Source organism: Roseateles asaccharophilus, from assembly GCF_031458115.1.
Classification (GTDB): domain Bacteria; phylum Pseudomonadota; class Gammaproteobacteria; order Burkholderiales; family Burkholderiaceae_C; genus Pelomonas; species Pelomonas asaccharophilus_A.
The window spans coordinates 112,229-337,681 of sequence record NZ_JAVDXV010000005.1; the positions used below are offsets into that span (position 1 = coordinate 112,229).

At 69.1% G+C, this 225,453-nt stretch carries 206 protein-coding genes, 2 tRNA genes and 1 riboswitch (2 of these 209 only partly in view); of the genes, 114 read left to right on the top strand and 94 right to left on the bottom strand.

Annotated elements, in window-relative coordinates:
• Positions 1-719, top strand: partial view of a peptide MFS transporter gene (locus tag J2X21_RS13700; protein WP_310329450.1) — the 3' portion only. It extends 574 nt beyond the left edge of the window; the window shows 719 of its 1,293 coding nt (coding positions 575-1,293); its start codon lies off the left edge, out of view; its stop codon occupies positions 717-719.
• Here J2X21_RS13700 and J2X21_RS13705 read toward each other — a convergent pair.
• Positions 706-1,422 (bottom strand): helix-turn-helix domain-containing protein, encoded by a 717-nt coding sequence (locus tag J2X21_RS13705; protein ID WP_310329453.1) that lies wholly within the window; start codon positions 1,420-1,422, stop codon positions 706-708. The two genes, J2X21_RS13700 and J2X21_RS13705, sit on opposite strands and share 14 nt — an antisense overlap.
• A 170-nt stretch (positions 1,423-1,592) precedes the next feature.
• Here J2X21_RS13705 and J2X21_RS13710 point away from each other — a divergent pair, with 170 nt between their 5' ends.
• From J2X21_RS13710 to J2X21_RS13720, 3 genes are read left to right on the top strand one after another with little or no spacing between them, the layout of a single operon-like run.
• Complete coding sequence (locus J2X21_RS13710) at positions 1,593-3,842, top strand: TonB-dependent receptor (RefSeq protein WP_310329455.1); 2,250 nt, start codon at positions 1,593-1,595, stop codon at positions 3,840-3,842.
• Positions 3,842-5,806: a serine hydrolase domain-containing protein gene (locus tag J2X21_RS13715; protein WP_310329457.1), complete on the top strand. Its 1,965-nt coding sequence runs from the start codon at positions 3,842-3,844 to the stop codon at positions 5,804-5,806. The genes J2X21_RS13710 and J2X21_RS13715 overlap by 1 nt, the downstream gene beginning before the upstream one ends.
• Before the next feature lies 1 nt (position 5,807).
• Entirely contained in the window at positions 5,808-7,289 is a 1,482-nt protein-coding gene (locus tag J2X21_RS13720; RefSeq protein ID WP_310329460.1) for a M81 family metallopeptidase, read from the top strand.
• On the opposite strand, the gene J2X21_RS13725 is transcribed toward J2X21_RS13720, so the two are convergent.
• Positions 7,286-7,894 (bottom strand): GNAT family N-acetyltransferase, encoded by a 609-nt coding sequence (locus J2X21_RS13725; RefSeq protein WP_310329463.1) that lies wholly within the window; start codon positions 7,892-7,894, stop codon positions 7,286-7,288. The genes J2X21_RS13720 and J2X21_RS13725 overlap by 4 nt on opposite strands.
• A gap of 157 nt (positions 7,895-8,051) precedes the next feature.
• Positions 8,052-9,932, bottom strand: a complete 1,881-nt coding sequence (htpG, locus tag J2X21_RS13730) for a molecular chaperone HtpG (RefSeq protein WP_310329467.1) — start codon at positions 9,930-9,932, stop codon at positions 8,052-8,054.
• 122 nt (positions 9,933-10,054) lie between these two features.
• On the opposite strand from htpG, the gene J2X21_RS13735 reads away from it, so the two are divergent.
• Positions 10,055-10,684, top strand: a complete 630-nt coding sequence (locus J2X21_RS13735) for a 2OG-Fe(II) oxygenase (RefSeq protein ID WP_310329470.1) — start codon at positions 10,055-10,057, stop codon at positions 10,682-10,684.
• On the opposite strand, the gene J2X21_RS13740 is transcribed toward J2X21_RS13735, so the two are convergent.
• Both J2X21_RS13740 and tldD read right to left on the bottom strand, forming a co-directional pair.
• Positions 10,685-11,809: a 3-deoxy-7-phosphoheptulonate synthase gene (locus J2X21_RS13740; RefSeq protein WP_310329472.1), complete on the bottom strand. Its 1,125-nt coding sequence runs from the start codon at positions 11,807-11,809 to the stop codon at positions 10,685-10,687.
• A 206-nt stretch (positions 11,810-12,015) separates the two neighbouring features.
• Positions 12,016-13,479, bottom strand: coding sequence for a metalloprotease TldD (gene tldD, locus J2X21_RS13745; protein WP_310329475.1), 1,464 nt, complete (start codon positions 13,477-13,479; stop codon positions 12,016-12,018).
• 171 nt (positions 13,480-13,650) lie between these two features.
• On the opposite strand from tldD, the gene J2X21_RS13750 reads away from it, so the two are divergent.
• Entirely contained in the window at positions 13,651-14,829 is a 1,179-nt protein-coding gene (locus tag J2X21_RS13750; RefSeq protein WP_310329479.1) for a PQQ-dependent sugar dehydrogenase, read from the top strand.
• Here J2X21_RS13750 and rsmI read toward each other — a convergent pair.
• Positions 14,807-15,727, bottom strand: coding sequence for a 16S rRNA (cytidine(1402)-2'-O)-methyltransferase (rsmI, locus tag J2X21_RS13755; protein ID WP_310329481.1), 921 nt, complete (start codon positions 15,725-15,727; stop codon positions 14,807-14,809). The genes J2X21_RS13750 and rsmI overlap by 23 nt on opposite strands.
• Here rsmI and J2X21_RS13760 point away from each other — a divergent pair.
• Genes J2X21_RS13760 through J2X21_RS13770 form a run of 3 tightly spaced genes read left to right on the top strand, consistent with a single transcriptional unit; the run spans position 15,720 to position 17,330 of the window.
• The gene (locus tag J2X21_RS13760; RefSeq protein WP_310329484.1) at positions 15,720-16,112 is read left to right on the top strand and encodes a YraN family protein; all 393 of its coding nucleotides are present in this window, start codon (positions 15,720-15,722) and stop codon (positions 16,110-16,112) included. The two genes, rsmI and J2X21_RS13760, sit on opposite strands and share 8 nt — an antisense overlap.
• Positions 16,113-16,130: 18 nt before the next feature.
• Positions 16,131-16,700, top strand: a complete 570-nt coding sequence (locus J2X21_RS13765; protein WP_310329487.1) for an SIS domain-containing protein — start codon at positions 16,131-16,133, stop codon at positions 16,698-16,700.
• An 18-nt stretch (positions 16,701-16,718) separates the two neighbouring features.
• The gene (locus J2X21_RS13770) at positions 16,719-17,330 is read left to right on the top strand and encodes a BON domain-containing protein (protein ID WP_310329489.1); all 612 of its coding nucleotides are present in this window, start codon (positions 16,719-16,721) and stop codon (positions 17,328-17,330) included.
• Positions 17,331-17,360: 30 nt separating this feature from the next.
• Here the strand turns inward: J2X21_RS13770 and J2X21_RS13775 are convergent, their stop codons facing one another.
• The 3 genes from J2X21_RS13775 to J2X21_RS13785 all read right to left on the bottom strand — a co-directional run bounded on the left by J2X21_RS13775 (position 17,361) and on the right by J2X21_RS13785 (position 20,571).
• A complete protein-coding gene (locus J2X21_RS13775) occupies positions 17,361-18,251 on the bottom strand; it encodes an NAD(P)-dependent oxidoreductase (protein ID WP_310329492.1) in 891 nt (296 codons plus the stop codon).
• A gap of 118 nt (positions 18,252-18,369) precedes the next feature.
• Entirely contained in the window at positions 18,370-19,506 is a 1,137-nt protein-coding gene (locus J2X21_RS13780; protein WP_310329495.1) for a PilT/PilU family type 4a pilus ATPase, read from the bottom strand.
• Between the two features lie 21 nt (positions 19,507-19,527).
• Positions 19,528-20,571, bottom strand: coding sequence for a type IV pilus twitching motility protein PilT (locus tag J2X21_RS13785; RefSeq protein WP_310329499.1), 1,044 nt, complete (start codon positions 20,569-20,571; stop codon positions 19,528-19,530).
• Between the two features lie 27 nt (positions 20,572-20,598).
• Here J2X21_RS13785 and J2X21_RS13790 point away from each other — a divergent pair, with 27 nt between their 5' ends.
• From J2X21_RS13790 to J2X21_RS13815, 6 genes are all read left to right on the top strand, one after another.
• Entirely contained in the window at positions 20,599-21,273 is a 675-nt protein-coding gene (locus tag J2X21_RS13790; protein ID WP_404667341.1) for a YggS family pyridoxal phosphate-dependent enzyme, read from the top strand.
• Entirely contained in the window at positions 21,270-22,679 is a 1,410-nt protein-coding gene (locus J2X21_RS13795) for an aminotransferase-like domain-containing protein (protein ID WP_310329501.1), read from the top strand. The genes J2X21_RS13790 and J2X21_RS13795 overlap by 4 nt, the downstream gene beginning before the upstream one ends.
• Positions 22,680-22,724: 45 nt before the next feature.
• Positions 22,725-23,423 carry a c-type cytochrome gene (locus J2X21_RS13800; protein ID WP_310329504.1) on the top strand — a complete coding sequence of 233 codons (699 nt, stop codon included), beginning with the start codon at positions 22,725-22,727 and terminating at the stop codon, positions 23,421-23,423.
• Positions 23,420-24,700 carry a c-type cytochrome gene (locus J2X21_RS13805; RefSeq protein WP_310329506.1) on the top strand — a complete coding sequence of 427 codons (1,281 nt, stop codon included), beginning with the start codon at positions 23,420-23,422 and terminating at the stop codon, positions 24,698-24,700. Before J2X21_RS13800 ends, J2X21_RS13805 begins: the two co-directional genes overlap by 4 nt.
• Before the next feature lie 215 nt (positions 24,701-24,915).
• Positions 24,916-26,463: a methyl-accepting chemotaxis protein gene (locus J2X21_RS13810; protein WP_310329507.1), complete on the top strand. Its 1,548-nt coding sequence runs from the start codon at positions 24,916-24,918 to the stop codon at positions 26,461-26,463.
• A gap of 35 nt (positions 26,464-26,498) precedes the next feature.
• Entirely contained in the window at positions 26,499-26,819 is a 321-nt protein-coding gene (locus J2X21_RS13815; protein ID WP_310329511.1) for an energy transducer TonB, read from the top strand.
• Between the two features lie 65 nt (positions 26,820-26,884).
• Here J2X21_RS13815 and J2X21_RS13820 read toward each other — a convergent pair whose 3' ends face one another.
• Entirely contained in the window at positions 26,885-27,283 is a 399-nt protein-coding gene (locus J2X21_RS13820) for a cold-shock protein (protein WP_310329512.1), read from the bottom strand.
• A 107-nt stretch (positions 27,284-27,390) separates the two neighbouring features.
• On the opposite strand from J2X21_RS13820, the gene ylqF reads away from it, so the two are divergent.
• Entirely contained in the window at positions 27,391-28,344 is a 954-nt protein-coding gene (ylqF, locus tag J2X21_RS13825; RefSeq protein WP_310329514.1) for a ribosome biogenesis GTPase YlqF, read from the top strand.
• On the top strand, positions 28,341-29,546 hold the full coding sequence (locus tag J2X21_RS13830) for an acetyl-CoA C-acetyltransferase (protein WP_310329515.1): 1,206 nt from the start codon (positions 28,341-28,343) through the stop codon (positions 29,544-29,546). The genes ylqF and J2X21_RS13830 overlap by 4 nt, the downstream gene beginning before the upstream one ends.
• Position 29,547: 1 nt before the next feature.
• Here the strand turns inward: J2X21_RS13830 and J2X21_RS13835 are convergent, their stop codons facing one another.
• Together J2X21_RS13835 and J2X21_RS13840 are read right to left on the bottom strand one after the other, a co-directional pair.
• A complete protein-coding gene (locus J2X21_RS13835; RefSeq protein WP_310329517.1) occupies positions 29,548-29,880 on the bottom strand; it encodes a hypothetical protein in 333 nt (110 codons plus the stop codon).
• Entirely contained in the window at positions 29,880-30,053 is a 174-nt protein-coding gene (locus J2X21_RS13840; RefSeq protein WP_310329519.1) for a hypothetical protein, read from the bottom strand. The genes J2X21_RS13835 and J2X21_RS13840 overlap by 1 nt, the downstream gene beginning before the upstream one ends.
• Positions 30,054-30,248: 195 nt before the next feature.
• Between J2X21_RS13840 and J2X21_RS13845 the strand changes: the two genes are divergently transcribed.
• The 3 genes from J2X21_RS13845 to J2X21_RS13855 all read left to right on the top strand — a co-directional run bounded on the left by J2X21_RS13845 (position 30,249) and on the right by J2X21_RS13855 (position 31,118).
• Complete coding sequence (locus J2X21_RS13845; RefSeq protein WP_310329521.1) at positions 30,249-30,497, top strand: hypothetical protein; 249 nt, start codon at positions 30,249-30,251, stop codon at positions 30,495-30,497.
• A gap of 71 nt (positions 30,498-30,568) precedes the next feature.
• Positions 30,569-30,811 (top strand): hypothetical protein, encoded by a 243-nt coding sequence (locus J2X21_RS13850; RefSeq protein WP_310329523.1) that lies wholly within the window; start codon positions 30,569-30,571, stop codon positions 30,809-30,811.
• 64 nt (positions 30,812-30,875) lie between these two features.
• Positions 30,876-31,118, top strand: coding sequence for a hypothetical protein (locus J2X21_RS13855; protein ID WP_310329525.1), 243 nt, complete (start codon positions 30,876-30,878; stop codon positions 31,116-31,118).
• Here the strand turns inward: J2X21_RS13855 and J2X21_RS13860 are convergent.
• Positions 31,115-32,266: a YbfB/YjiJ family MFS transporter gene (locus J2X21_RS13860; protein ID WP_310329527.1), complete on the bottom strand. Its 1,152-nt coding sequence runs from the start codon at positions 32,264-32,266 to the stop codon at positions 31,115-31,117. The genes J2X21_RS13855 and J2X21_RS13860 overlap by 4 nt on opposite strands.
• Positions 32,263-32,667, bottom strand: coding sequence for a YciI family protein (locus J2X21_RS13865; RefSeq protein WP_310329529.1), 405 nt, complete (start codon positions 32,665-32,667; stop codon positions 32,263-32,265). The genes J2X21_RS13860 and J2X21_RS13865 overlap by 4 nt, the downstream gene beginning before the upstream one ends.
• A gap of 81 nt (positions 32,668-32,748) precedes the next feature.
• Between J2X21_RS13865 and J2X21_RS13870 the strand changes: the two genes are divergently transcribed.
• Entirely contained in the window at positions 32,749-33,567 is an 819-nt protein-coding gene (locus tag J2X21_RS13870) for a M90 family metallopeptidase (protein ID WP_310329531.1), read from the top strand.
• A gap of 54 nt (positions 33,568-33,621) precedes the next feature.
• Here the strand turns inward: J2X21_RS13870 and J2X21_RS13875 are convergent, their stop codons facing one another.
• The 14 genes from J2X21_RS13875 to pruA form a co-directional block, all read right to left on the bottom strand.
• On the bottom strand, positions 33,622-34,176 hold the full coding sequence (locus J2X21_RS13875; protein WP_310329533.1) for a protein phosphatase CheZ: 555 nt from the start codon (positions 34,174-34,176) through the stop codon (positions 33,622-33,624).
• Between the two features lie 127 nt (positions 34,177-34,303).
• Positions 34,304-35,107 (bottom strand): DUF2520 domain-containing protein, encoded by an 804-nt coding sequence (locus J2X21_RS13880; protein ID WP_310329535.1) that lies wholly within the window; start codon positions 35,105-35,107, stop codon positions 34,304-34,306.
• A gap of 13 nt (positions 35,108-35,120) precedes the next feature.
• Complete coding sequence (locus J2X21_RS13885; RefSeq protein WP_310329538.1) at positions 35,121-35,885, bottom strand: class I SAM-dependent methyltransferase; 765 nt, start codon at positions 35,883-35,885, stop codon at positions 35,121-35,123.
• Between the two features lie 60 nt (positions 35,886-35,945).
• Positions 35,946-37,967, bottom strand: coding sequence for an alkaline phosphatase (locus J2X21_RS13890; RefSeq protein WP_310329541.1), 2,022 nt, complete (start codon positions 37,965-37,967; stop codon positions 35,946-35,948).
• Positions 37,968-37,975: 8 nt separating this feature from the next.
• Complete coding sequence (locus J2X21_RS13895; RefSeq protein WP_310329543.1) at positions 37,976-38,461, bottom strand: hypothetical protein; 486 nt, start codon at positions 38,459-38,461, stop codon at positions 37,976-37,978.
• A 63-nt stretch (positions 38,462-38,524) separates the two neighbouring features.
• Positions 38,525-39,556 (bottom strand): porin, encoded by a 1,032-nt coding sequence (locus J2X21_RS13900; protein ID WP_310329545.1) that lies wholly within the window; start codon positions 39,554-39,556, stop codon positions 38,525-38,527.
• Positions 39,557-39,623: 67 nt separating this feature from the next.
• Entirely contained in the window at positions 39,624-41,171 is a 1,548-nt protein-coding gene (locus J2X21_RS13905; protein ID WP_310329547.1) for a methyl-accepting chemotaxis protein, read from the bottom strand.
• A gap of 7 nt (positions 41,172-41,178) precedes the next feature.
• Positions 41,179-42,279: an ABC transporter substrate-binding protein gene (locus tag J2X21_RS13910; RefSeq protein WP_310329549.1), complete on the bottom strand. Its 1,101-nt coding sequence runs from the start codon at positions 42,277-42,279 to the stop codon at positions 41,179-41,181.
• Positions 42,280-42,297: 18 nt separating this feature from the next.
• On the bottom strand, positions 42,298-43,017 hold the full coding sequence (locus tag J2X21_RS13915; protein ID WP_310330058.1) for an ABC transporter ATP-binding protein: 720 nt from the start codon (positions 43,015-43,017) through the stop codon (positions 42,298-42,300).
• Positions 43,018-43,028: 11 nt separating this feature from the next.
• Positions 43,029-43,823, bottom strand: a complete 795-nt coding sequence (locus J2X21_RS13920; protein ID WP_310329551.1) for an ABC transporter ATP-binding protein — start codon at positions 43,821-43,823, stop codon at positions 43,029-43,031.
• Positions 43,820-44,707 carry a branched-chain amino acid ABC transporter permease gene (locus J2X21_RS13925; protein WP_310329555.1) on the bottom strand — a complete coding sequence of 296 codons (888 nt, stop codon included), beginning with the start codon at positions 44,705-44,707 and terminating at the stop codon, positions 43,820-43,822. The genes J2X21_RS13920 and J2X21_RS13925 overlap by 4 nt, the downstream gene beginning before the upstream one ends.
• Complete coding sequence (locus J2X21_RS13930) at positions 44,700-45,608, bottom strand: branched-chain amino acid ABC transporter permease (RefSeq protein WP_310329556.1); 909 nt, start codon at positions 45,606-45,608, stop codon at positions 44,700-44,702. The genes J2X21_RS13925 and J2X21_RS13930 overlap by 8 nt, the downstream gene beginning before the upstream one ends.
• A gap of 92 nt (positions 45,609-45,700) precedes the next feature.
• Entirely contained in the window at positions 45,701-46,801 is a 1,101-nt protein-coding gene (locus tag J2X21_RS13935; protein ID WP_310329558.1) for an ABC transporter substrate-binding protein, read from the bottom strand.
• A gap of 37 nt (positions 46,802-46,838) precedes the next feature.
• Positions 46,839-48,512, bottom strand: coding sequence for an L-glutamate gamma-semialdehyde dehydrogenase (gene pruA, locus J2X21_RS13940; RefSeq protein WP_310329561.1), 1,674 nt, complete (start codon positions 48,510-48,512; stop codon positions 46,839-46,841).
• Between the two features lie 141 nt (positions 48,513-48,653).
• Between pruA and J2X21_RS13945 the strand changes: the two genes are divergently transcribed.
• Complete coding sequence (locus J2X21_RS13945; protein WP_310329564.1) at positions 48,654-49,349, top strand: GntR family transcriptional regulator; 696 nt, start codon at positions 48,654-48,656, stop codon at positions 49,347-49,349.
• Between the two features lie 28 nt (positions 49,350-49,377).
• Here J2X21_RS13945 and ggt read toward each other — a convergent pair whose 3' ends face one another.
• Positions 49,378-51,096 (bottom strand): gamma-glutamyltransferase, encoded by a 1,719-nt coding sequence (ggt, locus tag J2X21_RS13950; protein WP_404667342.1) that lies wholly within the window; start codon positions 51,094-51,096, stop codon positions 49,378-49,380.
• 170 nt (positions 51,097-51,266) lie between these two features.
• Between ggt and J2X21_RS13955 the strand changes: the two genes are divergently transcribed.
• Positions 51,267-53,000, top strand: a complete 1,734-nt coding sequence (locus tag J2X21_RS13955) for an ABC transporter ATP-binding protein/permease (RefSeq protein ID WP_310329566.1) — start codon at positions 51,267-51,269, stop codon at positions 52,998-53,000.
• Between the two features lie 11 nt (positions 53,001-53,011).
• Positions 53,012-53,632, top strand: coding sequence for a Sua5/YciO/YrdC/YwlC family protein (locus J2X21_RS13960; RefSeq protein WP_310329568.1), 621 nt, complete (start codon positions 53,012-53,014; stop codon positions 53,630-53,632).
• A 76-nt stretch (positions 53,633-53,708) separates the two neighbouring features.
• On the opposite strand, the gene J2X21_RS13965 is transcribed toward J2X21_RS13960, so the two are convergent.
• Both J2X21_RS13965 and hrcA read right to left on the bottom strand, forming a co-directional pair.
• Positions 53,709-53,785 (bottom strand) — tRNA-Ile (locus J2X21_RS13965).
• Between the two features lie 24 nt (positions 53,786-53,809).
• Positions 53,810-54,817, bottom strand: a complete 1,008-nt coding sequence (gene hrcA, locus J2X21_RS13970) for a heat-inducible transcriptional repressor HrcA (protein WP_310329570.1) — start codon at positions 54,815-54,817, stop codon at positions 53,810-53,812.
• A 122-nt stretch (positions 54,818-54,939) separates the two neighbouring features.
• Here hrcA and J2X21_RS13975 point away from each other — a divergent pair, with 122 nt between their 5' ends.
• Genes J2X21_RS13975 through rapZ form a run of 3 tightly spaced genes read left to right on the top strand, consistent with a single transcriptional unit; the run spans position 54,940 to position 58,406 of the window.
• Positions 54,940-55,806, top strand: coding sequence for an NAD kinase (locus J2X21_RS13975; protein ID WP_310329572.1), 867 nt, complete (start codon positions 54,940-54,942; stop codon positions 55,804-55,806).
• A gap of 3 nt (positions 55,807-55,809) precedes the next feature.
• Positions 55,810-57,492, top strand: coding sequence for a DNA repair protein RecN (gene recN, locus J2X21_RS13980; protein WP_310329574.1), 1,683 nt, complete (start codon positions 55,810-55,812; stop codon positions 57,490-57,492).
• Positions 57,489-58,406, top strand: coding sequence for an RNase adapter RapZ (rapZ, locus tag J2X21_RS13985; RefSeq protein ID WP_404667343.1), 918 nt, complete (start codon positions 57,489-57,491; stop codon positions 58,404-58,406). Before recN ends, rapZ begins: the two co-directional genes overlap by 4 nt.
• A gap of 3 nt (positions 58,407-58,409) precedes the next feature.
• On the opposite strand, the gene J2X21_RS13990 is transcribed toward rapZ, so the two are convergent.
• Positions 58,410-58,973 carry a hypothetical protein gene (locus tag J2X21_RS13990; protein ID WP_310329577.1) on the bottom strand — a complete coding sequence of 188 codons (564 nt, stop codon included), beginning with the start codon at positions 58,971-58,973 and terminating at the stop codon, positions 58,410-58,412.
• A 60-nt stretch (positions 58,974-59,033) separates the two neighbouring features.
• On the opposite strand from J2X21_RS13990, the gene J2X21_RS13995 reads away from it, so the two are divergent.
• The 3 genes from J2X21_RS13995 to J2X21_RS14005 are packed head-to-tail and all read left to right on the top strand — an operon-like array spanning position 59,034 to position 62,293.
• Entirely contained in the window at positions 59,034-59,423 is a 390-nt protein-coding gene (locus tag J2X21_RS13995) for a BlaI/MecI/CopY family transcriptional regulator (RefSeq protein WP_310329578.1), read from the top strand.
• Positions 59,420-61,153 carry a M56 family metallopeptidase gene (locus J2X21_RS14000; protein WP_310329580.1) on the top strand — a complete coding sequence of 578 codons (1,734 nt, stop codon included), beginning with the start codon at positions 59,420-59,422 and terminating at the stop codon, positions 61,151-61,153. Before J2X21_RS13995 ends, J2X21_RS14000 begins: the two co-directional genes overlap by 4 nt.
• Before the next feature lie 9 nt (positions 61,154-61,162).
• On the top strand, positions 61,163-62,293 hold the full coding sequence (locus J2X21_RS14005) for an FAD-dependent oxidoreductase (RefSeq protein ID WP_310329582.1): 1,131 nt from the start codon (positions 61,163-61,165) through the stop codon (positions 62,291-62,293).
• Here the strand turns inward: J2X21_RS14005 and J2X21_RS14010 are convergent.
• The 4 genes from J2X21_RS14010 to mutM all read right to left on the bottom strand — a co-directional run bounded on the left by J2X21_RS14010 (position 62,290) and on the right by mutM (position 66,251).
• Positions 62,290-64,053, bottom strand: a complete 1,764-nt coding sequence (locus tag J2X21_RS14010; protein ID WP_310329584.1) for a methyl-accepting chemotaxis protein — start codon at positions 64,051-64,053, stop codon at positions 62,290-62,292. The two genes, J2X21_RS14005 and J2X21_RS14010, sit on opposite strands and share 4 nt — an antisense overlap.
• 75 nt (positions 64,054-64,128) lie before the next feature.
• On the bottom strand, positions 64,129-64,431 hold the full coding sequence (locus J2X21_RS14015; RefSeq protein WP_310329587.1) for a hypothetical protein: 303 nt from the start codon (positions 64,429-64,431) through the stop codon (positions 64,129-64,131).
• The gene (gene mutY / locus J2X21_RS14020) at positions 64,432-65,448 is read right to left on the bottom strand and encodes an A/G-specific adenine glycosylase (protein ID WP_310329590.1); all 1,017 of its coding nucleotides are present in this window, start codon (positions 65,446-65,448) and stop codon (positions 64,432-64,434) included. It lies immediately after the preceding gene.
• Positions 65,433-66,251: a bifunctional DNA-formamidopyrimidine glycosylase/DNA-(apurinic or apyrimidinic site) lyase gene (mutM, locus tag J2X21_RS14025; RefSeq protein WP_310329591.1), complete on the bottom strand. Its 819-nt coding sequence runs from the start codon at positions 66,249-66,251 to the stop codon at positions 65,433-65,435. The genes mutY and mutM overlap by 16 nt, the downstream gene beginning before the upstream one ends.
• 41 nt (positions 66,252-66,292) lie before the next feature.
• Here mutM and J2X21_RS14030 point away from each other — a divergent pair, with 41 nt between their 5' ends.
• From J2X21_RS14030 to J2X21_RS14145, 24 genes are all read left to right on the top strand, one after another.
• The gene (locus J2X21_RS14030) at positions 66,293-68,023 is read left to right on the top strand and encodes a tetratricopeptide repeat protein (RefSeq protein WP_310329596.1); all 1,731 of its coding nucleotides are present in this window, start codon (positions 66,293-66,295) and stop codon (positions 68,021-68,023) included.
• Positions 68,020-68,550, top strand: coding sequence for an outer membrane lipoprotein LolB (locus tag J2X21_RS14035; RefSeq protein WP_310329598.1), 531 nt, complete (start codon positions 68,020-68,022; stop codon positions 68,548-68,550). The genes J2X21_RS14030 and J2X21_RS14035 overlap by 4 nt, the downstream gene beginning before the upstream one ends.
• Positions 68,534-69,424 carry a 4-(cytidine 5'-diphospho)-2-C-methyl-D-erythritol kinase gene (locus J2X21_RS14040; RefSeq protein ID WP_310329601.1) on the top strand — a complete coding sequence of 297 codons (891 nt, stop codon included), beginning with the start codon at positions 68,534-68,536 and terminating at the stop codon, positions 69,422-69,424. The genes J2X21_RS14035 and J2X21_RS14040 overlap by 17 nt, the downstream gene beginning before the upstream one ends.
• Positions 69,425-69,463: 39 nt before the next feature.
• Positions 69,464-69,540 (top strand) — tRNA-Gln (locus J2X21_RS14045).
• A gap of 68 nt (positions 69,541-69,608) precedes the next feature.
• Positions 69,609-70,571, top strand: a complete 963-nt coding sequence (locus J2X21_RS14050) for a ribose-phosphate pyrophosphokinase (RefSeq protein ID WP_310329604.1) — start codon at positions 69,609-69,611, stop codon at positions 70,569-70,571.
• Positions 70,572-70,651: 80 nt separating this feature from the next.
• A complete protein-coding gene (locus J2X21_RS14055) occupies positions 70,652-71,275 on the top strand; it encodes a 50S ribosomal protein L25/general stress protein Ctc (protein ID WP_310329607.1) in 624 nt (207 codons plus the stop codon).
• A gap of 77 nt (positions 71,276-71,352) precedes the next feature.
• Complete coding sequence (gene pth, locus J2X21_RS14060; protein ID WP_310329610.1) at positions 71,353-71,985, top strand: aminoacyl-tRNA hydrolase; 633 nt, start codon at positions 71,353-71,355, stop codon at positions 71,983-71,985.
• Positions 71,982-72,395 (top strand): hypothetical protein, encoded by a 414-nt coding sequence (locus tag J2X21_RS14065; RefSeq protein ID WP_310329613.1) that lies wholly within the window; start codon positions 71,982-71,984, stop codon positions 72,393-72,395. The genes pth and J2X21_RS14065 overlap by 4 nt, the downstream gene beginning before the upstream one ends.
• Positions 72,391-72,624: riboswitch (cobalamin riboswitch) on the top strand. (Overlaps the previous gene by 5 nt.)
• A gap of 76 nt (positions 72,625-72,700) precedes the next feature.
• The gene (locus J2X21_RS14070) at positions 72,701-74,569 is read left to right on the top strand and encodes a TonB-dependent receptor domain-containing protein (RefSeq protein WP_310329617.1); all 1,869 of its coding nucleotides are present in this window, start codon (positions 72,701-72,703) and stop codon (positions 74,567-74,569) included.
• A gap of 13 nt (positions 74,570-74,582) precedes the next feature.
• On the top strand, positions 74,583-75,146 hold the full coding sequence (gene cobU, locus J2X21_RS14075; RefSeq protein WP_310329621.1) for a bifunctional adenosylcobinamide kinase/adenosylcobinamide-phosphate guanylyltransferase: 564 nt from the start codon (positions 74,583-74,585) through the stop codon (positions 75,144-75,146).
• Positions 75,147-75,148: 2 nt separating this feature from the next.
• Positions 75,149-76,063: an ABC transporter substrate-binding protein gene (locus J2X21_RS14080; protein WP_310329624.1), complete on the top strand. Its 915-nt coding sequence runs from the start codon at positions 75,149-75,151 to the stop codon at positions 76,061-76,063.
• Positions 76,063-77,055, top strand: a complete 993-nt coding sequence (locus tag J2X21_RS14085) for a FecCD family ABC transporter permease (RefSeq protein WP_310329626.1) — start codon at positions 76,063-76,065, stop codon at positions 77,053-77,055. Before J2X21_RS14080 ends, J2X21_RS14085 begins: the two co-directional genes overlap by 1 nt.
• Positions 77,052-77,819 (top strand): ABC transporter ATP-binding protein, encoded by a 768-nt coding sequence (locus tag J2X21_RS14090; RefSeq protein WP_310329628.1) that lies wholly within the window; start codon positions 77,052-77,054, stop codon positions 77,817-77,819. Before J2X21_RS14085 ends, J2X21_RS14090 begins: the two co-directional genes overlap by 4 nt.
• Before the next feature lie 73 nt (positions 77,820-77,892).
• Positions 77,893-79,191, top strand: coding sequence for a cobyrinic acid a,c-diamide synthase CobB (locus tag J2X21_RS14095; RefSeq protein ID WP_310329630.1), 1,299 nt, complete (start codon positions 77,893-77,895; stop codon positions 79,189-79,191).
• Complete coding sequence (locus J2X21_RS14100) at positions 79,188-79,649, top strand: MotA/TolQ/ExbB proton channel family protein (RefSeq protein WP_310329632.1); 462 nt, start codon at positions 79,188-79,190, stop codon at positions 79,647-79,649. Before J2X21_RS14095 ends, J2X21_RS14100 begins: the two co-directional genes overlap by 4 nt.
• Before the next feature lie 151 nt (positions 79,650-79,800).
• Positions 79,801-80,133: a DUF2149 domain-containing protein gene (locus tag J2X21_RS14105; protein ID WP_310329634.1), complete on the top strand. Its 333-nt coding sequence runs from the start codon at positions 79,801-79,803 to the stop codon at positions 80,131-80,133.
• Entirely contained in the window at positions 80,130-84,077 is a 3,948-nt protein-coding gene (gene cobN / locus J2X21_RS14110) for a cobaltochelatase subunit CobN (RefSeq protein WP_310329636.1), read from the top strand. The genes J2X21_RS14105 and cobN overlap by 4 nt, the downstream gene beginning before the upstream one ends.
• Before the next feature lie 10 nt (positions 84,078-84,087).
• Positions 84,088-84,759, top strand: coding sequence for a 5,6-dimethylbenzimidazole synthase (gene bluB / locus J2X21_RS14115; protein ID WP_310329639.1), 672 nt, complete (start codon positions 84,088-84,090; stop codon positions 84,757-84,759).
• A complete protein-coding gene (gene cobO, locus J2X21_RS14120) occupies positions 84,749-85,318 on the top strand; it encodes a cob(I)yrinic acid a,c-diamide adenosyltransferase (RefSeq protein ID WP_310329640.1) in 570 nt (189 codons plus the stop codon). The genes bluB and cobO overlap by 11 nt, the downstream gene beginning before the upstream one ends.
• The gene (locus tag J2X21_RS14125) at positions 85,318-85,650 is read left to right on the top strand and encodes a DUF1636 family protein (RefSeq protein ID WP_310329643.1); all 333 of its coding nucleotides are present in this window, start codon (positions 85,318-85,320) and stop codon (positions 85,648-85,650) included. Before cobO ends, J2X21_RS14125 begins: the two co-directional genes overlap by 1 nt.
• Positions 85,650-86,558 carry an adenosylcobinamide-phosphate synthase CbiB gene (cbiB, locus tag J2X21_RS14130; RefSeq protein WP_310329646.1) on the top strand — a complete coding sequence of 303 codons (909 nt, stop codon included), beginning with the start codon at positions 85,650-85,652 and terminating at the stop codon, positions 86,556-86,558. The genes J2X21_RS14125 and cbiB overlap by 1 nt, the downstream gene beginning before the upstream one ends.
• Positions 86,555-87,532 carry an aminotransferase class I/II-fold pyridoxal phosphate-dependent enzyme gene (locus J2X21_RS14135; RefSeq protein WP_310329649.1) on the top strand — a complete coding sequence of 326 codons (978 nt, stop codon included), beginning with the start codon at positions 86,555-86,557 and terminating at the stop codon, positions 87,530-87,532. Before cbiB ends, J2X21_RS14135 begins: the two co-directional genes overlap by 4 nt.
• The gene (locus tag J2X21_RS14140) at positions 87,529-88,971 is read left to right on the top strand and encodes a cobyric acid synthase (protein WP_310329650.1); all 1,443 of its coding nucleotides are present in this window, start codon (positions 87,529-87,531) and stop codon (positions 88,969-88,971) included. The genes J2X21_RS14135 and J2X21_RS14140 overlap by 4 nt, the downstream gene beginning before the upstream one ends.
• Before the next feature lie 10 nt (positions 88,972-88,981).
• The gene (locus J2X21_RS14145; protein WP_310329651.1) at positions 88,982-90,037 is read left to right on the top strand and encodes a S1/P1 nuclease; all 1,056 of its coding nucleotides are present in this window, start codon (positions 88,982-88,984) and stop codon (positions 90,035-90,037) included.
• Here the strand turns inward: J2X21_RS14145 and J2X21_RS14150 are convergent.
• From J2X21_RS14150 to hisF, 4 genes are read right to left on the bottom strand one after another with little or no spacing between them, the layout of a single operon-like run.
• Entirely contained in the window at positions 90,030-90,284 is a 255-nt protein-coding gene (locus J2X21_RS14150; protein ID WP_310329652.1) for a YfhL family 4Fe-4S dicluster ferredoxin, read from the bottom strand. The genes J2X21_RS14145 and J2X21_RS14150 overlap by 8 nt on opposite strands.
• Positions 90,285-90,286: 2 nt before the next feature.
• The gene (gene coaD, locus J2X21_RS14155; RefSeq protein ID WP_310329653.1) at positions 90,287-90,784 is read right to left on the bottom strand and encodes a pantetheine-phosphate adenylyltransferase; all 498 of its coding nucleotides are present in this window, start codon (positions 90,782-90,784) and stop codon (positions 90,287-90,289) included.
• Entirely contained in the window at positions 90,781-91,332 is a 552-nt protein-coding gene (rsmD, locus tag J2X21_RS14160; RefSeq protein WP_310329654.1) for a 16S rRNA (guanine(966)-N(2))-methyltransferase RsmD, read from the bottom strand. The genes coaD and rsmD overlap by 4 nt, the downstream gene beginning before the upstream one ends.
• Positions 91,333-91,337: 5 nt before the next feature.
• Positions 91,338-92,099 carry an imidazole glycerol phosphate synthase subunit HisF gene (hisF, locus tag J2X21_RS14165; RefSeq protein WP_310329655.1) on the bottom strand — a complete coding sequence of 254 codons (762 nt, stop codon included), beginning with the start codon at positions 92,097-92,099 and terminating at the stop codon, positions 91,338-91,340.
• A 113-nt stretch (positions 92,100-92,212) separates the two neighbouring features.
• Between hisF and J2X21_RS14170 the strand changes: the two genes are divergently transcribed.
• Positions 92,213-92,797 carry a CHRD domain-containing protein gene (locus J2X21_RS14170; protein WP_310329656.1) on the top strand — a complete coding sequence of 195 codons (585 nt, stop codon included), beginning with the start codon at positions 92,213-92,215 and terminating at the stop codon, positions 92,795-92,797.
• Between the two features lie 4 nt (positions 92,798-92,801).
• Here the strand turns inward: J2X21_RS14170 and hisA are convergent, their stop codons facing one another.
• The 16 genes from hisA to J2X21_RS14250 form a co-directional block, all read right to left on the bottom strand.
• Positions 92,802-93,551, bottom strand: a complete 750-nt coding sequence (hisA, locus tag J2X21_RS14175) for a 1-(5-phosphoribosyl)-5-[(5-phosphoribosylamino)methylideneamino]imidazole-4-carboxamide isomerase (protein ID WP_310329659.1) — start codon at positions 93,549-93,551, stop codon at positions 92,802-92,804.
• 66 nt (positions 93,552-93,617) lie between these two features.
• Positions 93,618-94,265, bottom strand: a complete 648-nt coding sequence (hisH, locus tag J2X21_RS14180) for an imidazole glycerol phosphate synthase subunit HisH (protein WP_310329660.1) — start codon at positions 94,263-94,265, stop codon at positions 93,618-93,620.
• Positions 94,262-94,864 (bottom strand): imidazoleglycerol-phosphate dehydratase HisB, encoded by a 603-nt coding sequence (gene hisB, locus J2X21_RS14185; protein ID WP_310329661.1) that lies wholly within the window; start codon positions 94,862-94,864, stop codon positions 94,262-94,264. Before hisB ends, hisH begins: the two co-directional genes overlap by 4 nt.
• Positions 94,855-95,934, bottom strand: a complete 1,080-nt coding sequence (gene hisC / locus J2X21_RS14190; protein ID WP_310329662.1) for a histidinol-phosphate transaminase — start codon at positions 95,932-95,934, stop codon at positions 94,855-94,857. Before hisC ends, hisB begins: the two co-directional genes overlap by 10 nt.
• Entirely contained in the window at positions 95,931-96,365 is a 435-nt protein-coding gene (locus J2X21_RS14195) for a PIN domain-containing protein (RefSeq protein ID WP_310329663.1), read from the bottom strand. Before J2X21_RS14195 ends, hisC begins: the two co-directional genes overlap by 4 nt.
• Before the next feature lie 133 nt (positions 96,366-96,498).
• Positions 96,499-96,711 (bottom strand): CopG family transcriptional regulator, encoded by a 213-nt coding sequence (locus J2X21_RS14200; RefSeq protein WP_310329664.1) that lies wholly within the window; start codon positions 96,709-96,711, stop codon positions 96,499-96,501.
• Positions 96,712-96,758: 47 nt separating this feature from the next.
• Positions 96,759-97,610, bottom strand: a complete 852-nt coding sequence (locus J2X21_RS14205) for a substrate-binding periplasmic protein (RefSeq protein WP_310329665.1) — start codon at positions 97,608-97,610, stop codon at positions 96,759-96,761.
• 18 nt (positions 97,611-97,628) lie between these two features.
• Positions 97,629-98,945, bottom strand: a complete 1,317-nt coding sequence (gene hisD / locus J2X21_RS14210) for a histidinol dehydrogenase (RefSeq protein WP_310329667.1) — start codon at positions 98,943-98,945, stop codon at positions 97,629-97,631.
• The gene (hisG, locus tag J2X21_RS14215) at positions 98,942-99,604 is read right to left on the bottom strand and encodes an ATP phosphoribosyltransferase (RefSeq protein WP_310329668.1); all 663 of its coding nucleotides are present in this window, start codon (positions 99,602-99,604) and stop codon (positions 98,942-98,944) included. The genes hisD and hisG overlap by 4 nt, the downstream gene beginning before the upstream one ends.
• Positions 99,601-99,840 (bottom strand): BolA family protein, encoded by a 240-nt coding sequence (locus J2X21_RS14220; RefSeq protein ID WP_310329669.1) that lies wholly within the window; start codon positions 99,838-99,840, stop codon positions 99,601-99,603. Before J2X21_RS14220 ends, hisG begins: the two co-directional genes overlap by 4 nt.
• A gap of 77 nt (positions 99,841-99,917) precedes the next feature.
• Positions 99,918-100,673 (bottom strand): ABC transporter permease, encoded by a 756-nt coding sequence (locus J2X21_RS14225; RefSeq protein ID WP_310329670.1) that lies wholly within the window; start codon positions 100,671-100,673, stop codon positions 99,918-99,920.
• The gene (locus tag J2X21_RS14230; protein WP_310329671.1) at positions 100,670-101,590 is read right to left on the bottom strand and encodes an ABC transporter ATP-binding protein; all 921 of its coding nucleotides are present in this window, start codon (positions 101,588-101,590) and stop codon (positions 100,670-100,672) included. Before J2X21_RS14230 ends, J2X21_RS14225 begins: the two co-directional genes overlap by 4 nt.
• A gap of 61 nt (positions 101,591-101,651) precedes the next feature.
• Positions 101,652-102,359 carry an ABC transporter ATP-binding protein gene (locus J2X21_RS14235; protein ID WP_310329672.1) on the bottom strand — a complete coding sequence of 236 codons (708 nt, stop codon included), beginning with the start codon at positions 102,357-102,359 and terminating at the stop codon, positions 101,652-101,654.
• Entirely contained in the window at positions 102,356-103,177 is an 822-nt protein-coding gene (locus J2X21_RS14240; RefSeq protein WP_310329673.1) for an ABC transporter permease, read from the bottom strand. The genes J2X21_RS14235 and J2X21_RS14240 overlap by 4 nt, the downstream gene beginning before the upstream one ends.
• Positions 103,177-104,151 (bottom strand): aliphatic sulfonate ABC transporter substrate-binding protein, encoded by a 975-nt coding sequence (locus J2X21_RS14245; RefSeq protein ID WP_310329674.1) that lies wholly within the window; start codon positions 104,149-104,151, stop codon positions 103,177-103,179. The genes J2X21_RS14240 and J2X21_RS14245 overlap by 1 nt, the downstream gene beginning before the upstream one ends.
• Before the next feature lie 24 nt (positions 104,152-104,175).
• Positions 104,176-105,381, bottom strand: coding sequence for an acyl-CoA dehydrogenase family protein (locus J2X21_RS14250; RefSeq protein ID WP_310329675.1), 1,206 nt, complete (start codon positions 105,379-105,381; stop codon positions 104,176-104,178).
• Positions 105,382-105,491: 110 nt separating this feature from the next.
• Between J2X21_RS14250 and J2X21_RS14255 the strand changes: the two genes are divergently transcribed.
• The 4 genes from J2X21_RS14255 (at position 105,492) to J2X21_RS14270 (ending at position 107,893) form a co-directional block, all read left to right on the top strand.
• Positions 105,492-106,151, top strand: a complete 660-nt coding sequence (locus J2X21_RS14255) for a TetR/AcrR family transcriptional regulator (protein ID WP_310329676.1) — start codon at positions 105,492-105,494, stop codon at positions 106,149-106,151.
• Between the two features lie 12 nt (positions 106,152-106,163).
• The gene (locus J2X21_RS14260) at positions 106,164-106,937 is read left to right on the top strand and encodes a tetratricopeptide repeat protein (RefSeq protein ID WP_310329677.1); all 774 of its coding nucleotides are present in this window, start codon (positions 106,164-106,166) and stop codon (positions 106,935-106,937) included.
• Positions 106,938-107,055: 118 nt separating this feature from the next.
• Entirely contained in the window at positions 107,056-107,397 is a 342-nt protein-coding gene (locus J2X21_RS14265; protein WP_310329679.1) for a hypothetical protein, read from the top strand.
• Between the two features lie 133 nt (positions 107,398-107,530).
• A complete protein-coding gene (locus J2X21_RS14270; protein ID WP_310329681.1) occupies positions 107,531-107,893 on the top strand; it encodes a hypothetical protein in 363 nt (120 codons plus the stop codon).
• Positions 107,894-108,023: 130 nt separating this feature from the next.
• Here the strand turns inward: J2X21_RS14270 and J2X21_RS14275 are convergent, their stop codons facing one another.
• The gene (locus J2X21_RS14275; protein ID WP_310329683.1) at positions 108,024-109,472 is read right to left on the bottom strand and encodes a wax ester/triacylglycerol synthase family O-acyltransferase; all 1,449 of its coding nucleotides are present in this window, start codon (positions 109,470-109,472) and stop codon (positions 108,024-108,026) included.
• A 97-nt stretch (positions 109,473-109,569) separates the two neighbouring features.
• On the opposite strand from J2X21_RS14275, the gene J2X21_RS14280 reads away from it, so the two are divergent.
• The gene (locus tag J2X21_RS14280; RefSeq protein ID WP_310329685.1) at positions 109,570-109,821 is read left to right on the top strand and encodes an acyl-CoA-binding protein; all 252 of its coding nucleotides are present in this window, start codon (positions 109,570-109,572) and stop codon (positions 109,819-109,821) included.
• Between the two features lie 55 nt (positions 109,822-109,876).
• On the opposite strand, the gene J2X21_RS14285 is transcribed toward J2X21_RS14280, so the two are convergent.
• Positions 109,877-110,200 (bottom strand): polyhydroxyalkanoic acid system family protein, encoded by a 324-nt coding sequence (locus J2X21_RS14285; RefSeq protein WP_310329687.1) that lies wholly within the window; start codon positions 110,198-110,200, stop codon positions 109,877-109,879.
• Positions 110,201-110,335: 135 nt separating this feature from the next.
• Between J2X21_RS14285 and J2X21_RS14290 the strand changes: the two genes are divergently transcribed.
• From J2X21_RS14290 to J2X21_RS14300, 3 genes are all read left to right on the top strand, one after another.
• A complete protein-coding gene (locus J2X21_RS14290) occupies positions 110,336-111,106 on the top strand; it encodes a tetratricopeptide repeat protein (RefSeq protein WP_310329689.1) in 771 nt (256 codons plus the stop codon).
• A gap of 3 nt (positions 111,107-111,109) precedes the next feature.
• A complete protein-coding gene (locus J2X21_RS14295) occupies positions 111,110-112,072 on the top strand; it encodes an aldo/keto reductase (protein WP_310329691.1) in 963 nt (320 codons plus the stop codon).
• Positions 112,073-112,356: 284 nt separating this feature from the next.
• Positions 112,357-112,710, top strand: a complete 354-nt coding sequence (locus tag J2X21_RS14300) for a hypothetical protein (RefSeq protein ID WP_310329693.1) — start codon at positions 112,357-112,359, stop codon at positions 112,708-112,710.
• Here the strand turns inward: J2X21_RS14300 and J2X21_RS14305 are convergent.
• The 5 genes from J2X21_RS14305 to J2X21_RS14325 are packed head-to-tail and all read right to left on the bottom strand — an operon-like array spanning position 112,707 to position 118,362.
• Complete coding sequence (locus tag J2X21_RS14305) at positions 112,707-113,231, bottom strand: GNAT family N-acetyltransferase (protein WP_310329696.1); 525 nt, start codon at positions 113,229-113,231, stop codon at positions 112,707-112,709. The two genes, J2X21_RS14300 and J2X21_RS14305, sit on opposite strands and share 4 nt — an antisense overlap.
• The gene (locus tag J2X21_RS14310; RefSeq protein WP_310329699.1) at positions 113,197-114,255 is read right to left on the bottom strand and encodes an aminopeptidase; all 1,059 of its coding nucleotides are present in this window, start codon (positions 114,253-114,255) and stop codon (positions 113,197-113,199) included. Before J2X21_RS14310 ends, J2X21_RS14305 begins: the two co-directional genes overlap by 35 nt.
• A complete protein-coding gene (locus tag J2X21_RS14315) occupies positions 114,252-116,261 on the bottom strand; it encodes a molybdopterin-containing oxidoreductase family protein (RefSeq protein ID WP_310329702.1) in 2,010 nt (669 codons plus the stop codon). The genes J2X21_RS14310 and J2X21_RS14315 overlap by 4 nt, the downstream gene beginning before the upstream one ends.
• A gap of 38 nt (positions 116,262-116,299) precedes the next feature.
• Positions 116,300-117,697, bottom strand: coding sequence for a sensor histidine kinase (locus J2X21_RS14320; protein ID WP_310329705.1), 1,398 nt, complete (start codon positions 117,695-117,697; stop codon positions 116,300-116,302).
• Positions 117,694-118,362 carry a response regulator transcription factor gene (locus J2X21_RS14325; protein WP_310329707.1) on the bottom strand — a complete coding sequence of 223 codons (669 nt, stop codon included), beginning with the start codon at positions 118,360-118,362 and terminating at the stop codon, positions 117,694-117,696. The genes J2X21_RS14320 and J2X21_RS14325 overlap by 4 nt, the downstream gene beginning before the upstream one ends.
• Positions 118,363-118,437: 75 nt before the next feature.
• Here J2X21_RS14325 and J2X21_RS14330 point away from each other — a divergent pair, with 75 nt between their 5' ends.
• The 4 genes from J2X21_RS14330 to J2X21_RS14345 all read left to right on the top strand — a co-directional run bounded on the left by J2X21_RS14330 (position 118,438) and on the right by J2X21_RS14345 (position 122,765).
• The gene (locus tag J2X21_RS14330; protein ID WP_310329709.1) at positions 118,438-119,685 is read left to right on the top strand and encodes an ABC transporter substrate-binding protein; all 1,248 of its coding nucleotides are present in this window, start codon (positions 118,438-118,440) and stop codon (positions 119,683-119,685) included.
• 5 nt (positions 119,686-119,690) lie between these two features.
• Entirely contained in the window at positions 119,691-120,743 is a 1,053-nt protein-coding gene (locus tag J2X21_RS14335) for an ABC transporter ATP-binding protein (protein WP_310330061.1), read from the top strand.
• A gap of 78 nt (positions 120,744-120,821) precedes the next feature.
• Positions 120,822-121,526 carry an energy transducer TonB gene (locus J2X21_RS14340; RefSeq protein WP_310329711.1) on the top strand — a complete coding sequence of 235 codons (705 nt, stop codon included), beginning with the start codon at positions 120,822-120,824 and terminating at the stop codon, positions 121,524-121,526.
• Positions 121,527-121,685: 159 nt separating this feature from the next.
• Positions 121,686-122,765, top strand: coding sequence for a porin (locus J2X21_RS14345; protein WP_310329714.1), 1,080 nt, complete (start codon positions 121,686-121,688; stop codon positions 122,763-122,765).
• A gap of 81 nt (positions 122,766-122,846) precedes the next feature.
• Here J2X21_RS14345 and J2X21_RS14350 read toward each other — a convergent pair whose 3' ends face one another.
• The 8 genes from J2X21_RS14350 to J2X21_RS14385 form a co-directional block, all read right to left on the bottom strand.
• Positions 122,847-124,334 carry a S1C family serine protease gene (locus tag J2X21_RS14350; protein ID WP_310329716.1) on the bottom strand — a complete coding sequence of 496 codons (1,488 nt, stop codon included), beginning with the start codon at positions 124,332-124,334 and terminating at the stop codon, positions 122,847-122,849.
• An 87-nt stretch (positions 124,335-124,421) separates the two neighbouring features.
• On the bottom strand, positions 124,422-125,570 hold the full coding sequence (locus tag J2X21_RS14355) for a YbdK family carboxylate-amine ligase (RefSeq protein ID WP_310329718.1): 1,149 nt from the start codon (positions 125,568-125,570) through the stop codon (positions 124,422-124,424).
• A gap of 149 nt (positions 125,571-125,719) precedes the next feature.
• Positions 125,720-126,247 carry a hypothetical protein gene (locus tag J2X21_RS14360; RefSeq protein WP_310329720.1) on the bottom strand — a complete coding sequence of 176 codons (528 nt, stop codon included), beginning with the start codon at positions 126,245-126,247 and terminating at the stop codon, positions 125,720-125,722.
• Between the two features lie 114 nt (positions 126,248-126,361).
• Positions 126,362-127,264 (bottom strand): glycoside hydrolase family 16 protein, encoded by a 903-nt coding sequence (locus J2X21_RS14365; protein WP_310329722.1) that lies wholly within the window; start codon positions 127,262-127,264, stop codon positions 126,362-126,364.
• Positions 127,265-127,292: 28 nt separating this feature from the next.
• Positions 127,293-128,621, bottom strand: coding sequence for a GH1 family beta-glucosidase (locus J2X21_RS14370; protein ID WP_310329724.1), 1,329 nt, complete (start codon positions 128,619-128,621; stop codon positions 127,293-127,295).
• Positions 128,622-128,897: 276 nt separating this feature from the next.
• Complete coding sequence (locus J2X21_RS14375) at positions 128,898-129,716, bottom strand: carbohydrate ABC transporter permease (RefSeq protein ID WP_310329726.1); 819 nt, start codon at positions 129,714-129,716, stop codon at positions 128,898-128,900.
• A complete protein-coding gene (locus tag J2X21_RS14380; protein ID WP_310329728.1) occupies positions 129,713-130,609 on the bottom strand; it encodes a carbohydrate ABC transporter permease in 897 nt (298 codons plus the stop codon). The genes J2X21_RS14375 and J2X21_RS14380 overlap by 4 nt, the downstream gene beginning before the upstream one ends.
• Before the next feature lie 2 nt (positions 130,610-130,611).
• Positions 130,612-131,901, bottom strand: a complete 1,290-nt coding sequence (locus tag J2X21_RS14385) for an ABC transporter substrate-binding protein (RefSeq protein ID WP_310329729.1) — start codon at positions 131,899-131,901, stop codon at positions 130,612-130,614.
• Between the two features lie 328 nt (positions 131,902-132,229).
• On the opposite strand from J2X21_RS14385, the gene J2X21_RS14390 reads away from it, so the two are divergent.
• The 9 genes from J2X21_RS14390 to J2X21_RS14430 all read left to right on the top strand — a co-directional run bounded on the left by J2X21_RS14390 (position 132,230) and on the right by J2X21_RS14430 (position 146,798).
• Positions 132,230-133,960 carry a glycosyl hydrolase family 18 protein gene (locus J2X21_RS14390; protein ID WP_310329731.1) on the top strand — a complete coding sequence of 577 codons (1,731 nt, stop codon included), beginning with the start codon at positions 132,230-132,232 and terminating at the stop codon, positions 133,958-133,960.
• Positions 133,961-134,040: 80 nt separating this feature from the next.
• Positions 134,041-135,603, top strand: coding sequence for a chitinase (locus tag J2X21_RS14395; protein WP_310329734.1), 1,563 nt, complete (start codon positions 134,041-134,043; stop codon positions 135,601-135,603).
• 202 nt (positions 135,604-135,805) lie between these two features.
• Positions 135,806-137,227 carry a carbohydrate-binding protein gene (locus J2X21_RS14400; RefSeq protein ID WP_310329736.1) on the top strand — a complete coding sequence of 474 codons (1,422 nt, stop codon included), beginning with the start codon at positions 135,806-135,808 and terminating at the stop codon, positions 137,225-137,227.
• A 193-nt stretch (positions 137,228-137,420) separates the two neighbouring features.
• On the top strand, positions 137,421-138,470 hold the full coding sequence (locus tag J2X21_RS14405) for a LacI family DNA-binding transcriptional regulator (RefSeq protein ID WP_310329738.1): 1,050 nt from the start codon (positions 137,421-137,423) through the stop codon (positions 138,468-138,470).
• Positions 138,471-138,860: 390 nt separating this feature from the next.
• Positions 138,861-141,815 (top strand): TonB-dependent receptor, encoded by a 2,955-nt coding sequence (locus J2X21_RS14410; RefSeq protein WP_310329740.1) that lies wholly within the window; start codon positions 138,861-138,863, stop codon positions 141,813-141,815.
• Between the two features lie 187 nt (positions 141,816-142,002).
• Complete coding sequence (locus tag J2X21_RS14415; RefSeq protein ID WP_310329742.1) at positions 142,003-143,532, top strand: tryptophan halogenase family protein; 1,530 nt, start codon at positions 142,003-142,005, stop codon at positions 143,530-143,532.
• Positions 143,529-144,248: a SapC family protein gene (locus tag J2X21_RS14420; protein ID WP_310329744.1), complete on the top strand. Its 720-nt coding sequence runs from the start codon at positions 143,529-143,531 to the stop codon at positions 144,246-144,248. Before J2X21_RS14415 ends, J2X21_RS14420 begins: the two co-directional genes overlap by 4 nt.
• 1 nt (position 144,249) lies before the next feature.
• The gene (locus J2X21_RS14425; protein WP_310329745.1) at positions 144,250-145,257 is read left to right on the top strand and encodes a cupin-like domain-containing protein; all 1,008 of its coding nucleotides are present in this window, start codon (positions 144,250-144,252) and stop codon (positions 145,255-145,257) included.
• The gene (locus J2X21_RS14430) at positions 145,254-146,798 is read left to right on the top strand and encodes a tryptophan halogenase family protein (RefSeq protein WP_310329748.1); all 1,545 of its coding nucleotides are present in this window, start codon (positions 145,254-145,256) and stop codon (positions 146,796-146,798) included. Before J2X21_RS14425 ends, J2X21_RS14430 begins: the two co-directional genes overlap by 4 nt.
• Here the strand turns inward: J2X21_RS14430 and J2X21_RS14435 are convergent.
• Entirely contained in the window at positions 146,795-147,187 is a 393-nt protein-coding gene (locus J2X21_RS14435; protein WP_310329751.1) for a GFA family protein, read from the bottom strand. The two genes, J2X21_RS14430 and J2X21_RS14435, sit on opposite strands and share 4 nt — an antisense overlap.
• 399 nt (positions 147,188-147,586) lie before the next feature.
• Here J2X21_RS14435 and fusA point away from each other — a divergent pair, with 399 nt between their 5' ends.
• The 3 genes from fusA to J2X21_RS14450 all read left to right on the top strand — a co-directional run bounded on the left by fusA (position 147,587) and on the right by J2X21_RS14450 (position 151,634).
• Positions 147,587-149,602: an elongation factor G gene (gene fusA, locus J2X21_RS14440; RefSeq protein WP_310329753.1), complete on the top strand. Its 2,016-nt coding sequence runs from the start codon at positions 147,587-147,589 to the stop codon at positions 149,600-149,602.
• 193 nt (positions 149,603-149,795) lie between these two features.
• Positions 149,796-150,797, top strand: a complete 1,002-nt coding sequence (locus tag J2X21_RS14445; RefSeq protein ID WP_310329755.1) for a hypothetical protein — start codon at positions 149,796-149,798, stop codon at positions 150,795-150,797.
• A gap of 264 nt (positions 150,798-151,061) precedes the next feature.
• The gene (locus J2X21_RS14450; RefSeq protein ID WP_310329757.1) at positions 151,062-151,634 is read left to right on the top strand and encodes a hypothetical protein; all 573 of its coding nucleotides are present in this window, start codon (positions 151,062-151,064) and stop codon (positions 151,632-151,634) included.
• Positions 151,635-151,690: 56 nt separating this feature from the next.
• Here J2X21_RS14450 and J2X21_RS14455 read toward each other — a convergent pair whose 3' ends face one another.
• The gene (locus J2X21_RS14455) at positions 151,691-153,295 is read right to left on the bottom strand and encodes a rhamnogalacturonan lyase B N-terminal domain-containing protein (RefSeq protein WP_310329759.1); all 1,605 of its coding nucleotides are present in this window, start codon (positions 153,293-153,295) and stop codon (positions 151,691-151,693) included.
• A 125-nt stretch (positions 153,296-153,420) separates the two neighbouring features.
• Complete coding sequence (locus tag J2X21_RS14460; RefSeq protein ID WP_310329761.1) at positions 153,421-154,341, bottom strand: hypothetical protein; 921 nt, start codon at positions 154,339-154,341, stop codon at positions 153,421-153,423.
• A gap of 311 nt (positions 154,342-154,652) precedes the next feature.
• Here J2X21_RS14460 and J2X21_RS14465 point away from each other — a divergent pair, with 311 nt between their 5' ends.
• Entirely contained in the window at positions 154,653-155,222 is a 570-nt protein-coding gene (locus J2X21_RS14465; protein WP_310329763.1) for a DUF2878 domain-containing protein, read from the top strand.
• Here the strand turns inward: J2X21_RS14465 and J2X21_RS14470 are convergent.
• From J2X21_RS14470 to J2X21_RS14500, 7 genes are all read right to left on the bottom strand, one after another.
• Complete coding sequence (locus J2X21_RS14470) at positions 155,214-156,080, bottom strand: spherulation-specific family 4 protein (protein WP_310329765.1); 867 nt, start codon at positions 156,078-156,080, stop codon at positions 155,214-155,216. The genes J2X21_RS14465 and J2X21_RS14470 overlap by 9 nt on opposite strands.
• Positions 156,081-156,090: 10 nt before the next feature.
• Positions 156,091-156,963: a spherulation-specific family 4 protein gene (locus J2X21_RS14475; protein WP_310329768.1), complete on the bottom strand. Its 873-nt coding sequence runs from the start codon at positions 156,961-156,963 to the stop codon at positions 156,091-156,093.
• A gap of 22 nt (positions 156,964-156,985) precedes the next feature.
• Positions 156,986-158,851 (bottom strand): DUF4832 domain-containing protein, encoded by a 1,866-nt coding sequence (locus J2X21_RS14480; protein WP_310329770.1) that lies wholly within the window; start codon positions 158,849-158,851, stop codon positions 156,986-156,988.
• A gap of 193 nt (positions 158,852-159,044) precedes the next feature.
• Entirely contained in the window at positions 159,045-160,934 is a 1,890-nt protein-coding gene (locus J2X21_RS14485; RefSeq protein ID WP_310329772.1) for an NPCBM/NEW2 domain-containing protein, read from the bottom strand.
• The gene (locus J2X21_RS14490) at positions 160,931-163,618 is read right to left on the bottom strand and encodes an alpha-galactosidase (RefSeq protein ID WP_310329774.1); all 2,688 of its coding nucleotides are present in this window, start codon (positions 163,616-163,618) and stop codon (positions 160,931-160,933) included. The genes J2X21_RS14485 and J2X21_RS14490 overlap by 4 nt, the downstream gene beginning before the upstream one ends.
• Positions 163,615-164,709: an amidohydrolase family protein gene (locus J2X21_RS14495; RefSeq protein ID WP_310329776.1), complete on the bottom strand. Its 1,095-nt coding sequence runs from the start codon at positions 164,707-164,709 to the stop codon at positions 163,615-163,617. The genes J2X21_RS14490 and J2X21_RS14495 overlap by 4 nt, the downstream gene beginning before the upstream one ends.
• Positions 164,709-167,555 (bottom strand): TonB-dependent receptor, encoded by a 2,847-nt coding sequence (locus J2X21_RS14500; RefSeq protein WP_310329778.1) that lies wholly within the window; start codon positions 167,553-167,555, stop codon positions 164,709-164,711. The genes J2X21_RS14495 and J2X21_RS14500 overlap by 1 nt, the downstream gene beginning before the upstream one ends.
• A gap of 383 nt (positions 167,556-167,938) precedes the next feature.
• Here J2X21_RS14500 and J2X21_RS14505 point away from each other — a divergent pair, with 383 nt between their 5' ends.
• Genes J2X21_RS14505 through J2X21_RS14525 form a run of 5 tightly spaced genes read left to right on the top strand, consistent with a single transcriptional unit; the run spans position 167,939 to position 173,103 of the window.
• Positions 167,939-168,850 (top strand): EamA family transporter, encoded by a 912-nt coding sequence (locus J2X21_RS14505; protein WP_310329779.1) that lies wholly within the window; start codon positions 167,939-167,941, stop codon positions 168,848-168,850.
• Positions 168,847-170,127 (top strand): D-tagatose-bisphosphate aldolase, class II, non-catalytic subunit, encoded by a 1,281-nt coding sequence (locus tag J2X21_RS14510; RefSeq protein WP_310329781.1) that lies wholly within the window; start codon positions 168,847-168,849, stop codon positions 170,125-170,127. The genes J2X21_RS14505 and J2X21_RS14510 overlap by 4 nt, the downstream gene beginning before the upstream one ends.
• A gap of 11 nt (positions 170,128-170,138) precedes the next feature.
• Positions 170,139-171,299, top strand: a complete 1,161-nt coding sequence (locus J2X21_RS14515; RefSeq protein WP_310329783.1) for an SIS domain-containing protein — start codon at positions 170,139-170,141, stop codon at positions 171,297-171,299.
• A gap of 5 nt (positions 171,300-171,304) precedes the next feature.
• Entirely contained in the window at positions 171,305-172,249 is a 945-nt protein-coding gene (locus tag J2X21_RS14520) for an N-acetylglucosamine kinase (protein WP_310329786.1), read from the top strand.
• Between the two features lie 47 nt (positions 172,250-172,296).
• The gene (locus tag J2X21_RS14525; RefSeq protein ID WP_310329788.1) at positions 172,297-173,103 is read left to right on the top strand and encodes a DeoR/GlpR family DNA-binding transcription regulator; all 807 of its coding nucleotides are present in this window, start codon (positions 172,297-172,299) and stop codon (positions 173,101-173,103) included.
• Positions 173,104-173,113: 10 nt separating this feature from the next.
• On the opposite strand, the gene J2X21_RS14530 is transcribed toward J2X21_RS14525, so the two are convergent.
• The 6 genes from J2X21_RS14530 to yicI form a co-directional block, all read right to left on the bottom strand.
• Positions 173,114-173,482, bottom strand: a complete 369-nt coding sequence (locus J2X21_RS14530; protein WP_310329791.1) for a carboxymuconolactone decarboxylase family protein — start codon at positions 173,480-173,482, stop codon at positions 173,114-173,116.
• Positions 173,483-173,878: 396 nt separating this feature from the next.
• Positions 173,879-174,598, bottom strand: coding sequence for a polysaccharide deacetylase family protein (locus tag J2X21_RS14535; RefSeq protein ID WP_310329793.1), 720 nt, complete (start codon positions 174,596-174,598; stop codon positions 173,879-173,881).
• Positions 174,595-175,815 carry a glycoside hydrolase family 27 protein gene (locus J2X21_RS14540; RefSeq protein ID WP_310329795.1) on the bottom strand — a complete coding sequence of 407 codons (1,221 nt, stop codon included), beginning with the start codon at positions 175,813-175,815 and terminating at the stop codon, positions 174,595-174,597. Before J2X21_RS14540 ends, J2X21_RS14535 begins: the two co-directional genes overlap by 4 nt.
• 31 nt (positions 175,816-175,846) lie before the next feature.
• Positions 175,847-177,148 (bottom strand): MFS transporter, encoded by a 1,302-nt coding sequence (locus tag J2X21_RS14545; protein WP_310329798.1) that lies wholly within the window; start codon positions 177,146-177,148, stop codon positions 175,847-175,849.
• A gap of 29 nt (positions 177,149-177,177) precedes the next feature.
• Positions 177,178-178,911 (bottom strand): glycoside hydrolase family 9 protein, encoded by a 1,734-nt coding sequence (locus J2X21_RS14550; protein ID WP_310329801.1) that lies wholly within the window; start codon positions 178,909-178,911, stop codon positions 177,178-177,180.
• 97 nt (positions 178,912-179,008) lie between these two features.
• Positions 179,009-181,279 carry an alpha-xylosidase gene (gene yicI / locus J2X21_RS14555; protein WP_310329803.1) on the bottom strand — a complete coding sequence of 757 codons (2,271 nt, stop codon included), beginning with the start codon at positions 181,277-181,279 and terminating at the stop codon, positions 179,009-179,011.
• A gap of 267 nt (positions 181,280-181,546) precedes the next feature.
• Between yicI and J2X21_RS14560 the strand changes: the two genes are divergently transcribed.
• From J2X21_RS14560 to J2X21_RS14625, 14 genes are all read left to right on the top strand, one after another.
• Positions 181,547-182,791 (top strand): ROK family transcriptional regulator, encoded by a 1,245-nt coding sequence (locus J2X21_RS14560; protein ID WP_310329804.1) that lies wholly within the window; start codon positions 181,547-181,549, stop codon positions 182,789-182,791.
• Positions 182,791-184,251 (top strand): xylulokinase, encoded by a 1,461-nt coding sequence (xylB, locus tag J2X21_RS14565; protein WP_310329807.1) that lies wholly within the window; start codon positions 182,791-182,793, stop codon positions 184,249-184,251. The genes J2X21_RS14560 and xylB overlap by 1 nt, the downstream gene beginning before the upstream one ends.
• Before the next feature lie 8 nt (positions 184,252-184,259).
• Positions 184,260-185,573 carry a xylose isomerase gene (xylA, locus tag J2X21_RS14570; RefSeq protein ID WP_310329809.1) on the top strand — a complete coding sequence of 438 codons (1,314 nt, stop codon included), beginning with the start codon at positions 184,260-184,262 and terminating at the stop codon, positions 185,571-185,573.
• A 183-nt stretch (positions 185,574-185,756) separates the two neighbouring features.
• Entirely contained in the window at positions 185,757-188,759 is a 3,003-nt protein-coding gene (locus J2X21_RS14575) for a TonB-dependent receptor (protein WP_310329812.1), read from the top strand.
• A gap of 67 nt (positions 188,760-188,826) precedes the next feature.
• Positions 188,827-190,455, top strand: coding sequence for a DUF5597 domain-containing protein (locus tag J2X21_RS14580; protein WP_310329815.1), 1,629 nt, complete (start codon positions 188,827-188,829; stop codon positions 190,453-190,455).
• A gap of 5 nt (positions 190,456-190,460) precedes the next feature.
• Positions 190,461-192,743 carry a glycoside hydrolase family 95 protein gene (locus J2X21_RS14585; RefSeq protein ID WP_310329819.1) on the top strand — a complete coding sequence of 761 codons (2,283 nt, stop codon included), beginning with the start codon at positions 190,461-190,463 and terminating at the stop codon, positions 192,741-192,743.
• Between the two features lie 82 nt (positions 192,744-192,825).
• The gene (locus J2X21_RS14590) at positions 192,826-194,076 is read left to right on the top strand and encodes a GDSL-type esterase/lipase family protein (RefSeq protein WP_310329822.1); all 1,251 of its coding nucleotides are present in this window, start codon (positions 192,826-192,828) and stop codon (positions 194,074-194,076) included.
• 21 nt (positions 194,077-194,097) lie between these two features.
• Positions 194,098-195,453: a GH1 family beta-glucosidase gene (locus J2X21_RS14595; RefSeq protein ID WP_310329825.1), complete on the top strand. Its 1,356-nt coding sequence runs from the start codon at positions 194,098-194,100 to the stop codon at positions 195,451-195,453.
• 92 nt (positions 195,454-195,545) lie between these two features.
• Positions 195,546-196,994 (top strand): GH1 family beta-glucosidase, encoded by a 1,449-nt coding sequence (locus J2X21_RS14600; RefSeq protein ID WP_310329828.1) that lies wholly within the window; start codon positions 195,546-195,548, stop codon positions 196,992-196,994.
• Positions 196,991-198,436: an MFS transporter gene (locus J2X21_RS14605; RefSeq protein ID WP_310329831.1), complete on the top strand. Its 1,446-nt coding sequence runs from the start codon at positions 196,991-196,993 to the stop codon at positions 198,434-198,436. Before J2X21_RS14600 ends, J2X21_RS14605 begins: the two co-directional genes overlap by 4 nt.
• Before the next feature lie 2 nt (positions 198,437-198,438).
• Positions 198,439-200,007 carry a family 43 glycosylhydrolase gene (locus J2X21_RS14610; protein ID WP_310329834.1) on the top strand — a complete coding sequence of 523 codons (1,569 nt, stop codon included), beginning with the start codon at positions 198,439-198,441 and terminating at the stop codon, positions 200,005-200,007.
• 106 nt (positions 200,008-200,113) lie between these two features.
• Entirely contained in the window at positions 200,114-201,682 is a 1,569-nt protein-coding gene (locus tag J2X21_RS14615) for a GH39 family glycosyl hydrolase (protein WP_310329837.1), read from the top strand.
• Positions 201,679-202,146, top strand: coding sequence for a cellulase family glycosylhydrolase (locus J2X21_RS14620; protein WP_310329839.1), 468 nt, complete (start codon positions 201,679-201,681; stop codon positions 202,144-202,146). The genes J2X21_RS14615 and J2X21_RS14620 overlap by 4 nt, the downstream gene beginning before the upstream one ends.
• 14 nt (positions 202,147-202,160) lie before the next feature.
• Positions 202,161-203,264: a glycoside hydrolase family 5 protein gene (locus J2X21_RS14625; RefSeq protein WP_310329841.1), complete on the top strand. Its 1,104-nt coding sequence runs from the start codon at positions 202,161-202,163 to the stop codon at positions 203,262-203,264.
• A gap of 3 nt (positions 203,265-203,267) precedes the next feature.
• Here the strand turns inward: J2X21_RS14625 and J2X21_RS14630 are convergent, their stop codons facing one another.
• The 3 genes from J2X21_RS14630 to J2X21_RS14640 all read right to left on the bottom strand — a co-directional run bounded on the left by J2X21_RS14630 (position 203,268) and on the right by J2X21_RS14640 (position 205,011).
• A complete protein-coding gene (locus tag J2X21_RS14630) occupies positions 203,268-203,747 on the bottom strand; it encodes a DUF1579 domain-containing protein (protein WP_310329843.1) in 480 nt (159 codons plus the stop codon).
• Positions 203,748-203,753: 6 nt separating this feature from the next.
• Entirely contained in the window at positions 203,754-204,449 is a 696-nt protein-coding gene (locus J2X21_RS14635; protein ID WP_310329845.1) for an NIPSNAP family protein, read from the bottom strand.
• Positions 204,450-204,534: 85 nt separating this feature from the next.
• Positions 204,535-205,011 (bottom strand): Lrp/AsnC family transcriptional regulator, encoded by a 477-nt coding sequence (locus J2X21_RS14640; RefSeq protein ID WP_310329847.1) that lies wholly within the window; start codon positions 205,009-205,011, stop codon positions 204,535-204,537.
• Positions 205,012-205,108: 97 nt separating this feature from the next.
• Here J2X21_RS14640 and J2X21_RS14645 point away from each other — a divergent pair, with 97 nt between their 5' ends.
• From J2X21_RS14645 to J2X21_RS14675, 7 genes are all read left to right on the top strand, one after another.
• Positions 205,109-205,483: a VOC family protein gene (locus J2X21_RS14645; RefSeq protein ID WP_310329849.1), complete on the top strand. Its 375-nt coding sequence runs from the start codon at positions 205,109-205,111 to the stop codon at positions 205,481-205,483.
• 53 nt (positions 205,484-205,536) lie between these two features.
• Positions 205,537-205,989 carry an Rrf2 family transcriptional regulator gene (locus J2X21_RS14650; RefSeq protein WP_310329851.1) on the top strand — a complete coding sequence of 151 codons (453 nt, stop codon included), beginning with the start codon at positions 205,537-205,539 and terminating at the stop codon, positions 205,987-205,989.
• On the top strand, positions 205,979-206,914 hold the full coding sequence (locus J2X21_RS14655) for an NAD(P)/FAD-dependent oxidoreductase (protein WP_310329854.1): 936 nt from the start codon (positions 205,979-205,981) through the stop codon (positions 206,912-206,914). Before J2X21_RS14650 ends, J2X21_RS14655 begins: the two co-directional genes overlap by 11 nt.
• A gap of 145 nt (positions 206,915-207,059) precedes the next feature.
• Complete coding sequence (locus tag J2X21_RS14660) at positions 207,060-207,401, top strand: PRC-barrel domain-containing protein (RefSeq protein WP_310329857.1); 342 nt, start codon at positions 207,060-207,062, stop codon at positions 207,399-207,401.
• A 169-nt stretch (positions 207,402-207,570) separates the two neighbouring features.
• Entirely contained in the window at positions 207,571-208,506 is a 936-nt protein-coding gene (gene ku, locus J2X21_RS14665) for a non-homologous end joining protein Ku (protein ID WP_310329860.1), read from the top strand.
• 32 nt (positions 208,507-208,538) lie between these two features.
• Complete coding sequence (ligD, locus tag J2X21_RS14670; protein WP_310329863.1) at positions 208,539-211,043, top strand: DNA ligase D; 2,505 nt, start codon at positions 208,539-208,541, stop codon at positions 211,041-211,043.
• A gap of 127 nt (positions 211,044-211,170) precedes the next feature.
• The gene (locus tag J2X21_RS14675; protein WP_310329865.1) at positions 211,171-211,719 is read left to right on the top strand and encodes a hypothetical protein; all 549 of its coding nucleotides are present in this window, start codon (positions 211,171-211,173) and stop codon (positions 211,717-211,719) included.
• A gap of 85 nt (positions 211,720-211,804) precedes the next feature.
• On the opposite strand, the gene J2X21_RS14680 is transcribed toward J2X21_RS14675, so the two are convergent.
• Positions 211,805-212,050, bottom strand: a complete 246-nt coding sequence (locus tag J2X21_RS14680) for a hypothetical protein (protein ID WP_310329867.1) — start codon at positions 212,048-212,050, stop codon at positions 211,805-211,807.
• A 207-nt stretch (positions 212,051-212,257) separates the two neighbouring features.
• On the opposite strand from J2X21_RS14680, the gene J2X21_RS14685 reads away from it, so the two are divergent.
• The 5 genes from J2X21_RS14685 (at position 212,258) to J2X21_RS14705 (ending at position 218,991) form a co-directional block, all read left to right on the top strand.
• Positions 212,258-212,629 (top strand): response regulator, encoded by a 372-nt coding sequence (locus J2X21_RS14685; protein ID WP_310329869.1) that lies wholly within the window; start codon positions 212,258-212,260, stop codon positions 212,627-212,629.
• A gap of 99 nt (positions 212,630-212,728) precedes the next feature.
• Positions 212,729-216,187, top strand: coding sequence for a response regulator (locus J2X21_RS14690; protein WP_310329871.1), 3,459 nt, complete (start codon positions 212,729-212,731; stop codon positions 216,185-216,187).
• 220 nt (positions 216,188-216,407) lie between these two features.
• The gene (locus J2X21_RS14695) at positions 216,408-217,226 is read left to right on the top strand and encodes a CheR family methyltransferase (protein WP_310329873.1); all 819 of its coding nucleotides are present in this window, start codon (positions 216,408-216,410) and stop codon (positions 217,224-217,226) included.
• Positions 217,223-217,801, top strand: coding sequence for a chemotaxis protein CheB (locus J2X21_RS14700; RefSeq protein ID WP_310329876.1), 579 nt, complete (start codon positions 217,223-217,225; stop codon positions 217,799-217,801). Before J2X21_RS14695 ends, J2X21_RS14700 begins: the two co-directional genes overlap by 4 nt.
• Positions 217,798-218,991 (top strand): hybrid sensor histidine kinase/response regulator, encoded by a 1,194-nt coding sequence (locus J2X21_RS14705; protein WP_310329878.1) that lies wholly within the window; start codon positions 217,798-217,800, stop codon positions 218,989-218,991. Before J2X21_RS14700 ends, J2X21_RS14705 begins: the two co-directional genes overlap by 4 nt.
• Here the strand turns inward: J2X21_RS14705 and J2X21_RS14710 are convergent.
• Together J2X21_RS14710 and J2X21_RS14715 are read right to left on the bottom strand one after the other, a co-directional pair.
• Positions 218,980-221,124 carry a hybrid sensor histidine kinase/response regulator gene (locus tag J2X21_RS14710; RefSeq protein ID WP_310329881.1) on the bottom strand — a complete coding sequence of 715 codons (2,145 nt, stop codon included), beginning with the start codon at positions 221,122-221,124 and terminating at the stop codon, positions 218,980-218,982. The two genes, J2X21_RS14705 and J2X21_RS14710, sit on opposite strands and share 12 nt — an antisense overlap.
• Positions 221,125-221,189: 65 nt before the next feature.
• On the bottom strand, positions 221,190-221,897 hold the full coding sequence (locus tag J2X21_RS14715; protein WP_404667347.1) for a methyl-accepting chemotaxis protein: 708 nt from the start codon (positions 221,895-221,897) through the stop codon (positions 221,190-221,192).
• On the opposite strand from J2X21_RS14715, the gene J2X21_RS27160 reads away from it, so the two are divergent.
• Complete coding sequence (locus J2X21_RS27160; RefSeq protein ID WP_404667348.1) at positions 221,812-222,636, top strand: response regulator; 825 nt, start codon at positions 221,812-221,814, stop codon at positions 222,634-222,636. The two genes, J2X21_RS14715 and J2X21_RS27160, sit on opposite strands and share 86 nt — an antisense overlap.
• A 49-nt stretch (positions 222,637-222,685) precedes the next feature.
• On the opposite strand, the gene J2X21_RS14725 is transcribed toward J2X21_RS27160, so the two are convergent.
• The gene (locus tag J2X21_RS14725; RefSeq protein ID WP_310329885.1) at positions 222,686-222,931 is read right to left on the bottom strand and encodes a hypothetical protein; all 246 of its coding nucleotides are present in this window, start codon (positions 222,929-222,931) and stop codon (positions 222,686-222,688) included.
• A 228-nt stretch (positions 222,932-223,159) separates the two neighbouring features.
• Between J2X21_RS14725 and J2X21_RS14730 the strand changes: the two genes are divergently transcribed.
• The gene (locus J2X21_RS14730) at positions 223,160-225,121 is read left to right on the top strand and encodes a rhamnogalacturonan lyase (protein ID WP_310329888.1); all 1,962 of its coding nucleotides are present in this window, start codon (positions 223,160-223,162) and stop codon (positions 225,119-225,121) included.
• A gap of 62 nt (positions 225,122-225,183) precedes the next feature.
• A protein-coding gene (locus J2X21_RS14735) for a ParB N-terminal domain-containing protein (RefSeq protein WP_310329891.1) crosses the window boundary here: on the top strand, positions 225,184-225,453 show its 5' end (the start). Its footprint extends 531 nt past the window's final position; the window shows 270 of its 801 coding nt (coding positions 1-270); the start codon lies at positions 225,184-225,186; the stop codon falls past the right edge of the window.

The following is a 225,453-nucleotide window of genomic DNA, read 5'->3' on the forward strand; positions in this document are numbered from 1 at the left end:
TCTATGTGCTGGGCGGGCGACACCTGCCGCCGGACCGGCCGCGCTCGCAGGCCGCTGCTGCCGACGCACCGGCCGCGACCGGCGCCGGCCGCTTCGTGCCGCTGCTGCTGGTGGGGCTGGCCGTCGTCGTGTTCCGCAGCGGCTACGAACAGAGCGGCAACACGCTGGCGGTCTGGGCCGAGACCGGTGTCGACCGCGCGCTGTGGGGCATGACGGTGCCGGTCACGTGGATGCAGTCGCTGAATCCGCTGCTGGTGTTCCTGTTCACGCCCTTCGTCGTGGCCGGCTGGCGTCGCGCGGCGGAGCGTGGTCGCGAACCATCGTCGCTGGCCAAGATGGCATGGGGCGCGGCCGGCGTCGCGCTGTCCTACCTGATGCTGGCGCTGTTGGCTGCCACGCATGGAGGCACGCCGGTGAGCATGCTGTGGGTGGGCGCCTTCTTCATCGTCTACACGCTGGCGGAGCTGTACATCCTGCCCGTCGGGCTGGGCCTGTTCGCGCGGCTGGCTCCGCGCGGCATGGGCGCCACCATCATCGCGGCGTGGTTCCTCGCGTCGTTCGGCGGCAACCTGCTGTCCGGCGTCGTGGGCCGCTACATGGAGCCGCTGGGCACGACGGGCTTCTTCGTGCTGCTGGGTGCGATCACCGGCGCCGCCGCGTTGGCGCTGTATGCGCTGCGGCCGCTGCTGCGGCGCGTGGAAGCCACTAGCGCCGCGTAGCTTTGGGCTTTGGCCTGGCGGCAGCCCGTGCCGCCTTGGGCGACGCCGACGCCGGCGGCGCGGCCAGGCGCTGCGACGCCTCGAGAAAGTGCTGGGCCATCTCATCCTGGCCGTTGCGCGGCGCACAGGTGGCGACCAGCCGGCAGGTCTCGTCCGACGCCCTCAGGTAGGCATGCCCCATCTCGCTGTCGAAGAAGATGGAATCGCCCGGCTTCAGCGTTACCGGGGCGTACAGCTCGGAATGGAAGACCACCTCGCCCTCGATGACGAAGGCGAACTCCTCGCCGGGATGGCGGATCAGGTCTCCGAACTCGGCCTTGAACTCCTCGAGCGTGCGCGCGCGAACCTCGGCGATCAGCGGCGTGAAACGCTTGTTCAGCAGTTCGGACGCGAGGTAGGTCTGCTTGTAGCTCTGCGTGTCGACGACCTGGCCGTCACCCGCGCGGTGCACCACGCGCCGGCCGCCACCGCTGGGCGCGGAGCGGGCGCCTTGGGCATCGTGCAGCAGCTCGGCCATGTCCACGCCCAGGCCGCGGCTGAGCAGCATCAGCTTGTCGTAGGACAGCGAGACGTTGCCTTTCTCCAGCTTGGACAACGTGGACACCGCCAGGCCCGTGCGCTCGCCGACCTGACTCAAGGTCAGGCCGAGCCGCTTGCGCACGCTGCGGATGTGTTCGCCGGGAGTGGGGGTGGAGTTGGCCATTTCTCTGGAGGAAATCCGATTCCATCTTAGGTGACGCCCCAGGGCGGGGCGCCTCCCCAGTTGCCCTTAGGAAGATTCTGCGCTTCATCTAAGGTTTCCACCGATAGGAAAGAATTTTCCAAATTGGAAACTTCATGGATCAAACAACCATTCCTGATCCAGGAGATGCCATGAGCCGGTCCATCCGCTTCGCTCGTTTCGGCACGCCGCCAGCACACCTCCGGCGCCACAAGCGCCACAAGCTTGCGGCCCTGCTGGTGCCGGGCCTTGCCGCACTTTGCTCGGGGCCGCTGTGGGCCCAGGCCGCTGTCGCCACAGCGCCGGAAGCCTCCGGCGACGTCGTCGAGAAGCTCGACATCGTGACCGTCACGGCCACGCGCCGCCGTGAGCCGGTGCGCGATGTGCCGCTGCGCGTGGAAACGCTGGGCACCGAGGCCATGGAGCGCGCTGGCGCCACGTCGTTGAGCGACTACGTGGGCGGCCTGCCGGGCGTGGACGTGAAGACCTCCGGCGGCCCGGGCCGCGGCGCCGTCACGATGCGCGGCGTCAGCGTCGGCGAGCAGCAGATCGCCACGGTGGGCATGTACATCGACGACGTGGCCTTCGGTTCCAGCAGCGCCTTCGTGGGCGGCGCCAACACCGCGCTGGACCTGTCGCTGCTGGACCTGCGCCACATCGAGGTGCTGCGCGGCCCGCAAGGCACGCTGTACGGTGCCGGCGCCATGGGCGGCCTGCTCAAGTACGTGACGAACGAGCCCGACAGCTCGCAGTTCTCGGGCAAGCTGGGCCTGGGCGTGCGCCAGGCCCGCAATGGCGGGCTGGGCCACACCGAGCACGCGGTGCTGAACGTGCCGCTGAGCCAGGATGTGGCGGCGCTGCGCGTGTCGGCCTTCAACGATCACGAGGGCGGCTACATCAACGCGGTGGGCAAGGCCGCGGGCGATCACGTGAACGACGGCAACACGCGCGGCGCGCGCGTGTCGGTGCTCATCGAACCCGTCGCCAAGATGAAGCTGCGCCTGGCCCACACGCAGCAAAAGATCCAGCGCAACGGTCTGAATGTCGTCGAGTACGACGCCGCGAAGGGGCTGCCGGTCTACGGTGACCTGACGCGCCACCTGGACACCGGCGAGGCCTACCAGCTCAAGACACGGCTCAGCTCGGCCGACTTCGAGTACGACTTCGGCTTGGCACGCTTCAATGCCATCGCATCGGCGCAGCGCCAGGACGGCGCCACCGGCCAGGACGCTACCGCGCTGCTAGGCAACAACCCGGCATTCGACTTCGTGTCGCTCAACAACGCCTATGGACTGCGCAAGCAGACACAGGAGCTGCGGCTGACCTCGCAGCGCGGCACCGTCGAATGGCTGCTGGGCTACTACCGCACCAAGGAGACCGGCCACGTGGGCCAGCGCCTGTGGGCGCAGGTCGCGGGTGGGGGCGGCGACATGACGCTGACCACGACCGGCCAACCGTCCGAGTACCGCGAGAGCGCGTTCTACGGCGACGTGACGTGGAACCTGAATCCCACGTGGTCGCTGACGCTGGGCACGCGCGTCGCCAGGAACGATCAGGTCTACACGGTCTACGTGAACGAGCAGCTGAACTCGTCGGCTCCCAGCGAGGACACGGCCAAGACCTACCTCGCCACGCTGCGCTACGCGATCGACAAGCAGAGCAATGTCTACTTCCGCGCCGCCAGCGGCTACCGGCCGGGCGGCCCCAACTCGCCGGCCATCGACGCCAACGGCCAGGTCATCCCTGGCACACCCACCACTTTCGGCCACGACACGCTGTGGAGCTACGAGCTGGGCTACAAGGCCGACCTGCTGGACAAGCGCCTGAACCTCGAGGCGGCGCTGTTCAACATCGACTGGAAGGACTTGCAGCAGCCCAAGGCCGTGGGTGCCAGCACCATCGTCGTCAACGCCGGCAAGGCGCGCGTGCGCGGCCTGGAGCTGGCGGCCCGGTACAAGGTTGATGCGCACTGGAACCTGGAAGGCAGCCTGGCCTGGACCGACCCCAAGCTGACCGAGGACGCACCCGCCCTGGGCCCCGCCGGCTCGCGCATGCCCAACACGGCCAGGCTGGCCTTCACGCTGGGCGCGCGCTATGCCTTCGATCTGGCAGGCCACCCGTCCTATGCGGGGCTGAATCTGCGCCGCGTGGGCCAGCGCAACGCTGGCTTCGATTCGGCCGGCAGCTCGGTGCCCAACTTCAGCCAGCCGGGCTACACGCTGGTGGACGCGCAATGGGGATGGGAGATCGGCCGCTGGCAGCTGGCCACCTTCGTGCGCAACCTGACCGACAAGCGCGCCATCCTCGGCGCCGACACCGCACTCACCGCCTTCGGCCTGCCACTCAATGTCACGACGGTCGCCCCGCGCACGCTGGGCGCCAACCTGACCCTGAACTTCTGATGACCACGGGATCCCGCATGAAGAAGATGCTCATCGGCCTGCAGGCGCTGGCGCTGTGCGCCGCCGCGCTGGCCCAGACCGGCCCCGCGCCGACCGTCACACCGCCCGCCGCCGTCACGGCGCCGGAAACGCCTGCCCCTGCGCCCACGTCGGGCACGGCGCTCACGGCCGTCGATGCCGAGGCCTTCATCGACGGCCTGATGCCCAGCGCGCTGCGTGCCGCGCGCGTGCCGGGCGCCGTGGTGGTGGTGGTCAAGGACGGCCAGCCGCTGCTGCAAAAGGGCTACGGCCACGCCGACAGGGACAAGCGCCTGCCCGTCGACCCGCACAAGACCTTGTTCCGCCCCGGCTCGGTGTCCAAGCTGTTCACCTGGGTGGCGGTCATGCAGTTGGTCGAGCAGGGCAAGCTTGAGCTTGATGTCGACCTCAACAAGTACCTGGACTTCGCGATCCCCGGCCGCAACGGCAAGGCGTTGACGCTGCGCCACGTGATGACGCACACGACCGGCTTCGAGGAGACCGCGCGCGACCTGCTGACCTACACACCCGCCACGCCCGACCTTGGCAAGGTGCTGAAGGGCTACATCCCGCCCTATGTCTACGACCCCGGCACGACGCCTGGCTACTCCAACTACGCGACGGCGCTGGCCGGCTACATCGTGCAGCGTGTCAGCGGCAAGCCTTTCGACGACTACATGGAGCAACAGGTGTTCGCCCCGCTGGGCATGCAGCAGTCCACCTTCCGCCAGCCGCTGCCCAAGGCGCTGGAAGCCCAGATGTCGCAGGGCTACATGACCTGGGACGACAAGCCCAAGGGCTTCGAAATCATCAGCATGCCGCCCGCCGGCAGCATGTCGGCGCCTGGCGCGGACATGGGCCGCTTCATGAGCGCCATGCTGCAGCAGGGTCGGCTGGGTGATGCGCAGATCCTGAAGCCCGAGACGGTCAAGCAGATGTTCGGCCAGCTCACCCAACCGCTGCCGGACCTGATGGGCATAGGCCTGGGCTTCTACGAGCAGAACATCAATGGCCACCGCGTGCTGGCGCACGGCGGCGATACCGTGCTGTTCCACAGCGACCTGCTGCTGTTCGTCGACAAGGGCATCGGCCTGTATGTATCGGTCAACGCCGCCGGCCATGAACGCCAGGGCGCCTGGCTTCGCGACAAGCTGTTCGAAGCCTTCGCCGACCGCTACCTGCCCGACCAGCGCCCGGCCACGAAGCCGGCCGTGGACGAGGCCACCGCCAAGCTGCACGCGCAGCAGATGGCCGGTGCCTACCGCAACACGCGCCGCGAAGACTCGACGTGGCTGTCCGTGCTGCAGCTGCTGAGCCCGCTGAAGGTCCAGGCGCTGGAGGATGGACGCCTGTCCATCGACCTGGCCGGTGCCCGCAGCACCTACCGAGAGGTGAAGCCCTATTTCTGGGAGGAGGAACACGGCAAGCGCCGGCTGCAGGCCATCGTCGAGAACGGCAAGGTCAAGCACTGGGGGCTGGAGCCCTTCGTGTTCGCCTTCATCTTCGAGCCCGTGCCCTTCATGGCCAGCCCCGTGGTGCTGGTGATGGCTGGGCTGGCCATCGTCGCGTTGCTGCTGACGGTGCTGCTGTGGCCCGTGGCCGCCGTGCTGCGCCGCCGCCACCACGTGGCCGTGCCGCCGACCAAGCAGGTCACGTGGGTGCGCGGCGCCAGCGTGCTGGCGATCGTGGCGCTGGGGCTGTGGGGTTGGGTCGTGGCACTGCTGGAAAGCCTGGGCGACGCGAGCCTCGTGCTGCCATTGGCACAACTGGCGCTGGCGGTGTCCGTCATCGGCGGGCTGGTCGTGGCCGGTCTGCATGCGCGCAGCGCACTGAAGGTCGGCGACCGCTGGACCAAGGCGCTGGCCATCGTGTGGGTGCTGGCCTTCGCGGTGTTGCTGATCGTGGCCACATATCACCACCTGATCGGCTTCAACCAGAACTATTGACATGAAGCTCTTCCTGGCCGGGCTGGTGCACGAAACCAGCAGCTTCTCGCCACTGCCCACCAGTGTGCAGTCGTTCCGCGATGGCGTGCTGATCCACCGCGGCGATGCCAAGGCGCTGCAGCAGATCGCAGCGCAGCCCAATCTGGTGGGCGTCATCGCCGCCGCAGCGCGGCAGGGCGACACGCTGTTGCCGGGCCTGTATGCGCAGGCGCAGCCGGCCGGCCCGCTGTCCCGTGTCGACTACGAGAAGCTGCGCGACGAATTGCTAGACGACCTGCGCGCGTCGCTGAGCCTGGGCGCCGTCGACGCGGTGCTGCTGGAACTGCACGGTGCCATGCTGGCCGACGGTTACCCCGACTGCGAAGGCGACCTGCTGACGCGCGTGCGCGCACTCATCGGCCCGCGCGTGCCGCTGGGCGCGCTGCTGGACCTGCACTGCAACCTGAGCCCGGCCATGGTCGAGTCGGGTGCCGTGCTGGTCGCCTGCAAGGAGTACCCGCACATCGACTACGCGGCCCGCGGCGAGGAGTTGCACGCGATGCTGAGCGCGATGGCGCGCGGCGAACTGGCGATACGCACGCAATGGCGGCGCGTGCCGCTGCTGGGCATCTTCGGCACGACGCAGCCGCCCATGCGCGACTTTGTCCGGCAACTGCAGACCAGCGAGGAGGCGGTGCCGGGCATCGTGTCGGTGTCGGCACTGCACGGCTTTCCGTGGTCCGACACGCCCCACACCAGCGCCGCCGTGCTGGTGCTCGCACAGGACACACCCGCCGCCGGCAAGGCGGCCACGCAACTGCTGGGCGAACTGGCCGAGACGTTCTACGGCCTGCGCGAGCGCGCGGCCGCCAACCGGCTGCCGCTGAACGCGGCGCTGGATGAAGCCGAAGCCGCGATGCAGCGGGCTGGCGGCCGTCCCGTCGTGCTGGCCGATACCGCCGACAACCCTGGCGGCGGTGCGGCAGGCGACAGCACCTTCGTGCTGCGTGAGCTGCTCAATCGCGGCATCCGGGATGTGGCACTGGGCATGATCTGGGATCCACAGGCCGTGGCGATCGCCATGTCGGCGGGCGTCGGCGCGCGGCTGCCGCTACGCATCGGCGGCAAGGTGGGGCCGATGTCCGGCGACCCGGTCGACCTGGACGTCGAGGTGCTGGCCTGCCGCGCCGATGCACACCAGCGCAGCCTGACGCCAGGCGGCAAGGATGCGCTGGGCGCTGCGGTGGCCGTACGTGCGCAGGGCGTAGACATCGTGCTCAACAGCACTCGCCAGCAGGTGTTCTCGCCCGATTGCTTCAAGGAGCTGGGCGTCGAACCCACCGCCAAACGACTGGTCGTCGTGAAGTCGACGCAGCACTTCCGCTCCGGTTTCGATGCGATGGCAGCCTCGGTCGTGTATGCCGATACACCCGGCAGCCTGGCATCGGACCTCGGCCGGCTGCCCTACAAGCACCTGCCCCGGCCCGTGTGGCCGCTGGACTAAGCGGCGAAGGCAACGGCCTCGGGTTCGCCGTGCGGCAAGCTGGCCCAGCGGTCGGCATTCAGCTCATACAGCAGCGCCGCAGCGCTGCCGGGGCCGTCGGCCAGCGTGCCCTTGAGGCGCAGGCCCAGGCCTTCCAGCGTCTTGCGCGTCGGCGCATTGCTGGGCAGCACCGCCGCCACGACGGACGACTCGCGGCGCTGCTCGAAGGCCTGCGTCATCGCGTGCAGCGCCATCTCGGACGCCAGCGCGCGGCCCCACGCCTGCGGCGTGATGCGGTAGTACAGGAACAGGCCCGCATGGCCGGCCACGCTGCGATGCATCAGGCCGCCAAAGCCGATGAGCTGGTCGGGCTTCTCGCGCTCGGCAATGGCCCAGTGGCCGAAGCCATAGGTCTGCCAGTGCGCCAGCCAGGCCTGCAGTTGCGCCCGTGTCGCGTCCAGGCCCTGGGGCGTGGCGGCCGCACAGAAACGGCTGACCGCCGGATCGGCGTACAAGGCCATCAGGATGTCCAGATCGCTGTCCTTGGGAGGACGCAGCACCAGGCGGCGGGTGACCATCGCTGCCGGAACGGCGGCGACGGCCTCGCGGGGCTCAAACTGGACCATCTAGTCAGAATTAGGTGAAAACCCCAGCAGGGTAGCCACTCATCGCCCCGACCGGAAGCCCCGGCTGACGGGATCTGTCGCATCGCTGTCACAAATCCCGGCAATAGCGCACAACTGCCGCCTCCCGGCGCGTTGTGCACCATTCTGGACAGCGATTTCAGCCCAGCAGCAGCGCGTTGACACGCTTCACATAGGCCGCCGGGTCCTCCAGGTGACCGCCTTCGGCCAGCACGGCCTGGTCGAACAGCACTTGCGCCAGGTCGTCGAACTGGGCGCTGCCATCGAGCTTCTTCACCAGTGCATGCTCGGCGTTGATCTCCAGCGTGGGCAGCGACACCGGCGCCTGCTGGCCGGCCTGCTTCAGCAGGCGCGCCAGATGGCCCGAGACATCCCCCTCTTCCACGACGATGCAGGCGGGTGAGTCGACCAAGCGGGTTGTCACGCGCACGTCCTTGGCGCGATCCTTCAGCGCGTCCTTCAGCTTGTCCAGCAGCGGCTTGAAGGCTTCGGCCGTTTCCTCGGCCTTCTTCTTCTCGTCCTCGTCCTGCAGCTTGCCCAGGTCCACGGCACCCTTGGCGACCGACTGCAGCTGCTTGCCGTCGAACTCGTACAGGTGGCTCAACATCCACTCGTCGACGCGGTCGGTCAGCAGCAGCACCTCGATGCCCTTCTTGCGGAAGATCTCCAGCTGCGGGCTGTGCTTGGCGGCGGCCAGGCTGTCGGCGGTGATGTAGTAGATGACGTCCTGGCCGTCCTTCATGCGGCTCACGTAGTCCGCCAGGCTGACGTTCGCGTCGGCCTGCGTGGACGCGAAGCGGAACAGCTTGGCCAGGCGCTCCTGGTTGGCGTGGTCCTCGCCAATGCCTTCCTTCAGCACCTGACCGAAGTCGGTCCAGAACGCAGCGTACTTGTCCTTGTCGGCCTGGTCTTCGCTGTTGGCCAGGCTCTCCAGCATGCCCAGCACGCGCTTGGTCGAGCCCTCGCGGATCGCCTTCACGTCGCGGCTTTCCTGGAGCAGTTCGCGGCTGACGTTCAGCGGCAGGTCGGCCGAGTCGATGACGCCCTTGACGAAGCGCAGGTAGACCGGCATCAGCGCCTCGGCGTCGTCCATGATGAAGACGCGCTTCACGTACAGCTTCACGCCGCCGCGCTTGTCGCGGTTCCACAGGTCGAACGGCGCCTTGGCCGGGATGTAGAGCAGCTGTGTGTACTCGCTGCGGCCTTCCACGCGGTTGTGCGTGTAGGCCAGCGGCGCCTCGCTGTCGTGGCTGATCTGCTTGTAGAACTCTTCGTACTGTTCCTGAGTGACGTCGCTCTTGGAACGCGACCATAGCGCCGAGGCCTTGTTGACGGGCTCCCACTCATCCGTGACGACCTGCTTGGCGTTCTCCGCGTCCCAGGTCTCCTTCTTCATCAGGATGGGCAGCGAGATGTGGTCGCTGTACTTGGCAATGGTGGACTTGACGCGCCAGGTCTTCAGGAACTCCTCTTCGCCGTCGCGCAGGTGCAGGATGACATCGGTGCCGCGACCGGCCTTGGTGATGGTCTCCAGCTCGTACTCGCCGGTCCCCTCGCTGCTCCAGCGCACGGCCTGATCGGCCGGCAGACCGGCGCGGCGCGTCTCGACGGTGATGCGGTCGGCGACGATGAAGCCGCTGTAGAAGCCCACGCCGAACTGGCCGATCAACTGGGCGTCCTTCTTCTGGTCGCCTTCCAGCTTGGCCATGAACTCGCGCGTACCGCTCTTGGCGATGGTGCCCAGGTGCGCGGCGGCCTCGTCGGCGCTCATGCCGATGCCGTTGTCGCTGATGGTCAGTGTCTTGGCCTCCTCGTCGAAGCTGACACGCACTTCCAGGTTGGGCGTGTCCTCGAACAGCGCCGCGTTGTCCAGCGCCTCGAAGCGCAGCTTGTCGCAGGCGTCGCTGGCGTTGCTGACCAACTCGCGCAGGAAGATCTCCTTGTTGGAGTAAAGGCTGTGCGTGACGAGGTGCAGAATCTGTTTGACTTCAGCTTGGAAGGCGTGGGTTTGCTTGGTCATGGCAATGAGAAAACTTTAGGGAACGCTGGGCATCGCCGCCCTGAGGGCGGCCACCTGAGGCCGGCCGCGCCGATTTCAAGGCCGGGCCAGCGCCAAACCCGTCAGCGTAAACCCATCTCGTCATGACCGCTCCCATCAGCCTCGGACACGGCATTAATCGCCTGCCCCAAGTCTTCTCAGCCGCCGACTGCGCGCGCTTCATCCAGCAGGCCGAAGGTTTCGGCTTCGAGCCCGCCACCATCAATACCGAAACCGGTGCGCGCTTCGAAAGCGAAGTGCGCAACAACGACCGCGTCATCTTCGACAGCCACGAACTGGCTCTGGAGGTATGGCGACGCGTCGCATTGGATTTGCCGCCCGTCTGGACGGCACGAGGCCTCGCGGGCCTCAACGAGCGCTTCCGCTTCTACCGCTACACGGCGACGCAGAAGTTCGACTGGCATGTCGACGGGCCGTTCGAGCGCAGCAACGGCGAACGCAGCCAGCTGACGCTGCTGATTTATCTCAGCGACGACTACGAGCGCGGTAAGACCACCTTCGATGTCGAAGGCACGCTCAAGGAAGTTCGCGGTGCACAGGGCGACGTCGTCGTCTTCCCGCACCGCCTGCGCCATCGCGGCTCTGTCGTCACCGCGGGCACAAAGTACATGCTGCGCACCGACGTCATGTACTACCCATTGGTAGGCGCGGGGCAGTCCACCTTCCCGAACCTGGATGCGGTCCGCGCGATGGCGGACGGCACCCAGCCCTGATCAGCGTCGGGCCTTCACCGCTTCCGACAGCACATCCAGCACCGCCAGCGACTCATCCCAACCCAGGCAGGCATCGGTGATGCTCTTGCCGTACTGCAGCGCCGCCGGGTCGTCCTTGCCCGGCGTGAACTTCTGGGCGCCGTCGTTCAGGTGGCTTTCCACCATGACGCCGAAGATGGCGTTGCTGCCTTCGCGCAGCTGGCCGGCGATGTCGCGCGCCACGTCCAGCTGGCGTTGGTGCTGCTTGCTGGAGTTGGCGTGCGAGCAGTCCACCATCAGGCGCTGCGGCAGCTTGCTCTTGTCCAGGTCGGCGCAGGCCTCGGCAACGCTGGTGGCGTCGTAGTTGGGCGCCTTGCCGCCACGCAGGATGACGTGGCAGTCGGCGTTGCCGCGAGTCTCGACGATGGCTACCTGGCCGTTCTTGTGCACCGACAGGAAATGGTGGCCGCGAGCCGCGGCCTGGATGGCGTCGGTCGCGATCTTGATGTTGCCGTCGGTGCCGTTCTTAAAGCCGATGGGCGCGGACAGGCCCGACGCCAGTTCGCGGTGCACCTGGCTCTCGGTCGTGCGCGCGCCGATGGCGCCCCAGGAGATCAGGTCGCCGATGTACTGCGGCGAGATCACGTCCAGGAACTCGCTGCCGGCCGGCATGCCCAGGCGGTTGATCTCCAGCAGCAGCTGGCGGGCGATGCGCAGACCCTCGTCGATGCGGTAGCTCTCGTCCAGGTAGGGGTCGTTGATGAGGCCCTTCCAGCCGACGGTGGTGCGCGGCTTCTCGAAGTAGACGCGCATGACGATCTCCAGCGTGCCGGCGTACTTCTCACGCTCGACCTTCAGGCGGCGCGCGTACTCGATGGCCGCGTTGGGGTCGTGGATGGAGCAGGGGCCGATGATGACCAGCAGCCGATCGTCCTTGCCGCCCATGATGTTGCGGATGCGCTGGCGGGTCTGGCCGATCAACGTCTCGACGGGTGTGCCGCTGATGGGGAAGAAGCGGATCAGGTGCTCCGGCGGCGGCAGCGGTGTCACGTCGACGATGCGCTCGTCGTCAGTGGCACTGGTCTTGTCGTCCTGGGAGTACCAGCGCTGGGCTTCGGGTTGGACGGAGGAGACTTTGGCGTTCATCGGGGGCACCTCTGAAATGAAAAAACCGCCGGGCTTGGCGGCCTCGGCGGTTTTTGGGGAGTTCTGTTGTGTTCAGCGCGCGCGCTCAGGACTCTCCACCGCCGGGGCGGGGAAAAAACCAAAAGCCAAAATAAGCTGCGCGGAACATGGGAACGGAATCTAGCACGCTGGTAGGTTCAGGCGTTCGCGAGATGCCAAGGCTGGCTTCAAGCCGTGCCGCCCACCGTGAGCCCGTCAATTCGCAGCGTCGGCTGCCCCACGCCCACCGGCACGCTCTGGCCTTCCTTGCCGCAGACGCCCACACCGGTGTCCAGCGCCATGTCGTTGCCGATCATGCTGACTCGGGTCAGCGCGTCCGGGCCGTTGCCGATGATGGTGGCGCCCTTGACCGGGTACTGGATCTTGCCGTTCTCCACCCAGTAGGCCTCGCTGGCCGAGAACACGAACTTGCCGCTGGTGATGTCGACCTGGCCGCCGCCGAAGTTGGTCGCGTACAAGCCCTTCTTGATGGACGCGACGATCTCCTTGGGGTCGTCCTTGCCACCCAGCATGTAGGTGTTGGTCATGCGGGGCATGGGCACGTGGGCGTAGCTCTCGCGGCGGCCGTTGCCGGTGGGCTTGACCTTCATGAGCCGCGCATTCATCGCGTCCTGGATGTAGCCCTTCAGGATGCCGTCCTCGATCAGCACATTGCGCTGGCTCGCGCAGCCCTCGTCGTCGACGTTCAGCGAGCCGCGGCGGTCGGGGATGGTGCCGTCGTCCAGCACCGTCACGCCCTTGGACGCCACGCGCTGGCCGATGCGGCCGGAGAACGCGCTGGAGCCCTTGCGATTGAAGTCGCCTTCCAGCCCGTGGCCGACGGCCTCGTGCAGCAGCACGCCGGGCCAGCCCGGGCCGACGACGACGGTCATCTCGCCGGCCGGTGCGGGGCGGCTCTCCAGGTTGGTCAGCGCCGCGTGCACGGCCTGCTCGACATAGCTGGCGATCATCTCGTCGGTGAAATAGGCCAGGCCGAAACGGCCGCCGCCGCCGCCCGAGCCCACCTCGCGGCGGCCGTTGCTTTCGGCGATGACGGTGATGGACAGCCGCACCAGCGGGCGCACGTCGGCCGCGATCGTGCCGTCGGCACGCGCGATCAGCACGACCTCGTGCTCGGCGGCCAGGCCAGCCATCACCTGAACGATGCGCGGGTCCTTGGCGCGGGCCATCTTCTCGGCGCGCTCCAGCAGCGCGACCTTGGCGGCGCTGTCCAGGCTGGCGATGGGGTCGGCCACGCCGTACAGCTCGCGACTGCCGGCGACGCGACCTTGCGACGGCACCTTCACCTTCTTGCTCTGGCCCGCGGCGGCAATGGTGCGCACGGTGCGGGCCGCGTCCAGCAGCGAGTCCAGCGAGATGTCGTCCGAGTAGGCGAACGCGGTCTTCTCGCCGGCCACCGCGCGCACGCCCACGCCCTGGTCGATGCTGAAGGAGCCGCTCTTGACGATGCCTTCCTCCAGGCTCCAGCCCTCGGCGCGCGTGGTCTGGAAGTACAGGTCGGCGTCGTCGACCCGGTGCTCGGTGATGAGGCGAAGCGCTTGGCTCAGCGACGCTTCGGTCAGGCCGAAGGGCTCCAGCAGTTGCGAGCGGGCGGTGGCCAGGCGGGCCAGGGTGGGTTCGACGGCGATCATGGCTTGATTCTAGGAAGCCCTTGAAGCTGTGGTCGCTGTCCCGGCTTTTCAGGCGCGGGTCATCTGAAACGGCCGCTAACAAAACAGTTCGCGGCCGGGCGCTGCTAGGGATGTCGGGCGCTCATGCGCAGGCACAGCATCCAGCGCTCCTGCACCAACCCGGAGCGCTGCATGAATAAGTCTCTGCTTGCCACCGCGGGCCTTGTCCTGGCCACCGTCCCGGCCTTCGCCGCCACGCTGGTCAGCTCCGGCTACACGGACCCGCTGTTCCTCGCATCGGCAGCGGGCGACTCGCGCCTGTTCGTCGTCGAGAAGGCCGGTGTCATCAAGGTCGTGGGGCAGGCCGATCCCTGGCTGGACATCAGCGGCAAGGTCGACACCGGCGGCGAGCGTGGCCTGCTGGGGCTGGCGTTCGATCCCAACTTCAGCGCCAACGGCCGCTTCTACGTCAACTACATCGACAAGACGACGCTGAGCACCGTCGTCGCGAGCTACACGCTAGGCGCCGATGGCAAAGGCGATGTGAACAGCGAGCGCACCATCCTGACCGTCGCGCAGCCGGCCGGCCGCAACAACCACAAGGCCGGCTGGATAGGCTTCAGCGCGGCCGACCCGGGCAACCTCTACATCGCGACCGGCGATGGCGGCAGCGGCAACGATCCCGACAACAACGCCCAGAACCTGAACAGCAACCTCGGCAAGCTGCTGCGCGTCACGCCCGGCAGCGCGGCCACCGGCGGCTACACGGTGCCCGCAGACAACCCCTTCGTCGGCACGGCGGGCAATGACGAGATCTGGGCCTACGGCCTGAGAAACCCCTTCCGCAACAGCTTCGATCGCACAACCGGCGACCTGTGGCTCGCGGACGTGGGCCAGGGTGCGCGCGAAGAGGTGAACTTTGCATCCGCCGCGGCCGGCCTGGGGCGCGGCGCCAACTATGGCTGGCGCGTGCGCGAAGGCAGCATCGCCACGCCCGGCGTGGGCGGCCCGGCGACACCCGGCATGACGGACCCGCTGTTCGACTACGGCCGCGACGTGGGCGGCACGGTCATCGGCGGCTATGTGTACCGCGGCGGCGCCGACGCCAGCCTGGAAGGCAAGTACGTCTTCGGCGACTTCGTCAGCGGCGGCATCTGGAGCTACAGCGGCGGCACCATGACGGCCCTGGACTCGCCGTTCGCGGGCTTCCAGCTGACCAGCTTCGGCGAAGGCAGCGACGGCGCGCTCTACGCCGTCGGCAACGGCAGCGTCTACCTGCTGGCTGCCGCCGTGCCGGAGCCCACGTCCGCGCTGCTGATGGCGCTGGGCCTGGCCGCCGGCTGCCTGCTCACTCGTCGCCGCCGCGCTTGAGCTTGAGCCCCGCGTCGTAAAGCCGGTTGCGCGGTGCGCCGGTGACCTGCGCGGCCAGCGCCACGGCCTGCTTCAGCGGCAGTTCCGCCGCCAGCAGGGCAAGCACGCGCAGCGCCTCGGCCGGCAGGTCATCGTCCGCCGCCGCCTGCGGTGCCCGGGCATGTAGCACCAGCACAAACTCGCCGCGCTGGCGCTGCGCGTCGGCTGCCAGCCACGCCGGCAGCGTGCCGGCCTCGGCCGTGTGGATGGACTCGAACTGCTTGGTCAGCTCGCGCCCCACCGTCACGCGGCGCTCGGGCGCCAGTTCGGCCAGCAGCGCGATCAATTCGATGATGCGGTGCGGTGCCTCGAACACCACCTGGCTCTGGCCTTCGACGGCCAGCAGCGCCTGCAGCGCCGTGCGGCGCTCGCCGGCCTTGGTGGGCAGAAAGCCGCTGAACGCAAAACTCGTGGCCGCCACGTCGCCTGCCACGCTGAGCACCGTTGCCGCGGCGCTGGGGCCCGGCAGCGGCAGCACGCGGTAGCCGGCGGCCACGACCTGCTGCACCAGCACCGCGCCGGGGTCTGAGATCGCCGGCGTGCCGGCGTCCGACGCGTAGGCCACGCGCTCGCCCGCCGCCAGCCGTGCAATGACGGCCGCGCTGCCCTCGCGCTCGTTGTGCTGGTGCACGGCGATCAGCGGCTTGTGCAGGCCCAGGTGGCGCAGCAGGCCGCCGCCCTGGCGCGTGTCCTCGCAGGCCAGCGCGTCGACCAGCCCCAGCAGATGGATGGCGCGCAGCGACAGGTCGGCCAGATTGCCGATGGGCGTGGCGACCAGGTAGAGCGTGGCGGCCGGATACTGCTGGCCGCCGGCCGCCGCCTGTGCGGCCTGTCTGAGCAGGGAAGCGTCAATGTTCAACTGGGGCTCTCGATCAAAACCGGCGACCAAGACGCGCGGCGACGCGGCGGAGGACGCCGCGCTGGCGCATCTGCAGCGCGCAGGCCTGCGCCTGCTGGAGCGGAATTATCGAGTCGCCGCCGGCCCCAGCCGGCATGCCGGCGAGGTGGACCTCATCATGAGCGATCGCGACGGCACGCTGGTGTTCGTCGAGGTGCGGGCCCGCATCGACATGTCCCACGGCGGCGCGGCGGCCAGCGTCACGGCCCGCAAGCAGCAGCGACTCATCTATGCCGCGCAGCACTACCTGCTGCGCCATGCCACCCCGCCGCCCTGCCGTTTCGACGTGGTGGCCATCGACGGCAACGAGCTGAACTGGCTGCAATCCGCCTTCGATGCGGGTTGACCCTATCATTCGCGCCGCATGATTGAGCAACGCATACAGCAGCAGTTCTTCGAGAGCGCCGACCTGCTCTACCAAACGGCCGAACAACTGGCCCGCCCGCTGGCAATGGCCGCGCAGATGGTGGTGGACGCCATCACCGGCGGCAACCGCATCCTGTGCGCCGCGCAGGGCCTGGCGGCGCTGGACGCCGACTACCTGGCCGCCCGCCTGGCCGGCCGCTTCGAGCAGGAGCGCCCCGGCCTCGCCGCCTGGAGCCTGTCCGCCCAGGCGCGCGACGCCGCCGGACTGGACCTGGCGCGGCTGCTGCAGGCCCACGGCCACCCGGGCGACGTGCTGGTCATGCTGGAGCCGCTGCGCGAGCAGCGCGACGCCTGGTCCGCCGCGCTGGCCGTGGCGCACTCGCAGGAGATGAGCGTCATCGCGCTGACCGGCGGCACCACCGACGAATGGCGCGGCTTGCTGCAAGACACCGACATCCAGATCCGCGTCAGCCACGCCCGCGAGCCGCGCGTTATCGAAGCCCAACGCGTGCTGCTGCATGCGCTGGCCGACGCCGTCGACGTTCAACTGCTCGGCAGCGACGAATAACCCGATTGGAACCCCCAAATGAAGAAGCTTTCCCTGACCCTGACCGCCGCCGTCCTCGCCAGCACACTGGCCACCGGCTGCGCGCCGCTGCTGATCGGCGGCGCGATGGTGGGCGGCGTCAATGTCGCCACTGACCGCCGCACCTCGGGCACCCAGCTCGAAGACGAGAGCATCGAGATCAAGGCCGGCGCGCGCCTGCGCGAGCAGATCGGCGACAAGGCCCACATCAACGTCAACAGCTACAACCGCGTCGCGCTGATCACCGGCGAGGCCAACTCGGAAGACACGCGCGCCCGCATTGAGACGCTGGTGGGCGGCGTCGAGAACGTGCAGAAGGTGATGAATGAGGTCGCGGTGGGGCCCAACAGCTCGCTGAGCGGCCGCTCCAACGACGTGGTCATCCAGGGCAAGATCAAGGCCAAGCTGATCGACGCGAAGGACCTGATCAGCAACGCCTTCTACGTGGTGGTCGAGCGCGGCAATGTCTACCTGCTGGGCCGCGTGACCGAGCGCGAGGCCAACCGCGCCACCGAGATCGCGCGCCAGATCAGCGGCGTGCGCAAGGTGATCCGCGCGTTCGAGATCATCAGCGAGGAAGAGCTCGCTCGCTACACGCCGAAGGCACAGTAAACCAGGAGGGCGCGGCAGCGCCCCATCAAGTCAAAGACGCTTGATCAGGCTGGACGTGTCCCAGCGATTGCCGCCCTGCGCCTGCACGTCGGCATAGAACTGGTCCACCAGCGCCGTGACCGGCAGGCGCGCGCCGTTGCGGCGCGCCTCGTCCAGCACCAGGCCCAGGTCCTTGCGCATCCAGTCGACGGCGAAGCCGAAGTCGAACTTGTCCTCGATCATGGTCTTGCCGCGGTTGTCCATCTGCCAGCTCTGCGCCGCGCCCTTGCCGATGACATCCAGCACCTGGACCATGTCCAGGCCCGACTTCTGGCCGAAGCGCACGGCCTCGGCCAGACCTTGCACAAGGCCGGCGATGCAGATCTGGTTGACCATCTTGGCCAGTTGGCCCGAACCCGGGCCGCCCAGCAGCGTCACGGCCTTGGCGAAGTTCAGCGCGACCGGCTTCATCGCGTCGAAGGCTGCGGCGTCGCCACCGCACATGACCGTCAGCGCGCCGTTGACCGCACCGGCCTGGCCGCCTGACACCGGCGCATCGACGAAGGCGATGTCGCGCGTTGCGGCCTCGGCATGCAGTTCGCGTGCGACCTCGGCCGACGCCGTCGTGTGGTCCACGAACACCGCGCCCGCCGTCATGCCGGCCAGCGCGCCGCTGTCGCCCAGCACGACCGAGCGCAGGTCGTCGTCATTGCCCACGCAGCAGAACACGAACTCCGCGCCCTTGACCGCTTGGACCGGCGTGGCCGCGGACGTGCCGCCGTATTCCTTCACCCAGGCCTCGGCCTTGGCCATGGTGCGGTTGTAGACCGTGACCTGATGGCCGGCGCGCGCCAGGTGCCCGGCCATGGGATGCCCCATGACGCCCAGGCCCAGGAAGGCAACGCGGCGGGAAGGAACCGAGTCGTAAGTGCGTGCGCTCATGTGCGGATGCGTCCTGAATCTCGTGGCTGCGAATGACCCAGCAGCCGCCGCGGAACCGGCTTTGCCGGGCCGCCAGCGGCGCCCCCTTGAGGGGGCCGGCGAAGCCGGTACGGGGTGGTCAAAGTATCGTCAGGTGTTCGGTGCCGCTGGACAGGTCGCCGCTGCGCGCGCGCTCGCTGTTCAGCTTGATCTGCAGGCGCAGGTCGTTGACGGAGTCGGCGTTGCGCAGCGCGTCTTCGTACGTCACCTTGCCGGCCTCGTAGAGGTCGAACAGCGCCTGGTCGAAGGTCTGCATGCCTTGCTCGCGCGAGCGCTTCATCAGCTCCTTGATCTCGCTGATCTCGCCCTTGAAGATCAGGTCGGAGATGAGCGGCGAGTTCAGCAGGATCTCGACCGCGGCGACCCGGCCCTTGCCCTCGCGGCGCGGCAGCAGGCGTTGGCTCACGAGCGCGCGCAGGTTCAGCGAGATGTCCATCAGCAGCTGCTGGCGGCGGTCTTCGGGGAAGAAGTTGATGATGCGGTCCAGCGCCTGGTTGGCGCTGTTGGCGTGCAGCGTGGCCATGCACAGGTGGCCGGTCTCGGCAAAGGCGATGGCGTGGTCCATGGTCTCGCGGTCACGCAGCTCGCCCATCAGGATGACGTCGGGGGCCTGGCGCAGCGAGTTCTTCAGCGCGGCCTCCCAGCTGTCGGTGTCCAGGCCCAGCTCGCGCTGCGTGACGATGCAGTTCTTGTGCGGGTGCACGAACTCGATCGGATCCTCGATGGTCACGATGTGGCCATAGGTCGTCTCGTTGCGCTCGTCGATCATCGCGGCAAGCGACGTGCTCTTGCCCGAGCCGGTGGCGCCCACCACGATGACCAGGCCGCGCTTGGCCTGCACCACCTCGCGCAGCACCACGGGCAGGTCCAGCGATTCGATGGTGGGCAGCGTGGACGGGATGGTCCGCAGCACCAGGCCCACCTGGCCCTGCTGGATGAAAGCGTTGACGCGGAAACGCCCGATGCCGTGCGGCGAGATCGCGAAGTTGCACTCCTTGGTGCGCTCGAACTCGGCCGCCTGCTTGTCGTTCATGATGGCCCGCGCCAGCTGCAGCGTGTGCTGGCCCGACAGCGGCTGCGGCGACACCTTGGTCATCTTGCCGTCCACCTTGATGGCGGGCGGGAACTCGGCGGTCAGGAACAGGTCGGAGCCCTTGCGCGACAGCATCAGCCGCAGCAGGTCGTTGATGAATTTCGAGGCCTGATCGCGTTCCATGATGGTTTTCCTTTGCGCCGATCAGCCTGGGAAGTTTTCCGGGAACTTGGCCTTGGCGCGCGCCTCGGCCGGCGAAATGATGTTGCGGCGGACCAGATCGGTCAGATTCTGGTCCAGCGTCTGCATGCCTTGCGAGTTGCCGGTCTGGATGGACGAGTACATCTGCGCCACCTTGTTTTCGCGGATCAGGTTGCGGATGGCCGACGTGCCCAGCATGATCTCGTGCGCCGCGACGCGGCCGGTGCCGTCCTTCAGCTTGCACAGGCTCTGCGAGATGACCGCCACCAGCGACTCCGACACCATCGCCCGCACCATTTCCTTTTCGGCGGCTGGGAACACGTCCACGATACGGTCGACAGTCTTGGCGGCCGACGAGGTGTGCAGCGTGCCGAACACCAGGTGACCCGTTTCCGCGGCCGTCAGCGCCAGGCGGATGGTCTCCAGGTCGCGCATTTCACCCACCAGCACGCAGTCCGGGTCTTCACGCAGTGCCGAGCGCAGCGCGTTGCTGAAGCTGTGCGTGTGCGGGCCGACCTCGCGCTGGTTGATCAGGCTCTTCTTGGACTCGTGCACGAACTCGATCGGGTCCTCGATGGTCAGGATGTGGCCGTACTCGTTCTCGTTGAGGTGGTTGATCATGGCAGCGAGCGTGGTGCTCTTGCCGGAGCCGGTCGGGCCGGTCACCAGCACCATGCCGCGCGGCTTCAGCGCCAGGTCGGCAAACACCTTGGGCGCCGCCAGCTGCTCCAGGCTGAGGATCTTGCTGGGAATGGTCCGGAACACGGCGCCCGCGCCGCGGTTCTGGTTGAAGGCATTGACGCGAAAGCGCGCCAGGCCCTGGATCTCGAACGAGAAGTCGACCTCCAGCGTCTCCTCGTACACCTTGCGCTGGGAGTCGTTCATGATGTCGTAGACCATGTCGTGCACCGCACGGTGGTCCAGGGCCTCGACATTGATGCGGCGCACGTCGCCATGCACGCGGATCATCGGCGGCAGGCCGGCGGAGAGGTGCAGGTCGGAGGCCTTGTTCTTGACCGAAAATGCCAGCAGCTGAGTGATGTCCATGATGTTCCGTGGAGTGCTCGTTTCATTATGGCCATCTCGGATTCCCTCCAAGCCGTCAAAACCCGCATTGCTGAGGCATGTGTCGCAGCCGGCCGTCCACCCGACGCGGTACAGCTGCTGGTCGTCAGCAAAACCTTCCCGGGCTCCGCCGTGCGCGAAGCCTTCGCCGCTGGCGCCCGCGCCTTCGGCGAGAACTATGTGCAGGAGGGGCTGGCCAAGGTCGCCGAGCTGAGCGACCTGCGCGCCGAGCTGGAATGGCATCTGATCGGTCCGCTGCAGTCCAACAAGACCAAGCCGGTGGCGGAAACCTTCGACTGGGTGCACAGCGTGGACCGGCTGAAGATCGCCGAGCGTCTGTCCGACCAGCGCCCGCCGGGGCTGCCCCCGCTGAACATCTGCCTGCAGGTCAACATCAGCGCCGAGGCCAGCAAGAGCGGCCTGCTGCCCGACGAAGTGAGCGCATTGGCCCGCCAGGTCGCGGCGCTGCCGCGGTTGAAGCTGCGCGGCTTGATGGCCATTCCCGAACCCGGCCCCGGCGCGCTGGCCCAGCACCAGGCCATGGCGGCGCTGTTCGCCGTACTGAAGGCCGACGGCCTGGCGCTGGACACGCTGTCGCTGGGCATGAGCGCCGACCTCGAAGACGCGATCGCCGCCGGCTCCACGATGGTGCGTGTGGGCACCGCCGTGTTCGGCGCGCGGTGAGCGCCGAGCCGCCGCGCTACCGCCGGCTGGCCGACGAACTGGCCCAGCTGATCCACGGCGGCACGCTGCGCCCCGGCGATCGACTGCCCTCGGTGCGCCAGACCCAGGCCAGCCGCGGCTGCAGCGCCGCCACGGTGTTCCAGGCCTACCACCTGCTCGAAGCGCGCGGCCTGATCCGCGCCGCCGAGCGCTCCGGCTATTTCGTCGCGCCCCCGGCCGCCCCGGTGACGCTGCCCGCACGCGACCCACAGCCCGTGGCCGTCAGCGAGCTGGTGTTCCAACTGCTGGGCACGGGCGGACACGAGGTGCACGCGCCGCTGGGGTCGGCTTTTCCCAGCCCCGAGCTGTTTCCATTTGACAAGCTGCGCAGCGCGCTGGCGGCCGGCAGCCGCCGGCTGGTGCCCGCCGAGCTGACGCAGCAACTGCCCGGCGGCCACGAAGGCCTGCGGCGCCAGATCGCGCTGCGCTACCTGCGGCTGGGCATGAGCATCACGCCCGACGAGATCGTGCTGACCGATGGCGCGCTGGAGGGGCTCAACCTGTCGCTGCAGCTGCTGACGCGGCCGGGCGACGCGGTGCTGATCGAGTCGCCCGGCTTCTACGCGGCGCTGCAGGCGCTGGAACGCCTGGGCCTGCGCGCCGTGGAAGTGCCCACCGACCCGGCCACCGGCGCCGACCTGGACGCGATGGCCGCACTGATAGCACGCCATGCGCCCACCGCCTGCTGGCTGATGACCAGTTTCCAGAACCCGCTGGGCGGCCTGATGCCCGCCGACAAGAAGTGCGCGCTTGTCGAACTGCTGGAGCGGCACGCCATCCCGCTCATCGAAGACGATGTCTATGCCGAACTGCAGCACGACGGCCCACCGCCGCTGCCGGCCAAGGCCTATTCGACGCAGGGCGGCGTGCTGCATGCCGGCTCGTTCGCCAAGACGCTGGCGCCGGGCTGGCGCGTGGGCTGGGTGGCGGCCGGCCGCTTCGCGCCGGCGCTGCGGCGCGCCAAGCTCAGCCAGAGCCTGTCGGGCTCCTGGCCCGCGCAGGCGGCCATTGCCCACTATTTAGAGGGTGGAGATCACGAGCGCCACCTGCGCAGCCTACGGCGCGCTCTGGCGGCGCAGCAGCGCGCGCTGCGGGCTGCGGTGCTGCAGCACTTCCCTGCCGGCACGCGCGTGACGCAGCCTCAGGGTGGCTACTTCCTGTGGGTGGAACTTCCTGCGGGCCACGACAGCCTCGTGCTGCATCACGCCGCGCTGAAGGAGGGCATCAGCCTCGCGCCCGGGCCGCTGTTCTCGGCCGAAGGCGGCTTCAGGCACTGCCTGCGCCTGAACAGCGGCCAGCCCTGGACACCCGCGCTCGCCGCCGCCGTCGAGCGGCTGGGCGAGCTGATACGGTTGCAGGCGGGCTGATCTGCTCCTTATCCAACCCGCCCGGCGCAGGCAAGATGACGGGCCATGTCCTCCGTGATCCGTTCGCTTGCCGCCACGCTGTGCCTGCTGGCCGCCTCCGCCCAGGCCCAGCCCCAGGCCATCCCCGACACGCTCGCCCAGCGGGCCTTGGCATGCACCGGCTGCCACGGCAAGGAGGGCCGCGCCGCGCCCGATGGCTACTACCCCCGGCTGGCCGGCAAGCCCGCCGGCTATCTCTACAACCAGCTGCTGAACTTCCGTGACGGCCGGCGCGACTATGGGCTGATGAGCGAGCTGGTGGCGCCGCTGTCCGATGCCTATCTGAAGGAGCTGGCCGGCCATTTCGCGTCGCTGGACCTGCCCTACCCGCCGCTGCAGAAGCCCACGCTGCCCGCGGCCGAACTGGCCCGCGCCGAACAACTGATCAGAAAAGGCGACGCCGCGCGCCGGCTGCCAGCCTGCACCGCCTGCCATGGCGAGCGGTTGACCGGCACGCAGCCCGCCCTGCCCGGGCTGCTGGGCTTGTCGCGTGATTACCTGAACGGCCAGCTGGGCGCGTGGCGCAGCGGCCAGCGCCGCGCCCAGGCGCCCGACTGCATGGCCGACATCGCCAAGGCGCTGACACCGGCCGAGATCAACGCGATCACGCAGTTCCTGGCCGGGCAACCCATGCCGACTGACCCGCACCCCGCCGCCGCGCTGGCGGCCCCGGCGCCGGTGCGCTGCGGTGGAGTCGCCCCATGAAGCGGCTGCTGACTATCCTGGTGCTCCTCGTCGTCGCGTCGGTGGCGGCGGCCGGCCTGCTGCTGGCGTGGCAGCGCAACCTGCCCGCAGGCGCTTCGTCAGCGGGTGCGCCTGCGGAGCCGGTGCGCGGCGCCTATCTCGCCGCGGTGGGCAACTGCATGGGCTGCCACACGGCGCGCGGCGGCGAGCGCCTGGCCGGCGGCCGCGCCATCCCGACGCCGTTCGGCACCGTGTTCTCGTCCAACCTGACGCCCCATGCCAGCGGCCTGGGCGGCTGGAGCGCCGACGACTTCTGGCGCGCGCTGCACCTGGGCCAGAGCCGCGACGGCCGGCTGCTGGTGCCGGCCCACCCGGTCACGAACACGAGCAAGGTCACCCGCGAGGACGCCGACGCGCTGCACGCCTGGCTGATGGCGCAGCCCGCGGTCGATGCGCCGCGCCGCGCCCACGAACTGCGCTGGCCCTATGGCACGCAGCTGGCGCTGGCCGCCTGGCGGGCGCTCTATTTCAGCCCCGCCGTCTACCAGCCCGACACGAGCCGCGACGCCGCGTGGAACCGCGGCGCCTATCTGAGCCAGGGGCTGGCCCACTGCAGCGCCTGCCACGCCGGCCGCGATGTGCTGGGCGGCGACCGCGGCGCGGCCGATTTCCGCGGCGGCTTCCTGGCCGGCATCGGCTGGCAGGCGCCGTCGCTGCTGGACCCCGCCGAGGCCGGCGTGCAGCGCTGGCCGGACGCCACGCTGCGCCGCTGGCTGCGCGACGGCCATGCCGACGGCCACAGCGCGCAAGGCCCCATGGCCGAGGTCATCCTGGGCAGCACGGCGGCGCTGGACGATGCCGACCTCGCCGCCATGAGCAGCTACCTGCGCAGCCTGCCCGAGCAGGCCGTCACCCGCCCGGAACCCGCGCAGCCGGACCCGCGCCGTCGCCTGCGGGGCGCGGCGCTGTACCGCGAGCATTGCGCCACTTGCCACGGCGAGCAGGGCGAGGGCCGGCGGGATGCCTCCGGCGCCCTGGCCTACCCGGCGCTGGCCGGTAGCCGCCTCGTCACCCAGGCCAGCGCCGCCAACCTGATCCGCGTCATCGAGCGCGGCGGCTTCGCGCCGGCCACGCCGGGCCACCCGCAGCCCTACGGCATGCCGCCGTTCGCCGGCACGCTGGGCCCCGACGACCTGGCGGCGCTTGCCAGCCACCTGCGCCAGGCCTTCGGCAACGCGGCCGGCGAGGTGGATGGGGTGGAAGTGCTGCGCCTGCGGGCCGCCGCGACGGCCCGCTGAAACCCGAAAGTCGCTGCACCGCCACGAGCCGTCGTGAACGACTTCACGAGGTCAGCTCACGGTCAGGATTCAAATCGTCACAGGTCGCGACACACTGCGCGCCAGCCCCAAGGGAGGGGCGAAAAAAACGAGCCGCCCGCTCTAAAGTGATCGTTGGAAACAGGCTGAGCAACGCCCCTACCCCCCGCAGCCTGACGCAAGAGGACCTGAATCGCATGAACTTCCTGACGCAACTGCGTATTGGCCAACGCTTGGCCGCGAGCTTCGGCCTGCTGATCCTGCTGCTGGTGGGCATTGGCATCTACGGCGCCAACAACGCCAGCGGGCTGGCCAAGGACCTGGATCGCACCGCGAATTCCAGCCTGGTCAAGATCGGCGCCGCCAACGCGCTGGAGAACCAGGTCAACATCATCTCGCGCGCCGTGCGCGACCTGCTGCTGCTGGACACCGCCGGCGCCATCAAGAAGCAGAAGAAGGCCATTGCTGATGCGCTGACCGAGAGCGACACGCAGCTCAAGGCGCTGGAAGGCGGCGCAGCCGAAGGTGACGAGAAGAACGTCGTCGCCGAGGTGAAGGCGCACAAGGCCAAGTTCCTGGCCGCGCTGGAGAAATTCCAGAAGATCCAGACCGACGGCAGCCCGGACGAGGCCCGCGAGAGCCTGATCACCGACCTGCGCCCGGCGCAGCAATCGCTGCAGGACGGCATCAAGAAGCTGGTCGACATGCAGTTCGAGAGCGGCAAGCAACTGGCCACGGACGGCGTCAACCTGGCCAAGTCGTCGGTCATCATCACCGGCGTGCTGGTCGTCATTGCCGTCGTCGTCGGCGTCGGTGGCGGCCTGGTCATCGCCCGCTCCATCGTGGGCCCGGCCCGCAAGGCCCAGCAGGCGGCCGAGGCCATCGCTTCCGGCGACCTGACGCAGGACATCCGCGTCGAAGGCCGCGACGAACTGAGCCAGATGCTGCAGGCCATGAAGGACATGCAGCACGCGCTGTCCGGCGTGCTGCGCGACGTGTCCACTGCCGCGAGCGAAGTCGCCTCCAACTCGGGCTCCATTGCCGACAGCAACTCCAACCTGGCCGAGCGCACCACGCGTTCCGCCGCCAGCCTGCAGAACACCGCCGCGTCTGTGGAAGAGATCGCCTCGACGCTGAAGGGCGCCAGCGACCTGACCCGCCGCGCCGCCGGCATCGCCGTGACGGCCCGCCAGGCCGCCAGCAACGGTGGCTCGGTGGTTTCCAAGGTCGTCGAGACCATGGAAGAGATCAGCGCCAGCTCCAAGAAGATCGGCGACATCATCGGCGTCATCGACGGCATCGCCTTCCAGACCAACATCCTGGCGCTGAACGCCGCCGTCGAAGCCGCCCGCGCCGGCGAGCATGGCCGCGGCTTCGCCGTGGTGGCCGCCGAAGTGCGCGCGCTGGCTCAGCGCTCCGCCGGTGCCGCCAAGGAAATCAAGGTGCTGATCCAGGAATCTACCGTCAAGGTCGAGAACGGCACGACGCTGGTCAACAACGCCGGCGTCACCATCCGCAGCGTCGTGGACGAGGTCAACAACATGGGCCAGCTGATCGAGGAGATCTCGCACTCGGCCCAGGAGCAGGCCACCGGCGTGGGCGTCGTCAACGGCGCGATGAACGAGCTGGACAAGGCCACGCAGCAGAACACCAGCTTGGTGGGAGAACTGAGCCGCTCGGCCGACGCGCTGCGCGACAGCTCCACCCGCCTCATCGAAGCCGTCGGCTTCTTCCGCGCGGCCTGACCGCCACCAGCCACCCATTCTTCGAGAGGTCTGCCATGTCGTCATTCCTGCGTTCCGCCACCGTCCTCGCCGCCAGCCTGATGCTGGCTCTGGCGGCCCAAGCCGCCCCCAAGGTCGTCAAGAAGGTGCCGCCGGAGTTCCCGGCCGAGGCCGCCAAGAAGGGGATTTCCACCGGCTCGGTGAAGGCCAAGCTCATCATCGAAGCCGACGGCAAGGTCAGCGACGTCGAGATCGTCGAGGCCGAGCCCAAGCGCGTGTTTGATCGCGCCGTGAAGGCCGCGCTGATGGAGTGGAAGTTCGAACCCGGTGAGAAGGCCTCCCACGAGGTCAAGCTGGTCTTCAAGAACGAAGACTGAGCGCACGCTCCCGCAAAACAAGAACGCCGCTCACGCGGCGTTTTTCATTTCAGCGCTTCAACACCTCAGCGCCGCATGCCCACGCGCACCTCGCCGGATGCCTCGGGCTGCCACAGCTGTGCGCCGCCGACGACCAGCACCAACGCAACGATCGCACCGGCCGCCAGGCCCATGCGCCGGCGCTTCTGCGACTGGCGCAAGCGCAGCCGGCCCACGCCCGCGGCTTCGCGCAACGCCGCTGAACTGACCTGCGGGGCCAGCACGCGCATCAGGCCGGCAGCCTGCTTGCGTCCGTCACGCCCCGTCACAATTTCGAAGCTCAGTGGCTCGTCCAGGCGCGGTCCCTCGCCATCGGTAGGGAAGGCGGCCAGCGACACGAAGACCTCCTCACCACCGCCCGACGGTCGGATGCGGCCAATACCGGCATCCGGGTTCCACGCACTCAATGTTCCTTGGAATCTCATGTTCACCCCACAACGACATGACAATGCTGAGCCCATACGCACAAACCCGGGCAACTGGATGTAAGGCCTGAAAATCCGCGCCCTGCAATCCCCAGAACCCTTGCCGCATGCCTATCCATTGGTTTCCCGGCCACATGAACTCCACCCGCCAGGCGATCAAGGATCGCGTGAAGGCGGGCTTGGACGTCGTCATCGAACTGCTTGACGCCCGCCTGCCGGGCTCCAGCGGCAACCCCTTGCTGGCCGCGCTGACGACCGGCCGGCCGGCGCTGAAGATCCTGAACAAGCAGGACCTGGCCGACCCGTCCCAGACCGCCGCCTGGCTGGCGCATTACAACGCCCAGCCGCACACCCGCGCCATCCCCTTGGATGCAGGCGACAAGGCGCCGGCGCGCGCGCTGATCAAGGCCTGCCGCGAACTGGCGCCCAACCGCGGCGACCTCGCCAAGCCGCTGCGCGTGCTGATCTGCGGCATTCCCAACGTCGGCAAGTCAACGTTGATCAACACGCTGGTCGGCAAGCGGGCCGCCAAGACCGGCGACGAGCCCGGCATCACGAAGATCGAGCAGAAGATCGTGCTCGAGAACGGCTTCTACCTGTTCGACACGCCCGGCATGCTGTGGCCGCGCATCGCCATCGAGCAGAGCGGCTACCACCTGGCCGCCAGCGGCGCGATAGGCCGCAACGCCTTCGACGAGGCGGAAGTGGCGCTGGAGCTGATCCACGTGCTGAAGCGCCGCTACCCCGACGCGCTGCAGCAGCGCTACGGGCTGGCCGAGCTGGGCGACGAAGAGACCGTGCTGGAGGCCATAGGCCTGAAGCGCGGCGCCAAGGTGCGCGGCGGCGGCGTGCAGATGCACAAGGCCGCCGAGGCGCTGCTGATCGACTACCGGCAAGGCCTGCTGGGCCGCATCACGCTGGAGACGCCAGACGAGATGACGGCCTGGCGCCAAGCCGCCGCCGACGAAGAGGCGCGCAAGGACGCCCAGCGTGAGGCCGAGAAGGCCGCCGACAAGGAGCGCCGCAGCGGCCGGCGCCAGGCGTCCAGCGGCGACGCATGAGCTTCGACGCGTACCTCTACGGCCACTGCCGCACGCCGCGCGGCAAGGGCAAGCCCGAGGGCTCGCTGCACGCAGCCACGCCGATCTGGCTGGTGCGCACGCTGCTGCAAGCATTGCAAGCGCGGCTGCAGCTGGACACGGCGCTGGTCGACGACGTCGTGCTGGGCTGCGTGACGCCCATAGCCGAGCAAGGCGGCGACATCGCGCGCATCGCCGTGCTCGATGCGGGCTGGGCGCAGTCGGTGGCCGGCGTCACGCAGTCGCGCTTTTGCGCGTCTGGGCTGGAGAGCGTCAACCTCGCGGCCGCCAAGGTGGCCAGCGGCTTCGAGCAGCTGGTCGTCGCCGGTGGCGTGGAGAGCATGAGCCGCGTGCCCATGGGCAGCGACGGCGGCGCCTGGCTGCTGGACCCGCGCGTCATCGAAGCCATAGGCCTGGTGCCGCAAGGCATCAGCGCCGACCTCATCGCGACGCTGGAAGGCTTCACGCGCGAGCAGCTGGATGCCTATGCCGCCCGCTCCCACCAGCGCGCCGCGGCGGCCCGCGCCGAGGGACGTTTCGCCCCCGCCGTCGTGGCCGTGCATGACGCGGCCGGCACGCTGCTGCTGGCCGAGGACGAGACCATCCGCCCGCAGACGACCGCCGACACGCTGGCCGCGCTGAACCCGTCCTTCATCAAGCTGGGCGCCAAGTTCGATGCGCTGGCGCTGCGCAAGTACCCCCGGGCCGCGGCCATTGAGCACCGCCACCATGCGGGCAACTCATCGGGCATCGTCGACGGCGCGGCGCTGGCGCTGGTGGGCTCGCGCGCCGGCGGCGCAGCGGCCGGGCTGAGACCACGCGCGCGCATCCGCGCGGCGGCCGTGACCGGCAGCGAACCCACCCTCATGCTGACCGGCACCACGCCGGCCTGCCAGAAGGCGCTGCGCCAGGCCGGCATCGCAGCCGCCGACGTGGACCTGTGGGAGATCAACGAGGCTTTCGCGGCCGTGCCGCTGAAGACCATGCGCGACCTGGGGCTGGACCCCGAGCGCGTCAACGTCAACGGCGGCGCCATTGCGCTGGGTCATCCGCTGGGCGCCACCGGCGCCATGCTGCTGGGCACGCTGCTGGATGAACTGGAGCGGCGCGACCTGCAGACCGGCTGCGTGACGCTGTGCGTGGGTGGCGGCATGGGCATCGCCACCGTCATCGAGCGGGTGTGAACTACAGCCTGATCCAGCCGCCCATGCGCAGATGCCAGCGACCGCCCCGGCTCTCCCAGCGATTGGGCTCGTAGCGATAGCCCGAACGCGGGCGCTCGTAATAGCCCGGCACCCAGTGGTGGCGGCCGCCACGCCAGCCCCAGTAGCCATTGATCCAGACCGCGCCGGGATAGGGCATGGCCGGCATCACCTCGACCTGCTGAGGTGGCGGTGGCGCATCGACGACGACCACCGGCGCCGCACCGTAGTAGCCGGCGCGATGCGCCGGTACCACCACGCAGCCCGACAGCAGCGCTGCGGTCAGCAGCGCCGGTGCGAAACCGGTGCCGCGCATCAGCGCCGCCCCGGCTGCCCGTAGCCGGGCCCGTAGACCTGGCCGTGATGGTGGCCGCCGCTGCTGTAGCCGCGATGGTGGTGGTGGCCGCCATGACGGTGCGGCACGATGATGCAGCCCGACAACAGGGCCACGGAAGAGATCACGGCGATGGCCGCAGCCAGACGATTCATGAGGCGACTCCCGGCCGCAAAGACGCGACCGCCCGCCTCTAACCGGCCGGTGGCCGCGTCGGATGACGTCCGTTCACACAGCGTTACTTGGTTGCTGCTTTGTGCGGCGCCGTCCCACCGATTGATGATGCGGCGCTCCTGTCGGCTTCCGACCGGGCGTCCAATCACGCGGCACCACGGCTTTCCCTAGTCGCCATGAAACGCCTCGCCATTCCTCTCCTCGTGCCGCTTGCCATGCTGGTCGGCTGCGCAGGCACGCCCGGCCCACAGGTCGCCAAGCTCGACGCCGGCATGCAATGCGAGCGCGAGCAGCCCACCGGCAGCAAGTTGCTCATGATGCGCTGCCGCACGCTGGCCGAGCGGCAGTTGGACCAACGCGACGTCGACGCGCTGACCGAAGCCACCCGCCGCCAACGCGTCGACAAGCGGTTGCAGGGCAGCTGATCTGCTCGATACCGCCGTTAGTTGGAAGCGGTCCGCGCTATCCTGCGCGATCCTCATCGACCGCATTCCCCATGAAATGCCTCGCCGCCCTGCTGTTTCTGCCCGCCACTCTCATCGGCTGCGCCGGCACGCCCGATCCCCAGCTCGCCGCGCTCGACAACGGCGCTCAGTGCGAGCGCGAGCAGCCCACCGGCAGCAAGCTGCACATGGTGCGCTGCCGCACGGCGGCCGACCGCCAGATGGACCAGCGTGACGTGGATGCCATGGTCGAGGCCACGCGCCGCACGCGCGACGGCAAGAAGCCCGGCGTCTGATCCATTCAGCGCCGCCACCCGCTCAGCCACGCTATCCTGCGCCCCTGCTCACAAGGCATCCACCATGACACGACTGCTGATCCTGCTGCCCGCCCTCGCCCTGGCTGCCTGTGCCTCGGCGCCACCAGCCACCGACACGAAGGTGGCGGCCGACAGCGTCAGCTGCGAGCGCGAGACCCGCGTGGGCAGCAGCCTGCCGACCACGCGCTGCCGCACCGCGGCCCAGCGCGAAGCCGAACGTGCCGCCGCGCAGCGCGTGGGCGACAACCTCAGGCCTGGCGCTGCCACGCGCGACGCCGGGTCCTAAGCGCGAGACTCCCGCAGCACGCCCACCAGCGCGGCCATGCCCGCTGCCATCACGGCGGCCGTCAGCCATAGCGCGGCATCGAAGCTGCCGCTGGCCTCCACCATGTGCCCGGTCAGCGCGGGCGCGCTGATCTGCGCGACGCCATAGCCCAGCGTCAGGCGCGCCATCGCCTTTCCCGGATTGGCCGGCGAGCGCCGCCCGACCAGCGCCAGCGTCAGGCTGACGATGCCGATGAACGTGGCGCCGTACAGCAGCGCGCCCAGCAGCGCCGCCACCAGCCCGCCGGCCAGCGCCGGCAGCAGCACGCCCACGATCTGCAGGCCGAAGGCCATCAGCAGCGCGCCCACGTCGCCCAGCCGGCGTGCCACGCGGTCCCACAGGAACACGGCCGGCGTGGCCGCCAGGCCCACCAGCAGCCAGGCCCAGGGCCCCTGCCCTGCCAACACTGGCTGCTTCTCGACGATGGCCACCGTGAAGGTCGCGTTGATGACGAAGCCCCAGCCGGCGCAGAAGTAGGCCAACACCATCAGCACCATCCAGCGCCGACTGGGCGCCGTGCCCGCCACGGCCTTCTGCGCCGGCGGCGGCACCGGCGGCCGCCAAGCCCAGGCGGGCAACAGAAAGACCAGGCCCAGCAGCGCGAAGCCCTGCCACTGCGCGGCCCAGTCCAGGCCGCCCTGCGTCATGCCCATCGCGCCCAGCGCCGACACGACGATGCCCAGCCCCAGGCCGATGAAATAGATGCCCAGCTCCGGCCGACGCCCGGAGCGGATCAACCAGCCCTGCACCAGCCCCGAGCCCAGCAGCATGCCGGCCGCGCCGCACAGCCCGCCCAGGTAGCGCGACACGGCCCACAGGCCGAACGACGTGCTCCAGCCCATCAGCGCCGTGACCCCCAGCGCCAGCGGCAGGCCCCAGCTGTACAGGCGCTGGCGCCAGACCGGGCTCTCTATCCACGCAGCGAGCAGCGCGCCGCTCATGTAGCCGGCGTAGTTGATGGCCGCCAGCAGCCCGCCGTCGGCCACACCCAGGCCCGCCTGGGCCTGCATCAAGGGCAGCAGCGGCGTGTACGCGAAGCGCGCCAGACCTATGGTCAGCACCAGCGCGCAGATGCCGCCCAGCAGGATCTGCCAGGGCCGCAGCGTCACGTGCGCCGCGGCCGCTGCAGCAGCGTGCCGCCGTAGAACACGTTGAACGGATGAACGTCGAAGCGCAAGGTCTCGGCCTTCATCGACGGATCCTCGTCCATCAGCGCGCGCACGGTGGCCTCTTCGGCCGCGGCGACCACCAGCAAGCCCACGTCCGCGTAACGCGCACCGACGACGATGTGACCCGCGTCGCGCAGCTTCTTCAAGTGGGCGCTGTGCTCGCGGAAGAAGGCCTGCTCCGTGGGCGGCTTGGCCGCGTCCCAGCGCGGGCCCGTGCGGACCTGCACGGCGAACAGTGGCAGCGGGGCGGGCTCTGCGGCGGGCGGCGTCTGCGCCCGGGCGGACAGGCCCAGGCCGGCGGCCAGCAGTGCCCAGGCGCGGCGGGACAAGGCAGGCAGCATGCGGACTCCCAGTGTTGTGGCCGGTCGATGTTATGCGGCCACGCCCCTTGCAAACGACCACAGCGCACCCAGTTGCCGCCCATGCCGTTGCTGACCGCCTTCCTGATCGCGCTGCTGGCCGCCGCCGCCATCGGCCTGTGGCCGCTGTGGGTGCGCCGCCGTCGCGAACGCATCGCGAGCCAGCCCTTCCCGCCCGCGTGGCGCCGGCTGCTGCGCCGCCATGTGCCGCTGGTGGCCCGCCTGCCGGCGCGCCAGCAGCTGCGGCTCAAGGGCTTGATGCAGGTCTTCCTCGCCGAGAAACCCATCCTCGGCTGCCGCGGCCTCAAGGTCACCGACGAGATGCGCGTGACCATCGCCGCGCTGGCCTGTCTGCCGCTGCTGGGCGCGGCGCGCGGCCTCTACCCGGAGCTGCGCCAGGTGCTGCTGTACCCGACGGCCTTCGTCGTGGACCGGCCCGTCAACGAGGGCGGCGTGCTGTCCGACCACCGCCGCGTGCTGGCCGGCGAGAGCTGGAGCCAGGGCCAGGTGCTGCTGGCCTGGGACGAGGTCAGGCGCGGCGCGTCAACGCCGGGCGACGGCCACAATGTGGTCATCCATGAGTTCGCGCACCAACTGGACCAGGCCGGCGGCCCGGCCAACGGTGCGCCCGCGCTGCCCACCGCCGAGGCCTACCGGCGCTGGTCCACGGTGATGCAGAACGAGTTCGATGCGTTGCGCTGGCGGCTGGCGCGCGGCGAACCGGGGCTGATCGACGCCTATGGCGCGACCGATCCGGCGGAGTTCTTCGCCGTCGTCAGCGAGCTGTTCTTCGAGCGGCCGGTGGAACTGGCCGCGGGGCATCCGGCGCTGTACGCGGAGCTGCGCGGCTACTACCGGCTGGACCCGGCTGGCTGGATCTGATGACCTTGCGGGACAGACCGCTCGAGCGCAGCGAGCAGCTCTGTCCCCAACTGATCAGAAGCCCAGGGATGCCAGCAGGTCGTCCACGTCGTCCTGCTTGAGCGCCTTGTCGGGCGTCTGCACGCCGGTCAGGTCCTGCGATTCCACGCTGACCGTGGTGGCGGGCATGGAGGCGATCAAGTCGTTGAGCGGCGGCTCGGCACGCTCCAGCATCTTGGTGACCTTGTTGATGACCTGGCCCGAGAGATCCTGGAAGTCCTGCGACATCATGATCTCGGTGTGCAGCGACTTCTCGCGCGCCGCGAAGCTGGCGGCGTCGGAGGCATAGGCGGCGCACAGCTTCATCAGCGCGCGGGCACGGTCCTGGCTGATGTTGCTGGACAGCGCCAGGCGGTTCAGCGCATCGGACAGCTCGCGGCCCTTCTTGCGCACGGCCTCGGCGTCTTCCTGCGCGGCTTCCACCAGGTTCAGCACCTTGGTGGCTGCCTGCTCGGTCATGCTGCGCACATAGGCCAGGCGCTCGCGCGCATCAGGCAGTTCGGCGACGACGCCCTTCAAAACCTGGGCCGCATCGGCCTTGATCTGGGTCTGGATGGACGCGTCGGACATGTGGAACTCCCTGAGGTGCGCCCGGCAACTACGACGGGCTGCGAAGCAGTTTAGGACGCCACTCCGCCGCCATCCACACCTGACCGCGAGTCGAACGCGGCCTTTTTCACGGGCCCTGCAAACGGTTTCATCGCGCCGCCAGCAGCGCTTTCAAGGCCGAGACCTTTGCCACATCCAACCGCCCCGCGGCCTCCGCCAGCGCCAATTGGCGGCGGCCCAACGCCAGCAGCAGGTCAGCGTCAAGGCCGGCGCCAACCAGCGCGTCCAGGTGCCGGGCCAGCACGCCGGCGTCGCCGCGGGCGATGGGGCCGGACACGGCGCCCGCCAAGCCCCGGGCCTCGGCCGTGGCCAGCGCACCGCGGGTCAGCGGCAGCAGCGCCGGCAACGCATTGCCGGCCAGCCCGGCCTCGGTCCACAGCGACTGCGCCTCGGCCAGCACCGCCAGCACACCGCTGGCGGCAAGGTTGGCCGCCGCGTGATACGCCGCGCGGGCCGGCGGCGACATGGGCGACGGCAGCAGCAGCGGCTGCAGGTCCAGCGCCATGGCGAGCGCCTGCAGCGCCGGCGCATGGGCGGCATCGGCCTCGATGCCCACGTGCGCCCCGGCCAGCCCCGCGTCGCCGGCCAGCAGCTTCAGCGGATGAAAACCCGCCGCGGCCGGCGCGGGTGCCAGCGCGGCCAGTGGCGTCGCGCCGCTGCAGTGCAGTGCCAGCTGGCCCGGCCGCCACGGCAACGCAGCAGCGGTGGCTGCGATGTGGTCGTCGGGCACGGTCAGCCAGACCCAGTCGGCCTGGCGTGCCGCGTCGGCCGACGAGAACTCGCCGTCACCCGGCTCGCGCCGGCCGACGACGACCGCCTCGCCGGCCTCACGCAGCGCCGGCACCAGCGCCCGCGCGAGGCGCCCAAAACCGACGACCGCGTGGACGCTCATGCCGCCGCCTCCATCAGGGCTTCACGAACTTCAGCGTCATGCGGTCGCTTTCGCCGATGGCCTGGTACTTGGCGCGGTCCTTGTCCTTCAGCGCGTAGGTGGGCGGGAGCGTCCACACGCCATCCGGATGGTCGGCCGTGTCCTTGGGGTTGGCATTGACCTCGCTCTTGGCGGCCAGCTTGAAGCCGGCGGTCTCGGCGAACTTGATGACCACGGCCTCATGCACATAGCCGCTCTTGGCCTTGGGGTCTTGCGCACGCGCGGCCGGCAGGCGGTGTTCCTCGATGCCCAGCACGCCGCCCGGCTTCAACGCCTTGAAGGCGGCGTCGAACACGGCCTGCGCAGTACCGTTGTCCATCCAGTTGTGCACATTGCGGAAGGTCAGCACGGCATCGGCCGTACCGGCCGGTGCGATCTCGACCTGGCCCTTGGCGGCGTCGAAGGTCGTGATCTTGACCTTGCCATAGACCGGCAGCGCATCCATCTTGGCCTTGAAGCGCGTGCTGGCGCCGGCCACGGCATAGAGCTGGCCCTGCTCGCGCAGATAGGGCGCCAGGATCTCGGTGTACCAGCCACCGCCCGGCGCCAGCTCCACCACCGTGTCGGTGGGCTTGATGCCGAAGAAGCTCAGCGTCTCGTAGGGGTGACGAGCCGCGTCGCGGGCCACGTTGCCGACGGTGCGGTGGTCGGCCGCCACGGCGGCCTTCAGCGGGTCGGCCGTCTGGGCCTGAGCCGCGGCGGCGGCGAGAGCAAACGAAGCGATGAGCCAGGTCTTCATGGGCAGGGGTCTCCTTGTGGGGCGGCCAGTATCGTGCCGCCTGCAAACCCCTGACAAAGGTCAGCGCTTGGGCTTGGATGGCTTCCTCGCGCCCGAACTTTCGGCCGGTGCCACGACGCCCCTCACCGCCGCCTGCGCGAGCTTGAAAAACACGTCGGTGTTGTCGATGACGCCCGTGAAGGCCAGCGCGCCGGGGCCGTAGGCGGACAGCGGGATGTCGGTCGCCGTGTGCACGGCCGAGTCGCCCGGCACCTGGCCGGTGACGAGGTACTCGCCCACGGCGTCGTCGCGCTCCATCGCGTTGGCGGGGTACCAGCGCAGCGGCGCCTCGGTGCCGAACGGCTGCTGGCTGTCGCGCTGCGGCGTTTTCTTCGTGCGCCAGTCCTCGTAGCGATCGGCGTTCGCGCCGTAACCCACCAGCATGCGGTAGTCGATGTCCGTGGTCTCGGGATAGCCGTCCGCGGCGATCTTGTAGCGTGGGAAGCCGGCCTTCTCATACGGGCCCACCACGGCATTGCGCAGGTTGGCCACCCCCTTCTTGCCGGCCAGTTCCTGCAGCGCCTTGTCGGTGACCAGCGCGCCACCGATCAGCGCGGCGCCCGAGCATTCGTGGTCGGCCGTCACGATGACCAGCGTGTCGCCCCGCTCGGCGGCGAAGTCCTGCGCGACGCGCACGGCGCGGTCCAGTTCCAGCGTGTCCAGCATCCAGCGCTCGGTGTCCATCGCATGCGCCTGCTTGTCGATGGACGCGCCCTCGATCATCAGCACAAAGCCCTGGGGCGCCTTCTTCAGCACGTCCAGCGCCTTGGCGGCCATCTCGTCAAGCATGGGCTGGTCGGGCAGGCCGTAATCGGCGACGACGCTGCCGCCGCCCAGGCCGTTCTTGTCGCTGCCGCGGCGGCCGTTGATCTTGTCCAGCGCGACATTCATGTTGGAGAACGCGAACAGACCCAGCAGCGGCCTGGCCGCGTCGGTCTTGTCGAGATCAGCCTTGGTCGCGGCGTACTGGAAGCCGGCGCGCTGGAAGTCGGCGATCAGGTCGCGGCCCTTGTCCATCGCGCCTGGCGCCGCGCCCCAGCGTTTGACGATGTCGGCCGTGTGCGCGTCGCTGGCCGAGAACGCGTAGTCGTTGCTGTCGCTGCGCGCGGAGCCCGGCGTGCCGGCGGGCAGGAACCATTTGCGGCCGCCGCCCATCAGCACCGTCAGGCCGGTGCGAGCTCGGTCGTCGAAGAACTGGTCCACGATGCCGGTGCCCGCGCTGCGGTTGCTGGTGTGCACGGCGTTGCCGGCCGGCGTCGCGTCGAACACATCGGCCGTCGTCACGATGCCCAGCTGCTTGCCCTGCGTGCGGTGCAGGTACTCCGACAGGTACTCGACGCGCGGGTTGTCGAAGGCGTCCACGGTGTCGTCGGGGAACACGCCTTCTTCATTGTTGTTGTTCTTGTTGCCGCTGACATAGGCCGTCATGCCGGGCGACGAGTCGGTGACGATGCTGTTCAGCGACGCGGTCTTGACCATGGCGGTCGCGCTGAAACCGTCCATCGCCAGCGGCTGCCTGGCCTTGCCCTGCGCGTAGCCGTGCACGATGCGCGCGGCGGTGCGCTGCGAGGCGCCCATGCCGTCGCCCACGACGATGATGAGGTTTCTGACCTTGGGCCCCATCGCGGTGGTGAACGGCACGATGTCGAAGTTGCCTTTCGCGACGACCTTCTGGCCGTCGGTCTGCGTGGCCTCGACGCTGAACTCATGCCGGCCGGGAGCCGCCATGGACACGGCGCGCACGCTGGCCACCGCCGACTCGGCCGTCAGGCCCTTCACGCAGCCGCTGGCGCAGTCGCGCAGCGCCGTGTTTTCCGCCACCGGCTTGCCGGCGATGAGGAAGCGCACGGCCATGATCTTCTGGCCGGCGTCGGCCTTCACGGTGGCCTGCAGGTCGAAGCGCTGGCCGGGCAGGAAGCGCGCGATGACCGGCTCGGGCAGGCCGCTGGCGAACAGCTCACTGGGCGGCGTCAGCCGGGTCACGGTAGGGGCGGCGATGGCGGAGCCGGCGGCGAGCGCGGCGAACAGCAGCAATGACTTCATGAGGCGGCTCAATGCGAGTGGGCGGGTTGGGCGGCGGACGGCAGTTCGGCCAGCGCGGCAGGCGCGAGCTGCAGGCGCAGCCAGGAAATGCGGCCGGTCGCGTCCTCGGCGGGGCCGAATTCGAGGCGGCCGGTCAGCGTCAGCGGGCCGGGCTGGTAGGCGACGAGCCGGTCGCCATGCGCGGCGTCCAGCTGCACGGTGACGGTGGACGGCGGCAGGTCATCGGCCTCGCCGTCGGCATGCTCGGCCATGGTCACGGGCCGCGGCGTCAGCAGGAACTGCCCGGCCTGCGGCCTCTCGCGCCGCACCATGAAGCCGGTGATGCGCACCTCGCGCCCGGCGGCTGCCTTCAGCGCGGCACTGGGCTGCAGCCCGCGCGGACCTATGGGCTGGGCGAAGAAGTCGGAGAAGGCCAGCGCGAGCGGCTGCGCGCTGGCCGGCATCGCCAGCCCGCACAGCACGGCCCACGCCGGCAGCAGGGAGCGCAGTCGCATGCAGGATCCTTGGTGAAACCCGGCATGCTCGTGCTCCCGCGTGTCAATTCAATGACGAACCACTCAGAAGCTGTGGCGAACACCGAAGGTCAGCGCCGTGGCGTCCACGCCGGCCGTCACGGCCGGGCCGGCGCCGGTGGCGCCACCGGTCGTGTAGTTGGTGGCAGTGCCGTTGTCGACCTGGGTGTAGATCGCGTACAGATTGGTACGCTTGGACAGCGCATGCGAGTAGCCGGCCGTCCACTGCTTGGCGTCCTTGCCCGTGGCGCCGCTCGCCTTGGCCTGGGCCGCGCCCAGCTGCACGGTGCCCGAGGCGCTGACGGGGATGGCCGCCTGCAGCCAGACCTCACGGCGGTCGTCGGCGGCGCCCAGCGCGCCGGTGAGGTTCTTCACGTCCTGCCAACCCGCCACCAGCTTGACGACCTTGAAGTCGTAGCTGCCGGCCAGCGACAGCAGCTTCTGCTTCTCGACCGTGTTGCGTTGCAGATAGGCCAGGCTGAGGCCGGCAGGACCGCTGGCGTAGCGCAGATGGGCGCTGGTGGCCTTGGTGCCGGCAGCGCCGCCCTCGCCGGCCGACTGCATGACGGAGCCGCCCAGCACGCCGGCGATCTTCGGCAGTTCATAGGTCACGGAGTTGTCGACGCGGAACACCGTCGTCGTCACGAAGCTGGCGAAGCCGCCGCCCACGCCGGTGCCGAAGATGTCGTTGGCGACGCTGGCGAAGAAGTGCGGCGAATACTGGCGGCCGGCCGTCAGCGCGCCCCACTCCTTGCTGGACAGGCCGAGGAAGGCCTGGCGGCCCCAGAACACGCCGCCCTGCGTGACGGTGCCGGTGTCGGCCGCGATGCCGTTCTCCAGCGTGAACACGGCCGACAGGCCGCCGCCGAGGTCTTCGCTGCCGCGCACGCCCAGGCGCGATCCGCTCTGGCCGCCGGACTGCAGCGCCCAGCCGGTCGCGGTGCCCTTGCCATGCTGCACGTAGACGTCCAGCAGGCCGTACAGCGTGACGTTGGTGGTGGCGGTCTGCGCGACGGCGGGCACTGCGGCGGCGAACAGCGCAGCGGTCAGCGCGAGGGTTTTCAGACGGTTCTTCATCTTTGAGTCCTGGTTGTTGAAGGAAACGCGGGGAGAAAGCAGGCGCCGCACGGGCCGCCCGCGGAAATCAGTCGAGGCGGAAGCGCTGCACCAGCCGCGCGAGCGCCTGGGCCTGCTGCTGCAAGGCCTCGGTGGCCGCGCTGGATTGCTCCACCAGCGCGGCGTTCTGCTGCAGGCCCTGGTCCATCACCTGGATGGCGGCGCCGGTGGCGGCGATGTCCTGCTGCTGGCGCTGGCTGGCCGATGCGATGGCCTCCACGCGGGCGCTGACCTCGCCGACCTGCCCCACGACGCGGCCCATGGTCTGGCCGGCCTCGCCGGCCAGCGCGGCACCGGCGCGTATGGGATCGGCGGTGGCGTCGATCAGCTGGCGGATCTGCTTTGCCGCGCCGGACGAACGCTGCGCCAGCTCGCGCACCTCGCTCGCGACAACCGCGAAGCCGCGGCCCTGCTCGCCCGCGCGCGCGGCCTCGACGGCGGCGTTCAGCGCCAGGATGTTGGTCTGGAACGCGATGCTGTCGATCAACGCGACGATGTCGGCGATGCGGCCCGCTGCCTGCTCGATGGCGGCCATCTGAGTGACGACGCGGCCCACGGTGTCGCCGCAGGCACGCGTCACATCGGCCGCCCCCCGGGCCAGCGCGTCGGCCTCAGCGGCATGGCGAGCGTTGCCCTCCACGGCTTCGGTCAGCGCCGCCATCGTCGCGGCGGTCTGCTGGATGGCGGCGGCCTGCTGCTCGGTGCGGCCCGACAGGTCCGCATGGCCCACGGCCATCTGGCCCGACGCGCTGACGATCTGCTCGGTGCCAGCGCGCACCTCGCGCACGATGAGCTGCAGGCCCTGGTTCATGTCGGCCAGCATCGCCAGCAGGCGCGCGGTCTCCTGGCGGCCGCCGGCGGCAATGTGCTGGCTGAGATCACCCGCGGCGACGCGCTGCGCGATGCCGACGGCCTGGTCCAGCGGGGCCGAGATGGCCTGCACCAGCCGCCAACCGGCAACGCCGCACAGCAGCAGCCCGGCCGCGACGGCGGCCAGCGACACGACCAGCACGACGCGGTGATGCGCCTGCGAAGCCTCATAGTCCTCGGCCGCCAGGCGCTGCTGCAGGCTGACCAGCTCGTCCAGCGTGGCACGCGCGGGACCGAAGCGCGGCAGCAGGTTCTGCCCGTACAGCTCGGTCGCGCCCGGCACGTTGAACGCGCGCAGCGCCTCCATCGCCGGCGCCACGCCCTGCTTCAGCAACTCGTCGCGCTGCGCCTCGAAGCGCCGGGCCGGTTCGTCGAAGCGCGCGTCCTGCGGGCTGGCGCGCAAGGCCAGCCAGTCGGCGTCGCCACGCTGCAGCACGAGATCCAACGCCTGCATGTCGCGCTCCAGCTCCAGCGGGCTGACGATGGCCGACACGACGCCCGCGCGACTCTGGTCCAGCGCGGCGCTGACGCGCGACAACTGCTCCATCGGCCGCAGCCGTGCTTGCACCATGTTGCGCAGGTCCTCGTTGGCGCCGTGCAGGCTGTGCAGGCCCAGACCGCCCAGCGCAGCCAGCAGCAGCGCGAGCGCCGCCATCGTCGAGATCAGCAGGGCCCGCAGGGACAGCGTGGAGGCGAAGAGCTTCATTCGGACGTCATTCAGAAATTCGGCCGCTGGCGCGGTAGATGCCCAGCGACGTGTAGCGGGACGCGCTGCGGCTGCCGGGGTTGAGGCGCAACTGGAAGTCGCCCAGGTCCAGGTGGATGCCGCGCTCTGCGGCCTGGCGCAGCGCGGCGCCGTTGGCGTCGGGGCTGGCCAGCTTCAGCGCCTCGACGGCGAAGCGCAGGTTCAGGCAACCCTCCAGGCCCAGCAGCGACAGCGGCTGGCCGGTGGGCTGCATGGCGGTCTGGTACTCGCGGCTCGCACGGCGACCGGGGCTCCAGGGGTTGGGATAGACCAGCGAGGTCATGATGCCGGCGACCTGCTCACCCAGCTTGTCGGTCAGCAGCCGCCCGCCGACGACACTGAGCACCGCCACGCGCGCGCTCGTGCCTGCCGACGCGCGGTAGGCCTGGATGAACTCGGGCGCCTGCGCGCCGGCCGCGATCAGCAGCACCGCGTGCGGCTCGGCGGCCCGGGCCTGCTGCACGGCGCGGGCCAGCGCGTCGGTGCCTTGACCCAGCACGATGGGCTCGGGCTGCGACGGCATGGCGGCCATGGCGCTGGCGAGCCCGGCACGGCCGAAGGCGTTGTCCTGGTAGACCAGCGCCAGGCGTGTCATGCCTATGGTGGGCAGCAGCCGCGCGAAGCCCTGGAACTCGTCGGCATAGCTGGCCTTGGTGTGGAAGATCCAGCGCTGGCCGGGCTTGTCCTCGCGCAGCTGCGCTGCGCCGCTGGACACGCCGAACACGGGCGTCTTCAGCTCGTCCAGCACGGGAGCCAGCGCCAGCAGGCTGCCGGTGCCGACGAGGTTGACGAAGGCCACGGCGCCACGCCTGTGCAGTTCGCGGGCATTGGCCTGCGTGCGGGTAGGGTCGTAGGCATCGTCCAGGTAATCGATGCGGACGGGCCGGCCGCGCACGCCGCCCGCCGCGTTGATCCGCGCCAGGCAGGCATCCGCGCCCTTGCGGTACTCCTGGCCGTACTCGGCGAACGCGCCGCTGAACGGCGCACTGGTGCCCAGCAGGATGGGCGCCTGTGCCCGCGCCAGCAAGGTGGCGAACAGCAGCAGCAATGCGAGGGCGATGCGTGGCATGGCTGCTGCTGCGATGGCTCAGGCGGCGCGGCCGCCGAGATAGAGCTCGCGCACCTGCGGGTCGTCCATCAAGTCAGCGGCCGCGCCGGTCAGCGCGACGCGACCCATGGACAGCACATAGGCGCGGTCGGAGATGCGCAGCGCCTCCATCGCGTTCTGCTCCACCATCAGGATGCAGACGCCCTCCTTGTCGCGGATCTTCACGATGGCTTCGAACACCTCGCCCAGCATCTTGGGCGACAGGCCGGCGGACGGCTCGTCCAGCAGCAGCATGCGCGGGCGCGGCATCAGCGCACGGGCCAGCGCCAGGATCTGGCGTTCGCCGCCGGACATGGACGCGGCGGGGTCGTTGAACTTGCGCTTGAGCACCGGGTAGTGCGCGCACAGCTCGTCCATGCGCTCGCGCACCTGCCTGTCGGCGAGGTGGTGGCCGCCGACCTGCAGGTTCTCGCGGATGGTCAGCGACGTGAAGACGTTCTCCGTCTGCGGCACGAAGCCCAGCCCCGTGCGCTGGATCTTGCGGTGCACCGGCATGACCGATACGTCCTGGCCTTCCAGCAGCACGCGGCCACTGCGCGGCGTGAGGAAGCCGGCGATGGTCTTCAGCAACGTGCTCTTGCCGCAGCCGTTGGGGCCCAGAAGCGTGACGATCTCGGCGTGGCCGGCGCGCACGCTCATGCCGCGCAGGATGTCGACCTCCGGCGTGTAGCCGGCGATGGCGTCTTCAACGACGATCATGTCCCGGGCGCTCATGCCGCCTCCTTGTGCTTGTTGCCACCGCCCAGATAGGCCTGCAGCACGCGTTCGTTCTGCGCCAGCTCGGCCGGTGCGCAGCTGGCCACGATGTGGCCGCGATCCAGCACCACGCAGCGGGTGCACAACTCGCGAATGAAATGCATGTCGTGCTCGACGACCACCAGCGTCATGCCCTGTTCGTTCAGCCGCTTCAGCGCGCTGACGATGTCGTTGCGCAGGTTGGGATGCACGCCGGCCGTGGGCTCGTCCAGCATCAGCAGGCGTGGCTCGCCCATCAGCGCGCAGACGATGCCCAGCAGCTTCTTCTGGCCGCCGGACAGCGCCGACGCGGGCAGGTCGCGCACCTTGGTCAGCAGCAGTTCGTCCAGAAGCGCGGTGGCCTTGGCGCGCGCGGCGGCCTCGGCGTCGCGCGCGGCGCGGCTGTTCAGCAGCGTGCCCCAGAAGCCGTGCTGCTTCGTGGCGGCCGCCATCGCCACCTCGATGACGGACATCTTGGTGGGCATGGACGGCAGCTGGAACGTGCGGCCGACGCCCTCGTCGGACACGATGCGGTGGGCCGGCAGCGCGCCAATGGACTTGCCCTGCAGCAAGACCTGGCCCGCATCGATGGCCTCGAAGCCGGTGATGGTGTTGAGCAGCGTGCTCTTGCCCGAGCCGTTAGGCCCCAGCAGGCCGACGATCTCGCCAGGCTGCACGTCGAAGCTGACGTCCTGCAGCACTTTGTTGCCGCCGAAGGCCTTGGCCAGCGAGCGCACCTGGAGAATGGGTTGGTGTGTGCTCGTCGTCATGGGATCTTGCGCAGTTGTTCTTTGACCAGGCCCTCGCTGCGCCACATCAGGCAGGCGAGCAGGATCAGGCCGATCAGCCCCAGGCGCAGCGCGCCGGAGACGTCGGAGTCGAGGTGGAACGCGTCCTTCGCGAACGGCACCGCCGCGTAAGCCGCCTGCACGAGACCCACGCCCACCAGCACGCCCGAGGCGTTGCCGATGCCACCGATCATCAGCATGGTCCACAGCACGAAGGTCTCGGACGCGAGCAGGTAGTCGGGGCCGACGAAGCTCATGTAGTGCGCATACAGCGAGCCGGCGATGGCCGTCAGCGCCGCGCCGGCCAGGATGGCGCGCGTCTTCAGCGACTTCAGGTCGTAGCCCATGCAGCGGGCCAGCGCTGGCTCCTCGCGCATCAGGCGCAGCGCGCGGCCGAAGCGGCCATCGGCGATGCGCGTGCAGGCCCACGCGGCCAGCGCCAGCAGCGCGAGCACGACGAGCAGGAAACCGATGGCATCCCACGGCCGCGGCCAGTGCTCGAACAGCGACGGGATGGCGCTGATGCCCTGCGCGCCGTTGGTCAGCCAGCCCTCGTTGGTGGCGACGGTGCGCAGGATCTCGGCGATGGCCAGCGTGGCGATGCCCCAGTAGTCGGACGCCAACTGGCGGCCCAGCCGTGCGATGCACCAGCCGAGGCCGCAGGCCAGCGTGATACCCAGCGCCGCACCCGCGGCGGGCGGGTAGCCCGCCTGGATGGCGATGCCGGTGGCATAGGCGCCCAGGCCCGCGAACGCGATGTGGCCGAAGTTCAGCAACCCGGCGCAACCGGCCTGCAGGTTCAGGCCCAACGCCATCAGGCCGTAGATGCCGGCGATGGTGAAGGAGGAGACGAGGAAATCAAACACGGCGCACCTCCCGGTCAAACAAGCCGTAGGGCTTGAAGAGGAGTGCCAGCAGCAGCATCAGGAAGGACGCGGCACCGATGTACGACACCGGCATGAAGACCATCGCGTTCTGGCCGCCCAGCAGCTGCAGCAGCGGGCCGAAGTTGATGTTGGTGACGGCCGTCTCGGTCAGCGCGATCAGCACCGCGCCGGCCACCGCGCCCATCGGGTTGCCCAGCCCGCCCAGGATGGCGGCGGCGAACACCGGCAGCAGCATGTCGTGGCCCAGGTTGATGTGGGCGCCGCTGGACAGCGCCAGCATGGAGCCGCCCAGCGCCGCCAGCGCGCCGCTGGCGAAGTTGACGCCACGCGTCAGGCCCTCGGCATTCAGCCCCGAGGCCGCGGCCAGCGGCGCGTTGCTCGACAGCGCCCGCAGCGCGCGGCCCATGCGCGTGTAGAACAGCAGGCCGCAAAAGGCCGCCAGCACGGCGAGGCTGACGCCCAGCGTCGTCGCCTGCAGCGGCGTCAGCATCGCGCCGCCGAACTGCCAGGGTGCGCTAACCGGCAGGTTGAACATGCGCGGGAACGAGCCGGCGAAGCCCTGCATGACGGCCACGACCAGCATGGACACGGCCAGCGAACCGATCATCGTGATGGCGGGACCCGACTTGAGTAGGCGGCGGAAGACGAGCAGGTGCAGGAGCAGCGTCAGCGCGCCTGTCAGCACGCAGGCCACGGCGATGGCGGCCACCAGCGGCAGACCGGCGGCGCGCAGCGCGAAGCTAAGGTAGGCGCCGAGCATCGCGTACTGGACGTGCGCGATGTTCGGAAACTTGACGAGGCCGTAGACCATGCTCAGCCCCAGCGCGACGAGCGCCAGGTCCGAAGCACGCAACAGCGTGTCGATGAGAAATTGAAGCATTGGGGAACTGCAGGGGCGGCCTGACCCAGCCCGCACGGCCAAGACCGTGCGGGTGGGGGGCTCTAGGAGTAATCAGTGCGGGAGCGAGGAGATCAGCGGGGGACGACCTTGCCGTCGTACTTCAGCTTGGCGTACGGCGGGTCGATACGCTGGCGGTCGGCGTCGAACGCGATGGGGCCGGTGACGCCCACGTAGCCGCCCTTGCCCAGTTCCTTCAGCGCGGCCTGGATGGCGGCCGGCTCGGTGGACTTGGCCTTGTTGATGGCCGCGGCGGTCAGCATGACGGCGTCGTACGCATAGCCCGTGTACGAGGTCTTGGTGCCTTCCTTGTACTTGGCGTTGAACGCGGCCTGGTAGGCCTTGCCGGCGTCGCCGTAGACGTTGCCGACCTCCATACCCAGTTGGCCCTTGGCGATGTCTGCCGGCGTGTCGGACAGGCTCATGCTCAGCAGGATCGCGTACCAGGGCCTGGCGCGCAGTCCCAGCTCCATGGCCTCGCGGTTCAGCACCGCGGACTCCTGGCCGTAGGCCGTGTAGATGTAGGCATCGGGCTCGGCGCGCGACATCTGCTGCAGCTCGCGGCGGTAGGTGCTCTGGCCCTGCGTGTAGAGCAGTTCGCTGACGATCTGGCCGCCCAGCTTGGTGAACTCCTCGCGGAAGCCGTGGGCCACGCCCTGGCCGTAGGCGTTGTTGGGCGCCATCATGGCCACCTTGCGGTAGCCCAGCGCCCACGCATCGGCGGCCGAGAACTTGTTGCCCAGGTTCTCCAGGCCGATGAGGTTGAACGAGGTGGCGCCCAGATCGCGGATCTTGATGCTGGTGCTGGCGATGTTGATGTGGGTCACACCTTCCTTCACCAGGTACTGGGCCGTCGGCAGCGTGATGCCGGAGCTGTACTCGCCGATGACCACCGGCACCTTGTCGACGCTGACGAGCTTGCGCGCGGCGTTCAGCGCCGTCGTCGCGTTGCCGCCCGAGTCTTCGATGATGACGTTGAACTTCTTGCCCAGCACGCCGCCGGACGCGTTGACCTTCTCGGCCGCCAGCACGACGGCGCGCCGCACGTCTTCACCGACGGTGGCGTTGGAGCCGGTGAGCGACAGCACGGCGCCCATGTTGATGGTGTCCTGCGCGTGAGCAGGCAGGACGGCGGCCAACAACAGGCCGGAAGCGAACAGGCGTCGAGAGGTCATAGCGAATCTCCAGGTTGGGGTGGGAAGCGGATCGGGTTCAGGCCGAAGCCATGTGCGGATAGCGGTGGTCGGTGGGCGGCACCAGCGTTTCCTTGACGGTGCGCGGCGACACCCAGCGCAGCAGGTTCAGCGCGGAGCCGGCCTTGTCGTTGGTACCGCTGCGGCGTGCGCCGCCGAAGGGCTGCTGGCCGACGACGGCGCCGGTGGGCTTGTCGTTCACGTAGAAGTTGCCGGCCGCGTTGCGCAACCCGGCATCGGCCTCGGCCAGCGCCGCGCGGTCCTGCGCGAAGACGGCGCCGGTCAGCGCGTAGGCCGTGCTGGTGTCCACGGTCTTCAGCAGCTCGGGCCACGTCGCGTCGGCGTACACATGCACGGCCAGCACGGGGCCGAACAGCTCGTCGGTCATCAGCGCATGCGTGGGGTCCGCCACCTCGACCAGCGTCGGCGGCACGAAGTAGCCCACGCGGTCGTCGGGGTTGGCGGCGGTCAGCACCTGCGCGCCGCTGTCGTCGCGCGCGGCGGCGATGGCACGCGACAGGCGCGTGAACGCGCGGCGGTCGATGACGGCGCCCATGAAGTTGCCGAAGTCGGTCACATCACCCATGCGCAGCGTGGCGATCAGGTCCAGCAGCTGCGCCTTCACGAGCGGCCACAGCGACGCCGGGATGTAGGCGCGCGACGCGGCACTGCACTTCTGGCCCTGGTACTCGTAGGCGCCGCGCAGCAGCGCGACGCACAGCGCATCGACGTCAGCCGACGCATGTGCGACGACAAAGTCCTTGCCGCCGGTCTCGCCCACCAGGCGCGGGTAGGCGCGGTAGGTCGGCAGGTTCTGCGCCGTCTGCAGCCACAGCTGGTCGAACACGGCCGTGGAGCCGGTGAAGTGGATGCCCGCCAGGTGCGGGCAGGCCAGCAGCTCGGCGCTGATGGCCTGCGCGTCGCCGGGCAGGAAGTTGATGACGCCCGGCGGCAGGCCGGCCTCGTGCAGCAACTCCATGAACAGGTAGTTGGATAGTGACGCCGTGGCCGACGGCTTCCAGATCACCGTGTTGCCCATCAGCGCCGGTGCGATGGCCAGGTTGCCGCCGATGGCCGTGAAGTTGAACGGCGTGACGGCGTAGACAAAGCCTTCCAGCGGCCGGTGGTCGGTGCTGTTGCGCACGCCCACCGACGACAGCGGCTGCTGCGCGGCGATCTCCTGCGCGAACTGCACGTTGAAGCGCAGGAAGTCGATCAGCTCGCAGGCCGAGTCGATCTCGGCCTGCACGGCCGTCTTGCTCTGGCCCAGCATGGTCGCGGCGTTCAGCCGCTGGCGCCACGGGCCGGCCAGCAGTTCGGCGGCCTTCAGGAAGATGCGGCTGCGCGCTTCCAGCGGCCAGCTGGCCCAGTCGGCCGCGGCGGCCTGCGATGCGGCAATGGCCGCCTGCGCCTCGGCTTGGCCGGCCTGCGCCGTGCGCGCCAGCACGTACGCATGGTCGTGCGGGCAGACCACGTCGGCCTGGGTGGAGGTCATCACCGCACGGCCGGCGATGACCAGCGGCACGTCCACCGTGCGCTCGCCCTGCGTGCGCAGTTCGGTAGCCAGCGCGGCGCGCTCGGCGCTGCCAGGGGCATAGCCCAGCACCGGTTCGTTGTGCGCGGCATAGCGGGGCTGCCCCCATTGGGTGCGAGCGGGTGTGGCGGATGCGCCGGCTTCTTGAATCCTGTTCATCACCTTATGAATACATTCAAATACTGATTGGATCCAATCTTATACATGGAGGATCCTGTTGGACAATGGGCTTTACCCGCAGGCAGCCTTCGTGGCGATGCGGTGGCGCCACACAGAACAAATCGCCCGACGAGACAAGACATGCCCGCCATGAAGGAAGCCAAGGCCCTGCACCAGGACATCCGCGATCAGCTGCGGGAGGACATCCTGAGCGGCGCGCTGCCTGCCGGCACGCCGCTGCGCCAGGACGCGCTGGCCGAGCGCTTCAACGCCAGCCGCATTCCCGTGCGCGAGGCGCTGCGCCAGCTGGAAGCCGAGGGCCTGATCGCGCACCAGCTCAACCGCGGCGCCGTCGTGGCTGGCATGAGCGTGGAAGACATCTGCGAGCTGCTGGACATCCGCGTCGCGCTGGAATGCCATGCCGCGAGGCTGGCCGTGCCCAACATGGTGGAGCGCGATTTCCAGGCGATGGAGGCCATCCTGGCCGCCTATTCAGAAGCGCAGACCATCCCGGAATGGGCCGAGCACAACCGGCGCTTCCACCTGGCGCTGTCGGCGCCGGCGAACAACAAGCGGCTGGTGCGGCTGATCGAGGAGTTCTGCCTGAACACCGACCGCTACACGCACGCCGCCATGTCTCGCGCCACCGGCAAGGACAAGCCGCAGGAAGACCACTTCCGCATCGTCGAGGCCGCCCGTGCACGCGATGCCGATCAGGTTGCCGCGCTATTGGAAGTGCACATCCTCGACACCAAGAAGGAACTGATGGCCAGCGCACGCAGCGGCGCCATCGGCGGCCTGGTGCGCAACAGCGGCTTCATGCAGGCGACGTTCTAAGGCAGGCCGCTCGCGGCGGCCTGTTCGATCAGTAGCCCGCCGCCAGCCCCGAGTTGCGCCGCGGATCGTTGGCACCGTAATAGCGGTTCTTGCCCACCGGCTTGCCACCCAGCTTCGGTGCACCGACAAGGATGGTCGCGAGGTGGTTGGCCGGCTGCGGTTCGGCGAACTTGTGGCCCCAGCCTTCCAGGATCTTGCGCGTGTCGGGCGACAGCGCGAAGTCCTCGACGTTGGTGGCCTCCGGCAGCCACTGCTGGTGGAAGCGCGGTGCGTCGGTCGCCTCCTGCACATCCATGCCGTAGTCGATGACGTTGATCATCGTGTGCAGCACGGCGGTGATGATGCGGCTGCCACCCGGCGTGCCCACCACCATCACCGGCTTGCCGTCCTTGCTGATGATGGTGGGGCTCATGGACGACAGCGGCCGCTTGCCCGGCTCGATCTTGTTGGCCTCACCCTGCACCAGGCCGTACAGATTGGGCACGCCCACCTTGGCGGTGAAGTCGTCCATCTCGTCGTTCAGCAGCACGCCGGTCTTGGCGGCGGTCAGCCGCGCACCGAACCAGTCGTTCAGCGTGTAGGTCACCGACACCGCGTTGCCCCACTTGTCGACGATGGAGTAGTGCGTCGTGTTGCTGCCCTCGTGCGGCGCCACGCCGGGCTTGATGTCCTTGGACACACCGGCCTTGTCCGGCTGGATGACCGCGCGGATCTGGGCCGCATATTCCTTGCTCAGCAAACGCTCCAGCGGGTTCTTCACGAAGTCGGGGTCGCCGAGATAGCTGTTGCGGTCCACATAGGCGTGGCGCATGGCCTCGATTTGGTAGTGCACGGCCTGCGCGGAGCGAAAGCCCAGTTCCTTCAACGGGTAGCCCTCCAGCACGTTCAGGATCTCGCAGATGATGACGCCGCCCGAGCTGGGCGGCGGCGCCGACACGACGCGGTAGCCGCGGTAGTCGCACTCCACCGGCTTCAGCTCGCGCGTGGCGTACTGGTCGAAGTCGGCCTGCTGCAGGATGCCCTTGCCGGCCTGGCTGCTGGCGACGATGGCGGCGGCCACCGGCCCCTTGTAAAAGCCCGCCTCGCCCTTGTCGCGGATGGCCTTCAGCGTGTTGGCGAGGTCTTTCTGCACCAGCTTCTGGCCCACCTGGAACGGCTCGCCCTTGTTCAGGAAGATGACGGCGGTGGCCGGGTCCTTGCGGAAATCGTCGGTCGCGCTGTGCAGCATGTCGATGTCGCCCTGGTCCAGCACGAAGCCCTTCTCCGCATGGTGGATGGCCGGCGCGATGACGGTGGCGCGCTTCATCGTGCCGTAGCGCTTCAGCGCGTACTCCAGGCCCGACACGCTGCCCGGCACGCCCACCGCGAGGTGGCTGCGCGTGCTCAGGCCCTTGATGACGTTGCCGTCCTTGTCGAGGTACATGTTGGCCGTGGCGGCCAGCGGTGCCTTCTCGCGGAAGTCGAGGAAGGTCTTGCGGCCATCGGCCAGCTGGATGGTCATGAAGCCGCCGCCGCCCAGGTTGCCGGCCGCCGGGTAGACCACGGCCAGCGCGTAGCCCACCGCCACGGCCGCATCCACCGCGTTGCCGCCGTCCTTCAGCACGTCCACGCCCACGCGCGTGGCCAGGTGCTGGGCGGTCACCACCATGCCGTTCTCGGCGGCCACGGGCGCCACCGACGCGGCCTGCACGGTCACGCCAACCCACAAGGTCGCCACCACCACGGCCAGATTCTTCATCGCTCTCATCGCGCGGACTCCATCTCGTTGACAACGCGGCCGACCTTACTGCTACCGCCCTCGCCCACCCATCCCGTCAATCGAGTTGGCGGGTGACGCGGGCACAGCGCGCCGTCCGACACGCCCGGTGACATCTCAGGCCTAGCCTTGGCAACGTCGAGACCTCTGCAACCTGCTCCATGACCACCGCTACCGTCGCCGCCGATGCGCCCTCCGCCTGGGGGCGTTTCCTCGTGGTTGCCAAGCCCTACTGGATGGGCGACCGCAAGCGCGTGGCATGGGCGGTACTGGTGGGCTTGATCGCGCTGATGCTGCTGGACACGCAGCTGGCGGTGCTCATCAATGACAAGACCGGCGAGTTGACCTCGGCGCTCGCAGCGCGCGACGAAGAGCGCTTCTGGGAAGCCGTGCGCGGCATGCTGTGGGTGGTGGGCATCGCGGTGCCGGTCTATGCGTTCTATTACGCGTCGCGCGACGCGTACGCCAACGACTGGCGCCGCTGGCTGACGCGCCGCTACCTGGACGCCTATCTCGGCGACCGCGCCTACTTCCGGCTGGCCGGCGTCGACAACCCCGACCAGCGCATCGCCGACGACATCAACACCTTCACCGGCCGCTCGCTGAACTTCATGCTGATTCTGCTCGGCTCGGCCATGCAGCTGGTCGCGTTCAGCACGGTGCTGTGGGGGCTGTCGAAGATGCTGGTGGGCTTCCTGATCGCGTATGCGCTGATCGGCACGGTGCTGTCCATCGGCCTGTTCGGCCGGCCGCTGATCCGGCTGAATTTCTGGCAGCTCAAGCGCGAGGCGGACTTCCGCTTCCGGCTGATGCGGCTGCGCGAGAACGCCGAGTCCATCGCCTTCTACCGCGGCGAAGAGCAGGAGCGCCACCAACTGGACCAGCGCCTGCGCGCCGCGCTGCTGAACACGAAGAAGATGATTCGCGCCCAGTTCCTGCTGAACCTGTTCCAGCGCTCGTTCAGCCAGCTGAGCCTGCTGGTGCCCTTCGTCGTGCTGGCGGGCCAGGTGCTGTCTGGCGCGCTGGAGGTGGGCCAAGCCGTCAAGGCCGCGGGCGCGTTCGCGGCGGTGCTGAGCGCGGTGTCGCTGATCGTCGAGAACTTCGAGAGCCTGTCGCGCTTCGTCGCCGGCATCGACCGCCTGCACGTGATGGCCGAGAAGCTGCAGCAGGAGCCGCCGGCCGCCGGCATCGACCTGCAGCCGGCGCAGGACCTGAAGCTGTCCAACGTCACCGTGAAGGCGCCCGACAGCGACCGCGTGCTGGTGAAGGATCTGTCGCTGACCGTGCCCGCCGGCGAATCGCTGCTGATCACCGGCGCCAGTGGCTGCGGCAAGAGCTCGCTGCTGCGGGCCATCGCGGGCCTGTGGACGCAAGGGGGCGGACGCATCGACCAGCCGCCGCAGGAGGACGTGTTCTTCCTGCCGCAGCGCCCCTACCTGCAGACCGGCTCGCTGCGCAGCCAGCTCATCTACCCCAGCACGCACACCGAGCTGGACGACGACGCGCTGCTGAAGGTGCTGGACGAGGTGCAGCTGCGCCACCTGGCCGAGAGCGAGAGTGGCCTGGACCGCAAGGAGGACTGGGAGAAGGTGCTCAGCGGCGGCGAGCAGCAGCGCCTGGCCTTTGCGCGGCTGCTGGTCCATGCGCCGCGTGTGGCCATCCTGGACGAAGCCACCAGCGCGCTGGACGACGCCAACCAGAAGCGCCTGTACGAACGATTGCGCGAGCGCGGCACGACGCTGATCAGCATCGCCCACCGTGCCGCCGTCGCCAGCTTCCACCGCCGCGTGCTGCAACTGACCGGCGGCGGGCGCTGGAAGTTGTTCAAGACCCCGGACGCGACGTTGCAGGCCGACGAAGCCTCGGCGACGCCGGGCAGCAAGACCAAGCCCTGAAGGAGCCCGCCATGCCGCGCTTTCAGCATCTCGTCGTCCACCCAGGCAACCCGCAGCCCCGGTTGCTACAGCAAGCGGCGGAGCGACTGCGCGATGGCGACATCGCGCTGCTGCCTACCGTGGCGGGCTACCTGCTCGGCTGCCGCCTCGAAGACAAGGCCGCGAGCCAGCGGCTGACCCGCCTGGCCGCACTGGATGACCGCGACCCACCGGTGCTTCTGTGCCGCGACCTCGCACAGGCCGCAGCTTGGCTGCACATCGACGACCAGGCCTACCGCGCCATCCGCCAGCGGGCGCCGGGCACCGCCAGCTTCACGCTGCCTTGCACGCGCCGCGTGCCGCGCCGGCTGGCGTCGGGTGCCAAGGGCGTTGCACTGCTGTACTTCGCAGGGCACGCCGCCAGCCAGGAGTTGCTGCAGTTGCTGGATGAGCCGCTGCTGCTGGCCTTGCCGCCAAGCGGCGCCGGTGCGGGCTGCGTCGAGCAGGCACCCGCGACCTGGCACCACGGCATGGATCTCGCGATCAACGCGGGCTTGCTCCCCGCACTTGCCGTGTTCCCGCCGCGGCGCGGCCGCGAGCCGTCAGCGCACAACGACCGTCTGGTAGCGGAAGTTGTCCCACTCGCGTGCTGAAGTCTCGCCTGCCCTGGGTTCCTGCTGGAAGTCCGAAGAAAAAAGCACTTGCCGCAACGCGCCAAGTGCTTGATTCTGGTAGGCCGTATTGGACTTGAACCAATGACCAAAGGATTATGAGTCCTCTGCTCTGACCAACTGAGCTAACGGCCCCCGGTTGGAAGGGGCGCATTCTAGTCAGCGCTGAGACAACGCCTGCCCCACCATCCTCGACGTGATGTCGACGATCTGGATCATGCGGTCGTAGGCCATGCGCGTGGGGCCGATGACGCCCAGCGTGCCGACCACCTGGCCGTCGACCTCGTAGGGCGCGCTGACGATGGACAGCTCCTCGTACGGCACGACCTGGCTTTCGCCGCCGATGTAGATGCGCACGCCCTCGGCGCGGCTGGACGTGTCCAGCAGGCGCATCAGCTGGGTCTTCTGCTCGAACAGGTCGAACAGCCGGCGCAGTGACCCCATGTCGTGGCTGAAGTCCTGCACGGTCAGCAGGTTGCGCTCGCCGGAGACGACGACCTGCTCGTCCTGCTGGGCCATGGCCTCGGTGCCTGCCTGCACGGCCGCGCTCATCAGCTGGCCGATCTCGCCGCGCAGCGCGTCGACCTCGTGGCGCAGCCGCTCGCGCACGGCCTCCAACGTCAGGCCCGCGTAGCCGGCGTTGAGTCGGTTGCTGGCCTCGGCCAGTTCGCTCTGGCTGAGGTCCTGGGTGGTGAAGATGACGCGGTTCTGCACGTCGCCGTCGGGCGACACCAGGATGACCAGCACGCGCCGCTCGCCCAGGCGCAGGAACTCGATGTGGTGGAAGACGCTGGGCTTCTTGGGTGCGGTGACGACGCCCACGAAGTTGGACAGGCTGGACAGCAGCTGCGCCGCGCTGGCGATGACGCGCTGCGGCTGGTCGGGTTGCAGCGGCACCGCGTCCACGCCCACCAGGCTGGGCTGGGCCGTCAGCATGGTGTCGACGAACAAGCGGTAGCCGCGCGGCGTCGGGATGCGGCCGGCGCTGGTGTGCGGGCTGGCGATCAGGCCCAGTTCCTCCAGGTCGGCCATCACGTTGCGGATGGTCGCGGGGCTGAGCTCCAGCCCGGAAGCCTTGGATAGCGTGCGCGAGCCGACAGGCTGGCCGTCGGCGATATACCGTTCGACCAGGGTTTTCAGCAGGGATTTGGAGCGCTCGTCGAGCATGAAGCAATCTTATGTCTTGCGTGCCAGACCGCCCGAGCGCAGCGAGTAGCTCTGGCACCCACTGACTGAAATCTGCCCGTTTCCTCCCATGACGGGCGAAACCCCGTGGTGTAATTTGCCGCATGGCCGAGCGCTTCAGACATGTCGCCATCGTGGGCAAGCATCAGGCGCCGGGCATCAGGCCGGTGCTGGAGGAGATTGCCGAGTTTTTGTGCAGTCACGGCCTGGATGTCTCGCTGGAAGCGGACACGGCCCAGGCCACCGGCATGACCGACTACGACGCGCTGTCCAACGACGAACTGGGCCGCCGTTGCGACCTGGCCGTCGTCGTGGGCGGCGACGGCACGATGCTGGGCTTCGCGCGCGACATGGCGCGCCACGGCATCCCGCTGCTGGGCATCAACCAGGGGCGGCTGGGATTCATCACCGACATCCCCATCGAACGCTGGCGCGAGGCGCTCGCGCCGGTGCTGGCGGGCGACCACGAGGTGGAGTCGCGCGCGATGCTCGAAGGCGCGGTACTGCGCGACGGCGAGTCCATCTTCTCGGGCCTGGCGCTGAACGACGTGGTCGTCAGCCGCGGCGGCACGGCGGGCATGGTGGAGCTGAAGGTGTCGGTGGGTGAGCAGTTCGTCGCCAACATGCGCGCCGACGGTCTCATCGTCGCGTCGCCCACCGGCTCCACGGCCTATGCGCTGTCGGCCGGTGGCCCCATCATGCATCCCAGCATCGCCGGCTGGCTGCTGGCGCCCATCGCGCCGCACACGCTGTCCAACCGCCCCATCGTGCTGCCCGACAGCGGCGAGGTGCGGCTGGAGATCGTCGCCGGACGCGACGCGTCGGTGAACTTCGACATGCAGAGCCTGACCAGCCTGCTGCACGGCGACACCATCACCGTGCGGCGCAGCCAGCATCAGGTCCGTTTCCTGCACCCCAAGGGCTGGAGCTATTACGCGACGCTGCGTCGCAAACTCCGTTGGTACCTCTGAATCATGTTGCGGCACCTCAGTCTCAAGGACTTCGTCATCGTCCCCGCGCTCGAACTGGATTTCGAGCCCGGCTTCGCCGTGCTGACCGGCGAGACCGGCGCGGGCAAGTCCATCCTCATTGACGCGCTGCAGCTGGCGCTGGGTGGCCGCGGCGACGCGGGCGTCGTGCGCGAAGGCGCGGCCAAGGCCGAGATCTGCGCAGAGTTCGACACGCCGCAGCAATTGCGTGGATGGCTGGACGAGGCCGGCTTCGACAGCGATGACACGCTGCTGCTGCGCCGCGTCATCGATGCCGCCGGCAAGAGCCGCGCGTGGATCAACGGCGGCGCGGCCACCGTCACGCAGCTGCGCGAGCTGGCCGACCATCTGCTGGACATCCACGGCCAGCATGCCTGGCAAGGCCTGACCCGCCCGGCCGCCGTGCGTGAGCTGCTGGATGGCTTCGCCGGCCTGGACGCCGCGCCGCTGGCGCGTGCGCACGCCGCCTGGAAACAGGCCGCCGAAGCGCTGGAAAAGGCCCGCGGCCAACAGGCCGATGCGCTGCGCGAACGCGAGCGCCTCGCCTGGCAGATCGGCGAGCTGGATGGCCTGGCGCCGCTGGAGGGCGAGTGGGACGAGCTGAATGCCGAGCACGAGCGCCTGTCCCACGGCCAGTCGCTGCTGGACGCCGCCAAGTCGGCGCTGGACGGGCTGGACGAGGCCGAGCCCAGCGCGCAATCGCTGACGGCGCAGGCGCTGGACCAGCTGGAGCGCGTGCTGGACTTTGATGCCCGCCTGCTGCCCGCCGTGCAGGCCCTGCGCGACGTGCAGGCGCAGTTGCAGGATGCCAGCCATACGCTGGCCGCCTATCTGCACAAGACCGACCTGGACCCAACCCGCCTGGCCGAACTGGACGAGCGCGTGTCGGCATGGATGACGCTGTCGCGCCGCTACCGTCGCCAGCCGCAGGATCTGCCGGCGCTGCTGGCGCAGTGGCGTGCCGAGCTGGCCGCGCTGGATGCCGCCAGCGACCCCGCCCTGCTTGAAGCCGCGCTGACCGCCGCACGCGAAGCCTTCGACAAACAGGCCGCCACCGCCACCAAGCTGCGCAAGAAAGCCGCGCCCGAGCTGGCAGCGGCCGTCACCGCCGCGATGCAGCAACTGGGCATGGCCGGCGGCCAGTTCGACATCGCGCTGCTGCCCACCGACGGCCCGCAGAGCTGGGGTGCCGAGTCCGCCGAGTTCCTCGTCGCGGGCCACGCCGGCAGCACGCCGCGGCCGCTGGCCAAGGTGGCGTCAGGCGGCGAGCTGTCGCGCATCTCGCTGGCCATTGCCGTGACGGCCAGCCAGGCCGCGACGGACAACGCCCCCGGCACGCTGATCTTTGACGAGATCGACGTGGGCATTGGCGGCGCCGTGGCAGAGACCGTGGGCCGGCTGATGAAGCAGCTGGGACGCGAGCGGCAGGTCATGGCCGTCACCCACCTGCCGCAGGTGGCCGCCTGCGCGGACCGTCATCTGGTGGTCGCCAAGGCGCTGCAAGGTGGCAGCACGGTCAGCTCCGTCAGCCCCGTGGCCGGCGAGGCCCGCGTGGCGGAGATCGCACGCATGCTGGGCGGCGAGCGCCTGTCGTCCACCAGCCTGGCGCATGCCGAGGAGATGCTGGCCGCGTCGACCGCCAGTACCAGGAGGAAGGCCAAGTCATGAGCAGCGACACGGATCTGCACGGCGATGTTCTGCTGCTGACCGGCATGTCCGGCGGCGGCAAGTCAGTTGCGATGCATGCGCTGGAGGATGCGGGCTACTTCTGCGTCGACAACCTGCCGGCCGAGCTGCTGCTGGACTTCCTGAAGCTGGAACAGCAGCGTGGCGAACGCCGCGTGGCCATTGCCGTGGACGTGCGCTCGGCCAGTTCGCTGCCGCTGCTGCTGCCGTTGCTGAAGGAGCTGCGCGCGCGCGGCGTGGCGGTGCGCTCGGTGTTCCTGGACGCAAACAATGACGCGCTGATGCGGCGCTTCTCCGAGACGCGCCGACCTCACCCGCTGCGCCAGCAGGGCCGCGACACCGGCTTTGGCGCGCTGGACGGCGTCGAGGAAGACAAGCACCGCCTGCTGCTGGACGCGATCAAGCTGGAGCGCGAACTGCTGGGCGGGTTGAAGGCCGAGTCCACCGTCATCGACACCAGCCAGCTGCGGCCGGCGCAGTTGCGCGCTTGGCTGGGCGACCTCGTCGGCCCCAACGCGTCCAGCCAGTTGACGCTGGTGTTCGAGAGCTTTGCGTTCAAGCACGGCGTGCCCAGCGACGCGGACTTCGTGTTCGACGTGCGCGTGCTGCCCAACCCCTACTACGACCGCGAACTGCGCCCGCTGACCGGCCGTGACGCGCCGGTGGCGGCCTACCTTGCGGCCCAGCCCGAGGTGGGTTTGATGATGGGCCAGATCGCCGGCTTCCTGTCGCGCTGGCTGCCCAACTTCGCCGCCGACCAGCGCAGCTACCTGACCGTGGCCATCGGCTGCACGGGCGGCCAGCACCGCTCGGTGTATCTGGTGGAGATGCTGGCGCGCCAGTTCAGCCATCACGGCCATGTGCTGAAGCGCCACCGCGAGCTGGACGCCCGCTGAGGCTCAGCGCCTGACCGGCGGCGGCTTCAGCCAGTAGGCCAGCGCTGCATCAAGCACCCGCTCGCCTTCTGGCCCCATGTTCGGGTTGGACGACTTCAGCACGCGGCGCTTGCTCAAGCGCGCCCGCGCGACCGAAGGGCCGTGGTGCCGCGACGGATGCGCATCGAAGCTACGATCTGCCTGCATCGCCAGCAAGCCCTTCTCGACCCGCGCCGCCAGCGCTGACTGGCTGGGGGCGACGTAGTACTGATACGGGTAGGGGTAGGCCAGCAGCAGGCTGGGGTCGATGGCCAGGCGCGGCATGCCCCTGCGCCGCGCGTCGAACTCGTCGAACACCTCGCCCACGCCGCGCGGAAACAGATCGAAGCGGCCGGCCAGCAGCATGCGGAACAGGTTCTCGTAGCCGGCCACCGTCGACACCTGCAGGCCGCTGGCCTTGTAGACCTCCACAACGGGCCAGGCCACGCCCTGGCCGACACTGAAGCGCCGCAGCCCGGCCAGGTCGTGCACCTTGGCCAGCTCCGGCAGCAGGCGCTGCTCAACCAGCGACACGCGCAGGCCCAGCACTCAGCCAATGCAGAACACAAGTTCTAGACACCAAGTTCTAGAACATCTATGCTGCGCAGCATGAACACCGCTCCCACCGCCGCGCGCCCCACCGCCGCCGAGCTGGACCTGCTGCAGGTGCTGTGGCGCCTGGGCCCGGCCGACGCCAAGGCCGTGCACGAGGCCCTGCTGCCCGACCGCCCCGACGCCACCTATGCCACCGTGCTGCGCCAGCTGCAGGTCATGCACGGCAAGGGCCTGCTGAGCCGCGATGAAAGCCAGCGGCCGCAGCTCTACGCGCCGGTGCACGCGCAGGACAAGCTGCAGCAGTCCCTCGTCAAGGACTTCATCGCCAAGGCCTTCGCCGGCTCCGGCAAGGCGCTGGTGCTCGCGGCGCTGAAGAACCACGTCAGCGCGAAGGAACGCGCCGAGATCCGCCAGCTGCTGACGAAGAACGGAGAGCAGGGATGAACCTGGACATCGCGATGAATGCCTGGGGTCTGGCCCTCGTGAACTTCGTCTGGCAAGGCGCGGTGGTGGGCGCGGTCGCGGCGTTGCTGCTGGCCGTGCTGCGCGGCGCTTCGGCGCGCTGGCGCTACGCGGTGTGTGCGATCAGCCTGCTGGCCTGCCTGGGCCTGCCGCTTGCGCAATGCCTGGACCTGTCGCCCGCCGACGCCGAGTTCGCCGGCGAGCTGCCGCCGCTGTTGGAGCAGATGCCGGCCCTCGTCAGCGCGTGGGCGCTGGGCACGGCGCTGATGCTGGCGCGGCTGGCGCTGGGCCTCGCCTGGGTGGGCCGCACGCGGCGCCGCTCGACGCCGGCGCCGGCCGAATGGCAGGCGCGGCTGGACGCCCTCGCCCGCCGGCTGGGCCTGCGCCGCCCCGTCAGCCTGCGCCTGCTGCCCGAACTGGACGGCCCCATCGCACTGGGCACGCTGAAGCCCTGCGTGCTGCTGCCCGCCGCGCTGTTGACCCGCCTGCCCGTCGACCTCGTTGAAGCGCTGCTGGCCCATGAGCTGGCCCATGTGCGCCGCTGGGACTACGCGGCCAACCTGCTGCAAAGCGCCGTCGAGGCCTTGCTGTTCTTCCACCCGGTCGTCTGGTGGCTGTCGGCCCGCATGCGCGCCGAGCGCGAACTGGTGGCCGACGAGATCTCGGCCGAGCTGCCGGGCAACGCGCGCCGCCTCGCGCGGGCGCTGCACGAACTGGCGGAGCTGGACGCGCCCCGCAGCGCGCCCACCATCGCGCTGGCCGCCCGCGGCGGCAACCTGCTGGGCCGCATCGAGCGCCTGCTGGCGCCCCGCCCGCAGGCCACCGGCTGGAAGCTGGCGCTGCCGGCGCTGCTGATCGCGGCGACCAGCTTCGTCGTGCAGGCCAAGAGCCCCGCGCCACCGGCCGATGCACCGGCGCCGGCCGCTCAAGCCGTGGCGCCGCAGGCCAAGACGCCGCCGGCCCAGCAGCTGAAGCTGCCCGTCAATGCCAAGCATGTGGCCGTCATCGACGACGCGACCGGCGAGGTGCTGATGGCGCGCGACGCCGACGCCGTCGTGCCCATCGCATCGCTGACCAAGCTGCTGACCGCGATGGTCGTGCTGGACGCCAAGCTGGACCCCGACGAGAAGCTGCGCATCACCGGCGACGACGTCGACACGTTGAAGCACAGCCGTTCGCGCGTGCGGGTCGGCACGCAGATGACGCGCCAGACGGCGCTGGAGATGGCGCTATTGGTGTCCGAGAACCGCGCCGCCTCGGCACTGGCCCGCAGCTTCCCCGGCGGCGAGGCGGGCTTCGTGAAGGCCGTCAACGCCAAGGTGCGCTCGCTGGGCCTGACGCAGACGCGCATCGCCGAGGCCACCGGGCTGTCGCCGGACAACACCTCCACGGCCAAGGAGATGGCCGTCATCACGGCGGCCGCGGCGCGCTATCGCGAGATCGAGCGCATCACCAGCGTGAAGAAGGCCAAGGCCACGGTCGACGGCCGTCCGCGCGAGCTGCGCAACACCAACCGGCTGGTGGGCAGCAAGGGCTGGAACATCCGCGTCTCCAAGACCGGCTACACCGAGGAAGCCGGCCGCTGTCTGGCCATGCGCATCCTGAACGGCAAGCGGCCCATCACCGTCGTGCTGCTGGATGCCGATGGCTCCGCCAACCGGCTGCGCGATGCGGCCTTGATCCGCAAGTCGCTGGCGCGCCAGCGGGACTGAGGCAAACCCATGCAAAGACGCCATCTGCTCGCGGCCAGCGCCGCGGGCTTTGCCCTGCCCGCTTGGTCGCTGGACTTCGCGCCACCACGCGCACCCGCCGCGATGCGGCTGGACGTGGACCGCATCATCGACATCACGGTGGGCATTCGCCCGTTCCGCGCCCGCGGGCCGCGCCTGGAGACGCAGCGGCTGCACGGCAAGACCGTGGTCCATCACTACGGCCACGGCGGCAGCGGCTGGTCGCTGTCCTGGGGCTCGGCGCAGCGCGCGCTGGAACAGGTGCGCGCCACCGGACTGCGGCCGGGGCAACGCCTGGCCGTCGTCGGCGCCGGCGCCATCGGCCTGACGACCGCGCGCTGCGCGCAGCAGGCGGGCTACCGCGTCACCGTCTACGCCAAGGACAGGCCGCCCCGCGTGCACTCGTCGGCCGCCACGGGGCTGTGGACGCCCGAGTCGCGCGTCGTCACGAGCGAGTTCGCCACCGACGCATGGACCGCCGACTGGGAAGCCATGGCGCGCGACTCGTTCAAGGTGCACCAGAGCTATCTGGGCCTGCCGTCCGGCCCGGTGGAATGGCATGACGGCTATGTCGTCGGCGACGACGGATTCGACCGCCCCGTACCCAGCCCCTACGACGGCGAGCCCGACTATCCCGACATCGCACCGCGCGTGGCCGACCTGCGGCCGCGGGGCCTGGCGCTGGCCGGCGGCGACCATCCTTTCCGCGCGCCCCACGCACGCCGCTTCACGCAGCTGGTGTTCAACATCCCGGCCTACCAGCGCCTGCTGCTGGACGACTTCGCGCGCGACGGCGGCCGGCTGGTGCAGCGCGAGCTGCGTTCGGCGCGCGACTTCGCGCGGCTGCCCGAGGCCGTGGTCGTCAACTGCACGGGCGACGGTGCCCGCACGCTGCTGGGCGATGACAGCCTGACGCCCGTGCGCGGCCAGACGGCCCGGCTGATCCCACAGCCCGAGGTGGACTACGCACTGATCTACCGCGGCCACAGCATCGTCGCGCTGCCGCGGCGCGACGGCCTGCTGATCGCGACGCAGAGCCGACAGGACTTCGGCAGCGCCGACCTGCGGCCCGATCGCGCGCAGGCCGAGGACGCGGTGCGGCGCCTGGCCGGCTTGTTCTAGAACGTCTCCCAGTCGCCTTCGGCGCTGCTCGGCGCAGGCGCTGCGGGCTTGGGCGCCACGACGGGCGGCGCGACCGGCGCGGGCGGCATCACTGCTTTGGCGGCGGGCTTTGGGGCCGGCCTGGCGAAGGGCTTGGCAGGCGCCGCCTTGGCCGCGGCAGGCGGCTTCGTGGGCGCGCTGCGCACCGACGGTGCGCCGGCATCCACGCGGAAGGCCGCCACCGCCTCGTTCAGCTTGGTGCTCTGCATGCGCATGCTCTCGGCCGCCGCGGCGGTCTGCTCGACAAGCGCGGCGTTCTGCTGCGTGGCCTGGTCCAGCTGGCTGACGGCCGCGTTGATCTGGCCCACGCCCTCGCTCTGCTCGCGGCTGGACACCGTGATCTCGCCGACGAGGTCGGTCACCTTGCGCACCTCGTTGACCATCTGCACGATGGTGTCGCGCGCGGCCAGCACCTGGGCGCTGCCGCTCTCGACCTTGGTGACGCTGTCGCCGATCAGGCTCTTGATCTCCTTGGCCGCCTCGGCGCTGCGCTGCGCCAGCAGCCGCACCTCGCCGGCCACGACCGCGAAGCCCCGGCCCTGCTCGCCGGCCCGCGCGGCCTCCACGGCCGCGTTCAGCGCCAGGATGTTGGTCTGGAACGCGATGCCATCGATGGTGCCGATGATGTCGTTGATCTTGCGGCTGGACTGCGAGATCGCGTCCATCGTGGACACCACCTCGCCCACCGCCTCGCCGCCGGCCTTGGCCGTCTCCGACGCATGGTTGGCCAGTTGGTCGGCCTGACGCGCGTTGTCGGCGTTGGCCTTGATCTGCGCGGCCATCTGCTCGACGGACGCGGCCGTTTCTTCGAGACTGGACGCCTGGCTCTCGGTACGCGCCGACAGGTCGGCATTGCCCTGCGCAATCTCGGCCGACGCGACGTTGATCTGCTCGCAGCCCTGGCGCACGCCGGACACCATGCGCGCGAGGTTCTGCGTCATCTCGTCCAGGCTGCTCAGCAGCTGGCCCAGCTCGTCGCGCGAGCTGCTTTGCAGCCTCAAGGTGAGGTCGCCGCCGGCCACCGCCTTGACCGCTTCCGACGCGCGCTGCAGCGGCGTGGTGATGGAGCGTGTGATGGTCAGCGCCGCGAAGACGCCCAGGACCAGCGCGACGACGGACGCGATGCCAAAGATCACCAGCACGCGCTGGTAGGCCGCCTCCGCCGAGCTGGTGGCCTGCGCGGCCAGCTTCTCGTTGTACGCCCACCAGTTGGAGACTGCATCCCGCAACGGTAAGAAGACAGTGCGCACAGCCCCCAGCGACATCTCCCGGGCCGCCGTCGCCTGCGTGGGGTCGGCACCGCTCTCGTCAGAAGCCTTCAGCACCTTGTCCTGATGAGCCAGGTAGACGGCCAGCCCTTCGCTGACCTTCTTCAGCAGCGCACGGTCTTCGGCGTCGGCAATCAGCGCCTCGTAGTCCTTGAGCCCCTTGCTCAGCTCCGCGCGCGCCTGGGCGATGCGGGCCGACGACGTCTTCTTCTCCTTGTCGTCATCGGCCATGATGTGCTGCAGCTCCAGCCGCCGCGCATCGCCGATGGCGCCGTCGATCTGATGGATCAGCCGCAGCGACGGCAGCACGTTCTCGGGATAGAACTCCGCATAGCGGTTGATGGACTTCGTCAGCAGCGCTCCCATGCCCGCCATCGCGAGCATCAGCGCCAGCAGGACGACGAATGCCAGGCCGAGTCGCGCACCCACGCGCAGGTTCTTGATGAAATCCACGCCGGTCTCCTGAGTTGTTCGGGAGACTTTGCCCCTTTCGGCGGGGTCAGGCAATGCGGCATTGATGCAACTTTGTCAGCTTTCAGAAGCCTCTGACTCGCCCAGCAGCGTGGCCAGCAGCACCGCCGTGCCCAGCGGCATCAGCAGCACGATGCCCAGAAACCAGGGCAGGAAGGGCCTGCCGGTGCGACGCACCAGCTGCATCATGAACACGCAATGCATGGCTCCGGCAATCAGCACGCCCAGCCCGGACAGCACCATCACGGCGGGCGCGGGATCCTCTTCCTGGGCGCCGCTGATCAGCGACCACAGGCACAGGCCGGCAATCAGCAGCGTGATGATCGCGTACTCGATGCCACCTTTCAGTTCGGCCCTCATTCAACTCTCCTCGATCAACTTCTTCAACGGCGCCGGCAGCGCGTAGTCCGCGAGTTTCTCGCGCGCCACCCAGGTGCCGCCAGGGGTCAAGCCCTCAGAACCATCGCCGCGCAAGGTGTGCAGCACCCAGTCGAAGTGCGTCAACGCGTGCTCGATGCGCGGCAGCGGCTCCAGCCGCGCATCCGGCAGCGCCGCGTGCGCGCTGGCCTCGTCGTCGAACATCGGCAAGGTCCACAGCCCGGCCCAGACGCCCGTGTGCGGTCGCTGTTGCAGCAAGACCTGACCCTGGCGCTCCACCCACAGCCACCAGTTCTCGCGCCGGCCCCGCTTGAGTTTCCTGGTCTTGACGGGGTAGCGTGTCGGGTCGCCCTGGGCCTGGCCGCGGCACAGCGGCTGCACCGGGCAGATCAGGCAGTCGGGCGAGCGCGCCGTGCAGACGGTCGCGCCCAGGTCCATCAGCCCCTGCGTGTAACGGTCCACGCCCTCCTCGGGCAGCAGCTCGGTGGCATGGTTCCACAGCCGCTTCTCGACCGCGCTGCTGGCCAGATCGCCGTCAAAGGCCAGCACGCGCGACAGCACGCGCTTCACGTTGCCGTCCAGGATGGCCACGCGCTCGCCGAAGCAGAAGGCCGCGATGGCCGCAGCGGTGGACCGGCCTATGCCAGGCAACGTCTGCAGCTGTGCCGCGCTGCCCGGGAACTCGCCGCCATGCAGCTCGGCCACAGCCTTGGCGCAGGCGTACAGATTGCGCGCGCGGCTGTAGTAGCCAAGGCCTGCCCATTGCGCCAGCACCTCGTCCAGCGTCGCCGCGGCCAGGTCGGTCACGCGCGGCCAGCGCCCCAGGAAGCGCTCGTAGTAACCCAGCACGGTCGTGACCTGGGTCTGCTGCAGCATGATCTCGGACAGCCACACGCGGTAGGGGTCGCGCGTGTTCTGCCACGGCAGGCTGTTGCGGCCGTGGCGGCGCTGCCAGGCGACGACGGTCTTGCCGAAGTCTTCCATCAGCGTTTCTGGCATGACGGGCAGAAGAAGGTTGAGCGCTGACCCTGCACGATGCGCTTGATGGCCGTGCCGCAGCGCCGGCAGGCCTCGCCTTCGCGGCCATAGACCTGCGCCTGCATCTGGAAGCTGCCAGCCACGCCATGCGCATCGCGGAAATCGCGCAGCGTCGTACCACCTGCCTCCAGCGCCTGGCCCAGCACGGTGCGCACGGCGGCGGCCAGCCTGTCAGCGCGCGGCCGGCTCAGTTTGCCCGCCGGCAGGCGCGGGTCTATGCCGGCCATGAACAGCGACTCGCAGGCGTAGATGTTGCCGGCGCCCACGACGATGTCGCCCGCCAGCAATGCCTGCTTGATGGGCACACGCCGGCCGCTCAAAGCGGCATGCAGATGCAGTCCGTCGAAACGCGCGTCAAAGGGCTCCAGGCCCAGCCCTGCCAGCAGCGTGGCCACCGGGTCGGCATCCAGCGCCGCGCCCCAGACCACGGCGCCGAAGCGCCGCGGATCGGTCAGCCGCAGCAGGCCGCGGTCGGTGTGCAGGTCGAAATGGTCGTGCGGCCCGGCCGCCGGCGTCGCGTCAAGAAAGGCCAGTGAACCCGACATGCCCAGGTGCATCAGCAGTCCACCGCGCTCCTGAAGCGGAAGCCACAAATATTTACCGCGTCTTTGCACGTCGCCGACGCGGCTGTCCAGCAGCGTTTCGGGGTCCACGCCCAGAGGCCAGCGCAGCGGTTTTCCCAGGCGCAGGCCCGTGACGCGAGCCCCCTGGATGGCCGCCGCGAAACTGCGGCGCGTGACTTCGACTTCGGGCAACTCGGGCATGGGACGGAAATCATAATCAGCGCCTGATCCTTGGAGTACGAATGCCTCTCCCCGTCCGCCGCGCCGTCTGCGCCGCCGCCCTGCTTGCGTTGGGCCTGCATGCCCAGGCCCAGGAGGCGCCCGCCGCGCCCGTCAACAACTCGGCGATGGACGCGCCGCTGTTCTATCAACTGCTGATCGGCGAACTGGAGCTGAGCGGCGGCCAGGCCGGCGTGGCCTTCCAGGTGCTGCTGGACGCCGCCCGCCGCACCGGCGACGAGGAATTGTTCAAGCGCGTCGTGCAGATCGCGTTGAAAGAGCGCGCCGGTGACCAGGCCTTGATGGCCGCACGCGCCTGGGCCGACACGGTGCCGGACTCAGTCGACGGCCATCAGACCGTGGTGCAGCTGCTGGCGCTGCTGAACAAGCCCGCCGAGGTGCCCATGCCACTGGCCACCCTGCTGCGCGTGGCACCCACCGTGCAGCGCCCCGGCCTCATCGTGTCGCTGCCTCGCCTGTTCCAGCGCGCGCCCGACCCCAAGGCCGTGCTGGCCGCGCTGGGTCCGGTGCTGCAGGCGCAGACCGGCGCGCTCAAGCCCGCCGCGCTGTTCACCGAGGCGCGACTGGCCATCAACGCCGGCGACAACGCCCGCGCGCTGGTGCTGACCCGTGAACTGAGCCAGGCACTGCCCGACGGCGACGACGCGATGCAGCTGGCCGTGGAACTGCTGCCGGCCGAACCCAGGGTCGAGGAGCTGATCGCCGAGCGGCTGCGCCGCAAGCCCGACCAGCATGCGCTGCGCCAGGCCTATGCGCGTGCACTGGTCAAGGCGCAGCGGCCGGCCGAGGCGGCGCGCGAATTCCGTGTGCTGACCGAACAGACGCCCGACAACGGCGCCGTCTGGCTGGCACTGGGCGCCATCGAGCTCGAACTCAAGCACGCGGCCGCGGCCGAAGTGGCGCTACGCGAAGGCCTGAAGCTGCTGGACACCCCGGCCGCCGGCACCGACGCCGAGGTCCGCGCGCGCGCCGAAGGCCGCCAGGGCGCCTGGCTGATGCTGTCGCAAGCGGCCGAGCAGCGCGGCGACCTGAAGGCCGCCGAGGCCGCACTGCAAAAGGTGGACGGCGACAGCATGGGCGTGAAGTACCGCCGCGCCAGCCTGCTGGCCCGCCAGGGCAAGCTGGCCGAGGGCCGCAAGCTGCTGAAGCCCGCCGCCGACGCCAGCGACGACGACGTGCGTGGCGCGCTGCTGGTCGAGGCCCAGTTGCAGCGCGAGCACAACGACACGGCCGGCGCGTTCGCGACTCTGAAGGCCGCCACCGAGCGCTTCAAGGATGACACCGACCTCATCTACGAGCAGGCCATGATGAGCGAGAAGCTGGGCCGCTTCGCCGAGATGGAGGCACTGCTACGCCGGGTCATCCAGATCAAGCCCGACCACCATCACGCGTACAACGCGCTGGGCTACTCGTTTGCCGATCGCAATGTGCGCCTGCCCGAGGCCAAGCAGCTGATCGAGCAGGCGCTGAAACTGGCGCCCGGCGAAGCCTTCATCGTCGACAGCCTGGGCTGGGTCGAATTCCGGCTGGGCAATCTGCCCGAGGCCACCCGGCTGCTGCGCCAGGCTTACGCCGGCCGGCCCGACGCGGAGATCTCCGCCCACCTGGGCGAGGTGCTGTGGGTCAGCGGCGCGCAGGACGAGGCTCGCCGTGTGTTCGCCGAGGCGAAGCAGCGCGAGCCCGACAACGAGGCGCTGCGCGAGACCATGCAACGTCTGAAGGTCCAGCCTTGAGGGCCGCCGTTTTCGCAGCGGCACTCGCGCTGGCGGGTTGTGCACAGCTGCCGCGCGAGGCAGCGCCAACGCCCACCGGCGAGGCACGGCTGGGCGGCCGCATCAGCGTGACCGTGGCGGGCGACGCGCACAAGCGCGGCACCGGCGGCGCAGCCAGCTTCGAGCTGTTTGGCGGCCCGCATGCCGGCCGGCTGGAGCTGACGTCGCCGCTGGGTTCGCTGGTCGCGCGTGCGAGCTGGAAGCCGGGCCTGGTCACGCTGAAGACCCCGGACGATGAACGCCGCTTCGACGACCTCGACGCATTGACCCGCGAGCTGCTGGGCGAGGCCGTGCCCGTCGCCGCGCTGTTCGACTGGCTGCAGGCCAGGCCCTGGCCCGCGGCGCCGCACCAGAAGACGGCCACCGGCTTCGAGCAGCTGGGCTGGCGCATCGAGCCCAAGCTGCCGGCGCTGGTCGCCACGCGCCTGGCCGATCCGGTCGTCACGCTGCGCGCCAAACTGGATGGGGGCGATGAAAGCACTCCATGACCTGGCCGCACCGGCCAAGCTGAACCTGTTCCTGCACGTGGTCGGCAAGCGCGCCGACGGCTATCACCTGCTGCAGTCAGTCTTCGTGCTGATCGACTGGGCCGACACGCTGCACATGGAACTGCGCGCCGACGGCCAGTTGAAGCGCCACGACGTGCTGGGTGGAGACCTGCCGGCCGACGACCTGTGCCTGCGCGCCGCGCGGCTGCTGCAGGCGGAGACCGGCTGCACGCTGGGCGCAGACATCCATCTGGAGAAACGCCTGCCCGCCGGCGCGGGCATGGGCGGAGGCTCGTCGGACGCCGCCACCACGCTGCTCGCGCTGAACCGGCTTTGGGACTTGAACCTGCCGTTGCAACGCCTGCTGACGCTGGGGCTGAAACTGGGCGCCGACGTGCCCTTCTTCCTCGGCGGCGGTCCGGCCTTCGTCGAAGGCATAGGCGAAATCCTGCACCCGATCCAGCTGCCTGAGCAACGTTTCGCCGTCCTCAAGGGACCGGCCGGACTGTCGACGCCCGCAATTTTTTCAAGCCCCTTGTTGGCAAGGTCCGAAAACTTGGCTATAGTCGCGGGCTTTCCTGCCTCGGACGGGGCTGCAGAACAAATCACCCAAGGCTTTGGTCGCAACGACCTCCAGCCTGCGGCAGAAGCGATCAGCAGTGACGTACGAGAAGCGCTGGATCTGATGTCGAAGCAATTCGGCAATGCCCGGATGACGGGCTCGGGTGCAGCGGTGTTCTCGGTGCTCGGGGAAGGAGAAACAGGCAAGGACGACCAGTCCCTGGCGACATTGCTGCAGGCTAGGCCTGCAGGGTGGACCGGTCGAATCTGCCGCAGTCTGGCTCAGCATCCGCTTGGCGGTTGGGCCGACTGAGAAGGTTTACGGGTTCGGCCGCCAGGCCGGGTCCTGTGTAGGGGAGTCGCCAAGTTGGTCAAGGCATCGGATTTTGATTCCGACATGCGAGGGTTCGAGTCCTTCCTCCCCTGCCAAATTCTTCTGATACTTCGCTGAACCGGCTCTGCTTCAGCGGGCCACTGACTGACACCAGAGGCTCCCAGTGCTGCTCAATACGGTTCTCTTCACCGGCAACGCGAACCCGGTTCTCTCCCAAGAAATCGCAACCCATCTCGGTCTCGAGCTGGGCAAGGCCGTTGTGGGCCGCTTCTCCGATGGCGAAGTCGCCGTCGAGATCCAGCAGAACGTCCGCGCCCGCGACGTATTCGTCGTCCAGCCCACCTGCGCGCCGACGAACGAGAACCTGATGGAACTGCTGATCATGGCCGACGCGCTGAAGCGCTCGAGCGCCCGCCGCGTGACCGCCGTGATCCCCTACTTCGGCTACGCCCGCCAGGACCGCCGCCCGCGCTCCACGCGCGTGCCCATCTCGGCCAAGGTTGTCGCCAACCTGCTGGAAACCGTGGGCGTCGAGCGCGTGCTGACGATGGACCTGCACGCCGACCAGATCCAGGGCTTCTTCGACATCCCGGTCGACAACATCTACGCGTCGCCGGTGCTGCTGTCGGATCTGAAGAGCCGCAACTACAGCAACCTCGTGGTCGTTTCGCCCGACGTGGGCGGCGTGGTGCGCGCCCGCGCGCTGGCCAAGCAGCTGGGCTGCGACCTGGCCATCATCGACAAGCGCCGCCCGGCCGCCAACGTGTCCGAAGTGATGCACGTCATCGGCGACATCGACGGCCGCAACTGCGTGATCATGGACGACATGATCGACACCGCCGGCACGCTGGTGAAGGCGGCCGAGGTGCTGAAGGCGCGCGGCGCCAAGAGCGTCTACGCCTACTGCACCCACCCGATCCTGTCGGGCCCGGCCATCGAGCGCATTGCCGGCTCGCAGTTGGACGAGGTCGTCATCACCAACACCATTCCGCTGACCGACGCGGCCAAGGCGTGCAAGAACATCCGCCAGCTGTCGGTGGCTTTCCTGTTTGCCGAGACCATCCGCCGCATCTCTGACGGCGAGTCGGTCACCTCCCTCTTCTCCGAGCAGAACAACAACTTCTGATCGGAATTCGTCGCCGTCGCAAGACGGCTTTTTCAACGGCGCCTGGTCGCGGGTGCCGTTTCTCTTTTTGGAGATAAACCATGAAGTTCGTCGCTTTTGAGCGCAAGCTGCAGGGGACCGGAGCGAGCCGCCGCCTGCGAGTGGCCGGCAAGGTGCCGGGTATTGTTTATGGCGCCGGTGAGCCCGCTCTGATCGAAATCGATCACAACGCGCTGTACCACGCCCTCAAGAAGGAAGCCTTCCACAGCTCCCTGCTGGACATGGAGCTGAACGGCTCGGTCACGCAAGTCCTGCTGCGCGACTTCCAGATGCACCCCTACAAGCCGCAAGTCCAGCACATCGACTTCCAGCGCGTGGACGGCACGACCAAGATCACGAAGAAGGTGCCTCTGCACTTCATCGGTGAAGAGAACTCCGTGGCCGTGAAGACCGACAAGTGCACGGTCAACCACGTCGTCACCGAGCTGGAAATCACCTGCCTGGCGCAGCAGCTGCCCGAGTTCATCGAGATCGACCTTTCCGGTCTGACCAAGGGTCACTCGCTGCACGTCAACGACATCAAGATCCCCGCGGGCATCAGGGTCGTCACGCACGGCAAGCCCAACCCCGTCATCGCGACGCCGGTTGAGCCCAAGGTCGAAGAGATCGTTGTCGCCGCCGCTCCGGCCGCCGACGACAAGAAGGGCAAGAAGGGCAAGAAGTAATTCCTGCCTGGCATCTGCCTACCGAAAGGGCCCTCCGGGGCCCTTTTGCTTTTTGCGGCCCTCGATAATCGCGCCCCATGATTCGCTTGCTTGTCGGCCTGGGCAACCCGGGCGCCGAATACGAAGACACCCGCCACAACGCCGGCTTCTGGTGGATTGATGGCCTGGCCCGCGGGCTCAAGGTGAGCCTGTCGCCCGACAAGGCCTATCACGGCCTCGTCGCGCGCGTGAACAACGCCCCTGGCGCCAGCGGCCCGATCTGGCTGCTGGAGCCCATGACTTACATGAACGTCTCCGGCAAGTCCGTCGCGGCGCTGGCGCGCTTCTTCAAGATCGCGCCGGAAGAGATCCTGGCCATCCACGACGAATTGGACCTGCCGCCCGGCGAGATGAAGTTCAAGAAGGGCGGCGGCGATGGCGGCCACAACGGCCTGCGCGACATGCGCGCCCAGCTCGGCAGCGGCGACTTCTGGCGGCTGCGGCTGGGCATAGGCCATCCGGGCCACAAGGCTGAGGTCGCCAACTACGTGCTGCGCAAGCCACCGCTGGCCGAGCGCCAAGCGGTGGAAGACTGCATCGAGAAGAGCTATGCCGCCGTCGAGCTGATGCTGCGCGGCGAGATGGACAAGGCGTTGGCCAAGATTCACGCCAAGCCGCCACGGCCCAAGCCCCCCAAACCGGCGCCGCCGGTGGACACTCCGCAGCCATGAAGCTGTTACCGCTGCTCCTGGCCCTGTGCGTCGCGCTGCCCGCCGACGCCCAGACCCAGCAGCGGCGTGCCCAGGTCTATCGCTGCGGCCCCGAGGGCCGCGACCTGCGCGACTCGCCCTGCCCCACCGGCAGCGGCGCCAACACGCCCGTCGACTATGACGAACCCAGCGCCGCCGACGGCAAGGCCGCGCGCGAGCGCCACCTGTCCGACGTGAAGCGGGCCGCGGCCTTGGCCTCCGCGCGACGCGCGAGCGAAGCCGAGGCGCGCCGCATGCGCAGCCAGCATGTGGGGCTGCAGACGCTGCCGCCACCGCCACCGCCCGCCAGCAGCCCGCAAGTCGTGGTGCTGAAGCCACCGCAGACCGCCAAGCCCCGCAAGCCACCGCCGGTCGCCAACGCCGGCCGATAGAATGCGCGCCGTTGGTGCTCGCGCCCGGTTCCAAGCCGGGTGCAGTTCAACGGGAATCAGGAGGACGAGCAGTTTCACTGCAGATCTAACCTGAGCTGTCCCCGCAACGGTAAGTGGACGAGGCCCCTGCGCCTCACTGTTCGACCGAGAAGCCACTGGTGCCCAGCACCGGGAAGGCGTCGAACGGATGTCCATCAGCCCGGATACCGGCCAACGAGGGGGCCTGCCGCGCCATCAGCGGCAAGCCGTTTTTCAGCCTTGCTGCGGGGGTCAGCGCGGCTGGTTGTTCGTTTGCGTTCCTCTTCATGTCCCAAGCTCTCATCGCGGCCCGTCGGCCGCTGCTCGCACTGTCGGCATTCGCGCTGGCAGCGTCCACCCACGCGCAGACCAACAAGCTCGACACGGTCGTCACTACCGCCACGCGCACGCCGCAGAAGCTGTCCGACGTGCTGGCCGACATGACCGTCCTCACGCGTGACGACATCGAGCGTCAGGCCTTCGGCTCGCTGGCCGATCTGCTGCGCCGCCAGGTGGGCTTCGAGATGATCCGCAACGGCGGTGCGGGCGCCAACACCAGCATGTTCGTGCGCGGCGCCGACACCCGCCACACCGCCGTGCTGATCGACGGCGTGCGCATCGACTCGCAGGCCAGCAGCGGCGCGTCGTGGAACGCGATCCCGCTGGCCCAGGTGGAACGCGTCGAGATCGTGCGCGGCCCGGCCAGCGCGCTGTACGGCTCCGACGCCATCGGCGGCGTCGTTCAGATCTTCACCCGCAAGGGCGACGGCAAACCGGTGGTCGACTTGGGACTGGGTATCGGCAACCGCGGCCTGGCCAAGGTGGACGCCAGCGTCAGCGGCCGCACCGGCATCGTGGACTACTCGCTGGCCGCAGCCGGCGAAAGCAGCAACGGCTTCAATGCCCGCCCCACGCCCGCCACCGCCACCTTCACGCCCGACGACGACGGCTACCAGAGCCGCAACGCCAGCCTGCGCCTGGGCCTGCAGCTGGCTGCCGAGCACCGCGTGGAGCTGAGCGCGCTGAGCAGCCACGTCAACTCCGAGTACGACTCGACCGCCACCGCCCGCACCGACGACCGCACCCTCTCCGACACCCGCGCCACCCGCGTCGCGTGGGCCGCGCAATGGACTCCTGCGCTGCGCAGCGAGCTGAGCGTGGGCGAGTCCAGCGAGCGCTACGAGACCCAGCCCAGCCCCTACGTCACCAAGACGCGCGTGCGCACCTACGCCTTCAACAGCAGCTGGAACCTGGGCGCTGTTGGCACGCTGCAAGGCGTGCTGGAGCGCCGCGAGGACCAGCTCGACAACACCGGCCTCATCGCCGCCACGCGCCCCGGCCATGGCGAGCGCCACCAGGACGCCATCGGCGCCGGCTGGACCTGGGCCAGCGGCCCGCTGTCGCTGCAGCTCAATGCCCGCCGCGACCGCGACAGCGAGTTCGGCGGCGTCAGCACCGGCGCGGTGGCCGGTGGCTACCGCCTGGGCGCGGCGTGGCGCGTGCAGGCGTCGGTGGGCACGTCCTTCCGCGCGCCGTCGCTGTACCAGCGCTTCTCCGACAGCGGCAAGGCCAGCCTGCGCCCCGAGAAGGGCCGCAACGCCGAGCTGGGCCTGCACTACGCCGCGGGCCGCGACGAGTTCAGCGTCACGGCCTACCGCAACCAGGTGCGCGACCTCATCATCTACAGCGTGCCTGGCGCCTGCCCCAGCCCTTATGGCTGCTACGACAACGTCAGCGAGGGCCTGCTGCAAGGGCTGAGCCTGCGCGGCGGCACCGTGCTGGGCCCGGTGCGGCTGTCCGGCACGCTGGACCTGCAGGCGCCCAAGGACGTGGACGAAGCCTCGGCCCACTACGGCAAGCTGCTGGCGCGCCGCGCCAAGACGCACGGCACGCTGCGCGCCGAAACCGACGTCGGCGCCTGGACGCTGGGCGGCCAGGTGCTGGCGAGCAGCAAGCGCACCGACAACCTGAACACCGGCTTCAAGCTGGGCGGCTACACGCTGTTGGATCTGGACGCGCAAGTCGCGATGTCGCGCCGGCTGAGCCTCCAGTTCAAGGTGGAGAACGTGTTCGACCACGCCTACGAAACCGCCCGCAGCTACGCGGCCTCGCCGCGCCAGGTCTTTGTGGGTCTGCGCTTCACGCCGCAGCTGTAAGGACGACCGCGCCATGGCCAGCCACCACCTCATCGTCGGCGGCCAGCGCAGCGGCAAGTCGCGCCAGGCCGAGCGTCTGGCGCAGACCTGGCTGCGCGCCGACGCCACGCACGGCGTCACCGTGGTCGCCACGGCGCTGGCGTTTGATACGGAGATGCAGGCCCGCATCGCCCAGCACCGCGCCGACCGGCCGGCGGGCTTTGCCACCGTCGAGGCGCCACTGGCGCTGACGGCGGCACTGCGTGATGCGGCGGCCCCCGGCCGGCTGCTGCTGGTGGACTGCCTGACGTTGTGGCTGACCAACTGGCTGATGCCCATGGACGGCCAACCCGACCTGGCCGGCTGGCAGGCCGAGCGCCAGGCGCTGCTGGACGCGCTGCCCGCGCTGCAGTCGCCCGTGCTGTTCGTGTCCAACGAGGTGGGCTGGGGCGTCACCCCCATGTCGCGCGAGGCGCGCTTCTATGTGGACGAGCTGGGCCGGCTCAACCAGGCCGTGGCCAGCCGCTGCAGCAAGCTGACGCTGATGGTGGCCGGCCAGGCCTGGACCCGAGCGGTGGAAAAGGAAGACAAAGAATGACGATGCGATTGATTCTTGCGACCACCCTGCTCGCGCTGACGGGCCTGACCTCGGCCGCGCCCGTCACGGTCCAGGACGACCGCGGCGCGACCGTCACGCTGCCCGGCGTGCCCAAGCGCATCGTCAGCCTGCTGCCCTCGCTGACCGAGACCGTCTGCGAGCTGGGCGACTGCGCCAAGCTCGTCGGCGTGGACCGTTTCTCCAACTTCCCGGCCAGCGCTGCCGCGCTGCCCAAGCTGGGCGGGCTGGACGACACCAGCATCGAGGCGCTGGTCGCGCTGAAGCCCGACGTCGTGCTGCTGGGCGTGTCGGCCCGCGTCATCGACCGGCTGGAGGCGCTGGGCCTCAAGGTCGTCGCGCTGGAGCCCCGGAGCATGGGCGACGTGCAGCGCGTGCTGGGCAAGGTAGCCCAGGTGCTGGGCAAGCCCGACGACGCGCGGCGCATCTGGAATCGCATCGACGGCGCCATCTCCTTTCACGCGCAGCAGCTGCCGCCGGCGGCACGCGCGCTGCGCGTCTACTACGAGGTCGACGCCGCGCCCTACGCGGCCGGCCGCGCCAGCTTCATCGGCGAGATCCTGGAGCGCCTGGGCGCGAAGAACATCGTGCCGGCCGAGCTGGGGCCCTTCCCCAAGCTGAACCCCGAGTTCGTCGTGCGCGCCGACCCGCAGCTCATCATGGTGGGCCAGCGCAGCGCGTCGGGTCTGCCGCAGCGCCCCGGCTGGGGCGGCATACGCGCCGTGAAGCAACAGAAGATCTGCGTTTGGGTGCCCAACGAATCCGACGTGCTGGTGCGCCCCGGCCCGCGCATGGGCGAGGCCGCCGCGCTGATGGCGCGCTGCCTGCGGCAAGCGGCTGCGGGCCCGGTGCCGCTGCCGACGACGCCGTTCAACGCGCCGCCCGGCGGCATGCGCTGATGACCGCTCGCCACCGACTCTGGCTGGTCGCGCTGCTGCTGGGCAGCGCCGCGCTGCTGGCACTGGGGCTGGCCATAGGCAGCACGGGCTGGAGCCCCTGGCTGAACGCCGACCCGACGATGTCCATGATCCTGTGGGACATCCGCGCGCCGCGCTCGCTGGGCGCGTGGACGGCCGGCGCGCTGCTGGCGCTGGCCGGTGCCGTGGCGCAAGGCCTGTTCCGCAACCCGCTGGCCGACCCCTATCTGCTGGGCTGCTCGGCCGGCGCGTCGCTGGGCGTGGCGATGCTGCTGTTCGCGATGGGCCTGTCGCCCGCCGCCACGGCGCTGGCGCTGCGCGTGGGCATGACCGGCGCGGCCTTTGTCGGCGCGGTGGGCGCCGTGCTGCTGACGCTGGTACTGGCGCGCGGCGTGGAGCAGACGCTGCGGCTGCTGCTGGCCGGCGTCGTCGTCGGCGTGGTGCTGGGCTCGGGCTCGGCACTGCTGACGCTGATGAACCCCGACATCATGCGGGCCATGCAGGCCTTCATGCTGGGCAGCACCGGCTATGTGGGCTGGAGCGCCGTGCAGATCATGGCCGCCGCGCTGCTGCTGTGCATGCTGGTGGCCCTGGGCTGCAGCCGCACGCTGGATGCTTTGAGCCTGGGCGAAGCCACCGCGCGCTCGCTGGGCGTTCGCTTGCCGCTGGTGCGGCTGCTGCTGATCGCCGTGCTGGCGCTGGCCACGGGTGCGGCCGTCGCGCAATGCGGGCTGGTGGCCTTCGTGGGCCTGGTCGCGCCACACCTGGTGCGCAGCTGCGGTGCCATCACGCACCGCACGCTGCTGCTGCTCAGCCCGCTGGCCGGCGGCATGCTGCTGCTGGCGGCCGACATCGGCGCGCGCTGGGTCATTGCGCCGCAGGAGCTGCCGGTCGGCATCATCACGGCGCTGCTGGGCGGCAGCTATCTGCTCTACCTGATGCACCGGCGCAATGTGCGCGGAGGCGTGCGATGAGCGCCGCACCGCTGCTGACGCTGGATCTGCGCGAGCTGCGCCTGGGCGGCACGCCTATCCTGCATGCGCTGCAGATCGCGCCGCCGCTGCGCGCATGGACGGCCGTCGTCGGCCCCAACGGCGCCGGCAAGTCCACGCTGCTGCGCGCGCTGGCCGGCCTGCTGCCCTTCGACGGCACGCTGCAGCTGCAAGGCCGCGCGTGGGACCAATGGCCCGCCCGCGAACGCGCCCGCCAGCTCGCGTGGCTGGGCCAGAACGAGACCAGCGCCGACGAACTGGCCGCGCTGGACGTCGCCATGCTGGGCCGCCTGCCGCACCAGGCCTGGCTGGCCCCGGCCAGCGCCGCGGACCACGCCGCCGTGGAGCGCGCGATGCGCCAGACGCAGAGCTGGGACTGGCGCGCACGGCCGCTGGCGCAGCTGTCGGGCGGCGAGCGCCAGCGCGTGCTGCTGGCGCGCGCGCTGGCCGTCGAGTCGCCGCTGCTGCTGATGGACGAACCGCTGGCCCACCTGGACCCGCCGCACCAGAGCGACTGGGTACACATCGTGCGCCAGCGCGTCGCCGACGGCTGCACCGTCGTGTCGGTGCTGCACGAGCTGAACATCGCGCTGCAGGCCGACCGTGTCGTCGTCATGGACGCCGGCCGCATCGTCCACCAGGGCGCGCCGCACGACACCGCCACGCACACGGCGCTGCAGCAGGTGTTCCAGCAGCGGCTGTCCATCTTCCAGATCGGCGACCGCTGGGTCGCGTTGAACGCATGAACGCCGCGCCGGACCGCTCCAAGCAAGTTCGCTTCCGCCCGGCGGGACAGGCCGCAGGCCGAAGGGTGCCCCAATGACCTCCTGCCCCGCCCTCTTCATCAGCGCGCCGTCGTCCGGTTCGGGCAAGACCAGCGTGACCGCCGCCATCGCGCGCTCGCATGCGCGCCGCGGCAAGCACGTGCGCGTGTTCAAGACCGGGCCCGACTTCCTGGACCCCGGCATACTCGAACGCGCCAGCGGCCGCCCCGCCTATCAGCTGGACCTGTTCATGGGAGGCTTTGCGCATTGCCAGCAGCTGCTGGCCGAGGCCGCGCGTGAGGCCGACCTCATCCTCGTCGAAGGCGTCATGGGGCTGTTCGACGGCAACCCCAGCAGCGCCGACCTGGCGGCCACGTTCGGCCTGCCGGTGGTCTGCGTCATCGATGCATCGTCCATGGCGCAGACCTTCGCCGCACTGGCCACGGGCCTGCAGCGCTTCCGCGCCGACGTTCATCACGCCGGTGTCATTGCCAACCGCGTCGGCAGCCCGGGGCACGGCCGCATGCTGCTGGAAGGCCTGCCGGCCGACCTGCCGCTGATCGCCGCGCTGCCGCGCCAGCCTCAGCTGAGCCTGCCGGAGCGCCACCTGGGGCTGGTGCAGGCGCTGGAGCAGCCGGAGCTGGACGCGCAGCTGGACGCCTGGGCCGACGCCTGGGAGGCCGCGCTGCGGCCGGGCCTGGCCTTCTGCCCGGTGGAGTTCCACGCCGAGCTCGAGCCGCCGCTGCCGCCGCTGCTGCAGGGCCGGCGCATCGCCATCGCGCGCGACGCGGCCTTCGGCTTCATCTACCCGGCGAACCTGGACCTGTTGCGCGAGCTTGGCGCTGAGCTGCGCTTCTTCTCGCCGCTGCGCCATGAGCCACTGCCCGATTGCGACGCTGCCTGGCTGCCCGGCGGCTACCCCGAGCTGCATGCCGAGACGCTGCGCAGCCACCCGACGCTGGCCGCCGCGCTGGCGGCACAAGTGGCTGCGGCCAAGCCCTTGCTGGCCGAATGCGGCGGCATGCTGGCGCTGCTGGACGAGCTGACCGACGCCGCCGGCAAGGCCCATCGCATGGCCGGCCTGATGCCGGGCCGAGCGCACGTGCAGCCGCGCCTCGCGGCGCTGGGCCTGCAAAGCATCGACTGGCCCGAAGGTCCGCTGCGCGGCCACACCTTCCATTACTCGACGCTGGACACGCCGCTGCAGCCGCTGGCGCGCGCCACCAACCCCAACGGTGGCAAGGCCGCCGAGGCGCTGTACCAGCAGGGCTCGCTGCGCGCGAGCTACCTGCATCACTACTTCCCGTCCAACCCGCAGGCCGTCGCGGCCTTCTTCCTGAACGCCCCCGCATGATGCTCGAACAAGGTTTCGCCCACATCGCCCAGGCCCTGCTGTGGCCCGTGCTCATCCTCGTGACCTGCAGCTTCGTCTACTCGCTGTGGGTGGCGGGCGCCACGCTGATGGAGGCCTTGCAGCGCCGCAAGCCCGGTTACCGCGCGCTGGCTGGGCATCAGGACAAGGCGGACGAGGAGATCGAGCTGCATGTGCTGCACCAATTGGAGCCGCTGCGGCTGCTGGGCCGCGTGAGCCCGCTGCTGGGCCTGATCGCGACGATGGTGCCACTGGGCCCCGCACTGCAGAGCGTGGCCGCCGGCCAAGGCCAGCAGGCGCTGGCAGTGTTCAGCAGCGCGTTCGCCGGCGTCGTGCTGGCGCTGGCCGCCGCGGCCATCGGGTTGGTCGCGTACTCCTTCAAGCGCCGCTGGCTGATGGCCGAGCTGGTGAGCATCCGCGCCACGCGAGGCGCCGTATGAGTGAGCCCCTCGTCCAAGGCGTACCTTGGCCGGTCCCCCGAGGGGACGGCGATGCGTGCCGGATCGACCGGCACGCACATCGCCAGACGGGCCGGCTTGGGAGCGGCCCGGCGCTCGGCCCGAACAACCCGCCTCGCCTGGGAGCGCGCGCATGAAACACCTGTCCATCCTCAACGAGGAAGACGACGACCCCATGCTGTCGGCCGTCAACCTGGTGGACGTGTTCCTCGTGCTGGTCGTCGCGCTACTGACGGCCGTGGCCTTGCAGCAGCAGGCCACGGCGGACGAGAACGTCACCATCATCAAGCGCCCCGGCGAGCCCGACATGGAGATCGTCGTGCGCGAGAAGGGCCAGGAGGTCCGCTACAAGGGCAACGGCGGCAGCAGCGAAGGCCAGGGCGTGCGCGCCGGCGTGGCCTACAAGCTGAAGGACGGCAACATCATCTACGTGCCGGAAGAGAACGCCGGCACCGCCAAGCCTTGAGGCGCTTCCTTCTTGGCGCAGCCCTCGCGCTGGCGGCGATGACCGCGCACGCCGCCCAACTGCTGTGGATCACGCTGGACGTGACGCCGCAGACCCGCCATGCGCTGATCGAGCGTGAGGCGGCCGCCGCGGGCATCACCGTGAAGTCGCTGGACTACCCGCTGCGCACCACGTCGCTGGACGATGCTCAGACCCGCGAGCTGCAGCAGGCGCTGAAGGCCGCACAGACCGTCTGGATCGACGCGCCGCATGCCAGCGTCGAAGCCAAGCTGCAAAGCCTGGTCGGCGACGCCGTCACGCGCGCCGGCAAGCCCGCCACCTGGGTGACGGCCGGCGAACCCGCGGCTGGCAACCGCAGCCTGCGCGCCTATCTGCAGGCGGGTGGTGTGGCCAACACGCGCGCCGCGTTTGCGCTGCTGACGGGCACCGCGCCCGACAGCCTGCCCGCACCGGCGCTGCTGCCGCAGCGCGGCCTCTACCACCCCGACCTGCCCGGCCCACAGCATCTCGTCGCCAACGCAAAAGACCTGGCACGCCTTGCCGGCAACCGCCCGGCCGTCGCGCTGCCGCTGCACCGCTACCACTTCGTGCAGGGCGCCACCGGCTGGTTGGACGACTGGCTGCGACGCTTCGAAGCGCAAGGCCTGTTCGCCTATGCCGTGTTCAGTTCCCACCTGGCCGGCGAGTCGCTCGCGCCGCTGATGGAGCTGCCCGGCGGCAAGCCCTTCGCCAGCATCATCGTCAACCACGCGCTGCTGCCGCAGGCCGGCGCGCTGCAGCCGCTGTTCGAGCGCTGGGGCGTGCCCGTGCTGCAGACGCTGCCCTACCGCGCCGGCCCCGCCGCCGGCTGGGAAGCGAGCGACACGGGGTTGGGCATGAGCGACCTGCCCTTCTACTTTGCCCAGCCCGAAGGCGCCGGCGCCATCGACCCGTTGCTGGTCGTGGCCCACGGCGAGCGCGGCCGCGAACCGCGGCTGATCGCCCGCCAGGCGGATGCGGTCATCGGCAAAGCGAAGCACCTGATCGCACTGCAGAACAAGCCAGTGGCCGACAAGCAGCTGGTGGCCTTTGTCTACAACTACCCGCCCGGTGGTGACCATTTCGGCGCCAGCTTCCTGAACGTGCCGCGCAGCCTGGAGACCGTGTCGCAAGGCCTGCTGCGCACCGGCTACCGCGTGCAGCCTTTGGCTGAAGAGCAGTGGATCAGCCAGCTGAAGCCGCTGATCGCCGCCTACTACCCCAGCGCCGACCTGCGCGCACTGCTCGCCGCCGATCAAGCCGCTGCGCTGCCGGTGGCCGACTACGAAGCCTGGTTCGCCACGCTGCCCGCAGCGCTGCGCCAGCGCATCCAGGCCCAGTGGGGCGCGCCGGCCAGCAGCCGCTACGTCATCGAGCACCAGGGCCGCAAGGTCTTCGTCATTCCGCGGTTGCAGCGCGGGAACTTGAGCGTGCTGCCGCAGCCGCCGCGCGAGGAGACGCTCAAGCGCGGGCAAGACCCGTTCATGCACAAGAGCAAGACGCCGTTGTCGCACCACTACCTGGCCACCTACCTGTGGGCACGCCGGCAGGCCGATGCGCTGATCCACTTCGGCACGCACGGCACGCAGGAATGGGCGCCCGGCAAGCTGCGTGCGCTGGACGTGATGGACGAGGCGCTATTGCCGCTGGGCGACGTGCCGGTCATCTACCCCTACATCGTCGACAACCTCGGCGAAGGCCTGACCGCCAAGCGCCGCGGTCGCGCCGTGATGGTGAGTCACCGCACACCCAGCTTCGCACCGGCCGGCTTCAACGCGCGCATGGCCCACATGCACGAGCTGATGCACGAATGGGAGACCGTGGACGCCGGCCCCACGCGCCAGGCGCTGGAGCGGCAGATGGTGGCGCAGTTCGTCGAGCACCAGCTGCACCGCGACCTGGGCTGGACGGCCGAGCAGATCGCGGCGGACTTCACCGGTTTCCTGGAGTTGTTGCACCCCTGGCTGGACCGCCTGGCGCAAAGCTCGCAGCCGCAGGGCCTGTCCGTGTTCGGACAGGTGCCCGCCGTGGCCGCGCGCCGCACCACCATCCTGCAGATGCTGCGCCAGCCACTGATCGACGCGCTGGGGGAGGACATCGACGAGGCCTTTCTGATCGACCACACACGCGTGGCCACGTCGCGCCCTGGGCGCTGGCTGGAGGTCGCGCTGAAGGACGCGCAGGCGGCCAGCGTTCTCGACCTGAGGCCGCCGGAACCCGACGGCTACGTGCCCAACCGCGCCGCCCGCAAGCCCATCGACACCCCCGCGCTGCTGAAGCTCGCCGAGCGCGCGCAAGAACTGAAACGGCGCCTCGCCACCGAAGGCGAGCTGCCCGGCCTGCTGGCCGCGCTGGACGGCCGCTTCCTGACCGCGGCCTATGGCGGCGACCCGCTGCGCAACCCCGACAGCCTGCCCACCGGCCGCAACCTTGCCGGCCTGGACCCCAACCGCCTGCCGACCAAACAAGCCTACGAAGTCGCCAAGACGCTGTTCGAGGTCTGGTATGCCGAGCAGGCGGCCCAAGGACAGGCACCGACCCGGCTGGCATTGAGCCTGTGGGCCGGCGAGACGCTGCGCCACCAGGGGCTGATGGAGGCACAGGCGCTGGTGGCGCTGGGCGTGGCGCCTGTCTGGGACGACAGCGGCCGGCCCACCGGCGTGAAGGTCTTGCCCGCAACCGGATTGAAGGACGGCCGCCCGCGCGTGGATGTGCTGCTCAGCATCACCGGCTCCTACCGCGACCAGTTCCCCGCGCTGATGAACCTGCTGGACCAGGCCGTCGCGGCCGTGTCCAAGGCGGAGCCCGAAGGCGGCATCGCGCGCCACAGTGCCGCCGTGGCCACCGAGCTGCGCCGCAAGGGCCTGCCCACCGCCGAGGCGCAGGCGCTGGGCCGCGCGCGGGTGTTCGGCAATGCGACGGGCGACTACGGCACCGGCATCGCCGAGGCCGCGCAGGCCGACGGCCTGAAGGCCGGCGACGCGCGGCTGGGCCAGTTGTTCCTGCAGCGCATGAGCCAGCCCTATGTCAACGGCGAGCCGCTGAAGCTGTCCCGCCCCGCCGCGGCCGCGCAGGCACTGGGCGAGCACCTCAAGCGCAGCGACGCGGCGCTGATGTCGCGCAGCTCGCACCTGTATTCCATGCTCAGCTCGGACGACCCCTTCCAGTACCTGGGCGGCCTGTCCGCCGCGGCACGCGCAGCCGGCCGCAAGCAGGGCCTGACGCTGCACGTCAGCCAGCTGCAGGACGCCAGCGAAACCCACACCGAGAGCGCCACGCGCGGCATCGCGATGGAGATGCAATCGCGCTATCTGCACCCTGGCTGGCTGAAGGCCCAGCAGGCCGAGGGCTGGGCCGGCACGCTGCAGGTGCTGAAGGCCGTGCAGTACACCTTCGGCTGGCAGGCCATCGCACCCGAGACGGTGCGACCCGACCACTGGCAAAGCCTGTTCGACAACCTCGTGCGCGACAAGCAGAACCTCGGCCTGCCGCAATGGCTGACGCAGAACAAGCAGGCCTACGCGCAAGCGCTGGAACGCATGATCCAGGCCCAGCGCCTGGGCTACTGGAAGCCCGACGCCGCCACGCGCGAGCAGCTGGCCTCCACCTACCGCACGCTGACGCGCGACGCGCCGCTGCACCAGGAGCTGTCCGGCGTGCGCCAGTGGGCGGCCGAGCAGACGCTGGCGCCGGTGCGCGAGATCATGCCGCCCGCGCCGCAGGCCGCCGCACCGGCACCGGCCGAGCCACCGCCCCCACCACGCGGCCTGCTGCTGGAACGCCAGCCGCAGCAAGCCACCCCTGCCGCGCCGCTGGCCGACCGCCTCTCGCAAGCCCTTGCCTGGGTCGCGATGGCGCTGCTGATGAGCCTGGGGGCGGCCTGGCAGCACCACCGCCGTCGCCCCGACCGGGTCACCACTGCATGACAAACCGACGATGAGCAGCGAAGCCCAGTACGCCTTCGACGCCACCGAGCGCGACGCGGTCTACCGCGCCATCGCGCTGCGCCGTGACACGCGCCATTTCAAGCCGGGCCACACGGTGCCCGACGCGCAGCTGCAGCGGCTGCTGAGGGCGTTGCACCAGGGGCCATCGGTCGGCCTGATGCAGCCCTGGCGCGTCATCCGCATCGCCGACGCCGCACGGCGCGAGCGCATCGCCGCGCTGGTGGAAGCCGAGCGCCAGGCCACCGCCGTCGCGCTGGGCGAGCGCGGCGCCGAGTTCCTGCGCCTGAAGGTGGAAGGCCTGCGCGACTGCGCCGAGCTGCTGGCGCTGGTGCTGCCGCCGGACGACGGCACCGTGTTCGGCCGGCGCACGCTGCCACGCGAAATGGCGTTATGTTCCGCCGGCTGCGCGGTGCAGAACCTGTGGCTGGCGGCACGTGCCGAGAATCTGGGCCTGGGCTGGGTGTCGATGATCGAGCCCGCGCCGCTGGCCGAGCTGCTGCGCCTGCCCACGGGCGCGCAGCCGCTGGGCCTGCTGTGCCTGGGGCCGGTGGAGCGCTTCTACGAGGCGCCCATGCTGGAGCAACAGGGCTGGCGCCAGGGCCGGCTGTTGAGCGAGATGGTGATGCAGGACTTCTGGAGTGAGAACCGAGATGGAGATTGAAAAGCCCCCCGTCGACCGCGAGCGCGTCATCCCCACCGGCCAGCGGCGCGGCCTGGTGCTGGTGCACACCGGCAACGGCAAGGGCAAGAGCACCGCGGCCTTCGGCCTGGCGTTGCGCGCCCACGGCCGCGGCAAGCCGGTGCTGATCTATCAATTCATGAAGGTGCCCAGCGCCCGCTTCGGCGAGCACCGCGTGTTCGAGCAGCTGGGCGTGCCCATCATCGGCCTGGGCGACGGCTTCTCGTGGAAGAGCAAGGACCTGGATCACAGCGCCGAGCTGGCGCGCGAAGGCTGGGCGCGCGCCGAGGCCACCATACGCAGCGGCGACCACTTCCTCGTCGTGCTGGACGAGATCATGTATCCGCTGCGCTATGGCTGGCTGGCGCTGGAGCAGGTGCTGACCTGCCTGCGCGAGCGCCCCTCGCATGTGCACGTGGTGTTGACGGGCCGCGGTGCGCCGGCCGAGCTGATTGAACTCGCGGACACGGTGACCGAGATGACGCTGGTCAAGCACCACTACAAGGCCGGCGTGCCGGCGCAGCGCGGCATTGAAGACTGATGAGCGTGTTGACGGTTTGCACGACGTGCAACGACGGCCAGGGCCAGCGGCTGCTGGAGGCCGTCGAGAACGAGGCGCTGGCGCGGGACCTGCCGCTGGCCATTCGCGGCCAGGCCTGTCTTGCGGCCTGCAAGCAGAGCTGCACGGCGGCGCTGCAAGGCGCGGGCAAGCACAGCTATCTGTTCGGGCAGCTGGCGCCGGATGAGGTCAGCGTCAACGCGCTGCTGGACGTCGCCACGCAGCACGCCGAACCCGGCGACGGCCTGCTGGCCTGGAGCCGCCGCCCCGCCTGTCTGAAGACCGGGTTGCTGGCGCGGCTGCCTCCCTTGTGATGAGCCTGCTGCTGCCCCTGGCCCTGCTCGTGGCCCTGCTGGTGGACCGTCTCCGCGAGCCGCCCAGCTGGATGCATCCTGTCGTCGGCATGGGGCGCTATCTGGGCTGGTTCAAGCTGACCCGGCTGCCCGCGCCGCTGGCCTTTGTGGCCGGTGCGCTGGCCTGGCTGCTGGGGGCTGCGCTCGTCGCCTTCATCGCGCTGTGGCTGGAGGGCCAGGTGTTGCTGCGGCTTGAGCCCTGGCTGTCGCCCTGGCGGCTGGCCGCCGCGGCCGTGCTGATCGGCTTGCTGCTGAAGCCGCTGCTGGCCTGGAGCATGCTGGCCGACGAGGCGATGGCCGTGGAGACGGCGCTGCGCGAGTCGCTGGACGCCGGGCGGGCGCGGCTGTCCCGCCTCGTCAGCCGCGACACGTCCCAGCTGAGCGCCACCGAAGTGCGCGAGGCCGCCATCGAGACGCTGGCCGAGAACCTGAACGACTCGGTCATCGCACCGCTGTTCTGGTTCGCCATCGCGGGCCTGCCCGGCGCGGCCATCTACCGCTTCGCGAACACGGCCGACGCGATGTGGGGCTACCGCGACGAGCGCGAATGGAGCGGCAAATGGGCCGCGCGCGCGGACGATGCGCTGTCATGGATCCCCGCGCGGCTGACGGCGCTGCTGATCACCTGGCCCACGCTGCGGCTGTGGCACGAAGCCCGCCGCACGCCGTCGCCCAACAGCGGCTGGCCGATGGCGGCGATGGCGCTGCGGCTGGGTCTGCGGCTGGGCAAGCCGGGCGTCTATGTGCTGCACGCCGACGGCCGGCAGCCCTCGCCCGACGACCTGCACGCCGCACGCGCCGTGGCGCGGCATGCTGTCGTCGCCGGTGGCGCGCTGCTGGCGCTGCTGGCCTACATGCTGAGGACATGACCCACACCCCCTTGCTGCCCGAACACGGCGGCCCCGACGACGGGCCGGCCGCGGCCTTCGACTTCTCCACCAACGCCAGCCCACTGGGCCCGCCGCCCGCACTGCTGGCCGCCGTGCTGCGCGCCGACCGCCACGCCTACCCCGACCCCAGCTACCGCGCGCTGCGCCGGCGGCTCGGTGACGCGGAGCTGGTGCTGCCGACCGCCGGCGGCGCCGAGGGCATACGCCGGCTGACGCTGGCCGCCCTGCTCGCCGGCCGCCGCGAGGTGTGGGTGCCGCAGCCCGGCTTTGGCGACTACGCGCTCGCCGCCCAGGCCCTGGGCCTGGCCGTGAAGCCCTATGCCCGGCCCGCCGACATCCGCCCCACGGCGCCCGCCGTCGTCTGGATCTGCGAGCCCTGCAACCCCACCGGCGACAGCATCGCGGCCTGGCCGGCACTGGACGCGCTGGTCATCGTCGACCGTGCCTACGAGCCGCTGCGCCTGGAGGGCGCGGCCCCCGCAATGCCACCCGGCGCCTGGCAGCTCATCTGCCCCAACAAGGCGCTGGGCCTGACCGGCATACGCGCGGGTTACGCCATCGCGTCGGCGGCCGATGATGTCTGGGCGCAGGCGCTGTCGCTGGCGCCCAGCTGGGTGCTCTCCAGCGAGGGCGTCGCGATGCTGACGCACTGGCTGGATGACGAAACGCAGGCCTGGCTGGCCGATGCCCGCGCGACGCTGCGCGGCTGGACCGCCGCGCAACGCGCGATGCTGGCGGACCTGGACTGGCACCAAGAGGCCAGCCATACCAACTTCTGGCTGGCCCGCCCCCCACGGCCCGACTACGCGCTGCGGCTGCGCGAGCGCGGCATCCGCGTGCGGGATGCAGGCTCGTTCGGGCTGGAAGGCTGGGTGCGCGTGTCGGCCCAGCCGCCCACCGCGCAGCAGGCCTTGCAGCAGGCGCTGCTTGAAATCGAGGGAGAAGATTCATGAGCCGAGGAAAAGCGGTCATGGTGCTGGGTACCACCAGCGGCGCCGGCAAGAGCTGGCTGGCCACCGCGCTGTGCCGCTGGTATGCGCGGCAGGGCCTGAAGGTCGCGCCGTTCAAGGCGCAGAACATGAGCAACAACGCGCGGGTCGTGCCGGGCCTGAACGGGCTGATGGGCGAGATCGGCAGCGCGCAGTACTTCCAGGCGCTGGCCGCGCGCCGCGTGCCCGAGGTGCGCATGAACCCCGTGCTGCTCAAGCCCGAGGCCGACACGCGCAGCCAGGTCGTCGTGCTGGGCCAGGTGGACGAGGAGCTGTCACGGCTGCCGTGGCGCGAGCGCAGCGCGCTGCTGAAGCCGCGCGCCCGCGCGGCGCTGCATGAGCTGCTGCGCGAGAACGACGTGGTGGTCATCGAGGGCGCGGGCTCGCCGGCCGAGATCAACCTGTCGCCCACCGACTACGTGAACCTGGGCACCGCGCGCGACGCCAACGCGGCCTGCCTGCTGGTCACGGACATCGACCGCGGCGGTGCCTTCGCCCACCTGTACGGCACGCACCAGCTGATGCCGGAGGACGTGCGCGCGCAGGTCAAGGGCTTTGTGCTGAACCGCTTCCGCGGCGACGCCGGCCTGCTGGCGCCCGGCCCCGAGCAGCTGCAGCGCCTGACCGGCGTGCCCACCATCGCGACGCTGCCGATGTGGCGTGGCCACGGCCTGCCCGAGGAGGACGGCGTGTTTGACGACGCCAGCACCGGCGAAGGCCTGCGCATTGCCGTCATCGCCTACCCGCGCATCTCCAACCTCGACGAGTTCCAGCCGCTGCGCCAGCTGCCCGGCGTGCGCCTGTCGTGGGCGCGCGAGCCGCGCGACCTGCAAGGCGCGGACTGGATCATCCTGCCCGGCTCGAAGGCCACCACGGCCGACCTGGCCTGGCTGCGCGCGCAGAAGCTGGACCTCGCCATCAACGCCCACCGCGGCCGCGTGCTGGGCATCTGCGGCGGCCTGCAGATGCTGGGCGAGGCGCTGATCGACACGCACGGCGTGGACGGCAATGCACCGGGCCTGGGCCTGCTGCCGCTGGTGACGGCCTTCGAGCCCGAGAAGCTGCTGCAGAACACAGCGCTGCGCTTCGACGCGACGGACGGACCCTGGGCCGCGCTGGCCGGCGTGCAGGCCGGGGGCTACGAGATCCGCCACGGCCGCACGCAGCCGCACGCGGGCCTGCCGCCGCCGCAGGTCGCGCTGCGCAATGCGGCGGGCGACGCGATCGGCTGGCAGGCGGGCCGCGTGCTGGGCGTCTATGCGCACGGCCTGTTCGAGCAGCCGGCCGTGCTGCAGGCGCTGTTCGGCCAGACTGGCCGGCCGCTGGACTCGGTGTTCGACGGCCTGGCCGACTTCATCGACCTGCATTTCCAGGCGGGCAGGATCGCGGGCCTGATCGACTGAGAATGGCGGCATGCGCCGCCTGCTCGCCCTCGCCTTCACCGCCTTCCCCCTGCTGGCCCACGCCTGGGGGCCCGATGGCCACCAGACCGTTGCCACCATCGCCGCCGGACTGCTGAAGGGAACGGCCGCCGAGGCCCGCGTGCAGGCGCTGCTGGGCGACATGACGCTGCAGCAGGCGTCCATCTGGGCCGACTGCGTGAAGGGCATCTCGCCCAGCCAGGACTACACCTACCCCTCGCCCGGCAAATACCCCGAGTGCGCGCCGCTGGAGACGCCCGCGCGCATCGCCGAGATGGCCGACTACGTGCGCCGCAACGACCGGCAATGCCACGTCGGGCTGGACGAGGACAGCTGCCACCGCCAGACGCACTACGCCGACATCGCGCTGCAACGCAGCCGCTACGTGCAAGGCTTTGTCGGCACGCGCGCGGACGACGTGGTGGGCGCGCTGCGACAGGCCATCCTGGTGCTGCAAGGCCAGCCGACGTCCGGCCCGCCCAACTTCAGAAGCCCGCGCGAGGCGCTGATCGTGCTGACCCACCTGGTCGGCGACCTGCACCAGCCGCTGCATGTGGGCTCGGTCTACCTCGACGAGTTGGGCCGGCGCGTGGACCCCGACAAGACCGGCTTCCAGCGCGACACCTTCACCGTGGGCGGCAACAGCCTGTGGCTGATCGCCGCCAAGCCGCCCGCGCCGGCCCGGCCGCCATCGGGCGCCGCGCCGGTCACGGCCGGGTTCGGGCCGGTCAGGATGCACACCGTCTGGGACGGCGTGCCCGCCAGGTTCAAGCCCGCCCGCGTGGACGCTGCCTGGCTGGCCGAGGCGCGCAAGATCCACCCCAACACGGGCGAACCGACCGACTGGCCGGCTCGCTGGGCCACGCAGTCACTGGAACAGGCGCGCCTGGCCTTCGACGGCCTGAAGTTCTCGGCCCGCCAGGGCGACCACTGGAACGTCCACCTGCCCGGCGGCTACGGCGCCCGGGCTGATGCGATCAAGCGGCAACAGCTGACCATCGCGGGCGCGCGGCTGGCGCAGGTGCTGAAGGCGGTGCTGGCTAACTAGCCGCAGCGGTCAGGCGCTGGTACTTCTGCATCAGCGTCTCACGCGTCTCGACATGCGCCGGGTTGACCGGAATGCAGGCCACCGGGCACAGCATCACGCACTGCGGCTCGTCGAAGTGGCCCACGCACTCGGTGCACTTGTCGGGCGCGATCTTGTAGAACTCCTCGCCCATCGAGATCGCGTTGTTCGGGCAGGCGGGTTCGCAGACGTCGCAGTTGATGCATTCGTCGGTGATCATCAACGCCATGATCAGTTCCCCTTGAACTTCTCGTTCAAGCGCGCCAACACGCCGGGCGGCACGAACTCGGCCACCTCGCCGCCCAGCGTCGCGATCTCGCGCACGAAGGTGCTGGACGTGTACTGGTGCTTCTCGCCGGGCGTCAGGAAGATGGTCTCGACCTCGGGCATGAGCTTGCGGTTCATGCCGGCCATCTGGAACTCGTATTCGAAGTCGCCGCCGGTGCGCAGGCCGCGAACGACGACGCGGCCGCTGTGCGTGCGCACGAAATCGCGCAGCAGGCCGTCGAAGGCGAACACCTCCACATTGCCCAGCGACGCCGCGACTTCCTGCGCCATGGCCAGGCGCTCGTCCAGCGTGAACATGGTCTTCTTGTGGTGGCCAACGGCCACCGCCAGCACGAGGCGCTCGAACATGCCGGCGGCGCGGCGCATCAGGTCCTCGTGCCCCAGCGTGATGGGGTCGAAGGTGCCGGGGTAGATCGCGGTGATCTGCGTGCGGGAGGTCATAGGGCTGGATTGTCCTCTGCGCGCAAAAGCCGGTAGTGCACGGCCCCGGCCCGCCCTTCGCGCCACGCGGTGAATCCGGCAGGCGCGGCGATCTCGTGCGGCGATTCGACGTAGATCAGGCCGCCCTCGGCCAGCAGTGGCTGCGCCGCGGCCAGGGCCTGGTCGAACAGGTCGGCGGCGAACGGCGGGTCCAGAAGGATGAGATCGAAGCTGCCGCGTGGCGCGGCGCGCATCCAGGGCAGCGCATCGGCCGCGTGGACCTTCATCGTCGTGGCCTTCAGCCGCTGCACGCTGGCGCGCAGGCCGGCGGCCAGCTTCACATCACGCTCCACCAGCACGACCTCGGCAGCATCCCGCGACGCCGCCTCGAAACCTAAAGCGCCGCTGCCGGCAAAGGCATCCAGCACGCGCCAGCCGGTCAGCGTCTGGCCGAGCCAGTTGAACAGCGTCTCGCGGATGCGGTCGGACGTGGGGCGCAGGCCGGGGGCGTCAGGCACGGGCAGCTTGGAGCGCTTCCACTGGCCGCCGATGATGCGGATTTCACCCACGGCGATTACTGGCGGACAGGGATTCCACGCGCCGCCATCAGCGCCTTCGCCTCGCCCACGGTGTGCTGGCCGAAGTGGAAGATGCTGGCGGCCAGCACCGCGTCGGCGCCGCCCTTCGTGATGCCGTCGGCCAAGTCGTCCAGCGAGCCCACGCCGCCCGAGGCGATGACGGGGACCGGCACGGCCTCGGACACGGCGCGGGTCAGTTCGAGATCGAAGCCGCTCTTGGTGCCGTCGCGGTCCATGCTGGTCAGCAGGATCTCGCCGGCGCCGTACGCGGCCATCTTCTTCGCCCATTCGACGGCATCCAGGCCCACGTTCTTGCGGCCACCGTGCGTGTAGACATCCCAGCCGCTGCCATCGGCGCGGCGCTTGGCGTCGATGGCCACGACGATGCACTGCGCGCCGTACTTGTCGCTGGCGGCCCGGATCAGTTCGGGGTCGGCCACGGCTGCGGAGTTGAAGCTGACCTTGTCGGCACCGGCGTTCAACAGCCGCCGCACATCGGCCACGGCGCGCACGCCGCCGCCCACCGTCAGCGGGATGAAGACCTGGGAAGCCACCGCTTCGATGATGTGCAGGATCAGGTCGCGGCCGTCGCTGGTGGCGGTGATGTCCAGGAAGGTCAGTTCATCCGCGCCCTGCTCGTTGTAGCGCGCGGCGATGTCCACCGGGTCGCCCGCGTCGCGCAGGCCCACGAAATTGACGCCCTTGACCACGCGGCCGGCGGTGACGTCGAGGCAGGGAATGATGCGTTTGGCGAGCATGGCAGCTGAAACAGGGGACGAGCCTGGATTATTCCTTCGATGGTTAGGGGGTTCTCAGCGCTGGGGGTGCGGCGCCCAATCGCAGGTTCACAACCCACACCACGGAGACGACGATGAGACTTGCTTCCTCGACCCTGCTCTCGGCCACGCTCCTGCTCGCATCGGCGACAGCGTCGGCACACACGACCTACTTCGCCGGCAGCTTCAGTGCGGAAGCGCTGGGCGCGACCGGATCGGGTACGTTGGCGCTGGAGTACGACAGCGATGGCCACACGTTGCTGATCCAGGCAACCTGGGCGGGGCTGTCGGGGTTGACGACCAACGCCCATATCCATTGCTGTACCGCTGCGCCCAACACCGGCACGGCGGGTGTCGCCCTGGCTGACGGCGGCACCATGCTGCCGGGATTTCCGTTGGGCGGCTCGGCCGGCTCCTACAGCCGCATCATTGACCTGACCGACCCCACGCAATACGGCAATACCTTCCGAACCGCCAGCGGCGGCACCGCGGCGGCAGCGGAAGCCCGGCTCATCAGCAACCTCGCATCCGGCCAGGCCTACTTCAACATCCACACCAACACGTTCCCCGGCGGCGAGATCCGCGCGTTCGTGACCGCGGTGCCCGAGCCCGAAACCTACGCGCTGATGCTGGCAGGCCTGGGCGTGCTCGCTCTCGCGAAGCGCCGCCGCCCGAGCTGAAGCTTCAGTCAGCCGCCGCCATCAGTTCATCGGCGCGCACCTGGGCGGCTGCGAAGTCCAGCGCGCCGGTGTAGATGGAGCGGCCGCAGATGACGCCTTCGACGCCTTCGCCGAACACCGCGCACAGGCGCTCGATGTCGGCGATGTCGGACAGGCCACCCGACGCGATGACGGGGATGGTCAGCGCCTGGGCCAGCTTGACGGTGGCCTCGATGTTGATGCCCGTCAGCATGCCGTCGCGGCCGATGTCGGTGTAGATGATGCCTTCGACGCCGTAGTCCTGGAACTTCTGGCCCATATCGATGACTTCATGGCCGGTCAGCTTGCTCCAGCCGTCGGTCGCGACCTTGCCGTCCTTCGCGTCCAGGCCCACGATGATGTGGCCGCCGAAGGCGCTGCAGGCGTCTTTCAGGAAGCCGGGGTTCTTCACCGCGGCCGTGCCGATGATGACGTAGCTGAGGCCATCGTCCAGGTAGCGCTCGATGGTGTCGAGGTCGCGGATGCCGCCGCCCAGCTGGATGGGGATCTCGTCGCCCACCTCCTTGATGATGGCCTTGATGGCCGGCTCGTTGACGGGCTTGCCCGCAAACGCGCCGTTCAGGTCCACCAGGTGCAGACGCCGCGCGCCGGCATCCACCCAGCGGCGGGCCATCGCGGCGGGGTCTTCGCCGAAGGTGGTGGAGTCGTTCATGTCGCCTTGCTTGAGGCGGACGCAGCGACCGTCTTTCAGGTCGATGGCAGGGATCAGCAGCATGGCCGAGGGCTGAGGGGCTGAGAGAAGAGGAAGGGGAGCGAGAACGTGCAGACCGGCTGGCGCCGGTCAGGGGTTCCAGTGAAGGAAGTTGCGATAGAGCGCAAGGCCCAGCGCGGCACTTTTCTCGGGGTGGAATTGGGTGGCAAAAATGTTATCCCGCGCCACGGCACAGGTAAAGCGAAGGCCATAGTCGGTCTCGCCGGCGCTGTGTTCTGGCAACGCGGTCGTCGCGTAGAAGCTGTGCACGAAGTAGAACCAGCTCTCGTCGGGAATGCCATCCCACACCGAATGGGCCCGCGGCTGGTGCACACGGTTCCAGCCCATCTGCGGCACCTTGAAGCGGCTGCCGTCGTCCTGCAGCCGGCCGTCCAGCCGGAAGCGTTGCACGCGGCCGGGGATCAGCCCCAGGCCCGGCGTGTCCTGCTCCTCGCTGTGGTCCAGCAGCATCTGCATGCCGACGCACACGCCCAGCAGCGGCTTGCTCGCGGCGGCTTCCAGCACGGCTTCCTTGGCGCCAGACGCGGCGAGCTCGGCCATGCAGTCGCGCATGGCGCCCTGGCCCGGCAGCACGACGCGCTCGGCGGCACGGATCACGTCGGGGTCGCAGGTGATGGCGACGTCAAAACCCTGCCCTTCCGCGGCATGGATGACGGCCTGCGACACGGAGCGCAGGTTGCCCATGCCGTAGTCGACGACAGCGACGGTTCTTGTCACAGCGAGCCCTTGGTCGACGGGATCACGCCCGCCGAGCGCGGGTCCGGCGTGGTGGCCATGCGCAGCGCGCGCCCGAAGGCCTTGAACATGGTCTCGGCCTGGTGATGGGCGTTGTGGCCCTTCAGGTTGTCGATGTGCACGGTGGCCAGCGCCAGGTTGGCGAAGCCCTGGAAGAACTCGAAGGTCAGCTGCGTATCAAACGCGCCGATGCTGCCGGCCGTGAACTTGCAGTCCATGTGCAGGCCCGGGCGGCCGGACAGGTCGATGACGACGCGCGACAGCGCCTCGTCCAGCGGCACATAGCTGTGGCCGTAGCGCGTCAGGCCGGCCTTGTCGCCCACGGCCTTCGCGATGGCCATGCCCAGTGTGATGCCCACGTCTTCCACCGTGTGGTGGCCGTCGATGTGCAGGTCGCCTTCGCAGTGGATGTCCAGATCCATCAGGCCGTGGCGGGCGATCTGGTCCAGCATGTGATCGAAGAAGCCGATGCCGGTGTGCAGCTTGGACTGGCCCGTGCCGTCCAGGTTGACGCGCACGGTGATGCGCGTCTCGCGGGTGTTGCGTGTGACTTCGGCGGTGCGGGGGGCGTTCATAGACATTCGGGCAGTTCGGCCAGCAGGCGGGAGTTCTCGTCCGGTGTGCCGATGGTGATGCGCAGGCAGTTGGCGAGCAAGGGGTGGGCGGCGGAAACGTTCTTGATCAGCACGCCCCGGGCCTTCAGCGCAGCGAAGGTGGCGGCTGCGTCGTTGACTCTGGCCAAAATCATATTGCCCTGGCTGGGCCAGGGGGCGATGCCGGGCAGCGCCTGCAAGGCAGCGAACAGGCGCTCGCGCTCGGCGCGCAGTGTGGCGGCCTGGGCGGCGTAGACGTCGGCGTGGGCCAGCGCGAACAACGCGGCCTCGGCGTTCAACACGCTGATGTTGAACGGCGGACGCAGCTTCTCGATCTGGTCGACCAGCGTCTTCACGCCCAGCAGGTAGCCGATGCGCACGCCGGCCAAGCCGAACTTGCTCATCGTTCGCATGACCAGCACGTGCGGGTGGCGGGCCATCAGCGCCAGGCTGTCGCTGGCCGCGAACGGCTGGTAGGCCTCGTCCATGACCACCAGGCCCGGCGCGGCAGCGACGATGCGCTCGATGGCGCCCGCATCCCACAGGTTGCCGGTGGGGTTGTTGGGGTAGGACAGGTAGACCAGCGCCGGCTGGTGCTGCTCGATGGCGGCCAGCATGGCGGCTTCGTCCAGCTCGAAGTCGCTTGCGCGCAGCGGCACGCCGACGAAGTTCAGCCGCTGGTGCTGGGCGCACATCTCGTAGATGACGAAGCTGGGCAGCGGCGACACGATGGCCGCACCCGACTGGGCCACGGCCAGCGTCAGCAGGCTGATCAGCTCGTCGGAGCCGTTGCCCAGCGTGATGCCCACGTCCGACGGCACGCCCGCATGCTTGCGCAGCGCGGCGGCCAGCTCGGCGGTGCGCTCGGCCGGGTAGCGGTTGATGGCCACGGCGCCGAGCCGCTCGCCCAGTTCGCGCTGCAGCTCGGGCGGCAGGCGGAATGGGTTCTCCATGATGTCCAGCTTCACGACACCGGCGCTGGGCTGGACCGCGTAGGCATGGGCCGCGCGCACGTCGGGGCGGATGCGGTCCAGGGCTTGCTGCAGGCGGTCAGTCATGGTGTGGCGACGAGAGGGTTGAGAACTTGCACGCTGTCGTACTGCGCGTCGTGCGGCAGCGCGAGGCTGAGCAGCCGGGTGCAACCCTGAGCCTTGGCGCTGGCAACGACCAGCGCGTCGGCGAATGGCAGGCCGAAGCGGCTTTCCAGCGACCAGGCGGATTCGACGGTGGCTTGGTCGGCCGACCAGGGTTGCCAGTGCTGGTAGCGGCGCACCTCGGCGCGCACGTCGCCCTGCGGCATGGGGGGCGTCACGCGCTGCGTGGCCAGCAGGTAGAAGTCGTTCAGCACCTGCACGGAGACGCGCCCCTTGCGCGTGGCCCACAGCTCGCGCAGCCAGGCCAGCACCTGCTCGCGCTCGGCCGGGCGGGCGCCGTCCTCGCTGAACAGCAGCACGGAGGTGTCGACGAAGACGGGATCTTTGAAATTCATGTCAATGCGTTCACGGGCCGAGCGCCGGGCCGCTCCCAAGCCGGCCCGTCATGGCGATGTGCGTGCGGCTCGACGCCGCATGCATCGCCGTCCCCTCGGGGGACGGGCCGACGTACTCGTTGGACGAGGGGCTTCATGTCCGGCCCGGATAGGGCTGGCCGTCGGATGACCAAGAACGCTCGCGGTGCAGCCAGTCCTGCAGCGCGCGCTCGTAGGCATCGTCGTGCTGCATCTTTTCGGCCAGCAGCTCACCGAGCAGCCGCGACACGCTGGTGTTGCGCCGCGCCGCCTCCAGCCGGGCCCATTCGGCTACGGCGTCATCCATGGACACGGTAACGTTCTTCATGGCCCGAAGCGTACACGAAGTTCGTGTTCCACGAACTTCGTGTCTCGTTAAGGCCGATGCCAGAGCTCGGATTTGTTCAACGGCGTCTGCGGTGGCAGCAGCGGGTTGCGCAGCTCGATGACGCGGCGTGTCGCCAGCTTGGCGCGCGCCAGATCCTGTCCGTGGTGGGTCTCGAACAGTCGGTCGAAGGCGCCATTGGCGCGCAGGCGGGTCAGGCCGAGTTCGATTGCGGCGGCCAGTTCGTTTTCCTCGGGCGCAACGAAGTAGTAGATCGCCGCCGGGTAATGCAGACAGATGTCGGGCACCACGGTCAGGCCCTGGCCATAGCGTTCCACCTCCCACCAGATCTCCTCGACCGAACGCGGGAAGGCGTCCGCGCGGCCCAGGCGCACCTGCTTGAACATCGCGTCGTAGCTGGGCGAAATGACCACGTTCATGCCGTTGGCCTGCAGGATGCTGGTGTCGGGCCATTCCAGGCCTTGCACCATGGAGAACTGCCGAAGTTCGCCGGGCGAGCGCACCTCGCGCATGCGCGCAGCCACGTCCGTGGTGGCCAACAGCAACCGCCAGCCGAACAAGCCCTTGAAGATGGGCACGCGGACGGGCCACGCCTGGCGCTCGCGCTCGACCGAGGTCATGGTCCACACCACGTCCAGCCGGCGCTTGCGGCCCAGCTCCTGCAAGGCCCGGTTCTGCGGGATCAGCTCGGTCGTAGGCTCCAGCTGCACCGGCATGCCGGCGGCGGCCAGTGCCTGCTCCAGCAACTGCGCGGGATAGCTGCGCTCCAGCTCGGCCCGGGCCGACACATGCGGGATGCGCAGGGGGCGCGGCGCGGCGACGGCGGGCGTGAACACCACCGCAGCCGAAGTCAGGAGAAGGTCACGGCGTTGCAAGGACATCGCCGCAGCCTAGTCGATTCAGGCCTGGGACTTCAATCGGAGTTCTGCCGCACGCGCGTGGGCCTGCAGGCCTTCGCCGTGAGCCAGTTCGCTGGCAATGCGACCCAGGCTTTGCGCGCCGGCCTCGCTGACCTCGATGAGGCTGGTGCGCTTCTGGAAGTCGTAGACCCCCAGCGGCGACGAGAAGCGCGCGGTGCTGGCCGTCGGCAGCACGTGGTTGGGGCCGGCGCAGTAGTCGCCGAGGCTCTCGCTGGTATAGGCGCCCAGGAAGATCGCGCCGGCATGGCGCAGCAGCGGCTCCCAGCGCGCCGGTTCGGCGGCGCTGATTTCCAGGTGCTCGGGCGCGATGCTATTGCTGATCTCGCAGGCTTCTTCCATGGAGCGCGTGTGGATCAGCGCACCGCGGCCCTGCAGGGACGCACGGATGACGGCCTCGCGAGGCAGCGTCGTCAGCAAGCGCTCCATGCTGGTGCGTACGGCGTCCAGGAAGGCAGCGTCGGGGCTCAGCAGGATGCTCTGCGCCAGCTCGTCGTGCTCGGCTTGGCTGAACAGGTCCATCGCCACCCAGTCCGGCGGCGTCGTGCCATCGGCGATGACCAGGATCTCGCTGGGGCCGGCAATCATGTCGATGCCGACCTGGCCGAACACGTGCTTCTTGGCCGAGGCCACATAGGCGTTGCCCGGGCCGGTGATCTTGTCGACGCGCGGGATGGTCGAGGTGCCGTAGGCCAGCGCCGCGACGGCCTGGGCGCCGCCTATCGTGAACACGCGGTGCACGCCGGCCACGGCGGCAGCGGCCAGCACCAGCGGGTTGCGCACGCCGTCCGGCGTGGGCACGACCATGATGATTTCCTGCACGCCGGCCACATGGGCGGGAATCGCGTTCATCAGCACGCTGCTCGGGTAGGCCGCCTTGCCACCGGGCACGTACAGGCCCACGCGGTCCAGCGGCGTGACCTTCTGGCCCAGCAGATTGCCGTCTTCGTCGCGATAGCTCCAGCTGCGGCCGCTCGCTTCGAGTTGGCGCTCGTGATACGCACGGACGCGCCTGGCGGCCGCCTGCAACGCGTCGCGTTGGGCGGGCGTGATGGAGGCCAGCGCGGCCTGCAGTTCGGCCTGGACTATCTCCAGCGCAGCGACGCTGTCGGCGCCCAGGCGGTCGAAGCGGTGGGTGTACTCCAGCACGGCGGCATCGCCGCGGGCCTGCACGTCGGCCAGGATCTCGGCCACACGGCCCTCGATGGCCGCATCGGTCTCCGCAGACCAATGGCGCAGGCGCTCGAACTGGGCGGTGAAGTCGGCGTCGGCGGTCGAGAGTTGGCGGATGAGCGTCATGCGATGGCGGAGGCGAAAGCGTCGATCAGCGGGCGCAGCAGGTCGCGCTTCAGCTTGAGGGCGGCCTGGTTGACGACCAGGCGAGACGAGATGTCCATGATCTGCTCCACCTCCACCAGCTTGTTGGCGCGCAGCGTGCCGCCGGTGGAGACCAGGTCCACGATGGCGTCGGCCAGGCCGGTCAGCGGTGCCAGCTCCATGGAGCCGTAGAGCTTGATCAGGTCCACATGCACGCCCTTGTCGGCGAAATGCTGGCGGGCGATCTCGGTGTATTTGGTGGCGACGCGGATGCGCGAGCCCTGCTTCACGGCCGCCGCGTAGTCGAAGTCGGCGCGCGTGGCCACGCTCATGCGGCAGCGGGCGATCTTCAGGTCCAGCGGCTGGTACAGGCCGTGGGAGCCTCCTTCAGCCAGCGCCTGTTCGTGCAGCACGTCGCGGCCGGCTACGCCCAGGTCGGCGCCGCCGTACTGAACATAGGTGGGCACGTCGCTGGCGCGCACCAGCACCACCTGCACGCCGTCGCGGTTGGTGGGCAGGATGAGCTTGCGCGAGGTCTCGGGGTCCTCCAGCACCTCGATGCCGGCAGCGCGCAGCAGCGGCAGCGTCTCTTCGAAGATGCGGCCCTTGGACAGCGCGAGGGTCAGGCCCGCGGCGCTCATTGCTGCCACTCCTCGGGCGTCAGCGTCTTCATGGACAGCGCGTGGATCTCCTCGCGCATGCGGTCACCCAGCGCCGCATAGACGCGCTGGTGGCGCTTGATGCGGGTCAGGCCCGAGAACTCGCTAGAGACGATGGTGGCGAAGAAATGGCGGCCGTCGCCCTCGACTTCCAGATGCGCGCAGGGCAGGCCTGCGGCAATGAAATCGCGCACTTGTTGCGGGGTGGGGTCGGCCATCACGGGGTCCTTGGGGGAAACCCCGGATTTTAGGGAGGGTTCGCGCGGCCCCCTTCGGACCTGCGCAAACGACCCTTTTAAGACCGGATCTTGTAACCGCGCTTCAGCAGCGACAGAGCCACCCCGGCAGTCACCACGAAAGCACCCGCCACGATGGCCAGGCTGATCCACGGCGACACATCGCTGACGCCGAAGAAGCCGCGCCGGAAGCCGTCGATCATGTAGAAGAACGGGTTCAGGTGGCTGACGCCCTGCCAGAAGCTGGGCAGCGAGTGCACCGAATAGAACACGCCGGACAGGAAGGTCATCGGCATGATGATGAAGTTCTGGAAGGCGGCCATCTGGTCGAACTTCTCGGCCCACAGCCCGGCGATCAGGCCCAGGGCGCCCATCAGGCCCGCGCCCAGCACCGTGAAGGCCAGCACCCACAGGACGTTGTGCAGCCCCGGCGGCGCGAACCAGGCCGTCACCGCCAGCACGCCGCTCCCTACCGCCAGGCCGCGCACGACGGCCGCGCCGACGTAGGCGGCAAACCAGGCCAGCGGCGACAACGGCGTCAGCAGCAGGAACACGAGGTTGCCGGTGATCTTGCTCTGGATGAGGCTGGACGAGCTGTTCTCGAACGCGTTCTGCAGCACGCTCATCATGACCAAGCCGGGAATCAGGAACTGCGTGTAGCCCACCGAGTCGTAGACCTTCACATGATCTTCCAGCGTGTGCCCGAACACGAGCAGATACATCAGCGCCGTCAGCACCGGCGCGCCGACCGTCTGGGCGCCGACCTTCCAGAAGCGCAGCACTTCCTTGTAGAACAAAGTCCCGGCGCCGTTCATGCGTGCGCTCCTTGCATGATTTCGAGAAACACGTCTTCGAGGTCGGCGCGGCCGATCTCCAGGTCCTCAATCGCCACGCCCGCAGCGCGCAGCGCGGCCAGCGTGCTCTCCACCTCGGCGGCATCGTGGGCCGTCACCTGCACGATGCGCCCAGTCACCCGGGCCCGTGCCGCGATGTCCGGCGGCAACGCCGCGTCGGTCTTGAAGCGCAGCATCGTCGAGTGCGTGCCGGCCAGCAGCTGCGACGTGCGGTCCAGCGCGACGATGCGACCCTGCTTCAGCATCGCGATGCGCTGGCACAGCGCCTCGGCTTCCTCCAGGTAGTGCGTGGTCAGCAGCACCGTGTGGCCCTCCTTGTTCAGGCGGGCGATGAACTGCCACAGCGTCTGGCGCAGCTCCACGTCCACGCCGGCGGTGGGCTCATCCAGCACGATGACCGGCGGCCGGTGCACCAGCGCCTGCGCCACCAGCACGCGGCGCTTCATGCCGCCGGACAGCTGGCGCATGTTGGCGTGCGCCTTGTCGGCCAGGCCCAGGTTGGCCAGCAGCTCGTCGATCCAGGCGTCGTTGTTCTTCACGCCGAAGTAGCCGCTCTGGATGCGCAGCGTCTCGCGCACGCTGAAGAAGGGGTCGAACACCAACTCCTGCGGCACCACGCCCAGCGCCTTGCGGGCGGCGGCGTAGTCGTCCACGACGTCGTGACCCATCACGCGCACTCGGCCCTCGCTGGCGCGGGCCAGGCCGGCCAGCACGCTGATCAGCGTGGTCTTGCCGGCGCCGTTGGGGCCCAGCAGGCCGAAGAACTCGCCGGGCTGGATGTCGAACGTGACCCCGTCCAGCGCCTTCAGCTGCCCTCCCCGGTAGGTTTTCTTCACGTTCTCGAACGAGATGGCGGGCGGCGCGGTCGGATTCGGCATGGCGCGGGATTCTAGGGAGGCGCCACATTGCCCCCTTCGCTGCAGCCGCCTGGCGTTTCGACTACAGCGCGTGCGCCTCGTGCAGCGCGTCCAGCACGCGGCCACGCGCCGTGGCCAGCGCCGCGTCGCTCCGGGCGCGGGGGCGCGGCAGGTCCACGGCGATGTCGTCCACGACTCCGCGCGCCTCGCTGCCCAGCACCACGACCCGGTCGCCCAGCAGCACGGCCTCGTCCAAGTCGTGCGTGACCAGCAGCAGCGTCACCCCGTGGCGGCGAGCCAGCTCGGCCAGCAGGTCCTGCAGCTTCATGCGCGTGAAGGCATCGACGGCGGAGAACGGCTCGTCCAGCAGCAGCAGGCGCGGCTGGGTGAACAGCGCGCGGGCGATGGCCACGCGCTGCGCCTGGCCGCCCGAGAGCTGCTTGGGCAACGCCCGCTCATGGCCGGACAGGCCCACCTCGGCCAGCAGCGCCAGTGCGCGCTCGTCGGCCGGCGGCGCCCCGGCGGCAAAGGCGACGTTCTGCGCCACCGTCAACCACGGGAACAGCCGCGGTTCCTGGAACACGACGCCCGCGCCCGCGGTCAGCGTCACGCGGCCCGTGAAGTCGTCGTCCAGCCCCGCCGCGATGCGCAGCAGCGTGCTCTTGCCGCAGCCGCTGGCACCCACCAGGCTGACGACCTCGCCCGCCGCCAGCCGCAGCCGCACGTCGGACAGCACCAGCCGCTGGCCGAAGCGCTTGGCCTGCACATGCAAGTCCAGAACGGCGGTCATCGAGAGGCACCCACGCTGTCACGCCAGGCCAGCGCGCGCCGCTCCCAGCGGCGCATCAGGCCGTCGCTGAGCTTGCCCAAGGCAGCCAGCAACAGGATGGCCGCGAACACGAGGTCGGCGCGGCCCATCTCGCGGCCATCGGTCAGCAGATAGCCCAGGCCCCGCGTCGCCGCGATCAGCTCGGCCGCGACCATGAACATCCACGCCAGGCTCAGACCGTTGCGCAGCCCCGTCAGCACGGCCGGCGCCGCCGCCGGCAGCAGCACGCGACGCGCGAGCGCGACACGCGACAAGCCATACAGCCGCGCCAGCTCGACGAGCTTGCGGTCCACGTCGCGGATGCCGGCCACCGCGCCCATGTAGACCGGGAAGAACGCGCCGATGGCGATCAACACCAGCTTGGGCGCCTCGTCTATGCCCAGCCACAGCAGCAGCAGCGGCACCCAGGCCAGCGACGGGATGGCCCGCAGCGCCTGGAACAACGGGTCCAGCAGCGCCTCGGCCAGCTGCGACAGCCCCACCAGCGCGCCCACCACCAGCGCCAGCGACGCGCCGGCCACGAAGCCCAAGGCCACGCGCCCGCTGCTGGCGCCCACATGGCCCGCCACGTCTGCCGCACCCAGCCCGAGCAAGGCGCTCAGTACCTCGGTGGGCGCGGGCAGCAGCCGCCCCTCGACCAGACCGCTGCGCACCGCAAGCTCCACGCCGCCCAGCAACAGCAGCGGCACCACCAGGCCCAGCGCGCGCCGCGGCCAGCGCAGCGCCGCCGGCGCGCCTGCGGTGCGCGGCAATGGCAGCCGGTCGGCGGCGGTGTTCATCAGGCCTTCACCAGCCCGGCCGCGAAGCGCGTGTCCACCAGCGACGCGATGACCGCGCGCAGGTCGGAGCCCGGCTTCACCAGCGCCTCGTCCAGCAGGATGGGCGCCGCCGCCTGCAGCGCCTGCACATGCTGCTGCGACGGCAGCGGCTGTGTCAGGTCGGTACGCAGCTTCAGCTGCAGCAGTGCCACCTGCAGGTCCACCTTGGCCTCGTCGGCCAGGATGCGCGCGGCCTCGGTGGTGTTGGCTTGTATCCACAGCCGCGCACGCTCGTAGTGGGCGATGACGCGCTTCACGTCCTCCGGGTAGCGCTTCAGAAAGTCCTCGCGCACGTTCAGGAAGCCGTAGGTGTTGAACGCCACGTTGCGGTACAGCAGCCGTGCGCCGGTGTTCAGCTCGCTGGCGGCCATCAGCGGGTCCAGGCCCGCCCAGGCGTCCACGCGGCCCTGCTCCAGCGCCACGCGGCCATCGGCATGCTGCAGGCTCACGTGCTCGATGTCGCTGCGCTTCAGGCCCACGGTGTGCAGCGCGCGCAGCAGGAACAGGTAGGGATCGGTGCCCTTGGTCGCGGCGATCTTCTTGCCGCGCAGGTCGGCCAGCGTCTTGATGGGCGAGTCCTTGGGCACGACCAGTGCCGTCCACTCCGGCCGCGAGAAGATGTAGGGCGCGCGGATGGGGTTGCCATTGGTCTTGGCCAGCAGCGCGGCCAGGCCGGCACTGGAGCCGATGTCCAGGCTGTTGGCGTTCAGGTACTCCAGCGCACGGTTGCTGCCGGCGCTGAACACCCACTTCACCGCGGTGCCGCGCTGCTTGGAGTCCTCGTCCAGCCAACCGGAGCGCTTCAGCACCAGGCTGGCCGGTGAGTAGGTCGCGTAGTCCAGGCGCAGTTCGCGCAGCGGCTCGCCGGCGGCGCGCACGAGCGCCGGTGCGGCGAGGCCGCCGGCGGCCAGTTGGAGGAGGTGGCGTCTTTGCATGGGCTCGTTCTTCTTTGAGTGAGATCAGGAGTACGGCGTCGGCTCGGGCCAGGCGCCGGTCAGCGCATGCCGGCCCAGGTCGCGCAGCTTGTAGTCGACGGGGTCGTGCAGCGTGTGCACGCGGGCGTTGCGCCAGAAGCGGTCCAGCCCATAGCGGCCCGACGTGGCGCGCGCGCCGGTCAGCTCGAACAGCTGCTGGCTGACCGACAGCGCCGCGCGGTGCGCCAGCACCTTGGCTTCGGCGACCGCAATGGCCACGGCGCCGCGCTCATCGGCAGTCAAGGCGTCGCCGCGGCCCAGCGCCTGCTGCAGCGATTGCGCCGCCGCATCGGCCAACAGTTCGGCGGGACGCACCTGCAGCCACAGCTCGCCCCAGCGGTGCTGCACAAAGGGGTCGTCCACCGCAGCGGCGACGCCGGACTGGAACCACGGCCGCGACTCGTCGCGCGTGAAGCGCAGCCCCGCCTGCAGCGCGCCCTGCGCGATGCCCACATACAAATGCACGAGGATGAGCTGTGCGATCTGCTGGCGCAGCGTCGTGCGCGGCGTGGGCACGCTGCCGGGCGGTTGCAGCACGTCGGCCCGCGGCAGCGCGACGGCGTCGAACGACACGGTGCCGCTGTCGGTCTGCTTCTGGCCGAAGGCATCCCAGTCGGCGCGCACGGAGATGCCTGGCGCATCGGCCGGCCGCACGCCGATCAGCGCGGCCTGCATGCCCTCGTGCCAGGCGGAGAACGTCAGCATGTCGGCGCCGACGGAGCCCGATGCGAAGCTCTTGGCGCCGTCCAGCCGCCAGCCTTGGTCCGTATCGACGGCCAGCAGCCGGCGGTCCAGCGGGTTCAGCGCATTGCCCCAGAACCAGCGCCGCCGAATGGTCTCGCCCAGCAGGCGCCGCTGTTGCTCGGCGGTGCCGTACAGCTGCACGCTGGCCAGTTGCAGGTGATGGAAGCCGAACAGATGGGCCAGCGCGCTGTCGGCCTCGGCCAGCCGGCGCAGCACGCGGTAGAACGTGGGCCAGGACGCCCCCAGGCCGCCGAGCTCCTGCGGCACGGTCAGCGCCAGCAGGCCGCTGTCCCGGATGAGTTCACGCTCGCGCGCCGCATGGCCGCCGGCCTGGTCGCGCGCGACGGCCGTCTCGGCCAGCTGGCGGGCCACCGGCTCGGCCAGCGCCAGCGCGTCGGCCGTCGACAGCGGCGCCGGGTTGGTGGGGAAGTGAAGGACGGAACTCATGGCGCGTCGTTGTGAAGACCGTCAGGCTAGGGCCCCATGCACCGGCGGCGAACGAAGGAAATCGCGCTTGCTTATGCCCCGCAGCGTTCGCTGCCAGAATCCCCAGGCCCATGCCCGCTCCCAAGAAACCCCGCCGCACCGCTGAACGCATCCTGGAGGTCACGCTGGACCTCTTCAACGCGTTTGGCGAGCCCAATGTGTCGACCACGCTGATCTCGGCCGAACTGAAGATCAGCCCGGGCAACCTGTACTACCACTACCCGGCCAAGGACGAGTTGGTCAACGCGCTGTTCGGCCGCTACGAGGCCGAGCTGAACCAGCTGCTGGCCGCAGCCGACAACGTGCGCAACGTGGAGGACGCCTGGCTGTTCTTCCACATGCTGTACGAGTTGATCTGGAAGCACCGCTTCCTGTACCGCGATCTCAACGATCTGCTGTTCAAGAACCGCAAGCTGGAGACGCACTTCCAGGCGCTGCTGGCCGCCAAGGAGCAGGCCATGCGCCACGTGCTGTCGGGCCTGCACCTGGGTGGCGCGCTGAAGATGGACTTGCGCGAGGCGGCGCCCACCGCAAACGCGATGGTGGTGGTGGTCAGCTACTGGCTGAGCTACGAGTACGTGCGCGACCCGCGCCACGCGCTGGAGCCCGAGCGCGCCGGCGCCGCGTTGATGCGCGGAGCCTTCCACGCGCTGAGCCTGCTGCTACCCTACCTCGAGCCCGCATCCAAGGATCACCTCTTCAAGCTCGCGGGCAACTACCAACAATCCTGAAGGAGACAAGCGATGGCCAAGTGGACCGCCTTCCCGCACGACAACAGCGCGTTCGTGTACACCCCGGCCACGCTGAAGAAGCACTGGGCCCGGCTGCACGCGGGCGATGCCGAGCCCTTCCCCAAGGACGCCGACGTGCAGCAGGCCTGGATCCACTTCCACGCCGGCGACTTCAAGGCCGCCTATGACGCCGGCCTGGCCGCCGGCGGCGCGGGTCTCACCGTCGCCAACAAGGCGCAAGGCATCTACGCCAACTACCTCGAGAAGAAGGAAGCGGTGAAGCTGGAGATGTTCCTGGAGATCGCCGAGCGCGCCGAAGCCCAGCAGGAAGAAGACCCCAAGAACGCCAACGCCTGGTACTGGCAGGCCTACGCACTGGGCCGTTATGGCCAGGGCATCAGCGTCGCCAAGGCGCTGGCGCAAGGCCTGGGCACCAAGGTCAAGACGGCGCTGGAAACCACCATCAAGCTGGCGCCCAAGCATGCCGACGCGCACATCGCGCTGGGCGCCTTCCATGCCGAGGTCATCGACAAGGTCGGCAAGCTGCTCGGCAAGACGCAGGGCGCCGACACCGCCACGGGGCTGAAGATGTTCGAGCAGGCCATCAAGCTCAACCCGACCAGCGCGATCGCGATGATCGAGCGCGCCAACGGTCTGGTCATGCTGGAAGGCGACAAGCGCATGGACGTGGCCGAACAGCTCTACACCGACGCGGCCGCCTGCGAGGCGATGGACGCAATGGAGCTGCTGGACATCGAACTGGCCAAGGCTGAACTGGAAGATTGAACCGTGACGGAGTTCACGCTTCCCCTACCCCCGCCTGCGGGATGCACCCCCGGTGCATTGCGGGCGGTGGCGGCGTAAGCTTCGCTCCGCACTCCAATCACTTTCGCGAGACAGCCTCATGAAGTTCCTGATCCCCGCCCTGGCCGCCGTCACCGCCTTCGCTGCCCAAGCCGGCAACAAGGCCACGCCCGAGCAGGCCGAACTGCGCGCCGAGTGCGCCAAGAGCTACAGCGACACCAGCAGCATCGCGACGCCGGTGGCCGCCAATGAATACCAGTTCGTCTACGCCAACGGCAAGTACAAGGGCGAAGCCAAGCCGGGCAAGCTGCTGGCCTGCACCGAGCACCAGTACGCCGCCTACCTGGACAACAAGGCTGACCCCGCCAAGGTGATGGCCGCCTACCCGACCGCCGCCGGCCGCCCGACCACGAAGAAGAAGGTCGAGCCCTTCCGCCTCTGATCGGTCCTGCGGTCTAAAAAAGGGCGCCCCAGCGGGCGCCTTTTTTCATGGCCGACGATGTGCATTCAGGCACGTGCAATTGCGGTTCGACAGGCGTAATCTTCCGTTACCCCTGAAACGCGGAGGTCTTGCCATGAGACACCTCGCAATTGCTTTCACGGCCCTGGTCAGCTCGCTGGCCGCCCACGCTGCCGAAACACCGGCCACCCTGGCCCAGGCTGTTTTGCGCGACGGCTGCGCACAGAGCTATGCCAGCTACCTGTACTACAACCCGACCGGCAGCCCGGCGCCGGCGTTCAGTGGCGAGCGCTACAAAGGCGACAACCGCTACTACAACGACGCCAAGCCCTGCGACGACGCGCAGTACGCCGCCTACCTGGACAAGGCCGACCCGGCCACGGTGATGGCAGCCTACCCGACCGCCGCCGGCCTCGCCAAGGTCAAGAAGGCGCCGGCCACCAAGCCGACGCCGGTGACCGCGGTCAAGCCCAAGTGAATCCGCACACCGCGACTCGCGGCTGAGCCTTTCGGGCCGAGCGCCGGGCCGCCCCAAGCCGGCCCGTCTGGCGATGTGCGAGCGGGGCACACCCCGCGAGCATCGCCGCCCCCTGGGCGGGGGGCTCCGTTCAAGCGTCGCGGGCCCAAGGCATCATCAACGCCAGCATCAGCAGCTTCTCGAATTCCGGCGCGAAGTTCTCGATGATGGCCTCGGGGTCGGGGCACAGCCCCGCGTCGGTGATGAGGCCGAACTGCACCCGGCCTGCATAGGTCAGGATGCTCACGCCCATGCCGATGTCGCCCGACTGCGGCACCCAGAACATCACCTTTTCCACCGTCGAGCCGCAGAACTTCAGCGCCTCGGCGGGGCCGGGCACATTCGTCATCACGGCCGTGGCCTTCTTCGCGAAGAGGTTCAGCATCGCGTGCTGCACCGGCTTGATCAGCAGGCCGGCCACCGACAGCAGGCCGAAGGCCATCACCGGCTGGAAGCTGCCCTTCAGCTCGCTCATGCGGGCGCGCACCGCGAACAGCCGCTCCACCGGGTTGGCGATGCCAATGGGCAGCACCAGCGGCACCAGGCCGAAGCGGTTGCCCAGTTGCCAGGCCTGCTCCAGCGGCCGCAGGTTGACCGGCACCATCGCGCGGATCTCCTTGCCCGCCGGGTCCTCGCCCTTGTCGGCCAGGTACTTGCCGATCGCGCCGGCCGCGCAGGCCAGCAGCACATCGTTGATGGACGCGCCCAGCGCCTTGCCGACGGCCTTCACATCGTCCAGCGACAGGCTGTCATCCCAGGCCACCGTCTTGCGCGTGCCGGGCTTGCCCTTCAGCCGGGTCGCCGAGTCGTCCGGCATCAGCGCGAAGGCCGCCACGTCGGACACCGCCTGATAGCCCATGCGGGCCATCTCCAGCGAGGAATCCACCGGCGTGTTGCCGCTCATCATCACGTCCACGCCCTTGGACACGCCCTTGCCCGCCAGGCCTATGGCCTTCACGGTCATGTTGCTCATCGGACGCAGAAAGGCGTCTAGCAGCCAGTCCGCCTCGTGCGGCTCTTCGGCCTGGCGGCGCGCACCCGAACTTGAACGTTGAGGCGGCGCCTTGCCGCCATCGGTGATGGACAGCATGACCGCGATCAACGCGATGCCGTCGGCAATGCAGTGGTGGATGCGGCAGATCAGCGCACTGGTGCCGTCGCCCATGTCCTCGATGAGCTGCATCTGCCACAGCGGCCGCTCGGGATCCAGCGGCTGGCTGCACAGCTCGGCCACGCGCTCGCGCAGCACCTCGTCACGCGACTGGCCCCGTAGCGGCAGCGGCAATTCGCCCACGACGTGGTTGGCGATGTCGAAGTCCTGGTCCAGCACCCACTGCGCGCCGACCAGTGCATCCTCGACGACCCGCTGCCGGAAGCGCGGGTACTGCAACAGCCGCTCGGCGACGCGCTCGCGCAGCGCGCCCAGCGTGATGCCGGGACGTATGGACCAGACCCCGACGATCATCATCAGGTTGGCCTCGGTATCCATGCGCAGCCAGGCGGTATCCACCTTGGACATGCGTTCGCTGGTCTGGCCCATGCGTCTCCTCGGAAGTCGTTTTGCTCGGGCCTAAACTCGGCGGCCCGTTGTTCGATTGTGACCAACTCGAACCCCTCGAATCAGCCTGGAGAACCCCGTGAGCCTGAAAGACCAATTCGAAGCCGCCGTCGCCGATTCGAAGAACCTGCCCGAGCGGCCGGACAACATGACGCTGCTGAAGATCTACGCCCTCTACAAGCAGGGCAGCACGGGCGACGTGCAGGACAAGCGCCCCGGTTTCACCGACATGGTGGGCCGCGCCAAGTGGGACGCCTGGAACGAACTGAAGGGCACGTCGCAGGACGACGCGATGCAGCAGTACGTCGACCTGATCGAAGGCTTGAAGTAACCCACCCCCTACCGGCTTCGCCGGTCCACTCAAGGGGGCGCCGCCGGGTAAGACGCTAATCCGGCTTCTTCTTGGGAGCCGGTTTTTTCTTGGCCGCCAGCAGCGCGTCCAGCTCCTTCTGGATCTCGCTCTCGATGGTGGTCTTGAACGCGCCGAGCAAGAAGCCCAGCTGTGCCACCAGCTCGAAGCTGCTGGCCGACACGGTCAGCTCACCCTTCACACCGGAGCGCGTGAACTCGACGGTGTCCTCGTCGTCGCCCTCGTGCACCGTGCATTCCATGTCGAACTTCTCTTCGACCTTCTCGGCCCATTTCCAGGCCAGCTCGCGGGCCTTCTTGAGGCCCAAGTCATGGTCGCGGTGAATGCGGATCTCGGCCACGGCGGCTCTCCTTGGTGTCGTGCGCCGCACTCTACGCGAGAAGGCGCAGCACCACGCTGACCCGGCGATTGCACGCATACTCTGGCGCCGCAAGAGCCGGCAGCCAAGCTGGCCGGCGACGTCCAGGGAGGATTCATGCGACCCGTCGACCCCGACCCGTATGCCACGGCCCCGCTCCGCACGGGGCTGGAGCACCTGCATGCGGCCGAGCCCGACCATGAGCAGGCGGTGTACTGGTTCCGTGTCGCGGCCGACGCCGGCAATGCGGAGGCGCTGGCGCTGCTGGGTTGGTGCCAACTCGAAGGCCTGGGCTTGCCGCGCGACCCCGAGCAGGCACGCATCCGGCTGGAGCACGCGTCGGCCGCCGGCAGCGTGACCGCCAAGTTCCACCTGGGCCGCGCACTCGTGGCCGGCTGGGGCGGCGCCGCCGATGCCCCGCGCGGCGTGGTGCTGTACATCACCGCGGCGTCGCAAGGCCATGCCGACGCCACCTTCAACCTCGCCGCCTGCCTGGACGCCGGCTGGGGCTGCCAACCCGACCGCCTCGCCGCCAAGGCCTTGTTCCTGCGCGCGCGGGCGATGGGCAGCCCGCTGCGGGCGCCGGGGCTGCGCATTCGCCAGCGCGAGCTGGATGCCGTGCGCGACCTCGCGCGCCGCTTCGAGGTCGGCAGCGAGATAGGCCACCTCGTCGAGGAACGCCAGCACGAGATCGCGTTGATGCAGGAACTGGTGCACCACCCCAGCCGCCGCAAGAGGCGCCTCAGCGCCGGCCAGAAGCAGGCGCTGGCGCGCCTGGCCGGCGTCGCCGTCGTCATCGGCGGCGTGGCGGGCGCCGTGGCCGGGTTGTTCGGGTGGCGCGGCAGGCGGGCGGTGTCGCATGATGCCGGCCCCACATCGATTGCCTGAGCCATGCCCTTCCCGCTGCCGCTGCAAACCCATCTCCGCGACGTCACGCCGCTGGTCTACGGCTGCATGGCCCTGGGCGGCGACTGGAACGGCGGCCCCGTCACCGAGGCCGACATCGCCCACGCCCACGCAGCCGTCGAGGCCGCGCTGGACATCGGCATCACGCTGTTCGACCACGCCGACATCTACCGCCGCGGCAAGGCCGAGACCGTGTTCGGCGAACTGCTCAAGCGCGACGCAACCCTGCGCGCGCGGATACGGCTGCAGAGCAAATGCGGCATTCGCTTCGCGGATGACACCCACGTGGGCCGCTTCGATTTCAGCGCCGCGCACATCGAGGCCAGCGTGGACGGCATCCTGCAGCGGCTGGGCGTGGAGCATCTGGACATCCTGCTGCTGCACCGCCCCGATGCGCTGATGGAGCCCGCCGAAGTGGCGCGCGCCTTCAGCCGACTCAAGGCGGCCGGCAAGGTGGGTCATCTGGGTGTGTCCAATATGCATGCCGGCCAGATGCGCTGGCTGCAGATGGCGCTGAGCGAGCCGCTGGTGGCCAACCAGCTGGAGATGAGCCTGGCCAAGCTGGACTTCGTCGATGCCGGCACCACCTTCAACGACCCGCAGGCGAACGCCAGGCCCGGCTGCATGGCCTGGGCCGGCACGCTGGAGTATGCGCAGCAACACGGCGTGCAGTTGCAGGCCTGGGGGTCGCTGGCGCAGGGACGGTTCAACGATGCGTCGGGCTCAGCGGCGGCCAAGGTCGTGCACGAGATTGCCGAGACACACCGCACGACGGCCAACGCCGTGCTGCTGGCGTGGCTGCTGCGACATCCGGCGGGGATTCAGCCGGTCATTGGCAGCGGCAATGCGGAGCGCATCCGGGCCTGCGGTGATGCGGTGAAGATCCAGCTGAGCCGGGACGAGTGGTACCGGCTGTATGTGACGGCGCGGGGGCAGGCGTTGCCGTGAATCGCCATACAGACAACGGCAAGTTCCTTGCCTGCTTTGCTGGCGAGGTTTGGGTGAGATGCATCCGATGCCATTTCCCCGGTTTGGTCGGCGCTGACCTTGAAGGCAGGCGCTGGCACGCGAGCTTCGAATGCGAAGAGTGCAATCTCTCGCTTGACTCGTCACGTGGCGATTGGGTTGGTCCAGTCGTTCATACCGGCAGGCGCCCTTGCGGTCACTGCGGGCACCAGTGGCTACAGCCGCGCATCAAGCAGACCGATTGGCCTCGTGAAGTAATCTCGTCCATGGAAGTCGACTGTGAGGCATGCAATCGCAAATCAGTCGTGGCGCTGAATGCCCATGTGCTTCTGGAGGGCACCGACTGCCTTGACCCTCACTTCGGCATGCCGCTTTGCCTCGTGGATACAGGCCGTCACGGTGCCGTGTGGGCATACAACGCGGCACACCTTCAAGTGATGAAGGCGCATGTTGATGCAACGCTGCGGGAGCGCGGTCTCAACGCCGGCAATGCGTCACTGCTCTCCCGCCTTCCTGGCTGGATGAAAGAAGCCAAGAATCGCGACGCGGTTTCTAGACGGCTGCGCAAGCTTGAACGCCAACTCGACGGGCTCGTTCGCAGCGCCGCGAGGTTAGTCTAGGTTCGCACCATCGGCTGCTTCGGATGCAGCCGCCCCATTGCCAACGCATCCACATAGACGCCGTCGCGCAGCGCATAGGCCCGCAGCCGGCCCTCGTGCTCGAAGCCATGCCGCTCGTACAGCCGGATCGCGCCCGCGTTGTCGTGATAGACGGTCAACTCGATGCGCAGCACCTGGGCCCAGTTGTCGGCGTAGTCCAGCAGCGCCGTCATCAGCGCATCGCCCACGCCCTGGCCGCGCGCGGACTTCAGCACCGAGATGCCCAGCATCATCGAGTGGCGGCGGCGCACCTGCGTGCCCGCCGGGTGAATGCCTGCGCTGCCGATGATCTGGCCGTCCCGCTCGGCGAGCAGCAGCATTTCCGCCGAGCCGGCCACGGGCGGCGCGCTCAGGCGTTGCTGCCAGACCTCCTCGTGGGCATAGGGCAGTTGCAGCAGGCCGGGAAAGATGTCCGGATCGGCCAGTTGCTGGGCCATCGCCGCAGCATCACTGGGTCGGGCGCGGCGCAGGATCAGTGTCATGGATGCCTCCCTCAAGGCCCCGCAATGTAGCCCGGCGCCGCTCGCGCGGCTCGGCCGCCAGCCGCTCCACCGCCGCGTGAAACTTCACCCAGTCGCGGGCCTCGCGCTCGTACAGCCGCTCGAAGGCCGGCACCAGGTCGTGGTACGCCGACAGGATGGCGTAGTTCGCGTTGTTGGCGCGCTGGAACCAGGCCTCGTAGCCCGGCGCCTCCTTGGCTGCGCGCTCGCGCAGTTCGGCCATCACGGCGGCCTTGGCGGCGGCTCTGGATGCGGCCGGACCTGAATAGATGGCCTGCAGCCGCTCGCGGCCTTCGCGGGCCAGCTTCAGGAAGGCGGCGCGGCGCTCGCGGCCGGCCTCGAAGGCTGCCAGCGCCTGCGGCTTGTCCGCCAGCCATTGGCGTGCGCCGATCAGCTCGACGGCCGTCGCATAGGCCTCGTTGAAGCCGGTGTCGTCGCTGACGTAGACGCGCTGGTGCGACAACTCGTGGAAGATCATCGCGGCCAGTTCGCCCTCGGCATAGCGGATGAAGGTATTCAGCAGCGGGTCGCCGCCGAGCATGCGGCTCCAGCCCAACGTGGAGTAGGCGGGAATGGCCTGCACCTGCACCTCCCAGCCCTCGGCCTTCAGCGCATCGGCCTGCTTGCGGGCTTCGTCCAGGTCGAACCAGCCCTGGTAGCCGGCGCAGCCCATGATGGGGTAGCACCAGGTCTTCAGCGTGAAGCCGAACTCCGGTGCGGCGATGACGTTCCACACCACCGCCGCGCGCTTCAGGTCTGCATAGCGGCGGTAGCTGTTGTTCTCGGGCAGGGCCAGCTTCGTGCTGGCGAAGTCGCGCATCTGCTGCGACAGCCGCAGGCGCGCGGCCAGGTCGGCGGGCGTGGCGGGGTCGGCCAGCCAGTCGTCCACCGGCTTGGCGGCGCGCACGACGCCCAGGTGGCCGCCGGCGGCCTGGCTCCAGTGGCCCACGGCGCTGCAGCCGGCCAGAGCCAGCAGTGACGCCAGCAGCAGCAGGCGCTGGGTCAAGCCGCTTCCACCTCAACGAGGCAGTCGTAGAAGGCCGGCGCGTTGCCCAGGTCGGTCAGGTGCTGGTGCGTGACCTCGTTGACGTTGGTGCCGTCCAAGCCCAGCTTGCGCCACCACACGCCCAGTCCGTTGACGACGCCGGGCCGGGCGCGCTTGCTGACCCTCAGCGTGGCGACATAGCGGCCGCGGTCGTTGAAGGCCGCCACGCGGGCGCCATCGGCGAGCTGGCGCGCGGCAGCGTCATCGGCATGCATCTCGATGATGGGCTCGCTCTCGATGTCGCGCAGGCTCTTCACGTTGACGAAGCTGCTGTTCAGGAAGTTGCGCGCCGGCGGCGAGATCATCGCCAGCGGGTAGCGCGTGGCCAGCTCGGGCGTGGTCAGCGCACTCTCGTAGTTGGGCACGTAGTCGGCGCCGGCCGCCTGCGCGCGCCCATTGGGTGTGCGGAAGCCGCCTTCAGCGAACGGCGCCTCGGCGATGGGCAGCGGCTGCCAGCCCTGCTCGCGCAGCAGGGCCATGTCGATGTTGGAGGTGAAGGCCTGGGCGGCCAGGTCGTCGTCGCTGTCCGAGAAGCAGGGGTCGATCAGCCCCATCGCGGCCGCCAGCTCGCGGAAGATCTGCGTGTTGGTCTTGGCCTCGCCCAGCGGCGCGACGGCCGGCTGGTTCATCAGCACGTCGGTGTGGCCGTAGCTGGTGTGCACGTCCAGATGCTCCAGCTGCGTCGTCGCCGGTAGCACATAGTCGGCCAGGTCGGCCGTGTCCGTCATGAAGTGCTCCAGCACGACCGTGAACAGGTCCTCGCGCTGGAAGCCGGCCACGACCTTGGGCGACTCGGGCGCCACCGCCACCGGGTTGCTGTTGTAGACCACGAGCGCCTGGATGGGCGGATCGGCCTGCAGCAGCGCGTCGCCGATGGTGCTCATGTTGACCATGCGCGGCGTGCGGCCGGCCAGCAGGTCGGGGCGTTCCAGGTTCGGGTTCTTGTAGGGCGCGTTCCAGCCCGAGGCCGACAGCAGCATGCCGCCGCTCTCATGCCGCCACGCACCGGTCAGGCAGGGCAGCAGCGCGATCAGGCGCACCGCATTGCCGCCGCCGCGCACGCGCTGCATGCCGTAGTTCAGGCGGATGGCGGCGGGTGCCTCCATCACGTCCCGGTCGCCGTAGTCGCGCGCCAGGCCGCGCACTTCGTCGGCGGTGATGCCGCAGACCTCGGCCACGCGCTCCGGCGGCCAGGCCAGCGCCTTGGCGCGCAGTTCGTCCCAGCCGTCGACATAGTTGGCGATGTAGTCCTGGTTCAGCCAGCCGTTCTGGATCAGCTCATGCATCAGGCCCAGCGCCAGCGCGCCGTCGGTGCCGGGCAGCACGGCGATGTGCTGGTGGCATTTGTCCGCGGTCTCGGTCTTGCGCGGGTCGATGCAGATGAGCTTGGCGCCCTCGCGCTTGGCCTGATTGGCATAGGTCCAGAAATGCAGGTTGGACGTGATGCTGTTGCTGCCCCAGATGATGATGAGCTTGGCACCCGCGAAATGGCGCGTGTGCATGCCCAGCTTGTGGCCATAGGTGGCGGCCAGGCCCGCGCCGCCGGCGGATGCGCAGATGGTGCGGTCCAGCCTTGCGGCACCGAGGGCATTCCACAGCCGACCGGCCATCGCCTCGCCCTGGATCAGGCCCATGGTGCCGGCGTAGCTGTAGGGCTGGATGCACTGAGGGTCTGCAATCGCCTTCAGCCGCGCCGCGATGTCGGCGATGGCTTCGGCCCAGCTCACCTGCACGAACTGCGGCGCCTCGGTCTTCTTGCTGATGCGCTTGAGCGGGTGCAGCAGGCGCTCGGCGTGATACGTGCGCTCGGGATAGCGCGAGACCTTGGTGCACAGCGCGCCATGGGTGTTGGGATGCTCGGCGCGGCCTTGCACCTTGATGACGCGTTCGTTCTCGACGGTAACCTGCAGCGCGCAGGTGTCGGGGCAGTCGTGGGGGCAGGCGCCGTGTACGGTGCGGGTGGTCATGGCTGTTGCTTTGTGGGCAGAGCCTCGATTGTCGCCAGTCAGGGCGGACTGGGCCGGTACAGGGGCAAGGTCAATCGAGCGATACAACCTCGCGGCGCCGCAGGCAACAGTTGCGCACTGCCGCCATGCTGCTCCGCGATCTCGCGGACGATGGCCAGGCCCAGGCCGCAGCCCTCGCCATGCGCGGCGCCGCGCACGAAGCGCTCGAAGGCGCGCTCGCGCAGGGACGGATCCAGGCCGGGGCCGTTGTCCTCCACGTCCAGCCACAGGTCGTCGCCCACGCGGCGCAGCCGCACGGTGATCGCGGCACCTGAGCCGGCATAGCGAACCGCGTTGTCGATGAGGTTGACCAGTGCCTCGCGCAGCAGCAGTTCCACGCCCTGCACCTGCAAGCCCTCGTCGGGCAGCTCCACACCCAGATCGCAGCCGGCGGCCAGCGCACGCGGCACCTGCTCGGCCGCCACGTCCCGCACCAGCCGCACGCAGTCCACCGGCGCCCAGCCCTGTGCCGCCACCGCCTCGGGCTCGGCGCGCGCCAGCACCAGCAGCTGTGACACCAGCCGCGCGCCGCGAACGGCACTCTCGTGCACACGCTCCAGCCGCTGCCGCAGCGCCGGATCGGTCGCTTCCTGCAACGCCAGCTCGGTCTGGCTCTTCAGCCCCGCCAGCGGTGTGCGCAGCTGGTGGGCCGCGTCGCTGATGAAGCGGCGCTGCGCCTGCAGGTTCTGCTGCACTTGGTCCAGCAGTTCGTTGACGGCGCCGGCAAGCGCGCCGACTTCGGGCGGCGCGGCGCGCAGCTGCACCGGGTCCAGCGCGTCGGCGCGTCGGCCCTGCATCTGCGCCTGCAGCTCGGCCAGCGGCCGCAGGCCGCGGCGTATGCCGGCCCACACGCCCACGCTCATCAGCGCGATCAGCAGCGACAGCGGCAGCGCCGTATCCAGCAACATGCGCCGCGCCAGCAGCTCGCGCGGCGCGCTGGAGCGGGCGATCTGCACGCGCAGCGTCGCCTCCGCGGCGCCGGCGGCGGCCAGGTGCAGGTCCAGCGACACGACGCGCATGGGTTCCGGCACGGTGGCATCGAAGTACAGCGGCTGCCCCAGCGGCGCACTGTGGGGCGGCGCGGGCATGCGCGCATCGCCCAGCAGCAGCTGGCCCGGCGGCGAGCTGACCATGTACATGACGCGGTCCTCAGGGTCGGCGGCCAGGATGTCCTGCGCGGAGGGCGGCAGGTCCACGAACAGGCCGCTGGCCGTGGGCCGGATCTGGCGCGCAAGCGCACGGGCGGCCTGCAGCAGCGACGCGTCGGTCAGCTCATCGGCGTGGCGCGTGGCCAGCCGGTAGGCGCCGAAGGCGGCCACGACCCATAGCACGATCTGCGGCAGCAGCAGCCACAGCAGCAGTTGCCGGTGCAGCGAACGACCGGCGATCCGCTTCAAGATGACGCGGCTTCGAGCAGATAGCCCAGCCCGCGCACGGTGCGCACGGCCAAGCCCGAGCCTTCGAGCTTCTTGCGCAGGCGGTGGATGTAGACCTCGATGGAGCCGCCGCTGGCCTCGTCGCCATCGCCGCTCCAGGCCTGCACGATTTGCGCCTTGGTGACGACGCGGTCGCGCTCCGCCACCAGCAGCTCCAGCAGCGCCCACTCGCGCGGGCTCAGCTCCAGCGCCTGGCCCGCCACGCTGGCGCGGCGCGCGGCGCGGTCCAGCGTCAGCTGGCGCAGCTGCTGCGTCTGCGTGGCCGGCCGGCTGCGGCGCAGCAGCGCCTGCAGCCGCGCCTCCAGCTCGGGGAAGTCGAAGGGCTTGGTCAGGTAGTCGTCGGCGCCGGCCTGCAGCCCGGCCACGCGGTGCTCCAGCGCGTCCAGCGCGGTCAGCACCAGGATGGGCAGCGTGCGGCCGGCGTCGCGCACACGCTTCAGCACGGTGAGGCCGTCCACCAGCGGCAGGCCCAGGTCCAGCACGGCGATGTCGAAGTCCTGCTTCTTCAGCAGGTATTCGGCCACGGCACCGTTCTCGGCCCACTCGACCTTGAACGCGGCGTTCAACAACTGCTGCTGCAGCGCGTCGGCCAGCACGGGGTCGTCTTCGGCAAGCAGCAGGTTCATGGCGCGACTGTAGCGGCGGCCGCGCTCATGGTTAATACGATATTAAGACTATTAATAATCAGTAATGATGCCGGCATGCTCTCTCCGCGCATGCTGGCCCCTGCCCTGCTGTTCGCTGCGTGCGCCGCTGTGGCCGCGCCAGCGGCGGACGTGGTGCATTGGTGGACCTCGCCCGGCGAGACCGCCGCCAAGCATGCGCTGGCCGATGCCTACCGCGCCGCCGGCGGCCAGTGGCGCGACCTGGCCGTGACGGCGTCCGAGCAGGCGCGCGCCGCGGTGCTGCAGCGCGTGGCGGCGGGCAACCCGCCGCTGGCGGCGCAGTTCAACCCGTCGCGCAGCTTCCAGCGCCTGGCGCGCGAGGGCCGGCTCACCGCGATGGACGACGTGGCGCGCGATGGCCGCTGGGCCCAGGTGCTGCCCGCCGTGCTGCTGGATGCGGTGCGCATCGACGGCCACATCTACGCGGTGCCCATCAGCATCCACATGCCGGCCTGGTTGTGGAGTTCCAAGGCCGCGCTGGCCAAGGCCGGCGTGAAGCAGGAGCCGCGCAGCATGGACGAGTTGTTCGCCGCGCTGGACAAGCTGCAGGCCGCCGGCCTGATCCCGCTGGCCCATGGCGGCCAGCCCTGGCAGGACCGCGCGCTGTTCGTCGCGATGCTGGCCAACCAGGGTGGCCGTGAGCTGTACCTGGCCGTGCTGCGCGACCGCGACCCCGCCGCGCTGCAGGGCGACGCGCTGCGCGACGTGCTGGTGAGCTACAAGAAGCTGCGCCGCTATGTCGACAAGGCCTCGCCCGGCCGCAGCTGGGCCGACACGACCGCGCTGGTCGCCAGCGGCCGCGCGGGCCTGGCCTTCATGGGCGACTGGGCCAAGGCCGAGTTCCTGCAGGCGGGCCTGCAGCCGGGGCGCGACTTCGGCTGCACGCCGGGCCTGTCGCCGCGCGCGCCCTACATCGTCGATGGCGACGTGCTGGTGTTCCCCAAGGACCGTGATGGCTCCGCCCGCACCGCGCAACAGCTGCTGGCCCGCGTGGCCACCGCACCGGCCACGCAACTGGCCTTCAACGCGCGCAAGGGTTCGGTGCCCGTGCGCACCGATCTGGACACCCGCACGCTGGACGCCTGCGCGCAGATCGGCGCGACCGCGCTGCGCGACGCCGGCCGGCTGGTGCCCAATGCCGAATCGCTGCTGACGCCCGAACAGCTGACGGCGCTCGAACGTGCCGTCAGCGATTTCTGGAACCGCGACATTCCCGCACAGACGGCGCAGCAGACGCTCGCCGGCATCTTGACGCTCAATACCGACAACAGGAGACAACCTTGACCCGCGTGCACATCCAGGACCTCGACATCCGCTTCGGCAACCACGAGGTCATCAAGGGGCTGGACCTCGACGTCAACAGCGGCGAGTTCCTCGTGCTGCTGGGCCCGTCGGGCTGCGGCAAGTCCACGCTGCTGCACACCATCGCCGGGCTGAACCCGGTCAGCGGCGGCAGCATCCACATCGGCGACAAGGACGCCACACACGCCGAGCCCAGCCAGCGCGGCGTGGGCATGGTGTTCCAGAGCTATGCGCTGTACCCGACGATGACGGTGAAGGAGAACCTGGCCTTCCCGCTGAAGATGGCCAAGACGCCCAAGGCCGAGCTGGAGAAGCGCGTGGCCGCGGCGGCCGACATGCTGCAGCTGGGCCCGCTGCTGGACCGCCGGCCCGGCCAGCTGTCCGGCGGCCAGCGCCAGCGCGTGGCCATCGGCCGCGCCGTCGTGCGTGAGGCCAAGGTGCTGCTGCTGGACGAGCCGCTGTCCAACCTCGACGCCAAGCTGCGCACCGACCTGCGCCGTGAGCTGAAGCTGCTGCACAGCCGCCTGGGCAACACGATGATCTACGTGACGCACGACCAGGTCGAAGCAATGACGCTGGCCACCCGCATCGTCGTCATGCACCAGGGCGTCATCCAGCAGATCGGCACGCCGGCTGAGGTCTACGACAAGCCGAAGAACCTGCTGGTGGCGGGCTTCGTGGGCTCGCCGGCCATCAACCGCATCGAGGGCCAGGTGGGCGAAGGCGGCCGCTTCGTGTCGCCCGCGCTGACGCTGCCGCTGCCGGCTGCGCTGGCGTCGCGCCCGCAGGGCGAGGTGCTGACGCTGGCCGTGCGGCCGGAGAACGTGCAACTGGGCGCGGGCCGGCCCTTCACCGCCGAGATCCAGCTCGTCGAGCCGCTGGGCAACCAGCATGTCGTCTGGATGCGCAGCGCCGGCACCACCGTGTCGGCCGTGCTGCCGGGCCAGCCCGAGGTGGCGGACGGCGCCCAGGTCAGCTTTGGTTTCGATGCGACGAAGACGCTGTGGTTCGACGCCGCGGGAGACCGCCTGGAGGTCTGAAGGGGCGGGGCCGGCACGGCAATTGCGAGACTGTCATGAAAAGCTGCTGCAATCGCCGGCCCCTGCCGAACCCCAACCATGCCCTCACGCTCCAGACTGCTGACCACCCTGTCGCTGGCCCTGCCCTTGCTGGCCACGGCGCAGATCAGTCCCGCCGCGCTCACGGCGGCGGAGGAACGCGCACAGCGAGAAGCGGAGCGGGTGTTCAGCGTCATCAAGTTCCACACCATCCGCAGCAAGCCGGCGGCGGACGCGGGCGCCAGCAAACCGCGCGCACCCGCCAAACCTGCGGCGCGCACTGACCGGCCCGCCCAGGCCACGCCCGCACCGGCCATCGCCGCAACGCAGCCAACCGAGCCCGTCACGCCCAGCCCGGCACTCGCGGAGACCGTCGCCCCGAAGCAGGAGGCCACGGAGCCCGCACCCGGCACCTGGCAGGCACCACCCGCCGCCACGCTGCCGCGCGAAGAACCCGTCAGCACTCCGCCCGCTGTGCCGGCTGAACCGGACGACGACGACCCCGACGAGGCACCGCTGCGCATGCAGCATTTCGTGGCGCCCGTGCTGACGCCCGACGTCCAGGCCACGCTGGGCGCCGGTTCGCGCAATGTGCGCGTGCGCCTCACCGTGCAGCCCGACGGCAGGGTGAGCCAGGCCGAAGCCGCACCGGGCGTGCCGCGCCGCCTGGCAAGACCTGCCACCGAAGCCATCCTGCAATGGCAGTTCGCGCCGCTGCCGCAGGCGCGAACGGCGGACGTGGACATCGCGTTCCGACGCGACTGAGCCGCGCGAACGTTAACGCGGTGCCAGCGCGCCATTGAAGACGAATCCGGAACAGTCCGTTCCGGCGTCGCGGTCTTTTGATCTCCGGTCCATCCCCGATGTGCCGGCCTGTGAGCGGTCACCCACCGGTGACCCGACAGTTGATCGAAAGACCTGACCATGAAGACCAAGATCCTTGCCCTGTCCGCGCTGGCCCTGGCTGCCAGCTCCGCCGCCTTCGCCCAGTCCAGCGGCCCTCAGGTGACGCTGTACGGCATCCTCGACGCCAACGTGCAGGTGCTGGACGGCGCGGCGCGCCAGACGCGCGTGCAATCCGGCGGCCTGTCCGGCTCGCGTTTCGGCGTGCGCGGCAATGAAGACCTCGGCGGCGGCCTGCGCGCCTTCTTCACACTGGAGTCCGGCATCAATGTCGATGACGGCACGTATGGCCAGAACGCGTTCTGGGGCCGCCAGGCCTTCGTCGGCCTGGGCACGCCCTGGGGCAAGGTCTCGCTGGGCCGGCAATACGGCAGCATCTACACGCTGACCAACGAGTTCAGCCAGTTCTCCAACGTCGGCACCGGCGCCAGCACGGCCGTCATCGGCGGCTTCGGCGGCTATGAGCCGGTGCGCGGCGGCAACGTCTCCGCCGCTGCGAACGGCGGCCCGGCGCGCGTCAACAACTCGGTGAAGCTGGAAAGCGTCAACTACGGCGGCTTCAGCGCCGGTGCGCTGTGGGGCATGGGCGAGGTCGCCGGCGGCACGACCGACAACCGCGTCGCCGACATCTACGGCCGGTACACGGGCCACGGCGTGGACGCGATGGTCTCGCTGGTGGACGACAAGGCCGACGCGCTGGGCCAGAACCTGCGCACCGTGTCCGCGGCGGCAGCCTACGACTGGAACAGCTTCCGCTTCAATGGTGGTGTCATGCAGGTCGACGACCGCAGCGCGGCCGACCGCGACGGCCAGGGCTACTGGCTGGGCGCCAGCTACCGGCTGGGCCAGCACCTGTTCAAGGGCCAGTACGTCGAAAGCAAGAACGACGGCGCGCTGGCGGACGGCAAGACCCAGGCCTTCGGCGTGGGCTACCAGTACGACCTGTCCAAGCGCACGGCGCTGTACAGCTCGGTCACGCGTTTCAAGAACGACGGCGTGGGCTATGTGAGCCGCGCGGCGGGTGCCATCCCGGCGGGCCTGACCACGGTGAACGACCGCAACCTGACGGAAGTCGTGGCCGGCATCCGCCATAGCTTCTGAGCACCGGGACTCCCAGGACGCGGATCCTCCCGCCGCGTCCCTTGGCCCACCCGGACAGGGTGGGCCTTTTTTGCTTGGCGCTCAGCGACCCCAGACCTTCAGCAGCTCGGGAGAGCCCTGAGCACGGATGCCGTTGTCCTCCAGGATGGCCTGCGTGGCCTCAGCCACCTCGGCGCGTGTGAGCACCAGCGTGTCCGGCCCTTCGCCGGCGAAGCCGAACACGACGAACTCGCCTTTCGCGTCGCGCAGCAGCTCGACGAGATGCACCAGGTTCTTGACCGGCGTGTCGTTCACCTTCTCCACCACGCGCAGCATGGGGTTGGTGTAGCCGCGCGAAATCTTGTGGGACATCAGCGGCGAGCTGACGAACACCAATTGATGACCGGGGAACGCCGGGCGTTCGTTCAGCTTCGTCACCAGCGGGTTGCCGGCGCGGGCCGCACCCAGGGCACCTGCGCCAAGGCCGCTGATCTGCTCCACCGTGGGCGTGGAGAACACCAGCGGGCCGTAGATGAAGTAGGGCGGAAACTCGCCCTTCAGCGAGATCGGCACCAGCAGGTTGGGCTCGTTGCGCACCGGCACCTGCAGCGTCACGCTCTGGCCGCCGCGCAGCACGCGCATGGGCACCGTGCCGTTCTTGGCCAGCTTCTGCAGCAGATAGGGCGCGCGTACGCGCAGCTGCTCGCCGATGCGCACCATGCCTTCGTCATCCACCGGCACGTCGCCGACATGGGTCAGCACGTCCCATGGCTTGAACGGGTTGCCGGGTTCGGGCAGCGGGTCGCTGACCAGCACGCCGGTCTGGCCCTTGGGCACCTTTGCGAAGGCCCGCAGCGCCGGGTTCTGCAGCGGCTGCATGCTCTGGAACAGCGCCGGCTTGCCGTCGTAGCGGCCGTCGGCGATGTCGGCCAGGAACAGCTCGACCTCTTCGTTGGGGATGATGTAGCCGATGTTGTCGCCGGAGCCCAGGCGCGCGAAGGTCAGGCCGATCATCTCCTCGCCCGCCAGCGCCGGCCCGCCGCTGTTGCCGGGGTTGACGGCCGCGTCGATCTGGATGCGCAGGCCCGCCACCGCCGCGTTGTAGCCGGTGAACTCGATGCGCGACACGATGCCCTTGGTGATGGACAGGCCAGAGCCGCCCGTGGGATAGCCGTAGGCCATCACGGCGTCCTTGACCGCGGGCAGGTGCGAGGCCCGCTTCAGCGGCGGGCGGCTGTCGAAGAAGGACTCGTCCTCCAGCTTCAGCACGGCCAGGTCCATGCCCGGCGCGATGAACTCGACGCGCGCGCCTATCTTCTCGCTGGACTGGTTGCCCTGGATCTGCACCTGGCTGGCATACAGCACCACGTGCGCGTTGGTCAGGATGCGCCGGCCCTCGATGACGACGCCGCTGCCGGTGGATTCGCGCGGCGCGCTCTTGCTCCAGGGGCGCACGAGATCAGGCAGGCGCGATGTGGTGAAGATCTTCACGACGGAGTTTTCGACGCTGGCGGGCACGTCGGCGGCATGGGCGGCTGCGGCAGCGCACAAAGCGATGCCGGCGAGAAAGGCGTGACGGATCAGTGACATGAACGAAGGCGGCGCCAGGGCCGGGTTTGGACTGCGCAGAGTATGGGGCCGGCTGCACGGCATGGCCGCGCCCCGACCGGTGGCCATCTACCCGCGCAACTGCTTGCACACAGCCGCGGAGTACGCGGCCAGAGTCTCGGTGTCGGGTGCGCCGCCGCTGGGCAGCTCGCCGCTGGGCGACAGGCCGATCCACAGCGCGCGCATGCGGGCATGGTCTTCCTCGCCGGCCAGGCCGTCGGCCAGCGCCTGCAGCGCGGCCTGGTCAGTGGGGGTGGGCCGCTCGGCGGCGATGCGCGCGCACAGGTCCAGCGCCCAGTCGCGCCCCGTCACCCAGTCGGCGCGTACGGGGTCGAACAGGCGCGCCTGCAGGCCGTCGCGGCAGGCCAGAAAGCGGCTGACCTTGCCTTCGGTCACGTGCCGGCGCGGCTGCGGCAGTTTCAGCGTGCCCGCGAGCGCCAGTGCGGCGATGGCGCGCGTGAACGCGGCGAGGTTGACGGCCTTGTCCACGCTGAGAGGTGTGTCGAACACGCGCACTTCCACCGTGCCGAACTCGGGCTTGGGCCGCACGTCCCAGTAGATGTCCTTCAGCGTCTCGGCGATGCCGGTGGCGCACAGCTCGTGCACCAGCGACTCGAAGTGCGCCCAGTCGAACAGGTGCGGCATGGGGCCGCCATGCGGGTAGACCAGCGGCTCCAGCGGCCGGCAGGCGGCGAAGCCCGAGTCGCCGTGCTGCAGGAAGGGCGACGCCGCGGCCATCGCGATGAACAACGGCGTGTGTGCCTGCAGCACATTGGCCACGCGCAGCGCGGTTTCGCCGTCGGGCATGCCCACATGGACATGCATGCCGTAGGTGGAGAAGCGCTTGGGCAGAAAGCCGAAGCGCCGGTCCAACACGTGGGCGCGGTCCGTGGCGGTCAGGATGCGCTCGTTCCAGAACTGCGCCACGTGCGTGCCGCCACCGCGCACGGCCAGTCCCTCGGCCGAAGCAACGTCCTGCAGTTGCCCGACCAGAGCGTGCATCTCGGTGCGCAGCGCCTGAGCATCGTGCTGCACCGACGAATTCATCTCGATGGTGGAGCGCGTCGCCTCCAGCGCGTAATGCCGGCCCTGCGGCGTCTCTTGCAACTGCTGGCACAACCTCGGCGCAGACGCCGACAGCTGGCCGGTCGAAGGGTCGACGATCTGGAGTTCCAGCTCCAGGCCGAGGGACAGGGCTTCTGACGGGGCGAACTGCATGTTGAGCTTCGGGAGAGAACAGTGGGCAAGCATAGGCCGAATGTCCACATGCACCCGGCTGCGGCCACCGGCAAACTGCATGCCCGCCAGAACGTCCTCTTCCTATCCGTCGGTGCCGGCGAGCGCCGCGACGCGCCGGAAGCCGGCCGCTACTGCGCGGCCGGCGCCTGCCACACAAAGCCTTCGACCGATTTGGCGAAGGCGTCGGTCAGCTCCTTGTAGGGGCTGCCCGGCGGCCCCTTCAGCAGCACGACGAGGCGGTGGCCGTCCTTGACGGCCACATAGCTGATGGCGCGCTGCCCGTTGGGCAGCTTGCCCTCGTAGCGGCCGCCTTCCACGCCGCCCACCAGCGCGGGCTTGGCGGCATCCCGGGTCAGGCTCTTGTCGAACGGATTGCCGATCTTGACCGCGCCGTCCAGCGGGTCATAGGGCTTGGCCGGATCGGGCTCGGCGTAGTTCCACACGAGGATGAAGATGGCCTTCGGGTCGTCGGTGCGCGACAGCACGGCCATGCCCGCCGGGTTGCCGGCCTTGTCGGGCTTCTCCTCGCGGTTCAGCAGCGCCACGCCGTCGGGCGTGACGAGGTGGCCGAAGGGGAGTTTCACTTCGACGGCAAACGCGGCCGCTGCGCTGAGCAGTCCGGCGATCAAGGTCAGGGTGCGAAGCAGACGTTGCATGGAGCGGCAGCAGTGCGGGCAGCGTGAAGGTGCCGGCAACGCCGGCGCCCGCAATGGCCCGGCACACCGGCGGTTGATGCAGGGCCCGCCGGCTTCACCAGGCGGGCCGCGCGATCAGTTTTCCTTGTAGATGCGCACCCAGTCGACCAGCATCTTGGACGACGCCGGCGTCGTGGTATCCGGCGCGCCGGGCCAGTCGCCGCCGATGGCCAGGTTCAGGATGACGAAGAAGGGCTTCTCGAACACCCACTTGCCGCCGGCCGGCAGCAGGGCCGGCGTCAGGCGGTGGAACTCCTTGCCATCGACGTACCAAATGATCTCGTTGGGCCGCTTGATGATGGTGTAGGTGTGGAAGTCGTTCACCACCGGCGCGCCGAGGTCGATGGGCTTGCCTATGCCCTGCGCACCGGAGTAGCCGGGGCCGTGCAGCGTGCCGTACGTGGAGTTGGGCGTCTGCGGCACGAACTCCATGATGTCGATCTCGCCCGAGGCCGGCCACGGGTTGGTGGCGATGTCGGTGCCCAGCGTCCAGAACGCGGGCCAGACGCCCTTGCCGGTGGGCAGCTTCATGCGCGCCTCGACCTTGCCGTAGGTGAAGCTGACCTTGTTGTTGCTGTGGATGCGCGCCGACGTGTACTCGCAGGGCTTGCCGTGCCAGCAGGGGCCAGGGTTGGTGGCCTTCTCGGCGGTGATGACCAGCATGCCGTTGCCGTCGGTCTGCGCGTTGCGCGCATTCGACGTGTAGTACTGGTGCTCGCGGTTGCCCCAGCCGTTGTTCTCGGCGTTGCCCAGGTCGTAGTTCCAGTGCGCGGCCTTCGGCACGGTGCCGGCGGCGTCGTTGAACTCGTCGCTCCAGGTCAGCGTCCAGGTGCTGGGCGCGGGGGCCGGTGCTGCGGGTGCGGGGGCTGGCGTCGGCGCCGCGACGGCCGTGCCGCCGCCGCCACAGGCGGTCAGCGCGGCGGCGATGACGGGCAGCAGGCCGCGCCAGGGGGCGGGCGCGCGGGTGATCTCTTGCATCGTTGTCTCCGGTTGTCGTTGTCGGTGTTCAGCCACGCCAGTCGCGCAGGAACTGGCGGTACCAGTCGGCACTCGCCTTGGGCGTGCGGGCCAGCGTGTCGTAGTCCACGTGCACGATGCCGAAGCGCTTCAGGTAGCCGCTGGCCCATTCGAAGTTGTCCATCAGGCTCCAGACCATGTAGCCGGCCATGGGCACGCCCTGCTGCATCGCGCTGGCAACGGCGGCAATGTGGGTGCGCAGGTAGTCGATGCGGTCGTCGTCCTGCACACCGCCGGCCTGGATCTGGTTGTCCGGGAAGGCGCCGCCGTTCTCGGTGATGTAGACCGGCGCCAAGTTGGCGTAGTCATTCTTCAGGCCCACCAGCAGGTCGGTCAGGCCTTGCGGGTAGATCTCCCAGTCCATGTCGGACACCGGCAGGCCACGCGCCTTGGCGTTCCAGGCCTCGCCGCTGGCGGACATGACGGCGCGGGTGTAGTAGTTGACGCCCAGGTAGTCCATGGGCTGGGCAATGACTTCCATGTCGCCGGCTTGCACGACAGGCGCATCGGCGCCCAGGTCGGCCAGCGCGTCTTCGGGATAGCTGCCCTTGAACAGCGGGTCGGTGTACCAGCGGCGGCCATGCGCGTCGGCCAGCCGGGCGGCGGCGATGTCGGCGGGCATGGCGGTGGCGGGCACCCAGGAGCTGAGGTTGAGCACGATGCCCAGTTGGCTCTTGGCGCCGTCGGCCCGCAGCGCCTGCATGGCCAGGCCGTGGCTGAGCAACAAGTGGTGCGACACCTGCGTGGCGATCTTGCGGTCCTTGATGCCGGGGGCAAAGATGCCCTGCTCGTTGCCCAGCGTCGCGACGACCCAGGGCTCGTTGTGCGTGGTCAGGCCGGCGATGCGATCGCCGAGGCGGGCCTGCACGTGGCGGGCGTAGTCGACGAAGCGGTGCACGGTGTCGCGGTCGTTCCAGCCGCCGCGGTCCTGCAGGCCTTGCGGCAGGTCCCAGTGGTTCAGCGTGGCCCAGGCCTGGATGCCGCGGCGTTTCAGGCCATCCACCAGGCGCTCGTAGAAGTCCAGGCCCTTGGGGTTGAACTCGCCGTAGCCGTTGGCCTGCACACGCGGCCAGGCGATGGAGAAGCGGTAGGCGTTGACGCCCAGCGACGCGATCAGGTCGAGGTCTTCATCCAGCCGGTGGAAGTGGTCGCAGGCGACATGGCCGTTGCTGGCGTCGGCGATGGCGCCGGGCTGCTTGCAGAAACGGTCCCAGATGGATTCGCCCTTGCCGTCCTCGAAGGCCGCACCCTCGATCTGGAAGCTGCTGGTGGCGACGCCCCAGACGAAATCGGGCGGAAATTGACGGTGCAATGACATGGAGCGGGTGGGGTCTACGAACACTACGAGGATCGGTGCGAGAGGGTCTGCGCAGGCGCAGGGCTAGGCGTGCGACGCAGCCTGGGCTCATGCCCAGGCAAGGCGCACAACAACGCCATGCGCCTGCACAGACCCTCTCCCGAAGGGTTGTCACTCAAAAGCCCGCGCGCGGCGTTGCGAAGCCTCGCTGGGGATGACCCCAGCTTCGACTCCGCGCCTTGCTCGCGGGCTTTTGAGTGGCAACGCATCCGATCCTCGTAGCGTTCGTAGACCCCCTTATTTGACGGCGCCCGCGGTGAGGCCCGCGATCAGTTGGCGCGACGAGATGACGAAGAGGACGATGAGTGGCAGCGTCGCGATGGCCGACCCGGCCATCAGCGCGCCCCACTCCGTGGACGTGGTGCTGAACAGGCTGCGCAGCGCCAGCGGCAGGGTGTAGTTCTCGGCCGTGCGCATGACGATCAGCGGATTCATGAAGTTGTTCCATGAACTGATGAAGGTGATCAGCCCCAGCGTGCCGAGCGCCGGCTTCATCAGCGGCAGGGCGATGCGCCAGTAGATGCCCAGCTCGCTGGCGCCGTCGATGCGCGCGGCGTTCAGCAGCTCCTTGGGCACCGTGGACGCCGCGAACTGGCGCATCAGGAAGATGCCGAACGCGCTGGCGGCGCCGGGCAGGTACAGCGCGCGGTGCGTGTCTATCCAGCCCAGCGCGTCCATGACCATGAAGCTGGGGATCATGTTCATGAAGGCCGGCACCATCATGGTCCCCATGACCAGTGCGAACAGCGCCTTCTTGAAGCGGAACTCCAGCAGCGCGAATGCGTAGCCGGCCATGGAGCAGAACAGCAGCGTCAGCGCGGTGGACATCAGGCCCACGTACAGGCTCCAGCCGACGTTCTTCCAGAACGGCAGCCGCGTCGTCAGCACGGCGATGTTGTTCAGCAGCTCGGTGCTGAAGAACAGCGGCGGCGGCACGTTGAAGATGTCGGTGCGCGACTGCGTCGCGAACACGAACATGAAGTAGAACGGCGCCAGCATGATGAGCGCGCCGATGCCCACGATGGCGTAGGCCAGCAGCTTGGAGGTCTTGTTCATGCCGCGCCTCGCCGGTCTGCAAACGCCTTGTTCGTGAGCCAGGTCAGCCCCGCGATGACGCCGAACATGATCCAGGCCAGCGCGCTGGCGCCACCGAAGTCGCTGAAGTCGAAGGCCAGGCGGTAGAGGTACATGCCCACGGTCATCGCGGCCTGGTCGGAGCCGCCCTTGCCGTTGGTCAGGATGAAGGGTTCCTCGAACAGCTGCAGCCCGCCGATGATGGACAGCGTGACGCCGAACAGGATCATGGGCTTGATGCTGGGCAGCGTGATGCGCCAGAACTGCTGCCAGGCGTTGGCGCCGTCCAGCGTCGCGGCCTGGTAGAGGTCCTTGGGGATGGTCTGCAGCGCGGCCAGATAGAGCACGAGGTTGAAGCCCACGTAGCGCCAGAACACCACCATCGCCACGGCCGGCTTGATCGCATCGGGCGAGCGCATCCAGTTGATGTTCTCGGTGCCGAACAGCGCGTGCAGCGCTTGGTTGACAAGGCCGTAGTCGGTGGAGAACAGCGAGCCGAACAGCATCGCGATGGCCACCGTCGACGTGATGTAGGGCAGGAAGTAGGCGCCCGAGAACAGTCCGCGCCAGCGGCCGAAGGCCTGGTGCAGGAACACCGCCAGCGGCAGCGCGACGAGATGCTGCGGCACGCCCGACACGATGGCCAGCCACAGCGTGTTGTAGAGCGACTTCCAGAACCAGCCGTCGGTCAGCGCGAAGACGAAGTTGTCCAGGCCCACGAACTTCATGGACTCGATGCCGCTGGTGGGCTCCCACGACTGGAACGCCAGCCAGGCCGAGAACAGCAGCGGGAACAGCCCGAACACCGTGAACAGGATCAGGAAGGGGCTGACCAGCAGATAGGGCGCCCAGCGGGCGGGGATGCGGAATCTCATGGTCAGCGGTTGGCCCTGTGCAGCAGCAGCGCCTGCGCATCTTCCAGCGCCTTGGGGATGGGCTTGCCGTACTCGAGCACGTTGTCCAGTTCGGCGTTGATGACCTCGTCGGCGAACTTGTGCTGCTTGTGCATCTTGACGACGGGGATGCGCTGCGCGGCGTCGCGCCACAGCTGGCGTGCCTTCTGGCCACCGAGGAAGGGCAGCGGCTGGTCGAAGAAGTCGCCCTGCTGCGCGGCCAGCAGCGCGGGGAAGGCGTCCTGCGAGCGGAAGGCGTCCAGCTGGCGTTGGCGGTCCAGCGTCAGCTCCTGCACCAGCTGCCAGGCGAGCTGCTTGCGCTCCGGCGCGGAGCGGCGCGGGATCGCGTAATAGGTGCCGCCATAGGAGCAGTAGGTGTTCTCGGGCAGCTGCGCCACGCGCCATTTGCCCGCCGTGTTGGGCGCCACCCAGTTGGCCATCTGGCCGGCCATCCAGCCGCCCGACATCTCGGTGGCCAGGCGCCCGCGCTTGAGCATCTCGGCCCAGTCGTTCATCCAGACTTCGACCCGCGCATCCAGGCCCAGCTGGCGCACCTTCTTGGCCAGCTCGAACGCCCGCACGAAGCGCGGCGACGTGATCTGCGGGCGCTGCTGGTTGTCGAAGAACTGGCCCTCGCCGGCCGGCGTACCGCCGCGCACGATGATGTCCTTCAGCAGCCGCACGTCGCCGATCAGGTAGGCGCCGGTCTTGGCCTTGAGCTGCTTGCCGGCTTCCACATAGCCGTCCCACGAGCCGGTCAGGTCGGCCTCCTTGAGCCCGGCCTGCGCCAGCAGGTCCACGCGGTAGAACAGCGAGCCGGGGCCGATGTCGCTGGGCATGGCCACGATGGCGCCCTGGCGGTTGCGGGCCGTCTCGATCGCGAACGGCGTGAACTGGTCCCTGAAGCGCTCGGCGCCGAAGGCAGGGGCGGACAAATCCTCCAGGCCCGAACCCAGCGAGAAGCGGCCCAGGTAGCTGGTCTCCAGCGCGATGACGTCGGGCAGGTGGCCGGACGTGGACAGCGCCGTCGTCATCGCCGTGTGGTGGTCGTCGTACTGGCGGCTGATGACGTGCGTGCGCACGCCGGGGTGGGTGCGACCCCAGTCCTTCAGCAAGTCCTTGGCGATGACATCCACCAGCGGAAAGGCCGCGACGGTCAGGGGCTGCCGGTCGGTGGCGGCCAGGGCCGGCCCCGCCCCCAGCCAGGGGGCCGACGCGCCGCCCAGTGCGGCGGCCAGCAGGTGCCGGCGGGAGAGATCGTGGGTAGAAGACATGGTTTGAAAGCGCTTTCAAGATTGTGCGCTGTGCCGGTGCACAGCCCCAAGCCGCACAAACCCTAGGACAACCCGAGACGAAGGCTGAGCCAGGCGCCGGCACCGGCAACGTTTTGTCACATGAACCCTGGGTTTTCCCCGGTGACTGCGGCGCCGCTGGTTTGCAAAGTGGTATTCAAGAGGTGGCAGATGTCGAGAACTGGATGCATACCAGTTGAAGCCAGCTCAAAGAGCCCGCACGGAGAGGCGGGCCAGCCGCAGAGAGGTTGCGCTGGTCGCAACCCCTTCCAACCACCACGAGCTTTCGCAAAAGACAGGACGTTTCCCCATGAAGCAGCCCTACTTCGGCATCCCCGCGCATCAGCTGCGCCGCCTCGCCGTCATCACCGCCGCCGCCTTTGCTGTCGGCGCGGCGGCCGCCCAGAGCTACCCGGCCTGGGCCCCCGACACCTACTACACGGCCGGTACCGTCGTGACCTACCAGGGTCGCCTCTACCGCGCCACCGTCAACCAGACCGACTACGCCTCCACCGGCTGGAACCCGACCAACGCATCGCTGTGGACCGACATCGGCCCGGCCTCCGGCCCCGCACCGTCGCCGGCCCCCACACCCGCGCCGACACCCGCTCCCACCCCTGCGCCCACGCCGGCACCGACACCTGCTCCGGCCCCCAGCGGCAGCTGCGCGCCCGCCTGGGTTGCCGCCACCGCCTACAGCGGCGGCGCCATCGCCTCCAAGGGCACGACCAACTACAAGGCCAACTGGTGGACGCAGGGCAATGACCCCGCCACCAACAGCGGCCCCACCGGCAGCGGCCAGCCCTGGACCTCGCAGGGCGCCTGCACCACCGGCCCGGCGCCTTCGCCCAGCCCGTCGCCCTCACCCTCGCCGTCTCCGAGCCCCAGCCCGTCGCCCAGCCCGGCTCCCTCGCCGTCGCCGGACCTGACCGACCCGGCCGCCAAGTCCGCCACGCAGACCTCGCGCGCCTACACGGTCTACTACCCGAGCTGGAGCGACAACTGGTTTGATGCCAGTGGCAAGACCATGAACCAGGTCTTCCAGGCCAGCAACTTCGCGCGCATCCCGGCCAACTACACGCATGTGGTGGCGGCGTTCGCGCAGCCCAACTTCACGTGGGGCGGCATGGCGGCCAACAACTGGTCGGGCACCGGCATCAACTTCAACGGGCGACCTTCGGACATCAAGGCCGCCATCGACGTGCTGCACGCCCGCAACATCAAGGTCATCCTGGCCGTGGGCGGCGCCACCTACAACAGCTGGGGCACGCTGTCGGCCGAAGGCCACGCGGGCAGCGGCCCGACGATCACGGCGCTGGCCAACATCATGAAGGACGTGGGCTTTGACGGCCTGGACGTGGACTACGAGATCGAAGGCCTGGATGGCTATGCCGGCGCCGTGAAGGCGATGCGCAAGGCCGTGGACCTGGCCGGCGGCGGCCGCATCCTCAGCGTGGCCGGCTGGTCCACCGGCGCGGACTGCACCGGCGCGACGGCCAACGACCCGCAGTGCGCGGGCGTGGGCGTCAGCTACTGGGGCGGCAAGGCCGGTCTGGAGCGCCAGCTCGTCAACGCCTACCCGGCGCTGAAGACCGCGTTCAACCTCGTCAACATCATGAGCTACGACGCGCGCTACGAGAACTACGACGGCGTGACCGCATGGAAGCAGTACCGCCAGCTGTTCCCCAGCAGCACCATCGTGTCCATTGGCTTCGAGACCGCGCCCGAGGGCTGGGCCGGCGGCCAGCTGGTGGTGAACAACGCCGATGCGCAATGCACCGGCTCGGTCATCCTGAAGAACAGCTACGGCACCACCATCAACCAGCCGTACTCGGTGGAGCGCTACCTGAACGCCGTCGTCACCAGCACCCTCGCCAACAAGAACCCGCGCGATGGCGCGATGCTGTGGCAGGCGCTGAAGACCGCCAACGGCGCCTGCGGCAGCGCCACCGTGGGCTCGCCCGGCACCATCGGCAAGAAGGTGTCCGGCGTGCTGCAGCTGGTGGACGACCCGGCGCTGCAGAACGCACCCTGGAAGTAAGCCGTTATCTCGCCTGAGCTGATCGCCGCCGCGCCGACCCTTCGGCCGGCGGCTTTTTTCCATCGTCGATTGGAGACCCCATGATTTCCTGCCCTCCGCTGCCGCGCGGCGCCAAGTCCCTGCTGCTGGCCGGCGCGCTGACACTGGCCACCGCCGCCTTCGCCCAGAGCTACCCCGCCTGGGCCCCCGACACCTACTACACGGCCGGCACCGTCGTGACCTACCAGGGGCGCCTGTACCGCGCCAACGTCAACCAGACCGACTATGCGTCCACCGGCTGGAACCCGACCAACGCGTCGCTGTGGACCGACATCGGCCCGGCCTCCGGCACGCCGTCGCCTTCCCCCGCGCCGACACCGGCTCCGGCGCCTGCACCCACGCCGGCACCGACGCCCGCCCCGGCCCCCAGCGGCAGCTGCGCGCCCGCCTGGGTCGCTGCCACCGCCTACAGCGGCGGCGCCATCGCCTCCAAGGGCACCACCAACTACAAGGCCAACTGGTGGACGCAGGGCAACGACCCCGCCACCAACAGCGGCCCCACCGGCAGCGGCCAGCCCTGGACCTCGCAGGGCGCCTGCACCACGGGCGGGCCGGCACCTTCGCCGTCTCCCAGCCCGAGCCCGAGCCCTTCTCCCAGCCCTTCTCCCAGCCCGTCCCCGAGTCCCGCGCCGTCGCCGTCTCCCAACGGCAAGCACCAGTTGGTCGGCTACTGGCACAACTTCACCAACCCGTCCGGTCCGACCTTCCCGATCGCCGACGTGCCCAATGCCTACGACGTCATCGTCGTGGCGTTCGCCGATGACGGCGGCAACGGCAGCATCACTTTCAACCTGGATCCGGGTTCCGGCGGCGAAGCCAAGTTCATCGCCGACATCGCGGCCGCGCGCGCCAAGGGCAAGAAGGTGGTGCTGTCCTTCGGCGGCCAGAACGGCACGGTCACGCTGAACAACGCGACCAACGTGGCCAACTTCGTCAACACGGTCGAGGCCATCATCCGCAAGTACGGCTTCGACGGCATCGACATCGACCTGGAGAGCGGCGCCGGCGTGACGGCTGGTGCGCCGGTCATCAACAACCTCATCACTGCCGTGAAGCAGCTGAAGGCGCGCATCGGGTCCAGCTTCTACCTGTCGATGGCGCCGGAGCATCCGTATGTGCAGGGCGGCTACGCGGCCTACAGCGGCATCTGGGGTGCCTACCTGCCGCTGATCGACGGGCTGCGCAACGAGCTGAACCTGCTGCACGTGCAGTACTACAACAACGGTGCGCTCTACACGCCGTACGCGACGCAAGGTCTGGCCGAGGGCAGCGTGGACATGCTGGTGGCCGCCAGCAAGATGCTGATCGAAGGCTTCACGACCAACAACGGCACCGGCACCTACAGCTTCCAGGGCCTGCGTCCGGACCAAGTGTCGCTGGGCATCCCGTCCGGCCCGTCGTCGGCCAACTCGGGCCAGGCCAGCGTCGCGACCATCACCGCGGCACTGAACTGCCTGACCAAGCTGACGCAATGCGGCGCGATCAAGCCTGCCGTGGCCTACCCGACGTTCAGCGGCGTGATGACCTGGTCCATCAACTGGGACAAGAAGGATGGGCAGTCGTTCTCGACCGGCGTGCGCAACGCGCTGAACGCGCTGCCCTGACCTGCTGGGCCCGGCGCCCGCAGCCATGCGCTGCGGGCGCCTTTTTGCATCGCCACCGGAGGCGCACCTCCGGGTCCGCCCGTCCCTGAGTTCCGGCACACGCACCCTGTTGCCATCCTGGCCTCAGTCCGCGCAACATTGAAAGCGCTTTCAAGTCGCCGATACAGGCGGCGGGCACCACAACCTGTTGGAGACATCCCCCATGACATTGCTGAGATCCCTCATCCGCCCCGTCCTGGCCGGCCTGCTGACCGCCGCCGCCGGACTCGCCCATGCCCAGTGGCAACTCGTCTGGAGCGACGAGTTCAACGGCAGCATCGGCCCCGACTGGGTCTTCGAGACCGGCACCGGCGCCAATGGCTGGGGCAACAACGAGCTGCAGTACTACCGCCGCGAGAACGCGACGATCGTGAACAACGCGCTGGTCATCACGGCCAAGCGCGAGAACTTCGGCGGCATGGCCTACACATCGGCCCGCATGAAGACGCAGGGCATCAAGACCTTCAAGTACGGCCGCATCGAGGCGCGCATGAAGCTGCCCTCCTTCCTCGGCGCCTGGCCGGCGTTCTGGATGCTGGGCGCCAACCTGCCGCAGGTCGGCTGGCCGGCCTCCGGCGAGATCGACGTGATGGAGAAGATCAACGACGAGCAGAAGGTCTACGGCACCATCCACTGGCAGGACCACAACAACCAGTACGCCCAGTACAGCGGCAACGTAGCGACCAGCGTGACCGACTGGCATGTCTACGCGGTGGAATGGGATGCGAGCGCCATCCGCTGGTACGTGGACGGCGTGAAGTACCACGAGGCCAGCATCGCCAACGGCGTCAACGGCACCAGCGAGTTCCACAACGACTTCTTCCTGCTGCTGAACTTCGCCATCGGCGGCAACTGGCCGGGCTTCAACGTCAACACGGCGGCGCTGCCGGCCCAGATGCATGTGGACTATGTGCGCGTGTACGCGCCGGCCACGAGCGGTGTCGCCACGGTCTACCAGCACTGCAACTACACCGGCTACGCGGCCGCGCTGTCCGAAGGCAGCTACACGCGCGCCCAGCTGCAGGCCCGCGGCATCAGCGACAACGATCTGTCGTCTCTGCGTGTGAACGCCGGCTGGCAGGTGCAGCTGTTCGACGGCGACAACTTCAGCGGCGCCAGCGTGACCCGTACCGGTGACAGCGGCTGCCTGGTGGACCAGGCCTTCAACGACCGCGCCACGTCCATCGTCGTCTCTCGCGTCGGTACCGGCTGGACGCGCCAGGTCGAGGCCGAAGCCTTCAACGCCCAGGCCGGCGTGCAGACCGAGGCCTGCACCGAGGGCGGCCAGAACGTCGGCTGGATAGAGACCAACGACTGGATGGCCTACAACGGCATCTCGTTCCCGACCAGCGGCGCCTACCGCGTCGAGTACCGTGTGGCCAGCCCGAACGGCGGCACGCTGTCGCTGGACCTGAACGCCGGCAGTGTGCCGCTGGGCCAGGTGGGCGTGCCCAACACCGGCGGCTGGCAGAACTGGCAGACCGTGTCTCACACGGTGAACATCAATGCCGGCACCTACAACGTCGGCGTGTTCGCGGCGCAGGGCGGGTGGAACATCAACTGGATCCGTTTCACCAAGCTGTGAGGACCCCTCGCCCGGTCTGGCGACGCTGAACGCGGGCCAGCCCAGCCGGTCCCCCGAGGGGACGGCGATGCTCGCGGCATTGAGCCGCGAGCACATCGCCCGCAGGCCGGCTTGGGAGCGGCCCGGCGCTCGGCTTGCGCAAAAACCATCAATCCGCAGCCCGCCTACACTCGGCCACCTGCCCGGACCCCCGATGAAAGACAAGACGCCCCCCGCCAAGAAAGCGCAGTCAAGCCGCCCCGACGGCGTCGTCACGCTCGAACAGGTGGCCGAACTGGCCGGCGTGTCGCCCAGCACGGTATCGCGCATCCTGAACGGCACCGCCGCGGTCAGCGAGGCCAAGAAGGAGGCCGTGGAGGCCGCCATCCGCGAGCTGGGCTTCAGGCCCAACCCGGTGGCCCGTGGCCTGGCCGGCGGCAAGACCATGTCCATCGGCGTGGTCACGCAGATCATTTCAAGCCCGTTCTATGGCGAAGCGCTGCTGGGCATCGAGCGCGAGCTGGAGCGCGCCGGCTACGTGCCGCTGTTCGTGTCCGGCAACTGGCATGAGGACGACGAGCGCAAGGCCATCGAGGCGCTGCTGTCACGCCGGGTCGACGGCATCATCGTGCTGGCCGGCCGGCTGCCCAACGAGCAGCTGGTGAGCTTGGCCGGCGGCCTGCCCACCGTGGTCGTGGGGCGCCAGGTGCAGGGGCCGCGCATCTACAGCTTCAGCTTCGACAACCGCCTGGGCGCGCGGCTCGCGACGCAGCACCTGATCGATCAAGGCCACCGCCGCATCGCCTTCATTGCCGGCGACCTGATGCACGACGACGCCGTCGAGCGCCAGGACGGCTATCTGGCCGCCATGGCCGCGGCCGGCCTGCCCGTGGAGCCCGACCTGGTCGTGCAGAGCGACTTCACGGCCGCCGGCGGCATGCTCGCCGTCAGCCGGCTGCTGGAGCGCGACGTGTCCTTCACGGCGCTGTTCGTGTCCAACGACGAAATGGCCATGGGTGCCTGCCTGGGCCTGCACCGCCGCAACCTGCGCGTGCCGGACGACGTCTCCATGGTGGGCTTTGACGATGTCGTCATGGCCCGCTACACGATGCCGCCGCTGACCACCGTGCGCCAGTCGGTCTACGAGATCGGCACCGAAGCCGCCGCCGCCATGCTGGCCATGCTGCGCGGCGAGCAGCCCAAAGCGCAGCCGCCCGGGCCCGAGCTGATCGTGCGCGAGAGTACGCGCCGCCTGCTGCGCTGACTCCCCTCGCCCGCGCGCGCCGCGGGTGCCACCCTCTGTTGTACGGCTGGGGTAAACCATGTGGCCGCTGCACCGGATAGTCTTCATCATTCAATGAAAGCGCTTTCAGAAGGCGCGTTTTCAGCGTGCCTGCGTCAGGGGCGGACTGCTGCCTGACCGAAACGGAGTTTCGATCCCACCGGGACGAAACCGCCGTTCCGGCAGGCCGCAGCGACTGCGATACCCACGGTCCCAACTGTTGCCTACAAGCTGCGGACCAAGGGTGTTGCCTAGTTTGAAAGCGCTGCCAATCAAGTATTGTTGAAAGCGCTTTCAGTCCTTTCGGGGACGTCACGACAAGATCACAACTCAGGAGACAAGTGAATGAGACACCCTCGTCCCGCCCTTCGCATGACCCGTCTGGCTGCTGCCAGCGGTCTGCTGTTCGTGGGCGCCGCGGCCCAGGCACAGAACGCACCCACCGTCGGCACGGTCGCGCCCCAGGCGATGGCCAGCACCACGCAGCTGGAGACCGTCGTCGTGACGGGCATCCGCCGCTCGCTGGAGTCCTCGGTCAACCTGAAGCGCCAGGCCTCGGGTCTGGTCGACGGCATCGTGGCCGAAGACATCGGCAAGTTCCCCGACACCAACCTCGCTGAATCGCTGAGCCGCATTTCCGGCGTGTCCATCGACCGCAACAACGGCGAAGGCACGCGCGTCACCGTGCGCGGCATGGGCCCCGACTTCAACCTGGTGCTGCTGAACGGCCGCCAGATGCCCGGCGCCAGCATTGATAGCAGTGCACCGGCCTCGCGCTCGTTCGACTTCTCCAACCTCGCGTCCGACGGCGTCGCCGCGCTGGAGGTCTACAAGACCAGCCGCGCCGCCAGCCCCACGGGCGGCATGGGCGCCACCATCAACGTGCGCACGCCGCGTCCGTTCGATACCAAGGAAACCATCGCCCAGGTCGGCGTGAAGTTCGTCAACGACGAATCCGCCAGTCGCTCGCCCGGTGAGCAGAAGGGCAAGAGCGTCACGCCCGAACTGAACGGCATCTACAGCACGCAGACCGCCGACGGCATGTTCGGCATCGCGCTGATCGGCACCTACCAGGAGCGCGACTCCGGCTACAACCAGGCCACCGTGCCCAACGGCTGGAAGAGCTGGGTGGGCAACGAAGGCGGCTGGGGCGCCCTGCCCGCCGGACCGTCGACCACCATAAAGAATCGTCCGGGCCCGACGGATCTCTACAGCGTTCCGCAGAACATCAACTACGCCTTCGTCGGCATCCACCGCGAGCGCCTGAACGGCCAGCTGGTGCTGCAGGCCCGCCCGGTGAAGGACGTGACCGCGACGCTGGACTTCGTCATGTCGGAGCAGAAGTTCACGCAGCGCCGCAACGACATCTCGGCCTGGTTCAACTATGGCGGCCAGTTCGGTGAGTTCAGCCAAGGTTCGCCGTCGTCGCCGCTGATCTATGGCGAAGGCTTCAACGGTGCTGACCTGGCGATGGGCACCTCGCGCATCAACACGAAGAACAAGAACCGCTCCGTCGGCCTGAACCTGAAGTGGAAGGCCACCGACGCGCTGAGCTTCGACTTCGACGCCCACCGCTCCACCGCCACGTCCGGCGCCGCCGACGACCTGGGCACCGCTGTGACGATGGGCACCGCCGCCTTTGTGCGTGGCAACACCTTCGTCGACTTCAGCAACAAGTTCCCGGTGATGAACATCGCCGGCACCGGCACGCTGAGCCCGGCCAGCATGGAGCTGCAGGGCACGGTGTTCGGCAACAGCTACCACCGCAACCAGGTCAGCCAGGTGCAGGCCCGCGGCAACTGGAAGATCAACGCCGACAGCAGCCTGGACTTTGGCCTGACGCTGACCGAGGTCGACAACCGCTCGGCCTTCTCCAATGTGCAGCGCGACACCTGGGGCGCCAACATCGCCGGCGGTCCGGCCGCGATGCCGGACAACATCTTCAAGCTGGACTCCATCAGCAAGTACTTCGAGCGCATTCCGGGCTCGGGTGACTCGCGGATGTTCAACCAGATGTTCAACTTCAACTTCGAGGACCTGCGCGCAGCAGCCATCAAGCAGTTGGGCTCCGACGCGCTGCTGAAGGCCTCGTGGGACTTCGTTGACGACTTCCGGACAAAGGAAACGTCGGAAGCCCTGTTCGGCCAATACAACCTGGCCTGGGACTGGGGTGTTCCTATGGACGCGGCTGTCGGCGTCCGCTACGAGCGCACCAAGGTCCATTCGCCGTCCACCGAGAAAATCCCCGTGGCTGCTGCAGCCTGGGTCGCCGACAACGAAGTTCCCATCAGCTTCTCGGGCTCTCGTTCCGCGTCCAAGGACGGCAAGTACGACTATGTGCTGCCCTCCATCGACCTCAGCGCAGACCTGACGAACGACACCAAGCTGCGCTTCAGCTACGGCCACTCCATCGGTCGTCCGGGCTGGAACGCCATCCAGGGCGGTCAGCGCATCAACCAGTTGGCCCGCGTGGATGGCGGCGAGGCCTCCGTTGGCAACCCCAACCTGCGGCCGCTGCACTCGCGCAACCTCGACTTCTCCGCGGAGCACTATTACGCCAAGAGCAGCTATGTCGCCGCGAGCTACTTCCGCAAGAGTCTGAAGGACTACAACGAAGGCATCAACGAGAGCGTCTCGCTGTTCGACGTGCGCACCCCCATTGGCGGCGCTCTGTACAACGAAGCAAACACGGCCGGCAACTGCGCGGGCAACACGAACTGCATCCGCACGTGGATCTTCGCCAACCGCGCGACTGCTCCCGGCGTTGCCGCACGCCCCGATCTGGGTCCGGCCATTGGCACGATCACCGCCCAGCCCACTGACCCGCTGCTGATGTTCAAGCGAGCCAACTTCGTCAACAACACCCGCCGCTCCACCATCAACGGCATCGAGCTGAACGCGCAACACACGTTCAGCAACGGCTTCGGCGTGTCGGCCAACTTCACGAAGGTTCGTTCCGACCTGGACTACGACCTCGCCAAGAAGGGCAGCCAGACCGACGTGCTGGTGGGCATGGGCGACTCGGGCAACCTGGTCGGCTTCTACGAGAACGAGACCTTCAGCGTCCGCGCGGCCTACAACTGGCGTGGCAAGTTCCTCGTCGCCAACTACGGTGGCGCGGAAGGTGCGCAGCCGCTGTATGTCGAGCCCTACGGCCAGTGGGACGTGAGCGCAGGCTACAACTTCAACAAGCACCTGCGCTTCCAGATCGAAGCCATCAACCTGACGGACGAGTACACCCGCACCCATCTGCGGACCGAGCATCAACTGGGTGGCGTCACCCAGCTGGGCCGCCGCATCATGGTCGGCGCGCGCTACAAGTTCTGAGCCTGAGAGCCCGGGCCGGACGGCGTCCGGCCCGCCCCTCCTTCGGGGGCAAGGAAAGTCAGGATCACACCCGGCTTCCTTGTGGTGCACAGTCTGGTTCGGCGGCGCTTGCGCTCTGGGGTGCCGCTCTTGTTCGCCGTTTGGCGAGGCCGCGCGAGCGGCTTTTTTTGTTTCTGGATGACCTGCCGTGAGCGACCCAATTCATGACGTGCTCGTACTGGGCGGCGGTTCTGCCGGCTGGCTGGTCGCGGCGCTGCTGGCCGCCGAGCATCCCGAACTGCGCGTCACGCTGATCGAATCCAGCGAGGTGCCCATCATCGGCGTCGGCGAAGGCACCTGGCCGTCCATGCGCGACACGCTGCGCCGCATCGGCCTGTCAGAGACCGATTTCGTGCGCCGCTGTCAGGTCTCGTTCAAGCAGGGCTCGCGCTTCGACGGCTGGGCGACCGGCACGGCCGGCGAGCACTACTACCACCCCTTCATGCTGCCGGTGGGCCATGGCGACGTGGACGCCGTGCCGGCCTGGCTGGCCGCCGAGCCTGCCACGGCCTTTGCCAATGCCGTCAGCCCGTCGCCGCAGCTGTGCGACAGCGGCCGCGCGCCCAAGCAGGCGCAGACCCCCGAATTCGGCGCCGTCGCCAACTACGCCTATCACTTCGATGCCGGCCTGTTCGGCCAGGCGCTGCGCGAGCACGCGGTCAGCCAGCTGAACGTGCGCCACGTCGTCGATCACGTCGATGCCGTGCTGACCAAGGACGATGGAGACATCGCCGCGCTGCAGACCCGCGCCCACGGCGCCCTCGCGGCCGACCTCTTCATCGACTGCTCGGGCCTCGCCGCGCGCCTCATCGGCCAGCACTTCGGCGTGCCGCTGAAGAGCGAGCGCGACGTGCTGTTCAACGACGCCGCCCTCGCGCTGCAAGTGCCCTACGCCACGCCCGACGCGCCGCTGGCCTCGGTCACCATCGCCACCGCCTGGAGCAAGGGCTGGATCTGGGACATCGGCCTGCCGTCGCGCCGTGGCGTCGGTGCCGTCTACTCGCGGGCCCATGCCAGCGACGATGAGGCGCACGCCGCGCTGCAGGCCTATCTGGACCGTAGCGGCGCTCCGCCTGAGCGCGGCACGCCGCGGCCCATCCGTTTCGACCCTGGTTACCGCGAGCGCTTCTGGGTGCGCAACTGCGTGGCCATCGGCCTGTCCAGCGGCTTCATCGAACCGCTGGAAGCCTCCGCGCTGGCGCTGGTGGAACTGTCGGCCCAGCGCCTGTGCGACGAACTGCCCATGAGCCGCGCCGGCATGGACGCCGTCGCGCGCCGCTTCAACGACGACTTTGCCTACCGCTGGTCGCGCGTCATCGACTTCCTGAAGCTGCACTACGCGCTCAGCCAACGCGACGACAGCGATTACTGGCGCGCCCACCGCGACCCGGCCACCTGGCCCGAGCGGCTGCGCGAACTGCTGCCGCTTTGGCGGCTGCGCCCGCCGGCCCGACACGACTTCGGCCGCATCGACGAGGTCTTCCCTGCGGCCAGCTACCAGTACATCCTCTACGGCATGGGTTTTCGCCCTGACAGCCCCATCGCCTCTGCCGCCAAACTGCAGGCGGGCCGCGCCTGTTTCGACGAGGCGGCCCGCCAGGTGCGCCGCCTCGTGCCGGCGCTGCCCAGCCACCGCGCCCTCATCCAACACATCCTTCAGCACGGCCTGCCGTCATGACCCGTCCCGCTGCCCTCAACAACGTCGCCCACCGCCACCTGCGCGTGCGCACCGAACGCTCCGCCGCCCTGGGCGACGCGCGCCGGTCCGTGCTGGCCCTGCCCGCCGAATTCCGCCAGCTGCAGGCCCATTTCCCCATCGTCTTCCAGCATGTCGATGGCGAAGCTGGCTTCCAGCCCATCGTGCTGATGGGCCTGGAAGAAGGCCAGAACCTCTACCTGACCGAGCAGGGCTGGGATGCGCCCGTGGTGCCCATGGCGCTGCAACGCGACCCCTTCATGATCGGCCGCAGCGGCGACGACCTGCAGCTGCACATCGACCTGGACAGCCCACGCCTCGTGGCCGAAGGCGACGCCGAATCCGGCACCGCCATCTTCATGCCGCACGGCGGCCACAGCGACTACCTGGACCACGTCGTCGACCTGCTGGAGCACCTGCATGCCCAGGCCCAGCACCTGCCGGCGTTCATCGCGGCGCTGACCCGCCACCAGCTGCTCGAGCCCTTCGCGCTGGACATAGCGCTGCCCGATGGCGAGCAAGGCCGTATCTCGGGCCTGTACACCATCCACGAAGAGCGCCTGGCCGCGCTGCCCGGCGACGCGCTGGAGGCGCTGCAGCGCGAAGGCCATCTGCTGCCCATCTACATGCAGCTGGCGTCGCTGATGCAGCTGCAAGGCCTGCTGGAGCGGCATACCCGCGCCGTCGCACGGGGCTGACATGCGTGACATCCCGGTCTGGACCGGCGCGTTCGACCCCGATGCGCTGCCCGCCGAACTGCTGACCGGCGACGCGCCCTTCGTCGTGCGCGGCGGCTTCGCGCACTGGCCCGTGGTGCAGGCCGCACGCCAGTCCGACGAGGCACTGGCCCGCTACCTGATGGGCTTCTACCGCGGCATGGGCATAGGCCTGTTCCAGATTCCACCCGAGGCCGGCGGCCGCGCGTTCTACGCCGACGAGACGCTCTGCAGCTTCAACTTCACGCGCCACCACGCGACGCTGGACCAGGTGCTGACCGGTCTGCTGGGCCTGGCCCATGCGCCCGTGGCGCCCGCGCTGTACGTGGGCTCCACGACAGTGGACGCCGTGCTGCCCGGCTTCCTGGACGTCAACCGCCTGGGCCTGGGCGGGCGCGACGCGCTGGTCAGCCTGTGGCTGGGCAACCGCAGTCGTGTGGCGGCCCACTACGACCTGCCGGACAACCTGGCCGTCGTGGCCGCCGGGCGGCGCCGTTTCACGCTGTTCCCGCCTGAGCAGATCCACAACCTCTACATGGGCCCGCTGGACCCCACGCCGGCCGGCCAGCCCATCAGCCTCGTCGACTTCACGGCGCCCGACTTCGAGCGCTTCCCGCGCTTCCGCCGCGCGCTGGACGCCGGCCTCGTCGCCGAGCTGGAGCCGGGCGACGCCGTCTTCATCCCCAGCATGTGGCTCCACCACATCGAGGGCCTGTCGCCGCTCAACCTGCTCATCAACGCCTGGTGGCGCCAGACGCCCGAGTACATGGACTCGCCCGTCAGCGCGTTGCACCTGGCGCTGATGACGATCAAGGACCTGCCGGAGAAGGAGCGCCGCATCTGGCAGCACCATTTCCAGCACTTCGTCTTCGGCGCCGACGCCACCACCTGGGAACACATTCCGCCGAGCGCGCAGGGCCTGCTGGGCCCTGTGGGCGAACTAACGATGCGCAAGTCGCGCGCCCACCTGCTGACGCAACTGAAACGATGAACACCTCCTCCACTCCCATCCGCCGCGTCGTCATCGCCGGCGGCGGCACCGCCGGCTGGATGATGGCCGCGCTGATGAGCAAGCTGATGGGAAAACAGCTGGACATCAAGCTCGTCGAGTCCGAGGAGATCGGCACCGTGGGCGTCGGCGAGGCCACGATCCCCGCGCTGCACACCTATCACAACCTGCTGGGCATCAACGAAGCCGAGTTCATGGCCGCGACCAACGCGACCTTCAAGCTGGGCATCGCCTTCGAGGGCTGGAAGGACATCGGCCAGGACTACTTCCACTCCTTCGGCACCACCGGCACCGACCACTGGAGCGCCGGCTTCCAGCACTTCTGGCTGAAGGGCCACGCCGAAGGCCTCGCCAAGACCTACACCGACTACAACACCGAGACGGTGGCTGCCTATGCCAACCGCTTCGCCCACCTGCCGCGCAACGGCCTGAACTACGCCTACCACCTGGACGCAGGCCGCTACGCCCGCTTCCTGCGCGCGATGAGCGAGCAGCACGGCGTGCAGCGCATCGAGGGCAAGATCGCCGCTGTGCTGATGGACGGCCCGCAAGGCCGCGACGGCGACATCACCGCACTGCAGATGCAGGACGGCTCGCGCATCGATGGCGACCTGTTCATCGACTGCACGGGCTTCCGCTCGCTGCTGATGGGCGAGGCACTGGGCGTGGGCTACGAGGACTGGTCGCATTGGCTGCCCTGCGACCGCGCGGTCGCCGTGCAGACGGCATCGGTGCGCGAGGCCTGGCCCTACACGCGCTCCATTTGCCACCCCTTCGGCTGGCAATGGCGCATCCCGCTGCAGCACCGCGTGGGCAATGGCCTGGTCTACAGCAGCAAGGAGCTCGCCGACGCCGACGCGCCCGACGTGCTGAAGAAGAACGTCGAAGGCCAGTTGCTGATCCAGCCCCGTGTCATCAAGTTCACGCCGGGCCAGCGCCACAAGGTCTGGCACCGCAACTGCATCGCCGTGGGCCTGGCCAGCGGCTTCATCGAGCCGCTGGAGTCCACCAGCATCCACCTGATCCAGCGCTCGGCCATCCGGTTGATGCAGCTGTTCCCCACCCGCGGCATCAACCCGGCCGACGTGGCCGAGTTCAACCAGCAGTGCGAGCGCGAGCTGGCTCACATCCGCGACTTCGTCATCCTGCATTACCACGTGACCGAGCGGCGCGACTCCGCGTTGTGGAACCACGTGCGCACGATGGAAGTGCCTGCCTCGCTGAAGCACCGCATCGAGCTGTTCCGCGAGAGTGGGCGCGTCTTCCACCAGAGCGACGAGCTGTTCGCGCTGAACTCGTGGATCCAGGTCATGATGGGCCAGGGCCTGACCCCGCAGAGCTACCACCCGGTGGCCGACCTGATGGGCAAGGCCGAGCTGGGCAACTTCCTGGGCGACATCCACCTCAAGGTCGCGCGCACCGTGGCCGCACTGCCCTCGCACCAGGCCTATGTCGAGCAGCTGTGCGCGCCGTACCGCCAGGCCAGCACCGAACAGCTCGCGGCGACGCCGCTGAAGATCTAGGGCTCCGACCGGCCGTCGCCCTCGCGGTCGCGCTCGTAGTGCCGCGCCAGCGGGAGGGGCGGCAGCCACGCCTCGCGGCGCACGGTCCACAGCTCGTAGGTGGGCGTCAGCTGGTCCGGCGCGTCCAGCGCGCCGAGGTTCACCTCCACCTCGTCGCCGCTGCGACCGAACACCGGTGAGCCGCAGCGCGGACAGAAATGCCGGCCGCGGTAGTCGTGCGTGTCGCCGGTGACCGTCACCGCCTCCGCGCGAAAGATCGCCGACGCATGGAACAGCGCGCCGTGGTGCTTGCGGCAGTCCATGCAATGGCACAGCCCCACGCGCCAGGGGCGGCCTGTCGCCGCGATGCGGACGGCGCCGCACAGGCAGCCGCCGGTAAATCGGTCCATGGGCGTCTCCTTCTGATTCCCTAGCCTAGCCTTGAAAGCCCCACGACCAGCCCCAGATTTCAGGTCGGCTCACAATCACGCCCATCATGAAGCTCAACCACACGATCCAAGCCCGCCTCAACACCTGAGCGCCCTTCGACCGTGTTCGGAAGGCGCAAAGCCTTCCGGTTCCGCCCAAACAGCAACCCCGGCAGGCTCGCACCTCCCGGGGTTTTGTTTTTCCTGACCTGAGTTCCACATGCATACCCGCACCTTCGACAAGCTGATCGCCACGATTCCCGAGCGCCGGAGCGCGGCTCGGCCTTACCTGTCGCGTGCGCGCTTCGGCGTCCTGTCCTCGCGCTGATCCCGTGGTTCCTTGACCCGGGGTTGGCAACACACCCCGAATCAGGAACCACCATGAACTCGAAATCGAACTTCCGCAACCTGCGCAACATCGGCGTCATCGCGCACGTCGACGCGGGCAAGACCACCACCACCGAACGCATCCTGTTCTACACGGGCGAGAACCACCGCATCGGCGAAGTCCACGACGGCGCCACGACGATGGACTTCGACCCGCAGGAACGCGCCCGCGGCATCACCATCCACAGCGCTGCGACCACCGTGCACTGGCACGGCACGCAGATCAACCTGATCGACACGCCCGGACACATCGACTTCAACCTCGAGGTGCGCCGCTCGCTACGCGTGCTGGACGCTGCCGTCGTCGTGTTCGACGGCGTGGCCGGCGTGGAACCGCAGACGGAAACCAACTGGCGCCTCGCGGACGAGTACCGCGTGCCCCGCCTGGCCTTCGTCAACAAGCTGGACCGCATCGGTGCGGACTTCGGCCGCGTCGTCGCTTCCCTCGAAGAGCGCCTGGGCGTGCGCGCGCTGCCGCTGCAGCTACCCATCGGCGCGGAAGGCGATTTCCGCGGCGTGGTGGACCTGCTCGCCATGCAGGCGCTGGTCTGGGACCGCGACGACGCCAAGACGCCGCCGCGCATGGACGCCATTCCCCCTGAGCTGCTGCCCGCCGCCCAGGCCGCCCGCGCGCGCCTGCTCGAAGCAGCCGCCGAACAGGACGATGCACTGCTGGACGGCTGGCTGCGCGGTGCCGAACCGAGCCAGGACGAACTGCGCACGGCGCTGCGCCGCGGCACCATCGCGGGCGCCTTCGTACCCGTGCTGGCCGGCTCTGCCTTCCGCAACCGCGGCGTGGAGCCGCTGCTGGATGCGGTGGTGGCCTATCTGCCCGCGCCCGGTGAAGCACACGGCGCCGTCGCGACGGACGGCCCGCTGTCTGCCCTCGCGTTCAAGCTGACCGCCGACGACCACGGCGCGATGGCGTTCGTGCGCGTCTACAGCGGCGCGCTGAAGCGCGGCGACACGGTCTTCAACGCCAGCACCGGCAAGGCCGAGCGCGTGTCGCGGCTGTACGAGATCCATGCCGACCAGCGTGTCGAGCGCGACGCCCTCGTCGCGGGCGACATCGCGGGCATCGTCGGGCTCAAGGACGTGCTGACCGGTCACACGCTGGCCGACCGAAGGGACGCGACCGTGCTGGAAAGCATCGCCGTGCCCGAGGCCGTCATCGACGTCGCCATCGAAGCCCGCCAGCACGCCGACACCGCGGCCCTCGCGAAGGGCCTGGGCGTGCTCGTCCGTGAAGACCCGTCGCTGCGGCTTAGACAGGACGCCGACTCGGGCCAGACGCTGTTGTCCGGCATGGGCGAGCTGCAGTTGGAGGTGGCCGTGGAGAAGCTGCGCTCGCGCTTCGGCGTGGACGTGGCCGTGGGCCGCCCGCAGGTGGCCTACCGCGAGACCATCACGGCCGCGGCCGAAGTGCGCCATGTGCACAAGAAGCAGAGCGGCGGCCCCGGCCAGTTCGCCGAGCTGACGCTGCGCATCGCGCCGCTGCCGCGCGGTGAGGGCTTCCGCTTCCAGAACGGCGTGGTGGGCGGCGCGATCCCGCGCGAGTTCATCCCGGCGGTGGAGGCCGGCATCCGCAAGGCGTCCCAGGCCGGCCCGTTCGCGGGTTACCCGCTGGTGGACTTCGAGGCCACGCTGGTGGACGGCAGCGCCCACGTGCGCGACTCGTCCGCGCTGGCCTTCGAGCTGGCCGCCGCAACCGCGCTGCGCGAGGCCGTGCTGAAGGCGGCGCCGGTGGCGCTGGAGCCGGTGATGGCCGTCGAGGTCATCACGCCGGCCGACCATGTGGGCGACGTCATCGGCGACCTGCTGCGCCGCCGCGGCCATGTGCAAGGCCAGGACAGCCGCGGCAACGCGGTGGTCGTGACGGCGCACGTGCCGCTGGAGCGCATGTTTGGCTACATCGGCCAGCTGCGCGCCCTCAGCTCCGGCCGGGCGCAGTTCACGATGCAGCTGGACCACTACGCGGCGGTTCCCGCACGTGCGGCGCTGGCCGCGTAAGCCGGATGCGCCCGATGCGGCCCCAGGCCCGGCGATCTCCCAGGTCGCCGGGCCTTTTCTCCGCCTTCAAGCGCGCGAGCACATCACGTCGCAACGTGGCATCGTTCACTCGAAGCGGGGAAACCGGGACGGTTCCACCGGGGCAGCCCCGAGAATCGACCGGTGAGAACCCCGACCCCCTCCTGGAAGGCGAATGTTTGAGATCGTCATCTACGCGGCCTTGCTGGTGCTGTGCTGTGTGCTGGCCCTGCTGCTGATCCTGCAACGCCAATCCAAGGCCAACGCCAGCGCGCAGGCCTGGCGACTGGGGCACGAGCAGGGCCACGCCCAGGCCAAGGCCCAGTACGCCCAACAGGTCGCACGCATGACCGCCTACGAGCAATTGCTACGCGGGCAGACCGGCGGCGTGGGCAAGCACCTGGCGGACACGCGCGAGGTTGCCGAACTGATCCACCGCCAGGCGCCCGCGCTGCTGCGCGAGTCCAACGGACTGGCCCAGCTGCTGCACGGCAACGACGAATTCCTCAACCAGCTGCTCGACGCCTATGTGGCGGCAGACCAGGACGGCGGTGGCGCCCAGTCGCGGGCCGCCGCGCGCCTGCCGGCCGGCATCTATGCCGATGTCTTCGAGGCCGCCGGCCTGCCGGCGCCGGGGGCCGTGGTCGGCAAGTACTTCGTGCTGGCGCTGGAGGCCGGCATCCTCGTCATCCGCACCACCGGCAAGCAGGGCTGCTTCGGCCGGCTGCGCCTGGCGCGGCGCGACCTGGAGCGCTTCTTCAACGACCTGACCACCAAGCCCCGAAGCCTGGCCGACGAGCGCGACGCTGAGCTGACCTGCCGCGGCCTCTACCGCGTGGACGTCAACGACGACACGCGCTATGGCCAGCTGGTGATCGAGGTCGCCTCGCCGTCCAGCGGGCATCTGTACTTCGGCAATCCCGAGCTGGAACAGGAGCCGCTGCGCGAGCTGAAGTCTCTCAAGCGTGCGGCCCAGAAGCTGCTGGAAGACGAAGCCAAGTCGCCGACCCGCAAGAGCGCGGCGCAGCGGGCGCGCATCCTGCGGCGCGACGCGCTGCTGGGCCATGTGCCGGACAGTGGCCTGTGCGCCGCGTGCGAAGGCGACGTGACGATGCGGCTGCGCCTGGGCGACAAGCCGATGGGCTGTCCGCTGTGCGGCACGGCCTGGTCTGAGTGAAATCTCGGGCCACGAAACGGTTGCTCCGAGTCCACGCCAGGCTGGGTTAGGTCCTGGCGCCCCTGCCACTGACAGCAGTTCTACGGTTGCGTCAGGCCAGCGGCATGTCCCGTCACAACGGTGGATGCAGGCCGGCCGGCGCTGCAACAGACTTTCCGCGAGTCAAACCCGCCCCCTTTGATTCAGGCACCGGATGGCCGTCGCAGGAAGATCCTCAGCTTGCCTCCGTTTGGGCGACCCACCACCGATTCGAGGAACGTCAACATGAAGCAAGTAGAACGAGATGTCACGGCCAGGCATGTCCAAGCCCTTCCCCACCGCCGCTTCCATCGCTATCCCGTTCTTCCGCCGGGCGTTGACTCGGGGCCGCTGCAGCACCTGCCGGGCAAGTGGGTCAGCGGCGACACGGGCTGGAACATGATCGCGCTGCCGTTCCCCAACCCCGCCGGCCCGCCGTTCCGTCTGCTGCTCAACCAGTACAAGGAAACGCTGCGGTTCTCGTTCATCGACGAGAAGGTGCCCAACCGGGGCGTCACCGAGACGCGACCCCGGGGCGAGAAGGATCAGCTCGTCGTCACGCTGGTCTATGAGCTGAGCATCGAGCAGGTCGCTGTCCAGATGGCGTCGACGTTCTGGATCCACGAACTCGCCGAACCCGATCCGCTGGACGGTGCGCTGTTCGTGCTGCAGTACCTGCAGGACGTCAGTCTGGACTTCTTCCCGCGCCTGGACATGCCACCCGGGCTGATCCGCTGGCCCCACATCAGCATCAACACGCTGCGCAAGGTCCCCGAGGAAGAATGGAAGTGCCCGGAGCCCTGGGCGATGAAGCCGTAGCGCCCGCCTGCGGGTAGTCCGGCGGGCACGCGTCGGACCGCCCGCCTTTTGCGTCGTCAGTACATGTCCACCGCATCCACCGCAAATCCCGCGCTGAGGTAGGCGGTGCTGCCGCTGCCCGATGCGGCGTTGATGGTCACGGTGTTCGTGCCCGCCACGAACGCGCTGGCCGGCACCGCGAAGGTGAAGGTCGTGTTGTTGCCGCGGTAGGTGCCTATGGTCAGCGAGCGCGAGTCGGGCTGGGTGGACGGGCTGGGCACGGCCGAGGTCCAGCTGTTGACGCTGATCTGCGGGCGCGCATTCGCGTAGGCGGCGGTGATGCCGATGCGGATGGTGCGGGCCGCCAGCTGCGCGCTGGTCAGGTTGAACGTGATCTGGGTGCCGCTGTTGACGCTCTTCCAGATCGCGCCGGGGAACTTGTTCGTGGCGCTGCCCACCGCATAGGTGACCGGGCCCCAGGACGGGTTGCGGCTGTCCGACGGATGGCGGATGTTCAGCGTCTGGCCGTTGAGGAACTCCAGCGGCGTGCCGTCCCACTGGCCCACGCGCCACAGCACGCTTTGCGCGGACGGGTCGGCCGTGATGGCGCGGGTGTTCAGCGTCGTCGTGCCGCCGCTGCTGACGGACACCTGCTCGGTGTAGACACCCAGCTCGCCCTTGTACACAGTCATCGTGTACGTGCCGGGCTTCATGTTGGCCACCGTCACCGAGCCGCTGCCGGACGTGGTGCCCCAGTACTGCGCCGTGCTGTTCGCGAAGCCCACGGTGTACGCATAGGCCGTGTCCATGCCCGACAGCCCGTTCAGCACCACCTTGCCGCGGCCGCTGACCCAGCCCTGCAGGCCCAGGCCCGACATCCAGCTCATGTCCGGCGCGGCGGGCGTGCTGCCCGTCGTGAACACCAGTGCGTAGGGGCCGTGCAGGCCCATGCGGAAGGCCTCGGTCTGGTTGTGGCCCGAGTTCATGTAGTTGTAGACCTCGGTGTCGCCGCCGCTCTGGTTCTGGATGTCGCGGAAGAACGGGCCGCCCGACGCGCTCTCACGGTTGCCGTAGACCATGAACACGCCCACGCCGCTGCCGGTCACGCCGCGCACCGTCATGTCCTTGGCGCGCTGGTTGCCGTAGTACTTGGAGCGCGAGCTGCCGTCGCTCATGCCGAACACGTCGCTGCTCTCGATGGCGCCGGTGTTGCTGCGCAGGTTGGACTCGGTCGGCACGCCCGTGAACACGCTGCCATTGAGCCGCGTGATCCAGCGCAGCTCGCCCACCGCCGGCTCGGCCGTGATGTGCGTGGCCATGTAGATGGAGTTCTCGTTGCGGCGCACGACGAGGTAGTGCTTCAGCGTGGAGGCCGTGATCGTGATGACGGCCGTGGTGCCCGACGGCGAGAACGCGTAGGTGGCCGGCGCGCCCAAGCCCGAGCTGATGTGGGAGAACTTGGTCTGACCCTGCAGTTCGCTGCCGCCGTTGAGCTTGATGGACGTGATGTCGCCGCTGCTCTTGTTGACCTTGAACACCAGGCCGGCGCCGGTGTCCACGGTGAGCACGCCGCTGGCGTCGGTGATGCCCCAGGCGGCCCAGGCCGAGGAGCTGAGTGACAGCCAGGCGGCCGCGGCCAGTCGGAGCGCGCCACGGCGCCCGCTCGAGGAAGAAGTGAACATTGAGCTTGTCTCCAGTCGTTGGAATGCGCGGCCCCCACGGGTTGCCGCGCTGCCGCGCCTGTGCTGCTCGGTGCGGTCGAGGCCAGTCTAGGAAGCGTGTTCGCGCCCGTGCTCAGGCGCGCTACCTAGGCGGCGCAATCTCTCAGCGGCTTGATTGCAGGCGACACCACGGCGGGGGGCGGCGGCACCTCCTGGCCCGTCAGCTGCGCGAGGGATTCGCCCTGCTGGCGCGCACGTGGCGAGTCGGATTTCGTCAGCATCAACGTGGTCGCGTGGCGGCATGCGGCGCCAAGCGCATGACCTGGCCCCCAGTGGCCGCAGACCTGGCCAAGATCAGCTGGCGGTGGTGGCGCCCAGTCGGCCTCGCGTGCGGCGAGGCTGTTGAGCAAGCCCTGGCGGTGCGGCGCGGGCAAGTTCGGCGGCAACGCACGGTCCAGCCGCTCAAGCCAGGCTCCGGGCCGCTCCAGCCAGCGGCGCGAAGCGGCCAGGCCGGTCCAGGCCTCGTCGGCAGAGGCCGGGTCTTCATGCAGCCATTCCAGCCAGTGCAGGCCGTTGTCGGGCTCCAGCCGCAGCCGCTGCTGCAGCAACTCACGCCGGCAGACGGTGGCCTGCGGCAGCTGGATGCAGGCGCCCGCGGCCCAGCGCAGCGCGGCAACATCGCCCGAGCGCAGCGCGGCGTCGCGCACCTGCTGCGCCCACGGAAGCTGCGCGGCCCGGTCCTCCGCGGCGGGCTTCTGCAGCAGCAGCGCCAGCACGGCGTCGCCGCCCGACGCGCTGGTGAGCGCGGCAATCGCGCGCTGTGTCGCGAGCGCTGCCTCATGCGGAGGGAGCGGCGCGATGGGCGTGCAGCCAGAGGCTTGACGATGTGCCGGAGCGCTCGCGACGGTCTCGGTGGCTGCGCCCCCCAGCGCCAGCAGCGTCGGTGCCCGCAGCTTCGTCGGCGCCTCGACCGCAGCGGGCGTTGGCGCGGCACCAGGCCACCAGGCCCAGGCCAGCACGCCAAGCCCGAAGGCCAGCAGCAGCACGAGCAGCAAACGGTTCTTCATGAGCGAGCCATTGTGCGCAAGCGTTGGGTCTTCGGGCCGAGCGCCGGGCCGCCCCAAGCCGGACCGCCTGGCGATGTGCTTGCGGCTCAACGCCGCAAGCATCGCCGTCTCCTCGGGGGCTGTTGTCTTATCGAGATTTCATATGGGTTACATCGGAGCAACGAGGCATCAGGAAACGCGATAGATCGCGCGCTGAATTTCATAGCCAGGCGTGCCTGAGGCGAGGGTTTGCAGGGGGCTCGACGCGGCTGCGGTGGTCCAAGCCGGCGCGTGCTGCGTAAGTGCAGGCATCGACACCACTGCGCCCCGCCATGCCCGTGCTCTCCTCGTCGCCCAAGGCCCGCCTGCTGCTGCAAGGCCTCGCCTGGTTCACGCTGTTCCAGGCCGCGTGGTTTGCCTGCGTGCTGGGCGCGCCGCGCGGGCATGCCCCACTGGGCATGCTGGCCGTCGCGGCCGTCGTTGCGCTGACCTGGGCCACCAGCAACGCGCGCGGCGACGAGCTGCGGCTGACCGCGCTGGCGCTGCTGATCGGCCTTTGCTGGGACACCGCGATGCTGCAGATCGGCCTGCTGGTCTATGCATCGCCAGGCCCGCTGCCGGCGCTGGCGCCGCCATGGATCCTGGCGCTGTGGGCCTTGTTCGCAACGCTGCTGCGCGGGCCGCTGGCGTGGCTGCACGGCCGGCCGCTGCTGGCCGCGGCGCTGGGCGCGGCGGGCGGGCCGCTGTCCTACCTCGCGGCGGTGCGGCTGGGCGCCGGCAGCTTCCCCGATGAGACGAGCGCGCTGCTGGTGCTGGCGCTCGGCTGGGCGGCCATGACGCCCGCGCTGACCGAGGCGGCGCGTCATCTTGAGCGGCGCCGCCGCGCTGATCGTCTAGGCTGAACGTCGACGCCGCAGCAAGGCCAACAAGCCCAGCCCAACGCCCAGCATGGCGACCTGGCTGGCCTCCGGCACCGGCGCCGTGGCGGCCAGCACCTCCGCCTGCCAGTAGCTGGGCAGGTGCAGATAGGGGTTGCCGCTGGCCATGGTGCCGTCGGTGATATAGATCGCCCCCAGCCCGTGCTGCTTCGCGAGGCCCATCACCTCATGCATCTGCGCCTCGGTCATCACGGTGTGCACGATGGCGCCGGTGCCGGCGGCGTTGGTCAGGCCGGCGAGGAAGGGGCCGTTGACGAAGTCGGTGTACGAGCCCTCGAAGCTCATCAGCGTGTCCGCCAGCGCGTTGTAGCCCGCCGTGGGCGTGACGCCCGGGTTGCCGACGATCTCCCAGCCCGGATGCGCGGCCTTCAGCGCGTTGCTGACCGTCTGATAGAACGGCAGCGCGCCGGGCTGCGTGGCCATCTCGTCGAGGAAGACGCCGTCCACGCCGTACCAGTCGGCGTACTTCTGCGCATCGGCCACCACCTCGGAGGTGGAGCGCGTGGGCGGCACCTCGGGCGTGCACAGGTTGATGCCGTAGCAGGTGTAGACGTAGCCGATGACCTTGCCGCCGGCCGCGCGCAGGTCGTTGATGGACGCCGCGTAGTCGCTGTTGAACGACGTGCCCGGCCCGTTCCACGGGTTCATGATGGCCGTGACCTGCGCGCCCTGCTGGGCGGCCCAGCTGAGCTGGTGCCACTCGTTCAGCGACGGCATCCACGACGGGTAGAAATAGGCCGGCACGATGAGCTCGATGGCCGATGCGAAGGGCGACGCGGCGGCAAGGGCCAGCGTCGCGATGAGGGTCTTCAAACGCTTCATGTCGCCTCCTTCAGCAGCTGCCGCCGGTCTTCAGGCTGTTCAGGCACCAGCGCTCCGAACCCGACAGGCCGTTGTTGCCCCAGTAGGTGGGCGTGTAGTTCCAGATCGGGCCGCCCCAGGGCAGGCTGGGGTTGTAGGTCATGCTGGTCACGTAGACGTAGTTGGCCGCCGTGCCCTGCAGCGTCGCGCGCATCTCGGCCTGCGTGGCGGAGTGCAGCAGCAGCCAGGTCTTCACGCCCAGCGACGTGGCGAGGTTCTGCACGCCGCCGTTGAGCCAGCTGGCCGCCGCCACGTAGTCGCTGTAGCGGGCCTCGTACATGACGATGTGCTCGCCATAGCTGGCCGCGCTGACGAAGCAGCTGCTGGCACCCGGCCAGCCGGTGTTCCAAACCACGGTGCCGCTGGTGCCCGTGGCGGCCATCTTGGCGCGCACGGCGCTGAACTTCGGCGCGGTGCCATTGCACTTCTGCGTGTCGCTCAACGCAGCGTCGTCGAACGCGGCCTCGTCGAAGAAGAAGCCGTCCACGCCGCCCAGCGCGGTCTTGTAGGCGCTCAGGTTGGCGTTGATCGCGTTGTAGCGGCCCAGCTCGTCGGCGGTGTTGTAGTCGTAGCCGGTGGCCACATAGCCCAGCACCTTGCCGCCTTGTGCGCGGATGTTGGCGATGACGGCCTTCCAGTTCGTCACCTGGCTGGCGTTCAGGCCGGTGGCGCCGCTGTTGGGGTTGATGACGACGTAGGCGCCGCTGGGAATCTGGCCGCCATAGGTGCTGGCGGTCTCGCCCCAGTAGGCCACCATGCCGAAGCCGGTGGGGGCCGCGGCGGTCAGCGTGGCGCCCAGGCCCAGCAGGCTTGCGGCGGCGAGCTTCAGTCGAACGTTGGACATGTGTTTCTCCTGGATGGGTTCTTCAACGGACGGTGAGCGTGGTGCCCGCGCGGAAGGCGCCCAGCGTGGCGTCCCAGGCCTGGGCCTTGGCGCTGTTGTCGGCGTTGGCGGGGCGCACGCTGTAGCGCACGTCACCGGCCAGCGAGGCGGCACCGTCGGGCAGCGCGAGCAACACGTCGTAGGCGCCCGTGGGCGTGCCCGACGGCACGGTGAAGCCGGCCGACACGGTGGTGGTCGTGTTGGGCAGCCAGGTGCGCGGGTCCGCTGTCGGCAGCGCGAGGCGCACGACGGCGCCGCTGGTCTTGTGCTTGAGCAGCAGCTGCACCGCGCGCGGGTTGAAGGCGCGCGCCCAGCCGCGGTTGTGCACCGTCAGCAGCAGCGTGCCCGACTGTCCCGCCGTCACCGCGTCGCTGTGGCGCAGCGTCGTGTACTCGAAGCGGTAGCCCATGCTGCGCTTGACCTCGGCCATGCAGCCCTGCTGCTCCCAGCGCACATGGAAGATGTCGCGGTAGTAGCTGTCGTTCAGGTAGGTCAGGTTGAACTGCCGGCCCTCGTTCAGGATGTCGGTGCAGCTGGTGCGCGGCGTGGGGTTCTCCTCGTCGGCCGGGTTGCAGGTCTCGCCGCCGAAAGGCGCCACGCGCGACAGCGACGCGATGTAGTTGCGCTCGTTGGTGCGCTCGCTGGCGTTCTCGCTGTAGGTGCCCACATCGGTGGCCGAAGCCAGGAAGCAGTCGTTGTGCGCGCCAATGCGCGACGCGGCGGAGCCATCGCGCCAGCCGGGCACGCTGGGCGCCCAGGCCATCAGATAGGCCGGGTAGCGCAGCTGCAGGAAGCGGTCGGCCGGCAGCGCGGCCAGCAGCGCGTCGCGGATCTGCGTGCGTGGGCCTGTGTCGGTCAGGTTGTTGGACGAGGTGTGCCACTCGCCCCAGGCGCCGATGAAGCCGGCCTGCAGGAAGGCGATGACGTCGGTATTGGCCGTCAGCACCGGCTTGAGCTGGTCGATGTGGCCCAGCACGCGCGCCAGCGGCGCGTCCTTCACGTTCTGGTATTCGGTCTCGTTCTCGGGGTAGTTGTAGAGGAAACGCGGCACCAGCTTCAGGCCGGCGCGGCGCGCGATCGTGAAGCTGTTGGTCAGCTGGGTCAGCACGCTGGCCGGCAGCGTCGTGTTGGCATAGGCATCCAGCCGCACGGGGGCGTACACCACGCGGTAGCCCTGCTGGAACTGCGAGTCGGCGTTGGCCTGCGTCCATTGCAGCAGGTTGTCGGCGGCCCAGACGTACATGCCGCGCTCAGGGTTGGCGATCTCGGCGGTGCTGGCGGTGAAGCTGGTCTCCACCGGCGCGGGGCCTGGCGCCGGGCCGGGCGTGGGCGCCGGCGCAGTGGTCGTGAATCGCCAGGCCTGGCTGGTGCTGCTGGTGCTGCAGGTCGTCACCGAGAAGCCCACCTGCCCCACCTGGGCCGGCGCGGTCAGGCACAGGTTGTGGGCGGCTAGCTTGAGTTGCGACGTCGTGCCGCCGGCCAGCGCGACCGTCTGGAAGCGCTGGCGCGCCTGCGTGGGCTGGCAGGTGCCCAGTTCGACGAACGCGCCGTTGCTGGTGCCTGTGGCGGCCACGCACAGGTTGGCCTGCGCATTGCGGATGGTGACGATGCTGCTGCCGCTGCTGACGGGTGTCAGCACGAAGTCCTGCAGCGCGCCGGCATTGCAGGCGGCCAGGCGGATGTCCCAGGTGTCGACCTTGGCCTCCAGGCAGGCGTTCAGCGAGTTGGACACCACCGGCACGGCGGTTGCGGTGGCAGGCAAGGCGGCCAGCAGCACCGCGCCGAGCGGGGCCGAGAGCTTCACCACGCTGCGGGTGCGCGGCAGGGGGCAGGGACGCATGGAGTGCATCAGGTTCTCCTCAAGAAGATCGGGCGTCAGGCCCGAAGTTGTAGACACGCAGTGCGCTGGACTGGGTGATTCAGGCCGCGTCAGCGCGAGCGCGGCCTGGGCACCGGCGCGACCGGTGCCATGGAGAGCGGGAGAGGAAGGCGCGTGGAGAGGCGAGGGCCTGCTCACGCCACGGGAATCGGTGCGAGAGGGTCTACTCGATGCGAGCCTCGCCCCAGGTCACGACGACGGGGCCTGCGGTGTCGGCCCCATGCTGGCGCGCGATCAGCTCGATCAGCTTCACGCCGCGCAGGTCGGCGCTGAGTTCGCGCGCCGCTTGGTTGAACTTGAGAGGCGCGGTGTTGGCGAGCTTGCGGCCGTCGCCCCAGACCTCGAAGCTGACGCCGGCGGTCTTGCCGCGCGTCGAGTCGTCCACGCCGACCTTGGCCGTGAAACGCTGCGAACCGGGCGTCACCTGCACCTGCAGGCGCGAGTCGGCCAGCACACCGATGCCGTGGCGGAAGGCCTGGCGCTGCACGCTCAAGGCCTGGTCATACGGCGTCGAGTCGGCGCGCGGGCCGCCCCAGCCGGCATAGGCCGGGCGGGTGCCGCCGTTGTCGGTGGTGGACCACGACGCCAGCGCGCGGTAGACGACGGGGTCCTGCTCCAGCGCGCGGATGCCGTCTCGGGCAACGTAGACGCTGCCGGGCCGCTCGGACACGAAGTAGCCCTTGGGCAGCACATGCTTGCCGGTGGCGGTGAACAACAGCGCCTCGCGGGCTTGAAGCTCAAACTCGCGCTTGCCCGTGAAGCTGCCCGCATCGGCACGCGCCCACGCATCGCGCAGCGCGATGGGCGTCGTGGCATCCATCTTCAGATGCTCGGCCGTCAGCGTGAACTTCGCCGGTGCGCCGGTGCGGTTGAACAGCAGCACCGCCTTGCGACCGTCGGCCAAGGTCTTCACGACGATCTGGCGGTCACTGTCTGCGTAGGCCAGCACACCTTGATGGCCGGCCGGGTCCTGGTTGATGGCCACGACCTCGGGCGCCTTCAGGATGTCGATGACGGCGGGCGAAGCCTTGGACAGGTCGGTGCCTATCATCAGCGGCGCGGCCATGATGGCCCACAGGCCCATGTGCGTGCGCGCCTCCAGCAGGTGGCTGTCGCCAAAGTCGCCGTTGCCGATCTCCAGCATGTCGGGGTCGTTCCAGCGGCCGGGGCCGGCGTAGAACTCGCGTGTGGCGACGGTGTCGAAGTTGTGCACCATCTGGGCGAAGCCCTTCCAAATGTCGCGGCTGGTGCGCCACATGGAACCGTAGTCCTGGCCCCAGGAGCGCACGTTGACGGTGCCCCACAGGCAGACCGACAACGTGTAGTCGCCGCGCGGGCGCACCTCGTGCAGCGCCTGCTTCAAGCCGGCATAGAGCTTCTTCGTGCCCTCGATGTCGGACTGGTTGATGCTGCCTTCGACGATGGTCGGCTTGTATTCGCGGTACTGGCCCGAGGCCACGTGCGGGCGGTCGCGGCCGTAAGACGACAGGCCGCAGCCGTCCACCTTCAGGTAGTCGAAGTTCCACTCGCCGAAGAACAGCGCGACGTCCTGCTTCATGAAGCCCATCAGCCCCACCTCGCGCTCGGCATGCGTGCCCTCGGGCAGGTTGGGGCTGTCGGCGTCATAGGCCTGGGAGCAGGCGTTGCGGCCGATGTCGGTGTAGATCCCGGCCTTCAGCCCCATCGCGTGGATGCGGTCGGTGAAGGGCCGCAGCGACGAGTCCTTGCCGGCGCCTACATGGGCACTGGGAAACAGCCCCGTGCGCACCAGCAGCCGGCCGTCGGACGTGCGGCGCTTCAGCCACCAGCCGTCGTCGATGTTGATGCTGCGGTAGCCCGCGGCGGCCAGGCCGGAGTCGACGATGACCTGGGCCGAGTCCATCACCTTCTTCTCGGTGATATCGACGCGGAACGCGTTCCAGCTCGACCAGCCCATGGGCGGTGTCATCGCATGGCCCACCGGCTGGTGCTGCCAGCGGCCGGTGGCTTCCAGCGTCTGCTGGGCTTGCGCCGAGAACGCGGCGAGCAGGGAGGCAAGGGCGAGCAGCTTCATGCGGAGGTCAGCAGGCGGCCGAAGGCGGCGGGGACGTGGAAGTCGGGCGTGGCGGTGTTGGTCGGGCTCCATGCGGAGTACACACGACCCGCGCCCTGCCCTTCACGACCTTCCACTCGGAACAGGTTCAGGCGCCAGCCGTCCTCCAGGCCGCGCATGGGCACGGCCAGCTCGGCCGTCCAGACCTTGCCCTTGGCATCGATGTGCGCCTTCGCGCGGCTCTCGCCGGCGACGCGCTTCTTGCCCGAGGCCTCGACGGCGATCTCCAGCAGCAGCCCGTTGGGCGACACCTCCACCTCGCGGTAGCTCTTCAGCCCGGCGCGCTCCGGCGCCTGCAGGAACACCTCGACGACGTCGCGCTCCCACAGCGGCCAGATGTCGGTGGCCGAGCCGGCGCGCTCAAACGTGCTCAGCGCCTCGTACTTGCAGATGAAGCGCAGGTAGAGCTGGTCGGCACCGCGCAGCAGCTGCACGCGGGTGGACTGCGGGCCGGTGAGCGCCCTGCCTCGCCAGTCGTGACGGAAGAAAGTGGCTGGCGCATCGGCCCATTGCGAGGCCAGCGGGAAGCCGTCGGCTCCGACCTGCTTCACGGGTCCGGCGAAGGCGACGGGCAGCGTGTCGGGTGCGTCAGGCTGCGCCTCGATCAGCAGGCTGTGCGTGAAGCGCACGGGCAGCGTGGGCTTGTCTGCCGTCACCTTGCCGAGTTCCTTGCCGCTCAGCGAGTCACGCACCGTCCAGCGGCCAGCGTTCAGGCCCCGCAGCGTGACCGGGCCGTCCCAGCGCTCCGCATAGAACGCGTAGTGCAGCGCACCGCCGCGCTCGACGACGTGCGTCTCGGGTTTGTCGAAACCCAGGTCGTACAGCTCGCCGCGGTAGCGGCCTTCGGCCAGGCGCTGCTTGTTGTACAGGTCCACCCAGGTCTTCCAGTGCGCCTCGCGTTCGGGCGTCAGCAGGAACGAGTCCTTGGGCTTGGGGTCCACCGGCCAGGTGAACTTGGTGGCCACGACGGCGCCGATGCCGACGCTGGACGCGAAGTCCTGCCCGCCGGTGCTCAGCTCCACGTGGTCGCCCGCGTAGGCGGACCACGGACCCATCAGCGCCTTCAGCGTCTTGCCCTTGTGGCGCACCTGCCAGCTGGACAGCGGGTCGGACGACGGCGCCTGGTCCATGAACGGCATGTTGTGGAAGGCGTAGCTGGTGCCGCAGGGGCAGACCTCCAGGACGGCTTCCGGATTGGCCGCATGCGCCACGTCATGCATGACCTTGTAGAAGGTAGCGACCGCCTCGACCGACTCCTCCGGCCGCGCATGCTTGTGCTTGGGGTTGTAGCAGGGCGCCACGCCGTTCAGGTGCTGTCCATCGACCTTGAGGCCGTCAAAGCCCCAGTCGCCGATGATCATCTTGATCGTCGCAGCCAGGCGCGCCTGCGTCTTCTCGTAGGCCGGGCACAGGTAGAAGCTGTTCCACCAGGTCACGTCCTGCACCGCGCCGTCCTTGTCCAGCAGCAGCAGGTCGGTGTGCTTGTGCAGCTCGTCGCTGCCGGGCGCGACGGCCAGCGGCGCGATCCACAACCGGGCCTTCATGCCGCGGGCATGGATGTCGGCCACCAGCGCCTTCATGTCGGCCTCGCCCTTGGGGAACTTGGCGAGGTCGGGCGTCCAGTCGCCGGTCTTGACCTGCCAGCCGTCGTCCAGCACGGCCCACTTGAAGCCCAGTTCCTGCACCTTGGGCAGCGTGGCGCGCACGTAGTCGAGCGAGAAGTCGCGCTCGTAGCCCCAGGCGCACCACTGCGGCTCGTAGGCGCTCTGCGGCGGCTCGGGCGCGGCCAGGCCCTGCGCGGCCATCAGGCGGCGGTAGCGGTCCAGCGGCACATAGAAGTCGCCACGGTGCACGGCGATGAAGCTGGGCGGCGTCGTCAGCGTGGCACCGGGCGCCAGCGTCTGCGGCGTGTCGCCGCGCAGAGAAATGTCGACCTGGTCGCCGCTGGCCTTCACGGGCAGCGCGACGAGCTGCGGTTGAAGGGCCAGATGGCCGACGGCCAGGCCGACATCCCGGCGCCAGACATCCACGACGGGCGTGCCGCCGCCGTAGTCCGACGCATTCATCCCCATGAAGTTGCGCTGATCGAAGCCGCGCTTGACCGGCTGCACCCAGTCGCGGCGGTCGGCGTGGCTGGCACCTGAGTAGGTCCACCAGCCGCCCGCGTGGCGCGGCGCGGCGGCCAGGCGGTGGGCCGCGTTGACCCAGGCCTCCACGGCCAGCGGCTTGCTGCCGGTGTTCGTGTAGCTGACGTCCAGCAGCGCGACACCGGGATGCTCATCCAGCAGCGTCACGGTGACGCGTTTCTCGACGCCGTCCGTCGAACGGCCCACGAGGCGCAAGACCTGGCCCGCGCCAAACGGCGTGGCCGCCTTGCCCGGCTCGGCCTGCTGCAGCGTGAAGCGCGCCAGCGGCTTGCCGTTGACGACCAGGTGTTCGCTCGCATCGAAGCCCGTCAGCGCGACGGGTTGCTTTGGCGCAAGGCTGACGATGCGGCTGCGCATCTGCTCGTCGAACTGCAGCGACACCAGAGCGTCCTGCAGGCGCACATGGCCCATGCCTTCGGCCGCATGCGCGGCCAGCGGCAGTTGCGTGGCCAGCGGTGCGGCGCCCAGCCACTGCAGGAATGCACGGCGAGCCGTCATCGCTTCGCTCCCCAGGCGCCAGGGAAGGCGCGTTCGGCGTTGGTGCGGTAGAGCTTGTCCACCACGGCGCGCGGCAGCGCCAGGCCCTTCACGGGCTTGTCCAGATCGCTCACCTTGAAGGACTCCGCGGTGTTGAAGTAGCGCCAGTGCATGCGCCACACACCTTCGGCCTCGCGGCCCAGCGCGGCGCCGTCCTGGTCGGGGGCTTGTGCCATGTCGCTGCCGTACAGGATGCGGTCCTGGTATTTGATGAAGAAGCGGCGCACGCGCTCGCGGTCCTTCTGGCTTTGGTGTTGCAACTGACCGATGCGCGCGGCGACATCGACAACGGCGTGAGGGAACTTGTCGAGGAAGGCGGCCAGTTCGCCCACATCGCGCTCCAGCGACGCGAGGTGAACGCCGATGAAGCGCAGCTTGGGGTGGGCAGCCACCATGCGATCGCGCGCGGCCATCTGCGCTTCCCAGCTGGGCATCTCGGGGTGCAGGTGCATGTGGTACTGCGGGTGGGCCTTGAAGTACTCGCGGTCATTGTTGACCGTCATCTTCTCCAGCGGCAGCCAGCAGTTATGCGGCTCGCCCTGGTGGCCCAGCAGCGGGATGCCCTGGTTCGCGAAGTCGTCGAACAGCGGCGCGAAGCGGGCGTCGTCAATCATGACCAGCTTCTTGTCACTACCTCGCAGGCTCATGCCGATGTTCTTCCACACCTTCACGCCCACGGCGCCGGCTTTCATGGCGGCATCGATGCGCTGGCGTGTGGCGGGCAGCCAGGCGGGCTGGTCGTAACCGTCCACCGAGAAGCTGGCCGCCCAGGCCACGTCCTTGGGGAACTGCTTCTGCAACTCGATCGCGACGCGCTGCTGGTCGGCCAGCGGCGGGAAGTCGGGGTAGTCGACGTTGATCGTCAACACCTTGAAGTTCTGGCGCTTCGCGGCTTCCATGAAGGCCGGCGCTGCGTTGTGCAGGTGCAGGTGCACGTCGACCTTGGCCACGCGGGCGTAGTCGGCCATCGTGTAGCTGGGCTCGGCCGCCTGCGCGGTGAAAAAAGCCGCCCCGGCAAGCAGGGCGGCAACGGAGGAGACAAGAGGTTTCATCAGAACTTGATGCTGGCGCCCAGCGTGAAGGCGCGGCCGTAGCGGTAGTAGCCGTTGGGCAGGCTGACATTGCCGTTGCCCAGCTTGGGCGCCTGCACCGCATCGGTCAGGTTGTTGCCTTCGAGGCTGATGCGCAGCCACTGGTTCACTTCATAGGCCACCTGCGCGGTGACCCAGGTCACGGCGTTGGCGGTCTCGTTGAAGTTCGCGCCAATGACGTTGGTGGCGGTGACGAAGCCGTCGGTGCGGTCGGCCGTGGCGCTCATGCTCCACGGGCCGCGCTCGTACAGCACGCCCAGCGATGCGGTCGCCGGTGCGATGCCTTCCAGCGGCCGCTCCACATCGGCCACCCAGGCGCGCGACTTGTTGCGGGTGTACTGGGCGCGCACGCCGAAGCCGTTGTCGAACAGGTGCTGGAAGCCGACCTCAAAGCCGCGCGCGGTGGCCTTGTCGCCGTTGACGGGCCGCTGCACATTGAACAGCCGGCCGCCCGGCGCACCGATGTCCTGGCCCGACAGCCAGAGGTTGGTGATCTGGTTCTTGATGTTCTTCTGGTAGACGGCGAAGGTCAGCGCAGAGTCCTTCGAGTAGTACCACTCCAGAGACGCGTCGACCTGGCGGGCGCTGTAGGGCTTCAGCTCGGCGTTTCCACCGTAGACCTGGGTGAAGTCGCCCCAGGAGATGCCCTCGGTCGTGTTCGTCGGCGCGAGCTTGTCCACCGCGGGGCGCGCCATGGTCTTGGCGGCGCCCAGGCGCAGTTGCAGGTCGTTGGTCAGCAGGTAGGTGAAGTTGAAGGCCGGCAGCGCGAAGTTGTAGGTGGACTCCTGCTGCACCGTGGACGGCGGCGCATAGACGGCCTGGTAGTTCCACGGGCCGTTCGTGATGATGTCGAGGATCTTCGCGTCCCAGGCCTGGGCCGTGGTCTTGGTGCGCACGAAGCGCACGCCGACGTCCGCATTCCAACTCTCGCCCGACAGGTCAGCCTGCACGAATGCGGTCGTCGTCTTCTCGGTCACGCGGTAGCTTTGCAGCGGGTTCCACTGCGGCGCCGAAATGGTGGAGCTGTAGACGCCACCGCCCGGACGGGGCTTGCCGTCCCAGGCCTTCAGCGCCTCGGCGTAGTTGGCGACATCGAAGCCAAGGAAGCTGCGCGGGAAGTTGCCGCCGACGTCGTCCAGGAAGCCCTTGGGGCTGAACGACTGGTTGATGACGTTGCCGCCCAGTGCGCCGACGTTGATCGCGTTCTGGCCCGAGTAGTGGTCGGCACCGGAGTTCAGCGCGTTGTTGATCAGGTCGCGCGACTTCTTGCGGTTGGTCTGGTTCAGCCCGAACTTCAGCTTGTCGATGTAGAAGCGGTCCAGCGACCATTCGGCATCGACCTTGGCACCGTTGATCTTGTCGTCGATGTTGTCGCCGGCGCGGCTGTAGTAGTGGGTGTTGAAGTCGCTGGCCTTGAACAGGCCTTGCGCCAGGCCGGTCTGCAGGTCGCGGCCGTCGGCGAACGTGGTCTTCACGTCGGGCACGGCGCCGCCGTTGAGCTGGATGCGCGTGACGTTGGGCTGGTTCATGCGCAGCACGACGTAGCTGTCGTTGCCGCCGGAATGACGCTTGGAGGTGGACTCGTAGAGGTCGCCTTTCACTTTGAGCGACGGCGACAGCTTCCACTCCGCGTTGACGCCGTACAAGGCGGTGTCGACGACGCGGTACTCGGTCTTGTTCAACAGCTCGGGGTTGAGCCGCATCTCGGGGTCGGTGCTGGCCAGCGTCAGGTCGGTCACCACGCCGTTGGTGATCTTCATGTTGGACCAGCGGCCCGGCGCATACAGCGGGTAGAAGGACAGCTGGTAGCCGACCTGCGGTGAATCGAGACGCGTCTTGAATCCGTCCACGACGACCTTCAGGTCGCTGCTGGGCCGCCATTCCACCTTGCCCGACACGGCCAGGCGCTTCTTGTTCTCCATGATGGAGCCGAAGCGGAACTGACCCGGACCGATCAAGCCCTCTTCATTCAGGTCGAGCTGGCCGTTGCCGTTGGGGTCGATGGCGCCACCCCAGGTGTTGCCCCACTGCCAGAACTGGCTGGGGTCGCTGGGGATGGGATTGCGGCTCCAGCCGCCGTCGTTGCCGGCCGTATCGGTGCGCACATCGCGCTTGGCGTACACCAGGCCCAGCAGCACGCCGAACTGGTCGCCGAAGGTGTTGCTGTAGGTGGCCGAGAGCTTCTGGCCATTCAGTTCGCTCATCTGGTTGCGGTCGGCCTCCAGGCGCAGCAGGCCGCGCTGGCCCTTCTGGTCGAAGGGACTGGCGGAGCGCAGGTTCACCAGGCCGCCGATGGCGCCTTCCATGATCGAGGCCTGCGTGGACTTGATGACGTCGGCGCCACTGATGACGTCGGCGGGCAGCACGTCGTAGGCGAAGTAGCGGCCGGCGCTGTCGGTGCCCAGCAGCCGGTCGTTGAAGGTCGTGATCGTGTACTCGGGCCCCAAGCCGCGGATGCTGACCTTCTGGCCTTCGCCGCCGGCCGTGCGGGAGATGGACACGCCGGTGATGTGGCTCAGCGAGTCGGCCACGTTGTTGTCGGGGAAGCGGCCCAGCTCGGTCGCGCTGATGCTGTCCTGCACGCCGGCGGCATTGCGCTTCAGCGTCAGGGACTTCTGCAGGCTGGCGCGGGTGCCGGTCACTTCCACGCGGTCCAGCGTCTCGGCTTCGGGCTTGGTGGCGGCGTCCTGGGCGAACGCGGGGGCGGCAAACGCGGCCAGGGCCAGCAGGCCGGCAACGGTCAGCGGGTGCAAGGCAAAGCGGGCAGCGGCCTGGTCTTGCGGGCGGGGTTGCAGTCGAGGACTCATCAAACGGTTCCTTTTTTCTGTCGTGGCTGCCGTCAGGGCAGCGCGAGGCAATCTGCTTGTAGATGCCGGGGCAGCTCTCCCCCGGTGCGGTTTGCCAGCCCCGGAAAGTGCCCCGAGCCGGCTTGCCGCAAGTCTACGAATTCTTTCGTTTGATTTCGTATATGGTTTTCACGTATACCGAATGCTTTCGATGAATCATGCCACGAAAGGCTTCCGTGGGGCTGACATAGAGAGAACTCGCTGAGCTATACAGGGATTGATCCCTCAAGCGCGGGATTTGGCATACGAAAGCACTTTCGCCGTTGTGTTTTCGTTTTTGTTCGTTTATGCTTTCGCTCGAAAGTTGTCGACAACGACCACCGACTGACGAAAAGACCTCGCCCATGCAAAGCAACTGGCTCACTTATGCACTGATCTCGACCCTGCTGTGGGGCGTGTGGGGCGCCTTCACCGGCCTGCCCTCGCAGCACGGCTTCCCGGACACGCTGATCTACGTCGTGTGGGCGCTGACGATGATCCCACCCGCCCTCATCGTGCTGGCCCGCGTCGGCTGGCGCGTCCAGCGCGATCGCCGTTCCATCGTGCTGGGCCTGGCGGTGGGCCTGCTGGGCGCCGGTGGCCAGATGCTGCTGTTCCGTGCGGTGCAACTGGGCCCGGCCTATCTGATCTTCCCCATCGTGTCGCTGTCGCCGGCGATCACCATCGCGCTGTCCTTCGGCCTGCTGGGCGAACGCACCGGCAAGCTGGGCGTCGCGGGCATAGCTCTCGCGCTGTGCTCGCTGCCGCTGTTCGACCTGCAGCTGGGCCAGGCCGGCGAAGGCCTGGGCCTGTGGTTCGTGCTGGCTCTCATCGTGATGGCGGCCTGGGGCCTGCAGGCCTACTTCATCAAGCTGGCCAATGTGGGCACCAGCGCCGAGAGCATCTTCTTCTACATGACCGTGGGCGGCCTGGCCTGCGTGCCGGCCGCGCTGTGGCTGACCGACTTCTCGCAGCCCATCCACTGGGGCTGGAGCGGCCCGGGCCTCGCGGCCGCCACCCAGGTGCTGAACGCCGTGGGCGCGCTGATGCTGGTCTACGCCTTCCGCTACGGCAAGGCGCTGGTCGTGTCGCCGCTGGTCAATGCCGGCGCGCCGCTGCTGACGGCCGTGCTGTCCATGGCCCTCAGCGGCGCCATGCCCGCGGGCACCAAGTTGCTGGGCGTGGCGCTGGCGCTGCTGGCCGCGCTGCTGCTGGCCTTGCAGCCCGAAACACCCTCTTCTTCCTCTTCCCAACCCGTTCAAGGAGACGCCGCATGAAGCTCATGCTCGACCTCGTGCGCCGCCACAAGCTCGCCGCCCATGGCAAGGCCATCGGCATCCCGTCCGTCTGTTCCGCCCACCCCGTCGTCATCGCCGCCACGCTGCGCGAGTGCGCCGCCCAGGGCCGCCCGGCGCTCATCGAGGCCACGTCCAACCAGGTGAACCAGGACGGCGGGTACACCGGCATGACGCCGCTGGACTTCCGTCGCTACGTGCAGCAGATGGCAGCCAACGAAGGCCTGCCCCCCGAGCTGCTGCTGCTGGGCGGCGACCACCTGGGCCCCAACGCCTGGCGCAAGCTGCCCGCCGAAACCGCGATGGCCAAGGCCGAGATCATGGTGGCGCAGTACGTGGCCGCGGGCTTCCGCAAGATCCACCTCGACTGCTCCATGAGCTGCGCCGACGACCCCGTGCCGCTGCCCGAGCCCGAGATCGCCGCGCGCGCCGTGCGTCTGTGCCTGGCCGCTGAACAAGCATGGCGCGACGCGCCCGACCGCGGCGAGCCGCCCGTCTACGTCATCGGCACCGAAGTGCCCGTGCCCGGTGGCGCGCACGAAGACCTGGGCGAACTGGCCGTCACGTCGCCCGGGGCCGCGTCGTCCACGCTGGAACTGCACCGGCACGCCTTCGCCCGTGCGGGGCTGGACCTGGCCTGGGAGCGCGTCGTCGCGATGGTCGTGCAACCCGGCGTGGAGTTCGACCACCACAAGGTCATCGACTACCGCCCCGAGAAGACCCGCGCGTTGAGCGCCTTCATCGAGAGCCAGCCCGGCCTCGTCTTCGAGGCGCACTCGACGGACTACCAGACCCCCGAGCGCCTGGCCCAACTGGCGCGCGACCACTTCGCCATCCTGAAGGTGGGCCCCGGCGTGACCTTCGCGCTGCGCGAGACGCTGTGGGCGCTGGCCGCCGTGGAGCGCGAATGGGTGGGCGAGGGCGAAGGCCTGGTCGACACCGTGCTGGGCGTCATGCGCGGCGAGCCCGAGCATTGGCGCGGCTACTACCAGGACCCGGCGCGGCTGGACGTGGACCTCGCCTACTCTTTGAGCGACCGCATCCGCTACTACTGGGCCCACCCCGCCGTGCGCCAGGCCTGCAACACCATGCTGGCCCGGCTGGACGCGTCGCCGCCGCCGCTGACGCTGTTGAGCCAGTACCTGCCCCGCCAGTACGAGGCCGTGCGCGACGGCCGCATCACCACGCACACCGACGCGCTGCTGCGCGACGGCACTGTCCAGGCCCTGCGCCCCTACCTGCATGCCTGCGCTGCTTGATTGATTCCGACATGACCCTGCTTCACCTCGCTCCCACTGACCTCGCGCAACGCGGCGGCACGCACACCGCCCGCGAGATCGCCCACCAGCCCGACGTCTGGCAAGCCATCCATCAACAGGTGCAGGCCGAGCGGCCCGCGCTGGACGCCTTCCTGAACCCGCTGCTGGCCCTGCCCGACCTGCGCATCGTGCTGACCGGTGCCGGCAGCTCCGCCTTCATCGGCCAGACGCTGGCGCCCGCGCTGCTGAAGCTGCTGGGCCAGCGCCCCGGCATCCGTGTCGAGGCCGTGGCCACGACCGACATCGTCTCCAGCCCCGAGCAATGCCTGCAGCCCGAAGTACCCACGCTGCTGGTGTCGTTCGCGCGCTCGGGCAACAGCCCCGAGAGCCTGGCCGCCGTGGAACTGGCGGACCGCATCGTCAAGCGCAGCCACCACCTCGTCGTGACCTGCGCCGCCGAGGGCACGCTGAACCAGCGCCTGGCCGGCCAGGCACACGCCCATGTGCTGCTGCTGCCCGACGAGACGCACGACCGCGCGTTCGCGATGACCTCCAGCTTCACCGGCATGCTGCTGGCCGCCGTCTGGGCCTTCGGTCTGCCGCTGCAACCCGTGACAGCGCTGGCTCAGGCCGCCACCGCCTTGATGGGCGCCGAGGCCGACCGCCTGCACACGCTGACCGATGGCCAGCCCTTCGAGCGCGTCGTCTACCTCGGCAGCAACACGCTGCAAGGCCTGGCCCGCGAGGCCGCGCTGAAGCTGCTGGAGTTGACCGACGGAAAGCTCGTCGCGCTGGCCGATTCGCCACTGGGCTTCCGCCACGGACCCAAGACCATCCTGAACGACAAGACGCTGGTGGTCATCTTCCTGTCCAACGACCCCTACACCCGCCAGTACGACCTGGACCTGCTCAACGAGCTGCGCCGCGAAGGCCGCGCTCGCGTGCTCGCCCTGGGCGCCGCCGGCGCGGCCACGCATGCAGACGACGTGGCGCTCGCGCTGCCCGCCGGCGCGCCCGACCTCGCGCTGGCGCCGATCGCCCTCGTGTTCGCACAATGCCTGGCGCTGCTCGCCTCGCTGCAGCTGGGCATCACGCCCGACACGCCCAGCGCCTCGGGCACCGTGAACCGAGTCGTCCAAGGTGTCACCATCCATCCTCTGATCCAAGGATGAGTCCCATGTTTCTCGGCATCGACGGCGGCGGCACCAAGACCGCCTTCGTCCTGATTGACGGCAGTGGCCGGCTGCTGGCGCGCCACGAGGCCACGACCAGCTACTACCTGGAGATCGGCTTCGACGCGCTGCGCGCGCTGCTGCGCGACGGCGTGCAGGCGGCGCTGTCGCAGGCCGGCCTGCGCGCTGCTGACCTGGCCCACACCTTCGCCGGCCTGCCCGCGCATGGCGAGGACAGCGAGCTGCTGGCCTCGTTCGACACGCTGCTCGCCGGCGTCGTGCCCCGCAGCACCATCGGCAACGACATGGTCTGCAGCTGGGCCGGCTCGCTCGCCGGGGCCGACGGCATCAGCCTCGTCGCTGGCACGGGCTCCATCGCCTACGGTGAATGGCAAGGACGCAGCGCGCGCTGCGGCGGGTGGGGCGAGGTCTTCGGCGACGAAGGCTCCGCCCACTGGCTGGCCCGCGAGGTGCTGGCGCTGTTCTCGCGCATGGTGGACGGCCGCGCCGAGCCCGGCCCGCTGGTGGACCTGGTGCGCGAGCACTTCGATCTCAAGGTCGACCTGGACCTGTGCGGCGAGATCAACGGCAGCGCCGCCCGCAGCGAACTGGCCCAGCTCGCCCGACTGGCCACAGCCGCCGCCAATGCGGGCGACGCGCAGGCCCGCCAACTGCTGGTGCGCGCCGGCGACGAACTCGCGCTGCTGGCCGCCGGCACCGCGCGCAACCTCGGCCTGCCGGCGGGCACGGCGGTGGATGTGTCCTACTCCGGCGGCGTCTTTGCGTCGGGTGAACTGGTGCTGGGCCCGCTGCAAGCCGCACTGGCCCGTCGCCTGCCCGGCGCCGTGCTGAAGCGCCCGCGTTTTGGGCCTGAGGTGGGTGCCGCGCTGTATGCCGCTCGGCTGGCCGGCCAGCCCTTGTCGGCTGAAGCCCTAGGCAAGCTCGCGTAGACCCGTCGATATCATTCGAAAGTCGGCCCACCGCCTTTCGATCCTGCATGCCTGCCTCAGCCCCCACCCTCGCGAAAACCGAAAGCCCGCTGCTCATCGACGAGCGGCGCCGGCTGATCCGCGAGCTGGTGCAGAACCAGGGCCGCGTGACGGTGGACGAGCTGGCCGACCGCTTCGGCACCTCCGTCGTCACGATACGCAGCGACCTCAACGCACTGGCCTCCACCGGTGCCGTGCTGCGCACGCACGGCGGCGCGCTGGCCCAGCGCGACACCGAGGAAGTGCCCATCGGCGTCAAGCAGAAGCTGCGCCACGAGCAGAAGGCCCGCATCGCCGCCGAGGCCGCGAAGCTGATCCGCGACGGCGAGACCATCCTGCTGGACTCCGGCTCCACGACGGAGGAGATCGCCAAGCAGATCCGCGGCCTGCGCCTGACGTCGCTGAACGTCATCACCAACGCGCTGAACATCGCCGCGCTGCTGGCGACCGTGCCGCACATCAACCTCATCATGCCGGGCGGCCAGCTGCGGCCCAACTCGTATTCGCTGTCGGGCCCGCAAGCCGTGGCCGCGCTACAAGGCCTGTATGCCGACCGCCTGTTCCTCGGCGTCGACAGCCTGGACCCGGACATCGGCCTGATGACGCCGCACCTGCTGGAAGCGCAGCTGAACGCGCAGATGATGAAGATCAGCCGCCAGGTCGTCGCCGTGGCGGACGCGTCCAAGCTGATGAAGCGCAACCTGTCCGTCATCGCGCCGGTGGAGCAGCTGGATGTGCTGATCACCGACAGCGGCGCGGATCAGGGCATCGTGGACCAGTTGCGCGGGCGAGGCATCGAGGTCGTGCTGGCCTGAGCGGCGTTTATCAAGCCACCCCGTCCACCACCTCGGCCGCTGCGCGGAAGGCATCCACCGCCGCCGGGAAACCGCAGTAGACGCTGGCGTGCAGGAAGATCTCCTGCAGTTCCTGCACCGTCACGCCGTTGTTCAGCGCGCCGCGCACATGCGTCTTCAGCTCATGCGTGCGCCCCAGCGCCACCAGCATGGATACCGTGACGATGCTGCGCGTGCGCAGATCCAGCCCCGGCCGCTGCCAGGTGTTGCCCCAGGCGTGGCGCGTGACCAGTTCCTGCAGCGGCTCCGTGAACGGCGTGACCTTGGCCAGCGCCGCGTCGACATACGCATCGCCCAGCACGGCGCGGCGGGTGGAAAGGCCTTCGGGGTCGAGATCCATGGCGGCTCCTTCGTGGTGCGCTGCAGCATAGCGAAACGCCGTGTTCGTCCTGCAGAACCATCCACGCCGCTCGGGCGGCGCTGCATTGGGTTTTCTGGCGAGCACGGCGTGCAGCCGCGCGTCGGACGGGCAGGTGGTGCGACGAGGCCTGCTCGTCACAAGTCAGGCGCGAGAGCGCAGCGGCTCGCATCTGTGCGCAACGCAGTCGGTCGTTTTCGCGCGCCGCTGAAGGCGGCGTCGCGCTGGTGTGCGGTTCAGCGCCTCTTCTTTGGTGACTTTCTTCTGGCGCCGCAGAAGAAAGTTACCCCGCCGCCGGGCGGGACTCCCGGCAATGCAACGAGCAGACGCCAGCTTTCAGAGACAGCAGACAACATCCACCCAGCTGACGCTGCGCGCTCACTCCCAGCGCAGGTGCACCACCCGATACCCCTTGGCCTTCAGCGTCTGCAACAGAAACGGCATTGCCCTCGCCGTCTGGTCCTGCGCGTCATGCAGCAACACGATGCCGCCGCCGCTCCTGGTCAACTGGCCCAGCAGCTTGTCCGCCAGCATCTGCGGCGTCTGGTCTGGCAGCCAGTCCTCGGCGCCGGCGTCTATGGACATGACCGTCACGCCACGCTCGCGCAGCGCGGCGCGCATCGCGGGCGTTTCCTCCAGGAAGGGGAAGCGCCAGGACGCAGGCTCGGCGCCCAGCACCTCGCGGTAGGCGGCGGTCATCGCGTCCAGGTCGGCGATCTGGGAGACGGACCACAGCTGCGAGAAGTGGTCGTGCCTGAAGCCGTGCATGCCCAGCGTGTGGCCGGCATCGCGCATCTGGCGCGCCAGCGCCGGATGGAGGCGCAGCGGCTCGCCGTTGACGAAGAACGTGGCCAGCACGCAGTGGTCGGCCAGCGCCTTCAGCACCGCCGGCGTGGACTCGGGCCGCGGGCCGTCGTCGAAGGTCAGCACGATCTCGCCCGGCTGCAGCGTGGGCAACGCGGCATGCTGGGCCTTGCCCCAGGCGGCGCCCTCTCGCTTGAGCGTCAGCGAGCGGGACGTGCCCAGCGCGTCGGGGCCGCAGGCGGCCTGCGCCAGGCCGGCGCTCAGCAATGCCGCCATCGCCAGCCAGCGCTTCAACGCGCCAGCTCCGGCGTGATGCGCCACATCAGCACGCCGTGCGACGCGACACTGCCGCCCACGCGGGCCGTGACGCCTTTCTTCACCTCGCCGCTCCACAGGTTGCGCGTCTGAGCGCGCGAACCGGCGGGCAGGTTCAGCAACGCCCAGTCGGCCGACATCTCGGTGGCCTTGGCGCCGCGGTTGAACAGCACGACGGCAATGTCGCCGCCCTGCAGCGGGCGCGTCCAGACCTCCAGGTCGCCGTCCTTGCGCACACGGCGCGCGGGCTGGGCCAGCGGGTCCTGGTCCACCGCGATGATGTCCTTGTTGGTCAGGATGCGGCGCGTGTCGGCGCTCATGTTGGCCATGTCGTTGCCGGCCATCAGCGGCGCGGCCAGCATGGCCCACAGCGAGAAGTGGCTCTCGTACTCGGTGACGGTCATGCCGCCGTTGCCCACCTCCAGCATGTCGGGGTCGGGCCAGCGGTCGGGGCCGGCGTGGCGCCAGCTGTCGACGTTGCGGTCCAGGATGTCGACCATGCCGATGGACCAGTCCTTCTTGCCCTGCCAGGCATCGAAGATGTCGCCGGTGGTGCGCCACAGATGGCCCACATTGGGCGCCCAGCGTTCGGGGTTGTGCGTGCCCCATTCGCAGATGGACAGCACGATGTCGCGGCCCGATTCACGCAGCGCCTTGGCCATGATGGTGTAGGCGGCCTCGGCATTGCGCGGGCCGGTGAAGCACCAGTCGTACTTCAGGTAGTCAACGCCCCACTTGGCGTACTGGCGCGCATCCTGGAACTCGTGGCCGGCGCTGCCGGGGCGGCCGCCGCAGGTCAGCGCGCCGGCGTCAGAGTAGATGCCGAACTTCAGGCCCTTGCTGTGCACATAGTCGGCCAGCGCCTTGATGCCGCTGGGGAAGCGCTCGGGGTCGGCCTGGATGTTGCCGTCGGCGTCACGGCTCTTCTGCCAGCAGTCGTCGATGACGATGTATTTGTAGCCGGCGTCGCGCAGGCCGTTGGACACCATCGCGTCGGCCTGTTCGCGGATCAGCTTCTCGCTGACGTCGCACTTGAACTTGTTCCACGAGTTCCAGCCCATGGGCGGCGTGGGCAGCAGCTTGGGCTTGGGGGCATCCAGCTTCAGCGACTCGTGCTGCTCGGCGGCCTGCGCGGGCAGCGCGGCCAGCAGGGGCATCAACATCAGCGCGCCCAGGCGCCACATCGTGGTCTTCATGTTCGGTTGTCTCCGGTGGTCTGTGTCTTGTTCAATGGCCGTGGGCGGCCTCGGTGGGCTCGTCGTGGCCGTTATGTGGGAAGGGAGCCAGCCAGGCCAGGATGACCGGCGGAATGGAGAACACCAGCACCCAGCCGAAGAAGCTGACGTAGTTGTGCTGCACGTGGTTCCACATCAGGCCGCTGACGCTGCCGGTGCCCCATTTGGTCAGCGCCATGACGCCGGTGGCCATCGCGTAGTGCGCCATGCGGAAGGGGCCGGGCGCGACCTGCTGCATCATGTAAAGCATGTGGCCCACCGAGCCCATGCCGAAGCCGAACTTCTCGATGGAGACGATGACGGCGATGGTCAGCGTGTCCGTCGGCAGGGTCTGCGCCAGGTAGAAGTAGGTCAGGTGCGGGACGTTGAGCACCAGGGCCAGGATGAAGAAGCTGTGCGGCAGCGTGCGCCGGGCGACGAGAAAGCCGCCGAGGAAGGCGCCCGCGATGAAGGTCAGCGTGCCGACCGTGCCGTTGATGTGGCCCAGCGTCTCGTTGTCCAGCGCCAGGCCGCCGGCGGCGCGCGCATCCAGCAGGAACAGCGGGCCGAACTTCTCGATGAAGCCTTCGCCGAAGCGGTAGAAGAAGATGACGGCCAGCATCACCCAGATCTGCGGCTTCTGGAAGAAGGCGACCCAGATCGTCACGTTGGCCTTGAGGGCACCCACGACGCCTTCGCCATGTTTGGTCGGCGGCGAGCCCGGCGGCAGCACGCGCACATGCCACAAGCCGAAGGCGGCCATCGCCGCCGCGGCGATCAAAACGACGACGGTCCAGCACTGCACCCAGTTCATGCCCATGTGCTTGTGCAGATAGCCCGTGAGCGACACGAACAGGCCCGACGCGACGACCGCGCCCATGTTCCAGCACATGCCTTGCAGGCCGGCGTAGCGGGCCTGGTCCTTCTTGGAGGCGGTGGTCATGAACACGCCGTCGGCGCAGGTGTCCTGCGTGGCGGAGGCGAAACCGACGATCCAGAAGAAGGCCAGCGACAGCTTGAAGAAGTCGGCCAGCGGCAGCACCAACGCGATGAGGCCCAGCGCGGCCGCCATCGTGAACTCCATGCTGATGACCCAGAAGCGCTTGCTGCGGTAGGCCTCCAGCAGCGGCGCCCACAGCGGCTTCAGCACCCAGGGCAGGTAGAGCTGCGAGGTGTAGAGGGCGATGTCCTCGTTGGACACGCCGAGGTTTTTGTAGATGATGGCCGCGACGACGCCCACCATCACATTGGGCAAGCCCATCGCGAGGTAGAGCGACGGCACCCAGGTGAGGAGGTGGCGGTGGGGCGTGGTCATGGCTGTGTCGGTGGTTCTGCTGCCAACCCTCAACGGGGTTTGGGCGTGAGCGCTTGAAGGGCCGCCGACACGTACACCAGCGGCGCGTTCCAGTTGATGGCGACCTCGTTGCTGGCGTAGCTGCAGTAGTGGTCGATGTAGGCCAGCGCCGGCAGCGCCGATGGGTAGGTGGGGCAGTTCTTCTGGTCCTGGCGGCCGGGGTTGGGGCCGCCGGCGAGGAAGCCGGGCACGGGCGCCGCCACGCCGTCGGCCTCTGACGGCCGGTGATGCGGGTGCAGCGGCGGCTTACTGCCGAAGCCGGTCACATAGCTCTGGCCCAACGGGTTGCGGCCCAGCACATAGTCCAGCACCGATTGCGCGGCATCCAGCTGGGCGCGCTCGTTGCTGAGGCGATAGGCCTGGATCAACATCAGCGCCTGGTTCAGCGCATGGGCGTTGCTGCCCCAGACGTAGTCGGTCGCGCTTTCCATCGTCAGCCGGTAGGCCGAGGCCTGCCAGCTCGCGGCGAGTTCGTCACCGAAGGACCGCACGCGCTTCGCCACCAGTTCCGCATCGGCCTTGCCGAGCTGTGCACGGTTCTGCGCCAGGCTGGTCCACGCCAGGCCCATCACATCGCCCCAGCCGGGGATGCGCACGGGCAGCGTCTCCAGCTTCAAGGCCTCGCGGTAGGAGGCGTCCCCGGTGGTCAGGTACAGCTCCGCGGCGGCCCAGGCAAACTCGTCGTCGAGCTTGGCGTCGCCGTACTCGCCGGTGCGCACATCGGGCGGGTTCTTGTACGGCAGGTTGGGGTTGGCCCGCGCCCAGCCCCATGCCGCGATCGCCGCCTGGCGCATGCGCGCCGACAGGCCCGGCCGCTGCGCCTCGAAGGGCTTGAACACGCGGCTGGCATGCGCCATCACGGCGGCAAAGTCCAGCGTGGCGGCCGTGCCCTTGGCCACGACGTAGCGGTCGCCGCGCGCCTCGTGCGGCATGACCGTGCCATCGAAGCTCTTGTTGGTGAGCTTGTGATAGACGCCGCCGTCGGCGGGATCCTGCATGGCCAGCATCCATTCGAGGTTCCACAGAACCTCGTCCAGCACGTCGGGCAGGTCCTTGTCGTTCTCGGCGCTCTCGGGGATGTTGAGGTTCTGCGCCTTGAACAGCGCCGGAAACTGCTCGTACGCAGCCAGCAGTGTGTAGACAGTGATGCCGGAATTGACGATGTACTTGTTGTAGTCGCCGGCGTCGTACCAGCCTTTGGGTGCGGAGATGCGGCTGCCTTCGGGGCGCTTGTCACTGGCGGCGGACGCGTGGATGAGCACATCGGTGTCGGCATGGCCTGCAGCACGGGCCCAGGGGCCGGCGTGGCGGACGTCCAGCGCAACGCCCGCGCGATTGAAGTAGAAGGCCTTCAGGCTGGCGGCGGTGAGTGCCGCATAGGCGTCACCAGCCACGCGGACGCGCGCGGCTGGCAGGCCGTCAACGCGCAGTTCGTAGTCGCCGGCTTGGGCCAACGCCGAGAAGTCGGCCAGGCGCACGTCGGCGCCCGCGGGCGCCCAAGTGCGTGCCGGGCCCAGCGCGCCGCGCAACACGACTGTGTCGCTGCCCGCGCGCACCACGCGGAACTCGCCCGACGCAGCGGCCGGCAGGACCGCCCACTTGGCGGCACCCGGCAGGTAGCCGACTTGGTTGGTGGCGGCGGACTGCGCCTGCACGGCTGCAGGCAGCACGGCCAGCGCCAGCAGTGAGGAAGCGAGGCGCAGCAAAAGGGAGGCAGATTTCATGGCGGCGGATTCTGACAACGTTGTCTGACGGCGAACATCGGGTCGTCGCCCGGTGAATCGAAGCCGGCCCGCAGCGCGCGCGGGCCGGTCACGGGGCTCAGGCACCCCAGCGAAGCTCCAGGCCTTCGGCCAGCACGGGGCTGCGACGGCCATCCGCTTCCACGCACCAGTCACGCAACGCGCCTTCGGCGATGCGCACGACGTAGCTGCCGCCCTCGCGCTTCACCGTGCCACGCGCCGCGTAGCCGCCGGCCGGCGCCGCGACCTCGAAGTCCGCGCTCGCCCCGTCGGCCAGTTCGAACACGCGCAGCACCGTGCCGCGGGCGTAGTCGTAGTCCGGCTTCTCGGTCTCCGGACCCCAGGCGATGACGCTTCCCGGCGCCGCGTACAGCGGCATGGACAGGAAGTCATGCCGCTCGCGATGCCAGCACCCGCCCTGCTTCTTCTCACCGTTCAGCAGGTGGGTCCACGTGCCTTCCGGAAGATAGAAGTCGACCTCGCCGTCCTCGGTGAACACCGGCGCCACCAGCAGCGCGCTGCCCAGCTGGTACTGCCGGTCCAGCGGCGCGCAGGCCGGATCGTGCGGATGCTCCATCAGCATGGAACGCATCATCGGCACGCCGGTCTCGGTCGCCTCTACGGCCTTCGCGTAGAGGTAAGGCATGAGCTGGTGCTTGAGCCGCGTGAACATGCGCAGCACGTCGCAGCTCTCTTCGTCCACGAGCCATGGCACTCGGTAGCTGCTGCTGCCGTGCAGGCGGCTGTGCGAGGACATCAGGCCGAACTGGATCCAGCGCTTGTAGACGGCGGGCGGCGGGTTGCCCTCGAAGCCGCCGATGTCATGGCTCCAGAACGCGAAGCCGCAGGTGGTCAGCGACAGGCCGCCGCGCAGGCTTTCGGCCATGGACTCGAACGTGGACCAGCAGTCACCGCCCCAGTGCACCGGGAAGCGCTGGCCCGACGCATAGGTCGAGCGCGCGAAGACGACCGCATCCTTGCCCTGCACTTCTTCCAGCAGCTCGAACACCGCCTGGTTGTATTGCAGCGCGTAGAGGTTGTGCATCTCGACCGGATCGGAGCCGTCGAAGTAGCAGACGCCCTCGCTGGGGATGCGCTCGCCGAAGTCGGTCTTGAAGCAGTCAGCCCCACCAGCCAGCAGGCGGCGCAGATGGCCCTGGTACCAGGCCTTGGCGGCCGGGTTCGTGAAGTCCACGATGGCCATGCCGGGCTGCCACAGGTCGGTCTGGAACGTGAGCCCGTTCGTGCGCTTGATGAAGTAGCCGTGCTTCACGCCTTCCGCGAACAGCGGCGACTTCTGCGCCACGTAGGGGTTGATCCACAAGCTGATCTTCAGGCCCTTGGCATGCAGGCGCTTGAGCATCGCCTCGGGCTCGGGGAAGCCGCGGCGGTCCCACTCGAAGTCGCACCACTGGAACTCGCGCATCCAGAAGCAGTCGAAGTGGAAGACCGACAGCGGCAGCTCGCGCCGCGCCATCTCGTCGATGAAATGCGTGGCCGTCGCCTCGTCGTACTGCGTCGTGAACGAGGTCGTCATCCACAGGCCGAAGCTCCAGGCCGGCGGCAGCGGCGCGCGACCTGTCAACGCTGTCAGGCGGCGCGCAACGTCCTTGGGCGTGGGACCGGCAATGACGCAGTAGTCCAGGCTTTCGCCCTCGCGGCTGAACTGCACGCGCGCCACCTTCTCCGAGCCGACCTCAAAGGACACCGGGCCCGCCTCATTGACCAGCACGCCATAGCCGCGGCTGCTCAGGTAGAAGGGCACGTTCTTGTAGGCCTGTTCGCAGGCCGTGCCGCCGTCCTTGTTGGTGTTCTCGACGATCTGGCCGTTCTTGACCCACGGCGTGAAGCGCTCGCCCAGGCCGTAGATGTTCTCGCCCACGGCCAGCGTCAGCTGCTCGTGCACATGGTTGCCCTTGGCGCCCCAGTGGATGTAGCCCAGGCTGCGCCAGTCGCTCTTGGTCAGCACGCGGCCGCCCTCGCGGAAGACGAGATTCCAGCCCTCGCCCTTCTTCAGCTCGACGGAGATCGCGCCGGAGGTCAGCGTCGCATGCGTGTCGGTCTCGGCCGTCCGCACGGCGGGGTGGTCGGCGCCCGGCATGGGCACGTGCAGCCGCGGCGGCTGTGACGCGGTGTAGTGCTCCACGCTGACGCGGACGACGCCGCTGCTGGGCGACGTCAGTGTCACGGTCAGCGTGGGGCCTTGCAGCGTGTCGCCGCGGTGCTTGATGGGCCGGGTCGTGGCGAGCACGACCAGCCGGTCTGCGTGGACTTCAACCGCATAGGCCTCGGCCGCGTAATGCGCGGCGACGCCCGGCTGAAGCATCCACTGTCCGTCAGTGAACTTCATCGAGTGGCTTCCTTTGTCTCCGATAGGCCGGCGGCGACGCCGGCCACTGTCAGTCTTTTGTTCGCAGCCATCCCGACGGGGCCGGGCCGGGAGGCTGACAAGGCATTCGCGCATACGCCGGCCTGACCACGTCAAGGGCAGCGAGCGGCGCGATCTTCGTTGCGCGGACACCAAACGCGCTAGGGGCTTTTACCCAATTTACTTCGTGCGACGGCCGAACTAATATGCTCAAAAGCCTGCCCTGACAGGCCCTACTAGGAGACAAGCTTGCAGGCCGAAGCCGCCGGCAGCCAACAGCTGCTCAAGGTCATCAATCGCATGGCGCTGGTGAGGCACCTCTGTGCCAACCCGGGGCTGTCGCGTGCCGACCTGGCCGGCGCCGTTGGCCTGACCAAATCCACCGTGAGCCTGCTGGTGCGCGAACTGGTCGCCGAGGGTTGGCTGGTCGAGCGTGAGGTCGTCGCCACCGGCGACCTGGGCCGCCGCCCCACCCCGCTGTTCATCGACCCCGGCCGCCTGCTGCTGCTGGGCGCCGAGGTGGGCATCGAGTCCGTGCGCGTCGTCGCCACCTCGCTGACCGGCGAGGTCAAGGCCTGCACCGTTGCCAACTTCGGCGCCAGCCGCAGCGCCAAGGCCTGCATCACCAGCCTGGCCACGGCGCTGCTGAAGCTGCGCAAGCAGCTGGACCCGGGCCAGCAGGTGCTGGGCATCGGCGTGGGCCTGCCAGGTGGTGTCAACGAGGCGCGCGGCGTGCTGCACTTCGCACCCAACCTGGGCTGGCGCGACGTGGCCTTCGGCGAGTTGCTGGGCGAGAAGCTGCAGGACAGCACGCTGGCCGGCGCGCCGCTTTTCATCCAGAACGAAGCCGACGTGGCCGCATTGGGCGAGCTGGAGTTCAACCCCACGCCCGCGGCCGATCCGCTGCTGTACGTGTCCATCAACCAGGGCCTGGGCGCCGGCGTCATCGTCGGCGACCGGCTGCTGACAGGCAGCCGCGGTTTTGCCGGCGAGGTAGGCCACATGGTGTTGCAGCTGGGTGGCCCGCGCTGCTCCTGCGGTCGCCGCGGCTGCGCCGAAGCGCTGATCGCTACGCGCGCGATGCTGGGCCAGAAGGACGATGAGGGCGAGGACCCGACCGCGCTGCGCTCGCTGGCCGAGGTGCGCGCTCATCTGGTGGACGAAGACCCGCTGACGCTGAAGGCCGTCAACTCCGCAGGCCGCTACCTGGGCGTGCTGCTGCAGAACCTGGCCACGGCCTACGACCCCGCCGGCATCGTGCTGGGCGGTTCGGTCGTCGAGCTGGGCGAACCCTTCCTGAAGCCCGCGCTGGACACGCTGCTGGACTACGCCGCCGCGGCCAACCTGCCGCCGCCGGCCGTGCGCGTCTCTCGCTTCGGCGCCAACGCCGTGGCCATTGGCGCGGCTGCGCTGGCCCGCTACCGACTCACCCGCCCCGCGCTGCCGCTGGCAGACACGGGCGTCGCGATGAGCGAAACCGAAGAGGCCGCATGATGTTCCTCGGCATTGATCTCGGCACCTCGGAAGTCAAGCTGCTGCTGCTCGACGACACGCGCCGCATCGTCGGTACCGCCGGCAGCGCGCTGACGCTGCAAAGCCCGCAGCCGCTGTGGTCCGAGCAAGACCCCATGGCCTGGTGGCAGGCCACCGAGGCTGCCGTCGCCCAGCTGCGCACCGCGCATCCAGCGGCGTTCGCTGCCGTGCGCGGCATCGGCCTGTCGGGCCAGATGCATGGCGCCGTGCTGCTCGATGACAGCGATGCCATCCTGCGCCCGGCCATCCTGTGGAACGACGGCCGCAGCCATGCCGAGTGCGCCGAGCTGACCACTGGCGCGCCGCGGCTGCTGGACATCGCCGGCAACCTGGCCATGCCCGGTTTCACCGCGCCCAAGCTGTTGTGGGTGCGCAAGCACGAGCCCGACATCTTCAAGCGCATCGCCAGCGTGCTGCTGCCCAAGGACTGGCTGCGCCTGCAGCTGACCGGCGCCAAGGTGTCCGACCCGTCCGATGCCGCCGGCACGCTGTGGCTGGACGTCGCCCGCCGCGACTGGTCCGACGAACTGCTGGCCGCCACCGGCCTGAGCCGCGCGCAGATGCCGCGCGTCGTGGAGAGCAACGAGATCAGCGGCCTGCTGAAGCCCGAACTGGCCGCTGCCTGGGGCCTGTGCCCCGAGGTCGTCGTGGCCGGCGGGGCCGGCGACAACGCGGCCAGCGCCATCGGCATCGGTGCGACGCAGCCGGGTGACGGCTTCATCTCGCTGGGCACCTCGGGCGTGCTGTTCGTCGTCAACGACCGCTACAGGCCTAACCCCGCATCTGCAGTCCACGCCTTCTGCCATGCGCTGCCGCAGCGCTGGCACCAGATGAGCGTGATGCTGTCCGCCGCCAGTTGCCTGCGCTGGTTCTGCACGCTCGTGGGCAGCGATGAGGCCGCACTGCTGGACGAGCTTTCTTCGACGTCCGATGACAACGCAGTCATCGAGCGAGCACCGCTCTTCCTGCCCTACCTGGCCGGCGAGCGCACGCCGCACAACGACCCGTTCGCACCCGGCGTGTTCCACGGCCTGAAGACGGCCACGACGCGTGCCGACTGCACCTACGCCGTGCTCGAAGGCGTGGCCTTCGGCCTGGCCGACGGCCTGGATGCGCTGCGCGCGGCGGGCACCGAGGTGTGCACGCTGTCGCTGGTGGGCGGCGGCGCGCGCAGCGCGTACTGGGCGCAGTTGATCGCCGATTCGCTGCATGTCGAGATCGTCGTGCACAGCGGCAGCGAGGCCGGCGGCGCCCTGGGCGCAGCCCGCCTGGGCTGGCTGGCCGCGGACGGCGATGTCGACCGCGTCTGCACCCGTCCACCCGTCGCGGCCCGCCATGCCGCCAACCCCGAACGTCATGCGCGCCTGGCTCCCCGCCTGGCGCGTTTCCGTGATCTCTACCAGCGCCTGCGCGGCGCCTGACATTTCCCATGAGCTACTTCGAATACATCCAGCCCATCCGCTTTGAAGGCGCCGACAGCCAGAATGAGCTGGCCTTCAAGCACTACGACAAGGACCGCATCGTGCTGGGCAAGCGCATGGAGGACCACCTGCGCTTCGCGGCCTGCTACTGGCACAACTTCGTCTGGACCGGCCTGGACCCGTTCGGCGGCGCCACGTTCGAGCGCCCCTGGTTCCAGGGCGGCTCGCCGATGGAGCTCGCCAAGCTGAAGGCCGACGCCGCCTTCGAGTTCTTCAGCAAGCTGGGTATCCCGTACTACTGCTTCCATGACCGCGACGTGGCCCCGGAAGGCACCACGCCGCGCGAAAGCCAGGACAACTTCAAGCGCATCGTCGACGTGCTCGGCGAGAAGCAGCAAGCCACGGGCCTCAAGCTGCTGTGGGGCACGGCCAACCTGTTCAGCCACCGTCGCTTCATGTCAGGCGCGGCCAGCAACCCCGACCCGGAGATCTTCAAGATGGCCGCGCTGCAGGTGCGCGACGCGCTGGACGCGACGCTCAAGCTGGGCGGCGAGAACTATGTGTTGTGGGGTGGCCGCGAAGGCTACGAGTCGCTGCTGAACACGCGCCTGGGCCAGGAGCTGGACCAGCTGGGCCGCTTCCTGACGATGGTGGTGGACTACAAGCACAAGATCGGCTTCCAGGGCGCCATCCTCATCGAGCCCAAGCCGCGCGAGCCGTCCAAGCACCAGTACGACTTCGACACCGCCACCGTCTACGGCTTCCTGAAGCGCTACGGCCTGGAGAACGAGGTCAAGGTCAACATCGAGGCCAACCACGCGACGCTGTCGGGCCACAGCTTCGAGCACGAGATCGCGACGGCCGGGGCCCTGGGCATCCTGGGCAGCCTGGACATGAACCGCGGCGACCCGCAACTGGGCTGGGACACCGACCAGTTCCCCAACAACGTGCCGGAGACGGCAATCGCGCTGTACGAGGTGCTCAAGGCCGGCGGTCTGGGCTCGGGCGGCCTGAACTTCGATGCCAAGGTGCGCCGCCAGTCCATCGATGCGGCCGACCTGTTCCACGGCCACATCGGCGGCATGGACGTCTGCGCCCAGGCGCTGCTGGTGGCCGAAAAGATGATCGTCGACGGCCGCCTCAAGCAGGCGCAGGACGCGCGCTACGCCGGCTGGGACACGCCGGCCGGCCAGGACATCCTGAACGGCAAGCGCTCGCTGGCCGAGCTGGCCGACGAGGTGCTCGCGAAGAACGTCGACATCGCCCCCGTCTCCGGCCGCCAGGAGGTGCTGGAGAACCTCGTCAACCGCTTCTGCGCCTGACCTGCCTCGCGCGCGACGCCCTGACCACGAGCCCACCGTCGACGCTGACATGACGTCCCCTAGAGCCGCAGCCAGCGCCAGCCGCCGCGCGCGATGTTGATCCCGCTTCCATTCCCGCCGAACCCGTAGCAATACCCGGCAGACCAGCCCCCGTGCCAACGAGCACATCGAGAGGAGACAAAAGTGAACCAGCACCAGAGAACCGCCATTTCCCTTGCCGCCGCCCAGGCCGCCCTGCTCTGCAGTGGCCTGGCGATGGCGCAGACCCCGGCCGCGCCGGCAACTGCAGCTTCCGCGCCCGTGCAGAAGGTCGAGACGGTGGTCGTCAGCGGCCGCCGCGCGGCGCTGGAATCGGCGCAAAAGATCAAGCAGAACGCCGACGAGATCGTCGACTCCATCGTCGCCGACGACATCGGCAAGCTGCCGGACCAGTCCGTCACCGAAGTGCTGCAGCGCGTCGTCGGCGTGACCATCGACCGCACCATGGCCAAGAACGACCCCGAGCACTACTCGGTGGAAGGCTCCAGCGTCAACATCCGCGGCCTGTCGTACGTGCGCTCCGAGGTGAACGGCCGCGACACCTTCTCCGCCAACGGCGGCCGTGCGCTGAACTTCGAGGACGTGCCGCCGGAACTGCTGGCCGCCGTGGACGTGTTCAAGAACCCGTCGGCCTCGCAGATTGAAGGCTCCATCGGCGGCCTGGTGAACCTGCGCACCGCCATGCCCTTCGACAACCCCGGCTTCAAGGGCCACGTCACGGCCGTGGGCAAGTACAACGAGCTGCAGGGCAAGTTCAGCCCCGCGGCCTCCGGCCTGCTGTCCAACCGCTGGAATACCGAGCTGGGCGACGTCGGCATGCTGCTGAGCCTGGCTCACAGCAAGAGCTCCACCCGCACCGACCTGTGGCAGGTAGAGCCCTACTACAAGGTGGACGGCACGCACTGGGTGCCGAAGGGGGCGCAGTGGCGCGACTCCAACTTCGAGCGCAACCGCAACGGCCTGTACGGCGCACTTCAGTGGAAGAAGGACAACCTCAGCAGCTCGTTGACCTACTTCCAGTCCAAGTACCGCATGCAGTGGGATGAGAACGCGCTGTTCGCGCAGACCAATCCCTGGAACCTCGTCATCAGCAGCGATGCGAAGTACAACAGCAACAACGTTTTCGTCAGCGGCACGCTGACCGCGCCAGCCGACGGCGGCGTCAACTTCGGCGCTGACACGCGCTACATGAAGCGCAACTCCAAGACCAAAGACCTGGGTTGGAACCTCGCCTGGAAGGCCAGCGACCGCTGGAGCTTCAGTACAGACTTGCAACTGGTGAAGTCCGACACCAACGCTTTCGACTCCACCGTCGCCACCGGCCTGCTGATGCCCAAGGAGACGCTGGACCTGAACGGCTCCACGCCGCGCGTGGTGTTCGACGCCAGCGACCTGGCCTCGCTGCAGAACAAGGGCAACTACTACTGGGCGTTCACGATGGAACACCTGGACCGCAGCAAGGCCGAGCAGAAGGCCTGGCGCGCGGACGGCAAGTTCAACTTCGACCACGCCGTGCTGCAGGACCTGAGCTTCGGCGTGCGCCTGACCGACCGCGATGCGAAGACCACCAAGACGGTGCCGGACTACAACTGGTCCGCCATCACGCAGACCTGGCAGCGCGGCTGGGACATCAGCGACGTGGCCTACCTCAGCGACCCGCGCTTCAACGCCCCGACCCGGCTGCACACGTTCAACAACTTCTTCGGCGGCCAGAGCGTGCCGGCCGTCTACGTGCCCGACGTGTCGCTGGCCAAGGACTACCCGAACGGCTACGCCACGGTGCACAGGTACCACGACATCCGCTGCCAGGAGCTCAAGGGCGCCAACGGCGACTGCCCGGCATGGTCGCCGGCCAGCTTCGGCACCAACCCGGCGGGCGACAACGAGCAGCACGAGCGCACGCAGGCCGCCTACGCCCAGCTGCGCTTCGACTTCACCGATTCCGGCGCGCCCATCGACGGCAACGTCGGACTGCGCGCCGTGCGCACGGAGATGAAGGCTGCCGGCTACACGGTGTTCACGTACAACCCCGGCATCCCGGCCGGCGCACCCGTGAGCGGCGTGCCCGTGCCCGTCATCCCCAGCTTTGCTGCGCCGATGGCCGCCGAGCAGACCTACACCAACTTCCTGCCCAGCCTGAACCTGCGCTTCAAGGCCAGCGACAAGCTGCAGTTCCGCGCCGCCGTCGCCAAGGGTGTGTCCCGCCCCGACTTCGCGGACATGCAGGCCTACACGTCGATGGAGCTGACGACGACCAAGCGCACCGTGCCCAGCACGACGCCGGGCGTGCCTGACTCCGTCATCGTCGACGCCGTCAACCTCAGTGGCACGGCCAACGGCAACCCGCTGCTGAAGCCGGTCAAGTCCACGCAGTTCGACCTGACGGCCGAGTGGTACTTCGCCCGCAACGGCTCACTGACGCTGGCGCTGTTCAACAAGCAGCTGGACGACATCATCGTGAAGCAGTCGGCCACGACCGTGCTGCGCGATGCCGCAGGCAACCCGCTGAACTTTACCGTCACGTCGCCGGTCAACGGCGCAAAGGGCCACGCCCGCGGCTTCGAGATCGCCTTCCAGCGCTACCTGGACATGCTGCCGGGCTGGATGTCGGGCTTCGGCGTGCAGGCCAACTACACCTACGTCGACAGCAAGACCAGGCCCTACAACCCCGTCACGACGCCGTTCTGCGCCGGCACCAGCACCAATGCCGACAACCTGAACCTGAACATCAACGGCTGTGACACCGACGGGCGCACGTTCGGCAACCTGCCGCTGACCAACCTGTCCAGGAACGCCTACAACCTGGCGCTGCTGTACGACTACGGCCCGTTCTCGGCGCGCGTGGCCTACAGCTGGCGTTCCAAGTACCTGCAGGGCGTCAACGTCAACGGCACCCGGGGCGGTGACGGCCGCCTGGCCGACGGCACCAGCGTCGCCTTCGCGCTGCCGACCTGGAGCGACGACTACGGCCAGGTCGACGCCGGCGTCAACTACCGCATCACCGACAAGTTCAGCGTCAGCCTGGAAGCGCAGAACCTGAACAACGCGCTGGCCCGCCAGTTGATGCAGCAGAACATCGGCCTGATGACCCGCGCCGTCAACTACACCGGTCGCCGCTACTCGGTGCAGGCCAGCTACTCGTTCTAATCTCCGGCGATTCCGGCGGTCTCCCCATCGGGAGGCCGCCGGCCCCTCGTTGCAACCCCGCAATACGATGAAGAAGCTCATTCTCGCGGCGGCCCTGGCCTGTCTGCTCAACACCGCCGGCGCTGCCGAACTGCCGCGCCTGGTTTCCAAGGACGGCCGCCACGCGCTGCTGGTGGACGGCAAGCCCTTCCTCATCCTCGGCGCGCAGGCGCACAACTCCAGCAACTATCCGCTCGCGCTCAAGGGCGTCTGGGATGCCGCCAACGACCTGCAGGCCAACACGGTGCTGATGCCGGTGGCCTGGGAGCAGGTCGAGCCCGTCGAGGGCAAGTTCGACTTCAACTTCGTCGACACGCTGGTCAAGGAGGCTCGCCAGCAGAAGAAGAAGCTGGTGATCCTGTGGTTCGCAACCTGGAAGAACACCAGCGCACAGTACACCCCCGAGTGGGTCAAGCTGAACCCGAAGCGGTTCCTGCCCAACCTCGACCAGGACGGCAAGCCGAACTACAGCCTCAGCCCCTTCGGCGCCGAGACCCTGAAGGCGGACAAGCGCGCCTTCGTCGCGCTGATGAGTCACATCCGGAAGATCGACTCGACCGAGCGCACCGTGGTGATGGTGCAGGTGCAGAACGAGGTCGGCACCTACGGCCTGGTGCGCGACTTCGGCAAGGACGCGCAGGCTGCCTTCGAGCAGCCCGTGCCCGCCGCCGTGCTGGCGCGTCAGAAGCCCAAGGCCGCCGCATCCGGCAACTGGCGCCAGGTCTATGGCGACTACGCCGACGAATACTTCCACGCCTGGGCCGTGGCCCGCTACATCGGTGAGATCGCCGCCGCCGGCCGCGCGGTGTACGACCTGCCGATGTACGTCAACAACGCGCTGCGCGACCCGCTGGAGCAACCGCCCAAGCCCTGGAACAAGAACTTCGCCAGCGGTGGGCCGACCTGGGACGTCATCGACATCTACAAGGCCGCCGCACCGGCCATCGACATCGTCGGCCCCGACATCTACCGGCCCGAGTCCGATCAGGTCAACGCCAACCTCAAGCTCTTCCAGCGCCCCGACAACGCGCTGTGGGTGCCCGAGTTCGGCACGAAGCCAGCCTATGCGCGCTTCATCTACGCCATGCTGGGTCGCGGCGCCATCGGCATCTCGCCGTTCGGCACCGACTACTTCAACTACAGCAACCACCCGCTCGGCACGCTGGCCACGGACCGCAAGCTCGTCGAGCCCTTCGAGCGCGTCTACCGCATGTTCGCGCCCATCCAGCGGCAGTGGGCGCAGTGGTCCTTCGAGGGCAAGGTGCAGGGCACCGGCGAGGGCGACGACCGCAAGCCACAGCAACTCGACTTCCCCGGCTGGACGGCCAAGCTGACCTACCGCCTCGGCCGTTTCGGCGAATCCAGTTGGGGCGGCGAGTTCGCCAAGCCGGCCGCCGGCACCGAGGAGCCCGATGGCGGCGCCGCCATCGCCCAGATCGGCGCCGACGAGTTCCTCATCATTGGCCAGCGCGTGCGCGTCCGCATGGAGCCGGGCGAAGGCACCAGCGGCATGATGCTGCGCGCCGAGCAGGGCCGCTTCGACGCCCAGGGCCGCTGGATCATGGAGCGCGTGTGGAACGGCGACCAGGTCGACTACGGCCTGAACCTGCCGGCTGAACCGGTGATGCTGAAGGTCAAGATGGGGCGCGCGCGCTGATGCTCATGCTGCGCCGCCTGCTGCTGTCGCTGACGCTGTGCCTCGCGCTGCCCTTGCAGGCGCGCGAGCTGGTGCTGCACTACGCCCAGCCCGCGCCCGACACGCCCCAGGGCTGGGAGCAGCAGGCGCTGCCCATCGGCAACGGCCGCCTGGGGGCGATGCTGTTCGGCCAGGTCGAACGCGACCGGCTGCAGTTCAACGACATCACGCTGTGGACCGGCGACGCGAAGACCATGGGCGCCTACCAGCCCTTCGGCGATGTCGTGCTGGAGCTGGACGGCGCGGTCGGCCCGGCCAGCCGCTACCGCCGCGAGCTGGACATCGCGCGCGCCGTGAACCGCCTGAGCTACACGCAGGCCGGCGTGCGCTTCACGCGCGAGGCCATCGCCAGCCACCCGGCGCAAGTCATTGCATGGCGGCTGACGGCCGACCGCTCCGGCGCCTACGGCGGCCGCATCTCGCTGACCGACCGCCACGGCGCGGCCCTGAGCGCCGCCCACCAGACGCTGACCGCCGTCGGCGCGCTGCCCAACGGCCTGGCCTACGCCAGCCAGCTGCGCGTGCTGAACGAAGGCGGCACGGTCGCCATCGACGGCAACACGCTGACCTTCCGCGGCGTCAGCGCACTGACGCTCATCCTCGGCGCGGGCACCAGCTTTGCCGACGGCAAGCCGCCGCTGCCGCGCGTACAGGCCCAAGTCGCCGCCGCGCCCGCCTGGCCGCGGCTGAAGGCGGCCCACGAGCGCGACGTGCGCGCGCTGCTGGGCCGCGTGCAGCTGGACCTCGGCGCCAGCCCGGCCGAGCGCCGCGCGCTGACCACCGACGCGCGGCTGGCCGCCTACACCCAGAACGGCAACGACCCCGAACTGGAGGCGCTGTACTTCCAGTTCGGCCGCTACCTGCTGGTCAGCAGCTCGCGCGATTCGCTGCCCGCCAACCTGCAAGGCCTGTGGAACGACCACCTGCAGCCGCCGTGGAACAGCGACTACCACTCCAACATCAACCTGCAGATGAACTACTGGCCGGCCGAGCCGACCAACCTGGCCGAGTCTGCAAGGCCCTTCCACCGCTTCGTGCAACGCCTTGTGCCCGAATGGCGCAAGGCCGTGTCCGAGCGCGCTGCGCTCGCGCTGCAGGATGCATCGACGTTGCCGCCGGAGATTCCGCCCTGGGACAACTCCGTGCAGCCGCCGCAGGAGACCATGCTGCGCGCCGACGGCAAGCCCACGCGCGGCTGGACGCTTCGCACCGAGACCAATCCCTTCGGCCACCAGGGCTACCTCTGGAACATGACCGGCAACGCCTGGTATGCGCGCCACTTCTGGGAGCACTACGCATTCACGCAGGACAAGGCCTTCCTGCGCGACGTCGCCTGGCCGCTGCTGAAGGAGGTGGGCGAGTTCTGGGAAGACCGGCTCAAGGCCTTGCCCGACGGCCGGCTCGTTGCGCCCAACGGCTGGTCGCCCGAGCACGGCCCCATCCAGGACGGCGTGGCCTACGACCAGCAGATCCTGTGGGACCACTTCGACAACATGGCGCAGGCCGCGGCGGTGCTGGGCGACAAGGCGGCGCAGGCGCATGCCGCATCCCTGCGCGACCGCCTCGCCGGCCCGCGCATCGGCAGCTGGGGCCAGCTGCTGGAATGGCTGGAAGAGCTGAAGGACCCGGTGCTGGACACGCCCAAGGACACGCACCGCCATGTGTCCCACCTCTACGCGCTGTTCCCCGGCCGGCAGATCTCGCCCGCGCGCACGCCCGAACTGGCCGCGGCCGCGCGCAAGACGCTGCTGGCGCGCGGGGACGTCAGCACCGGCTGGTCCATGGCCTGGAAGATTGCGTTCTGGGCGCGGCTGCAGGACGGCGATCACGCGCACCAGCTGCTGCGCGGCCTGCTGGCCCGGCCCGGCGCGCGCAAGGCCCGCGAGGGCGCCGAGGTGCACCAGGGCGGCACCTATCCCAACCTGCTGGACACGCATCCGCCGTTCCAGATCGACGGCAATTTCGGCGCCACGGCGGCGATGGCCGAGATGCTGCTGCAGTCGCACGACGACACCCTCACGTTGCTGCCGGCGCTGCCCGCGGCGTGGCGCGACGGTTCGGTCAAGGGCTTGCGCGCACGCGGCGGCTTCGAGGTCGACATCGCGTGGGCAGGCGGCAAGCCGACGCGGGCCACGGTGCGCTCCGCCGCGGGCGCCGGCGGGGGGCGCGTTCGCGTGGGCAAGCGTGTCATCGAACTGCAGCTCAAGCCCGGCCAGGCGCGCACGCTGACCGCCAAGGATCTGCGCTGACATGAAGCAACTCAAAGACAACCACAGAGACACAGAGACACAGAGCGCTTGGTGGTCTCTCTGTGCCTCTGCGTCTCTGTGGTTGCATTTCTCGGCCCTTGCCGCGTCCGCACCGACAACGCAGTCAGTCCCACTGGACAAAGGCTGGCAGATCGCCATCACCGACTTCGAAGGCGAGGCCCGGCTGACGGGCGACAACGTCACCGTACCCAAGCCCGCCAACCCGCGCGTGCCCAACAGCCGCGTCGCGGCCAAACGCGGTGACGACGGCTCGGTCACGCTGCAGTTCAGCAACACCTGGATCGCGCAGGCGCGCTGGCAAGGCGGCAAGCCGCTGGACCTGCGTGGCCACCTGCCACGGGGCACGGTCGAGTTCGACCTCGACGTGATCGACCTGGCCAAGGGCGGCATGAAGTTCAAGCTGGGCTGCGGCAAGGACTGCGAGCGCAAGATCCCCTTCCTGTTCGCAGGCCGCGAGCTGATCGGCAAGGGCCCGCAGCACATGAGCTTCGCGCTGACCTGCTTCTGGCGTGAGGGCGACGACTTCAGCAAGGTGGACGTGCCGTTCACGCTGGAAGGCACGGGCAGCGGCGAGATCAAGATCGCCAAGCTGCGCATCCACAAGACGGGCAAGGCGACCAGCGCCTGCCCCGACTACCGCACGCAGTCCGTCACGCCCGAGCGGCTGCAGGAATCCTGGGCCGTCGACTGGTGGCTGCCGCGCCACGAGGCCAAGCTCGCCGAGATCAAGGCGCACCGCGACGCAGGCCGGCGCGTGGACCTCGTCTTCCTCGGCGACTCCATCACGCAGGGCTGGGAGAACGAAGGCAAGGCGGCCTGGGCCAGCCACTTCGCCAGGCACAACGCCGTCGCGCTGGGATTTGGCGGCGACCGCACCGAGAACCTGCTGTGGCGGCTGCAGCATGGCGAGCTGGATGGCATGGCGCCGAAGGCCATCGTCGTCATGATCGGCACCAACAACACCGGCGAGCGGCTGGAAGACCCGGCGCTGACCGTTGCCGGCATCAAGAAGAACCTCGACGAGATCCGCCAGCGCCAACCGCAGGCCACCGTGCTGCTGCTGGCGCTGTTCCCGCGCGGCGAGAAGCCCGACGACCTGCTGCGCCGCCACAACGCCAGGATCAACGCGCTGCTGCCGGCACTGGCCGACGGCAAGCACATCGTCTTCCTCGACATCGGCCCACGACTCACGAACCCCGACGGCACGCTGTCCAAGGACATCCTGCCGGACTTCCTGCATCTCAGTCCGCAGGGCTACGACATCTGGGCCCGCAGCCTGGACGTCCCTCTCACCTCCCTCATGACGCCCTGACGGCGCCACGACCCTGACCCCATGACCGCACTGACCTACTCCAGCCCCTTCCCCGACGACTTCCTGTTCGGCGTTGCCGCCGCCTCCGCGCAGATCGAGGGCGCCGCCTTCGTCGACGGCAAGGGCGAATCCATCTGGGACCGCTTCTCCCGCACGCCCGGCAAGGTGCACGACGGCGACACGCTCGACATCGCCTGCGACCACTACAACCGCTTCGACGAAGACTTCGCGCTGATGGCCTCGCTGGGCTACAAGCACTACCGCCTGTCCATCGCCTGGCCGCGCATCTACCCCAACGGCGATGGCGAGCTGAACCAGGCGGGCCTGGACTTCTATCACCGCCTCTTCGCCAGCATGAAGAAGCACGGCATCGAACCGTGGGTGACGATGTTCCACTGGGACCTGCCACAGAGCCTGGAAGACCGCGGCGGCTGGACCTCGCGCGTGACGGTGGACGCGTTCGCGCGCTACGCCGACACCATCGTCAAGGCCTTTGCCGGCGAGGTGAAGCACTGGATCACGATGAACGAGATCCGCTGCTTCACGCTGCTGGCCTACGGCTACGGCACCAAGGCGCCGGGCCGCAAGGAGAGCCACAAGGTCGTCAACCAGACCTTCCACCACGCGCTGCTGTGCCACGGCCATGGCGTGCGCGCGGTGCGCGAGTTCGGCGGCGCGGGCGCCGTGGTGGGCCTGACGGACAACCTGGACGTGTGCATCCCCGTCACCGAGACGCCCGAAGACATCGCCGCCGCCAAGGCCTGGTTCCTGGAGAAGAACGCCCATGTGCTGGGCGCCATGCACGCCGGCCGGTACCCGGCGGACTACCTGGCCCGCGTCGGCGCCGATGCGCCCGAGGTGCAGCCCGGCGACTTCGACCTCATCAGCCTGCCGACCGACCACCTCGGCCTGAACATCTACACCGGTACCTACGTGCGTGCCGGCAAGGCCGGTGAGTGGGAGCCCGTGGCCCTGCCCGCCAATTACCCCAAGGCCGACAGCCCCTGGCTGCACATCGCGCCGCAATGCATCTACTGGGCCACGCGCTTCGCGGCCGAGTGCTACGGCCACACCGCCCTCTACATCACCGAGAACGGCTGCGGCTACAACGACGAGCCCGTGGTGAACGGCGAGGTGCTGGACCTGCATCGCCGCGACTTCCTGCGCAACCACCTGCGCGAAGCCCACCGGGCCATCAGCGACGGCGTGCCGCTGAAGGGCTATTTCCTGTGGAGCTTCATCGACAACTACGAGTGGGAAGACGGCTACCAGCGCCGCTTCGGCATCGTGCATTGCGACTACGAGACGCTGGCGCGCACGCCCAAGCTGTCGGCGCGCTATTACGCGCAGGTCATCAAGACCCGCAGGATCCTGTGACCTGACGTGAAACCGCACGGAACCAAGCCGCCTATATTCCTCGCGCCGCCACGGGCCTGTCGCCCGCCTGCGGCTTAACGAGGACCACGCCCATGACTTCGCCCCGCTCTGCCCGTCGCCGTCAATTGCTTGCTTCGGCCGCATTGACAACGCTGACACCCGCCACCCTTGCCGCGCCCGCCGCGCGCAAGATCGCGCTGGGTTACGACAGCCCCTTCCCGGCCGACTTCGTGTTCGGCGTCGCAGCGGCGTCGGCGCAGATCGAAGGTGCGGCCTTCAAGGACGGCAAGGGCGAGTCCGTCTGGGACCGCTTCGCGCGCATCCCCGGCAAGGTCCACAACGGCGACACGCCCGACGTGGCCTGCGATCACTACCACCGCTTCGACGAGGACTTCGCGCTGATGGCGTCCCTCGGCATGAAGACCTACCGCCTTTCCATCGCCTGGCCGCGCATCTATCCCAAGGGCGACGGCGAGCTGAACCAGGCGGGGCTGGACTTCTATCACCGGCTGTTCGCCAGCATGAAGAAGCACGGCATCACGCCGTGGGTCACGCTGTTCCATTGGGATCTGCCACAGGCGCTGGAAGACCGCGGCGGCTGGACCTCGCGCGTCACGGTGGACGCCTTCGCGCAGTACGCCGACACCGTGGTGAAGGCCTTCGCCAAGGATGTGAAGCACTGGATCACGCTGAACGAGATCCTCTGCTTCACGCTGCTGGGCTATGGCACCGGCAGCAAGGCACCGGGCCGCAAGGAAAGCAACAAGGTCGTCAACCAGACCTACCACCATGCGCTGCTGTGCCACGGGCATGGTGTGAGGGCCGTGCGCAAGCATGGCGGCAAGGGCGCGCAGGTGGGCCTGACCGACAACTGCAGCGTGGCCGTGCCGGTGACGGAAAAGCCGGCCGACATCGCCGCCGCCAAGGCCTGGTTCATCGACCGCAACGCGCAGATCCTCGGCGCCATCCACGCCGGCAGGTACACCGACAACTTCCTGAAGCGCGTGGGCGCCGATGCGCCCGACGTGCAGCCCGGCGACTTCGACCTCATCAGCCTGCCCACCGACTTCCTCGGCCTGAACATCTACAGCGCCACCTATGTGCGTGCCGGCAAGGCCGGCCCCGAAGCGCTGCCCACGCCGGTGAACTACCCGCGCGCCGACAGCACCTGGCTGCGCCTGACGCCGCAATGCCTGTACTGGGGCACGCGGCTGAGCCACGAGGCCTACGGCCACCAGGCCATCTACATCACCGAGAACGGCTGCGGCTACGACACCGAACCCGTCGTGAACGGCGAGGTGTTCGACCTGCATCGCCGGGACTACGTGCGCAGCCACCTGCGCGAGGTGCACCGCGCCATCTCCGACGGCGTGCCGCTGAAGGGCTACTTCCTGTGGTCCTTCATCGACAACTACGAATGGGAAGACGGCTACCAGCGCCGCTTCGGCATCGTGCACTGCGACTTCGCCACGCAGACACGCACGCCCAAGCTGTCCGCCCGCTACTACTCCGACATCATCAAAGAGCGACGAATCCTGTGAACGCCAGCACCCTCCACATGGCACAGGTCGTGCCTTCCACGACCGACCGCCTGCCGCTCAAGCAGAAGATCGGCTTCGGCCTCGGTTCCATCCTGGACATGTGGGGGCACTGGCTCTACGCCTCGCTGGCCTTCCACGTCTTCAACATCTTCCTCGGCGTGGCGCCGGGGCTGATCTCCACGGTGCAGGCGATCAAGATCGTCATCGACGCCGGCTCCGACGCCCTCTTCGGCTGGCTCTCCGACAACACGCGCACGCGCTACGGGCGGCGGCGCCCCTTCATCCTCGTGGGCGGTGTGCTGGCCGGCATCGGCCTGCCGCTGATGTTCGCCGTCGGCAAGGGCTGGACCGACATGCAGTACTTCTGGTTCATGTTGGTCAGCATGATCATCTACGTGCCGGTGATGAGCTGCTTCAACATGCCCTGGGTGTCCCTGGGCGCGGAGATGACGCCGGACTACCACGAGCGCACCACCGTCATGGCGATCCGCAACGCCATCCAGAAGGGCCCGGAGCTGGCGATGTTCTTCGCCGCGCAGTTCACGACGCTGGCCATCTTCAACGACCCGCTCACCGGCAAACCCGACATCCTGCGCGGTGCGCAGACCTACTGCGCCATCCTTGGCGCCGTCATGGTGGCGGTCTCCATCGCCATCTTCCTGCTGACGCGCGAGCGCTACTACGAAAAGCTGGTGTCGCACTCGCAGACCCACATCCCGCTGACCGACACGCTGTGGCGCACGCTGCGCTGCAAGCCCTTCCGCGCGGTAATGATGATGTCGCTGGCCTACAGCATCGGCACGGCCATGGTGGGCGCGCTGGGCTACTACGCCACCGTCTACTACGTCTGCAAGGGCGACGTGAAGCTGGCCACGCAATGGAACACCGCGATGGGCCTGGCCGGCATGGGCTTCGGCTTTGCGGGCATTCCCTTCTTCACGTGGATCTCGCGGCGCTGGGGCAAGCGCACCGGCCTGGCGGTCGTGCTGACGCTGGCCATCTGCGCCTTCATCGGCGACTGGTGGCTGTACGACCCCGAGCGCCCCTACCTGCAGCTGTTCGCCTGCGGCTTCGTCGCCTTCACCGGCTCGGGCTTCTGGACGCTGTACGCCGCCACCATCGGCGACATCGCCGATTACGACGAAGCCGAGACCGGCCAGCGCCGCGAGGGCTCGTTCTCGGCCTGCCAGTCTTGGATCTCCAAGGTTGGCATTGCGGTCGGCGTCTTCGCTTCGGGCTGGATCCTGCAGTTCACCGGCTTCGATGCCGCCAAGGAAGGCGCGCAGACACCCGAGGCCATCTTCTGGATCCGCATCCTGCTGTCGGGCATTCCGGTCATCGGCCTGGTGCTGGCGCTGATCGCCATCCTGCGCTTCCCGCTGACGGAGTCGCGCATGCTGGAGATCCGTGGCCAACTGGAAGCCAAGCGGGGCACGGTATGACGATGTCGCGCCGCCACGCGCTTCAACTGGCGCTGGCCGGCGCCAGCGTCCCAGCCGCCGCCGCGGTGCCCAAGCCCGGCGTCGGCATCGAAGGCCAGCGCAAGGCCGACCGCGGCGATGGGACCTACATCAATCCCATCGTCGCCGGCGACCACGCCGACCCCACCATCCTGAAGGATGGGGCCGACTACTACATGACCTTCTCGTCCTTCCAGTCCTACCCGGGCGCCGTCACCTGGCACTCGCAGGACCTTGTGAACTGGACGCCCATCACCGCCGCGCTGCACCAGCCCATAGGCACCGTCTGGGCCATGGACCTGATCAAGCACCAGGGCAGCTTCTACCTCTACATCCCGGTGCTGCAGGACAACGGCACGGGCACTTACGTCATCCATGCCGACAACATTCGCGGCCCCTGGAGCGCGCCCATCGACCTGAAGCTGCCCGGCTGCATCGATCCCGGCCACGTGGTGGGCGAGGACGGCAAGCGCTACCTCTTCGTCAACGGCGGCCGCCGCGTGCGGCTGACCGACGACGGCCTGGCCACCGACGGACCGCTGGAAGACAAGGCCTGGAAGCCCTGGCAATACCCCAAGGAATGGGTCGTCGAGATGTTCGCGCCCGAGGGGCCGAAGCTGTTCAAGCGCGGCGAGTGGTTCTATCTGATCAGCGCCGTCGGCGGCACGGCCGGGCCGCCCACCAGCCATATGGTGACGGTCGCCCGCTCGCGCTCCGTGCACGGGCCGTGGGAGGACGCGCCCAACAACCCCATCGTGCGCACGCAGAGCATCAACGAGCCCTGGTGGTCACGCGGCCACGCGACCGTCGTCGAAGGCCCGGCGGGCGATTGGTGGATGGTCTATCACGGCTACGAGAACGGCATGCGCACGCTGGGCCGCCAGGCCTTGCTGGAGCCGGTGGAGTGGACCAAGGACGGCTGGCTGCGCGCCAAAGGCGGCACGCTGGACAAGCCCCTGCCCAAGCCGCGCGGCGGCAAGCCCAGCAAGGCGGGCTTTGCGCTCTCCGACGATTTCTCGTCAGGCAGGCTCGGCCTGCAATGGGCCTTCCACGCACCCGGGCCCGACGAGGCGAAACGCCTGTGCTTCGAGGACAAGTCGCTGGTCATCAAGGGCAAAGGCACGTCGCTGCCCGAATCCTCGCCGCTGACCTGCGCCACCGGCGACCGCAGCTTCGAGATCACCGTCGAGCTGGAGGTCAGCGGCGACGCTCACGGCGGCCTGGCGCTGTTCTACGAAGAGCGCGGCCACGTGGGCATCGCCTTCAGCACCACGCAGATGCTGACCTACGGCTATGGCCAGGAGCATGGCTGGATGCGCGAGGCCATGGCCACGAAGCGCGTCCACATCCGCGTCACCAACCGCGAGAACGTCGTCACCTGGCACTACTCGCACGACGGCGGCACCACCTGGAAACAGCACTCCTGGCAGATGGAGGTCTCGGGCCTGCATCACAACGTGTTCGGCGGCTTCGTCAGCCTGCGGCCTGCGCTGTTCAGCGCGGGCAATGGTGAAGTCCGCGCGCGCAATTTCGTCTATCGCGGACTGCGGTGAATTCAAAAGGCAACCACAGAGGCACGGAGGCACAGAGGAAAGCAAGAGAGCACTTCTCTGTGCCTCTGTGCCTCCGTGGTTGCATTTCTCCTCAAGGAAGACCGAGATGACCCCCTCCCGCCGCCAAGTTCTGGCCGCCGCTGCCGCCATGCCCCTCGTCGCCCATGCCGCCGCGCCCCAGCCACGCCGCATCGTGCTCGACGTCGCCCAGGCCAAGGAGCCGCTGGATCGCTTCTTCGACCACTGCGTCGGTGCCGACTACCCGGGCACCACCTATCGCCCCGATGCTCTCGCGCAACTGAAAACGACGGTGGACGAGCTGGGCTTTCGCTACCTGCGCTTCCACGCCGTCTTCCACGACGTGTTCGAGACCGTCACGCGCGACGCGGCCGGCAAGCTGGTGTTCGACTTCACCAACATCGACAAGCTCTACGACGCGATGCTGGCGCGCCGCATCAAGCCCTTCGTCGAGCTGGGCTTCACGCCGCTGGCGCTGAAGACCTCGGACAACAAGATCTTCTACTGGGAGGGCAACACCTCCCACCCCGAGCCCGCCGGCTGGGTCGCGCTGATCGAAGCCTTCATCCGCCATCTGCTGAACCGCTACGGCACGGCCGAGGTGCACGACTGGTACTTCGAGGTCTGGAACGAGCCCAACCTCGACGGCTTCTGGGAGAAGGCCGACCAGAAGGCCTACTTCGACCTCTACACGCGCACCGCCAAGGCCATCAAGACCATCGCCCCGCTGCTGCGCGTGGGCGGCCCGTCCACGGCCGGCGCGGCCTGGGTGCCGGAGTTCCTGGCCCATGCCAAGGCCACCAACACGCCGGTGGACTTCGTCACCACGCACACCTACGGCGTGGATGAAGGCTTCCTGGACGAGTTCGGCAAGGAAGACCGCAAACTGTCCAAGTCACCGGACGCCATCGTCGGCGACGTGAAGCGCGTGCGCCAGCAGATCGAGGCCTCGCACCTGCCCGGCCTGCCGCTGTTCTTCACCGAGTGGAGCACCAGCTACAACCCGCGCGACCTCGTGCACGACAGCTACATGAGCGCGCCCTATGTGCTCACCAAGTTGAAGCAGACACAGGGCCTCGTCCAGCACATGAGCTACTGGGTCTACAGCGACCTGTTCGAGGAACCCGGCCCGCCGGACGCGCCCTTCCACGGCGGCTTCGGCATGATGACCCGCGAGGGCGTGCGCAAGCCGGTCTGGTTCGCCTACAAATACCTCGCGGCGCTCAAGGGCAAGGAAGTGCCCAGCAGCGACGCCCACACCTGGGCCGCCCTTGATGACGACCAGCTGCAGGCGCTGATCTGGGATTGGCGCCTGCCCGACCAGAACGCCAGCAACCGCAGCTTCTTCGGCAAGCCGCAGCCGGCCAAGGACCTGGGCACCGCGACGGTGGAGCTGCGCAACCTCAAGCCCGGCCGCTACCAGCTCACGCAGCGCCGCACCGGCTATGAGGTGAACGACGCGCACACGGCCTATCTGAAGATGGGCTCGCCCAAGAACCTCGACGCGCAGCAGCTCGCCAGGCTGCAAGGCCTGACGACCGACAAGCCCGAGGTTCAACGCGAGCTGACCGTGGGCACCAGCGGTCGCGCCACCGTGACCCTCAAGCTGCGCAGCCACGACGTGGTGCTGCTGAGCCTGAAGAAGGCCGGGGCATGAAGCGTCGCGAGATCCTGGCTGCGCTGGTCCCGCTGAGCGCCTGCGGTGGTGGCGGCGGCAGCAGCCCGGCCGCGCCGCCGCCACCGGTTGCAGCGACATCGGCGCCGGCCCCTGCGCCCACGCCGGGCCGCGCCGGCACCATGCACGACATCACCAGCCTGCAACTCAGCAAGCAGATGGGCGCCGTCAAGGCCGCCGGCTTCAAGACCGCGCGCATCCCGTGTGCGTGGAAGCAGTACGCCGACGCCGGCGACAACATCTCCGCCGCCTGGCCCACCCGCGTGGCCGAGGTGGTGGGCTTCGCGCAGAAGGCCGGCCTGGTCGTGATGCTGAACATCCACTGGGACGGCGGCTGGGACGCCGGCGCCCCCACCGAGAACCACAGTTCCGGCCTGTTCAACCGCGCCACTGGCGCGCAGGTCTACCCGGACATCATCAAGGCGCTGGTCGAAGCCGCCCAATAAGAACGAGACAAGCCATGAAGCTCATCGCTGCCCTGCTGCTCACCCTGGTCTCGCTGGCCGCCCAGGCCGCGCCCTGGCGCGAGGTCAGCAGCCCTGATCTGGCCCGCGACATGGCGCCGGGCTGGAACCTCGGCAATTCCCTGGAAGCCATCGGCGGCGAGACCGCCTGGGGCAATGCGCGCACGACGAAGCCTTTGATCCAGGCCGTCAAGGCCGCCGGTTTCAAGTCCATCCGCATCCCGCTGTCCTGGAAGCAGTACACCGACGCGCAAGGCCGCATCAAGCCGGAATGGATGGCCCGCGTCACCGAGGTCGTCGGCTGGGCTCGCGAGGCCGGCCTGATCGTCATGATCAACATCCATTGGGATGGTGGCTGGATGCAGCCCACGGCCAGACACCAGGACGAAGTCAACCGCCGATTGGCGAGCTACTGGACGCAGATCGCCGAGCACTTCAAGGACCACGACGAAGGCCTGCTGTTCGCCGGCACCAACGAGGTCATGGTGGAGGGCGACTACGGCAAACCCACGGCCGAGTATGTGAGGGCTCAGAACAGCTTCAACCAGACCTTCGTGACGACCGTGCGCGCGACCGGCGGCCACAACCCGCGCCGCCACCTCATCGTGCAGGGCTTCAACACCAACATCGATCACACGGTGGACTTCGCCGTGCTGCCCACCGACCCGACGCCACAGCGGCTGATGATGGAAGTGCACTACTACGACCCCTACGAGTTCACGCTGAACAACGAAGGCAAGGTCTGGCAATGGGGCCGCATCGCCACCGACATCAAGGCCGCCGCGTCGTGGGGCGGAGAGAGCCACGCCGACAAGCAGTTCGACAGGATGAAGACCCACTTCATCGCCAAGGGCGTGCCCGTCATCCTCGGCGAATACGGCGCCGTGGCCCGCCCAAGCGAACCCGGCAACGCCCGGTACCGCGCCTACTGGAACGCCTACATCACGCGCTCGGCGCACCAGCGTGGCCTGGTGCCGGTGTACTGGGACAACGGCGTGTTCAACAAGCCCGAGGGCTTTGCGATCTTCGACCGCGCGACGGGCAAGGTGTTGGATGCCGGGCTGCTGCAGGCCATCGTCGGGGCGATAGCCACCCGCTGAGTTTCATCCGGCTTCGGCCAGCCGCTCGAAGTCCATCACCCAGTTCGTCTCCCAGGTCGCGCCGCCATCCGGCGAGAACGCCTGCTGCCAGCGCGGACTGCCCGTGGTCGTATCGGTCCACATGTAGCGAACGCGGATGGGTTGGCCGCGCAGTTCGTCGTCGCACTGGAACTCGCCCACGCCACCTTCAAAGCCGCCCACCACCGGCGGGTCCAGCCGGTGTGGGTTGCGGCCGTCCACCCACCAGATGGCCCATTGGCCGGTGGCCGGGTCGAAGGTGCGCATCGACAACGCGCGGTACGGGCCGTCGGGCAGCTGCAGCACGTTGTCGTCGATGTTGCCCAACCCGTTCAGCAGCGGCCACATGCGGCATTCGCCGTCGAACTCGTCCCAGTCCTGACAGTCCAGCAGGCGTTGCTTCAGGCGGCGGTGGCGGATCTTCCAGCGGCCGATAAGGAAGTCGAAGTCTTGCGATGTGCTCATGGTGTTTCAGGCGTGCAGTGAGGAACGGGTGGTGGGCGCCAGGCGCAGGGCCTGCGTCGGGCGGGCCAACCAGCGCTGGACCTGTGAGTCGAATTCGGCGGGCCAGGTGGCCGCAGCATCGGCAAACAGCGCCATCGCCACCAGCACCTGCTCCCCCTCGCGCACCGGCAGGCGCGGGAAGTTGTTGGCCGCGGGTTCGCTGGCGTACCAGGCCTGCTGCAGGGCACCGGCCTGTTTGAGCTCCACAACGAGGGCCTCGCGGCACAGCGTCAGCAACTCGGCATCGGGCGCCTCGCGCAGATGCAGCACGCGCACCAGCAGCACGCCCGCCGGTTGCGCAACGCGGGCCGCCACGGCGGGCAGCCCGGCGTCCGGCCAGGCCGGGCGGAGCAACAGCACGTCGTCGGAGTCCACCATCGTCGCGTTGGCCGCGTTGCGGTGCGCGGCCCAGACCGGCCCGCCGTAGAAGGCCGGCAGCGCCGCGCCGCGGGCGGCCATGTCGGTGAATCCGCGCAGCCAGACGAAACGGTCGGCATCGTCGAGGTCGCGGAACTGCCCCAGCAGATCAATGCCGACGGCCTCCTGCGTCTCGACGAACTCGCGGTCGAACAGGTCGATCAGCGCGTCGCGCCGGCCGGGGTGCAGCGTGTACTGGCGCAGTTCGACCACGCCGCAAGCGGTTGAAAGGGTGAGGGATGACATGGTGCAGACAGGCACGAAGTTCGTCGTGCTGCGCAGTCTGCGCCGCCATACACGCCAGGGCGTGTCATGTTTATTTCAGGCTTATTCAGGCGATTGGCAGCGTCAGCCCGCGCTTCAGCACCGCCATCGCCACTTGCGTCCAGTAGCGGCGCACCGGCGGGTTGTCGGCCAGCAGCCGCGTCATGAAGGCCTCGTAGGCCGCCGCGTTGGCAGCGGTCACCACCAGCACGAAGTCTGCCTCGCCGGTCACATAGAAGGCCTGCTGCACGGCGGGCTCGGCGCCCAGCCAGGCACGCAGCCTGGCCATAGGCTCGGGCCGCTCGCTGTCGACCTGCAGGCCGGCGATGAAGGTGGTGGGCCGCCCCACCTGCGTGGCATCGACGACCGCGATCTGGCGCTGGATGACGCCTTGCTCGCGCAGCCGTTTCAGCCGCCGCTGGATGGCCGACACCGACAGCGCCACGCGCTCCGCCAGTTGCTCGGCGGTCAGCGCGGCGTCCTCCTGCATCAGCGTCAGCAGTTGATGGTCGAAGCGGTCCAGCTCGGCGGCAGGCGTGGGCATGAAGTTGCGGGCAAACGGCGTTGGGGCGGGCCATCTTGCCGCAATTCTGCGCACGCCCTGCCTAGCATGACTGGCATCCCAACAAGGAGTTCCCCGCATGATCGACCACGTGTCCCTGGGCACCACGCGCTACGCCGACGCCGTCCACTTCTACCGCCAGGTACTGGCGCCGCTGGGCCTGCAGCTGCTGCGCGACACCGGCAGCGAGGCCGCGTTCGGCACGCCCGAGCGCTGGTGCTTCTTCCTGTATCCGGTGGCGGCCGGCGAAGAGGTGACGGCGCGCGGCCTGCATGTCGCGCTGACCGCCCCCAGCCGCCTGGCCGTGGCCGCTGCCCACGAAACCGCGCTAGCCGGCACCGCGCAGGACATCTTCACGCCGCGCCTGCGGCCCGACATCAGCGAGACCTACTTCGGCGCGATGTTCCAGGACCTGGACGGCCATCGCATCGAGGTCACGACCAACGCTTCCTGACGGACATTGACCCTGCCGCGGCAGGGTCAATTTCATGAAACTACAGTAGTTTCATGAAACGAGACAGCCGCCTTTCCGGCGTCCTGCATGTGCTGCTGCACATGGCCGAGACGCAAGAGCCCGCCACCTCCGAGCAGCTGGCGCGTGCAATGAACACCAACCCGGTGGTCATCCGCCGGTTGATGGGCGGCCTTCGCAAGGCCGGCTTCGTTGCCTCGGCCAAGGGGCATGGCGGCGGCTGGGTGCTGGGCCTGCCGCTGGAACGCATCACGCTGGGCGACATCCATGCGGCCCTGGGCGCCCCGCCCTTCCTGGCCGTGGGCCACCGCGACGAGCAGCCGCGCTGCCTTGTCGAACAAGCCGTCAACGGCGCGCTGGGCGCGGCCTATGCCGAAGCCGAGGCGCTGCTGCTGAAGCGGCTGCACCAGGTGACGCTGGCCGAGCTGTCGCGCGACTTCCATCACCGCCTGCAGTCGTCGGGCCGAGGAGCATCCCATGAGCATTGAGTTCGACGTCATCGTCATCGGCGGCAGCTATGCCGGCCAGTCGGCGGCACTGCAGCTGGCCCGCGCACGCAAGCGCATTGCCGTCGTCGACGCGGGCCGGCGGCGCAACCGCTTCGCCGCCCACTCGCACGGATTCCTGGGTCAGGACGGACGCGCGCCGGGCGACATCGTGGCCGATGCGCGCGCGCAGCTGCTGGCCTACCCCACCGTGCTATGGGTGAACGGCGAGGCGCTGGCGGCGCGGGCCGATGGTGAAGGCTTCGTCGTCACGCTGGCCGATCGCGAGCTGCGCGGCCGCCGGCTGGTTCTAGCCACCGGCGTGACCGACGAACTGCCCGCCGTGGACGGCCTGACTGAGCGCTGGGGCCGAAGCGTCTTCCACTGCCCCTATTGCCATGGCTACGAGCTGGGCCAGCGTCCGGTGGGCGTGCTGGCCACCGGCGAGTCGTCGCTGCACCAGGCGCTGCTGCTGCCGGACTGGGGCCCCACGACGCTGTTCCTGAACTCCGCCGTGACACCCGATGCGACGCAGGCCGCCCACTTGGCCGCACGCGGCGTCACGGTGGAGGCCACGTCCGTGCAGCGCGTGGACGGCGACATCACCGTGCACCTGGCCGACGGCCGCACGCTGGCGCTGGCGGGCCTGTTCGTCGCCACCCGCACCCGCATGGCCAGTCCGCTGGCTGAGCAGCTGGGCTGCGCCTTTGACGAAGGCCCGGCCGGCCCCAGCATCCGCCGCAGCGCGATGAACGAGACGACGGTGCCCGGCGTGTTCGCCTGCGGCGATGCGGCACGCGCCTTCGCCAACGTGGCCGTCAACGTGGGCGACGGCGCCTTCACGGGCGCCGCGGCGCACCGCTCGCTGATCACGGCGCCAGCGCCTGTTCAACCGACGGGAGTAGGTCGCGAAGGCCCTAACGGCTGAGGCGCGTCGGTTCAGGCCTACAGGCAGAGGGCGCCCACCCCGACCTCCACCGGGAGGCCCCAAGGGCATATTGAGGACTGGTGAACCCACCACGGCGGCAGCCCCCGATGCCGCCATGTCTGCAACCTGAATCAAGGAGCACACCATGTCCTATCCCACCATCTCTTCTTCCAAGGTCGAAGGCACCAACGTCTACAACCTGCAGGGCGACAAGCTCGGCTCCATCGACGACCTCGTCATCGACAAGCGCAGCGGCCAGGTGCGCTACGCCGCGCTGGAGTTCGGCGGCTTCCTGGGCGTGGGCACGGACCGCTACCCGCTGCCGTGGAACATGCTGAAGTACGACACCGACAAGGACGGCTACGTCGTCAACATCGACAAGGCCCAGCTGGAGAAGGCGCCGCGCTACACCGAGGACGAAGCACCCAACTACACAGACGATTACGGCCGCAAGGTGTATGACTACTACGGCTTCCCCTGGATGTAAGGGGACTGTTAGCCCCTCGCCCGGTCTCGCCCGCTGAACGCGGCGAGCCCAGTCGGTCCCCCGAGGGGACGGCGATGCATGCGGCATCGAGCCGCATGCACATCGCCTTGGCCGGCCGGCTTGCGAGCGGCCCGGCGCTCGGCCCGCAATACGAATCCGGAGATTCCTCATGGCCACCAATGCCCGTTCCATCGCCTCGCTGTCGCTGAGCTTCGGCCTCGTGCACGTGCCGGTGAAGCTGTTCTCGGCCACCGAGGCCGGCTCGGAGTTGCGCTTCAATCTTCTGGCCAAGGATGGCTCGCGGTTGAAGCAGCAGTACGTCAACGAGCGCACGAAGAAGGTGGTCGAGCGAAAGGACATGGTGAAGGGCTATGAGGTCGAGGACAACCACTTCGTGCTGTTCTCGCCCGAGGAGCTGAAGGCGCTGGAGGAAGGCGGCAGCCATGTGATCCAGATCGTCAGCTTCGTACCGCTGGCGTCCATCGATCCCATCTACTACGACAAGAGCTACCTGCTCGCGCCGGACAAGCGCGGCGACAAGCCCTATGCGTTGCTGGCCGAGGCGCTGCGCAAGTCCGAACGCTGTGCGCTGGCGAAGTGGTCGTGGAAGACCAAGCAATACGTCGTACAGATACGGGCCACCGACGACGGGCTCATCCTTCAGCAGCTGCGCTATGCGGCCGAGGTCCGTTCGCTGTCGACGCTGGACATCCCCAAGCCCTCGGTCTCCAAGCAGGAGCTGCAGCTGGCCCTGCAACTGGTGGAGCAGATCGCGGCCGACAGCTTCGACCCCGACGACTTCGTCGACGAAGAGAAGCAGCGCGTGCTCGCGGCCATCGAGCAGAAGGTCAAGGGCAAGGAGATGGTCGCGTCGTCCCGCTCCGAGGACGAGGCGACAGGCAGCGGCAAGGTCATTGACCTGATGGACGCGCTGCGCGCCAGCCTGGGCGGGGTGAGCAAGTCCAAGCCCGCCGCGGCGCCGACCAAGGCCCACAAGACGTCCAACGTGACGACGCTGAAGCCCCGTGCGGCCGCGGCGCGCAAGACCACCAAGCGCGCGACCGCCACGGCAGAGCCCGCGCCGCGAAAGCGCGCGCACCGCTAGGGCCTGCTAACGCCACGGAAGCAGGCTCTGCCATGGCCGCCGACGCGCCACTGGCGCGCTACAACGCCAAGCGCAACTTCAAGGCCTCGCCCGAGCCCGAGGGCCGCCGCGCACGACGCCGCGCCAAGGCGCTCGCCTTCGTCATCCAGAAGCACTGGGCTTCGCACCTGCACTACGACTTCCGGCTGGAGCTGGACGGCGTCATGCTGAGCTGGGCCGTGCCCAAGGGCCCCAGCTACGACCCGGCGAAGAAGCAGATGGCCATCCACGTGGAAGACCACCCGGTCAGCTACAACGCCTTCGAAGGCAGCATCCCCAAGGGCCACTACGGCGCCGGCAAGGTCATCATCTGGGACCGCGGTACCTGGGAGCCCGTCGGCAACGCGCGCGACGGCATGAAGAACGGCAAGCTCGTCTTCCACCTGCACGGCGAGAAGCTCGCCGGCCTGTGGGAGCTGGTGCGCATCTCCAAGCCCGGCCAGTTCAAGCAGGACCACTGGCTGCTGTTCAAGAAGCGCGGCGACGCCTGGGCTCGGCCGCACCGCGAGTACGACGTCATCACCGCGCTGCCGGACAGCGTCATCGAGCAGCCGCTGGGCCTGGCCGAGGACCGCGAGCCCCGCGGGCGGGCCCCGCGCGACGCAGCGCCCGACCTGTCCCAGGCCAGGCGCGCCGCGCTGCCGCAGACGCTCACGCCTCAGCTCGCCATGCTGGCCACCACCGCGCCCGCCGACGGCGACTGGGTCGTCGAGAGCAAGTTCGACGGCTATCGCCTGCTCGCCCGCGTCAGCGCCGGCAAGGCGCGGCTGTTCACACGCCAGGGCAACGACTGGACCGCACAGCTGCAACCCGTTGCCACCGCGCTGCAGGCGCTGAAGCTCGGCGCCGGTTGGTACGACGGCGAGATCGCCATGCTGGGCGACAACGGCCTGCCCGATTTCAACCGCCTGCAGAACGCCATCGACAAGCACCGCAGCGAGGACATCGTCTACTTCCTGTTCGACCTGCCCTTCCATGCCGGCCTCGACCTGCGCGCCGTACCGCTGCGAAGCCGCCGCGCCGCACTCCAGCAACTGCTCGAAGGCAAGCCCGGCGATCGCATCCGCTTCAGCCCCGAACTGCCCGCCGCACCCGCGCAGATGCTGGCCGCGGCCTGCCAGCTGGGGCTCGAGGGCGTCATGCTCAAGCGCGCGGATGCGCCCTATGTCTCGAAGCGCAGCGACACCTGGTTGAAGCTCAAGTGCCAGCGCCGCCAGGAGTTCGTCGTCGCCGGTTTCAGCGACCGCAGCAACTCGCCCGGCGAGGTGGGCGCGCTGCTGCTGGGCTATCACGAGGGCGGCCGGCTGCGCTCCGCGGGCTGGGTTGGCACGGGCTGGAACACGGCGCAGGGCCGGGAGTTGCATCAGCTGCTGAAGAAGCTGGAGACGAAGACGCCGCAACTCGACCCCGCCGAGCTGGAGCCGGGCCGCTGGACGAAGCGCAAGCGCGGCGCCGAACGCTGGGTGAAGCCCACGCTTGTCGTCGAGGTGAGCTTCGGCGAATGGACGCCCGACGGACATATCCGCCACGCCAGCTTCCGCGGCGTGCGCACCGACAAGCCGCCCGCGTCCATCACCCGCGAGGAGAACACCGCCATGACACCACCCGCCTCGCGCAAGACCGCCACCGTCATCACCCACCCGGACCGCGTCATCGACGAGTCCACCGGCCTGCGCAAGATCGACCTGGTGCACTACTACGAGAGCGTGGCCGACTGGCTGCTGCCGCACCTGAAAGCCAGGCCCGTGTCGCTGGTGCGCGCGCCGCAGGGCATCGCGGGCCCGTTGTTCTTCCAGAAGCATTCCGAGGCGAAGATGCCCGGCGTCGTCGACCTCGACGCCGCGCTGTGGCCCGGGCATGAACCGCTGCTGGAGATCCACACGCTGAAGGGCATCGTCAGCGCCGCGCAGATGAACGTCGTCGAGTTCCACACCTGGAACGCCAAGATCGGCAAGATCGACCAGCCCGACCGCATCGTCTTCGACCTCGACCCCGGCGACGGCGTGCGCTGGCCGCAGCTGCAGGAAGCCGCGCGGCTGATGCACACGCTGCTGGACGAGCTGGGCTTGCAGAGCTGGCTCAAGACCAGCGGCGGCAAGGGGCTGCATGTCGTCGTGCCGCTGGCGCCCAAGCTGGATGCCGACGCCGTGAAGGCCTTCTCCAAGGCAGCGGTGGAGCACATCGCCAAGGCCATCCCGCAGCGTTTCGTCGCCAAGAGCGGCCCGGCCAACCGCGTCGGCAAGATCTTCATCGACTACCTGCGCAACGGCCACGGGCAGACCACGGCGGCGGCCTTCTCGGCGCGTGCACGGCCGGGCATGGGCGTGTCGATGCCGGTGGCCTGGGAGCAGCTGGACACCCTGAAGAGCGGCGCGCACTGGACGGTGAAGACCGCGCGCGAGTACCTGTCTTTCGCGGGCGGCGACGATCCGTGGGCCGGCTACTGGAAGGCGCGCCAGACGCTGGCGGCCGCGGTGAAGCGGCTGCAGTCGGCCTGATGCCGGCGTTGTCTGACGCTGCACAGGCGGCAGCGCCGACAGGTCGCGCACCGGCGTTTTCTTACGCTGACCAGCGGGGCAACTGGCTCGCCAGCTGCCGCCATCCATCAACGCAAAGGAGAGCCCCATGACGACCCGATTCCAAGCCCCCCGTCTGCTGTGCGCACTGGCCCTCGTGGGCCTGGCCGGCGCCGCCTCGGCCAATCTGACCCAGCCCGTCTACGCCACCGCGAAGGACGAAGTGAAGGCGATGTTCAAGACCGAGCGCGACAACTGCAGCTCGATGTCGGGCAATGCCAAGGACGTCTGCGTCGAGCGCGCCAAGGGCCATGAGAAGGTCGCCCTGGCCCATCTGGAGTACCAGTACACCGGCAACGCCAAGGACCGCAACGACTACCTGGAGGCCCGCTACGAGGCCAAGTACAAGGTGGCCAAGGAGGTCTGCGACGCCAAGTCGGGCAATGACAAGGACGTCTGCACCGCCGACGCCAAGGCCGCCCACGACAAGGCCAAGGCCGACTTGAAGGCCAACAAGAAGATCGCCGAGGCGCAGAACGACCAGATGGAAGCCAAGCTCAAGGCTGACTACAAGGCAGCCAATGAGCGCTGCGACTCGATGAGCGGCAATGCCAAGGACAGCTGCCAGGCCAGCGCCAAGGCCCGCTACTTCCAGTAAATGACAAAGGGCCGCCAAACGGCGGCCCTTCTGTTTCCCGTGCAAGCCCGGGCGCCAGACGGCCCCGGGCTTCATCTTTTGAGGTTCAGCGCAAAGGCGCCGCCGGCAAGACCTGACCCGCCACGGCCGCCGTGGCCACCACGTGGCGGGCCGAGCCGGCATGCGGGGCGGGCTGGCCGAACATGCGCCGCACCTCGGCGCTGTGGCGGATGTGGTCGTGCAGGATGGTGATGAAGCTGCCCAGCAGCAACGCCGCGACGATGGCCGCTGCCGTCAGCGTCATCCACAGCGGCGGGGCATGGCGGATCAGGCGGCGGGTCTGCGTGCTCATCGTGGCCTCCAAGGCGGCGTCTCGCCGCGTGACTGGACTATGGGCAACGACGAGCGGCGCCGGCATCCGCGCACACCGCGCCACTCTGTAGGACGACAGCCGCTGCTGGCACGCGGCTTGCTGACTACCCGTTACAAGCAGTGTCGAAACCGCATCGGGAACGTTCTTGCGGCGGGTTGGGCGGCAAGCACGGCTAGAGGAGCAATCATGGCAACCACAGAGGACTTCCGCGTCGTACTCGTTGATGACGATGTGGACACTTGCGAGACCTTGAGCGAGTTGCTGAAGTTCGACGGCTACAGCGTGCGCGTGGCCACCACGGCGCAGGACGCCATCCAGGCCGTCAACGAGTACCAGCCCGTCTGCGCGCTGCTGGACCTGGGCCTGCCCGACTTCGACGGTTGCGAGCTGAGCAAGCGGCTGCGCGCCGCCCACGGCTCCGACATCGTGCTGATCGCCGTGACCGGTCGCAGCGGCGACGACGAGCACAACCAGGCTCTGGCGGCAGGCGTGGACCACGTGCTGTGCAAGCCGCTGACGGTTGAGAATCTGAGGCGGTTTTTCCCACCGTTGAACTGATTTAACGGCAAATTTTTCCGATTTCCACCGCGGCGGCCGGGCCTTGCGGGGCCTTGCAAGACGGTCCGCGTCCGCCGAAACAGAACAACAAGGACGCCCATGAATGAGACAACGCCCGAGCATTCGGGCCTGTTCCGCCGCATCCTGACGAGGAACGTCGGGCTGCCGCTGCTGATGGGCCTGGCCAGCATCCTGGTGTTCGTCGCGCTGCTGCTGCACCTCGTGCGGCTGCTGAACTGGGTGGATCACACCCACCGCGTCATCTCGCAGGGCCAGGACCTGGCGCTGAAGGCCTCGGACCAGGAAAGCAGCCTCCGCGGCTTCCTGCTCAGCGGCGAAGACACCTTCCTGGCGCCCTATTCCATCGGCCGCGCCAGCTTCGCCGCCGACGTGCAGGCCGCCCAGCAGCTGGTGAATGACAACGCGCAACAGGTGGACCGGCTGCGCCGTGTCGGCGCGTTGGCGCTGCGTTGGGACGATTTCGCGCGCGACGCCATCGCGCTGCGCCGTGCCAGCCAGCCGGTGGAGACGCTGATCCGTTCACAGCGCGGCAAGCAGCTGTTCGACGAGATCCGCCGTGAACTGCGCGCCTTCATCGCGGCCGAGGAACGGCTGCTGCGCGAGCGCAACGAGGAGGCGCAGTCCTTCACATGGATGGCCGTCGCGATCTTCGTGTCGCTGCTGATCATCGTCAGCGGCTTGATCGCCTGGGCAGGTCGGCGCGACATCACGACGCTGTCGCGCGAGTACGGCGGCGCCATGGACCGCATGCGCGAAGCCGGCGCGGAGTCAGAAGAACGCGCCTGGCTGCGCGGCGCGCAGGCCGAGTTGGGCGAGCGGTTGCTGGCCGAGCGAACACCGGCTGCCATCGCACAGCAGACGCTGCGCTTCCTGGCCGAGCGTGCGGACGTCGTCATCGGCGCTGCGTTCACGGCGGGCGAGGAAGGTGACCTCCATTGCGTGGCGGCGCACGGGCTGTCCGACGACGCTGACTCGCTGCCACAGGCCGAGCACAACCTCGTCGCCCAGGCCTGGCGCGACGGCAAGCCGCTGCGGCTGAGCGGGTTGCAAGCCGGCTTCCTGAAGGTCGCCACCAGCCTGGGCGACCTGCGACCGGCCGACGTCATGCTCGTGCCCGCACTTCACGAGGGCCGCGTCAACGTAGTGCTTGAGTTGGGCTTTCTGAAAGCGCCGAGCGCGCGCACAGCCCGGCTGCTGGAACAGCTGCAGGAGACGCTTGGCTCACAGATCGCAGGCTCTCTGGCCGCACAACGCCTGCAGCGCTCGCTGGAGGAAACCCGCCAGCTCAACGAGGAGCTGCAGGTGCAGCAGGAGGAGTTGCGCACCGCCAACGAGGAGCTGGCCGAGCAGTCGCGCGTGCTCAGCGAATCCCAGCTGCATCTGGAGGAGCAGCGTGCCGAGCTGGAGCAGACCAATGTGCAGCTGGGCGAGCAGTCCGACACGCTGGCGCGCCGCAACGCCGCGCTGACGCAAGCCCAGGCCGACCTGCGCGAGAAGGCCCTGGACCTGCAGCGCGCCAGCCGCTACAAGTCCGAATTCCTGGCCAACATGAGCCACGAGCTGCGCACGCCGCTGAACAGCTCGCTGATCCTGTCCAAGCTGCTGCTGGAGAACAAGCCGGGCAACCTGACCGACGAGCAGCTGAAGTTCGCCGGCACCATCCACGACGCCGGCAAGGACCTGCTGACACTGATCAACGACATCCTGGATCTCGCCAAGGTCGAGGCCGGCAAGCTGGACGTCACGCTGCGCCCGGTCGAACTGCAGGCGCTGGCCGAAGCGATGCGCCGGCTGTTCCAGCCGCTGGCCGAGGACAAGGGGCTGGCGTTCGCCGTGAAGCTGGCGCCGGGCCTGCCGGCCACCCTCGTCACCGACGGCCAGCGGCTGGAGCAGGTGCTGCGCAACCTGCTGTCCAACGCGATCAAGTTCACCGAGCGGGGCTCGGTCACGCTGGTCGTCGAGCCGCGCGGCGAGCGCATCGCCTTGATCGCCCACGACACCGGCATCGGCATCCCGCCGGCGCAGCAGCAGCGCGTGTTCGAGGCCTTCCACCAGGGCGACGGCGCGCTGAACCGCCGCTACGGCGGCACGGGCCTGGGCCTGTCCATCTCGCGCGAGCTGTCGCGGCTGCTGGGCGGCGACATCGAGCTGAGCAGCGTGGAGGGCGAAGGCAGCCAGTTCACGCTGCTGCTGCCTCTTGAGGCGCAGATGCCGCAGCCGGCCGATGCGGCCATGCCCACGCTGCCGCCGGTGGCCCGGCTGGCACCGGTGCCCGTGCCGGAGCGCCTCAGCGCCGCGCCCGCCTTCGACGACGATCGCGCCGAGCTGACGCCCGACGCGCCGCCGCGCCGTCTCGCGCTGGTCGTGGAGGACGACGCCAAGTTCGCCGAGATCCTGTACCACCTGGCCCACGAGATGCAGTACCGCTGCCTCGTCACCGACAACGCGCAGGAGGCGCTGACCCTCGCCACCGCGCACCTGCCCCAGGCCATCCTGCTGGACGTGCGCCTGCCCGACGGCTCGGGCCTGACCGTGCTGCAGCGGCTCAAGGAAGATCCGCGCACCCGCCACATCCCCGTGCACATCATTGCCGGCGAGGACTTCCGCGACATCGCGCTGCCCATGGGCGCCGTGGGCACCGCGATCAAGCCCACCACGCGCGAAGACCTGGTCGAGATCTTCCGCAAGCTGGAACGCCACGGCACCGACACCGTCCGCCGCCTGCTGCTGGTGGAGGACGACCAGCGCCAGCGCGAAAGCATCGCCCACCTGATCGCCGACGACGACATCGAGGTGGTGGCCGTGGAGCGCGGCGAGGAAGCGCTGCGGCTGCTGGACGAGCAGCACTTCGACTGCATGATCATCGACCTCAAGCTGCCCGACATGGACGGCAACGAGCTGCTGGCGCGCATGGCCGCGCGCGGTCCCGAGCAGACGTCGCCGCCGGTCATCGTCTACACGGGCCGCAACCTCAGCCGCGACGAGGAGGCTCAGCTGAACCGCTACTCGCGCTCCATCATCATCAAGGGCGCACGCTCGCCCGAGCGGCTGCTGGACGAGGTCACGCTGTTCCTGCACCGCGTCGAATCGCGCATGAGCGGCGAGCGCCGCGACATGCTGCGCACCGCGCGCAACCGCGAACAGGTGTTCGAAGGCCGCAAGGTGCTGCTGGTGGACGACGACATGCGCAACATCTTCGCGCTGACCGCCGTGCTGGAGCAGCGCGGCCTGATCGTGGAGCCGGCACGCAACGGCGCCGAGGCGCTGGAGAAGCTGGACGCCGCCAACGGCGACATCGACCTCGTGCTGATGGACGTCATGATGCCGGTGATGGACGGTCTGGAGGCCACGCGCCGCATCCGCGCCGACGCGCGCTGGCAGAAGCTGCCGGTCATCGCCATCACCGCCAAGGCAATGCGCGACGACCAGGAGCAATGCCGCCGCGCCGGTGCCAACGACTACCTGGCCAAGCCCATCGAGACCGATCGCCTCATCTCCCTGCTGCGCGTCTGGCTGCCCGGCATCGAACGGGTATGAAGCCCCTCGTCCAAGGCGTACCTTGGCCGGCCTTGCAGGCCGCGCTTCGGCTCGCACCTCAGCCCTTCGCCAGGCACGTCGCGCCCACCGGGCGCAACGTGTCCGGGCTCAGCCCCCGCGGGGACGGCGATGCATGCGGCGTCGAACCGCATGCACATCGCCATGACGGGCCGGCTTGGGAGCGGCCCGGCGCTCGGCCCGAATGCAGGAAGGTGCGCTGATGCCGCAGCAAGTCTTCGACCTCGAAGTGCGCCTGCTGATGGAGGCCATCTACACGCGCTACAACCACGACTTCCGCGAGTACTCCGGTGCGTCGCAGAAGCGCCGCGTGCTGCATGCGATGCACACGCTGGGCTGCGACTCGGTGTCGGCGCTGCAGGGCCTGGTGCTGCGCGACGCGCAGGCCTTCGCGCAGCTGCTGGAGATGCTGACCATCCCGTTCACCGAGATGTTCCGCGAGCCCGACTTCTTCCTGGCGCTGCGCCAGCAGGTGGTGCCGGTGCTGCACACCTACCCGTCGCTGAAGGTCTGGGTGGCCGGCTGCGCCAGTGGCGAGGAGGTCTACTCGCTGGCCATCCTGCTGCACGAGGAAGGGCTGCTGGAGCGCAGCATCATCTACGCCACCGACATCAACCCCGCCGCGCTGGACCGCGCACGGCAGGGCATCTTTCCGTTGAGCGAGCTGCAGCAGTACACGCGCAACTACCAGGCCGCCGGCGGGACGGCGGGCTTCTCGCAGTACTACACGGCAGCCTACGATGCGGCGCGCTTCGACCGCGAGCTGGTCAAGCGTGTGACCTTCGCCGACCACAGCCTGGCCACCGACCACGTGTTCTCCGAGACCCACCTGATCTGCTGCCGCAACGTGCTGATCTACTTCAACCGCAAGCTGCAGGACCGCGCCATCGGGCTGTTCGCGCAGTCGCTGTGCCATCGCGGCTTCCTCGGCATCGGCAGCAAGGAGAGCCTGGACTTCTCCATCCACGCCGACGTCTTCGAACCCGTGGCGCTGCGCCAGCGGCTGTTCCGCAAGCGATGAAGCCGCCCCGCATCGAACTGGTCGTCATCGGCGCGTCCGCCGGCGGCGTCGCCGCGCTGCTGGCGCTGCTGGCGCCGCTGCCGGCCGGCTTTGCGCTGCCGCTGGCCATCGTGCTGCACCTGCTGCCGCGCCACGAGAGCCAGCTGGCCAGCGTGTTGACGCACCACCTGGGCCGCCCCGTGCACGAGCCGCGCGACAAGGAAGTGGTGCAGCCCGGTGCCATCTACGTGGCCGGCGCCGACTACCACCTGCTGATCGAGAGCGACCGCAGCTTCGCGTTCAGCAGCGAGCCGCCGGTGAGCTTCTCGCGCCCGTCCATCGACGTGCTGATGCAGTCCGCCGCCGACGCCTATGGCCCGGCCGTGGCCGGCGTGCTGCTGACCGGCGCCAACCTGGACGGCGCCGACGGCATGGCGGCCATCCGGGCCCGCGGCGGGCTGACGCTCGTGCAGGACCCCGGCGAGGCCGAGGTCGCCACGATGCCGCGCGCCGCCCTCGCGCGCTTCACCCCCGACCAGGTGCTGCCGCTGAAGGGCCTGCGCGACACGCTGCTGCGGCTGGGAGCAGCGGCATGAGCGAGGCCGTCAAGATCCTGCTGGTCGACGACCTGCCCGAGAACCTCGTCGCGCTGGAGGCGCTGCTGCGCGACAACCAGCTGGCCATCTACACGGCCACGTCCGGCGAGGAGGCGCTGTCGCTGCTGCTGGAGCACGAATTCGCGCTGGCGCTGCTGGACGTGCAGATGCCCGGCATGTCGGGCTTCGAGCTGGCCGAGCTGATACGCGGCAGCTCGCGCACCTCGCACCTGCCCATCGTCTTCGTCAGCGCCGCCGACCGCGAGCAGTCGTACACCTTCCGCGGCTACGAAAACGGCGCGGTGGACTTCCTCTACAAGCCGCTGGACCACCACGCGGTGAAGAGCAAGGTGCGCGTGTTCGTCGAGCTGCACGCCAAGAGCCGCGAGCTGCGTCAGCAGCTCGTCGAGCTGGAGGCGGCGCGCGCCGAGCAGGAGGGTCTGCTGGCCGCTCTGCAGGCCGCGCAGGCCGACCTGCAGCGCGCGCTGAAGATGCGCGACGAGTTCATGTCCATGGTCACGCACGAGCTGCGCACGCCGCTGGGCGTCATGGCGCTGGAGGTGGAGCTGCGCCAGCGCCGGCTGGACCGCGGCGACCTTGCCTACTTCAACGGCGAGCGCCTGCAGTCCATGCTGGCCAAGGACTCGCGCCAGGTGCGCAGCATGACCCGTCTCATCGAGGACATGCTGGACATCGCCCGCATCCAGCACGGCAAGCTGTCGATACGCCCTCGCCACGCCGACCTGGGCGAGCTGGCGCGCGCCATCGTGGCCGACTTCACCGCGCTGTACCGCGACGTACCGCTGGGGCTGGAGGCGCAGGACGGCATCGTCGGCGAGTGGGACGACAGCCGCATCGGCCAGGTGCTGGTGAACCTGCTCAGCAACGCGCTGCGCTACGGCGAGGGACGGCCCGTGCGCGTGGACGTGGACCGCGCACCGGACGGCATGGCGCGGCTGACCGTGACCGACCAGGGCATGGGCATCCCGCTGGCCGACCAGCGCAAGGTCTTCGAGCAGTTCGAGCGCCTGCCCGCCGCCGCGCAGTCGCCCGGCATGGGGCTGGGGCTGTACATCAGCCAGCACTTCGTCCAGGCCCACGGCGGCAGCATCCAGGTGCACAGCGAGCCCGGCGCGGGCGCGCGCTTCACGGTGCTGCTGCCGGCCGCGCCCGGCCCTTCAGCCGCCTAGCAAGCGCTCCAGCTCCGGCAGGCCTATGGGCTTGGCCAGATGGTCGTCGAAGCCGGCGGCCAACGCGCGCTGGCGGTCCTCGGGCGTGCCATAGCCGGTCAGCGCCACCAGCCGCAGCGCCTGCGTGGCCGGTTGCGCGCGCAGCCGGCGCGCGACCTCGTGGCCGTCGATGTCCGGCAGACCCACGTCCACCAGCACCAGGTCGGGCTGCAGCGCCGTCGCGCGCTGCACCCCGCCCTCGCCCGTGCCCACCCATTCGGCGCGCTGGCCCAGCAGCTCCAGCAGCGCGACCAGGCTCTCGCCCGCATCCGCGTTGTCCTCCACCACCAGCACCAGGCGCTGCGCCGCCGGGCCGGCGGGCGGCGGAGCACCCGCCGAGTCGGGCGGCGTCTCGATGGCGGCCAGGCGCACGCTGAACGTGGAGCCCTGCCCCGCGCCCGCGCTGGCGGCCGTGATCGAGCCGCCGTGCAGCTGCGCCAGCCGCTGCGCCAGCGTCAGGCCCAGTCCCAGGCCGCCGGCCTCGCGCGACGGGGCGCGCTCGCCCTGCACGAACAGGTCGAAGGCGCTGCGCACCAGCTCGGCCGACATGCCCTGGCCGTCGTCCGCCACCTGCAGAAGCGCGTCGGCGCCATCTCGCCGCACGGTGATGTGGATGCGGCCGCCGGCCGGGGTGTACTTCAACGCGTTGTCCATCAGGTTGGCAATGATCTGCTCCAGCCGTGCGCCGTCCGCCTGCACCCAAACCGGCTGCAACTCGGTCTCGACGCGGTGGGCGGCCATGCGCGCATTGCCCTGCAGCGTCGCCAGCGCGGCGCGCACGGCCTCGGCCAGGTCCAGCGGCTCGGGCAGCAGGCGTATCTTGCCCGCGGTCACGCGGCCCACTTCCAGCAGGTCGTCCACCAGCCGCGTCATCTGGTGCACCTGGCGGCTCAGCACGCCGGCCACCATGGGCACCACGTCGGGCCGCGCCGCGGCCTGCTGCAGCAGCGCCGACGCGTTGGACAACGAACTGAGCGGGTTGCGCAGCTCATGGCCCAGCATGGCCAGGAACTCGTCCTTGGCCTGGTTGGCGGCGCGCAGCGCGGCCTCGGCCGCCTCACGGTGGTCGTCGCGCTCGCGCAGCCGGGCCGAGGCCTGCTGCAAGGCTTCGTACAGCTGGCGCACCTCGGCCACCGGCCCGGGTTCGGGCAGCGCCAGCGCTTCGCCACGCCCCAGCGCCGGCGCCGCCTCGGCCAATGCCGCGATGGGCCGCGCGACGCCCTTGGCCAGCCACCAGGCCAGGCCCAGGCAGCCGGCCAGCACGACACCGAAACCCAGCCACAGCAGCCGCACATGATGCAGGCTCTGCTCGACCTCGTCCTTGGGAATGGCCACGGCAATGGCCCAGCCCGACAGCGCCGAGCGCTGCACAGTGCGGTAGATCTCGCGGCCGTCCTTCAGCCGGCCCTGGGTCCAGCCATGCGCGGGCGCGTCCAGTGCGCGCCGCAGCGAATCGCTGATGCCGACGCCGTCGGGCAACGCCGGGCGGCGAATGACGAACTGGTGCTGGGCGTCCACCACCGCCACCGTCCAGCCGCCCGGCAGCGGCTGCGCCGCCAGCAGGTGGTCGATGACACTCGCCTCCAGCACGGACGACAGCACCAGGCCGCCCGCAGCCGCCGGCACGTGCACGGCAAACGACCGCGGCCGCCCCTCGGCCCGGATCACCGGGCTGACCGCCGGCCGGCCCGTGCGCGCGGCCTCGCGCACGGACTGCGCATGCATGGGCTGCGACAGCACCGTCGCACCGGGTGTCTGCACACTGAGGCGCAGACCGCCGCTGCCGCCGTCGGACACCAGCAGGTTGCGCCAGGATTCGCCGCCGGCGTCCAGCACACGCTGCGCCTCGGGCCGGAACGCGTCCGGGTCGCCCGCCGCCAGCGCCGGCGACGTGGCCAGCACCTGCAGCGCGGTGATGCTGGCCTGCAGCCGGGCGTCCATCGCGGTGGCCAGCGCCCGCGTGCGCTCCCAGGTGCCGGCCTGAACGGCCTCGATCTCGCGCTCTACCAGCAGCCACGTGCCCACCACCCCCACGCCGGCGACCGGCAGGAGCACGAGCAACAGCAGGATGCGGAGGCGGTTCTTGAGATACACCGATGCGCCAGTAGAAAGCCCCGCCCGGCACGCGCCGATGCGGGAGGCTGGCGCATCCTAGCCGCTCAGAAGGACGCCCAGGCGCCCTCGGGCTCGACCTCAAGTGCAGCCGGCTTGGGCGCGGGCTTGGGCACGTCACGGACCGCAGCCTTGGGAGCCGCCACCGCGCGCGGCGCGGCAGGATTCGCCACCGGCCTGGCCGCCACCGCCGGCGCCACATGGCTGCCCACGTTGAACACCGCCACGGTCTGTGCCAGGTGTTGCGCCTGATGGCGCATGCTCTCGGCGGCCGCGGCGGACTCCTCCACCAGCGCGGCGTTCTGCTGCGTGACCTGGTCCAGCTGCGACACCGTCTGGCCCACCTGCTCGATGCCCTGCGTCTGCTCGTGGCTGGCCGAGCTGATCTCGCCGACCAGGTCGTTGACGCGCTGCACCTGGGCCACGATCTCCTTCATGGTCTTGCCGGCGTCGCCCACCAGGCGGGCGCCGGTGTCGACCTTCTCCACGCTCTGGCCGATCAGCGTCTTGATCTCCTTGGCGGCCTGCGCGCTGCGCTGGGCCAGCGTGCGCACCTCGCCCGCCACCACCGCGAAGCCGCGGCCCTGCTCGCCCGCGTGGGCCGCCTCCACGGCCGCGTTCAGCGCCAGGATGTTGGTCTGGAACGCAATGCCGTCGATGGTGCCGATGATGTCGTTGATCTTCCTGGAGCTGTCGGTGATGTTCTGCATCGTCGACACGACGCTCTGCACGACGCTGCCGCCGCGCTGGGCCACCTCGCGGGCGCTCTGCGACAGCTGCGCCGCGGCGCGGGCGTTGTCGGCGTTCTGGCACGGTGGACGTGATCTCCTCCATCGACGCCGCCGTCTGCTGCAGGCCTCCAGCGTGTGCTTTGAAGACGGCCTCAGGCGCTGCCTGGGCCGCACGGACCTCTACGACCGCATCGCCCGCCGCTTCCTGGACACCCGCCCGGGCGACGCCCAGCGCGCCCGCGCGGCGCTGGCGATGCCACCGCACCGGCTGGACGGCCTGCTGCAGAAACCCGTCACGCCCTCCACGCTGCTGGACACCTTGTACGGCGTCATGCTGGGCGCCGACCTGATACGCCGCCCCGAGCCCGAGGCCTGGCAGCCCGACAGCGTGCGGCTGCAAGGCCGTGTGCTGCTGGTGGAAGACAACGACATCAACCAGCTGGTGGCCGTGGGCCTGCTGGAAGCGTTCGGCCTGCGGGTGGACATCGCCGCCGACGGCGCGCAGGCGCTGGAGATGGCCGCGGCCCAGCGCTTCGATGCCGTGCTGATGGACGTGCAAATGCCGGGCATGGACGGCTTCGAGGCCACTGCGCGGCTGCGCCAGCTGCCCGGCCATGCGGACACGCCCATCATCGCGATGACCGCGAACTCCATGCCCGGTGAACGCGAACGCTGCCTGGCGGCGGGCATGTCGGACTACGTCGCCAAGCCCATCGAGCCGGAGCTGCTGGAGAACTGCCTGCGGCGCTGGCTGGCGCCCTGATAAAACAAAACCCGCCAGCGGCGGGTGGGGACTGACGGCAGCGGGGTGTTCAGACCAGCCAGACGGCCGGCTGGGCCGACGCCACCGTCGTCGTGTCGCGGCGGTGCTCGATGACCACGCGCGGCAGCTTGGCCACGACCGGCACCTCGGCCCGCTTGCCGACGATCACCACGCGCTCCAGCGTCACGACGCCGGCGACCGGCGCGGCCGTGCGGTCGGCCAGGCCCGCGCCGATTGCGGCGGCCGCGGCGACGGAAGCGATGGCGACGGTGAAGGTCTTGGCGAAGGTGTTCATGGCGGGCTCCGGTGGGTTTGCTGTGTCAGTGAATGCAGTGTCTTCAGCCGCGTGGCGCGCCGCGAGCGGCAGGCGATGAACCGCCAGCGGGGGCGGATGAACTGCCACTTCCCGGTGCCGGCCGGCGCCGGCCGGCGCGACCCGCGAATCGCGCAACGCGTTGACCGTTGCCGACGGGTGGCCGGTCCTACGATGGTTCGACACCCCGCTGCACAGGACTGAGCCGCCATGAATCCCCTTGGTTATCGCGTCATCACCGGCATGGCCGCGCTGGGGCTGGCAACCGGACTGAGCGCGCAGACCCCTGCCCGCTGGCTGGAATTCCTGGACCGTGGCGCCGTGGCCGTGCCCGCGCAGGACGGCGGTGTGCTGGTGAGCTGGCGGCTGCTGGCCACCGACGCGCCGGGCACCGAGTTCGACGTCTACCGCGACGGCGAGAAGCTCAACGCCCGGCCGCTGACCGGCGCCACCAACCTCGTCGACAAGGCGGGTTCGCCGCGGGCGACCTATGTGGTGAAGACCCGCGTGCAGGGCAAGGACGTGGCCACGAGCGCGCCCGCGCCGGTCTGGGCCGGCGGGCGCCTGAGCCTGCCGCTGCAGCCGCCCGCCGGCGGCACCACGCCGGCCGGCGAGGCCTACAGCTACACGGCCGGCGAGGCCAGCGTGGCCGACCTGGACGGCGACGGCCGCTACGAGTTCATCCTGAAGTGGGACCCGACCAACGCCAAGGACAACGCCTTCGGCGGCTACACGGGCGAGGTCTATCTGGACGCCTACCAGCTCGACGGCCGGCGCATGTGGCGCATCAACCTCGGGCCCAACATCCGCGCCGGCGCGCACTACACGCAGTTCCAGGTCTACGACTACGACGGCGACGGCCGCGCCGAGCTGGCCGTGCGCACCAGCGACGGCACCGTGGACGGCACCGGACAGGTGCTGGGCGACGCCAAGGCCGACTGGCGCGAGAGCGACGGCGAGCGGCCCACGCGCGACCGCACCGGCGCCAAGGTGCTGGCCAACGGCAGCATGGTGGCCACCATGCAGGGCCGCATCGTCAAGGGCCCCGAGTTCCTGACCATGTTCGACGGCCTGACCGGCAAGGCGCTGGCCAGCGCGCCCTACTGGCCAGCCCGTGACCCGCGCACCGACGCGCCGACCGAGGCGCAGATGAAGGAGGTCTGGGACGACGGCTATGCCAACCGATCCGACCGCTACCTGGCCGGCACGGCCTACCTGGACGGCGAACGCCCCAGCATCGTCATGGCGCGCGGCTACTACGGCCGCACGACGCTGGCCGCCTGGGACTGGCGCGACGGCAAGCTCACGCGCCGCTGGACCTTCGACAGCGCCGAGGGCGATCAGAGGGCCTTCGGCGGCCAGGGCAACCACCAGCTCAGCGTGGCCGACGTGGACGGCGACGGCCGCGACGAGATCATCTACGGTGCGATGACGGTGGACGACAACGGCAAGGGCTTGTGGACCTCCGGCCTGCTGCACGGCGACGCGATGGCCGTGGGCGACCTGGATCCGACACGCCCCGGACTGGAGCGGTTCGGCGCGCACGAGGTGCCGCAGCGCAATGGCGGAATCGGCTCGGCCATGCTGGACGCGAAGACGGGCCAGGTGCTGTGGAGCACGCCGGCCGAGAAGGACACCGGCCGCGGCGTGGCCGCAGACATCGACCCGCGCCACGCCGGTTCGGAGGCCTGGGCCAGCAACTCGGACGTGCTCTACACGGCCCAAGGCAAGCCCGTTGACGGCGTGAAGCGCCCGCGCGAAATGAGCTTCGTCACCTGGTGGGATGGCGACGAGTTGCGCGAGCTGTTCGACCGCAATCGAATCAACAAATGGGACTGGACCGCCGGCACGTCGCGCACGCTGCTGGAGGCGGCCGGCGCCGTACAGAGCAACGGCACGAAGAACACGCCCATCGTGCAGGCCGATCTGCTGGGCGACTGGCGCGAGGAGGTGGTGTGGCGCAGCGAGGACAGCCGCTTCCTGTACGTCTACACGACGCCCCACCCGACCGAGCGCCGCCTGCCCACGCTGATGCATGACGCGCAGTACCGCGTTGCCGTCGCCTGGCAGAACACCGCCTACAACCAGCCGCCATACCCGAGCTTCGAGCTGGGCGTTGGCATGAAGGAGCCACCGGTGCCGCGCATCAACACGCGGCGGCTGCAGCGCTAGCGGGTTGGGGGCTCTCTAGAATCCGCCCCCTTTTGGTTAGCTCCGCGCTTGCATCCGGTTCCATGGATATCGTCGTCAACGAAGAACTCAAGGCCTACATCGACCCGCTGACGGCGGAAGAACACGACGCACTGGAGCGCAGCATCCTGGCCGAGGGCTGCCGCGACGCGCTGGTGCTGTGGGGCAATGTGCTGGTGGACGGCCACAACCGCTACGGCATCTGCACCAAGCACGGCCTGCCCTTCCAGACGGTGCAGAACACGCGCTTCAAGTCCATGGAGGACGTGCACCTGTGGATGATCGACCAGCACCTGGGCCGGCGCAGCATCTCG

What these genes read in the sequence shown, in the direction of transcription:
- J2X21_RS14290 (WP_310329689.1), top strand. Translation starts at nt 110,336, where the DNA reads ATGCGACCCGTCGACCCCGACCCGTATGCCACGGCCCCGCTCCGCACG.
- J2X21_RS13840 (WP_310329519.1), bottom strand. Translation starts at nt 30,053, where the DNA reads ATGAATCGTCTGGCTGCGGCCATCGCCGTGATCTCTTCCGTGGCCCTG.
- J2X21_RS14150 (WP_310329652.1), bottom strand. Translation starts at nt 90,284, where the DNA reads ATGGCGTTGATGATCACCGACGAATGCATCAACTGCGACGTCTGCGAA.
- J2X21_RS14675 (WP_310329865.1), top strand. Translation starts at nt 211,171, where the DNA reads ATGACGACCCGATTCCAAGCCCCCCGTCTGCTGTGCGCACTGGCCCTC.
- J2X21_RS14635 (WP_310329845.1), bottom strand. Translation starts at nt 204,449, where the DNA reads ATGTCATCCCTCACCCTTTCAACCGCTTGCGGCGTGGTCGAACTGCGC.
- J2X21_RS14085 (WP_310329626.1), top strand. Translation starts at nt 76,063, where the DNA reads ATGACCGCTCGCCACCGACTCTGGCTGGTCGCGCTGCTGCTGGGCAGC.
- J2X21_RS13890 (WP_310329541.1), bottom strand. Translation starts at nt 37,967, where the DNA reads ATGAAGTCATTGCTGCTGTTCGCCGCGCTCGCCGCCGGCTCCGCCATC.
- J2X21_RS13780 (WP_310329495.1), bottom strand. Translation starts at nt 19,506, where the DNA reads ATGGAACGCGATCAGGCCTCGAAATTCATCAACGACCTGCTGCGGCTG.
- bluB (WP_310329639.1), top strand. Translation starts at nt 84,088, where the DNA reads ATGAGCAGCGAAGCCCAGTACGCCTTCGACGCCACCGAGCGCGACGCG.
- J2X21_RS14195 (WP_310329663.1), bottom strand. Translation starts at nt 96,365, where the DNA reads ATGAATTTCAAAGATCCCGTCTTCGTCGACACCTCCGTGCTGCTGTTC.
- cobU (WP_310329621.1), top strand. Translation starts at nt 74,583, where the DNA reads ATGGCCAGCCACCACCTCATCGTCGGCGGCCAGCGCAGCGGCAAGTCG.
- J2X21_RS13760 (WP_310329484.1), top strand. Translation starts at nt 15,720, where the DNA reads ATGTTCAACTGGGGCTCTCGATCAAAACCGGCGACCAAGACGCGCGGC.
- J2X21_RS14170 (WP_310329656.1), top strand. Translation starts at nt 92,213, where the DNA reads ATGAGACTTGCTTCCTCGACCCTGCTCTCGGCCACGCTCCTGCTCGCA.
- hisD (WP_310329667.1), bottom strand. Translation starts at nt 98,945, where the DNA reads ATGACGCTCATCCGCCAACTCTCGACCGCCGACGCCGACTTCACCGCC.
- J2X21_RS14500 (WP_310329778.1), bottom strand. Translation starts at nt 167,555, where the DNA reads ATGAGTCCTCGACTGCAACCCCGCCCGCAAGACCAGGCCGCTGCCCGC.
- J2X21_RS14140 (WP_310329650.1), top strand. Translation starts at nt 87,529, where the DNA reads ATGAGCCGAGGAAAAGCGGTCATGGTGCTGGGTACCACCAGCGGCGCC.
- J2X21_RS13995 (WP_310329578.1), top strand. Translation starts at nt 59,034, where the DNA reads ATGAACACCGCTCCCACCGCCGCGCGCCCCACCGCCGCCGAGCTGGAC.
- J2X21_RS14330 (WP_310329709.1), top strand. Translation starts at nt 118,438, where the DNA reads ATGCTCTCTCCGCGCATGCTGGCCCCTGCCCTGCTGTTCGCTGCGTGC.
- tldD (WP_310329475.1), bottom strand. Translation starts at nt 13,479, where the DNA reads ATGATCGCCGTCGAACCCACCCTGGCCCGCCTGGCCACCGCCCGCTCG.
- J2X21_RS14615 (WP_310329837.1), top strand. Translation starts at nt 200,114, where the DNA reads ATGACCCCCTCCCGCCGCCAAGTTCTGGCCGCCGCTGCCGCCATGCCC.
- J2X21_RS13775 (WP_310329492.1), bottom strand. Translation starts at nt 18,251, where the DNA reads ATGAGCGCACGCACTTACGACTCGGTTCCTTCCCGCCGCGTTGCCTTC.
- J2X21_RS14380 (WP_310329728.1), bottom strand. Translation starts at nt 130,609, where the DNA reads ATGAGATTCCGCATCCCCGCCCGCTGGGCGCCCTATCTGCTGGTCAGC.
- J2X21_RS14610 (WP_310329834.1), top strand. Translation starts at nt 198,439, where the DNA reads ATGTCGCGCCGCCACGCGCTTCAACTGGCGCTGGCCGGCGCCAGCGTC.
- J2X21_RS14295 (WP_310329691.1), top strand. Translation starts at nt 111,110, where the DNA reads ATGCCCTTCCCGCTGCCGCTGCAAACCCATCTCCGCGACGTCACGCCG.
- J2X21_RS14695 (WP_310329873.1), top strand. Translation starts at nt 216,408, where the DNA reads ATGCCGCAGCAAGTCTTCGACCTCGAAGTGCGCCTGCTGATGGAGGCC.
- J2X21_RS14400 (WP_310329736.1), top strand. Translation starts at nt 135,806, where the DNA reads ATGACATTGCTGAGATCCCTCATCCGCCCCGTCCTGGCCGGCCTGCTG.
- J2X21_RS14410 (WP_310329740.1), top strand. Translation starts at nt 138,861, where the DNA reads ATGACCCGTCTGGCTGCTGCCAGCGGTCTGCTGTTCGTGGGCGCCGCG.
- J2X21_RS14095 (WP_310329630.1), top strand. Translation starts at nt 77,893, where the DNA reads ATGACCTCCTGCCCCGCCCTCTTCATCAGCGCGCCGTCGTCCGGTTCG.
- J2X21_RS14200 (WP_310329664.1), bottom strand. Translation starts at nt 96,711, where the DNA reads ATGAAGAACGTTACCGTGTCCATGGATGACGCCGTAGCCGAATGGGCC.
- J2X21_RS14480 (WP_310329770.1), bottom strand. Translation starts at nt 158,851, where the DNA reads ATGCACTCCATGCGTCCCTGCCCCCTGCCGCGCACCCGCAGCGTGGTG.
- J2X21_RS14700 (WP_310329876.1), top strand. Translation starts at nt 217,223, where the DNA reads ATGAAGCCGCCCCGCATCGAACTGGTCGTCATCGGCGCGTCCGCCGGC.
- J2X21_RS14515 (WP_310329783.1), top strand. Translation starts at nt 170,139, where the DNA reads ATGACCCTGCTTCACCTCGCTCCCACTGACCTCGCGCAACGCGGCGGC.
- cobO (WP_310329640.1), top strand. Translation starts at nt 84,749, where the DNA reads ATGGAGATTGAAAAGCCCCCCGTCGACCGCGAGCGCGTCATCCCCACC.
- J2X21_RS14300 (WP_310329693.1), top strand. Translation starts at nt 112,357, where the DNA reads ATGGAAGTCGACTGTGAGGCATGCAATCGCAAATCAGTCGTGGCGCTG.
- J2X21_RS13750 (WP_310329479.1), top strand. Translation starts at nt 13,651, where the DNA reads ATGAATAAGTCTCTGCTTGCCACCGCGGGCCTTGTCCTGGCCACCGTC.
- hisG (WP_310329668.1), bottom strand. Translation starts at nt 99,604, where the DNA reads ATGAGCGCCGCGGGCCTGACCCTCGCGCTGTCCAAGGGCCGCATCTTC.
- J2X21_RS13855 (WP_310329525.1), top strand. Translation starts at nt 30,876, where the DNA reads ATGACACGACTGCTGATCCTGCTGCCCGCCCTCGCCCTGGCTGCCTGT.
- hisF (WP_310329655.1), bottom strand. Translation starts at nt 92,099, where the DNA reads ATGCTCGCCAAACGCATCATTCCCTGCCTCGACGTCACCGCCGGCCGC.
- J2X21_RS14315 (WP_310329702.1), bottom strand. Translation starts at nt 116,261, where the DNA reads ATGACCACCCGCACCGTACACGGCGCCTGCCCCCACGACTGCCCCGAC.
- J2X21_RS14270 (WP_310329681.1), top strand. Translation starts at nt 107,531, where the DNA reads ATGAGACACCTCGCAATTGCTTTCACGGCCCTGGTCAGCTCGCTGGCC.
- J2X21_RS14520 (WP_310329786.1), top strand. Translation starts at nt 171,305, where the DNA reads ATGTTTCTCGGCATCGACGGCGGCGGCACCAAGACCGCCTTCGTCCTG.
- J2X21_RS14065 (WP_310329613.1), top strand. Translation starts at nt 71,982, where the DNA reads ATGAAGCTGTTACCGCTGCTCCTGGCCCTGTGCGTCGCGCTGCCCGCC.
- J2X21_RS13900 (WP_310329545.1), bottom strand. Translation starts at nt 39,556, where the DNA reads ATGAAGAACCGTCTGAAAACCCTCGCGCTGACCGCTGCGCTGTTCGCC.
- J2X21_RS13820 (WP_310329512.1), bottom strand. Translation starts at nt 27,283, where the DNA reads ATGAGATTCCAAGGAACATTGAGTGCGTGGAACCCGGATGCCGGTATT.
- hisA (WP_310329659.1), bottom strand. Translation starts at nt 93,551, where the DNA reads ATGCTGCTGATCCCTGCCATCGACCTGAAAGACGGTCGCTGCGTCCGC.
- J2X21_RS14260 (WP_310329677.1), top strand. Translation starts at nt 106,164, where the DNA reads ATGGCCAAGTGGACCGCCTTCCCGCACGACAACAGCGCGTTCGTGTAC.
- J2X21_RS13905 (WP_310329547.1), bottom strand. Translation starts at nt 41,171, where the DNA reads ATGAAGCTCTTCGCCTCCACGCTGTCCCTGCGGGCCCTGCTGATCTCG.
- J2X21_RS14490 (WP_310329774.1), bottom strand. Translation starts at nt 163,618, where the DNA reads ATGACGGCTCGCCGTGCATTCCTGCAGTGGCTGGGCGCCGCACCGCTG.
- J2X21_RS13800 (WP_310329504.1), top strand. Translation starts at nt 22,725, where the DNA reads ATGTCCTCCGTGATCCGTTCGCTTGCCGCCACGCTGTGCCTGCTGGCC.
- J2X21_RS14655 (WP_310329854.1), top strand. Translation starts at nt 205,979, where the DNA reads ATGAGCATTGAGTTCGACGTCATCGTCATCGGCGGCAGCTATGCCGGC.
- J2X21_RS13960 (WP_310329568.1), top strand. Translation starts at nt 53,012, where the DNA reads ATGCCGCGCTTTCAGCATCTCGTCGTCCACCCAGGCAACCCGCAGCCC.
- J2X21_RS14390 (WP_310329731.1), top strand. Translation starts at nt 132,230, where the DNA reads ATGAAGCAGCCCTACTTCGGCATCCCCGCGCATCAGCTGCGCCGCCTC.
- J2X21_RS14005 (WP_310329582.1), top strand. Translation starts at nt 61,163, where the DNA reads ATGCAAAGACGCCATCTGCTCGCGGCCAGCGCCGCGGGCTTTGCCCTG.
- J2X21_RS13810 (WP_310329507.1), top strand. Translation starts at nt 24,916, where the DNA reads ATGAACTTCCTGACGCAACTGCGTATTGGCCAACGCTTGGCCGCGAGC.
- xylA (WP_310329809.1), top strand. Translation starts at nt 184,260, where the DNA reads ATGAGCTACTTCGAATACATCCAGCCCATCCGCTTTGAAGGCGCCGAC.
- J2X21_RS14395 (WP_310329734.1), top strand. Translation starts at nt 134,041, where the DNA reads ATGATTTCCTGCCCTCCGCTGCCGCGCGGCGCCAAGTCCCTGCTGCTG.
- J2X21_RS14620 (WP_310329839.1), top strand. Translation starts at nt 201,679, where the DNA reads ATGAAGCGTCGCGAGATCCTGGCTGCGCTGGTCCCGCTGAGCGCCTGC.
- J2X21_RS14510 (WP_310329781.1), top strand. Translation starts at nt 168,847, where the DNA reads ATGAAGCTCATGCTCGACCTCGTGCGCCGCCACAAGCTCGCCGCCCAT.
- J2X21_RS14580 (WP_310329815.1), top strand. Translation starts at nt 188,827, where the DNA reads ATGAAGAAGCTCATTCTCGCGGCGGCCCTGGCCTGTCTGCTCAACACC.
- J2X21_RS14375 (WP_310329726.1), bottom strand. Translation starts at nt 129,716, where the DNA reads ATGAACAAGACCTCCAAGCTGCTGGCCTACGCCATCGTGGGCATCGGC.
- J2X21_RS14550 (WP_310329801.1), bottom strand. Translation starts at nt 178,911, where the DNA reads ATGAAATCTGCCTCCCTTTTGCTGCGCCTCGCTTCCTCACTGCTGGCG.
- J2X21_RS14205 (WP_310329665.1), bottom strand. Translation starts at nt 97,610, where the DNA reads ATGTCCTTGCAACGCCGTGACCTTCTCCTGACTTCGGCTGCGGTGGTG.
- J2X21_RS13945 (WP_310329564.1), top strand. Translation starts at nt 48,654, where the DNA reads ATGCCCGCCATGAAGGAAGCCAAGGCCCTGCACCAGGACATCCGCGAT.
- J2X21_RS14645 (WP_310329849.1), top strand. Translation starts at nt 205,109, where the DNA reads ATGATCGACCACGTGTCCCTGGGCACCACGCGCTACGCCGACGCCGTC.
- hisB (WP_310329661.1), bottom strand. Translation starts at nt 94,864, where the DNA reads ATGTCTATGAACGCCCCCCGCACCGCCGAAGTCACACGCAACACCCGC.
- J2X21_RS14250 (WP_310329675.1), bottom strand. Translation starts at nt 105,381, where the DNA reads ATGAGTTCCGTCCTTCACTTCCCCACCAACCCGGCGCCGCTGTCGACG.
- J2X21_RS14430 (WP_310329748.1), top strand. Translation starts at nt 145,254, where the DNA reads ATGAACACCTCCTCCACTCCCATCCGCCGCGTCGTCATCGCCGGCGGC.
- J2X21_RS14495 (WP_310329776.1), bottom strand. Translation starts at nt 164,709, where the DNA reads ATGAAACCTCTTGTCTCCTCCGTTGCCGCCCTGCTTGCCGGGGCGGCT.
- J2X21_RS13740 (WP_310329472.1), bottom strand. Translation starts at nt 11,809, where the DNA reads ATGAACGCCAAAGTCTCCTCCGTCCAACCCGAAGCCCAGCGCTGGTAC.
- recN (WP_310329574.1), top strand. Translation starts at nt 55,810, where the DNA reads ATGTTGCGGCACCTCAGTCTCAAGGACTTCGTCATCGTCCCCGCGCTC.
- J2X21_RS13785 (WP_310329499.1), bottom strand. Translation starts at nt 20,571, where the DNA reads ATGGACATCACTCAGCTGCTGGCATTTTCGGTCAAGAACAAGGCCTCC.
- J2X21_RS14530 (WP_310329791.1), bottom strand. Translation starts at nt 173,482, where the DNA reads ATGGATCTCGACCCCGAAGGCCTTTCCACCCGCCGCGCCGTGCTGGGC.
- J2X21_RS14420 (WP_310329744.1), top strand. Translation starts at nt 143,529, where the DNA reads ATGACCCGTCCCGCTGCCCTCAACAACGTCGCCCACCGCCACCTGCGC.
- J2X21_RS14220 (WP_310329669.1), bottom strand. Translation starts at nt 99,840, where the DNA reads ATGGCCGACCCCACCCCGCAACAAGTGCGCGATTTCATTGCCGCAGGC.
- J2X21_RS13935 (WP_310329558.1), bottom strand. Translation starts at nt 46,801, where the DNA reads ATGACCTCTCGACGCCTGTTCGCTTCCGGCCTGTTGTTGGCCGCCGTC.
- J2X21_RS13735 (WP_310329470.1), top strand. Translation starts at nt 10,055, where the DNA reads ATGACCGCTCCCATCAGCCTCGGACACGGCATTAATCGCCTGCCCCAA.
- J2X21_RS14225 (WP_310329670.1), bottom strand. Translation starts at nt 100,673, where the DNA reads ATGAACGGCGCCGGGACTTTGTTCTACAAGGAAGTGCTGCGCTTCTGG.
- J2X21_RS14630 (WP_310329843.1), bottom strand. Translation starts at nt 203,747, where the DNA reads ATGAGCACATCGCAAGACTTCGACTTCCTTATCGGCCGCTGGAAGATC.
- J2X21_RS14660 (WP_310329857.1), top strand. Translation starts at nt 207,060, where the DNA reads ATGTCCTATCCCACCATCTCTTCTTCCAAGGTCGAAGGCACCAACGTC.
- J2X21_RS14625 (WP_310329841.1), top strand. Translation starts at nt 202,161, where the DNA reads ATGAAGCTCATCGCTGCCCTGCTGCTCACCCTGGTCTCGCTGGCCGCC.
- J2X21_RS13885 (WP_310329538.1), bottom strand. Translation starts at nt 35,885, where the DNA reads ATGAAGACCTGGCTCATCGCTTCGTTTGCTCTCGCCGCCGCCGCGGCT.
- J2X21_RS14015 (WP_310329587.1), bottom strand. Translation starts at nt 64,431, where the DNA reads ATGAGGGCCGAACTGAAAGGTGGCATCGAGTACGCGATCATCACGCTG.
- ylqF (WP_310329514.1), top strand. Translation starts at nt 27,391, where the DNA reads ATGCCTATCCATTGGTTTCCCGGCCACATGAACTCCACCCGCCAGGCG.
- J2X21_RS14585 (WP_310329819.1), top strand. Translation starts at nt 190,461, where the DNA reads ATGCTGCGCCGCCTGCTGCTGTCGCTGACGCTGTGCCTCGCGCTGCCC.
- J2X21_RS14640 (WP_310329847.1), bottom strand. Translation starts at nt 205,011, where the DNA reads ATGCCCACGCCTGCCGCCGAGCTGGACCGCTTCGACCATCAACTGCTG.
- xylB (WP_310329807.1), top strand. Translation starts at nt 182,791, where the DNA reads ATGTTCCTCGGCATTGATCTCGGCACCTCGGAAGTCAAGCTGCTGCTG.
- mutY (WP_310329590.1), bottom strand. Translation starts at nt 65,448, where the DNA reads ATGCCAGAAACGCTGATGGAAGACTTCGGCAAGACCGTCGTCGCCTGG.
- cbiB (WP_310329646.1), top strand. Translation starts at nt 85,650, where the DNA reads ATGAGCCTGCTGCTGCCCCTGGCCCTGCTCGTGGCCCTGCTGGTGGAC.
- rapZ (WP_404667343.1), top strand. Translation starts at nt 57,489, where the DNA reads ATGAGCAGCGACACGGATCTGCACGGCGATGTTCTGCTGCTGACCGGC.
- J2X21_RS14455 (WP_310329759.1), bottom strand. Translation starts at nt 153,295, where the DNA reads ATGTTCACTTCTTCCTCGAGCGGGCGCCGTGGCGCGCTCCGACTGGCC.
- J2X21_RS13720 (WP_310329460.1), top strand. Translation starts at nt 5,808, where the DNA reads ATGAAGCTCTTCCTGGCCGGGCTGGTGCACGAAACCAGCAGCTTCTCG.
- J2X21_RS14445 (WP_310329755.1), top strand. Translation starts at nt 149,796, where the DNA reads ATGTTTGAGATCGTCATCTACGCGGCCTTGCTGGTGCTGTGCTGTGTG.
- J2X21_RS14070 (WP_310329617.1), top strand. Translation starts at nt 72,701, where the DNA reads ATGTCCCAAGCTCTCATCGCGGCCCGTCGGCCGCTGCTCGCACTGTCG.
- J2X21_RS14600 (WP_310329828.1), top strand. Translation starts at nt 195,546, where the DNA reads ATGACTTCGCCCCGCTCTGCCCGTCGCCGTCAATTGCTTGCTTCGGCC.
- J2X21_RS14235 (WP_310329672.1), bottom strand. Translation starts at nt 102,359, where the DNA reads ATGACCGCCGTTCTGGACTTGCATGTGCAGGCCAAGCGCTTCGGCCAG.
- J2X21_RS14030 (WP_310329596.1), top strand. Translation starts at nt 66,293, where the DNA reads ATGCCTCTCCCCGTCCGCCGCGCCGTCTGCGCCGCCGCCCTGCTTGCG.
- J2X21_RS14725 (WP_310329885.1), bottom strand. Translation starts at nt 222,931, where the DNA reads ATGAACACCTTCGCCAAGACCTTCACCGTCGCCATCGCTTCCGTCGCC.
- J2X21_RS14360 (WP_310329720.1), bottom strand. Translation starts at nt 126,247, where the DNA reads ATGCAACGTCTGCTTCGCACCCTGACCTTGATCGCCGGACTGCTCAGC.
- J2X21_RS13710 (WP_310329455.1), top strand. Translation starts at nt 1,593, where the DNA reads ATGAGCCGGTCCATCCGCTTCGCTCGTTTCGGCACGCCGCCAGCACAC.
- J2X21_RS14100 (WP_310329632.1), top strand. Translation starts at nt 79,188, where the DNA reads ATGATGCTCGAACAAGGTTTCGCCCACATCGCCCAGGCCCTGCTGTGG.
- J2X21_RS13815 (WP_310329511.1), top strand. Translation starts at nt 26,499, where the DNA reads ATGTCGTCATTCCTGCGTTCCGCCACCGTCCTCGCCGCCAGCCTGATG.
- J2X21_RS13955 (WP_310329566.1), top strand. Translation starts at nt 51,267, where the DNA reads ATGACCACCGCTACCGTCGCCGCCGATGCGCCCTCCGCCTGGGGGCGT.
- J2X21_RS14450 (WP_310329757.1), top strand. Translation starts at nt 151,062, where the DNA reads ATGAAGCAAGTAGAACGAGATGTCACGGCCAGGCATGTCCAAGCCCTT.
- J2X21_RS13715 (WP_310329457.1), top strand. Translation starts at nt 3,842, where the DNA reads ATGACCACGGGATCCCGCATGAAGAAGATGCTCATCGGCCTGCAGGCG.
- J2X21_RS14505 (WP_310329779.1), top strand. Translation starts at nt 167,939, where the DNA reads ATGCAAAGCAACTGGCTCACTTATGCACTGATCTCGACCCTGCTGTGG.
- J2X21_RS14365 (WP_310329722.1), bottom strand. Translation starts at nt 127,264, where the DNA reads ATGCAAGAGATCACCCGCGCGCCCGCCCCCTGGCGCGGCCTGCTGCCC.
- J2X21_RS14460 (WP_310329761.1), bottom strand. Translation starts at nt 154,341, where the DNA reads ATGAAGAACCGTTTGCTGCTCGTGCTGCTGCTGGCCTTCGGGCTTGGC.
- J2X21_RS14435 (WP_310329751.1), bottom strand. Translation starts at nt 147,187, where the DNA reads ATGGACCGATTTACCGGCGGCTGCCTGTGCGGCGCCGTCCGCATCGCG.
- J2X21_RS14230 (WP_310329671.1), bottom strand. Translation starts at nt 101,590, where the DNA reads ATGCCGAATCCGACCGCGCCGCCCGCCATCTCGTTCGAGAACGTGAAG.
- J2X21_RS14465 (WP_310329763.1), top strand. Translation starts at nt 154,653, where the DNA reads ATGCCCGTGCTCTCCTCGTCGCCCAAGGCCCGCCTGCTGCTGCAAGGC.
- J2X21_RS14000 (WP_310329580.1), top strand. Translation starts at nt 59,420, where the DNA reads ATGAACCTGGACATCGCGATGAATGCCTGGGGTCTGGCCCTCGTGAAC.
- J2X21_RS13910 (WP_310329549.1), bottom strand. Translation starts at nt 42,279, where the DNA reads ATGCCACGCATCGCCCTCGCATTGCTGCTGCTGTTCGCCACCTTGCTG.
- J2X21_RS13770 (WP_310329489.1), top strand. Translation starts at nt 16,719, where the DNA reads ATGAAGAAGCTTTCCCTGACCCTGACCGCCGCCGTCCTCGCCAGCACA.
- J2X21_RS14595 (WP_310329825.1), top strand. Translation starts at nt 194,098, where the DNA reads ATGACCGCACTGACCTACTCCAGCCCCTTCCCCGACGACTTCCTGTTC.
- mutM (WP_310329591.1), bottom strand. Translation starts at nt 66,251, where the DNA reads ATGCCCGAGTTGCCCGAAGTCGAAGTCACGCGCCGCAGTTTCGCGGCG.
- htpG (WP_310329467.1), bottom strand. Translation starts at nt 9,932, where the DNA reads ATGACCAAGCAAACCCACGCCTTCCAAGCTGAAGTCAAACAGATTCTG.
- hisC (WP_310329662.1), bottom strand. Translation starts at nt 95,934, where the DNA reads ATGACTGACCGCCTGCAGCAAGCCCTGGACCGCATCCGCCCCGACGTG.
- J2X21_RS14340 (WP_310329711.1), top strand. Translation starts at nt 120,822, where the DNA reads ATGCCCTCACGCTCCAGACTGCTGACCACCCTGTCGCTGGCCCTGCCC.
- J2X21_RS14355 (WP_310329718.1), bottom strand. Translation starts at nt 125,570, where the DNA reads ATGCAGTTCGCCCCGTCAGAAGCCCTGTCCCTCGGCCTGGAGCTGGAA.
- J2X21_RS13830 (WP_310329515.1), top strand. Translation starts at nt 28,341, where the DNA reads ATGAGCTTCGACGCGTACCTCTACGGCCACTGCCGCACGCCGCGCGGC.
- J2X21_RS13765 (WP_310329487.1), top strand. Translation starts at nt 16,131, where the DNA reads ATGATTGAGCAACGCATACAGCAGCAGTTCTTCGAGAGCGCCGACCTG.
- J2X21_RS27160 (WP_404667348.1), top strand. Translation starts at nt 221,812, where the DNA reads ATGTCGTTGATCTTCCTGGAGCTGTCGGTGATGTTCTGCATCGTCGAC.
- J2X21_RS13835 (WP_310329517.1), bottom strand. Translation starts at nt 29,880, where the DNA reads ATGCGCGGCACCGGTTTCGCACCGGCGCTGCTGACCGCAGCGCTGCTG.
- J2X21_RS14705 (WP_310329878.1), top strand. Translation starts at nt 217,798, where the DNA reads ATGAGCGAGGCCGTCAAGATCCTGCTGGTCGACGACCTGCCCGAGAAC.
- J2X21_RS14525 (WP_310329788.1), top strand. Translation starts at nt 172,297, where the DNA reads ATGCCTGCCTCAGCCCCCACCCTCGCGAAAACCGAAAGCCCGCTGCTC.
- J2X21_RS14350 (WP_310329716.1), bottom strand. Translation starts at nt 124,334, where the DNA reads ATGTCACTGATCCGTCACGCCTTTCTCGCCGGCATCGCTTTGTGCGCT.
- ggt (WP_404667342.1), bottom strand. Translation starts at nt 51,096, where the DNA reads ATGAGAGCGATGAAGAATCTGGCCGTGGTGGTGGCGACCTTGTGGGTT.
- J2X21_RS14425 (WP_310329745.1), top strand. Translation starts at nt 144,250, where the DNA reads ATGCGTGACATCCCGGTCTGGACCGGCGCGTTCGACCCCGATGCGCTG.
- J2X21_RS13705 (WP_310329453.1), bottom strand. Translation starts at nt 1,422, where the DNA reads ATGGCCAACTCCACCCCCACTCCCGGCGAACACATCCGCAGCGTGCGC.
- J2X21_RS13865 (WP_310329529.1), bottom strand. Translation starts at nt 32,667, where the DNA reads ATGCTGCCTGCCTTGTCCCGCCGCGCCTGGGCACTGCTGGCCGCCGGC.
- fusA (WP_310329753.1), top strand. Translation starts at nt 147,587, where the DNA reads ATGAACTCGAAATCGAACTTCCGCAACCTGCGCAACATCGGCGTCATC.
- J2X21_RS13870 (WP_310329531.1), top strand. Translation starts at nt 32,749, where the DNA reads ATGCCGTTGCTGACCGCCTTCCTGATCGCGCTGCTGGCCGCCGCCGCC.
- J2X21_RS14540 (WP_310329795.1), bottom strand. Translation starts at nt 175,815, where the DNA reads ATGAAGACCACGATGTGGCGCCTGGGCGCGCTGATGTTGATGCCCCTG.
- coaD (WP_310329653.1), bottom strand. Translation starts at nt 90,784, where the DNA reads ATGACCTCCCGCACGCAGATCACCGCGATCTACCCCGGCACCTTCGAC.
- J2X21_RS14470 (WP_310329765.1), bottom strand. Translation starts at nt 156,080, where the DNA reads ATGAAGCGTTTGAAGACCCTCATCGCGACGCTGGCCCTTGCCGCCGCG.
- J2X21_RS14145 (WP_310329651.1), top strand. Translation starts at nt 88,982, where the DNA reads ATGCGCCGCCTGCTCGCCCTCGCCTTCACCGCCTTCCCCCTGCTGGCC.
- J2X21_RS13845 (WP_310329521.1), top strand. Translation starts at nt 30,249, where the DNA reads ATGAAACGCCTCGCCATTCCTCTCCTCGTGCCGCTTGCCATGCTGGTC.
- J2X21_RS14545 (WP_310329798.1), bottom strand. Translation starts at nt 177,148, where the DNA reads ATGACCACGCCCCACCGCCACCTCCTCACCTGGGTGCCGTCGCTCTAC.
- J2X21_RS13875 (WP_310329533.1), bottom strand. Translation starts at nt 34,176, where the DNA reads ATGTCCGACGCGTCCATCCAGACCCAGATCAAGGCCGATGCGGCCCAG.
- J2X21_RS14305 (WP_310329696.1), bottom strand. Translation starts at nt 113,231, where the DNA reads ATGACACTGATCCTGCGCCGCGCCCGACCCAGTGATGCTGCGGCGATG.
- J2X21_RS13790 (WP_404667341.1), top strand. Translation starts at nt 20,599, where the DNA reads ATGGCCATCTCGGATTCCCTCCAAGCCGTCAAAACCCGCATTGCTGAG.
- J2X21_RS14055 (WP_310329607.1), top strand. Translation starts at nt 70,652, where the DNA reads ATGAAGTTCGTCGCTTTTGAGCGCAAGCTGCAGGGGACCGGAGCGAGC.
- J2X21_RS14325 (WP_310329707.1), bottom strand. Translation starts at nt 118,362, where the DNA reads ATGAACCTGCTGCTTGCCGAAGACGACCCCGTGCTGGCCGACGCGCTG.
- J2X21_RS14090 (WP_310329628.1), top strand. Translation starts at nt 77,052, where the DNA reads ATGAGCGCCGCACCGCTGCTGACGCTGGATCTGCGCGAGCTGCGCCTG.
- J2X21_RS14650 (WP_310329851.1), top strand. Translation starts at nt 205,537, where the DNA reads ATGAAACGAGACAGCCGCCTTTCCGGCGTCCTGCATGTGCTGCTGCAC.
- hrcA (WP_310329570.1), bottom strand. Translation starts at nt 54,817, where the DNA reads ATGCTCGACGAGCGCTCCAAATCCCTGCTGAAAACCCTGGTCGAACGG.
- ligD (WP_310329863.1), top strand. Translation starts at nt 208,539, where the DNA reads ATGGCCGCCGACGCGCCACTGGCGCGCTACAACGCCAAGCGCAACTTC.
- J2X21_RS13915 (WP_310330058.1), bottom strand. Translation starts at nt 43,017, where the DNA reads ATGATCGTCGTTGAAGACGCCATCGCCGGCTACACGCCGGAGGTCGAC.
- J2X21_RS14265 (WP_310329679.1), top strand. Translation starts at nt 107,056, where the DNA reads ATGAAGTTCCTGATCCCCGCCCTGGCCGCCGTCACCGCCTTCGCTGCC.
- J2X21_RS14385 (WP_310329729.1), bottom strand. Translation starts at nt 131,901, where the DNA reads ATGTCTTCTACCCACGATCTCTCCCGCCGGCACCTGCTGGCCGCCGCA.
- J2X21_RS14685 (WP_310329869.1), top strand. Translation starts at nt 212,258, where the DNA reads ATGGCAACCACAGAGGACTTCCGCGTCGTACTCGTTGATGACGATGTG.
- J2X21_RS13850 (WP_310329523.1), top strand. Translation starts at nt 30,569, where the DNA reads ATGAAATGCCTCGCCGCCCTGCTGTTTCTGCCCGCCACTCTCATCGGC.
- J2X21_RS14135 (WP_310329649.1), top strand. Translation starts at nt 86,555, where the DNA reads ATGACCCACACCCCCTTGCTGCCCGAACACGGCGGCCCCGACGACGGG.
- J2X21_RS14730 (WP_310329888.1), top strand. Translation starts at nt 223,160, where the DNA reads ATGAATCCCCTTGGTTATCGCGTCATCACCGGCATGGCCGCGCTGGGG.
- J2X21_RS13895 (WP_310329543.1), bottom strand. Translation starts at nt 38,461, where the DNA reads ATGCGACTGCGCTCCCTGCTGCCGGCGTGGGCCGTGCTGTGCGGGCTG.
- J2X21_RS14125 (WP_310329643.1), top strand. Translation starts at nt 85,318, where the DNA reads ATGAGCGTGTTGACGGTTTGCACGACGTGCAACGACGGCCAGGGCCAG.
- J2X21_RS13975 (WP_310329572.1), top strand. Translation starts at nt 54,940, where the DNA reads ATGGCCGAGCGCTTCAGACATGTCGCCATCGTGGGCAAGCATCAGGCG.
- J2X21_RS13880 (WP_310329535.1), bottom strand. Translation starts at nt 35,107, where the DNA reads ATGAGCGTCCACGCGGTCGTCGGTTTTGGGCGCCTCGCGCGGGCGCTG.
- J2X21_RS14485 (WP_310329772.1), bottom strand. Translation starts at nt 160,934, where the DNA reads ATGAAGCTGCTCGCCCTTGCCTCCCTGCTCGCCGCGTTCTCGGCGCAA.
- J2X21_RS14680 (WP_310329867.1), bottom strand. Translation starts at nt 212,050, where the DNA reads ATGAGCACGCAGACCCGCCGCCTGATCCGCCATGCCCCGCCGCTGTGG.
- pruA (WP_310329561.1), bottom strand. Translation starts at nt 48,512, where the DNA reads ATGAACAGGATTCAAGAAGCCGGCGCATCCGCCACACCCGCTCGCACC.
- J2X21_RS14105 (WP_310329634.1), top strand. Translation starts at nt 79,801, where the DNA reads ATGAAACACCTGTCCATCCTCAACGAGGAAGACGACGACCCCATGCTG.
- J2X21_RS14040 (WP_310329601.1), top strand. Translation starts at nt 68,534, where the DNA reads ATGAAAGCACTCCATGACCTGGCCGCACCGGCCAAGCTGAACCTGTTC.
- J2X21_RS13920 (WP_310329551.1), bottom strand. Translation starts at nt 43,823, where the DNA reads ATGACGACGAGCACACACCAACCCATTCTCCAGGTGCGCTCGCTGGCC.
- J2X21_RS14080 (WP_310329624.1), top strand. Translation starts at nt 75,149, where the DNA reads ATGCGATTGATTCTTGCGACCACCCTGCTCGCGCTGACGGGCCTGACC.
- J2X21_RS14405 (WP_310329738.1), top strand. Translation starts at nt 137,421, where the DNA reads ATGAAAGACAAGACGCCCCCCGCCAAGAAAGCGCAGTCAAGCCGCCCC.
- J2X21_RS14275 (WP_310329683.1), bottom strand. Translation starts at nt 109,472, where the DNA reads ATGGGCCAGACCAGCGAACGCATGTCCAAGGTGGATACCGCCTGGCTG.
- J2X21_RS14245 (WP_310329674.1), bottom strand. Translation starts at nt 104,151, where the DNA reads ATGCAAAGACGCCACCTCCTCCAACTGGCCGCCGGCGGCCTCGCCGCA.
- J2X21_RS13805 (WP_310329506.1), top strand. Translation starts at nt 23,420, where the DNA reads ATGAAGCGGCTGCTGACTATCCTGGTGCTCCTCGTCGTCGCGTCGGTG.
- J2X21_RS13930 (WP_310329556.1), bottom strand. Translation starts at nt 45,608, where the DNA reads ATGCTTCAATTTCTCATCGACACGCTGTTGCGTGCTTCGGACCTGGCG.
- ku (WP_310329860.1), top strand. Translation starts at nt 207,571, where the DNA reads ATGGCCACCAATGCCCGTTCCATCGCCTCGCTGTCGCTGAGCTTCGGC.
- J2X21_RS14690 (WP_310329871.1), top strand. Translation starts at nt 212,729, where the DNA reads ATGAATGAGACAACGCCCGAGCATTCGGGCCTGTTCCGCCGCATCCTG.
- J2X21_RS14370 (WP_310329724.1), bottom strand. Translation starts at nt 128,621, where the DNA reads ATGTCATTGCACCGTCAATTTCCGCCCGATTTCGTCTGGGGCGTCGCC.
- J2X21_RS14255 (WP_310329676.1), top strand. Translation starts at nt 105,492, where the DNA reads ATGCCCGCTCCCAAGAAACCCCGCCGCACCGCTGAACGCATCCTGGAG.
- J2X21_RS13725 (WP_310329463.1), bottom strand. Translation starts at nt 7,894, where the DNA reads ATGGTCCAGTTTGAGCCCCGCGAGGCCGTCGCCGCCGTTCCGGCAGCG.
- pth (WP_310329610.1), top strand. Translation starts at nt 71,353, where the DNA reads ATGATTCGCTTGCTTGTCGGCCTGGGCAACCCGGGCGCCGAATACGAA.
- J2X21_RS14240 (WP_310329673.1), bottom strand. Translation starts at nt 103,177, where the DNA reads ATGAACACCGCCGCCGACCGGCTGCCATTGCCGCGCACCGCAGGCGCG.
- J2X21_RS14345 (WP_310329714.1), top strand. Translation starts at nt 121,686, where the DNA reads ATGAAGACCAAGATCCTTGCCCTGTCCGCGCTGGCCCTGGCTGCCAGC.
- yicI (WP_310329803.1), bottom strand. Translation starts at nt 181,279, where the DNA reads ATGAAGTTCACTGACGGACAGTGGATGCTTCAGCCGGGCGTCGCCGCG.
- J2X21_RS14475 (WP_310329768.1), bottom strand. Translation starts at nt 156,963, where the DNA reads ATGTCCAACGTTCGACTGAAGCTCGCCGCCGCAAGCCTGCTGGGCCTG.